This is a genomic window from Microbacterium sp. PI-SA-G (assembly GCF_057215335.1).
Map to the genome: position 1 here is coordinate 54,089 of NZ_CM170103.1, position 227,870 is coordinate 281,958.

Here is a 227,870-nt window from a genome sequence, read left to right on the forward strand (position 1 = left end):
CGAAGGACAGCGGTCAGGCTCTGACCGACTCGTTCCCGACGATCGCGGGCATCACCTGGCTCCCGGATGACGGCGACGACATCGCCGACCCGCTGTTCCTGGACCGGCGTCGCCTCGGTGGCATCGCCCGCGAGCAGATCCCCACGCCCGAGATGCAGCCGGTCGGCGGCGACACGGGCGTCGAGATCGCGGCGATCCGCGAGGGCAAGGCGGAGAAGACCCGCCTGCAGGCCCGCAACGTCCACGTGCCCATCGTGACGGACCCGCTCGCCGGGTTCTACCTGACCGGAACGGAGGCCCCGTGATGAGCACCCTGCACATCGCCACCGCCGCATTCGTGAAGGTCTCGATCGGTTCGCCGTCCGGGAACCGAGTCGCGCAGCTGATCCAGCGCGGCTCGATCGTCCCGGCCGGCGTGGCCGAGGAACAGATCGAGCACCTCGTCGCCCGCGGTCTCATCGAGGCCGTCGAGCCCCAGCCCGAGCTCGAGCCCGAGGTGACGCCCGAGCCGACGCCGGCTCAGCCCGAGCCCAAGACGCCGGAAGCCGCCAAGGTCGCGGCAGCGAAGCCGACTGCCGCGAAGCAGTCCTGAGTGAAAGGGGCGATGGATATGGCTATCACACCGGAAGATCTGGGTGGCGACGAGGACACCGCACGTCGGGTACTCGTCCAGGCGCGATCCATCGCCCCCTGCCTCGCCTCATTCGTCAAGGACAGTGAGGCGTGGAAGGACGCGCGAGCGATCCTGCGGGGCGTCATCGCAGAACTCCCCGCACCGGGCTCGTCTCGCATGAAGTCGCTCAGCCGTAACGGCACGGCGACGACGCTCGACACGGCGATTCGTTCGGCGTTCGAGGGCGACCCGTCCGCGAACCTGCGATCGCTGTGTGACGCTCAGGCGCTCCCGTTCGGGGACGGGACTCTCCCGGTGGGGAGCTTCCCGAAGGCGCACGCATTCGAGGGCGTTTGGCCAGAGGGGGAGTACACGTGACCTGGCCTGCCTCATTCTTCTTCCCACACGAGGTCCTGATCACGAAGGCCCGCCCCGGTGGCGGGATGGGACCACGGCCAGCGGCGACCGGCGTCACCATCAGCGCCGAGGTCATCGACAAGCGGCAGTTGATCCGCGACGCGAACGGCCGCGAGGTCATCTCGTCGACGAGGGTCACGGTCCCCATCGACACCGACGTGCCGCTCGGCTCTCTGGTCACAGTGTGGCCTGGCCGACCCGACAGCCGAGAGGCGACCGTGCTCGAGGTGAGCCGCGACGAGAACGATCCGCCGCTCCCGTCGCACCTGATCCTCTGGCTGACCTAGGAGGCGACATGGGTGAGTACAAGCCGGTCCTGTCAACGGTCGAGAAGGCCGCGCAGGACGGCATGCGCAAGGCCGCTCGGAAACTCCTCAAGCGCTCGAACGAACTCGCGCCCGTCGATGACGGTGACCTGAAGCGGTCGGGGAAGGTCGTCGTCGACGACCTGAGCGTGACCGTGAAGTACACCGCCCCGCACGCAGTCCTGCAGCACGAGCACCTCGACTGGCAGCACACGGACGGCGGCGGCTCGAAGTTCCTCGAGACGGCGTCCGACGAGATCGACATCGGCGCCGAGGTAGCCGACGCGGTGAGGGAGGCCCTGGGTGGATGACGCGAACCTGACCCTGACGCTCTGCGAGATCCTCGGCGAGCTCGACGGTTTCGAGTGGGACGCGGACCCGGATGCCGTCTACGACTCCGAGTCGATCGGCGTCTGGTACGGCGCGATCGCCGAGGAGCCCGACCGAGGGGTCGGCGTCCGCATCTACGGCACTCCCGACCAGACCTTCGTCCGACGACGTCGCGTGCAGGTCTGGGTGCGCGGCGCGAAGTACGACCGGGCGGGAGCGGATCGCATCGCCGATGCGGTGCACGACCGGCTCGACAAGCTCTCCCGCGAGGGAGGGATCAGCGGTGCGAACCGTGAATCCATGTCGGCGCTCGGTGCTGACGACAACGGCCGCGAGGAGCGGTCGGAGAACTACACCATCACTCTCGATAATGAGGAGGCTCTGCTATGAGTCCTGCACCACTTCCCGCCGGTACGACGCTCGGTCAGAGCTTCGAGTACGGCCTCGACATCAACATCGGAACGGCCGCCGCGCCGGTCTGGCAGAACGTTCGACGCATGTCGGCCTGGCAGCCGGCGTTCCCGAAGGTCACCCAGGACGACAGCACCTACGACGACCGCGGCGCTCCCAGTGAGAACGTCTCCGGTCGCGGCTTCTCGGGTGCGTTCACCGTCCAGGCGAACCGCTCGCTCACCACGGGTCTGTACCTGCCCGAGGTCGAGGCACTCGTCAACGCGTCGCGTCGCAAGGGTGATGCCGCCGTGGTCGACATTCGCTTCTACCACAAGCCCGACTCGGGTACCCGCACCCGACCGACGCCGGCCGCGCGCTGGCGACCGTCGAGATCAGCCGTCAGAACACCGGCAACGCCGAGACTGACGTGTTCTCGGTGTCGCTCGCGGGCAAGGGTGAGTACACGCCGATCGCGAACCCGTGGACCGGTTGGAACGACAACCCCGCGCCGACGGTGGCCGCAGCTACGCCGACCGCTCAGACCGTCGGCAAGCTCGTCACCATCACCGGTGCCGGCTTCCTCGGCGCGACCGATGTGAAGTTCGGTGCTGTGTCGGCCTCGGCATTCACGGTTGTCTCGGCGACCACGATCGTCGCGACGGTCCCCACCGGGTCTGCGGGCAGTGCGCCCGTCACGGTGGTCACGCCGGTCGGCACGTCGGCGCCGGCCCTGCCGTACACGCGCGGCGCGTAGCCGATCCCGCCGGGGCGGTCAGGCATCAAGCCCTGATCGCCCCGGCATCCCCGTATCTAGGAGAGAACAGACATGGCTACAGGATCCAGCTTCGCCGAGTGGGCGATCCCCGACCTCACGATGCCCCTACCCTGCGCAGACGGCGAGGTCCGCGAGTTCGTCGTGCACCCGCCGAGCGTCGAAGACAGCCGGAAGCTCATCGCGTGCGCCGTGCTCGGCGAGGTCGAGATCGGCATCCTGCCCCAGGGAACCCAGATCCCGCCCGAGATCCAGGGCGTGCTCGACACGCTGAAGGACGAGCACCCGTCGCTCGGCACCGCCTATCAGGAGATGGTCGACGCCGGCGTGAACCCGATCACCATCGACCGCATGGCCTACTACTGCGTCTTCTACTGGACCCGCAGCAAGGAGTACGCCGACGCGATCGCGGTGCTGCTCTGGGCACGCGAGCAGGACGACGCCGAGGAGGCGGACACTCCCGCCCCAAAAGCGTAGTGACGGCGGAGGACCTGGCGCCCTACGGCGTCGGCGCTCGCGACGCCGACGGCTGGTACGACGACTACCGGAATGTTCCGGCACACCTTCGCCCGAAGCCCCCGGCTCCGCCGTCGTCCAAACCATCTGACATCGACCGGTCGTGGCTCGCAATCGCGCTCAACTGGCGCATCGTCATCGCTGAGCTCATGGAACGCGGCGTCGATCTCTACGCCCGCGACGTGCTCGCCCGCCCTTGGCCGGGTGTCCGCACGCTCATCTTCTCGCTCATCGACTCGGACACCCGATTGAGAGCGGCACTGCGGAAGGACCCCGAGAATGGCAAAGAAGCTCACGGTCGCTGACCTCGAGGTCCTGTTCACCGCGAACACCGATCAGGTGGAGAAGGCCGACAAGCAGATCGTCGCGATCGGCAAGAAGATCGAGTCGAAGCCGCTGAAGATCGAGGCCGACACCAAGGGCGTGCTCGGCAGCATGGACCGCGTCGAGGGGCGCGCGAAGAAGCTCGTCTCCGAGCGCGCCGTCATCAAGCTCGACGCCGACGTCGACCGGGCCGAGAAGAACCTCGGCCGCGCAGTCGACCGGCTCGAGGACCTGCACGTTCGCGCCGAGGGTGGCATCGATGTCACCGCCGACGTGAAGCGCGCCGAGGCTTCGATCCAGCGATTCGAGCGGCAGCTGGAAGCACTCAAGCGCGCACGGAACGTCGTCGACGTCGAGGTCGAGGTGCAGGAGGAGAAGGCCGAGAACAACCTCAAGGGGTTCCTCTCCCTGTTCAAGCGACGCACCGAGGAAGCCGGCGACGCTGGCGGGCGCTCCCTCAGCCAGGGACTCGACGCGGCGACGCGCGGTGCCGGCGAGAAGGTCGGCGCGGTCGTCGGTGGCGACGTCGAGGACACGCTCGTCGACGCGCTCTCCGCGATCCCGATCGCCGGTGGCATCGTGCTCGCCGGCTACGCGATCGGCAAGGCGGTCACCGGCGCGATCCAGGACGGGCTCGCTGTCGAGAAGAATCAGGACCGACTGCAGGGCCTGACCGGCATCAGCGAGGCCGACGCGATCCGCTTGAGCCGCGCGGCCGGCGAGGCGTACGCGAACAACTACGGCGACTCGATCGAGTCGAACATGGACACTGCACGGCTTGCCCTGCAGTTCCGGATCCTCGACCCCTCGGCGACGACGCGAGACGCGCAGATCGTCGTGCAGGGCCTGGCAGGGATCGCTGACGTCCTCGAGGAGGACGTGCGTCCCACGGCTCAGGCGGTCGCGATTCTGCTCAGCACGGGCCTCGCCAAGAACGCGACGGCGGCATACGACCTCATCGCCGCCGGCGCGCGGAACGGGCTGAACCGGAACGAGGATCTCCTCGACACGCTCACCGAGTACCCGGCGCTGTTCCAGCGTCTCGGTCTCTCTGGTGAGGAAGCGCTCGGCCTGATCAATCAGGGTATGCGCGCGGGTGCCCGTAACTCGGACCTCGCGGCGGATGCGCTGAAGGAGTTCCAGATCCGGGCGACGGACGCCTCCGAACTCTCGAAGACTTCGTTCGAGTCTCTCGGCCTCAACGCCGAGGAGATGACGGCGAAGATCTCGCGCGGCGGGCAGGAGGCCCGTGACGGACTCGACGAGGTGCTCGATAAGCTCCGCGAAACCGAGGACCCGATCCTGCGCAACGCGGCGGCCGTCGGGCTGTTCGGCACGCAGGCGGAGGACCTCGGCGCGGCGCTGTTCGCGATGGACGTCAGCACTGCAGTCGATCAGCTCGGCCAGGTGCAGGGCGCAGCGCAGAAGATGTTCGACACGCTCGCATCCAACGACGCGTCGAAGATCGAGCAGGCGCAGCGGAACATCGAGGTCGCGGCGGACGGCATCAAAGCCGCTCTCGCAGCCGCCTTCGGGGAGCCGCTCGCGAACCTCGCCGATTGGGTATCGCAGAACCGTGGACCACTGACCCAGTTCCTGCTGGATCTCGCGAACGGCGCACTCGACTTCGGGGCCGCGATGGTCGAGAGCGCCGCGAGCGCTACCGAGGCAATCGGCTCGTTCATCGCTGGACCAATGGCCGACCTCGTGGGTTGGCTCGGCGGGATATCGCAGAGTCAGGAGCTCAAGGACCTCGCTGACGACATGCGTGACTTCGACGACACCACGGCAAATGCCGCGTCGACGATGCGCACGGACTGGCTCGGCTCCATCGAGCAGGCTCGTTCCGAGCTCAACAAGTTCGGCGAGCCGATCGTGCAGCTCGGCTACCTAAACGATGCTGCCCTGAAGACTGCAGATGCTGTCTCTCACGTCGGGTTCGCGGCCCAGACGGGTGCGTCGCTGCTCAGTAACTTCACGGTCGCGCAGGATGGTTCTGTCCGCGCGGGCGGCGAACTCAAGGCGCAGCTGGACTCCGCCGCCGAGGCGCTCCTCCGGGAGTACGACGCGGCGATCGCGGCTGGTGAGTCTCAGGAAAACCTGCAGGGTCGCTACTACGCGACTCGGGATGCGCTCATGGCGCAGCTGACCGCGATGGGTCTGTCGACCGAGCAAGCGCAGGCACTCATCGACACGGTGCTGAAGACACCGCCGACCGCGTCGACGACATACACCTCGAACGTCGACGCAGAGACCGGGAAGGTCATCAACTTCGGCAATCGAATCGCGACGATCCCGGACGGGAACGCCGACCTTCGTGTGAACACCGCAGATGCTCAGCGGCGGGTTGACGAGTTCATCCGTGCGAACGCCTCGAAGCGCATCAACATCGCGATGGGTGTCGGCGGCACTGGTGGTATCACCCGTGCTCACGGTGGACCGATCGTCGGCGCGGGAGGTCCGCGCGACGATGTGATCCCAGTATGGGCGTCGAACGGTGAGCACATGCTCCCGGCCGACGAGGTGGATGCACTGGGCGGTCACGGTGGGGTCTACCGGGTGAGGCAGGCGATCCGGAACGGCACGCTGAAGCTCGCGAACGGTGGCCCGGTCGCTGACATGGCGAGTACGTGGTCAGTACCGGACGTGCGTATCGGGTCCGTGTCGTCTCCAGGCGGCACTGCCGGTGGCCTGACGGACCCCCGGGCGCTCGCTCTACTTGAGCGAATCGCGGCTGGCCTGGGTCGACCGAACGTGAGCTTCACCGAAATCAACCCCGTGCACACCGACCCGGTGGCCGAACGGTTCGACCTCGCGAAGCTTACGGAGGCCAGCCTGTGACGTACTCGCTGAATGGTGTCGCGCTGCACAACCCCGCCCGAGGGTGGAACCTGCGCTCGACATCGAATCCGCTCGCGGATCTCGTCAACACTCTGACGTCGGTGTCCCGGCAGGGTCGGCATGGTGTGCTCTCACCGGACCCGGGCCTGATCGGGGCACCGGCGATCATGTTCGTGATCGCCGTGCCGCGCGCTCAGCGTCAGACGGTCGAGGCGTTTGTCCGGAAGGGTGGGGTTCTCACGTCGACGTACGAGGCGGGGGAGACGACGGTCGAGCTCGCCTCGATCTCGACGTCCGGGTCTGGCCCCGCCGACGCGACGGTCGAACTCGCGATCACGTTCCGGGTGCCCGAGGCCGCGTCGCGCGGAACGCTCATCACCGTTGGGCCGCTCGCGCTCAGCACAGCATCCATCGGCGTGACGGGCCTGCTCCCGGGCCTCGGCCTCGAGGTGCAGGACGCGATCGTCAGGGTGAAGGGCGCAGTCTCCGGACTGCAGGTGTCCGACTCGGGCGGCTCGTGGTTCACCTACGCCGATGCCTTGCCGGCGACTAGCTGGCTCCGGTTCGAGTCGGCCACGGGTCGCGCGTTCGTCACGACGACGGACGTCTGGACGGGCGGCGCAGAGGTATCGGGGCGCGTCGACTTCGGCGGGCCTCGCGGCCTGTTCGAGATCTCGCCGGCGTGGTCCTCGGATCCGAACGCGCGTGCGGGCGTACTCACCGTCGCCACCGCTTCACGGGTTGGCGCATCCATCCAGGTACGAGGGCGCGCGGCGTACCTCGTCTGATACAGGAAGGGGGTCGCGAATGTTCGACGTACGCATCCGACTCGCCACCGACTCCGGTCAGCCGAGCCGAGTGATCCCCACGATCACGGCATCGGTCACTGGGTACAGCAGCCCTCAGCTGCGGTTCACGGTGTCGGAGAAGGTCGCCGGCACGCTCGACGCACCGTTCCTCGTGCTCGTGGAGTACAGCATCGGCGGCGCGTACGTGCGCCCGCGCAACGATCTGTTCATCGTCGACGAGGACTCGGCGGACAGCGTTGACGTGAGCGGCGCAACGACCTTCACCGCGCGAAACATGTTCTCGTGGCTCACGACCCGGATGCCGCTCTGGTGGCGTCCCGGTGACCCCGAGCTTCAGCGGAGCTTCACCGACGCGACGCCCGGGTTCGTCCTCGCCGATGTGATCCTCAAGTCGCAGAACATCACCGGCTCGGAGGGCTGGGCGCCGTACGTGACGCTCGGCTTCTCGGCGACTACGGACTCGGAGAATGTCGCATGGGCTGACCGTGTCACCCAGTCGTGGCCGCTGTTCACGACGACCATCTCCCGCGTGCTCGACACTCTGATCACTCAGGGGTACGTCGAGGTGTGGACCGAGGGGTTCGTCGTGAAGGCGGTCGCGGCCGGCACGGGCATGGACCGCTCTGACTCGGTGGTCCTCGGCGGACCGGGCGTCACCAGCGCGCCGTCGAAGCGGGTCTTCGATCCAGCTACCGGCCTCGTCGTTCAGCATGACCAGGGCTGGTCCTACCTGAACAACCCCGGGGCAGACTCGCGCTTCGGAACGCTCGTCAAGGTGATGTCGCAGTCGGGAGCCCCCAATCTCGCGGCCGCCTCGAAGAACGCGCAGCCGGCCCTGGCCGAGTCTCGCGCGATCCAGGAGGAACTCTCCTACGAGTGGACAGTCGCGCCTGGCATGCCGCATCCGTGGGCCGACTTCCGCGTCGGTGATCTTGTCACCGCTCGCACACGCCGCGGAGTGAAGTTGCTCCGCGTCATCGGTTTCGACGTGTCGAAGGACGCGAAGGGCGAGATCACTGCGCGCGCTGTCGTCGGGTCGAAGATCCTCGACCTGCAGGCGAAGGTCGCGAAGCGCACGAGCGCGACGTCGACCGGCACCCTGATCGGGGGTAACGGGTCGACCCCGCCGCCCGTCGTCGGAGCCCCGAGCGCCGCGCCTCTGCCTCCGCAGGGCCTGCACGCCGAGTCGAACGTCGGGTCCTGGCGTGCTGACGGCACCGCCGTCGCTGACGTCGAACTCGAGTGGCTCGCGGTGACCCAGGCCGTCGAGGGATCGTCGGTCGACGTCGAGGTGTACGAGGTGTGGGCGCGACGCGCGAGCGAGTCCCCGTCGCTGGCGTTCCGGACCTCAGCACTGTCGGTCAGCACCGACGCGTGGGTGCCGGGGACAGCGATGTACGTCTCGGTTCGGGCGCGCAGTCGCGCCGGCGTCTGGTCGGAGTTCTCGCCTGAGATCGCGGTCACGCCGCAGACCCCGGGCGTGATCATCCCGAAGGTGCCTACGGGTCTCGCGGTCAGCACCAACACCGGCGCTTTCCAGGCCGACGGATCCGTCCTCTCGACGGTGACGATGTCGTGGACCGCAGTGACCCATTCTCTCGACAACCTCCCGGTGACGATCCAGGACTACGAGGTGAAGGTCGGCCTCGACACGCAGCGCGTGACGGGTGCGACGGCGACGTTCACCATCCCCGGCGGACGCCAGGTCGGCGTGACAGTGCGTGCGCTGACAACGCTCGGCCTCTGGGGCGACCCGTCGCCGGCGGTGACCGTCACCGGCGCGCTCCCGGCTGCGCTCCTCGCGGCCCCGACGAAGCCCGTCCTCACGACGGCGCAGGGGATCGTGTTCGCGGCGTGGGACGGGGCGCTCACGACCGGGCAGACCGGGCCTGGGTTCGGTCACGTCGTCGCCGAGCTTGCTCTCGCGGCGGCCGGTCCGTGGACCCGGGTCGGCTCTCCGATCCCTCGGGGCGGCGGCGGCGTGAACATCAAGGGCGTGACCGGGCAGTCGGTGTGGGTGCGCTTCACGGGCGTCGATACGCTCGGTCGCCCCGGCGCGGTGTCGGCATCCGAGACGATCGTCGTGAAGGCGGTCGGCGTCGGCGACATCGACCAAGCGATCACCGACGCGATCGACAAGGCTCAGAGCGACGCGACGTCGGCTGGCACGACGGCGACAGCGGCGGCTCAGGGCGCAGCGGCCGCACAGTCGACGGCGGATACCGCGAAGTCGACGGCTGATGCCGCACAGACGGCGGCGACTGACGCTCAGGCTCAAGCTGACGCCGCGCTTCGGTCGTCGCCGAACCTCATTCGCACGACACCCGTGTCGGTGAGCGGATGGACCGCTGTCAACGGTGGACTCGAGCGGGTCAACGGTAGCGGCGGGGCGCTGTTCTTCACGGAGATCGACGTCACGCCGGGCCAGGTCATCCGCGGGACCGTGAACTGGCAGTCGGACGATCCCGCAAACACCTTCCTCACCGGCATCACGCGCTACCTGAACGGCGAGTGGACCGTCGACGGGAACGGTGTCTGGATCGGGCCCGTCTACGGCACCACCCAGGGCGATCGGACGATCGACTACACCGTGCCGGCGAACGTCACGAAGCTCCGACTGTCGGCGTACTCGAACAGGGTCGCCGCCGGGACGCGGGTTCGGATCAACTCGCTCTCGTTGCAGAACGTGACCGAGGTCCTCGCCGCTCAGGCCACCGCGAACGCCGCGGCGACAGCGGCGGCGCAGGCGAAGGCGGCAGCCGAGGCGGCAGCGACCGCAGCGGCGAACGCGCAGACAGCGGCCGGCAACGCGCAGACGACAGCCAACCAGGCTCAGACGTCCGCGTCTGGGAAGTCGAAGACCTACGCGTCGACCCTGCCGCCTTCGGGCGCGGGGACGGCGGAGGGCGACACCTGGGAGCAGTGGTCGACGCTGGCGCTCGGCGGGAAGCTCCTCGCTTTCTGGCGCTACACCGGCGCTATCTGGGTGAAGGGCGCGCTCGACGAGACGTACCTGCCTCTGGTCAACATCGGCTCCGGCACGTATGGGCTGATGAAGGGCGACCGCCTCGAGGCGGAAACCGTCACCGCCGACAAGATCCTCGTCACCGACTTCACCGACTACTGGTACGACAAGGAGTTCAAGCTCCCGTATCAGGGGTGGGTCAAGGCGACGCACACGAGCCCGTTCTTCAACAGGGGCATCCGCAAGTCCGGAACCGGCACCCAATCCGGAGCCTACTTCGACAGCTCGGCGATCCGAGTGACCCCCGGAGACCGCTACCGAACGCAGATCACGCTGGTCTCGTGGGCCGGCACCAACAGCACCTCGCAGGTCTCGCTCTACGCCCACAAATGGGTCGAAGGATCGGGGTGGAGCATTCTCGGCCGACTGGCATTCGGCACGGCTCCTCTCGCGAGCACCGAGTTCACGTATGCCGCCGAATTCGTGGTCCCCGCGGACGCGACTCGGGTGAAGTTCGGGCTGTTCACCGAGGCCAACGTTCCGACCACGACTGCGATCCTCGTGACGGATGTCCAGGTTCGTCGCATGACGGCCGGCGAACTGATCGTGGACGGCACGTTGAAGGCTCGCCACATTGACGCCGTCGAGTTCTTCGCGAACTCGGCGGTGATCGAGCAGGCGACGGTGAATATCCTCAAGGCCGGAGTGATCCAGGTCGACATGCTCGCCCCGAACGTCGGGCAGAACCTCGACATCATGGCGAACGGTGCGGTGAACATCATCGTCGGTCGCCAGGACGAGCAGGCGTCAGCGCTTGCCGGTCTGGAAGACGGCGTGGAGGTCGCGCAGGGGACGGCAACAGGCGCGGCTACCGCGGCCGGCACCGCGCAGTCCGCCGCAGACAAGGCGAAGGCCGCAGCGGATGCCGCCGCGGCCAGTGCCTCGGACGTGGGGGAGCGTCTGGACCGCCACCAGACGTACTACCGGTTCGGTTCGACGGGCCTCGCGATCGGCGATCCCAGCGTCGCGGCCGAGCTTCGGCTGGAACCTGACGCGATCCGGATGACGCAGAACAACGTCGTCGTGGCCGAGTGGGTCGGTGGCGTGTTCATCGCGCCAGAGGCTCGGCTTCAGTCCGCGCTGATCGGTAACCACCAGTGGTTGCCGTACGGCGCGGGGCGCACCATCGTGCGCCCAATCTGACACCGCGAGGGGGCGCTCCACACGGAGCACCCCCTCGCTCTCGACAGGAGCACCAATGCGATACGCACTCACCGCCATGAGCGAAGACGGACTCAGCGGCGAAGGCCCGTTCTTCTTCACCGCCGAATCCCCCGAGGCCGCGCGGCAGCAGTACATCGACTGGGCGTACACCCAGCACGGCCCGGCCTACGCCGGCCCCGGACTCCCCACGGCTGGACCGTTCCCCATCATCACCGTCGAGCTGGTCACCGCGTGACCGCCGCCTCCTGCATCACCACCCCAGCCCCGCCCCGCGCGGGGCTCCGACGTTAAGGAGGCGCTGTGGCATCCGCCAACTTCCCGAACCGCCCGTTCCGCCTCGAAGAGAGCGTCTGGCTTCTCCGACAGGACGTGCCGGGGAACTACTCGGTGCTCCGATGCCAGCTCTGGATCAAGAAGAACTCGTACTCGCCGACGTTCTCGAGCGGCGCGTCCAACTACACGTTCCACATCAACGGCTCCCAGGTCGCGGCCGGGAACTTCACCTTCGACTTCCGCAACAGTGACCAGCTCCTGCTCACGCAGGTCGACGTCACCGTGCCGCACAACTCCGACGGCACCAAGCCGTCAGTCGCCGTCGCGGGCTACTGCAACGCCGACGTGCTCGGCTACACACAGGTGCAGAACGCGACGGGGCTCCCGACCATCGGCCGGGCTTCGACCGGATCGTTCGCCGGCGGGTCGACCTTCGACTGTGGCGCGCCCGTCACGATCAACATCAGCCGCGCTTCCGCAGCTTTCACCCACGACCTCTACTGGTACTTCGGCACCCAGGGGCCGATCGCTATCGCGGGAAGCGTCGGGACGTCGACCACGTGGACGCCGCCGATGTCGATGCTCGCGCAGATCCCCACGTCGGCGATCGGCAACGGCCTCGTGCGCGTGTTCACGCGCAGCGGCGACACGATCATCGGCGCGACGGACATCCCGTTCAACCTCCGCGCCCCGGCGTCCGTGGTCCCGACCGTCACAACGCTCACCGCGGCCGACACGAACCCGGATGTCGCATCCATCGTTGGACGCTACGTCCAGGGGCTCTCGCGCGTGCGCCTCACCGTCGCCGGCGCAGGTATCTATGGGTCCACGATCGCCTCAGCGTCCGCCACCTTGGGCAGCACCACCGTCGCATCCGGCGGTGACATCGCCGTAACGCAGTCGGGGACGCTCACCGTCACCGGCAAGGTCACCGACTCTCGCGGCCGCGTCGGTTCCACCACGGGCACCATCGTCTCCCTGCCGTACTCTCCGCCGCTCCCCACCGCCTACCAGGCGCGGCGCTGCTCGAGCATCGGCGCCATCCAAGACGACGGCGCATACCTCCGAGTAGACCTGACCGCGGCGATCGCTAGCCTCATCAACGGCACGCAGCGGAACGCCCTCACCATTCGAGCGTTCACCCGCCCGCGCGGGACCGGCGCATGGACGCCGCGCAACGTCATCGCACCTGGCGGACTCACCTACGCATCGTGGTTCCTGGTGTCCGGAGGCGGGATCTTCTCGACCACCGGGTCGTGGGACGTGCGCGTGCAGATCTCCGACAAACTCGCCTCCTACATCGCCGACACGACCGTGTCCACCATCCAGGTCGCGCTCGACCTGAACGGCCAGAACGTGGGCGTCGGCAAGATCCACGAGCAGGGCACGCTCGACGTCGGCGGCGACATCTACCAGTCGGGGCAGCTCGTCATCGACAGGTCCGACGTCGCGACTGTCGGCATCGCAGGCATCGTGGAACTCGCGACAGCCGCCGAGACGATCGCCGGCACGGGCACGGTGCGCGCGCGGTCACTCCGGATGGTCTGAGACAGGCGATCGGCTACGGCGATACGCCCTGGCAACAGCTCGTCCTCACAAGCGGGTGGAGCGGCTACGCGGGCGAGACAGCGTATTGGCGGGTGTTCCGCGGGGTGATCTATCTCACCGGGCGAATCACCGGAACGACGGCGGCTGGCACGGTCATCGCCACCCTCCCGACGAACGCGCGACCGAACCCCTCGCTCCCATCCGCAGTGTTCAACACCCACTCGGACAACGGGACGACCGTCATGCTCCTCGGCTCGAACGGTGAGCTCGTCATCGCGTCCCGCCCCGGGCTGATCCGACAAGGCGTCTCCCTCGCTGGCATCACCTTCCCCATCGTCTAGGAGGACGCGTGATCTTCTCACCCACGAAAGATGCGGCGATCGCCGCCGAGCTACGCGCACTGTGCGAGACCGGCGGCATCCCCGCGCTGTTCATGCTCCACAACGGCGAACCGGTGCACATCGGCCTCGTCGAAGACGCCCTCGCGATCATCTCGCCGAGCCGCGTCACCTTCGATGCCGCCGCCGGCGTACGCATCGAACCCGACCCCGCGCTCGAGCCTCAACCCGAGCCAGACCCCGAAGGGATCTCACCATGACGCTCGACGGCATTCCAAACCCCGATGAACTCCGCTCCGTGCTCGCCGAGCCAGGCGGAAGCGACATCGCGCTCATCGAGATCGACGGACACGAGCCGTTCTACGTCGGACTCGACGATGACGGCGAGCTCGTGAAGGTGGACCGCTGATGGCCTACTCACCGCGCTCCCGCGTCGAACTCGGCGGCGGCCGTGGGTGGCTCACCGCCGAAGCTGCAGCGTCCATCTTCCGCATCGACCGAGCGATCGGGCACCGGCTTCAGATCACAGAAGCCGGCCGATCGTTCTTCCAGCAGGAGGAGCACTGGCTTCGGTACCTCCGCAACGGCTCGCCGATCGCGCTGAACCCGAACACGCCGAGCGTGCACCAGATAGGCGACGCGATCGACTCCGACGAGGCGCAGCGCTTCGTCGACCTCATGGCCGAGCACGGCTGGGTCCGCACCGTCTATCGCTGGGTGAACGGGAAGTGGACGCTCGTCGAGCGCTGGCACTTCGAGTACTTCATCGCGAAGGACAAGCACCGTTACGACCCCGCTCCCGCAGGGGGCACGACCACCGCAACACCGATCCCGATCCTCGAGGAGGACACCGAAATGCAGACTATTCAGTGGGGCGTACACGTCTTCACCATCGGCCCGAGCTATCTCAAGCACGAGACGAACGGCGCCCAGGCGAATGTCATGGGCTGGCTGTTCAACCGCAACGACCGCATGTCGAAAGGCAGCATGCTCATCGGCGTCGACAACGACGCACTCAACGGTCTTCAGAAGTCGCTCTCGATCCCGTGGTACGCGTTCGATCTGGTCATGTCTGGTCGCGGCTTCAACATCGAGGGCACCCGCGGCAACGGTCAGGGCGAGGAAGGCCGCGTCTGGTCCCTTCAGCATGAGATCCTCGCGGCCGTGCGCGGCCTCGATGCCGATCACGACGGCCTCGCGAAGTCCCTCGACGAACTCCTCGCGAAGCTCGACGGCTGATGCGCGCGCTGTGGGGGGCGTCGGTGTGGGGGCGAGGTGTCATCGCTCCTGAGGATTGGGAGAACCGGTGGGACCTCCGCATCTGGCTCCCGCTGTGGGACCTGATCCTCATCGGCGGCGGCATCTGGGCGACGGCGTTCGGGTCGCCGATCCTGCACCGCCTGTTCCCGGACTCAGTGATCGACGCAGCAGGAATCGCCCTCGCTCTCGCGGCGACGGTGTGCTGGATGGGCGTGACGTTCCCGGTCCTCTGGCTTGCCGAGTTCCTCGGGAAGATCACCGTCATGTTCCTGCTCGGCGCATACGCCGCGTGCGTCGTGTTCTTCCGCGCCGATCCCGCCGACATGCAGTCCGGGTTCGTCGTGTTCGTCCTGTGCGCGGCGATCGTCCCCGCGCCGTCACGGCTGTCGAAGATCGGCGAGCAGTGGCGGAAGCGACGCGAACTCAAGCGCGATGCGGAGGCGGCTCTCGCAGCACGGACAGGGGCGATCAATGGACTTCTCTAACCCAGGGATCGTCGTCGCGCTGATCGGTGGGATCGTCGCCGTCATCGGAACTCTCGCCGGCCTCGTCGGCGCGATGACAAAGACGGGCGCCGACCGGCGCACGGCGCAGGAGATCCGCCTCGATGCGCGCATGGACGCGGCCCTCGCCGCACAGGACCGGCGCATCGCCGAGCAGGACGCTCGGATCGCCGAGCAGGACAAGACGATCCTGAGCCTGAAGCAGGTGCTCGATCGCAAGCTCGCGACGTTCGGCCGCATCATCCGGCAGATCCGCGACCAGTGGACCGGCGACCCGCACGGCCCCAACATCGACCCGGCAGACATCGCCGAGCTCGAAGAAGTGTTCCCGCCGGAGTGGATTCGGCGCGGGCAGACAACGCTCTGAGGAGGGCAATCATGAAGTACGCTATCGAGGCTCCGCACCGCGCGGTGACCTTCCTGTTCCGAGCACTCCTGGTGCTCATGCTCGCGGCCGTCCTGACGGTCGCGTTCTCGCCGACTGCGGCACTCGCAGCGGACGGCTCGACGGCGATCGTCGTTGACGTGTCCTGGCCGCTGGTCATCGGCCTCCTGGTGTCCACGATTCTCCCGCTCATCGTCGGCCTGGTGACGAAGTACTCGACTCGAGCCGGCATCCGCGCCGTGCTCCTCGCGGGACTCTCCGCGCTGACGGGTCTGCTCACCGAGCTCGGGAACGCACTGACGTCGGGCACGACCTACAACCTCGGGACCGGCCTGGTCCTGGCGCTGACGGCGTTCCTCGTCGCCGTCGGGTTCCACTTCGGACTCCTGAAGCCGACGGGTGCCGCAGATGCCGCGATCGCCGTGGGCTCCGATCGTGCGGTCGGGCGATAAAGAACCGCGTCGACTGAGCCGAGACACAAGGAGACCCCCACCTAGCCTCCGGGCTGGGTGGGGGTCCTTTGCGTTTCTCAGAGGTACGGCTCGCACTGATTGATGAGCTCGAGCCCCGATGCCTTATAGTCGGCGAAGTCAATCGACGAGTTCGCGTTGTTGGTCATAGCGTCGAGCAGCTGCTGAAGCACATCGGTCTGAGCCTCGATGTACGGCTTCACCGCCTCGTCCGAGTTCTTCGCCGCGGTATCGAGCGAGTTGATCGTACTCGCGATCTCGTCCTCGGAGACGGTGGTGAGATCCGGCGTCTCCACGAACCGAGAGACGATATCCGTCGCGCGGGCAATGGGGCCGTCGACGTTGCTACCAAACAGGAGCCCGCATGTCGTCGCGAGCGACACCGCCGGGAGTGCCTCAGCGCTTTCCGTCGGTGTCGAGGTGGGGACAGACGAAGCGCTGGACTCGGGCGCCGGCTCCTGGGCGGTGCAGCCGACGAGGAAAATGGCGGCAGCCAGGAATGCCCCGGTGCCGGCGATCGCGCGCTTCATTTCAAAAGGTCCTCTTGCATGTGTGAGTGGTCCCCAGAATCTAGCGCAAAGCGGGTGCAACTGGCGTGCTGTGAGGGCTAACAGGCGAACCGAGGTGGCGGTCTGCGTTTCCGCAGAGATTACACCGGCACCTCTCGCCTGTCGCCACCCCTACGGAAGAGAGAGACGCGGCATACGGTTGGCCCTCAAGGTACTTCAGAAGGAGATCACATGCCCGCGTCACCTTACATTTCTAATGATGCACCGATCAGCACGGCGTTGGTGCAGAAGCTTCAGCGAATCCACTCCGAGATCGTGGCTTCGCCCGCCGTAGACGCAGTGGCGGTGCGTGACGCCGCGGTCTGGGACTTCTTCGCCGACATGATCGTGGCGATCCGCCAACTCGAGACAGGCTCCGTCGTCGATGAGGAGCTCACCCCGGACTGAGCTCCTGAGGGTGCAGCTCGCTACATAGTTCTGTGTATGACTCCTGCTGCTCGGTCACTTAAGCAATGGGGTTACCAAGATCGGGCTCCACTGGTTGTGTCAGACAAGAGAGGGCGCATCTGCGCCCGTGCATTTCACCACAGCAAGGAACTACATGACCAACTCCACCCCGAACGCTCGCGTTTCCCGCCTCACGACCGAGACGAAGGCAGCGTTCAAGACCACCGAGTTCATCGCCTACGTCGTCATTCTCATCGGGATGTTCATCGCATCCGCGGTTGTCGACAGCAACGAGGATGGCCAGGGATTCGGCGCCGAGCAGGTCTGGCTCTACGCCACGCTGCTCACCATCGGGTACATGATCAGCCGCGGTCTCGCCAAGTCCGGCAGCCGCGAGCGGTACGACAGCGACCGCCGCAACGACCACAACTGAACCCATCGAAGTCCCGCGCTTGCCGGGCTTCGGGCGGAGAAAGACCCCCATCTGGCCCCGGCCGGTGGGGGTTTTCGCTGCTCTCGGCGGCCGAGGTCGCAGGGGAACGGGATGTATGACTACCAGTAGTCCCAGTCTTCGGGCGAGCCGCTGGGTATGTCTTCCGCGATCGCGACGCCCACGTGGTCGACAGTGAGGACGATCCTTGAGCGTGGGGTGACCAGGATGCTGATCGATTCGTCGTTGTCGCCCAGGTGAATGAAGGCCGCCTGTGATCGCGCGGCCGCTTCTATCTGCTCCATCAACGTAACGAGATCCCGATCAGGGCTTACCCGGAACTCCTGGCCATCGATCGTGATGCGTACTCGTGTTTCGTCTCGCCTCTCGCTCATGCCGCCCGACGCTAGACACGTCGCTCTGCACAGCTGAGGGGGTTGTGCGAGGCCCGGACGTGAGTTACGGCCGTGACCCGTCATGGCGGCTAGGCCAGAGCAGATGATCCTAGTTTCTCTGCGGTGGCGCCTTCGGTGGGCTCGTGGACGAGATAGAGACCCATTGGGGCTCCCGCAGCGTGTGCCAGTGCGTCGACCCACGCGCGGTTGATAGACGGTGCGCGGCTGCCGTGGTACTTGAAGGTGAGTGAGCTGCCGGGGTGCACCCACACTGTCACCCGACCCTGGCCGAGGCTGACGTCCTCACGCCACGAGAAGCCGAAAGGTTCCCCTCGTCGCAGCTTGGCGGTCATCACAAGCTGCAGGTGGGTGAGGGCGCGGTCCTCGATCTCGGTCTTGACGTTGCCTTCGTAGATGAAATACCCCATGCGGGTGTCCTCTGTTCGCCACAGAACCGTTGCTAAGAGGCGTAGCCAGAATGACTGCTTAGTGGTGCTTCTACGCTCCCACAGATTGACCTGGGGTTCTAGGGTGCGTGCGTCACCCGTGTCTTCTGCGTATTGCGCGCCTATCGTCACCAAACTGCGGTTCACGACGTCGAAAGGGAAGCGGCGATCCGGTTAGCGTTGAGACACCGCCGCGCAGGTCCGCCTAGCCCCATGTGTACAGGGCCTGCGTGGCGGCAAACACTGTTCGAGTCAGATGTGATCGAGCCATCCGCCGTATGGCGCGGACTCATCGCCGGTGTCGCGAGCGTCGAAATGCACTGAGGCCACCGAGACGACGACCTGTGTGTGCGGGCTGATCATCACGCTCACGCGGCGGTTGCCCACCACGACGAACTCCACGAACCTGCCGGTCGTGGCCATCGCTGCTTCGATCCGTCGCTTCAGGTCATCGATGTCCTGATCTTGGGCGAGGACCGCAGGAGTGTCGTTGATCTTGATCTCGGTCTGCACCACGGTTCGCATGTCACTCATCCTGGCACGTTAGCCCACACCCGCATCGGGTTTGAAGCCGTTGCGCACTGGCCGCAGAACAGGTAGCGAACTGCGAGCGTTCACAAAGTGGGAAGGGCGGTCCCGCGAGTCTGGGGAACTCAAACGGGACCGCATGCCGGCTTCGCTGGGGACTCCACCGACATAAACCGCTCGGTCTGACTCGGTTTCGAGCAACCTAGCGATATATCGTTCGCGTTGGTTTGGGGCTTGCGCGCGCCACACGGGCCGCGATACGTTCCACCCTCTGCGTTCAGGGTCGTCACGACAGGCGCGTGCGGGCGGCTATGGTCAGCCTTATGGGTTCCATCCAGTACGGTAACGACTTCGTCCACATCAATGACCGCGCACTCGCGCACCTCAAGGTGGCGATCGTGACAAAGCTGCGCCGGAACGAGAGCTTCACCCTCTCCTGGGTGCACCACGACGACGACCCCGAAGGCCGGTCCACGATCTGGCTACACCCAGCGCTGCCTCTCCGTTTCATCTTCGACAACGTCGAAGGCCCGGAGATCAACATGAAATGGATCGAAGGCCTGATGCAATCGGCGAGCTCAACCGGAGGCATCCAACTGGTCGACGAAGTCATCGAGACGCCCACCGATTGACGAAGACCCCCTTGCGGTTTCGCGTGACGAGGGTCACGATACAGATGACGTCACCGTTTCGGTAGGCCCTACACGAGTCGACCCGCGGTGTCTAGTGTTCTTAGCTGCGACGGCGGCCACAGCCCTGGGGATGGTCCTGGCTGACCACCGCAACGCGGCCTACCGAGGTGTGAAGGGATATCCCGGTAGGCCGCACCCACTTCTCGCGGTACTTCTGAGCCGCCCACCGAGAGCGACGCTAGCGTTCAGCGATGATCGAAATCCTCACCACCTCAGAAGCAGCCGCGGTCGCGCGGCGGCACCCAGTCACCGTCCGAAAAGCGCTCGAAGCGGGCGAACTCCACGGATGGCAACGCATACGCGCGGGCCGCTGCTCGATGGATGCCCGGTGCGTAGATGCTTGGGTGACGAACGCCCGATGTCCTCACGCCAGCTGAGGACGCGGGACGGTCGACCTCAACGCGTCGAGCAGGGTTCCGAAGTGCCCGGAGCGCCACTCCCGCGACACTGTTCCTTCTAGTCAGCGCCGGAACAGCAGATCGTCGTAAAGCACCTCGCTCTCCGCAAGGGCAAATGTCGGCGGTGCATCGACAACGCCGTACGTCGACTCTCTCCGCAAGGTGCCCAACCGTGCAGCGGTGAGTCCAGGAGCGATCGATCCGGCTTCAGCGCGGGTGATCCAGGTAGTCGCAAAGGCGAACGCGCGTCTCACATTCGTCTCACATGGCGGAGTACGCGAGTGTCTTTTAGTGACGCTCAGGGTCGACTGCGTTAGCGAATAAATGCCCGGTGAGCGAGTGAAATTGGGGCGAGAGTTCCTAAGAGTCTTTTCATGTCTATTGCGCTCGCCTCATCAAGGGGTCGCAGGTTCAAATCCTGTCAGCCCGACCAGAGGGCTGTTGGCAATACTGATTGCAGAACGGCTAGAGAAAAGGGAAGGGCACCTGCTTTGAGCAGGTGCCCTTCCCGTTTTCGTGTCTGCGGCGCTGCATTCCGGTTCAGATTGTTAAATCCGACCGATTCTGGGGCCGAGAAAACGAACGCGCCCGGTTTTCGGGCGCGTTCGATTGTCCTGGTGTAGCGGGGAGCGTGCCGGGCGTGCCGCCGGCGGGCGTCGTCGGTGAACGGAGCCGTTCAGGTGCGCATTGGTGTCAGCGCGAGCTGGTCCCGTTTGTCAGGCGGTGTGTTCGTCGGCGACGATGCTCGACCGCCTCGGGGGATGCTGAGGTCGCCGTTGCCTGTGGTCTTCGTGTAGCGGTTGGCCCAGACGCGGTCGCGGCGGCGGATGGTGTGGACACGTGGAGTCGTGCGCGCTCGTTCGATCTCTTGGTCGCTGAAGAACGCTGCAATCTTCCGGATGTTGTGGGCCACGATGAGGAGTGTGACTAAGATCTGTGCGGCGGCGATTCCGCGGACGCGGCGGCGACCGGCGGTTTCGATGTCTGCGTCGCCTGATGCCTTGAGCTGATGGTTTCCGGACTCGACGGTGTTGCGAGCGTGGTCGTGAAAGGTCTCCCATTCTTCGGTGCCGTAGTCGAAAGCCTGCTGTGGCGCCTGCATCTCAGTGAGGTCGAACGCGGCCGAGTGCTTCTTGCAGATGGTGTCGAGGAACTCTTCTTCCAGCGTCTCGGGCTCGATCTCGGGGCGGGCCTTCTTGGCCGCGCTGAGCATCATCTCGCGGAGAGGGCAGACGACGGTCGGACTGGGGCCGAGGGCCGGGCAGCGCAGCATCACCTTTCCGTCAGGCGTCTTCGCCTTGTCCTTGACGTGCAGCTGGAAGGCCTTCCGCTCTTCGATACGGGCTCGATGCGTTGCGACGTCGATCACGTCGCCGAGACGATCCGGTGTGGCGTTCAAGAGGGGCTTCGGCGTGCTCGGGCAGTACGCGTCGCCTTCGACGAACAAGGCGCCGTGCTGGCCACCCTTGACTCCGACGCGGTCGGATCGGTAGTCCGTGGACGGAGTGAACCCGGTCTTCAATGCCGGCTTCAGGAGTCGAAAGGGCTTGGCATTGGCCCAGTACTGCTTGTCCGCGTCGGCGACACCGGGGGCGAGGTCGAGCATCGCGGCCGGCTTCAAGGAGGTGCGCGGCTTCTTCGGCGACCTCCATGTTCGGGATGCTGAGCGACGCGGCGACCACGAGGCTCGGGAACCGCTTTGAGCTGGGCTGCTCGGCGTCGACGCGAACGGCCAGGTTCGCCACCCATCCCCAGTCGTAGTCCGCCGACTTTCCGCGTTCAGGTGCAGTCTGGTCGACCTCGCCCTTCTGGTTGTCGACGCGCTCAGCTTTACCGCTCTTGACGTGCCACCCGGCGAAGGCGTCCACGGGGCCAGGGGAGAGCTCGCCGAAGTTGGCGCTCCGCTCGGCCTTGACCTTGCTCGCGAGGTGCTTGCGGCTGTACCCCTTGGTTGTGGGTGTGCCGATGTAGGTCTGGTCGAAGGAGAGATCCAACTGCTTCGAGGCCCGACGCACATCTCGCGACTGGAGCATGAACGTCATGCGAATGAACAGTCGGGTGTACTCGTCCAGACGCGCCTTGTACTTCTCCGCGCGCTCCGCGTCGTGACTGCGAAGGATCTCCTGGATCTGAGTGTGGGTCTTGGCGGTGTATAGCTCCTGCGGGTACGGGTCCATCAACGCTTTCATCCGGTGGAACGCGCGAATCGTGTTCGTATACCAGCGCTTCGTCGAGGCGACATGGGTAGCGAAGCTCGTCGGCGTCTCGGGCAGGTCGAGGAGCACGCTGGACTTCGTCGATAGTCTGTGCTGCAGCACGTACGCGGCCCGCCTGATGTGCAGCGGCGCCCCCTCCTGGGCAAGAAGAAGAAGCGCGGTGAGCAGCGCGCGGTATGAGATCCTCGCGGGTCGGCCGCCCATTCCGTCGCGGTTGGCATCCTCGGCGGCCCAGCGGTCGAGCTGCTCGAGGATGCCGGACTGCCGCACGCGGGTTTCTGCCAAGGTCACAGTGGCGTCGTCGAACTGCTGAAGGTCGCGGCCGCGGCCGAGGACCTCACGCTTAGTGATACCGCACTCATCGTTGTCGTCGAAGGCACGGTAGTAGTCGATGTCGACGGAGGTCATCGGGTGACCGCCGCTCCGACGAGCTGCGCGTTGAAGTCAGCGACATTGAGAACGTTCGCGTGCTCGTAGTACCGAACGAGGGTCGAGTAGTGCTCGAAGCCCGCCACTTCACGGAGAACGGGCAGCGGTACGTGGTTGTTGATGTGGTGCAGCAGCCATGCCGCACGAAGCGCTGCCGGGGTAGGACGGACGGGCGCGGGATGGTCGGTGAGGAAAGACTGGATGATGCGGGGCGGGTACTCGGCGATCCACGGGCCACGGAACACCCGCGCACTGGCATCGTCACGGCCGTCGATGCTACGCAGCAGTACGCGAGCCCAGGCATGCCGCACGGGGACCCGTCGAGCCCTCTTGCCGATAACATCTACGAAGACGACATCACCGTCCCGGTGGATATCGCAGACACGGACCTCTACGATCTCGGCCGCAGTCAGCCCGGCACCGCCGGCCAACCCGAGGAGCGCCTGAGCGTTCTGTCGCTTCTTCACGGTGGTGAGCGAGTTCGCCCAGCTGTGCATCGACGCGATCTGCTTCGTCGTGAACGGCGAGCGGACCATCCCGTGTGGTGCTGCCATGGCAATGAGATCGGCGTCGGCGAGCTCGCGGCCGATCTTCACGAGCTGGCGAGACACGCCCCACCGGTGCCCCGCGGAGCGGTTCTTGTGAACCGTTGCGAGGAACCGGTCGATGTTGCTCTGGGTGTAGATGCGGGGGATGGTCAGCTCGGTACCGGTGCGTGCCCAGACCCACATGTGGAAGGAGGCGGACATCGTCATCAGGCGTCGGGTCACGTCGAACGAGTGCGGCAACATCAAGGCGGCGGTCTCGACGGTGAAAGACCGTGTGGCCGCCCAGGCGCCAGCCATCGTCGCGCTGTTCGGGCGGAACTTGACGATAATGGTCGCCGCCAGCTCGGGCAGCTGCGGGTTAGCGGCGAGCAGCTCTGCAGTCTCGGCGACGATGTCGCTGAGTCGGTGGTTTGGGTTCATGACCACCCTGTACGCGGCCAGTCGACAGAGTGCGCGTACGGCGTGTCGCACTACCCCCCTGGCTGGTGCTCTCCGGGCCGAACAACGACGGATCGCGCCACATCGGCATCCGCGTTCTCCCAGATGCCGCACGCCAACTCGAGAAGCGAGGCTACATCGTCGCGAACAAGATGTACGAGCGGTCCGTTGACCGGGGTCTGATGTCGAACATACGCATCGGCGACGTCTTCGATGTGCGGTTCGATGGCGACAAAGGCTGGTGGGCGTGGCGAGGCGGCGTCCGGCTTGGACGCCTGACTTGGTCGTTGAGCAACTTCGAGGCCAAGGAGTGGCGAGAGGCTATGCCCCGCATCGACGAGGGGACTTTGCAGGTCATTCGCGTCGTCGTCGACGCGGGCGGGATTGTGGTGAATGCTGGTGGGATCGTCCGGCCGCTCGGCGACGCGATCCCGCCGGTCAAGAAGGCGGTGCCCGATGCTCAGGAGTACGTGCCTACCCTGCGCGGTGTCATTGGTACTGGGGGCGATGTACGTGTCGCGAAGGAGAACGTCGACGGTTCTCCGCGAGCGGGGCGGCAACCTGCCCCGCTGCCACGATCACGAAGGAGCATCTGGGAGGGCCTGACCAGGCAGTGACCCAGTGGTCTACCTGTTGGCGCCCAGCGTGCCCACTCACAGAGTGAAAAGCCTGCTCACCCGAACTGTGTCCCATCCAGGCGGACTTGCAAGCATTCGACACGCCGAGAGTAAAAATACAAGCACCATCTACTGGGAGTCGTGTACCTTAATCCCATGACCGCAGAACACGAGGCCCTCTCCGAGCTCCAGATGTCCGGACTGCTCGATGTCTTGAAGTGGGGTGCGCCCGTAGCGTTCGCTGCGACGGACCAGCTCTTCGACGAGGACCAGGGCCACGATCAGGGCGTCGTCGGCTATCTCAACTTCAAGCACCTTCGAGACCTCCTCGACCGGGCCACCTCGAATGGTCGTTTCAGGCTGGCCGAGGGCCTCGAGAGCGTCGGCGAGGATTTCCTCAAGCGTGGCATCACACCCGAGGCCTTCGACTCGATGCCGAGCCTTCATGAGGACTTGGTCGGACGCCGGGACTACAAGCAGTCTCCCGGCTGGGCTATCCAGGGGTACCGCGTGCTGCTGCAGTCCTTCCCCTTCGGAAAGATTGACGAGATCAAGTGGGTGCAGCGTAGCGACGCGAAGAAGCGTGTCGCTGACCAACTATTCGTCCGCGACAACGCACTCTTCGACGATGAAGAGTTCGGCTTGGAGTCCATCCCAGGCATCCCAGACGATGATGACTTCGCTGGTGTGACGCTTATCGCAGCGCATGCCTTCCACCCCGCAACCAAACAGTTCGAGCTGTATATCGGACAGAGCAAGAACCCCGAGTACCCGGGAGACTCGTGCTGGCACTGGAAGGAACTGCTGCTCTCCGGCGGAGCTCCGACGGGCGGTACGGGTCTCCCGGTCACACATCAGATGCCGAGCGGTGGAGCCTCGACTGACGTCGACGACGTGCCGGTACGGATCAAGCGGACTGGTGCGGGCGAAGGGGCGGGCGCGGTGAATGGTTGAGGCGCGTCGACCGTCTCAGACGCTCGCCGCCGCGGCTTCGTTCTTCAACGGTGAGCGCCTCACTATGGCACGCCAGCTGAAGGGCCTGAAGAAGTCTCACCTGGCGAGCCGTATCGAGATGTCGCCGGCCTCGGTGACGGCATGGGAGAGCGGCGCCAAGCAACCTAACCGGGCCACGGTGGCGAAGCTCGCTTTAGCGCTGCAGGTGGAGCCCCAGTTCTTCGGGGGAGGAGCGCCGCCGAAGGCTAACAAGCCGCACTTCCGTTCGCTCCGCTCGACACCACAGATCGCACAGGACGAGGCTGAGGCCTATGGCCGGTTCGTGGCGGAGATCGCCGGGATGCTGGAGAACGCCGTCGAGTTCCCTGAGGCCCTCCTGCCCGACCTGCCCGTGGATCCCGACGAACGTTCGATGACTCCCGAGGGAGCCGCGCGCGAGGCCCGCCAGTTCTTTGGCGTCGGCCCGGGACCGGTGCAGCACGTTGTGCGGCTTGTCGAGCGTAGCGGTGTAGTTGTCGTTTTCAGCGAGCCGGGGGTGGCGGCCATCGATGCGTACTCCTTGCATTCGGCAACCCGGCCGATCATCGTTCTGAACCCGGTGAAGGACGACTACTACCGGCAACGCTTCGACGCCGCTCATGAACTCGGGCATCTGATCATGCACCACGACGCTGAACCGGGTGGCAAGGTCGCCGAGGAGCAGGCTAACCGTTTCGCTTCCGAGTTCCTGATGCCCGCCGAAGAGATCGCCCCTTTCCTGCCCATTTCAACTGCGGGTAAAGCGTGGGCAACGCTGGCCGAGCTAAAGGAGTACTGGGGCGTCAGCCTCGCCGCGCTCCTCTACCGCGCGCGTGCTCTTGGTGTCATGAGCGACGTCTCATACCGCAACGCGGTTATCCGCATGTCACAGAATGGTTGGCGTCGAGCGGAACCGGGACGAATCTCGTCGCTGGAGATGCCGTCGATATTGCCACGCGCCCGGGAAGTGCTGCATGAGGCTGGCGTAGACGAGGCCTCCTTCCTCGCCGGATCAGGCCTTCCAGTGGAGCTATACAAAATCGCGGCGAGCCGAGTGCCTGTTGTGGCGGCAGCATCATGAGGGTCGCGAGGGTCAGGATCGAGCGTTTCCGCGGCTTCGAGAGCGCAAGCGTTGTCCTTCCCGCTGATGCGGTTGTCGCTGGAGAGCCGCAGGCAGGACGAAGCGATTTCGTGGAGGCGCTTCGTCGTGTGCTCGATCCGCGCAGCACCCGAGTCCGCGTCAACCCTCTCGATATCTTCCGACCTGTCCGTGGCGACTCAAGCGAGCTATTGACCGAAGTTGAGGTCACACTTTTCGATCTGGGAGAGCATCTCGAGACCCTGTTCAGCGACAGCCTTGAAGCGTTTGACTCAGAGACCGTCGAGTCGGCCGGAATGGGGGGCGCGAGCCACGCAGTGCTTGGTGTTCGACTTTGCTACCGCATTCGCTACGACATCGATGCGGATAGTGGTGATCACTGGGTGGACTTCCCGGCGCGGAGCGACCCTGCAGCAAACTCTTTCAAACGCGTTAGTCGGGTGGAGCGAGAAGCTCTTCCGATCCAGTTCATCGATAGCGCGCCAGCGCTGCAACTTCGCGCAGAAGGCGCGCTACGAACCCTGCTCGCGGCGTCTGATTCGAGCGCGTTCGACGGTGTTCTCACGCAGCTCGATGAAGACGTACGTTCGGCGACAGGTGATTTCTCGAGCGCGCCGGTCGTAACCGAAGTGCTCGACAAGGTGTTGAACGCGGGCCCGAAGACGCTGTTCGGCGTCGACGACGCAGACAGTATCGACTTCGTCGCCGACGACGGATCGCTAGCGGCACTCCTTCGAGCTCTGCAACCAGCGCTGTCCCTCGGCGCGGCAGGATCCTTGCCCATCCGATCCCAGGGGTCCACTGTTCAGAGTGTTTTCTCGGTGGCCGAGGCGATTGCGGCCGCACGCGAGGCGGAGTCGGGCGTTGTGGTCATCGCCGATGACTTCGGCGACGGTCTGGACGCCTCATCCTCCGAGTACATGGCGGCTCTACTTCACTCCACCGCGGGCCAATCCATCCTTACTACCCGTCGTGCCGAGGTAGTCCGAGCGTTCAAGTCGGATGAGCTGATCCGCTTCGTGCATACCGAGAACGGTCGCGCTCAGTATCGGCTCTCGAGCACCACAGATAAAGCTTCCCGCGTCACGCGACGGCTGGTACTCGACCAGTTGCTCGCTGCGCTCAGCACGCGCACGGTCGCGCTCGTCGAGGGTCCCCTCGACGCCGAAGGGTACGGTGCGCTCTCCGCGCGACTGTTCAAGAAGACAGGCAAAGACAAGTACGGCCTCGCCGCCAACGGAATTCGACTGATTGCTCCACCTGGCTCTGATGGTGGCATTACGCGGTTGCCCGCCATGGCCAAGGTCGCGTTGGAGCTGGGGTTTCGAGTCCGCGCAATCGTCGACAACGACAAGCCCGGACAGGAAGACCCGGCGGTTGCCGAGTTAGCTGATCTCTGCGAGCAACTTGTGGTCCTTCCTACACGCACCGCAGTCGAGGCGGCACTCATCCGGGGTATTCCAGGCGAGAAGTTGCGCAAGATTGTTGTATCGCTCGCAGATCTCGGGATGCCGGCGTTGCCCCAGGAGGTCGAAGATGATGCAATCGCCGAACATCTCCTCAGCAAGAAGATCTTGAAGAAGCATGGACTTGGGCCTGCTTGGGTCGAGGCACTGACAACCCCACCACCGACCGCACGCGCCGTCATCGAGGCGCTTTGCGCTGGTGACCCAGGACGGATCGACGTCCTCCCGCCATCATGACCTGGGAAGCACAGAACTCCGAGCAGGCGAAGATCGTCGCGACGGAGAAGGAGTTGACGGTCGTGCTCGGCGGCGCCGGGGTCGGCAAGACCACGAGCGCACTGGCAGCTGCTGCTGCACATCTTGAGCGCGTTCGGGACTCTAAGCCCCACGAGAAGGTGCTGTTCCTTTCGTTCTCGCGGGCCTCCGTGGCACGGATCTCTTCGCGAGCGAGCGCGGTGGTGGGGAGGCATGCGGGCCGTATCGATGTGATGACGTTCCACTCGCTCGCCTTCTCCGTAGTACGACGATTCGGGAGCCTGGTTGGCCACGGCGACGCTGTGCTGGTGAGCCCGGCGCGAGAGAAGCTCGGACTCGCGCCGAGTGAGATCGGATACGCGCGGTTGATCCCACTAGCGCTGGAGATCGCGCGAGCATCGCCAGCGGTCGCGGGGCATCTTCGGTCGCAGTGGGGTCTTGTAATCGTGGATGAGTTCCAAGACACCGACGATGCGCAACAGGAGTTTCTCGGGCTGATCACCCCGACCAATCGCGTGATCCTACTCGGAGACCCGAATCAATGCATCTACACGTTCCGTGCTGCTGAGGGGGTCCGTGTTGACAGGATCGATGACGCGTGTGTTGCTGCCGGAAAGGAAAACACGGTCATACTTCCCGAAACGTCCTTTCGGGATCCGTCGGGGGTCATCCCGGCCGTGGCGCATGCCGTTCGAAAACGTGCCTTTGGGGCGCCGGCACTCGCTTCCGCCCTCGAAGGCGGTCGCCTAGTTGTGCGGTCCGGCATCAGCCTTAGCGATGAAGCGTCCACTGTGGCGCAACTCGTGTCTGAGCTGAGCGCGGAGGGGCTCGGTGTTGCTGTATTCACCCATCACAACGACATGCTCGCTTCTCTGTCGGACGCTCTCGAGGCGGAGGGGATAGAACACGAGATTGCTGGATTGAGTGATGCACTGGCGGCCGCCCTGGATGCGCAAGCGACAATGATGCGGTTCCGGTTTGGCGATGCGACCTGGGACAGTGTCATCGAGTCTATTGCGGTGTTTCTGACCAGCGCGCAGCGTGGAGCGCAAGTGCCAGAGCTTGCGGTACATGTGTTGAATGGCACCGGTCCGCAGACGCTCCGTCAGCGCCTGGACGCGTTGCGGGACCGGCTCCTCAAAGCTCCCTCCGTTCACGTCGTAGTGCACGAGGCGCGCTTAGCGCATGATGCCCTTGGACTCCCTCAAAAGTCTGGTGCTTGGCAGCAAGCAGGAGTGCTTCTCGCGGTGATGAATGCTCGGGCAGCGCGAACTGGTCGAGATCTGAGCGACACACAAGTTGTTGCCTCGATATGCGTCGAGGCGCGTGAGGCAAGCTACGCGGCACTCACCGACTCAGCGTTGAACCCGCGGGAAGTTCAGCTGATGAATCTGTACCAGACGAAGGGACGAGAGGCGGATGCGACCATCGTGGTGCTTCGTGAGGGCGATTTCATGGGCAAGGAAACAGAGCCATTCCCGAACACTAGCCGACTGCTCTACGTCGTCTTCTCTCGAGCCCGCGAGCGGATCATCGTGTTGCTCGTCGGAAGCAGATGGCATGCCGCCGTCGCACCGCTAGCGCGGCTAGCGGTATAGCGGGGCCGGTCTCAGTTTTCTCAAGCGACGACACTCGTATCACCCACAGCGCGGAAGGCGTCCTGACGATGGTGCAGTCCGGCTCAAGGCCGAGGAGTTCTGTGGCAGTTGTACCTCCGCCGCGGAGCTCGTCTTGTTAGTTCCCCTGTTTACGTACATAGAACTGCCGAAACGCGTGTCTTGGAGCCGACGACGCTTCGTCTACTCGCTCCGCTCTGCTTAGATTGGCCTCGATGTCCGGACCCGACTACGAACTCCACAAGCTGGGCTGGCGAGCCTTCCAAGATCTCTGTGCCGTCGTGCTCCAGGAGACGTTGGGGCAAACCTTTACGGCGTTCGCTGACACCAATGACGTCGGTCAGGACGGTGCTTTCCACGGCGTTTGGACGTCGCCGGGAGACGATCCCGTGCCTGAGCTGAAGCAGTTCGTCTCGCCTGCACTTCGAGTCGTCGTGCAGTGCAAGTTCAGCGTGGATTCATCGGGCACATTGTCGCCGTCGGATCTTCGAGATGAACTCGATAAGGTCGCGGAGCTACATGAGCGGGGGCTCTGCGACGGCTACATTGTGCTCACCAACCTGCGAATCACTGGCCAAACTAAAGCCTGGCTCGACGAGGAGGTACGGCGACGCGGGCCCAAGGTGGTGGCGATACTACCCGGCCCCTGGATCTGCACGCAGATCGAGAAGAACTGGAACCTGCGCCGCTACGTCCCGCGTGTTTATGGGCTTGGCGATCTCACGAGCATCCTCGATGAACGCAGAATGCGTCAGGCTCGCGCGCTCCTGACCAGCCTGACCCGAGAGCTAGAGACGTTTGTCCCCACAGGCGCATACCGAGACGCAAGTGATGCTCTGACCGACCATGGGTTTGTGTTGCTCCTCGGTGAACCCGCCAGCGGGAAGTCAACAATCGCAGCAATGCTCTGCATGACCGCGCTCGATAATTGGCAGTGCGACGTGATGCGAGTCGACGGCCCCGACGACCTCCTCGCGCACTGGAACCCTGACGACCCGCGACAGATGTTCTGGGTCGATGACGCCTTCGGCAGCATTCGACACGAACCGCATTTGACGGACGCCTGGGTGCGCCGTATGCCTGAGGTGATGGCGGCCGTCGGCCACGGTGCGAGGGTGCTGATGACCAGTCGCGACTACATTTACCGCGACGCCCGCCCGCGGATGAAGGAGTACTCCTTCCCTCGCTTGAAGGAACAGCAGGTTGTGATCGACATCACGCAACTGAGCGGCTCCGAGAAAGAGCAGATGCTCTATAACCACTTGAAGGCCGGCGATCAGCCCGCCGCCGTGCTGAATGAGTGGCGTCCGCACCTGCGCGCCGTGGCGGCGGCAAGGCGATTCCAGCCAGAAGTAGCGCGTCGCCTCTCGCTTCAGGGCTTCGCGCCGATGCCGGGTCTGCGGGGCGAGGACGCTCTCGTGTCCTACTTCGAGCATCCGAACGAGTTCCTGGTCGACGTTCTCGACGGCGTCGAGCCTGCACAACGCGCGGCACTCGCCGCGATATACCTCTCAGGTGGAGAACTCCTCGCGCCGTTCGCACCAGACGAGCGGCTAACTGCTGCTGTGACAGCACTTGGAGCCACTGTGGCGGAAACTGCCCGCGCCTTCGCGGCCATCGACGGTACCTTTCTGTCCCAGAGCACACGGATTGACGGAAACACGGTCTGGCGATTCCATCACCCCACAATCAGAGAAGGCTTCGCTGCCTCCGTTGCTCGCGACATCTCCACGCTCTCTGTGCATCTGGAAGGTATGACGGTCGATGAACTCGTGTCTCAGCTCGACTGCGGTGGGCCGGACCAGCGGGGGACACTCGTTCGAGTACCGCCTGCGATGTATTCACTGATCGCCTCGCGCGTAACGCCTCCAGAGCGGCATGAATGGTCGACGGGACGGAGGGCATGGTTCCTCCGCACACGCTGTTCCGATGAGTTCCTGCGAATCTGGGCGGAAGCCCACCATGCCGCTTTACCCCGCATGGCGGACTTCGGGATGATGATCGAGGCGATGTGGCAGCCCGCCGTCCTCGGCCGGCTTAACGAAGCGGCCGCCCTGCCTGAAACTGTGCGGCGGTCGGCGGTCGAGCGCATCGTCCAATACGGCATTGACGAACTCGATCCCGGTTGGGCAGACGCGTCAGTCATGGGCCTCTTCTCGGCAGAGGAACGAGTCGACCTTCTCAAACGTCTGGAGGAGGAGGTGCTGCCTGAACTGGAACAGCGCATTGATGACCAAGTGAGCTCGATCATCAGCGATATGACGAAAGAGGAGCTCTACCAAGCTCCGCGCGATTACGTGGCCGCCATCCGCGGTGCATTCACCCAACGCTCAGAGGTCCTTGAACGGTGCGATCAAGTAGAAGACCATATCAATGACCGGGCCTTCGACGAGGATGAAGATGGCGAGTCGCCAGCCGAGGGCTCAAGGCTTGCGGCCCCGGCCAGTCCAGTTTCGACCGAGAGCATCGGTCCGCGGGATCCATTCGAAGACGTCGCTGCAGGCCATTGAATGTCGCAGACAACGAGCTCCTTCAGTCGCGACTCCACTGGCGGCGATTCCGGCGTAGCTGGGGTCGCGGCCAGCGATTGAGGCGGCATAGAACAGGCGAGGCAAGGACGAGTTAACCCAGGTGCGGGGCATCCGCTCCAGCCTTTGCTTCGTCTCGACGCGCTCGATACCTCCCTTCCGACATTGCGGGCCGCGTCGTCGGATAGTTGGCACGAGATCCTGCGGCCATAGGCCGGGCACTACGTCCCACGCCCCCGATTGGCAAGCAGATCACTGCGTTGTATGGAGGTTACGAGCGCAGAATTCCAGCTCCAGTGCCAGCTGTCCAGCCACCCGGTTGGGACTCAGATGTTGTGGAAGAGGTGATGCCTCATCTCTAAGGCTCTACGCTGTTGGGCCGCTGCGGTGGCCACGCTTGCCCATGGGATCGGTAGTACGGCTGCAGCTCTCTACGCACCAGCCCCGCACCGCCGACTTGGTCGTTGCTGTGATAGATCTCAGCGAGTTCTGACCACTGATCAACGTTCAGCGTGTCAACGGTCGCGATGCGCTTCGCTGTCGCGCCGGCGTCCAGGTAGTTGTCCGCCGCTCGAAGGGCAGAGAGCAACCCAGCGACGATCTGATCCGAGAATTCCGGCATTCGACTGATCCATTCGAGAATCCGAGCGGCGACGTCTACGTGCCGCTCCTCAGCGGCCTGCGGCCATTGAGTTCGTCCAATAAATCCTGCCGGGTCCGCCGGGTATCGGATTACGTAACGAGGGACACCACGACCCAGCGCCCAACCTACCTCTTGCTGGCACCAAGCGCTCGTCAGAAACTCGGGATGGGTGATCGCGACGAAAGCCTGCATGGTGCGAAGCCCATGTTCGATCTGGTCCTGCCAGGGCTCTTCGTATTCCATGGTGTCGTGCGCGACGAAAGCGTGGATGCCCGACACAGCCAGCTCACTCGCCACCCGGCCGATGAACTGCTTATGCATGGCAGAGTGCGACAAGAAGACGCGCACATATCCCGGCTTCCAGAGCGAGGAATCAGCCGTCTCGAGTTCTGCGCGAACGTCGTCGTCATCGGCACCCGTTATTAGGGAGTACATCTCGACGAGGTCTGCATCGGTGATCGTCTGGATGCTGTCCCCGAAGGTGAACTCGCCGTTGCTGTCGAATCGGTCCAGAACCGTGAAGCCAAACTCCGAGAGCAGCAGGTTCGTTCGCTCGAATGTCCAGGAGCGGTCATCTTGCTGAATCCCAATCATCCGACTTTTGAGATTGAATCGTTCGCGTCTACTCAGGGCCATGGCCCGATCCTATTGCAGCTCCTGGCGGGTGCTGGAGGGAGTCTGACGCCTAGTGACGGCTGGTTGGTGACCCCGTGAGGGACGCTGAGAAAACCGCACGGCGAGCGCTGCTGTACCTGAAGGGTGTAGGCAAGGGCTAGCTGATTCGAGCTCGCCCTGCATCCTCATGTCGAACTCGAAGGCTCCGCCACATCGACTTATGCGGCATACTCGTGTCATGAGTTCAGCCTGTGTCCTGGGGACAGCGAACCCGACGCAGGCCACGCGCTATCAACTCTGGGCGGACTCTGCGGGATACTGTTGCAACCCGATATGCCAGAACCCTCTGTTCGTCGACGTGGGAATGGCGCTAACCACTCACTTCGGTGAGATAGCGCATATCATCGCCGCAAGTCCAGGAGGCCCCCGCGGGATGCGACGGTTCCGGTTCCAAACCGCGGAGAGCGGGAGAACCTCGTGCTGCTGTGCGCGAATTGCCACACGGTGGTGGACAAGACCCCCGACAGTCATCCGGTTGAGATGCTCCTGGCGTGGAAACAACAGCGCAGGGCAGCCGTTGAGGCAGCCCTTGGAATCGCCGGTCACACTACCCGCGAGCAGGCCCGCGCTGCCATAGAACCGTTTGCGCACCAAAACCGACACATACACCGGACGATAGGTCCGGACAACGACTACAGGTTTGATCCGAACGCCGAGGAAGCAGCGATGTGGGATCGAGAAGTCGTTGCCACGATCATCCCGAACCTTCACCAAATCCTGCGCATCGTTGACGCGAATCGGGAGCTGCTAACCGATAAGGAAAAGGATGTGGTGGCTGCGCTTCGCAGTCATGTCGATGGCTTGACTCATCGTCATCTCGGCGACGGGGGACTGAGGGTGCCACGGTATCCAGCAGGAATGGAGAATCTCTTTGCCTGAGGCAGATGCGTTCATTGCTTCCATGTTCGAGAGGGTCGACGACATCGTCACGGGCGTCTTAGTCGACGGTGATCATGTGCGTGTCCAGCGCAAACATGCGCGAGCGGTCCGCATCGGCATCGTTCGCCGACGCGACGTTCATGCCGAGGATATCGCGCATCTCTTCGACGGTGACCTTGATTTCGTCGCTAACGTCCCTCGAGACGGCGTATTCCAAGGAGACGCAATTGCTCTTTGTCACGAAGTGGGAGTGGGATGGGGCGCGATTGCGGACGCGATGCGGGCACTCCATCTTGACAATCCCGGCGACTCCACGCCGCGGGAGATGGGTTTCGTGCTCGATGGCCTTCGCCGGCACAGCCACGTTGTCTCGGTGTCATATCTGGACGGCCGCCGATTGCTCATTAATCGAGCGGACGGTCTCAATTCCCTGGTGCTGTACATCGAGGACACATATCAGCCCGAAGTCGCGGCAGTGCACTTCGCGCTAGACCGGTGCTGGCCCTTCGACATCTTCGTCTCGACAAATCCGAATCGCGGGCCCACCGAGCAAGCTGAGATCGCTGCGAAGGAAGCCGACGTAGAGATTCTTCGATGGGGTCCGACCCTGTCCCGCCTCAGACGATGAGCGAGGGAGACCTCGCGGGGCTGCGTAGGGTAGCGTCCCGACACCCCACTGTTCAGATATACGTTTTCGGTTCAACCGTGCACGGGCCTCATCCAGCACACGACATTGACATAGTCCTCATCTATCCGTCTTCCGATTCGCTGGCCGCCGTCCTCAAGGATCTAGACCAGCTCCCCCTGGCGCCAATCCTCGACCTCACGATGATGACTCCGGTCGAATCGGATCAGTCGGGATTCCTCGCTCGCTCTCGGGCGGTGCGTCTTCAGGAGGTTGCACCTGTGAGTAGTTGAGTGGTGACATGCGACGGGAGATTGGTCGCGGCCCCAGCCAACCAGACATCATTGGCGGCATCGTCGTCATTCGGACTCTTTGAGCTTCGCGAAGACGGCGGGGGTTTCGAAGGCCACGCCGAGTGATCTCGCGCGGCTTCCGGAGGGCTGGTTGCGTGCGGTTGCCCGCGGATACAATCTGGCCTCGGTGCACAAGGCCCTGAACAACATCTACATAAGTTCGGAAACGGATCTAGGATCATCGCCAGGGCGCGAGGACGTCTTCGGAGCATCTGATCTGACACCGCTTGCGGACGTGCCAGTCGTCATCGTTCTCAAGATTCCGTACCCCGCCCCGAGCCATGCCCAGAGACTGGCGTTCGTTGCCCGATCCAGGTACGCGGATTCAGCGAACCTTCCCTTGCGGTGCCTACTGGTATTGGCTCGAATGAAACTACCAGGAGGCGAGAGAGCAGGTCGCGCGTCGCGGCAGGCGGCGCACAAGGCCGAGGGCCAACGGCTCATCTAGAGCTGTGTTAAAAGTACTGAATGCAGCAAACGGGATGGGCACCTGGTTCGGGTAGGTGCCCTTCCCGTTTCCGTGTCTGTGAAGCCCTTTATCCTGCATGGCGGCACTCATCATCGTCGGGTGCAGCGGCCGTTCTTGCTTGAGGCTCTGAGGTACCTGCTTGGACGCTGTCGGCGACTGCTGCCCGTTCATGGCGTTCCATCCTTGCTTCAAGAATGCGGCTACGGGAAGCCGATTCAATCGTCGGCCATGGTCGCGCACGAGATAGATCCTCTCGTCAGATGCGAAACTGACTAAACCCAGTTGCGCCGCTTGTGGACTACTTGGCCGCTCAATCGGTAGGTCTGCGGGTCGCTATCAGTGACGCAGCCCGAACTAACGGTTCGATGATGTCCGCAACTTCCTGCAGTGTGAGCTGGCGGTCGAGAAGTTGCCGCACGGTTTTCTCGAAGCGAGTGTCCGAGATGGGATAGCGAATGCCTATCACACGCTCATCAAACCTGTTCAGCCTGCACTTCTCGATGGTCCACCTCCCTTTGGCGGTAAAGGCGGCATAGGTGAGATGGTCCCGCAGGAGGTGATCGGACCATTCGTCGAAATGTGGATGCACGACGAGGTAGGCGTCTGCAGTCATTGGATAGTCAGCTGGCCGGGCGCCAGCAAACACATACTTCGACCCCTTGTGCCCGTTGCACTCCTTGCAGACCACCGCGAGATTCGCTTCTGTGAACATGAACTCGGGATGTTTAGCTTTCGGCGCGATGTGCTCGACATCCCAGTCCAGACCGTGGATTGAGGGTTCCGGAATCCCGCAGTAACAGCAGAGGTGTTTCTGCTCGTGGATGTAGTGATCCCTCATCTCCTTGCGGAGAGCTTTGACGACTTCCTCGCTCCAGAAGTTGTGGTCCTTCGATTGGCGGTTGTTGTACTGATTCACGATCTCGGCAGACGCCGGGCTGTAGATGACTTTTTTCACGATCATGAAGGAGTCCGTTCCGCAAGTTGGGTTCGGAGGCGAACAAGACTGTCAATGATGCGCCCCGTCGGGTCGTTGACCGGTAACTCCCGGCGAGCGACCTCCAGCGTCTGCATATCCCTGTCAAAACTTGAGGTCGCCAGGTCGCCATCCTCGGCGCCTCGCAGAGCGGTGACCAGAAGGTCGCGGAGATGTAGATTGTTGCTCGAGATTACACCGAAAGTCTCGAATAGCACTTCGTCAACCGACCGGCCCCCCGTCGGTTCGTCCGTCAGCGGGGACTGTTCCTCGAGGTCGACGATGCTGATTGCCTCGGAGCTGGCGCCGGCCACGATTGTGGGGGAGTGGGTCGCTATCACGAAATGGCAGCCTCGATAGGCTGCGAAGCCTTGAGTCAGCCGTTCGAGGTATTCGGACTGCCATTGAGGATGCAAGCTGATTTCAGGCTCATCGATCAGTATCAAACTTTGGTCCTGGATGGAGGACGCGATCCCGAGCATGGTGATGGCAAGGGAGAGCTCGCCGGAACTGGCGTCCGTGATCCGAACGCCACGCTTCGAACCCATTCGTCGGAGGTGGACATCCTCCATCTGTACGAATCCCACGCGAGAGAGCAGCCTCGCCATCCGCAGTAGATGCTCTGGCCGGGAGTTCGGATGTTCGAAGTCGGCACTCAGCCGCACCCGATTGCCATCGCTGAATTCTCGAATCGCCTGGAATGAGTCGGAGAGGCTCCCCGCAGCCATCGGATCTTCGTACAGGTAGTTCGGTAGAAATGTGCGAGTCGCATTGTCGTCCCTCTTGGCTGCATCCAGCAGGTAATCCTGGATAGCAACTGTGGGGTCTTCCGAGGCCGCTTCGAGCGTCTGCCGCCCGCTCACGGTCCAGGCGTAGGTAACCTCGACGTTTGGGCTGTACCCCAGGTAAGTGAACACATCAGCTACCCGTTGCCGTCGCTGATGATCCTCGGCGCTCGCGTCGAACAGCTGCTCTAGCGCTCGGAACACGCCCGCGCGAGAGGAGACGCGTCCCCGAGCGTCTTTCAGGCCCAAGTATCGGTACAGAGAGTCGGTCGGTTTCGGGTCCAACGACTTGCTCTCGTGCGGCAGGTGGAACTTGTCGAAAGCGCTGGCGGTTGCGGCTACGACGGAGCGCGGACGGGGCAGCCGCTCCAATTCGACCGGTCGTCCGTCCAAGTAGGCGGATCTACGTTTCCCATCCACCCGAAATGCGCATTCTTGGTCGCCGAGATGGTACTCGATGGCAATCGACTGTGCTTTCCTGAACTCTCGTCCATTCATCGCGTCGAACGCGGTGGCTGCGGCTGCCAGCAGTCGGGACTTACCTGAACCGTTGCGGCCTGTGATCAGGGTGGTCCACGAGGCGTCAGATTGGCGCGCGCCGAACGAGACGTCTAGGAACTCGTCGACCTCGTCGAAATCACCGACCTCGATTCGTGTGAGTCGGAATGCTCGCGCAGCGCCCATCGAATATACGTCCCTTGTTGGAGCGGTTGATCGCGGCCACTCCGGTCGCGTGCGTGTGAACGCCTCCGGGACATACCGTATCGGGGTGATCGCGGTTCGAGGCTATCCCACCCATCGCTTTCGTCACCATAAATGAAGTCTCGAATCACTATTGAAAACACGGTCGCGGGGCGAGGCCCCGGCCAGGAAGTGATTGATCGGTCGCAGGCGTGAGGTAGTCGAACGGCTCGCGGTTCGCGCTGCATCAACCTGCCGAGGCTCTCATACTGGTTCCAGTTGTCGCGGGCCCGGCCTGAGCGAGGTTGAGGTTGAAGGTGAGGATGTCGGTTGGATCAACTACGGCTCGGGTGCCCGGGCTGTGGTCTCGTCGAAGGGGCAAGCGAGAGAGCTGTACGTCGGGTCTGTAGGAAAAGCGGGAGCGGGCTGTAGGAAAAGGGGACGCCGCGCCCATCTCCCATCCGCAACAGGAAGGGTTGTGCCAACAGCCCACCAGATAAGCCCCGGAGAACCGCAGAAACGCGCGGATCTCCGGGGCTTCTTGCATGCCCGGACTGGCGCGCCTCACTCAGCGCTCACCACCCGAGGGGTGGCGGCGTTTCGCGCGGATGGTCAGAGCCTGCGAGATGACGAGCAGCACCATCGCGACGACGGTGAACCACAGCGTCGGTCCGAGGACGCCGGCGAGGATCAGAACGGCGCAGAGAAGTCCGAAGACAGCGCCGAACAGCAGCAGTCCTGTGTTGACGCTTGTGCTCGACCGGTTTCTGCTCATCGCTCCACCCTGCCACTCGCGCTTCCGCAAGTCGACCGCGCGACCGCCTCCGCGCAACCTCAGCGGCTCGCACCTCGCCGGTTAGTCTGACTCCCATGGGCGAGGACCAAGAAGCGCAGGAGCTTCGCGCGCTGCAGGCGAAGGCGTTCGGGCGCGGCGCATCCGCATCCGCCGATGACCTGGTGCGTCTGCATGAGCTGCGACACCACCGCTTGCGAGCGAGCCCGTCACCCATCGATCCTGAGCCCGAGCCCGTCGACTCCACGAAGCCCCATCCGCTTGGTGAGCCAACCACTCACGAACCCACTCCGACAATCGACGAGCCGACGCGCCGGCGGCCGCGATTCCCCGCCGGAGCAGCACCGCTCACGATCGCGGCCGTGCTGATCGGCCTCGTCGTCGGAGCCGTCTCCGCCTCCCTCGTGCTTCCCCAGCTCGCGACGCGCAGCTCGCCGTCTGAGCTGCCGCCGAACGCGGCGTCTTTCGACGATGGCTCCATCGAATTCCTCGGAATCATCCGATCGGGCAAGCTTTGGACCGCATCGCAGAATGACGGCGATGAGCGCTGCCTCATCCTCACGGACGAGAAGGAGCAGGGTGGTTGGATGACGATGAGTTGCCAGCCGAGTTCGAGTCGAGCGCCGCTGACGGCGACAGCGTCGGGCCTCTCCGACGGCACTGCCCGCGAGTACACAGTGAGTGTCGACGATGATGGAGAGGAGAGCGTGGTGTATCGCACCATCGACTCTCCCTTCCCGGAATAGCATCCGCATCCCACCCGCAACCGTCTGCCGAGGAGTCGTTCCCGTGCCTGACACCGCCTCCACGCCCACGATCCGCACCCGCGCCTCGGCCGCCCGCCGCGCCCTCGAACTGGCGACCGAACCCGCCCGTCTGCTGCTGGTCTTCAAGACGGCCCTCGCGGTGGGACTGGCGTGGCTCGCCGCTCCGCACATGCCCGGCGTCGCAGACGAGTACCCGTACTACGCGCCGCTCGGCGCACTGGTGAGCATGTACCCCACGCTGATGGGGTCGCTGCGATCGGGCCTGCAGACGATCCTCGGCCTCGCCGCAGGGATCGGTCTGGCCACGCTGGTGGTGCTGACCGTCGGGCCCAACTGGTGGACGATCCCTGTCGTCGTCGGCGTGGGAGTGCTGCTCTCCGGCACGGGTTGGTTCGGCTCCGGTCGCGAATACGTGCCGATGGCCGCGCTGTTCGTGCTGATCATCGGCGGACAGAACGCCGACGACTACTCGATCGGATACCTGGTGCAGACGGCGGTAGGCGTCGCGATCGGGCTCGCAGTGAACGTGATCATCCCCCCTGCCCCGCTCACGGCCCGCGCAGCGCAGCGCGTCGAGGAGTTCCGGACACAGCTCGCCACACACCTGCACGACATCGCCGATGCCATATCCGCCCACTGGCCGCCCGAGCGCACGCAGTGGGCGAGCGATGCCGACTCCCTCGCCGACACGACGCGAGAACTCCGCGGGGTGCTGGCCGATGCCGACGACAGTCGTCGCGGCAATCCGCGGGCGATGTTCGGGCGGGGTGCGCCGCCGAACGACGTGCACGCGGCGCTCGATGCCATGGATGCCGTCGCCCACCACATCCGCGACATCTCCGACGCGGTGGCCGACACGATCTGGGATCGTCCTGCCGCGCTCGAGCTCGATCCGGCGTTGCCCGAGCCGCTCACGGCCGCGTGTCACGCCGTCGCCGACGCGCTCGCGCTCGGCAACGTCGAGACCCCCGAAGCGCATCGTGCGCGAGGGCTGGCGGCGCGCGCAGTGCGGCAGCTGCTCGAGACCGTCGACGATCGCACGCTCGAAGTGCGCCGCTCGATGGGGCCGGGCGTGCTGACGGCGATGCACCTGCGCCGTATCCTGATCCTCGTCACGCCCCCGCCGAAGTCGGGGACGAAGTCCGAGGCTGAGACTGAGACTGAGGACTGAGCACCGCTCAGCCCAGGTCGCGCTCCAACAGCACGCCGGCGAGGCTCCGCGCGGTCTCGAACGGCTTCGGGAACGTCTCCATGCCGACCGTGACGATCGCCCCTTCGTAGAGCAGCATCATCGCGTGTCCGAGTGACTCCGCGTGTGAAGACCCCGCCTCGCGGCACAGCTCGACGAACAGGTCGAGCAGCCACGCCTTCTGCCGCGCCACCTCGGGGAACACCGGATGCCCGTCGTGGCCGTCGCCGATCTCGGCACGCGCGTTGATCGCACTGCACCCCTTGGGGCTGTTCTCATCGGACCAGCTGATCGCGGCATCGAAGACCGACAGCACGCGCTCGCGCCCCGGCTCCGACACACGCGCCAGCTGCTCGGCGAGATGCACACGCCATCGGGCATCGCGGTGCTGCAGGTAGGAGACGACCAGTGCCTCCTTCGACCCGAAGCGGTCGTACAGAGTCTTCTTCGTAACGCCGGCGGCGTCGGCGATGGTGTCGACGCCCACGGCATGAATGCCGCGCTCGTAGAACAGGCGTGACGCGGCATCAAGGACGCGGGTCGCACCCGGAGTGAGGGGAGGAAGCTCAGGAACGGGGACGGCCATACGCCGAGTATACCAATCTGTATAGTGGGACCCATGAGTAAACAGACCGGTGTACTTCCCGTGTTCGTCACGGTCGCTGCCGCGGTCGCCTTCGTCCTCAGTTGGAGCTCGGGCTTTCTGGTGCCGGCGATCGCGACGGATGTGTCCCCGCTCACGCTTCTGGTCTGGAGGTTCGTTCCTCTCGCGCTGGTGCTGACCGGCATCGTGCTGGCGACGGGGGCGACACGCGGTGTGCCGCGCGCCGACCTCGGACGTCAAGCTCTGATCGGCCTGTTCGCGCAGTTCGGCTACTGCACGGCGGTGTACGCGGCTGTCGCTTCCGGGGTCGCCACCGGCACCACCGCCCTGATCGACGCCGTGCAGCCGCTCGTGGTGGCGCTGCTCGTCGGCCCGCTCCTCGGACTCCGCGTGCGGGGTGCGCAGTGGGTGGGGCTGGTGGTCGGGGCGCTCGGTGTCGTGCTCGTCGTGCGCTCGCAACTCGGCGCCTCCGACGCGTCGGCGATCGCGTACCTGTGGCCCGTCGTCGCGATGATCTGCCTGATCGCCGGAACCTTCCTGCAGCGCCGCTCCGACCTGCGGATGGGAACGCTGGTCACGCTCGCGGTGCACGTCGTCGCGACCGCCGCAGCGCTCCTGGTAGTTGCTGCCGTCGCGGGGGCGCTCGTGCCGCCGGCATCCGGGTCGTTCTGGCTGGCGGTCGTGTTCTCGGCGGCCTTTCCCACGCTCGCCGCGTACGGGCTCTACTGGTGGCTGCTGCGTCGAGTCGGTATCACCGCGTTGAACGCCCTGCTGTTCCTGGTCGCACCGGCGACGGCGGCGGCAGGCGCGCTGCTGCTGGGCGAACCCCTGACGGGAGTGACGCTTCTCGGCTTCGCGTTGTGCGGGGCGGGTGTCGCTGCGGTGCTGGTCAGCGAGGCGCAGTCGCGCGGTGAAAGTGGCGAAAGTGGCGAAGGCGGCGAAGCAACAGTGGCCACGAGTGCGACCCGGAGCGAGGAGCGCGGCGGCTGACGCCTGAGGGCGGGGGTTTGCCCTCTCGAGCGCTCCGCCCCAACGGAACTCGAGAGGGCGACCGTCCAACCCGGACGGCAGGGGAGGCGGCGAAGTAAAAATGTCGCTGCTCTCATTGGCTGTCTACCCCAGTATTCAGCCCGTAGCCCCCGCTACGTTTAGCAGAGTATCGGTATTTCGCCGTGTCCGCCATTTGGGGGACAAAATTCGATGAAACATTTTTCTCGCGGCTGATTCGCTTGCCTCCCGAGCGGGTCTCCGTAGGGTGGGGAACATGGACAGAACGCTCGTCGTGACAGCGCAGATCGCCATCGCTCCCGGCCACCGCGTCGAGGTGACCGAGCAGCTCGATCCCTTCACTCAGGAGACGGTCGTGCTCGCGCTGACCGATCTCGACACCGGCGTGCGCTACCGGCGCTCCGACGATCCGCACGGTGAGTTCTCGCGGTGGATCGGACGCGTGCTCGACTGCACGGTCACGATCGGCGGGCATGTGCCGCGCACGACGATCACGGTGGATCCGATCGGTCCGGGAGCGAACGAGGCCAAGGTCGCGTTGCGCGACGCCGATGCGGCCGCGGATGCCGCGAAGGCCGAGGCCGACCGCTGGGGCGGCAGCGATCGCCCGCCCGTCGAGGAGAGCGAACGCTTCTGGTGAGCGGAGGCCGCCGTCGATGACGGTCACCGGAAGTCCCGCGATCGGTGCGTGAGTCCCGTGCGCAGATCTTCGAAGCCGTCGGCGAGCACGTTCACCACGCCCTCGGCCGACCGCTCCAGGATGCCGCGGATGATGAGTGCGGGGGAGTCGCGGGCCACGCGACGATAGCGACTCCAGACCCCGGCTGAGCACACGATGTTCACCAGGCCGCTCTCATCCTCGAGATTCACGAAGGTGATGCCCGAGGCGGTCGCCGGACGCTGACGGTGGGTGACGAGCCCCGCGACCTCGATCCGTCGCCCCGCCTCGTGCTCCTGCAGGTCGGTCGACATCAGCACTCCGCGCTCGCGCAGCGCACTGCGGAAATGCGTCATCGGGTGGTCGTCGGTCGAGACCCCGGTCGACCAGAGGTCTGCTGACAGCTGTTCGTAGCTGGTCTGGTCGGCGAACAGTGGCGGCTGCACGGCCACGGTCGTGCCGGGGAGGAAGCGGGCACGATCCTCGGCGGCGGCCCCGGCCAGCCACATCGCCTCCCGGCGCTCCAGCCCGAGGCACGCGAAGGCGCCGGCGGTGGCGAGCGACTCCAACTGCGCGGCGGTGGCATCGGTCCGGCGCACCAGGTCGTGCAGGTCTCGGTAGGGCCCATGTGCGTCGCGTTCGCTGACGATCCGCTCCGCCATGGCGTCGCCGATGCCGCGGATGCCGCTCAACCCGAGTCGCACGGCGAAGGCCCCGTCTCGGCGGTGTGCGGCGGTCTCATCCGGTGCGCTCCTGTCGAAGCGGAGCACCGGCGGCTGAGGAGTGGTGAGACAGGTGTCCCGGCCGGTCGCCGCGGTCTGCGGGGAGGACGGATCCTGTGGCTCGAGTGTCTCGGTCGCCTGGGATGCATGCAGGTCGGGACGCCGCACCTCCACCCCGTGCCGCCGCGCGTCGGCGGTCAGCGTCGCACCGGAGTAGAACCCCATCGGCTGGGAGCGCAGCAGGCCGGCGAGGAACGCGGCGGGGTAGTGCAGCTTCACCCAGGAGCTCGCGTAGACGAGCAGCGCGAACGACAGGGAGTGCGACTCCGCGAAACCGAAATTCGCGAAGGCCTGGATCTGTGCGTAGATGCGGTCGGCCACATCGCCGACGAGTCCGCGCTTGGTCATTCCCGCATACAGTTTCGCCTTGACCTTGTCGATCTTCTCGAGTCCGCGCTTCGAGCCCATGGCACGCCGCAGCAGATCTCCCTCGTCGGCGGTGCAGTCGCCCACCGCCATCGCCATCTGGATCAGCTGCTCCTGAAAGATCGGCACCCCCAGCGTGCGCTGCAGGATGTCCTCCAAATCGCTGTGCGGGTAGGGGATGGTGAACGCGACCGGCTCCTCGCCCCGCTTCAGGCGTTCCCGGTTCTCCTCGTCGACACGATCCTTCGCGATCTTGCGTCGGACGAACGGATGCACGGCTCCGCCCTGGATGGGCCCGGGCCTAATCAGCGCGATCTGGATGGTGAGGTCGTAGAAGCTCCGCGGCTGCAACCGGGGAAGCAGTCCGATCTGTGCCCGGGACTCGACCTGGAACACTCCGATCGAGTCCGCGCGGCACAGCATGTCGTAGACGGCCGCCTCCTCCTTCGGGATGCTCTCGAGCGTCCACTCCTCACCCGTCGACTCGCGGATGATGTCGAAGCAGTGCTGCAGCGCAGCGAGCATGCCGAGACCCAGCAGGTCGAACTTCACCAGTCCCATCCAGGCAGCGTCGTCCTTGTCCCACTGGATGACGGTGCGGTTCTCCATACGGGCATGCTCGACCGGTACGACCTCGCCGACGGGGCGCGCCGTGAGCACCATGCCGCCGGAGTGGATGCCGAGATGCCGGGGCGCCTTCAGCAGCTCACCCGCATACTCGAGCACGTTCTCAGGGATGTCGTGCTCCTCAGCGACCTCGAGGCCGGTGCTCCACCCGTCGACCTGCCGCGACCAGGCGTCCTGCTGCCCCGGTGAGTAGCCGAGCGCCCTGGCCATGTCGCGCACGGCGTTCTTCGGGCGGTACTGGATGACGTTCGCGACCTGCGCCGCGCGCTGTCGCCCGTACTGGCCGTAGACCCACTGGATGATCTCCTCGCGGCGCCGGGAGTCGAAGTCCACGTCGATGTCGGGCTCCTCCTGCCGGGTGGTGGCGAGGAAGCGCTCGAAGGGGAGCCGGTACAGGATCGGATCGACAGCGGTGATCCCCAGGAGGTAGCAGACCGCGCTCGCCGCGGCGGATCCACGGCCCTGGCAGAGGATGCCGCGGCGCCGGGCCTCCGACACGATGCCGTGCACGATGAGGAAGTAGCCGGGGAAGTCCTTCTCCTCGATCACGTCGAGCTCCCGCCCGATGCGGCGTCGGCCGTCGTCGTCCAGCCCCGGATACTTCGTGGGCACGGCATCCCACACGAGCGTGCGCAGCCAGCTCATGGGCGTATGCCCCTCGGGGACCTCCTGCCGGGGAAGATCGGGTCGGGCACGCCGTAGCGGGAAGGCAGACGCCGCGGCCAGCTCGAGCCCGTACGAGATCGCCCCCGGATACCGGCGGAACCGCTCCGCCATCTCGGCCCCGCTGCGCAGATGCGCCCCGCCGTGCGCCGGGAGCCACCCGTCGAGTTCGTCCATGCTGCGCACCGCCCGCACCGCCGCCACGGCCTCGGCGAGCGGCGCCCGCGACGGCGTCGCGTAGTGCACGTTGTTCGTCGCCACGACCGGAAGATGCAGGTGGGTCGCGAGCTCGGTCAGCGCATCGTTGCGACGGGAATCCTGAGGGTCCCCGTGATCGAACAGCTCGACCGCGACATGGTCGGAGCCGAACATGTCGACCAGGCGCCGCAGCGGTGTCTCGGCGTCTCCCTGCTCGAGCCCCCGGCGCACACTGCCCTTGCGGCATCCGGTGAGGATCGTCCAGTGCCCTCCGGCGCTCGCCGCCAGCTCGTCGAGGTCGTAGACGGGGCGCCCTTTCTCGGCTCCGCGCAGCTGGGCGTTCGTGATCGCGCCGGAGAGCCGGTGGTACCCCTCCAGGCCGTTGGCGAGCACGAGCAGATGATCGCCCAGCGGGTCGGGGTTGCCCCGCTGCGGCGCGGGGAGGTCCAACGACAGCTCGGCGCCGAACACCGTCTGCAGCTCCACCTTCATCGACTCCGCGAAGTCGGCGAAGCGAGCCGCGCCGTAGAAGCCGTCGTGATCCGTGAGAGCGAGGGCGCTGAGGCCCAGACGCTCCGCCTCGGCCAGCAGATCCTCGGGCGAGGAGGCGCCGTCGAGGAAGGAGTACGAGGAATGCGCATGGAGTTCGGCGTAGGGGACCGCCTCGTCCGGGCGCTCCGCCGCCGGAGGCGTCCGTGGTCGTCGCCGGCTGATCGGCCCCTCATCGGTCCGCGGAACTCGCGGCTCCGCGCCCACGGGCTTCGACGACTCCTCGCCCGTGAGGGTGCGTTCCAGCTCCTTCCAGGTCTGCGGGGGATTGTGCCACCCCATCAGCGGTACCTCCCCTCGGCCCACCAGCGCCCGCCGGCGCAGAAGACCAGCCAGGCGCGATCCTGCTCGTCGACGATCTGCAGGCGGTGTCCGTTCTTGCCGCCGCCCGGCGTCCACCGCTGTTCATGGATCGGCCAGGGGCCGGCCCAACCCCGCACTGCTCTGCCGTCGATGCGTGCGGGGACGGACGAGAGCGCCCCACGCTCGTCGACGCTGATCACGCCCCCGTCCGCGGCGTCGACGGCGATGCGTCGCGGCGGGCGGAACACCTCGGACGGCAGAGGGTCGGGCAGGCTCCCCGGCCACGGGCGGGAAGGATCGCGGGGAGCGACGGCACGCTCTCCCCAGGGGGTGAGCACCTGTCGGTCGGCGAGCCAGCGGCCGCCCGAGATCGCCGCGGTCACCACTCCCTGATGGCCGAGCATGGTCTGCACGCGGGAGACCGCATGATGCAGTCGCTCATCGGTGCCCGAGCCGAACAGCCCGGGCTGATGATGGGCGGCGTCGTCGACGGCGACCGGGACGATGTGCACCGCGTCGATGCCGCCGAAGGCGCGTGCCTCGTCGACCGGCTCCTTCGCGCTCTGCGCTGCCAGTGCCTCGAGCTGCCACCGCACCCGGTCGACGAGATCCGCGGCGTCGAAGCAGGTCGGATGCAGCCAGGTGCGGGAGTACACCTGGCCGTTGTCATCGGTCAGATCGATCCGCACCTCGGTGCAGACGACGGAGGCATGCCCCAGAGCCAGCAGCACATCATCCGCCGTCTGCCGAATGGCGAACGCCACCTGATCCGCTCCGCTCAGCGAGGTCTCGAACTCCACACGCCGCATCAGCTCGGGATCGGGCGGCCGCGGCACCAGCGGACGGGAGTCGGCTCCGGCCGCGAGAGCATGCAGCCGTGCTCCGCGCTCGCCGAAGCGATCGCGTACCTCGGTGTCGGGAAGCGCGGTGAAGTCTCCGAGAGTACGCACGCCGAGCCGGATCAGAAGGTCGGAGAGCTGCTCGTCGCGCAACACCTGCACCGGATACGGCGCCAGGAACTCCTTCGACCCACCCGGCGCGACCACGGTGCGAGGTTGCGGGCCCCGGGCGGCGATCTCGGCGGTGAAGGGGCCGTCGGCGACGCCGATCCGCACCTCGGGGAAGCCCTCCTCCGTCAGGACCATGGCGAGGGCATCGGCTGCCTCCGGCTCCCCGCCGTGATAGCGCGAGATGCCCCGCGAGCGCAGCACGGCGAGCCCCGGACGCAGCAGTGCCACCCCCGGCGCATGCTTCTCGATGAGCTTCAGCACGGGCAGGAAGGAGCGCTCGTCGCGAGAGGGGTCGTGCGGGAGCACCTGCAGAGACGAGAGGTGCCCCTGTGCGACACGGCGTCGCTGCCCGGTGCGCACCCCGTACGCCCTGGCCGACGCGGTGCACGCCACGACCGTGTTCGCCTGCACCAATGCGGTCGGCGGATGCGGAGGGGGACCGCCGAGAGCCGCGCGCAGCGGCCAGTCGGGGAACCACAGCACGAGGACGCGCAGGGGAGCGTTCATCCGGCTTCCGCCCAGAAGGAGAGCTCGGCGGGGGCGGCCTCGTCGCGGCGGCTCGGGGCGGCGGAGAAGGCGGTCAGAGCCGTGATCTCGGCGGAGCGCTCGCGGCCGAAGCGTTCGTCGGCGCGCCGCTCGGAGACCGCCGCCTCGACGAGACCTCGACTGCCCGGCAGGCGCACACGCACACTCGACGGCATCGGCTGACGCCGCGTGCGGGCGGTCACGGTGACCGTGCAGTCCGAGAGCAGTCCCCAGCCGGCTCCGAGGCCGTGCCACTGAGGATCGTGGATGCGGATCGACCCCTCGCTCTGCGGCCAGGCGTCGCCGATCCCCTCGGTGATGAGCAGGGTGGAGCCACGATCCCGCAGTCGTGCGCTGAGACGGGCGACATCGGCGTCGCGGGCTCGCGATCCCGGCTGCACCACGATCAGCGGAACCACTTCGGAGAGTGCGGAGGCGACCGCGAGCCAGCGGTCTGCGGGGTCGGGCACCAGGATCAGTCGGGAGAGGTCGATGCCGAACGCGGCGGCGGCCTCGACGCCCAGTGTCGGCATGCCGACGACAGCACACCAGTGTCCTTTCTGCGATGCGGCGCTGAGCAGGGCGAGCACCAGGCTCGGGGAGGGGGAGACGGTGTACGCGGTTCCGGTCTGAAGCCCTTCTTCCGGGAGGAGAGCGGAGAATGCGGAATTCAGCGGAAGCAACGTATGCTCGCTGCGCCGCCTCTGCATCCTGCTGATCTCACGGCGCAGCCGCAGCACCTCTCCGGCCCGGGAATCACCCGTCGGAGAGAGCGCAGTCACTGCATCGAGCGCGATCCCCATGCGTCCATCCTCGAAGATATGTTCTAGTAAAGCAAGTGGAGATGGCCACGCTAGTTCGTACATCCGACATTGTCTACGGGGCTGCCTCGCCCGGTTATCCACAGCCCGTCTCCGAGCCGGCCGTCCACCTCCTAACCTGCGGTCATGCACCTCAGGGACTGGTTCGTCATCGTCGCGCACGTCGCCCTGTCGGGCGTCGGCGCCTGGCTGCTCGCGATCGACGCCCGCACTCATCGCCTGCCGAACCGGATCGTGCTCCCGACGCTCGCGGCGGCACTCGTACTCGTGCTCATCGACGCCGCGGCGTCCGGAGGCACGTCGAACCTCGTCCGCGCCCTTTTGGGCATGCTGATCCTCGGCGGCTTCTACGCCGCGCTGCACCTGCTCAGTCACGCCGGAATGGGAGGAGGCGACGTGAAGCTCGCGGCCGTGATCGGACTCGTCCTCGGATGGCACGGGTGGCAGGCGCTCGCTGTGGGCGCGGCATCCGCCTTCGTGCTGGGGGCGCTGTATGCGATCACGCTGATCGCCCTGCGACGCGCCGACCGCTCCACCCGCATCGCCTTCGGTCCCTGGATGATCATCGGCGCCGTGCTGGGCATCGCGCTCGCATGAACGCCCGCCCTCGGCCGATGTCGGCGGGGCGGCGATAGGGTGGGTCCATGGCACTTGCACGGCTTCACGGCGGCCCGCTCGACGGGCAGATCATTCCTCTGGGCGACGCAGACGACAAGCTGATCGTCCCCTACAGCGAGACGCAGGTGGTGTATCACCGCCGCGGCGACGAGCAGAACACCGGCTCGTCCGACGGGCCCACCGAGATCGACTACTGGTTCGACGAGTCCCTGCAGGGCATCAGCCCCTCAGATGACTGAACCCTCCCGAACGGTCGAGGTCGAGCGCAAGTACGACGTCGACGACGCGACTCCTCTGCCGCAGTGGCAGGGGATTCCCGGGGTGGACACCGTCTCCGCCGGAGAGGCCCGCGATCTCGACGCCCGGTACTTCGACACCGTCGACGGTGCGCTCGCGCGCTCCGGCGTCGCGTTGCGCCGTCGAACCGGAGGCCCAGACGCGGGCTGGCACGTCAAAGGACCGCGCGAGGGCGACGGACGACTCGAACTCGGATGGCCCCTGAACGAGGGCGATTCCGGCGACGACGCGCTGCCGGCCGCCGTTGCGACCGCCGTCGCCCGATGGACGACCGATCCGGTGACGCCCCTGGCCCGCATCGAGAACGCGCGCACGGCGTACCTGCTCGCAGGTCCTGCCGGCGTGGTGGCCGAGTTCGTCGACGACCGCGTCCGCGCGACCGACCTGCGAGCCGGCGTGCAGCGCGCGTGGCGGGAATGGGAGATGGAGCTCGGCCCGGCCGCTCCCGCCGACCCCGCCGAGCGGGCGGAATTCTTCGCGGCCGTGGAACGCGCGGTCCGTGCCGCCGGTGGCCGCGACTCGGCATCCGGGTCGAAACTGGCGCGCGCGCTCGGATTCTGAGACTTCGCAGACGCGTGCTCACGATGCAAGCCCCTTTCCGCGACGACATGCGAAGTGCTTGAGTGACATCATGAGTCGACCTGCCGTTCTGAGATCACTCCAGACGATCGTGCCCGACACCGTCCTGCATCAGGGCGAGGTGCGCGACGTGTTCGCATCGCAACCGGATCTCGGGCGGCTGGCCACGAGGATCGTCTCGGCCTCGTTCAACGGGTCGGGCATCGACACCCGGCACACCGTGATCGATGAGCTCTCGCTCACCGCAGACACGCCTGACCCGGTCTTCTTCGACCGCGGCTCCGGGCGGTTGCTGTCCCCGAGCACCAAGACCCGCAACGAGGTCTTCATCCGCGAGGCCTCGAAGCTCTTCGTGGCCGCCGCCCGTCGCGTGGTCGACGCAGACGCCGAGATCGACGTCTCCGACATTACCCATGTCATCACGGTGTCCTGCACCGGCTCCTTCGCGCCGGGGCCCGACTACGCCATCGTGCGCGGACTCGGGCTCTCCGACAGCGTGCAGCGCTACCACCTCGGGTTCATGGGCTGCTACGCGTCGATGCCGGCGCTGCGCGCGGCGAGTCAGTTCTGCGCCGCCGACCAGAACGCGGTGGTGCTGGTCGTCAGCGTCGAGCTCTGCACGCTGCACCTGCGCTCCTCCGAGGATCCCGACACGATCGTGTCCTCCTCGCTCTTCGCCGACGGTGCCGCCGCGGCCATCGTGACCGCGCGCGACCTGCCGCTGGCGACTCCTGGCCTGCGTCTGGACGGCTTCCACACCGCGATCGCGCCGGAGGGCGAGAAGGACATGGCGTGGACGATCGGCGACTCGGGGTTCGAGATGATCCTCTCGACGGCCGTTCCGCAGATCATCGGCGAGACCATCATCGGCGCGGTTCGTCCGCTGTATGCGCGTGAGCAGGCCCTGGTCGAGGCGTTCGACGCCGGGGCGGTGGGGGAGCAGGTCGCGCACTGGGCCATCCATCCGGGCGGGCGCAGCATCCTCGACAAGGTCCAGGAGCGGCTGAATCTGAGCGACGCGCAGCTGCATCCCGCGCGGGAGGTCCTGCGCGAGAACGGCAACATGTCGAGCGCGACCGTCTTCTTCGTGCTGCAGCACATCCTCGAGCAGGCGGGTGCGCAGCCGGGTGACCGCGTCGCCGCCATGGCCTTCGGCCCGGGTCTCACGGCCGAGAGTGCGCTTCTCACCGTCGAGGCCTAGGAGACATGCGACTCGACCTCTCGTCGCGAGCCGCTGACGCTCGCGAGCTGATGGACGAAGCCGATGCCGACCCCGACATGCTGGCGCAGACGTACCGGCGGTTCCGCACGGTCAACGCCCTGATCTCGCGCCCCGGTGCCCTGTACCGTCGCGACGTCCGTCCGCGCGCTCGCGCCGGTCGCATCCGCATCCTCGACGTGGGAGCCGGGGGCGGTGACCTGTGTCGCGCCCTGGCAGCGTTCCTCCGTCGCGATGGCTTGGACGCGGAGATCACGGCGTTGGATCCCGATGAGCGCGCGATGCGCTGGGCTGAAGCGCACGATGCGGGGGCAGGCATTCGCTACCGCGTCGCAGCCACGGATGAGCTGGCCGCGTCGGGAGAGACGTTCGACGTCATCGTCTCGAACCACCTGCTGCATCATCTGACAGCGGATCAGCTCTCTGCGGTGCTCTGCGACACGCGTGCACTCGTCTCCGAGAGTGGAGTCGTGGCGCATCACGACATCGCCCGGAGTCGAGCCGCCTATGCGGCGTTCGCCGCGGTGACCTGGCCGTTCGCGCGCAACTTCCTCGCGGGGTCGTTCATCCGCGAGGACGGCCTCATCAGCATCCGCCGCTCCTACACGGCCGCAGAGCTGCGGGCGCGGGTGCCGCAGGGGTGGACGGTCCGTCAGGGCGTGCCCGCTCGTCTGCAGCTGCGGTGGGAGGGCACCGGTGTCTGACAGCGCATCGATCCCGCACCACGACGTCGTCATCGTCGGAGCGGGGCCGGTGGGGCTGCTGCTGGCGTGCCTGCTGGCGCAGGAGGGGGTGGATGCGGTCGTGCTGGAGCGGCGTGACGGTCCGGACACACGCACGCGTGCCATCGGGGTGCACCCGCCCGGCATGAGCGCCCTCGACGCGGTCGAACTCGGTGACGCCGCCCGTCGAGAGGGGCTCGCGCTGGAGGGCGGCGACGTCTTCAGCCGCGGGCGGCGGCTCGCATCCGTGGACTTCTCGGCGGAGCGCCGTGTGCACGTCCTGCCGCAGTCGGTGACGACGCAACTGCTCGGCGGACGCCTGCATGCGCTCGCTCCGAACAGTCTTCGGCGGGGGACGACGGTGACGGGTCTTCGCGAGGAGCGTGATGGGGTGCGCGTGTCGATCGTTCGCGACGGACGGCAGCACGAGCAGACCGCGTCCCTGGTGGTCGCCGCCGACGGGGTGCGCAGCCCGGTTCGCGCGAGCATCGGCGCGACCTGGCAGCGCCGCCGCGGACACGCGACCTACGCGATGGTCGATGTGCACGACCCCACCGCCGAGGCGCGAGCCGGTCTGTACTGCGAGCCCGACGGGCTGGTCGAGTCGTTCCCGCTGCCGAAAGGCCGACGCCGGTGGGTGATCCGTCTCCGCGGCGGCGCGGGTGCCGCGACTCTCACCGAGCTGCCGGCCGACGACCTGCGCCGCGAGATCGAGTCGCGCACCGGCATCCGTCCCGACATCCCGCATGACGCGCCCACGTCGGTGTTCCGGGCGTCGCAGCATCTCGCGCGCCCCGGGTTCCGGAGCCGCATCGCGCTGCTGGGCGACGCGGCGCACGAGATCAGCCCGATCGGCGGCCAGGGGATGAACCTCGGATGGGTTGACGCGCGACGGCTGGCCGACGTGATCGTCCGTGGTCGCGCGAGCGGTGTCGTCGACCTTGCCGCGTACGAGCGGACGGTGCGTCGCTCGGCGCGAGCAGCGCACCGACGCTCGGAGTTCTACATGGCGATGGGCGGTCCCGGAAATCCGATGGCGATGTCCGGGCGCGCGGCGCTGATCCGCGCACTCGGGTCCGCACCCCTGCGTGAGTGGACATCGGGGTTGATCACGATGCAGAACGCCGGACGCACGAAGGCCCGGTCCGCCTGAAGCGGTGACCGGGCCTTCGTGACTGAGCGCTGATCAGAAGTTGATCATGTGTCCTGCGAGGCCGTGGAAGCCCTCCTGCAGCGCCTCCGACAGCGTCGGATGCGTGTGCACGTTGCGTGCGAGCTCCAGCGCGGTGAGGTCCCACTTCTGAGCGAGCGTCAGCTCGGGCAGCAGCTCCGACACGTCGGGGCCGATCATGTGCGCGCCGATGAGCTCGAGGTGCTCGGCGTCGGCGATGAGCTTGACGAAGCCGACCGGCTCGCCCAGCCCGTGCGCCTTGCCGTTCGCCATGAACGGGAAGGAGACGACCTTGATGTCGCGGCCCTCGTCCTTGGCCTGCTGCTCCGTCAGTCCGAAGGAGGCGACCTGCGGCGAGCAGAACGTGGCGCGCGGCATCATGCGGTAGTCGCCGAGGGTCTGCGTCTCGGCCTTGCCGATGGTCTCGGCGGCGACGACGGCCTGCGCCTCGGCCACGTGGGCCAGCTGCAGCTTCGCGGTGACGTCGCCGATGGCGTAGATGCCCTCGACGTTGGTGCGCATGTGGTCGTCGATGGCGATCGCGCCGCGCTCGGTGAGCTCGACGCCCGTGGCCTCGAGACCGAAGCCCTCGATGTTGGGGGCGAATCCGACCGACATGAGCACCTTGTCGGCCTCGATCGAGCTCTGCTGCCCGTCCTTGCCCGTGTAGGTGACGGTGACGGAGGAGCCGTTGTCGACGACTGTCTCGACCTTGGTGGAGGTGAGGATGTCGACGCCGTAGTTCTTGTACTGCTTGGTGATCTCCTTCGACACGTCGGCGTCCTCGTTGGGAAGCGCGCGGTCGAGGAACTCGATGATCGTGACCTTCACGCCGTAGTTCGTCATGACGTAGGCGAACTCCATGCCGATGGCGCCGGCGCCCACGATGACGATCGACTTCGGAAGCTCGCGGCTCATGATCTGCTCTTCGTACGTGACCACGTTGTCGCTGAGCTGCACGCCGGGAAGAAGGCGCACCTTCGAGCCGGTGGAGATGATCGCGTTGTCGAAGGTGACCTCTTCGGTCGACCCGTCCGACTTCGCCACCGAGATCGCCTTGGGACCGGTGAAGGTTCCGCGGCCGTCGTACTCGGTGACCTTGTTCTTCTTCATCAGGAAGTGGATGCCCTTGACGCGGCCTTCGGCCACGACACGGCTGCGATCGAAGGCCTTGCCGTAGTCGATCGTGAACTCACCGGAGATGCCGAAGAACTCGGCCTTGTGGTTCAGCGTGTGCGCGAGCTCCGCGTTCTTCAGGAGAGCCTTGGAGGGGATGCAGCCGACGTTCAGGCACACACCGCCCCAGTACTTCTCTTCGATGATGGCGGTGGACAGACCCAGCTGCGCGCTGCGAACCGCAGCGACGTATCCACCAGGACCTGCACCGAGGATGACGACATCGTAATGTGGCATGCCTTAAGCCTATCGCTCGTTGGAGGGGGAGGAATCGGCTCCGGCGGCCTTCTTCCGTCCGCGCAGGACCAGCCACACGACGAGTGCGATCACGGCCAGCGCGGCGATGATCGACACGATCCAGATGGCCGGAGCCGAACTCGCCGACTCCTCGCCGTCAGGCGCGCTGGTGGCAGTGGCGTCGGGGGTCGCGGTCTGCTGCGGGGTGGCCGTCTCGGTCGGGGGAGCGGTCGTCGGCTCCGCGGTCGCGACAGGGGGAGTGCCGGCCGTCGTCACCGTGAAGAAGAACTCGTCGGAGGTGGGATGCCCGTCGCTCGAGACCACCTTCCAGACCACGTGGTATTCGCCCGCCTCGCCGGCGGCGGTGAGCGGTTGCGTCACGACGGCCCCCTCGACGGTGGCCGCGCCGTCGGTGACGGAGGTCCCTGCGGCATCCGTCACCACCACCTCTGTCGCGCCCTCGCCCGTGATCAGCTCGGCGCTGAAGGTGAGCGTCAGCTCCGCGGGAAGGGTCTCGACCGTGCTGTCCGCCGCGGGAGACGAGGCGATCAGGCCGTCATGGGCCGACGCTGCGAGCGGTGAGAAGAGAGTGAGGAACGCGGCGAGCAGGCTCACGGCGAGAGCGATCGGAAGGAAAGGGCGTCGACGGGCTGCAGTGTTCACAGTCCCAGCCTAGGGAATCAGCCGTATGAGACGGCCGACTGGGAACGCGGCTCCCGGGAGTGCCCCGCGATCCGTTAGTCTGGGGAACGAGGAGGGCAAAGTGACAGACAGCGAAAGCCGATCGGCCGGGGACGCCGCGATCCACCGTTCCGGCGAACAGAAGCACGACGTGACACAGACGTTCGGACACGATTCCGACCTGTCATTCGTGCCGTTCGGCGTGGAACTCACCGAGGTCGAGCAGACCGCCATCGCGGCACTGCCCTCGGGCTCCGCACTGCTGCTGGTCCGCTCCGGCGCACTCGCCGGTGCGCGGTACCTCCTCGACACCGACGTGACCACGGTGGGCCGCCATCCCGAGGCCGACATCTTCTTCGACGATGTGACCGTGTCACGACGTCACGCCGAGATCACCCGTAACGGGACCTCGTTCGAGATCATCGATCAGCGCTCCCTCAACGGCACCTACGCGAACGGAGAGCGAGTCGATCGCAGTGCGCTCGTCGACGGCTCCGAGCTGCGTGTCGGCAAGTTCCGCCTGAACTTCTTCGCCTCTCCGCTCGATCGCCCGGCGACGAACGCCTGATGGCGGCGTCCCCCGCCCGCGAACGCTCAGCGTCCGCGGGGCTACTGAGCATCGGTCAGGTCCTGGCCCGGCTCACCCCCGACTTCCCCGATCTGACGTCGAGCAAGCTGCGCTTCCTCGAAGTACAGGGGATCGTCACGCCGTCGCGGACGGAGTCCGGGTACCGGAAGTTCTCGGCATCCGACATCGAGCGCCTGCGGGTGGGACTCACGCTTCAGCGCGATCACTATCTTCCCCTGAGCGTCATCCGGGAGCAGCTCGACGAAGCGGAGCAGCGCGGCGAGGCCGCCTCACTCCTACCGCCGCCGTCGATCACGCCGGCCCCGCGTCGCTACCGTCGCGAAGAACTCCTGGCGGCCGCCGGAGCCGGACCCCAGCTGCTCAATGACGCGATCAGCACCGGTGTCATCGTCGCTCAGGAGAGCTACCCGGATTCCGTGCTGGCGCTGCTGCGCGGTCTCGTCGCGCTCGACAGACACGGGATCGAGCCGCGTCACCTCCGCTCCCTGCGTCAGGGCGCGGAGCGCGAGGTCGCGCTGATCGAGTCGGCGATGTCGGCTCTGCTGCGTCGGACCGACACCGCATCGCGGGCGAAGGCCAGCGAACTCGCACCCGAACTGGTCGGCAAGATCGACGAGGTGCGGGCGCTCTTCATCAAGGATGCGCTGTCGCGGATCCTTTCGTAACGAACTGGTTGCGACACACCTTCAGGGTCCCGCAGATGTCATTGCTGCTGTCGGGGCACTGCTCTACCGTGGAGATAACCGTTCCAGGGAGGAATTCAATGAATGCGGATGAGCGTGCGGGGACCCCGCAGTTCGCGACCGAACTCCTCTTCACCGACGGTCTGCCGGCCATGGACGACGAGGTCGGCTACCGCGGTGCGGTCGCCGCACGCGCGGCGGGCATCACCTACCGGCAGCTGGATTACTGGGCCCGCACCGAGCTGGTCGAGCCCACGGTGCGCGGCGCGAGCGGCTCCGGTTCGCAGCGCCTGTACGGGTTCCGCGACATCCTCGTGCTCAAGCTCGTGAAGAGCCTGCTCGACACCGGCATCTCCCTGCAGCAGATCCGCACCGCCGTGGATGAGCTGCGCCGCGCCGGCATCCGCGATCTCGCCGGCACCACGCTCATGAGCGACGGTGCGTCGGTCTATCTCTGCACCTCGAACGACGAGGTCATCGACCTGGTCAGCCGCGGTCAGGGCGTCTTCGGCATCGCCGTGGGCAAGGTCCTCCGTGAGGTGGAGTCCACGCTCGTCGCCTTCGATGCCGCCCTGCCGGACCCCATCGACGAGCTTTCCGCCCGTCGTACCAAGCGCTCAGCCTGACCGCGGGCGACGCCCGCGTCGATCAGGCACCACAGCAGAACGGCCACCCTCGGATGAGGGTGGCCGTTTCGCTGTGCACGAGACGCTGATCAGCTCTGGGCGCCGATCTCCGGAACGGCGATGCGCCCGGTGCGGATGATGCGGTCGAGCAGCTGGTCGAAGTCGGAGGCGAGCTCCTGCGCCGAGTCACCGGGCCAGATGTGCAGGGGCTTCGCCGCCCCCTGAGCCTGTTGCAGCGAGGTGCGCTCCGGGAGTTGAGGAGCGAGCACGAGCGGGCCGAACATGTCGCGCAGCTCCTTGATGCGGAACTGGTGCTCGATCGACTGCGGACGGACGCGGTTGACCACGATGCCCAGCGGCTGGAGTCGGGGGAGAGGCCACGGCGGATCTCCTCGATCGCGCGCAGCGCGCGGTCGGCGGCCGCGACGGAGAAGAGACCGGGCTCGGTGACGACTATGACGCGGTCGCTCGCCGCCCAGGCGGTGCGGGTCAGTGCGTTCAGAGACGGCGCGCAGTCCACGAGCACGAGGTCGTAGTCGGCCTCGACAGCCGCGAGAGCCTCCTCGAGCTTCCACACGTCGCGGACGCTCGGGTGCGGTCCGTCGAAGTTGATCGCCGAGGGGCTGCCGATGAGCACGTCGATGGTGCCGGGGTGAACCTTCGCCCATCCGCTGGAGGTGATGGCCTGTCGGACCACCTTCTCCTTCGGGTTCGCCAGGACATCGGCGATGTTGAGGCGGCCGGCCACCTGGATGTCCATGCCGGTCGAGACGTCGGATTGGGGGTCGAGGTCGACGACGAGAGTACGGACGCCCCGGGCGAAGGCCGCAGAGGCCAAGCCGAGGGTCACCGTGGTCTTGCCGACGCCTCCCTTGAGGGAACTGACGCTGAGTACGTGCACGGACTCCACGTTACCTTCCTCTAGGCTGAGGGAACACTCAGCCCCGCCCCATGTGCGTCTATTGCGACGCGCATCGAGCTTTCAGAGGTGTGCATGTTCCAGAAGATCCTTGTGGCCAACCGCGGCGAGATCGCGATCCGGGCGTTTCGCGCGGCGTTCGAGGTCGGAGCCAAGACCGTGGCGGTCTTCCCGCACGAGGACCGGGGCTCCGTGCACCGGCTCAAGGCGGACGAGGCGTACGAGATCGGGGAGCGCGGCCATCCGGTGCGCGCGTACCTGAACGTCGACGAGATCATCCGCGTGGCCCGGGAGTCGGGCGCTGACGCGATCTACCCCGGATACGGGTTCCTCTCCGAGAACCCGGAGCTGGCGGAGAAAGCGGCCGCCAACGGCATCGTGTTCATCGGTCCGCCGGCGACGGTGCTCGAGATGGCGGGCAACAAGGTCGAGGCCAAGCGCCACGCCGTCGAGGCGGGCGTGCCCGTGCTGCGGTCGACCGAGGCGTCGGATGACGTGGAATTCCTCGTCGCGCAGGCAGAGGACATCGGCTTCCCGCTCTTCGCGAAAGCTGTCGCCGGTGGTGGCGGCCGCGGGATGCGGCGTGTGGAGTCCGCCGGCGATCTGGCCCCCGCGTTGGCGGAGGCGATGCGCGAGGCAGCCAGTGCGTTCGGCGACGCGCGCATGTTCCTGGAGCAGGCGGTCGTGCGCCCGCGCCACATCGAAGTGCAGATCCTCGCCGACAAGACCGGCGAGACCGTGCACCTGTTCGAGCGTGACTGCTCGGTGCAGCGCCGCCACCAGAAGGTGGTCGAGATCGCGCCGGCGCCGAACCTCGACGACACCGTGCGCACCGCGCTGCACGGCTACGCCGTCGCCTTCGCGCGGTCGATCGGCTACGAGAACGCCGGCACCGTGGAGTTCCTCCTGGAGACAGCGGGGGAGCGCACGGGCGAGGTGGTGTTCATCGAGATGAACCCCCGTATCCAGGTCGAGCACACCGTGACCGAGGAGGTCACCGACGTCGACCTCGTGCAGAGCCAGATGCGGATCGCCGCGGGGCAGAGCCTGGCCGATCTCGGGCTGCAGCAGCAGAACCTGCACCTGCGCGGTGCGGCACTGCAGTGTCGCATCACCACCGAGGACCCGACGCAGGGGTTCCGCCCCGACACGGGAAAGATCACGACCTACCGTTCGCCCGGTGGCGCCGGCATCCGTCTCGACGGTGGAACCGTGCACCAGGGCGCGCAGATCAGCCCGCACTTCGACTCGATGCTGGCGAAGCTGACCTGTCGCGGTCGCGACTTCCCGGCGGCCGTCGCGCGCGCCCGTCGTGCCCTCGCCGAATTCCGTATCCGCGGGGTCTCCACCAACATCCCGTTCCTGCAGGCGCTGCTCGAGGACGACGCGTTCATCTCCGGCGACGTCAGCACCTCGTTCATCGACGAGCGGCCTGACCTGCTGCGTGGACGCGTGTCGAAGGACCGCGGCACCAAGATGCTGAACTGGCTGGTCGACGTCACCGTCAACAAGCCCCACGGAGTGCACCCCGGCTCGGTCGACCCGCGTACCAAGCTGCCCGCGGTCGACCTGAGCGCCGAGGCGCGGCCGGGGTCGCGGCAGCGGCTGCTCGAACTCGGTCCCGAGGGCTTCGCACGCGACCTGCGTGCGCAGAGCGCCCTCGCCATCACCGACACGACGTTCCGTGACGCGCATCAGTCGCTTCTCGCGACGCGGGTGCGCACCAAGGATCTCGTCGCCGCGGCTCCGTACATCGCGCAGCTGACACCGGGTCTCCTCTCGGTCGAGGCCTGGGGCGGAGCGACCTACGACGTGGCGCTGCGATTCCTGGGCGAGGACCCGTGGGAGCGGCTCGACAAACTTCGCGACGCGCTCCCCAATGTCGCGATCCAGATGCTCCTGCGCGGTCGGAACACGGTGGGATACACGCCGTACCCGACCGCGGTGACCGATGCATTCGTCGCAGAAGCCGCCGCCAGCGGAGTCGACATCTTCCGCATCTTCGATGCGCTGAACGACGTCGAGCAGATGCGGCCGGCGATCGAGGCGGTCCGCCGCACGGGAACTGCGGTCGCCGAGGTGGCCATGTGCTACACCGGCGACCTGCTCAACCCCGCGGAGGATCTCTACACGCTGGACTACTACCTCGGTCTCGCGGATCAGATCGTCGCTGCCGGCGCTCACATCATCGCGATCAAGGACATGGCCGGGCTCCTTCGCCCCGCCGCCGGAGCGAAGCTGGTGTCGGCGCTCCGGGAGCGCTTCGATCTACCGGTCCACCTACACACGCACGACACGGCCGGTGGCCAGCTGGCGACTCTGCTCGCAGCGAGCGCTGTCGGCGTCGATGCGGTCGACGCGGCATCCGCCCCCCTGTCCGGAACCACCAGTCAGCCCTCGTTGTCTGCTCTCGTCGCCGCGCTGGCGAACACCGACCGCGACAGCGGCATCGATCTCGGCAGCGTGTCGGATCTTGAGCCCTACTGGGAGGCAGTGCGCCTCCAGTACGCGCCGTTCGAGTCCGGGCTGCCGGGGCCCACTGGCCGGGTCTACCACCACGAGATCCCGGGCGGGCAGCTCTCCAACCTGCGTCAGCAGGCGAAGGCGCTCGGTCTCGCCGACGACTTCGAGCTGATCGAGGACATGTACGCCGCGGCTGACCGCATCCTGGGTCGCGTTCCCAAGGTGACTCCGTCGTCGAAGGTCGTCGGCGACCTCGCACTGCACCTCGCCGCCGTCAAGGCGGATCCGGCCGACTTCGAGGCCAACCCCGAGAAGTATGACGTGCCCGACTCGGTCGTCGGGTTCATGGCCGGCGAACTCGGAGACCTCCCCGGAGGCTGGCCCGAGCCGTTCCGCACGAAGGTGCTGGCCGGACGTTCGGTCCGCATCGGGCTGACCGAGATCTCGGCGGACGACGAGGCGGCGCTGGCCGCGGGCAGCGCCGAACGGCGAGCCCGGCTCAACGCCCTGCTCTTCCCCGCACCGACGAAGACGTTCACCGAGACGCGCGAGCTCTACGGCGATCTCTCGGTCCTCGACACGAGCGACTACCTGTACGGCCTGGTCCAGGGGCGGGAGCACCTGATCGAGATCGACCGCGGCGTGCAGCTGTACGTCGGTCTCGAGGCCATCGGAGACGCCGATGACAAGGGCATGCGCACGGTCATGACCACGCTCAACGGTCAGCTGCGACCGGTGTTCGTGCGCGACACGTCGATCGTCGTGGACGCGCTCGAGATCGAGAAGGCCGATACGTCGGTCCTCGGCCAGGTGGCGGCTCCGTTCTCGGGAGTGGTGACGCTCAAGGCCGAGGTCGGGGCGACTGTCCGGGCGGGAGAGCCGGTCGCGTCGATCGAGGCGATGAAGATGGAAGCGGCCATCACCGCGCCCACCGACGGCGTCGTCGAGAGGCTCGCCATCTCCGCCACACAGCAGGTGGATGCCGGGGATCTTTTGCTCGTGATCCGTCCGGCGCACTAACCTTGTCCGGCGGGGGCCGCGCACCGAGTGCGCACCCGAGGCTTCCGTACAGGCTTGGAGTGACATCGTGACCCCGAAGAACACCGACGACCCCCGCGACGAGGATCCGCTGGGGGTGCTCGATGACGCCGCGTCCCTCGACACATCCGGCATCGGAATCCTCAACGCGACCGCGCAGATCAGCGTCATCATGCCTCAAGACGAAGACGACGCCCTCGCCGACGACGGTGTGCTCGACGGCGAGGTCATCGTCGACCTGATCGTCGACGAGGAGCCTCTCGAACTGGTCAAGCCGGTCGAGGTGGCCAAGAGCTTCAGCGCTGCCCCCGCCGTGGAAGCGGCGCCCGATATGCCAGAAGACGAGCCTGTCGAGGACGAGCCGGCAGAGATGCCGATCGTGCACGAGCCGTTCGTGGCGGACGCGGATGCTGCTGAGGAAGAGCGCGCTGCCGTCGAGCAGCGTGTGGCTGAGGCTGAGCGCGCTGCTGAGGCCGAGCGCGTGGCTGAGGTTGAGCGTGCGGCCGAGGCTGAGCGCGTGGCTGAGGCAGAGCGCGTGGCTGAGGCTGAGCGTGCGGCCGAGGCAGAGCGCGCCGCCGAGGCCGAGGTTGAGGCCGCCGCCGAGGCTGAGCGTGCGGCCGAGGCTGAGCGTGCGGCCGAGGCTGAGGAGGAACGCGTCGCCGCTACGCAGCGCGCCGCGGATGAGTTCCTCGCACGGTCCCACACCGACGCCGTCGCGCAGTCGGCGGCTCTCGCGGCATCTCCCGTGCCGACGCCGAAGGAGAAGGAGAAGGAGATCACGGTGAGCACACCCCAGGACAAGCCCGTCGTTCCACAGCCGACGCGAGCCTCGGCCCGCACCGACGTGACGCTCACGTCGAAGCGCCTGGGCGAGCTGGGCGAGTCCGGACGCGAGAGCGCCGACCTGCTGACCGCTGACCGGCTGCTCGACCCGCACCGCGTCACGAAGCCGGAGCCCGAGGGCAGCTGGAGCCACTTCCTGTACTCGATCTCGGGACGCCGCATCAACATCGGCGACGGGCGCAAGGTCAAGGAGCGCAAGGCGCTGTCGGCGCGGATCGCGGCGCCGCTCGCCGGTGGAGCGCGGTTCGTCCCGGTCCTCTCGCGCAAGGGCGGGGTCGGAAAGACCACGATCACGGCGCTTCTCGGCATGGCGCTGGCCGACGCCCGCGACGACCGGGTCATCGCCGTCGACGCGAACCCCGATCGGGGCACGCTCGCAGACCGCGTCGTGCGCCCGCATCACTCCAAGTCGGTGCGCGATCTGGTGCGCATCCACGAAGAGGTCCGCGGCTACCACGACATCTCCGCGATCGTCGCGCGCGATGCGACGCGCCTCGACGTGCTCGCGTCGGATGTCGACCCGCACGTCGCCGACGCGTTCAGTGACAGCGATTACCGTGACGTCGCCGGGGTGGCGGCGCACTACTACTCCCTGGTGCTCACCGACACCGGCACGGGCATCGTGCACTCCGTGATGTCGGCGACCCTCGACCTCGCCGATCAGATCGTCATCGTCTCCGGACTGAGCGTCGACGAAGCTCGACTCGCCTCCGAGACTCTCACGTGGCTCGAGAGCAACGGGTACGAGGAGCAGGCGCGTTCGGCGATCGTCGTGCTGAACCAGTCGACGCCGGGTGCGCCGTTGGTGCGTCTGAACGAGCTCGAGGCTCACTTCGCCACGCGCGCAGCGCGCGTGGTGCGCATGCCGTACGACGCCCAGATCGCCGGCGGCGGCACCATCGTCTTCGCTCACCTGCGGGCCGAGACGCGTGCAGCCGCACGCAATCTCGCCGCCCTGCTGGTCGAGGGCCTGCGGGCCAAGAGCGCCGCCTGATGACCGTCCGCGAGATCCGCATCTTCGGCGACCCCGTTCTGCGCACGGCATGCGCGCCCATCGATAACATCCACGACGGCATCCGGGCGCTCGTGGCCGACCTGATCGAGACTGTCGAACTGCCCGGCCGTGCCGGTGTCGCCGCGCCGCAGATCGGCGTCGCGCTACGCGCCTTCAGCTACAACATCGACGGTGACATCGGGTACGTCCTGAACCCGGTCCTCACCGAGGTCCGAGGCGACCCCGTGCCCACGGGGGAGGGCTGCCTCTCAGTGCCCGGGCTCTGGCACGACGCGTTGCGCCACCCCTGGGCACGTGTGGAGGGCATCGATCTCGACGGTCAACCCGTCGTCCTCGAAGGTGACGGACTGCTCGCGCAGGCGCTGCAGCACGAGACCGATCACCTCGACGGCATGCTGTTCCTGTCACGACTGGATGCGGATACCCGGCGCGTCGCGATGCGCGAAGTGCGCGAGAGCTCCTGGTTCTAGCCCTCGCGCACCGGCGTCAGGGTCAGCCGCCGATCGCGACGTTGGTCGTGGAGACGGGCTCGTCGTAGATCGCGGTGATCTCGTCGGCGAAGTCGCTCATGATGACGTTGCGCTTGATCGAGAGCTTCGGGGTGAGGTGCCCGGAGGCCTCGGTCCACTCCGAGTCGAGGATCGTGAACTTGCGGATCGACTCCGCGCGTGACACTCGGCCGTTGGCGGCGTCGACCGCGCGCTGGATCTCGGCGCGGACGGTCGTGTTCTTCGCGGCATCGGCCAGGCTCATGTCGCCCGGGAGCCCGTTGTTCGACAGCCAGTTCGGCAGCATCTCGGGGTCGAGCGTGACGAGAGCCGAGATGAACGGGCGCTGGTCTCCGACCACCACGACCTGACCGACGATCGGGTTGGCGCGGATCGGGTCCTCGAGCGCAGCCGGGGCGACGTTCTTGCCGCCGGCCGTCACGATGATCTCCTTCTTACGGCCGGTGATGGTGAGGAAGCCCTCCGAGTCGAAGCTGCCGATGTCGCCGGTGCGGAACCAGCCACCCTCGCTGAACGCCTCGGCCGTGGCCTCGGGGTTGTTCCAGTACTCGCGGAACACGTTGACGCCGCGGACCTCGATCTCGCCATCGTCGGCGAGCCGCACGCCGATGCCGGGGAGCGCGGGGCCGACGGTGCCGATCTTCGACTTGTCGGCGAGGTTCACCGTCGCAGGTGCCGTGGTCTCGGTGAGTCCGTAGCCCTCGAGGATGACCACGCCGAGGCTGTGGAAGAAGTGCCCGAGGCGAGCGCCCAGCGGGGCCGAACCCGACACCGCGTACTCGACGTTGCCGCCCATCGCCGCGCGCAGCTTGCTGTAGACCAGCTTGTTGAACAGGGCGAACTTCAGCTTCATCCCGAAGGGGATCTTGCCGCCTGCTTCCAGGATCTTCGAGTGCTCGATGGCGACGTCCGCGGCGGCGCGGAAGATCTTGCCCTTGCCTCCGGCCTCGGCCTTCTGCTCGGCGGAGTTGTAGACCTTCTCGAACACGCGGGGGACCGCGAGCAGGAAGGTCGGTTTGAAGGAGCCGAGCGCGGGAAGCAGCTGGCGCGTGTCGGGCTGGTGACCGGTGCGGACTCCCGCGTGGATGTCGAGGATCGAGATGAAGCGCGCGAACACGTGCGCCGTCGTGATGAACAGCAGGGTGGACGCGCCCGGCGTCTGCACGACGGCACTCAGAGCCTTGGCGGAGTTGCGCGAGAGCTCGACGAAGTTGCTGTGCGTCAGCACGCATCCCTTCGGCCGCCCGGTGGACCCTGAGGTGTAGATGAGCGTCGCGATATCGGAGCCCTTGGCGAGGCGACGTCGGCGCGCGATCTCGGCATCTTCGACGTTTGCGCCCTGAGCGGTGAGCGAGGCGATCGCGCCGAGATGCAGCTGCCAGGTCTGACGGATCAGCGGCAGGTCGCTGCGCACCTCATCGACGCGGGCGAAGTGCTCCGGGGATTCGACGATGAGCGCGCTCGCTCCGGAGTCCTCCATGATCCACTGGATCTGCGAGGGAGAGCTCGTCTCATAGATCGGCACCATCACGGCTCCGGCGTAGAAGAGCGCGAAGTCGATCAGCGTCCACTCGTAGGTGGTGCGCGCGAGGAACCCGACCTTCTCTCCCGGCTGGATGCCGGCGGCGACGAATCCCTTGGCCACGGCGATGACCGCGGTCTCGAAATCGGCGGCGGTGATGTCGCGCCATCCCTCGCCCTCGGGCACGGAGAACAGCGCACGATCGGGAGTTGCTTCGACGCGTTTCGCCAAGAGGTCGGCGATGTTCGCATCGGGGTCGGCGGGCACGATCGCGGGGACTTCAAACTGGACCACGGCAGCTCCTTCGGTACCGATCGGGACGGATTGAGTCGAGTCTAGAGCATGGCACCGGGTCGCACACGGGGTGGTACTGAGTCGCGGATCGCGGCTTTCTGATATATCGACGACGGCGGATGCGGAGCGCGACGCTAGACTTCACCTCGATGTTCTACTGGCTCATGAAGTACGTCGTGATCGGCCCCGTGGTCAAGGCGATCTTCCGTCCCTGGATCGTGGGACGCAACAACGTGCCCGCGAACGGCGCTGCCATCCTCGCCAGCAATCATCTGTCGTTCGCCGACTCGATCTTCCTGCCGCTGGTCATCGACCGCCGCATGTCGTTCCTCGCCAAGAGCGACTACTTCACCGGGCGCGGGCCCAAGGGGTGGGCGACCAAGTTCTTCATGAAGGCGACCGGTCAGATCCCGATCGATCGGTCCGGCGGCAAGGCCTCCGAGGCGTCGCTGAACACCGGACTCCAGGTGCTCGGTGGCGGAGACCTGCTCGGCATCTACCCCGAGGGAACGCGCAGCCCCGACGGCAAGCTGTACCGCGGGCGCACCGGCATCGCACGGATGGCCCTCGAGGCGCGGGTGCCGGTGGTTCCCGTCATCATGGTCGACACCGACACGGCGATGCCCATCGGGCAGCGGCTGCCCCGCGTCGTGCGGGTCGGGATCGTCATCGGGGAGCCCCTGGACTTCTCCCGGTACGCCGGCATGGAGAACGACCGATATATCCTTCGATCCGTCACGGACGAGATCATGGTCGCGCTGCAGCGACTGGGTGAGCAGCACTACGAAGACGTCTACGCGTCGACGGTCAAGGACCGGCTCCCCACCCGCGTCACACAGCGGTCCTGACGCGGCTGGCCCACCCCCGCGACCACTAGGCTGGTGGGCATGCTTCCGCACCATATCGACGCCCTTGACGCATGGCGCTCGCTCCCCATCAAGCAGCAGCCGCAGTGGAACGACACCGCGCGTGTCGCGGAGGTCTCGCAGCAGATCGCCGGACTCCCGCCGCTCGTCTTCGCGGGTGAGGTCGACAATCTCCGCGAGCGTCTCGCCCGCGCGGCGTCCGGCCAGGCCTTCCTGCTGCAGGGTGGCGACTGCGCCGAGACCTTCGCCGGCGCGACGGCCGACCAGATCCGCAACCGCATCAAGACGGTCCTGCAGATGGCGGTCGTGCTCACGTACGGCGCCGCGATGCCCGTGGTGAAGATGGGACGCATGGCGGGGCAGTTCGCGAAGCCGCGTTCGAGCGACACCGAGACCCGCGGCGATGTGACGCTGCCGGCATACCGCGGTGACATCGTGAACGGCTACGACTTCACCGAGGGGTCTCGCCAGCCGGACCCGGGTCGTCTGCTGCAGGGGTACCACACCGCTGTCTCGACGCTGAACCTCATCCGCGCCTTCACGCAGGGTGGGTTCGCAGACCTTCGCGAGGTGCACTCGTGGAACAAGGGCTTCGCGCAGAACCCGGCGAACCAGCGGTACGAGCGCATGGCGGCCGACATCGACCGCGCGATCAAGTTCATGGAGGCCGCGGGCGCCGATTTCGACGAGCTCAAGCGCGTCGAGTTCTTCACCGGCCACGAGGGCCTGCTCATGGACTACGAGCGCCCCATGACCCGCATCGACTCCCGCACGGACACGCCGTACAACACCTCGGCCCACTTCCTGTGGATCGGGGAGCGCACGCGCGAGCTCGACGGCGCGCACGTCGACTACTTCTCGAAGATCCGCAACCCCATCGGGGTCAAGCTCGGACCCACGACGACTCCCGAGACGGCCCTGGCGCTGATCGACAAGCTCGACCCCGAGCGCGAGCCCGGCCGTCTGACCTTCATCACGCGCATGGGTGCCGGCAAGATCCGCGACGCGCTGCCGCCGCTGCTCGAGGCCGTCCGAGACTCGGGTGCTCAGCCGCTGTGGGTCACCGACCCGATGCACGGCAACGGCATCACCACGCCCACCGGTTACAAGACGCGTCGCTTCGACGACGTCGTCGACGAGGTGCGCGGCTTCTTCGAGGCGCACCGCGCGGTTGGCACCTTCCCCGGCGGCATCCACGTCGAGCTCACGGGCGACGACGTCACCGAGTGCCTGGGCGGATCCGAGCACATCGACGAAGCGGCCCTGGCCACCCGGTACGAGAGCCTGTGCGACCCGCGGCTCAACCACATGCAGTCGCTCGAACTGGCCTTCCTCGTGGCTGAGGAGCTCGAGAAGCGCTGAGCTGCGGCATCACCAAGAACCGCCCTCCCCGATCGTTCGGGAAGGGCGGTTCTGTGTCCGTCGCGAGCGAATGCGCCGATCAGCCGCTCAGCCGCTCAGCTGGATGGAGAGTTTCACGGTGCCGCCGCGGGGGAGCGAGCTCGGCTCCTGCGCCGTGACCCGAGCCAGCTCCGCGAACCCGGGCAGATCGCCCCAAGCGGCGTACGAGGCGACGAATCCATAACCGGCGTCTCGAAGGATCTGCTTCGCGTCGACCAGCGTCTCGCCGGTCACGTCGGGCACCGGGAACAACTCGGCACCCTTCGACACGATCAGCTGCACGGTGTCACCCGGGCGCCAGTTGCCCTCCTCTGCACGGTCGACCACGCCGATCACCGTGTCCTTGTCGACGTCATCGCTGAACTGGTACACGGACTCGCCTGCGATGGTGAGGCCCTTCTCGGTGAGGGTCGTCGACGCCTGGTCGATGCTCATGCCCGATACATCGGGGAAGGCGCCGGCGGAGACGTAGAGCTCGACCGAGTCGTCCTCGAGCAGTTCGCATCCCTCGGCGCACTGGTACGGCTCCCCACCGGCTCGCGGTGTGACGAAGGCGTTGATCACCACGCCCTCGTCGGCGTCGGAGAACAGGATCAGAGGTGTCTCGGCGACGTTGACCTCGATGTCGGCGAGGTAGTCGCGCGCCTCGTCCTCGCTCTTGCCGTTGAGCGCTTCGACGGTGTGCGACGCGGGGCCGAGCGAGATGACCACGGTCACCTCTGCGCCCTTGTCCAGACGCGCGCCCGGTTCGGGGTCACTGCGGATCGCGGTGTCGCGATCGACGTCGATGGAGTTCTCCTCGGCTCTGACCGGCACGAATCCGTCGTCGATGAGCACGGCGGACGCCTCGTCGTAGGTCCTCCCCGCCACCTCGGGGACCGCGACCAGTGAGCCGGGGCCGGAACCGAACCACCAGCCGACGCCGCCGGCGAGCACGGCGAGGAGCAGCACCAGGGCGAGGAGGAAGGCGCCGCGCGCCCGCCGCTTCGACGCCCGACGACGCAGCACGGTCGCGTTGTCGACGGGCTGCTGCGGAGCGGCGGTCGGTGCTGACATCACCATCGTGCTGTTCGGCATGACTTTGGTGAGGTCGCCGGAGTCGGCGTGAGCGCGCAGGACCTGAGTGGTCGCAGCCGCACGCGCCGGGGCGACTCCGAGGTCGCGCTCGATCTCGCGGAGGCGCTCGAGCATCTGCTGCGCGTCGTCGGGGCGTTCGTCCGGCGATTTCTCGGTCGCCCACAGAACGAGCTCGTCGAGCTGCTCGGGAACGGCGGGGTTGCGCACGCTCGGACGAGGCACGGACTCGGTCGCGTGCTGGAAGGCGATCTGCATGGGCTGTTCGCCCTTGTACGGCTGCTCGCCGACGAGCATCTCGTACAGCATGATGCCGAGGGCGTAGATGTCGCTGCGGGCATCCGCGGTCCCGCGCGTGACAAGCTCGGGGGCGAGGTAGGCGATCGTGCCGAGCAGCTGCTGTCCGGTGGCGGTGTTCGCCGTGGTGGCGCGCGCGAGGCCGAAGTCGCCGATCTTGATGCGTCCGTCTTCGGCGAGGAGGACGTTCTCGGGCTTGACGTCGCGATGCACGATGTCGGCGCGGTGTGCGGCCGACAGCCCCGCGAGCACGGCATCCATGATCGTGATCGTCTGGGGGATCGTGAGCCGCTTCTGCTCGCGGAGGAGCTCGCGCAGGGTGATTCCCGGCAGGTACTCCATCACGAGGTAGGCGAGCTCGCCGTCCTGCCCCTGATCGAAGACGTTCACGACGTGCGGGTCGGCGAGACGAGCCGCGGAGCGTGCCTCTTGGATGAACCGGCTCTGGAACGCCGAGTCGTCGCTGAGGTGCGCATGCATCACCTTGAGCGCGATGCGTCGCTCGAGCCGCAGATCCGTCGCGACGTAGACCGTCGCCATACCGCCACGCGCGATGCGGGCGCGGACCCGGTACCGACCGTCGACAAGCCGCCCGATGAGGGGGTCGGCCTGCTGATTCGACGTCACGTCTGAATTCTATTGAGAACTGCCTGGGAGCCCGGGGAACGGCTCACCCTCAGGCTCGCCGGTTTTCGTGACGACTCTCAGCCATGCTGCGCGAGCCACGCGTACGCCTGGGCCTCCCACTGGCCGTACCGACCGGGGAATGCCGAGATCTGCACGGCCTGCGCGGCGTCGGTGAACGCCATGCTCTCCCAGCCGGGGACGTCGAGGAGTCCGCGCGTGTTCCAGCCGTTCGGATCGCTCCGGCCGCCGTAGAAGACGCGCGTGCTGCGGTCGGCGTCGAGGATCTGCTCGCGTGCGCCCCACCCGGTGCTCGGTCGCTGCTGGAAGATGCCCAGCGAATCCCGGTCGCCCCAGTCGAGGTTGCGCATGCCAGACTCGACCATTGCGGTCGCCAACGCGATCGCGACGCCGCGGTCGGAGACCCCGAGTTCGCGTCCGATGCGGATGATCAGGGAGGCGTTGGCGGCCTGCTCGGCACTCAGGGTCGCCTGCAGCTGTCCACTCGGACCGGGTGCCGGTGCGACAGCGGTCGGCTCCGCGGCGGGAGCCGCCGAGCCGACGACCAGCGACTGCCCGGGGTAGATGATCGACGACGCGTCGAGGCCGTTCAAGGCGAAGACCGCCTGCGTGGTCGTGCCGTATTTCTTCGCGATCGCGAAGACCGTGTCGCCGGCGACGACGGCGTGGCTCGCGGTCGCAGCCTGGGCTGTGGGGGGAGCGGCGGCTGCGGGCGCGGCGGGTGCCGGCTGCGCCGTCCCGCCGATCGCGAGCTGCTGCCCGGGGTAGATGACGGATGCGCGCGACAGACCGTTGGCCGCGAGGACGGCATCGACAGTTGTGCCGTACTTGTTCGCTATCGCGAAGATCGTGTCGCCGGCGACGACCGTGTGCGCCGCGGAAGCGGCGGCGGGCGCGGGGGTCGGGGCGGGCGCCGGAGCCGCGCTCGACTGCAGCGCGATGCTCTGACCGGGGTAGATGACCGAGCGCCAGGTCAGTCCGTTCCAGGTGAGCAGGTCGACGGTGCTGAGACCGAAACGGCCGGCGATGGACGAGACCGTGTCGCCGGGTTGCACGACGTAGCTCGTCGGTGATGTCTGTGCCGGGGCGACCCGGGTGGCGACGCCCTGCAGGCGCTCGACCGGCAGCGCATGCGGTGAGGTGTCTGCGGCGGCGGCGGGAGAGGCCGCCATGGTGCCGGCGAGAGCGCCCAGCACCATCGCGGGGATGCCGAGCGGGAAGTGATGGCGCGTACGACGCGCGGTGCTGTCGAGTCTCAAGGAGTCCCCTTTCCGAGCTCATGACACGCTGACACGGATGTAAACAGAAGTCAACGCGAGTGACGCAAGTGACACGTGTGAAAGTTGTGGCGATATGCACTCCTGCGGCAGAGATGAGATAGTGGCAAGGTGTCTGAGAACGTTGCTGCGACCCCTGCTCCCGAGTGGCTGACCATGCCCGACCTCGTCGAGGTGCTCGACGTCCCGCTGGGTCGCGTGCGACGCCTGATCGACGAGCACTACCTGGTGGGCTCGCGCCGGAACGGCGCGTTCGCTGTGCCCTCGGTGTTCATCGTCGACGGAGAGCCGCTGAGCTCCCTGCGAGGCACCATCATCGTGCTGCAGGACGCCGGATTCTCTGACGACGAGCTCATCGACTGGCTGCTCGCCGACGAGGAGTCGCTGGGGCGTTCGCCGATCGAGTCGCTTCGCGCCGGCCACAAGAGCGCGGTTCGCCGGCTCGCGCAGACACTCGCCTGAGCGGCTCTCGACCGGGAGTCAGGCGGACCGGACGGTCGCGGCCCGTGCGAGATCGCGCAGGTCCCCGACCGCCGCGTTGTCCAGTGATGTGCCGATGAGAGCCCGATCGGCTTCCTTGGCGTAGTCGGCGATCATCGTCTCGACGCGGTCGACCGCACCGGAATCCACGATCGTCGCCTGCAGGAACGAGACCTGCTGTGCGGTGAGCTCGGGATCGCCGAGCATCTCGTCGAGAACTGCGCGGGCGGAGGGACCGAGTCGTTCCCGTGTGAGAGCGATCAGGACCGTCCTCTTGCCTTCGCGCAGATCGTCACCCGCTGGTTTGCCCGTGACGGAGGCATCGCCGAAGACGCCGAGGATGTCGTCACGCAGTTGGAAGGCCATCCCGACGGGCAGGCCGAAGCGGCTCAGTGACGCCATCTGCTCGTCGTCGGCGCCCGCGACAGCCGCGCCGAGTCGCAGCGGCTGCTGGATGCTGTAGCGCGCCGACTTGAGTGACGCGACCCGCAACGCCCGGTCGGCGTGGGTGCTGTCGGGGTTCACGCTCCACGCCGATTCCTCGGCGATGTCGAGGAACTGCCCGGTGGTGACGTCGCGGCGCATACGTGCGTATTCGGAGCGGACGATGTGCGCTCGCGGATGCTGCTTCAGAGTGGACTCGAGCAGGTCGTCGCTCCAGGCGACCAGCAGGTCTCCCAGCAGGATGGCGGCGGCCCGGCCGAACGACTCCGCGTCACCGGTCCAGGAGGCCGCTCTGTGCGCTGTCTCGAGCGCTCGGTGCGCCGCGGGCCGGCCGCGGCGGGTGTCGGAGTTGTCGATCAGGTCGTCGTGCACGAGAGCGGCGGACTGGAAGATCTCGAGCGCGGCGCAGACGTCCCACAGCACGTCGGGCTCTGTTGCCCCCCGGTGTGTGAGGTGCGCGATGCTCCGCCAGCCCGCGTGACAGAACCGGGCGCGAAGCCGCTTACCTCCGACGAGGGTGTCCGCCGCGGCCTCGAGAAACGCGACGGCATCGGGTCCGTACTCGGCCGATTCGGCGCGCATGCGCGAGAGGAAGAGGTCCAGCCGGGCGGCGACGGCGTCGGCGATGGGGGAGGGTGGCACGACTCCCAGCATACGTAAAGCAACCAGAGGCCGAACTGCTAGCCCCGATGCCTCGGCGCGCGTAGGATGGAGGCACCATACCCGAGGGGGACGAAATGCCACTCTCCGAACAGGAGCAGCGTCTGCTCGATGAGATGGAACGCCATCTCCTCCACAATGACGCCGACGTCGTGAGCGCGCCTTCTGGCGATCGTGCGCTGAGCTACCGCAATCTCGTGTACGGAGCGTTGCTGCTCCTCGTCGGCATCGGCGGACTCGTGGCCGGTGTGATCCTCGGAGACGTGCTCGGCATCGTGATCGGCGTCATCGGGTTCGCGGCCATGCTCGCCGGTGTGATGTTCGCCGTCACCCCGGTCCGCCGCACCACCCCGGTCGCTCCGCGCGAGACCTCCTCGGCCAAGCGCCAGGAATCGGGTTCCTTCATGGATCGCATGAACGATCGATGGGACCGCCGCCAGGACGGTCGCTGACCCTCCCCACCACTTCTTCTGAAGGCCCGGATGCATTGCGCATCCGGGCCTTTTTCGTGTTCTCAGCGTCGCGCGGTTGCCGGCCGCCGAGTGCCGATTTTCCTCCACCCGCGCTCCACTCCTCTCCACCGCGGTTTTCCGGGGAAGTGAGGGAGCTGCCGGGCGCTTTCAGATGGCGAGCAGCCGATTGCCCGTAGGAATGTGGAGGAAAGTGGAGTAATGTGGGGCGCACCTCGAGTTGGCCGGACGGAGAGGGGGTGATGGCCGATGTTGCTGGGAACGCACTCACCCAAGCTGGACGACAAAGGACGGGTCATCCTTCCTGCGAAGTTTCGTGAGGACCTCGGTGGCGGCATCGTCGTCACCCGGGGGCAGGAACGCTGCCTCTACGTCTTCAGCACGGCCGAGTTCGAGGCGATGCACGAGCGGATCCGTCAGGCGCCGCTCGCCAACAAGCAGGCGCGTGACTTCATGCGTCTGTTCCTCTCCGGTGCGAGTGCGGAGATGCCCGACAACCAGAACCGCATCACCATCCCCGCCCACCTGCGTCAGTACGCAGGGCTGCAGAAGGAACTCATCGTCACCGGAGTCGGCGCACACGCCGAGATCTGGGATGCCGAGAGCTGGAACGCCTACCTCGCCGCCGGTGAGGAGACCTACTCCGATCTCGAGCAGGAGGTGATTCCGGGACTCTTCTGACCACGGCTGTGATGCCCCGCCGCTCCCGCCCCGACACACTTCCCCGGTGCCGGGTCGCGAAGCGGAGGGGGATCAGAGCCGAAGGTCACCCCGAGAAAGATCATGAACCTCCGAGACATTCACACCCCCGTCCTGCTCGACCGCTGCGTCGAGTTGCTCGCCCCCGCCCTGCAGGCGGACGGCGCGGTGTTCGTCGACGCCACACTCGGCATGGGCGGACACTCGGAGGCTCTGCTCGAGCGCTTCCCGCACATCCGCCTGATCGGACTCGACCGCGACACCGACGCACTCCGCATCGCGGGAGAGCGCCTGGCGCGCTTCCGGGATCGCATCACCCTCGTGCACACCGTGTACGACGAGATCGGCCTGCATGCGCAGGGCGCCTCCGGCATCCTGTTCGATCTCGGCGTCTCCTCGCTTCAGCTCGACGAGGCCGAGCGCGGATTCGCGTACTCCAAGGACGCACCGCTCGACATGCGGATGGACCAGACCAAGGGTGTCACCGCTGCCGAGGTCATCGCGACCTACAACGAAGGCAACCTCCGCCGGATCTTCGAGCGCTACGGCGAAGAGAAGCTCGCCGGTCGATACGCCCGCTTCATCATCGACGCTCGCCAGAAGAAGCCGATCGAGCGTTCGGGCGAACTCGTCGAGATCCTCATCGCGGCGACGCCTGCGGCGGCCCAGCGCACCGGTCACCCCGCGAAGCGCGTGTTCCAGGCGCTGCGCATCGAGGTCAACACCGAACTCAACGTTCTCGCTGATGCCATCCCGGCCGCGATGGACTCGCTCTCCGTCGGCGGGCGAATCGTCGTGATGTCGTACCAGTCGCTGGAAGACCGGCTCGTCAAGCAGGCGTTCGTCGCAGCATCCGCCTCCACGGCTCCGGCCGGGCTTCCGGTGGAACTCCCGGAGCACGCGCCGCGATTCAAGATCCTGACCAAGGGGGCCGAACTCGCGCCCGAAGACGAGCGTGTTCGCAACCCCCGAGCGATCCCCGTGCGGCTCCGCGCCGCCGAGAAACTGCGGGAGCGCACATGAGCCTCAACGCCACCGTCCGTCAGCCGGCCCGTCCACTCGCGCCGTCCGCACCCGAACGGCGCCTGCGGCCCGTCACGCAGCCGGTGCCGCGACGCAAGCCGAAGCTCGCGTATGCACTCGTGGCCCTCGGGGGAGCGCTCGCGATCGGAGCGGCGCAGATCGCCCTGTCGCTCGCCATCACCCAGGACTCGTTCGCGCTGGCGTCCCTCTCGTCGCAGCAGCGCGAGCTCGACCTGCGCACGAACGCTCTGCAGGAGGAGCTGACCGGTCTGAACTCGCCTCAGGTGCTTGCCACCGAAGCCGCAGCTCTGGGCATGGTCGTCGCCGGCTCGCCGTCGTATCTGCGCCTGAGCGACGGAGCGGTCTTCGGCACCGGCATGGGCGCGGACTGGACGTCGACCGTCGACCCGGCAGGCGCCGGCGCGGTGGGCAACTCTCTGATCACCGCGCCTGCTGCGGAGACGCCGGTGATCCAGGAAGGCGCTGTGCCGCCCACCCAGGACCTGCCGCCCGCCATCACCGACGGACTCCCGAGCCCGACCACCCGCTGAGCCCGCACGACCACCCTCGACCTGACGGAGAGATCCCATGACGACACGAGCCACCCGCGGGCCGCGGCGCCGCACCGTCGTCGCACTCGCCGTCATCCTCGCGGTGCTGGCGGCGTTCGTCGTGCGCCTCGTCGACATCCAGGTGGTGAGCGCGAACGAGCATGTCTCCGATTCGCTCGTGCATATCGGCAAGGGGAACACGATCACCGGTCAACGCGGATCGGTCGTCGACGCGAACGGTGTGGTCCTGGCATCCAGTGTGCTCGTGTACGACGCGGAGCTCAGCCCGCTCGTCATCCGCACGCTCGAGGAGAAGGGGCCGAAGGTCCCGTGGGTCGAGGCGGCCGACAAGATCGCCGCCGTCACGGGCCAGACCGGCGACGAGGTGCGCGCGCTGGTCGCCGACGCCCTCGCCCGCGATGAGAACAGCCAATACGCACAGCTGGCGAAGTCCCTCACCACGGAGCAGTTCATCGAACTGCGCGACCTCGGGCTCGCGTACCTGCACATGAAGCCGCGGGAGGTCCGCGTCTATCCGAACGGTGCCGTCGCGGGCAACATCGTCGGGTTCCTCGACGGCAGCGGCGCGGCACAGGCGGGCATCGAGAAGATGGAGCAGTCCTGCCTCGCACCCACAAGCGGTGAGAAGACGTATCGCACCGGCAAGGACGGCGTCGTGATCCCCGGCAGCGAGCGGGTCGTCGACGCGGTCGACGGCGGCAGTGTGCAGCTGACGATCAACAGCGACCTGCAGTGGTACCTGCAGCAGATGATCACCGAAGAGGCGCAGGCGCAGGGGGCCAAGGGCGGCACCGTCACGGTCGTCGAGGTGAAGACGGGGAAGATCAGGGCCGCCGCGGAATGGCCGGCCCTCGACCCCAACGATCTCGGCACGATCACCTCGGACGGCTTCGGCAGCGAGATCTTCCACCGTGACTTCGAGCCCGGCTCGACGTTCAAGGCGATCACCGCCGCCGCCGCGATGGAGGGTGCGGGCCTGACTCCATCGAGCACGGTCACCGCCTCATCGCGCGAGACGTTCCCCAACGGCGCTGTCATCAACGACGCCTTCTCGCACCCCGCGTACAACTACACACTCGCCGGCGGACTGATCGACTCCTCGAATGTCGCCCTGTCGAAGTTCGGCACGATGGTCGCTCCCGAGGTGCGCTACGACTACCTGCAGCGCTTCGGCGTGGGCCAGGACACCATCGGCTTCCCCACCGAAGTGGCCGGCACGCTCCACCCGGTCAGCGAGTGGGACAACCAGTCGCTGTACACCACGACGTTCGGTCAGTACTTCACGGTCACGGCGGCGCAGGTCGCCGGCGCCTACCAGGCGATCGCGAACGGCGGCGAGAAGATCGATCTGTCGCTGATCGAGTCGTGCACGGAGCAGGACGGCACGGTCGTCGCCGCGGACGAGCCCGAGCACACCCAGGTGGTGGCAGAGCAGACCGCCGCGGACATCACGCGCATGCTCGAGAACGTCGCGGTGCAGGGCGGCAACGCCGAGCGCATCCAGGTGCCGGGCTACCGCGTCACCAGCAAGACGGGTACCGCTCAGGTCCCCGACGGCAACGGCGGATACAAGGCGGGCGTGTACTTCACCAGCATGGTGGGCTTCGCGCCGGTCGACGATCCGCAGTACGTCGTCGTGGTCACTCTCGACGAGCCGACTAAGGTTGTATCGTCCGCCGCGACCGCATCCGCCTTCCAGAAGGCCGTGACGCAGGTGATGAAGACCTATCGCGTGATGCCGTCCTCTGTGCCGATGGACGAGTTGCTTCCCAAGTTCGGATAGTCGGCGAAAGCCGCGCCTGGAGATGTCATGATCGCCCTGTCGCTTGCTGAGATCGCCGCAGTCATCGGCGGTGACCTGCGTCTCGCCGGATCGGATTCCGCCGAGACCGTGGTCGACGGCATCGTCGACACCGATTCCCGCGCGATGAGAGCGGGGTCGATCTTCGTGGCCAAGCCCGGGGCCGAGACCGACGGACACCGTTTCGTCGGCGCTGCGGTCGAGGCCGGAGCGGTGCTGGCGATCGTCGAGCGACCGGTCGACGATGAGGTCACGCAGATCGTCGTGCCTGATGTGATCGACGCCCTGGCAGATCTTGCCCGAGAGGTCGTCGCCCGGGTGCGCGCGCGGGGCGATCTGCGCATCGTCGGGATCACCGGCTCCAACGGCAAGACCACCACCAAGAACTTCCTCGCCCGCATCCTCCAGGATGACGGCGAGACGATCGCCCCGATCAACTCCTACAACAACGAGGTCGGCGCTCCGGTCACGATGCTGCGCGTCACCGAGGACACGAGGTTCCTCGTCAGCGAGTTCGGCGCCGCCGCGCCCGGAAGCATCGCACGCCTCGCCGGTCTCGTCGAGCCGGACGTCTCGGTGGTGCTCATGGTCGGCATGGCACACGCCGGCGGCTTCGGTGGCATCGAGGAGACTGCGAAGGCCAAGGCGGAGCTCGTGAGCGCCGCGCGCCCATCGGGGACCGCAGTGCTGAACATGGACGACGGACGCGTCGCCGCGATGCGGGAGCTGGCGGAGTCCCGCGGCATGAGCGTCGTCGGTTTCGGCCAGGGGCCCGCCGCGCAGGTCCGGGCGCTCGACATCGAGGTGACCGCCGCCGGCACCCGCTGCGTCATCGAGGCCGACGGTCAGCGTGTTCCACTGCACCTGCAGGTCCTCGGATCGCACCACATCACCAACGCCCTCGCGGCGATCGCCGCCGCCGGAGTCCTCGGGGTGCCGCTGACCGACGCGGTGTCCCGTCTCGAGACGGTGGAGATCGCCGAGCGCTGGCGCATGCAGCCGATGGGCAACGACCGCGTGCGCATCATCAACGACGCGTACAACGCCAGCCCTGACTCGATGGCGGCCGCGCTGCGCACGCTCGCCCAGATCACCGGTCCCGAAGAGCGCACCGTCGCGGTCCTCGGAGCGATGAGCGAGCTGGGCGAGAGCGCAGGCGAGGAGCACGACCGCATCGGTCTGCTCGCCGTGCGTCTGAACATCCAGCGGATCGTGGTCGTCGGACCCGAAGCCCGGAGGCTGTATCTGTCGGCAGTGGGTGAGGGCTCCTGGAACAGCGAGGCCGTGCACCTGCCGAACCAGGATGCCGCGTTCGAGTACCTCCGCACGGAGCTGCGCGACGGAGATCGCGTGCTCGTGAAGTCATCCAATTCCGTGGGCCTTCGGCATCTCGGCGATCGTCTGGGAGAATTGTTCACGTGAGGTCACTCATCATGGCGGCGGCGATCTCGCTCGCCTTCACCCTGTTCCTTACTCCCGTCTTCCTCCGGCTCTTCCGGAAGTGGGGTTGGGGGCAGGTCATCCGCACCCCCGAGGCGGTCGAGAACCCCAACCACGAGGCCAAGCGGGGCACCCCCACGATGGGTGGCGTGATCTTCATCGCCGGCACCATCGTCGGCTACTTCACCGGTGTCTATGTGGGCGGCGGGGTTCCCGCGCTGTCCGCGATCCTCGTGATCTGGCTGATGGTCGGCTTCGGCGCGGTCGGGTTCATCGACGACTACATGAAGGTGCGCAGTCAGCGCAGCCTCGGCCTCTCGGGCTGGCGCAAGATCATCGGGCAGCTGATCGTGATCATCCCCTTCGGCGTCGTCGCGCTCAACTTCCCCAACAAGTTCGGCCAGACCCCGGCGAGCGAGTCGATCTCGCTCTTCCGCGACATCAGCTGGCTCAACCTCTTCACCTTCGGCGTGATCATCGGCTGGGTGCTGTACCTGGCCTGGATCGCGATCATCGGCGTCGCGACCTCGAACAGCGTGAACCTCACCGACGGACTGGACGGTCTCGCCGCCGGCGCTGGAGTGATGGTGGTGAGCGCCTACAGCGTGATCGCGTTCTGGCAGTTCAAGCAGCCCTGCGTCGGGGAGGGCGTCGACATGGGCGCTCTCGGCGGATGCTACGAGGTGCGCGACCCGTTCAACCTGGCAATCATCGCGGCGTCGTTCGCGGCAGGCCTCATCGGCTTCCTCTGGTGGAACGCCCCCAAGGCGAAGGTGTTCATGGGTGACGTCGGATCCATGGCGATCGGCGGTGTGATCACCGCGATGGCGATCCTCACCCGCACCGAGCTGCTCCTGCTCGTGATCGCCGGCGTGTTCGTGCTGTCGTCCGGTTCGGTGATCCTGCAGCGCGCCTACTTCAAGATCACACGCGGCAAGCGCCTGTTCCTGATGAGCCCGTTCCACCACCATCTCGAGATGCGGGGCTGGGCGGAGGTGACCATCGTCGTGCGGCTGTGGATCATCGCGGGGCTTCTGGCAGTCTCGGCCATCGGTCTGTTCTACGTCGAATGGCTGACCCGTGTCAGCTGAGCGGCTGCGTACCCTGACGAGCTGGCACGCCGACTGGAGCGGCCTGCGCGTCGCGGTGCTCGGGCTGTCGATGACCGGGTTCTCGGTGGCCGACACGCTCACCGAGCTCGGCGCCGAAGTGCTGGTGCTCAGCGAGTCCGCCGACGAGGAGTACTCGCGGCTGGTCCCGGTCATCGGAGCACAACTCGAGCTCGGATCTCTGGACAGCGTTCCGCAGACCCTTGTCGACTTCGGCCCCGAGGTGGTGATCGCGTCACCCGGGTTCTCGCCGTCGCATCCCGTCATCCGCTGGGTCCAGGACGCCGGCGTCGCCCTCTGGGGAGACATCGAGCTGGCGTGGCGAGTGCGCGACAAGGTCACCCGCACCGACGGTTCGCCCGCCGACTGGGTGCTGATCACCGGCACCAACGGCAAGACCACCACCACGCAGCTCACCGCCGCGCTGCTGGTCGAGGGCGGCGTGCGCGCGGCGCCCTGCGGCAACATCGGGATCCCGGTGCTCGACGCCGTCCGCGACCCGGCAGGCTTCGACGTGCTCGTGGTCGAGCTCTCCAGTCATCAGCTCTGGTACCTGGGGCAGTCGAGCGCAGAGGGTGAGATCTTCCCGCACGCCGCGGTGTGCCTGAATCTCGCCGATGACCACCTGGTGTGGCACGGCAGCGCCGAGGCGTATCGCGATGCGAAAGCACTCGTCTACCGCAACACGCGCGTCGCCTGTGTCTACAACAAGGCCGATGAGGCGACCCGTCGCATGGTGGAGGACGCCGAGGTGGTCGAGGGGGCACGCGCCATCGGCTTCGACCTCGGCATCCCCGGACCCAGCGACCTCGGCATCGTCGAGGGGCTGGTGGTCGATCGAGCATTCCTCGATGACCGTTCGACAAGCGCCCTCGAGCTCACCACTGTGGCCGACCTCGACCGGGTCGGGCTCGCGGCTCCTCACATCGTGCAGAACATCCTGGCCGCCAGCGCTCTCGCACGGTCCGTGGGCGTGGCACCCGAGGCGATCCACACGGCCCTGCAGTCCTTCCGGCTCGACGCGCACCGCATCCAGGTGATCGCCCGCCACGCAGGCATCACGTGGATCGACGACTCGAAGGCCACCAACCCGCACGCCGCGGCATCCTCGCTGCGCGCCTACCCGGGAGCGGTGTGGGTCGTGGGCGGCGACCTCAAGGGCGTCGACCTCTCGGATCTCGTCGCCGGCGCCGGAACCACCGCGCGCGCCGCCGTCGTGATCGGCGTCGAGCGCGACGAGGTCCTCGCGGCATTCCGGCGACACGCGCCCGGGGTGCCGGTGTTCGAGGTGGATGCTGGCGACACTGGACATGTCATGAATCGCGTCGTGGAGATCGCGGTCGAGATCGTCGATGGTGAGGGAACAGTTCTGCTGGCTCCCGCCGCGGCATCCTTCGACCAGTTCACCAGCTATGCGGATCGCGGCCGTCGCTTCGCCGAAGCGGTGCAGCAGTGGATCGACCAGGGGAGCGCTCATGACGCAGGTGGCCCGCCCCCCGCGGTCTGAGTCCGGCGGCCTCGCGGCTCGCGTGTCGCTCGGGCGACGGTTCACGCCGGTGTCGTCCGAGTTCCTGATGATCGCGTCCACCGCGCTGCTGCTCACGCTCTTCGGCCTGGTGATGGTGCTGTCGGCCACGAGCGCCACGGCGGTCGCCAACGGTGACAGCCCGATGGGTGGAGCGCTCCGCCAGGGCATCTTCGCCCTCCTCGGGGTGCCGTTGATGTTCCTCATCAGCCGCCTGCCGATCAAGTTCCTCAAGCGCATTGCATGGCCCGCGCTGTTCGGAGCGGTCGCGCTGCAGCTGCTGGTGTTCACGCCGCTCGGTATCGAGGACGGCGGAAACCGCAACTGGATCGAGATCGCGGGCTTCAGTCTGCAGCCGTCCGAGTTCCTCAAGCTGGCGCTGGCGCTGTGGATCGGGTACGTGCTGCTGCGCAAGCAGGCGATGCTGGGCACCTGGCATCACGTTTTCATCCCGGTCATCCCCGTCGGCGCTCTCGCGATCGGCACGGTGCTCGGCGGCAAGGACCTCGGCACGGCGATGGTGCTGGTGCTCATCCTGCTCGGTTGCCTGTTCTTCTCGGGCGTCAAGCTGCGCCTGTTCATCATCCCCGTCGTGCTCGGCATCGCCGCCGTGCTGGCCTATGCGCTGTCCAGCGCCGACCGGATGCGGCGCATCACAGCGACCTGCGATGACATGAGCCTGTACTACACCGACTGCTACCAGTCGATCCACGGAATCTGGGGCATGGCCAGCGGCGGCGTCTTCGGCCTGGGACTCGGCAACTCTCAGGAGAAGTACGGCTGGCTGCCTGCCGCTGGCAACGACTTCATCTTCGCGATCGTCGGCGAGGAGCTCGGCCTCATCGGCTGCATCGTCCTGCTCGCGCTGTTCACGTTCTTCACGGTCGGCGCCTTCCACGTGATCCGCAAGACCGACGACCCCTTCATCCGCGTCGCGGCCGGCGGCATCACCGTCTGGGTCGTCGGCCAGGCCGTGCTGAACGTGGGCGTCGTGATCGGTCTGTTCCCCGTGATGGGCGTCCCGCTGCCGTTCATGTCGCAGGGAGGCACCGCGCTCCTGGCCGTGCTGATGGCGTGCGGCGTGCTTCTCGCGTTCGCACGCACCCTTCCGGTGACGGAGCCCACGGCGCGTCCGCGCGGAGCATCCGCTCGCAGGGCTTCCTCGGCAGGTCGGGGTAGGGTCACTCGGTGACCTCGTACCTTCTTGCCGGCGGAGGAACCGCCGGTCATGTGAATCCCCTGCTCGCCGTGGCCGACGCTCTGCGAGAGCGCGAGCCCCAGGCCACCGTGCTCGTCGTGGGCACCGCGGAGGGGCTCGAGTCCCGTCTCGTCCCGGAGCGTGGCTACGAACTGCTCGTCGTCGACAAGGTCCCGTTCCCTCGCCGACCGAACCGCCAGGCCCTGGCGTTTCCCGGACGATTCCGTCGCGCGATCGCCCAGGCGCGGGCGCACATCCGTCAGCACAGGATCGACGTGGTGGTCGGTTTCGGCGGATACGCCTCGGCCCCGGCCTATGTGGCAGCGCGCCGCGAAAGCGTTCCCTTCGTCGTCCACGAAGCCAATGCGCGGCCGGGACTCGCGAACGTGCTCGGCGCCCGCTGGGCCGCCGCCGTCGGAGTCGCCTTCGCGGGGACGCCGATCCGGGGCGGCGAGGTCGTCGGCATGCCGCTGCGACGCGAGGTGATCGCCCTCGACCGCGCCGCCACTCGCGCGGAGGCCGCGGCCGCTTTCGGGCTCGACGTCGCCCGGCCCGTGCTCCTCGTCTTCGGCGGTTCACTGGGCGCGCAGCGACTCAACGACGCGTTCGCGGACTCGTGGCGCGACGTCCTCGACGCCGGATGGCAGCTGCTGCACGTCACGGGGGAGCGCAGTGAGCTGGTCGACCCTGGTGCACCCGGGTACGTCATGCGCCGATATGTCGATCGGATGGACCTCGCGTTCGCCCTCGCCGACCTGATCGTCTCGCGGTCCGGATCGGCCACGGTGAGCGAGGTCAGCGCGCTCGGCATCCCGGCGCTCTACGTCCCCTATTCGGTGGGCAACGGTGAGCAGCGTCTCAACGCCGCCTCGGCTGTCGCCGCCGGCGCGGCGCAGCTTCTCGACGACGCGACCTTCGGCGGCGACGCGGTTCGTGAGATCGTGATCCCCCTTCTGCACGACCGTGCTCGCATCGAGCGGATGGCCGCGGCCGCCGAGACGGTCGGCACCCGCACCGGCACCGAGAACGTGATCTCTCTGATCGATCGTGCCCTCGGCACCCCGAACTAGACTGGCCAGGACATGATCAGACCCGACCTCTCCCTCCCGATTCCCGAGACGATCACCGCCGCACACTTCATCGGCATCGGCGGATCCGGCATGAGCGGACTCGCCCGGATGTTCCTCGACGCCGGCATCCGCGTGTCGGGATCCGACCGCGCCGACAGCGACAATCTGCGCTCTCTGGCCGCCGCCGGTGCCACCGTTCACGTCGGCCACGACGCCGCGCATCTGGGTGACGCCGACACCGTCGTGCACACCGGCGCGATCTGGCCCGAGAACCCCGAGTTCGTCACGGCCAAGAAGCGGGGACTGCACGTCATCCACCGTTCGCAGGCCCTGCACTGGCTGATCGGCTCGCGTCGACTCGTCTCCGTTGCGGGTGCGCACGGCAAGACCACCTCGACGGGAATGATCGTCACGGCGATGCGCGAGCTCGGCGCTGACCCGCACTTCGTCAACGGCGGCGTGATCGAGCAGCTGGGCACGTCGAGCGCCACCGGCTCGGGAGAGCTCTTCGTCATCGAGGCCGACGAGTCCGACGGCACCTTCCTCCTGTACGACACCGCGGTGGCGCTGATCACCAACGTCGACCCCGACCATCTCGATCACTTCGGTTCCGAGGAGGCGTTCCACGACGCTTTCGTGCGCTTCGCCGACGCTGCGACCGAGGCCGTCGTCATCTCGAGCGACGATCCCGGCGCGCTCCGGGTCCGCACGGGCATCACACACCCGAATGTCATCTCGTTCGGCCAGGCAGCCGACGCCGATGTACGCGTCAGCGACGTGGTGGCAGAGGGCCCGGTCGCCGCGACCATCACTCATGGCGACGACAGTGCGCGTATGCAACTGGCCGTGCCCGGCGTCCACAACGCGATCAACGCGGCGGGCACCGTCACCGTCCTCCTGGCGCTCGGGTTCCCGCTGGCGGATGCCGTCCGCGCGGTCGAGGGCTTCGCGGGCACGGTCCGCCGCCTCGAGCAGCACGGCGTCGAGCGCGGGGTCACCGTCTACGACGACTACTCGCACCACCCGACCGAGGTGCGCGCGGCTCTCGAGGCGATGCGCACGCTCTCGGGCTCGGGCCGCATCATCGCGATCCAGCAGCCGCACACGTACTCACGTACCCAGCACATGTACCAGGAGTTCGCCGACGTGCTCGAGGAGCTCGCCGATCACACCGTGATGCTCGACGTGTACGGGGCTCGCGAAGATCCGGTGCCCGGAGTGACGGGTGAGCTGGTCAGCGGTGCGTTCCACGACCCCGCCCACGTGCACTTCGTGCCGGATTGGCAGCAGGCTGCCGACTACACCGCCTCGGTCGCGCGCGACGGCGATTTCGTCATCACTCTCGGCTGCGGCAACGTGTACCAGATCATCCCGCAGGTGCTGGAGTCGCTGCGCAGACCTGTCGAGGCGTGAGCCGTGCGCCGGCCTCCTCCGCTTCCCACCCGGGAGAGCCCCGGAGAGGATGAATCCGCGTCCCGTCTGCGTGCGACCGCGCGGCGCGGCGACAAGACGGACTCCTCCGAGACCTCGGATGCGAACGCGCCCGGCGTGACACCTGTCCCGATCACCGGGCGGTCCTTCACCGACAGTGCGGTCTCCACTGACGGCCCGGAGGAGGTCGTGCCCACCTCGACGCGAGACGTCTGGCGTGCGGCGAGGGCGCGACGCAGGGCCCTGCGGGGAGAGATCCGTCGTTTCACCCAGCGTTCCCGTCGCCGGCGGATCATCGGGTGGAGCGTCGTCGGAGCCATCGTGCTGCTGATCGGCGGCAGCGCCGCGGCCGCGTACAGCCCGCTGTTCGCCGTCGAGAAGATCACGGTGGTCGGCGCATCGGCACTCGACCCGGCAGCGATCGAGGCGGCGCTCGGCGAGCAGATCGGCACGCCGTTGGCTTTGGTGGACTCGAGCGAGGTCAAGGCCGCGCTGCTGGGCTTCCCGCTGATCGAGACCTATGCGCTGGAGGCCCGACCGCCGCACGACCTGACCGTGCGCATCGTCGAGCGGACTCCGGTGGGGGTCATCCGCTCCGATGCCGGCTACACCCTGGTCGATGCGGCGGGAGTCGCTCTCTCGACGACGACCGATCAGCCGGCCGGTCAGCCGCTTCTCGACATCGCCGGGGGGACGGAATCCTCCGCGTTCGAGAGCGCCGGTCTGGTGGTGCGATCGCTGCCGGCCGACATCCGCGGGCAGCTGACCGGGTTGAGCGCGACGACGGCCGACGATGTCACCCTCACGCTGAGCACCGGGCTGACGGTGGTCTGGGGGAGTGCAGAGGAGTCGCCCACCAAGGCGCTCGTCCTCGCTCGTGCCCTCGGCGCCAATCCCGCCGCGTCGACGGTCGATGTGTCGTCGGCGGAGACCGCTGTCGTCGGCTGAGCGCGCCGGAACTGCTCCGCCGGACCTGTTTCTGCAGGAATGGGGCGACACGCCCGCGACGTTGCGCGTGCGTGACCGCGTGGCGCATACCTTCGATCAAGAGAACGCAATACCGGGAAACACTTTACACCTCTAGTTGAGGTTTAAGGTTCATCCTCACCTTCTCGACATCGAAGACAAGGCTCGACTAATCGGAGGCCGGCCATGAGCCAGAACCAGAACTACCTCGCCGTGATCAAGGTCGTCGGCGTCGGCGGTGGCGGCGTCAACGCCGTGAACCGCATGATCGATCTCGGGCTCCGCGGAGTCGAGTTCATTGCCGTGAACACCGACGCGCAGGCGCTGCTGATGAGCGACGCCGACGTCAAGCTCGACGTGGGTCGCGAACTGACCCGAGGCCTCGGAGCCGGAGCCGACCCCGAGGTGGGTCGCCGCGCCGCCGAGGACCACGCCGAGGAGATCGAGCAGGCCCTGACCGGAGCCGACATGGTCTTCGTCACCGCGGGAGAGGGTGGCGGTACCGGCACCGGTGGCGCTCCCGTCGTCGCCCGCATCGCCAAGTCGATCGGCGCACTCACCATCGGTGTCGTCACGAAGCCTTTCTCCTTCGAAGGGCGTCGCCGCCAGAGCCAGGCCGAGGAGGGCGTCGCCAAGCTCAAGGAAGAGGTCGACACCCTCATCGTCGTTCCCAACGACCGTCTCCTCGAGATCAGCGACCGCGGCATCTCGATGATCGAGGCGTTCGCGACGGCAGACCAGGTGCTCCTCGCCGGTGTGCAGGGCATCACCGACCTGATCACGACCCCGGGTCTGATCAACCTCGACTTCGCCGATGTGAAGTCGGTCATGCAGGGAGCCGGTTCGGCGCTCATGGGCATCGGCTCCGCGCGCGGTGCCGACCGCGCGATCAAGGCCGCCGAACTGGCCGTCGAGTCGCCGCTGCTCGAGGCGAGCATCGAGGGTGCACATGGCGTGCTGCTGTCCATCCAGGGCGGGTCGAACCTCGGCATCTTCGAGATCCACGACGCCGCTGACCTCGTCAAGGAAGCGGCACACCCCGAAGCCAACATCATCTTCGGAACGGTCATCGACGACACGCTCGGCGACGAGGTGCGCGTGACGGTCATCGCCGCCGGCTTCGACGGTGGAGAGCCCTCCCTGCGCCTCGACCCGATGGTCGTGTCGCGTCCGGCTGCGGCAGCCGCGCTGCCCGAGGTGCCGGTCGCGACCGAGCCCGCATCCAAGCCGGCCGCCGCGCCGGAGCCGGTCCAGCAGCGTGTCCCCGCGACGAGCATCGAGCCGGCGTTCGCCGATGACGACATCGACATCCCCGAATTCCTGAAGTGACCTCGGAGGAGCCGCATGGCTCGTCGGGTCTGTCAGCACGGCTGTCGGCGATCGACGAGCGGATCGCCGACGCAGCGCGCGCCGCGGGCCGCGATCCGGGTGAGATCACCCGGATCGTCGTGACCAAGTTTCATCCGGCCTCGCTGGTGCGCGAGCTTCATGCGCTCGGCGTGAGCGAGGTCGGTGAGAACCGTCAGCAGGAGCTCACCGCCAAGCAGACGGAACTCGCCGAGATCGACCTGCGCTGGCACTTCATCGGCCAGGCGCAGACGAACAAGGCCGGGGCGATCCGACGCAGCGCCGACGCCGTTCACTCGGTGGACCGCGGTCGCCTGGCCGACGCGCTCCATCGTGCGGCAGAAGACGACAGTCGTCTCGACGTCTTGGTGCAGGTCAACCTCACGGACGACCCCGGACGAGGGGGAGTGGCGCCCGCTGACGCGACGACCCTGGCCGAGCACGTGCTCACGCTGCCGACGCTGCGGCTCCGCGGCGTGATGGCGGTCGCCCCCCTCGACGAGGAGCCCGCCTCCGCCTTCGCGCGTCTGCGCGACGTGGCGGACGGCATCCGCTCCGTCGCTCCGGAGGCCGACTGGATCTCGGCGGGCATGACCGGCGACTTCGTCGAGGCGATATCCGCCGGCGCGACACACCTGCGGATCGGCTCCGCAATCACCGGACCCCGGCCCGACCGGGGTTAACCTCTAAACAGACCACCCGACACGTTCGAACCGGAGGACACGATGGGTAACCCGCTGAAGAAGACCATGGTGTACCTCGGCCTCGCCGATGAGGAAGAGACCTATGCAGAGGAGCAGCAGGCGCCTGCCCGCGCTCACCGCGAGCGCGAGCGTGAAGAGCCCGCCCCGGCCCCCGTCACCCCGCTTCGTCGGCCCGTCGCCGTGCGCCAGCCTGCGGCCGGCGCTGTGAACGAGATCCTGACGGTCCACCCCAAGCAGTACCGCGACGCCCAGCTGATCGCTGAGAGCTTCCGGGAGGGTGTGCCGGTCATCATCAACCTGTCGCAGATGAGCGACGCGGACGCCCGTCGTCTGATCGACTTCGCCAGCGGACTCTCCCTCGGCCTGTACGGCCGCATCGAGCGCGTGACCTCCAAGGTCTTCCTGCTCTCGCCGGAGAACATCGCGGTCTCGGGTCACGGCGGAATCGCCCACGCTGACGCCGAGTCCGCGGGCTTCGACCAGTCCTAGCTCCGTGGGTTTCGTCTCGATCCTCGCGAGCATCGTCCATCTGGTCCTGCTGCTCTACATCTTCGTGCTCTTCGCGCGGCTGATCCTCGACTACATTCCCCTGTTCAACCGGGAATGGCGGCCGAAGGGCTTTGGGCTGGTGGCGGCGGAGGCCGTATACACGCTGACCGATCCGCCGATCAGGTTCTTCCGACGGATCATCCCTCCGCTGCGAATCGGCACGCTGTCGCTCGACTTCGGCTTCGCGATCACGATGCTGATCGTGCTCATCCTGATGAACATCGTCCGCCTGTTCATCTGAGCCGCACTTCCGCCCTCCCGGGTGTCGCGACATCGCGACGCCAAGCTGTGAGGGCTATGCTGGCACCCAGGCGCGCCCCCCGGGTTCGCGCCACTTCACGACCACGCCATACTCAACTGGCAACCGAACTCATCGAAAGAGGAGCCACTCATGGCACTTACCCCGGATGACGTCGTCACCAAGCAGTTCCAGCACGTCCGCTTCAAGGACGGCTTCGACCCGGACGAGGTGGACGACTTCCTCGACGAGATCGTCATCGAGTGGCGCAAGGCGCTCGAGGAGAACGCCGAGCTGAAGGCCAAGCTGGCCGCGTACGAGTCGGGCGAGACCCCCGCCGCTGCCGCGGAGCCGGTCGCCGAGGCCCCCGTCGCCGAGGCACCTGCGGCTCCCGCTCCGGTCGCCGAGGCGCCCGTCGCCGAGCCTGCCCCGTCGGGCTCCGCCACCGCGACCGCCGGCATCATCGAGCTCGCTCAGCGCCTGCACGACGAGCACGTGGCCGAAGGCGAGGCGAAGCGCAACCAGCTCATCGCCGACGCCGAGAACGAGGTCAACCGCATCCGCTCCGAGGCCGAGGTCAAGCAGCGCGAAGAAGCGGCACGCCTGGAGCGCGAGCGCAACACGCTCGAGGCCCGCATCACCGAACTCCGCAACTTCGAGCGCGACTACCGCTCGCAGCTGCGCGGCTACATCGAGGGCCAGCTCCGTGAGCTCGACGAGAAGTCGGCTTCGACGGATTCGACGCCTGTCTCCGCGATCGGACTGTAGGTCGTAGGTCTTGACACGTCGTCCCCTTCGCCGATCGGCGGCCGGTGCGATCGTTGCGATTCTCGCAGCGCTCGTACTGGCCGCCGATCAGTTTGTGAAGTACCTCACCGTCACGCAGCTTCCGCTTCAGGAGGCCGTGCCCGTTCTCGGTGAGTTCCTGCAGCTGTACTTCGTCCGCAACCCGGGAGCCGCGTTCTCGCTCGGCTCCGAGGTGACCTGGATCTTCACCATCGCCCTCGCGGTGGTGGCCGGAGTGATCATCTGGAAGGCCCTCGGCCTCCGCTCACGGCTCTGGGCGGTCGTGCTGGGATGTCTCCTCGGCGGTGTTCTCGGCAACCTCGGCGACCGACTGTTCCGCGAGCCGGGGTTCCCGGTCGGCCACGTGGTCGACATGATCTCGATGCCGTGGATGATGCCCGCCATCTTCAACATCGCCGATATCTTCATCGTGACCGGCATGATCTCGGTCGCTCTTCTGGTCGTCTTCGGCCTGCGATTCGACGGCACACGCGAGCGTGACCACGAGATCACGGTCGAAACCGAAGAAGAAGCCGAAGCCGTCGCGGTGGCCGCGGCGGAGCGTGACGCGCTCGACGCGCACAACGCCGGACTCCGTGGCGACACGTCGCCCGAGGGCCCTGCTCCCGCCGAAGGACGTTGAGAGTGGAGTCACGCTCCCTCCCGGTGCCCGACGGGCTGGAGGGCACTCGAGTCGATGCGGCTCTGGCACGCATGCTGGGCTTCTCCCGCACCTTCGCCGCGGACGTGGCGGCAGCCGGCGGCGTGCGCCTCGACGGCGTCGTGCTCGACAAATCCGACCGTCTGCGCGGCGGCGGGTGGCTCGAGGTGGAGTGGCAGCCGAAGGAAGCGCCCAGGATCATCCCGATGGCGGTGCCCGAGCTCGGCGTCGTGTACGACGACGACGACATCATCGTCGTGGACAAGCCATCCGGCGTCGCCGCTCACCCCTCCGTGGGGTGGGAGGGTCCGACCGTCGTCGGGGCGTTGGCGGCTGCAGGCTTCACCGTCGCGACCAGTGGTGCACCGGAGCGTCAGGGCGTCGTCCACCGCCTCGATGTCGGCACGAGCGGTCTGATGGTCGTGGCGAAGTCGGAGCGTGCGTACACCGCGCTGAAGCACGCATTCAAGGAGCGCGCGGTCGAGAAGATCTACCACGCCGTCGTGCAGGGCCATCCGGATCCGCTCGCGGGCACGATCGAGGCGCCCATCGGACGGCATCCGAACCACTCGTGGAAGTTCGCGGTGATCCCCGACGGCAAACCCTCCGTCACCCACTACGAGACGCTCGAGGCGTTCCCGGGAGCATCGCTGCTCGAGATCCATCTCGAGACGGGGCGTACGCACCAGATCCGTGTGCACATGGCCGCTCACCGGCATCCCTGCGCGGGCGATCCCCTCTATGGCGCCGACCCGACCCTGTCGGCACGCCTCGGCCTCACGCGTCAGTGGCTGCACGCGCATCGGCTCGCGTTCGCGCATCCGGCCACGGGGGACTGGGTGCAGTTCGAGTCCCCGTACCCGGCGGACTTCCGCCACGCCCTCGACGTTCTGCGCGGCGAGTAGACGCGGCGCGGAGCTGCCGAAGTGTCCGTAGCAGGGGGCACACTGAGGTCATGGTCATCGAGGTGCGTCCCGCAACCGCGTTCGACGATGTGGCGACGCTCGTCGGCCCGAAGAATCCGTCGTCGAACGTCTGCTTCTGCCTGAGTTACCGCGTCGGCAACAAGGAGAACGTGGCTCTCCGCGGCGCGGCTCGGGCGGAGCGTGTTCGTGAGCTCTGCGAACACGATCCGCCCCCGGGCGTGATCGCGTACCTCGACGGCGAGCCGGTGGGCTGGGCCGCGCTTCACCCACGGCGGGAGACGAGCTTCGCGCGAAACCGGCTCATCCCGCACATCGACGACGTGGACGTGTGGTCGCTGTGGTGTTTTCGGGTGCGGCCCGGTCATCGAAAGCAGGGGATCTCACACGCGCTGATTGCCGGCGCGGTCAACTACGCCCGAGAGCGCGGTGCTCCGGCGATCGAGGGGTACCCGCTCGACAACGCCGGTGAGCGCGTGAATCTCACGATGGCGTACGTCGGCACGCGCGCGCTGTTCGAGACTGCAGGCTTCCGCAAGGCTGCCGACACCGGTTCGGTGCTCGACGGTTTTCCGCGGGTGCTGATGCGACTCGAGCTCGGGTGATGATGGACGCCTGAAGCTCGCGATCGGCCGCCGATGTCGGGAGCGGAAAGTAGACTCGAACCCATGGCATCCGACTCCTTCGCCCACCTCCATGTGCACAGCGAATACTCGATGCTCGACGGTGCGGCGAAGATCGCGGCGATGACTCAGGCGGCCGCGGATTACGGCATGCCGGCCATCGCGGTGACCGACCACGGCAACACGTTCGCGGCCTTCGAGTTCTACAAAGCCGCCAAGGCATCAGGTGTCAAACCGATCATCGGACTCGAGGCGTACGTCACCCCCGGCACCCACCGCAGCGACAAATCGCGCGTGCAGTGGGGCTCGCCCGATCAGAAGAGCGATGACGTCTCGGGGTCGGGTGCATACACTCACATGACCCTGTGGAGTGAGACCACCGAGGGCATGCACAATCTGTTCCGCCTCAGCTCGCGGTCGAGCCTGGAGGGCTACTACTTCAAGCCCCGCATGGACCGTGAGCTGCTGCAGACGTACTCCAAGGGCCTGATCGCGACCACGGGCTGCCCGTCGGGCGAGATCCAGACCCGCCTGCGCCTCGGGCAGTACGACGCGGCGCGCGCCGCCGCCGCCGAGTTCCAGGATCTCTTCGGCAAAGAGAACTACTTCGCTGAGATCATGGATCACGGGCTCTCCATCGAGCGGCGGGTCATGACCGACCTGCTGAGGCTGGCGAAGGACCTCAATATCCCGCTGGTGGGCACCAACGACTCCCACTACACACACCAGCACGAGGCCGATGCGCACGAGGCATTGCTCTGCGTACAGTCGGGGTCGACGCTCGACGACCCGAACCGCTTCAAGTTCGACGGCGACGGCTACTACATCAAGACCGCCGCCGAGATGCGACAGCTCTTCCGTGATCACCCCGAGGCGTGCGACAACACGCTGCTCATCGCCGAGCGCTGCGAGGTGGAGTTCAACACCGCCGCGAACTACATGCCGCGCTTCCCCGTTCCCGACGGTGAGACCGAAGACAGCTGGATGATCAAAGAGGTCGAGACCGGCCTGCAGTACCGGTATCCGAACGGCATCCCCGACAAGGTGCGCAAGCAGGCCGAGTACGAGACCGGCATCATCCTGCAGATGGGCTTCCCCGGCTACTTCCTCGTGGTCGCCGACTTCATCAACTGGGCCAAGGACAACGGCATCCGCGTCGGTCCGGGCCGTGGATCCGGTGCCGGATCGATGGTTGCCTACGCCATGCGCATCACCGACCTCGACCCTCTCGAGCACGGCCTCATCTTCGAGCGATTCCTGAACCCGGACCGCGTCTCCATGCCCGACTTCGACGTCGACTTCGACGACCGTCGCCGCGGCGAGGTCATCGACTACGTGACCAAGAAGTACGGCTCCGAGCGCGTCGCGCAGATCGTCACCTACGGCACGATCAAGTCGAAGCAGGCACTGAAGGATGCCGGCCGCGTTCTCGGCTTCCCGTTCAGCATGGGGGAGCGGCTGACCAAGGCGATGCCGCCGCCCGTGATGGGCAAGGATATGCCGCTCGACGGCATGTTCGACTCGTCGCACCAGCGCTTCAAGGAAGCGAGCGAGTTCCGCGTCCTGATCGAGACCGACCCCGAGGCGAAGACGGTCTTCGACCGCGCGCTCGGTCTCGAGGGTCTGAAGCGCCAGTGGGGCGTGCACGCAGCCGGCGTGATCATGTCGTCCGAGCCTCTGCTCGACATCATCCCGATCATGAAGCGCGAGCAGGACGGCCAGATCGTCACGCAGTTCGACTACCCGTCGTGCGAGTCGCTCGGACTGATCAAGATGGACTTCCTGGGGTTGCGCAACCTCACGATCATCTCCGACGCGCTCGACAACATCCGCATGAACCGTGGCGAGGAACTCGATCTCGAGCACCTCGCGCTCGACGACCGCGGTGCCTACGACCTGCTGGGTCGTGGAGAGTCGCTCGGGGTGTTCCAGCTCGACGGCGGGCCGATGCGCTCCCTGATGCGACTCATGAAGCCCGACAACTTCGGCGACATCTCGGCGCTCATCGCCCTCTACCGTCCCGGTCCCATGGGGGCCAACTCGCACACGAACTACGCGCTCCGCAAGAACGGCGCCCAGCCGATCACGCCGATCCACCCGGAGTTCGAGGAGTCGCTCGCCGACATCCTCGAGGAGTCGTACGGTCTGATCATCTACCAAGAGCAGGTCATGGCGATCGCCCAGCGCGTCGCCGGCTTCTCGCTCGGGCAAGCAGACATCCTGCGTCGCGCGATGGGCAAGAAGAAGAAGTCCGAGCTCGACAAGCAGTTCGCGGGCTTCCAGGCGGGCATGCATGCGAACGGATACTCCGACGGCGCCGTGAACGCGCTGTGGGAGATCCTTCTCCCCTTCTCCGATTACGCCTTCAACAAGGCGCACTCCGCGGCGTACGGCGTGGTCTCGTACTGGACGGCGTACCTGAAGGCTCACTATCCGGCCGAGTACATGGCGGCGCTGCTCACCAGCGTCGGCGACTCGAAGGACAAGATGGCGCTATACCTCAACGAGTGCCGTCGCATGGGCATCAAGGTGCTGCCGCCCGATGTCTCGGAATCGATCAACTACTTCGCGGCCGTCGGCGACGACATCCGCTTCGGACTCGGCGCCGTGCGCAACGTGGGCAGCAACGTCGTCGACGGAATCGTCACCGCCCGCAAGGACGAGCGTTTCTCGTCGTTCCATCACTTCCTCGACAAGGTGCCGCTGCATGTGGCCAACAAGCGCACCGTGGAGTCGCTGATCAAGGCCGGGGCATTCGACTCCATGGGTGACTCGCGTCGAGCTCTCATGGAGGTGCATGAGGATGCGGTCGAGGCGGCGGTCGACCGAAAGCGCAACGAGGCACAGGGCGCGATCGGGTTCGACTTCGACAGCCTTTACGACGGACTCGAGGAGGTCGCTCCGGCGAAGGTGCCAGCGCGTCCCGAGTGGATCAAGAAGGACAAGCTCGCCTTCGAGCGCGAGATGCTCGGACTCTACGTGTCCGACCACCCGCTCGCGGGTCTTGAAGTTCCCATTGCGAAGCACGCGTCGATCTCGATCCACGACCTGAACAACTCGGAGGACATCCAGGACGGAGACCAGGTGACGGTGGCGGGTCTGGTGACCAGCGTTCAGCATCGGGTCGCCAAGGCCAGCGGGAACCCGTACGGCATGATCACCGTCGAGGACTTCAACGGCGAGGTCACCGTGATGTTCATGGGCAAGACCTACCTCGAGTTCCAGCACACCCTGCAGCAGGACTCGATCCTGGCCGTGCGCGGTCGGGTGTCGCGGCGAGACGACGGGCTCAACTTGCACGCTCAGTCAGCGTTCGCGCCCGACATCGGCTCATTCGATGCCGCCGGACCGCTTTCGCTGGTCTTCGCGGAACAACGCGCGACGGAGCGAGTGATGACCGAACTGGCCGAGGTGCTGCGGCGTCACCGAGGAGACACCGAGGTCACGCTGCGGGTCCATCGCGGCAGCACGGCGAAGGTGTTCGAGGTGCCGATGCCCGTCAAGGTCTCGGCTGATCTGTTCGGTGACCTCAAGTCTCTGCTCGGACCGACTTGTCTGGGGTGAGCAGGTAGGATCGTGAGCCGTCGGGTAGCACGATCACCCTCCCGTCGTGCAGCATGACGAAAGGATGACTGATGAGCACGGACCTCCCTGAGATCCCGGATGCCGAGACCGAGCAGTTCCTCGATGAAGACGGCGTCCTCTACGACGACCAGGTGACGCCGATGTACGGGATTCTCGGCTTCACGCTCCGCGAGCTGCTCATCGTGGGCGTCTGGGCGATCGCGTTCCTCGTGTCGTTCTTCCCGGTCGCCGACGGCGTGTCGATCTGGGGGAGCGGCATTCAGTGGATCCTCCCCATCGGTGTGCCCACGGTGGCGGTGTTCCTTCTCGTGCTGCGCCGGTTCTCGCCAGACGGCATCCGCCGCGTGGGCTCCCTGGGCATCGACCAGTTCGCCTCGGTGGCGTTCTCGGTCGCGGCCGTCATCTGGCTGGGCACGCTGTGGAGCGCCCTGGCCGCGCTCATCGAGTTCGGCGTGTTCGGCCTGGCCTGGACGGCCGTCGTCCAACTGCTGGCTTCGATCGCCCTCGTCGTACTGACCGTCTTCGCACCGATCATCCCGGGTCTGAAGGATGACTTCCAGGGGCGCCTGGTGACTCTCGCGCACCGCAATGCGAACCCCGCCCGCCCGGTGATCGCACGTCCGCGTCCCGAGGCCGAGCCGTCTTCGGACGCGCCTGCGGGCGCCGACACCCCGTCCGAGACCGACCACGACGCGCAGCCCGGCGCGAACGAGCACTCCGACGTCGTCGTCGCCGAGCCGCGCTGGACCCCGGGCGAGCAGCGCACGAGTGCTGAGCCGCCGCCGGCCTTCGACCCCACCGACACCCCGACAGCACAGCAGCAGGTCACGACCGAGTACGCGCGCAGCGGAGAGCTGGACGTCGAGCTGGCTCGGGAGCAGGCGACCGACGAAATCGCTCGGTTCGACATCGCAGAGCAGGTCCCGCTCGCCGCGCACGCGTCGGGCGGCGGAACCGGCACCGAGGCGACCACGGCCGACGATGACTACGTGCCGACGTACTCCCGCCGTTCGCGAGGCCCAGAGATCGTCTCCGACACCGGCAGCATCGAGGCACTGCTGCAGACGGCGTACACCGTCGAGTCGCCCGCGGCAGCGAACAGCCCGTCGAACGGCGATCAGTCCGAGACGACCGAGTTCGCGGACGACGGATTCACCGACGGCCGTTTCACCGATGACGAGGTCTCCGACATCGAATCGACGCACCCGCGTGACGCCGCACAGCCGTTCTGGATCCTGGCACCGACAGACCGTGACGTCCACGACGAGCGGGGGAGCCGCTGTTCCGCATCGGGCCGGCAGCCTGGGCACTCGTGCTCGAGGATCGCGGCGGCGCGTATGTCGTCCGCCATGACGACGGCCGCATCGGCTACCTGCACGACATCTCAGACATCTCGAAAGGCTGACAGTGCGCACGATCGATCTGCGCGGGCGCGAGCTCTCGCCCGCCGCTATGCTCGCCGCCGTCCCGCGGGCGTCCCAGGCGCGCGCCGAAGCGCTGGACACGGCGGTCCGAATCGTCGACGACGTGCGCGAGCGTGGCGAAGTGGCGCTGCGTGAGCAGGCGGAGCGGTTCGACCGTGTCACCGATCACGCCATCCGCGTGCCGTCGTCGCACATCGATGAGGCCCTCATGGGGCTGTCGTCCGAGGTGAGGGCGGCGCTCGAGGAGTCGATCCGTCGCGTGCGCCTCGCTTCTGCGGCGCAGGTGCCGGCGCCGCAGGTCACACAGATCGGCGACGGCGCCCGCATCACGCAGCGCTGGCAGCCGGTGCACCGTGCCGGTGTGTACATCCCCGGCGGAAAAGCCGTCTATCCCTCGAGCGTCATCATGAACGTGGTACCGGCGCAGGTGGCCGGAGTCTCGCAGATCGCCCTCGCCTCGCCCCCGCAGGCGGATCAGGGCGGGCGCATCCACCCGACCATCCTCGCGGCGGCCGGTCTGCTGGGAGTGACGGAGGTCTACGCGATGGGCGGCGCCGGAGCGATCGGCGCGTTCGCGTGGGGTGTCGCTGCCGTGGACCTCGATCCGGTCGACGTTCTCTCCGGCCCCGGCAACAACTACGTCGCTTCAGCCAAGCGCGCCGTGGCCGGAGTGGTCGGCACGGACTCCGAGGCCGGTGCGACTGAGATCCTCGTCGTCGCCGATGCCGCCGCCGACGCGCGACTCATCGCCGCCGACCTCATCAGCCAGGCAGAGCACGACGAGCAGGCGTCGGCGGTTCTCGTCACCGACTCCGAGGAGCTCGCGGAGCGAGTGGCCGCCGAGGTCGCGGGACAGGCGCTCACGACCCGCCACGCCGAACGCGTCGCGGCGGCGCTTGCCGGGCCCCAGTCGGCCATCGTGCTGGTCGATGATCGTGCGATGGCGACGGCATTCAGCAACGCCTACGCGCCGGAGCACCTCGAACTCCACCTCGCGGACGCGGAGGACGCCGCTGCGGCCTTCACGAGCGCAGGCGCGGTGTTCGTCGGCGACCAGACGCCGGTCAGCCTCGGCGACTACATGGCCGGCAGCAACCATGTCCTTCCCACCGGGGGACAGGCGCGCTATGCGCCCGGCCTCGGGGCCTACACGTTCCTGCGCCCGCAGCAGGTCGTCTCCTATGACCGGGCTGCGTTGGCCGCCGTGCGCGAGGGAGTCGTGGCGCTGGCCGAAACCGAGGTGCTCCCGGCGCACGGCGACGCGATCGAGGCGCGGTTCACGGCGTAGGTTAGAAAGATGCACTGCCCGTTCTGCCGTCACTCCGACTCCCGCGTGATCGACTCGCGCACCAGCGATGACGGTCTGTCGATCCGTCGTCGTCGCCAGTGCCCCGAGTGCGGCGGTCGGTTCACCACGACGGAGACCGCGAGCCTGAACGTGATCAAGCGCTCCGGCGTCATGGAGCCGTTCAGCCGCGAAAAGGTCATCTCCGGGGTGCGCAAAGCATGCCAGGGGCGTCCGGTCACAGAAGCCGACCTCGCGATCCTCGCGCAGCGCGTCGAGGAGGCCGTGCGACAGACCGGTGTCTCGCAGCTCGACACGAACGAGATCGGGTTGGCGATCCTCGGCCCGCTCCGTGATCTCGACGAGGTCGCGTTCCTGCGCTTCGCGAGCGTCTACCAGGCTTTCGATTCCCTCGAGGACTTCGAGTCGGCGATCACTGAGCTGCGCGCCGACCACTCCGAGCGGGAGCCCGCCGACCGGTAATCTGGCAGTGATGTATCCGCTGCTCTTTCGCGCTGTGCTCTCGCGCTTCGATCCCGAGTTCGCCCATCACGCCGGCATGGCGGTGATCCGGGTGCTCGGTGCGCCGCCGTTCGCCCGCGTGACTCGGGCATTCACCGCCCCCGATCCGTCGCTGCGAGTCGAGGCCCTCGGACTGACCTTCCCCTCGCCCTTCGGCGTGGCGGCCGGCTTCGACAAAAACGCCGTCGGCGTGCGCGGACTCGCGGCACTCGGTTTCGGTCACGTCGAGGTGGGCACAGTCACGGCGATCCCGCAGGAAGGCAACCCCAAGCCTCGGCTGTTCCGCCTGGTCGCCGATCGAGCGGTGATCAACCGCATGGGGTTCAACAACCAGGGTGCTGACGCCGCAGCTCGGCGTCTCGCGCGACTGCGTCGTGGTGCGCCTGAGACAGTGGTCGGCGTCAACATCGGCAAGAGCCGCGTCGTCGATGTGGAGGAAGCCACCGCGGACTACGTGGCCTCTGCCGTCCGCCTCGCGCCCCTCGCCGACTATGTCGCGGTGAACGTGTCGTCCCCGAACACACCGGGGCTCCGCGGCCTGCAGGCGGTGGAGACGCTCGCGCCGCTGCTGCGAGCGGTGCGGATCGCTTCTGGCGACACGCCCCTGCTCGTCAAGATCGCGCCCGACCTGCCCGACGAAGAGATCACGGCCATCGCCCAGCTCGCCGTCACCGAGGGCCTGGACGGCATCATCGCGCACAACACAACCGTCAGCCGCGAGGGCCTGCTCACCGATGACGCCACGGTCGAAGCCGCCGGCGCCGGCGGCTTGTCGGGCGCTCCGCTCAAGGAGCGTTCGATGCAGGTGCTGCGCCTGGTCCGTGCTGCCGTCCCCGCGGAGTTCTGCGTCATCGCCGTGGGAGGGGTCGAGACGTCGGCCGACGTGCAGGAGCGGCTCGACGCCGGTGCCACACTCGTGCAGGGTTACACGGCGTTCCTCTATCGCGGACCGTTCTGGGGGCGAGAGATCAACCGCGGACTCGTCGCCCGCTAGCCGTCAGACGACGAAGGCCTCCCGTTCCGCGGAACGAGAGGCCTTCGGCGAGTGCGAGGGTCAGGCAGGATATTGGCCGCGCTTGACCTGCGGCTTGGGCAGACGCATGAACCGCATCTGCAGGGCGCGCATGGCGGCGTACCACCCGAGACCACGCTCGAGGCGGTCCTTGCCGAACTTCGCTGCGGCCTTGCGCTTCACGCGGAAGCTGAGAAGCACCATGCCGCCGATGGCGATGATCAGGTAGCCCATCATCACGAGGTAGGCGTAGAAGGCGATGGCGAGCTCGGCGGGAATGAGCGAGGCGAGGATGACCAGCACCATGACGGCCATCACGAATTCGGCGGGGTGCCAGCCGGCATCGACGTAGTCACGCACCCAGCGGCGCTGCGGGCCCTTGTCGCGGGCGGGCAGGTACTTTTCCTCGCCTGCGGCCATGCCGGCCTGGGCGCGGTTGCGTCGCTCGTTCAGCTCGGCCCGGGCGGCCGCCTTCGCTTCCTTCGTGTTGGCGACGAGGGGGCGGCGGCGCGCCGCTTCCTGCTGCGCGCGCGACGGCGTGGCGCGGCCCTTTCCGCTGCCGGGCGTCGCGGCGGCGTCGTCGTTCGTCGGAGGGGAGACAGGGGTAGTGGCCACGAGAATCCTCGGTTCGCTGAAGGTGGATCACCTTAAGATTACTCGCATGACCTCTCCTGATCTCCCCCGTGAGCCCGATGCCGCCGTTCTCGAGGCCGTCGCGACCGGCATCCCCGCCGCGTTGTCGGATCTCGGGCACCTCGTGCGCATTCCCGGAATGGCGTGGCCGGCCTTCGACCAGACGCAGCTGGAGCGCAGCGCCGATGCGGTCGCGGCCCTCGCCACCGCGACCGACGTGTTCGACGACGTGCGGGTGATCCGCGCCGCGATCCCGGGAACCGACGAGCACGGTCAGCCTGCGGTGCTCGCCACCCGTGCCGCGCGCAACGGCAAGCCCACGATCCTGCTCTACGCCCACCACGACGTGCAGCCTCCCGGGGATGACGCACTCTGGGAGACGCCCCCGTTCGAGCCCACGGTGCGCGATGGACGTCTGTACGGACGCGGTGCGGCAGACGACAAGGCCGGAATCATGGCTCACATCGCCTCGATCCGCGCGGTGGCCGAGGTGCTGGGCGGCGACCTCGAACTCGGCATCGCGATGTTCATCGAAGGGGAGGAGGAGTACGGCTCCCGTTCCTTCGCCCAGTTCCTCTCCGACAACAAGGAGGCGCTGAGGGCCGATGCCATCGTCGTGGCGGACTCCGGCAACTGGGATTCGGTCACGCCCGGGCTCACCGTCTCGCTCCGGGGCAACGCCCGCTTCACGCTCCGTGTGCGCACCCTCGACCACGCGTCTCACTCCGGCATGTTCGGCGGGGCAGTGCCCGACGCGATGATGGCGACCGTGACCCTGCTGTCGACGCTGTGGGACGAGAGCGGCTCGGTCGCCGTCGAGGGAATGACGGCCCACGAGGCCGACACGCCGGACTACGGCGAGGACACCCTCCGCGACGAGGCCGGGCTGCTTCCGGGAACGACGCCCATCGGGGACGGGTCCATCCTGGGCCGCATCTGGAACAAGCCTGCTGTGACGGTGATCGGGATCGACGCGACGAGTGTGGAGTCCGCGTCGAACACGCTGCTCCCCGAGGTGACCGTCGTGATCAGTGCTCGCGTCGCCCCCGGGCAGTCCGGTGCCGATGCGTACGAGGCGCTGGAGCGACACCTGCGGGCGCACGCGCCGTTCGGTGCGGAGCTGACCTTCACCGACGTCGATCTCGGCGACGGCTTCCTGGTCGACACGAGCGGCTGGGCGGTCGGCCTCACTCGCGACGCGATGCGAGACGGCTACGGAGTCGCTCCCGTCGATCTGGGCGTCGGTGGATCGATCCCCTTCATCGCGGATCTCGTGCGCGAGTTCCCGGAGGCGCAGATCCTGGTGACCGGGGTCGAAGACCCGTATTCGCGCGCACACAGCCCGAACGAGTCGCTGCACCTCGACACCTTCCGCCATGCCGTGGCCACTGAAGCGCTGCTCCTCGCGCGCATGAATGGCCGCGAGCTCTCACGCTGACCCACCGCTCGCACGGCTCTTCCCGGATCTCGCCGCCTTTGCGATGAGCGACGGTAGAATCGTGGGAAAGCCGTGCGAGCGCGGCCCGTCACAAGGAGCGTCATGAGCGACACCACACTCACTTCCGAGACCAGCACCACCAACTCCCACGGCATCAGCCTCACCGATGCTGCCGCGGTCAAGGTCAAGAACCTGCTCGAGCAGGAGGGCCGAGACGACCTGCGTCTGCGCGTCGCGGTGCAGCCGGGCGGATGCTCGGGCCTGATCTACCAGCTCTACTTCGACGAGCGCTACCTCGAGGGCGACGAGACCGTCGACTTCGACGGCGTCGAGGTCATCGTCGACAACATGAGCGTGCCGTACCTCGACGGCGCATCCATCGACTTCAAGGACACGATCTCGGAGCAGGGCTTCACGATCGACAACCCCAACGCCGCCGGCAGCTGCGCCTGCGGAGACAGCTTCCACTGAGCCATCGGAGACGGCGTCGCATGCGGCGTCTTTTCCCCAGGACAGCCCCGGGATCGCATGCGCGAACGTGCATGGTTGGCATGAATCAGGTGTGAGGTTGCTCTAGACTTGGATGTGCCCTGTCCGCAATCTGAAAGGTGCATCGTGCCCTCGAAACACCGCCTTCGTTGGGCCGCTCTTCCTCTGGGAATCGCGGCCGCCGTGGCCCTGGCGGGATGTACTGCCACCGAGCTGAGCGGCTACCTCCCGGGTTTCGAGGAGGGTGAGCCTGCGGTCACCAACCAGACCGAGCGGGTCTCGTCGCTCTGGGTGAACTCCTGGATCGTGCTGCTCGCCGTCGGCGTCATCACGTGGGGCCTGATGGCCTGGGCCGCGATCGCGTACCGCCGTCGCAAGGGACAGACCGGTCTGCCCGTGCAGATGCGGTACAACATGCCGATCGAGATCTTCTACACGATCGTGCCGCTGATCCTGGTCCTGGGAATGTTCTTCTTCACGGCTCGCGATCAGGCCGAGATCGAGGCGCAGTGGGATGACCCCGACGTCGAGATCACGGCTATCGGCAAGCAGTGGGCCTGGGACTTCCAATACGACGGCGAATCCGACGAGGACACCGTCTGGACGATGGGCATCCAGGCTCAGCCCGACGCTGCGGGCAACATCGACCAGGAGCAGCTGCCGACGCTGGTGCTGCCGGTCGACCAGAAGGTCACGATCAACCTCCAGTCCCGCGACGTCATCCACTCGTTCTGGATCATCGACTTCCTGTACAAGAAGGACATGTACATCGGGAAGGACAACTCCTGGTCGTTCATTCCGACGCGTGTCGGCGAGTACGCCGGCAAGTGCGCCGAGCTCTGCGGCGAGTACCACTCGATGATGCTCTTCAACGTGAAGGTCGTCGAGCAGGACGAATACGACGCCTACCTGCAGTCCCTCGAGGAGCAGGGCAACACGGGCGACATCAACGACGAGTACGACCGTCTCCAGAACTTCCCGGGCACCACGCCCCAGAACGACTCCGAGGAAGGAGAGGAGTAAGCCATGTCGACCACTGAAGTACCCCGCACCGACGAGGCCCCCCGCTCCCGTCCCACCACCCTGCCGGCTCGCCAGGCTGCTCTCATGAGCTCGTCGCGCGTCGAGCAGAAGGGCAACATCGTCGTCAAGTGGATCACGTCCACCGACCACAAGACGATCGGGTACATGTACCTGATCGCGTCGGTGGTGTTCTTTCTGCTCGGGGGTGTGATGGCGCTGGTGATCCGCGCCGAGCTCTTCGCGCCCGGCATGCAGATCGTGCCGACGAAGGAGCAGTACAACCAGCTGTTCACGATGCACGGCACGATCATGCTGCTGATGTTCGCGACGCCGTTGTTCGCCGGATTCGCGAATGCGATCCTGCCGCTGCAGATCGGCGCGCCGGATGTGGCCTTCCCGCGCTTGAACGCGTTCGCGTTCTGGCTGTTCCTCTTCGGTTCGACGATCGCCGTCGCCGGCTTCCTCACTCCGCAGGGTGCGGCCTCGTTCGGATGGTTCGCTTATCAGCCGCTCGCGAGCGCGTCGTTCTCGCCCGGTGTCGGCGGAAACCTCTGGATGCTGGGGCTCGGCATCTCGGGCTTCGGAACGATCCTCGGCGCGGTGAACTTCATCACCACGATCATCACGATGCGCGCACCGGGCATGACGATGTGGCGCATGCCGATCTTCTCGTGGAACACGCTCATCACGAGCCTCCTCGTCCTGATGGCCTTCCCGGTCCTGGCCGCCGCGATCTTCGCCGCTGCCGCCGACCGCGTGCTCGGCGCCCACATCTACGATCCGGCCAACGGCGGCGTCCTGCTTTGGCAGCACCTGTTCTGGTTCTTCGGCCACCCCGAGGTGTACATCATCGCGCTGCCGTTCTTCGGCATCGTCTCGGAGATCTTCCCGGTCTTCAGCCGCAAGCCGATCTTCGGATACAAGACGCTGGTCTACGCGACCATCGCGATCGCGGCGCTGTCCGTCGCTGTGTGGGCTCACCACATGTACGTGACCGGCTCCGTGCTGCTGCCGTTCTTCGCACTGATGACGATGCTGATCGCGGTGCCGACGGGTGTGAAGATCTTCAACTGGATCGGAACGCTTTGGCGAGGGTCGGTGACCTTCGAGACGCCGATGGTGTTCGCCCTCGGCTTCCTGGTGTCCTTCGTCTTCGGTGGTCTGACCGGCGTCATCCTCGCGGCTCCTCCGCTGGACTTCCACCTGAGCGACTCGTACTTCGTCGTGGCGCACTTCCACTACGTCGTCTTCGGCACCGTCGTGTTCGCGATGTTCGCCGGCTTCTACTTCTGGTGGCCGAAGTGGACCGGCCGCATGCTCAACGAGCGCCTCGGCTACGTGCACTTCTGGATGCTGTTCATCGGCTTCCACATGACGTTCCTCATCCAGCACTGGCTCGGCGTCGACGGCATGGTCCGTCGCTACGCGGACTACTCCGCGGCTGACGGGTGGACGTGGCAGAACCAGGTGTCCACGATCGGTGCGATGATCCTCGGCGCCTCCATGCTCCCGTTCTTCCTGAACGTGTGGATCACGGCGCGCAAGGCTCCGAAGGTCACGGTCAATGACCCGTGGGGCTATGGGGCATCGCTCGAGTGGGCGACGTCGTGCCCGCCCCCGCGGCACAACTTCACGTCGATCCCGCGCATCCGCAGCGAGCGTCCGGCATTCGATCTGAACCACCCTGAGGCGGCGGAGTTCTCCACCACCGCGCCCGGCGAGCGAGAGGGTCACTGAGTCATGCGCGACAACGTCATTCTGTGGTGGGTGCTGACCGCATTCTTCGCCCTCATCGCCGTGATCTACACGGGGTGGAACATTCTGGCCAACCCAGGTCTGCCCCTCGTGAACCAGATCGAGTGGGTCGGCTCGGTCGCCCTGGTCTTCGCCGCCTTCATGGGTGCCCTGATCGCCTTCTACCTGGACCGCACGCACAGCGCGCAGGGGGGGAGCTGCCGGAAGACATCCTGACTGCCGACATCGACGACGGTGACCCTGAACTCGGCGAGTTCAGCCCGTGGTCCTGGTGGCCGCTCGTTCTCGCCGGCTCCGCTGCGGTCTTCGTGGTGGGACTCGCCGTCGGACAGTTCCTGCTTCCGATCGGTCTCGCGATCTTCGTGGTCGCGATCATCGGCTGGGTCTACGAGTACTACCGCGGCAACTTCGCCCGCTGATCTGCTTGACACAGAACGCCCCCGGATCGCTCCGGGGGCGTTCTTTCGTTCTGGCGTTGAACCTCAGGCGCGCGTGCGCACGCGCGCGATGCCTGTCAGCGGGTCGACCGGGCGCCGGTGCACACCGTCGGCGTCTTCGACCGGGTAGCCCTCGCGCACCCAATACTCGAAGCCGCCGATCATCTCGCGCACGTCGTAGCCGAGTTTCGCAAACTCCAGGGCGCCCTTCGCGCCGGCGTTGCAGCCCGGGCTCCAGCAGTACACGACGACGGCCGCGTCGGCTGGGACCTCGACGGGAGCGCGACGGGCGATCTCGCTGTAGTGCATGTGCACGGCGCCAGCGACGCGTCCCTGCGCCCACGCCTCGTCGGAGCGGACGTCGATGACGACGATGTTCTGGCCTGCCGCGAGGGCGGCATGGACATCGCTCGCGTCGGTCTCGTAGGCGAGCTTGGCGGCGTAATAGTCGGCACGTTCGATCATGGTCTCAGCCTAGGAGAGCGGCTGCCTGCACGGCGGCGCCTTCCGGTCATCCGTCGTCGTATTCGAGTCGAGCGCGCGGTTCAGAGCTCTGCAGTCATCTGCACACGCCTGCCGTACCGGTCCAGGCCGAGTTCTGCCTCGATGTCCACGAGGCCGCGAAGGAAGGGCGTCTCGGGGATGCTCTCCAGGAAGCCGCAGGAGGCGTAGAACGGGGCGTTCCAGGGGATCTCGGCGTACGTCCGCAGTGTGAGCCGACTGTGCCCGCGTCGGCGTGTCTCATCCATGGCGGCCTCGACCAGGGCGCGACCATGGCCCTGGCGGCCAGCGCTGGGCATCACCGAGAGCTGCTCGAGGTGGGCGCTGCCGTCGACCTCCATGACGTGCACGAAGCCCACGGCTGTATCCTCCGCGTCTTCCGCGACCAGCACGAACCCGGACGTGCTGATCCGCTCCAGCCCGTTCGTCGTCGAGGGCCACTGCCAGGCGCCGAGGGCGTCCACGAGAAGCGCATCGGCGGAAGTCTCGATCGCCTGGATCATCTCCGCGTCGTCGGACGTGGCCGGGCGAATGCCGGATGTCATCGCGCGTCGTCCAGGACGGCGGCGACCGCTTCGATCTCGACCAGCTGGTCGTCATAGCCGAGCACCGTCACACCGAGGAGGGTGCTCGGGACATCATGAGCACCGAAGGCGGTGTGGATCACATCCCAGGCGGTGATGAGGTCCGCCTGGCGGGTGGAAGCCACCAGGACGCGTGTGCTTATCACGTCTGTCAGGGTGGCTCCGGCGGCGTGCAGGGCGGTCTCGAGCGTCTGGATGCAGCGCGCGGCCTGAGCGGCGTAATCGCCGGGAGCACTCGTGGACCCGTTGTCATCGAGGGGGCAGGATCCAGCGAGAAAGATCAGACGCGAGCCGACGGGCGCGGTCGCGGCGTACGCGTAGGGGGCATCGGCGAGTGTGGAGGAACGGATCAGCTGAACTGCGGACGTCATGAACCAATCCTTCCACGGGGACATGAAAAGGCCCTGTCCGCATGGACAGGGCCTTCTCATGTGGGGGAGTGGCGACTGTTACTCGCCGTCCTCCTCGGACTTCTTCTTACCGGGCTTCTTGACAGGCTCGGTCGCGATCACCGTGCTCGGCGTGTTCCCCGTCTCGACGACGTGGTCCTCCGTGGCCTCGAGGGGAGCATCCGGGAACCCGGCGCGCTCGTGAGCACCCTGGATCTCGGCGGTCTCGGCCTCGTCGGCGCTGGCGATGACGTGATGCTGATGCGCGTCGGCCTCGTCGATCTCGGCCTGCGTGAGCGGAGCCAGGCGATCTTCGAAGAACCAGCGCGAGATCGCAGAGCGGACGTTCTCGGACCACGGGATGCGACCCTGTGCGTTGGGACGCACGACCAGCGGCTCGTAGCCCTCGTTGTCGATGAGCTTCCAGCGGTCGTAGGTGTCGACCGGCTGGTGCACTTCGATGAACTCCCCGCCGGGGAGGCGGACGATACGACCCGACTCGAAGCCGTGCAGCACGATCTCCCGGTCCTTCTTCTGCAGCGCGAGACAGATGCGCTTCGTGATGAAGTACCCGAGCACCGGGGCGACGATGAGCATCGCCTGGAGTGTGTGGATGACGCCTTCCATCGTGACCATGAAGTGCGTCGCGATGAGGTCGGACGATGCTGCCGCCCACAGGACCGCGTAGAACAGGACTCCGGCCACGCCGATGGCGGTGCGAGTCGCCGCGTTGCGCGGACGCTGTGCGATGTGGTGCTCGCGCTTGTCGCCCGTGATCCACGCCTCGATGAACGGGTACACCGCGACGAGCACGATGAACAGAGCGAGCACGATGAGCGGGGCGAGGATGCCGAACGAGAAGGTGTGATCGAGGAGAACGATGTCCCAGTTCGACGGAGCGAGACGCAGAGCGCCGTCCGCGAAACCGATGTACCAGTCCGGCTGCGTACCTGCTGAGACGGGGGAGGGGTCGTACGGCCCGTAGTTCCAGATGGGGTTGATCTGGAAGAACGTCGCGATCAGTACGATCACGCCGAAGACGATGAACAGGTAGCCACCCATCTTCGACATGTACACCGGCATCATCGGGTAGCCCACCACATTGTCGTTCGTGCGACCGGGGCCGGCGAACTGCGTGTGCTTGTTGACGATCATCAGCATGAGGTGCACGGCGATGAGCGCGATGACGAGCATCGGCAGCAGCAGGATGTGCAGAGTGTACAGACGACCGACGATCGCGGTGCCCGGGAACTCGCCGCCGAACAGCAGGAACGAGGTCCAGGTTCCGATGATCGGAATGCCCTTCACCATGCCGTCGATGATGCGGAGGCCGTTACCCGAGAGCAGGTCGTCGGGGAGCGAGTATCCGGTGAAGCCCTCGGCCATCGCGAGGATGAACAGGACGAAGCCGATGACCCAGTTGAGCTCGCGGGGCTTGCGGAACGAACCGGTGAAGAACACGCGGAGCATGTGCACGCCGATGCCCGCGATGAACACGAGAGCGGCCCAGTGGTGGATCTGACGGACCAGGAGGCCACCGCGCAGGTCGAAGGAGATGGCCAGCGACGACTCGAGCGCCGCCGACATCTCGATGCCGCGCATCGGGGCGTACGCGCCCGTGTAGTGGGTCTCGACCATCGACGCCTCGAAGAAGAACGTCAGGAAGGTTCCGGAGAGGAACACCACCACGAAGCTCCAGAGCGCGATCTCACCGAGCATGAAGGACCAGTGGTCCGGGAAGATCTTGCGACCGAGCTCCTTGACCATGCCCGACAGGCTGGTGCGCTCATCGATGTAGTTCGACGCGGCACCGACGAAACGACCGCCGAGCGGTGCCTTGGTGTCTTTGTCCTCGTTGGACAACGTTGAGGTGCTCAATGGCGCTCCCAGAAGCTCGGGCCGACGGGTTCCTTGAAGTCGCTGCGTGCGACGAGGTAGCCCTCGTCGTCGACCGTGATGGGCAGCTGCGGCAGCGGACGTGCGGCCGGGCCGAAGATGACCTTCGCGTGGTCGGTCACGTCGAACTGCGACTGGTGGCAGGGGCAGAGAAGGTGATGCGTCTGCTGCTCGTACAGTGCGACGGGGCAGCCGACGTGCGTGCAGACCTTGGAGTAGGCGACGATGCCGTCGTACGACCAGTCCTTGCGGTCTTCGGCTTCGTTGAGCTGCTCAGGACGCAGGCGCATCATCAGCACGATGGCCTTGGCCTTCTCCTCGAGGTAGCCGTCGTGGTGGCTGAGGTCTGCCAGCTCTTCGGGGATCACGTGGAATGCAGAACCGAGCGTCACGTCAGCGGCGCGGATCGGCGTGCCGTCGGGGTCGCGGACAAGCCGGGCTCCCTCTTCCCACATGGTGTGCTTGAGCAGCACGACAGGCTCACCCGCGGTCGGGTCTTCCGGCGTGGAGTGCGGTGCGAGACCGCGGAACAGCGTCACACCCGGGATGATCGATGCGGCCACTGCAGCGAACAGTGAGTTGCGGATCATGGTGCGGCGCCCGAACCCGGACTCCTCGTTCGCGTCGGAGAACGCCTGGATCGCGGCCTGGCGCGTCGGCTCACTGCCGCGCGTGGAGTGGCGGAACTCGACGTGCTCCTTGTCGGACATCAGCGCCTTGGACCAGTGGATCGCACCGATGCCGATGCACAGCAGAGCCAGGGCGATGCCGAGTCCGATGAACAGGTTGTTCTGGCGGATGTCGATGAGAGCGCCGCTCTCGATCGGGAAGAGCATGTAGGCGGCGACCGCCCAGATGCTTCCGGCCAGCGACAGGTAGAACAGCGTGTAGACAGTGCGGTCCGCGGTCTTCTCGACCCGCGGATCCTTGTCGGTCATGCGCGCGCGGTGCGGCGGCAGGCCCGGGTTCTGCACGGGATCGCTGACTGCGACGCCCAGCCCCGGCGAGGGCTGGTAGGCCCTGTCGAGAGCCTTCGAGTCGTCGTCGTGTGCCATGGTGCTCCTCGTACGTTCCTCTTCGATGAATAAGCGTCAGTTGGACTTCGCCGTGATCCACACGGTGATGGCGACCAGGGCGCCGATACCGAAGATCCACGCGAAGAGGCCCTCGGACACGGGTCCGAGTGAGCCGAGTGAGAAGCCGCCGGGCTGCACGGACTGCTGCTGGTAGAGGAGCGCGGAGATGATGTCTCGCTTGTCCTCGTCAGACAGGTTCATGTCGCCGAAGACCGGCATGTTCTGGGGGCCGGTCACCATCGCCGCGTAGATGTGCAGGGCGCTGGTCTCGGTGATGGCCGGAGCGTACTTGCCCTCGGTGAGGGCTCCACCGGCCGCGGCGACGTTGTGGCACATGGCGCAGTTCACGCGGAACAGCTCAGCACCGTGCGAGACGTCGCCCTTGCCGTCGAGAAGGCGGTCTGACGGGAAGGTCGGGCCGGGAGCCTCGGACTGCACGAAGGCGGAGATCGCGAGGATCTGCTCCTCGGTGAACTGCGGCTCCTTCTGCGGCGCCTGCGGCCCCTGCATCTGCAGCGGCATGCGTCCCGTCGACATCTGGAACTCGGTGGCGAGCTCGCCGACGCCGTACAGGCTGGGACCGTTGGGCGTTCCCTGCAGGTCGAGCCCGTGGCAAGTGGCGCAATTCGCCGAGAACAGCTTCTCGCCGTCCTCGACCGTCAGCTGCGATGAGACCGCGGTCTGGGTGTCGGTCGCAGCGAATGCGGCCGACGTGCCGGCGTACACGGCGCCGGTGATCATGAGTCCTGCTCCGATCAGCGCAGCCGCGGCCAGGGGGCTGCGACGACCGTTGGAACGGCGCTTCTTCTCTCGTGCCATCTCGGGGATCAGCTCCGCTCTTATTTCAGGAAGTAGATGACGGCGAACAGGACGATCCAGACCACGTCGACGAAGTGCCAGTAGTACGACACGACGATCGAGGAGGTGGCTTCCTTGTGCCGGAAGTTCTTGACGGCGTACGCGCGTCCGATCACGAGAAGGAAGGCGATGAGCCCGCCGGTCACGTGCAGGGCGTGGAAGCCCGTGGTGATGTAGAAGGCCGAGGCGTACGAGTCAGCGCTGATCGGGAGTCCCTCCGCGACGAGCTGCGCGTACTCCCAGACCTGGCCCGACACGAAGATCGCGCCGAGGGCGAAGGTGAGGAAGAACCACTCGACCATGCCCCAGCCGAAGAGGCGACGGCGTCCGGCGCCGTTCTTCTGGCCCTTGCCGATCTTGTAGGCCTGCAGGTCCTCCGCCGCGAAGACACCCATCTGGCAGGTGAACGAGGAGAGCACCAGGATCGCGGTGTTCACGAGCGCGAACGGAACGTTCAGCAGCTCGCTTCGGTCGGCCCACAGCTCGGGAGAGGTGCTGCGGAGGGTGAAGTAGATCGCGAAGAGACCAGCGAAGAACATCACCTCGCTGCCGAGCCACACGATGGTGCCGACAGCTACCGGGTTGGGCCGCTTGATGGTTCTCGCCGCCGGGGCATACGTCGCTGAGGTCATCACCCTTCCATTATGGCCGATCCCAGGGCATGATCGTCGCATCGGGGACCCTGTTTTGAGCCCCGCCCACTTAGGTGAACCTAAGAAGTCACTGCGAATCGTCGGTGAATCCGCGGGAAACGGCGGGTGCCCGGCCAGCGGTCACACGTCAGCAACGATCTGCACGTTTTCTCGCGCCGATATGATCGCTCACATGGCTGATTCCCTGACCTGGTCCGACGTGCTCACCTCGCTTCTCGAGCGCCGCGATCTCAGTGTGTGGGAGTCGACGTGGGCCATGCGCCAGATCATGCGCGGCGATGTCACCGAAGCCCAGCTCGGCGGCTTCCTCGTCGCACTGAGGGCGAAGGGCGAGACGATCGACGAGATCGTCGGCTTCCGCGACGCCATCCTCGAAGCAGCTGTCCCTCTCCCTGTTTCTCCTGACGTGCTGGACATCGTCGGCACCGGGGGCGACCGGGTCGGCACCGTGAACGTCTCGACCACTGCTGCCGTCATCATCGGCGCGACCGGAATCCCCGTGGTCAAACACGGCAATCGGGCGGCGAGTTCGGCGTCCGGATCGTCGGACGTGCTCGGCGCGCTCGGGTTGGAACTCTCGCTGAACCCCGAGCACGTGGCATCCATCCTCGATCGCACCGGCATCACCTTCGCCTGGGCGGGGGCGTTCCACCCCGGGTTCAAGCATGCGGGCAAGGTCCGCGCGGAGTTGGGGGTACCGACCGTGTTCAACATGCTGGGCCCGCTCTGTAACCCCGCGCGCGCCGAGGCCAACGCCGTCGGCGTCGCGCAGTTGGAGCGAGTGCCGCTCATCACGGGGGTGTTCCGTACTCGCGGTGCGACGGCACTGGTGTTCCGCGGCGACGACGGCCTGGACGAGCTCACCACCACCGGACACAGCCGGATCTGGGAGGTCACGCGCGGTGACATCCACGAGCATGACCTGGACCCCCGCGACCTCGGCATCCCGCTCGCGGACCTCGCGGACCTCATCGGCGGGCCGCCGGAACACAACGCGGACATTCTCCGTCGGACGCTCCAGGGTGAGCGTGGCGCCGTGCGTGACATCGTGCTGCTGAACGCCGCGGCCGGGATCGTCGCGTACGAGCTCTCGCAGGACGCGACTCAGGTGCAGCGCCCCATCCTCGAGCGGCTGCGGGCGGCACTCGCCACCGCGACGGCCGCGATCGATGACGGCCGTGCCGCCGCGAAGCTCGATCAGTGGATCGGCGTCAGCCGCGAACTGGCCTCTGCGTAGGACACATCATGGATGCCGTCGCAGCCCTGCTCGAGATCGCGTCTCTGCTGGAGCGCGAGCGCGCGTCGCGCTATCGGGCCAAGGCCTTCCGGCAGGCGGCCGCAACGCTCGAGTCCCTGCCCGACGACGTGCAGCGGGACCCCACCCGTCTTCGGGCGAGTCCCGGCATCGGCGACAAGACGTTCGCCGTGATCCGTCAGGCGCAGGACGGACAGGTGCCGGACTACCTCGTCGAACTGCGCGGCGATGTCGAGCCCGAGAAGGTGTCGGAGCTGCGGACCAAGCTGCGAGGCGATCTGCACGCGCACACCGACTGGTCGGATGGGACGACGTCGATCCCGGTGATGGCCGCGGCGGCGCGCGCGCAGGGGCATGAGTATCAGGCGATCACGGATCACTCGCCGCGTCTGCGCGTGGCGCGCGGGCTCTCGGCTGAGAGGTTGCGGGAGCAGATGCCCCTCGTGCGAGCGGAGTCGGGCGACGGATTCACGCTGCTCGCCGGGATCGAGGTCGACATCCTCGAGGACGGCGCTCTGGATCAGGACCCTGACCTCCTCGGTGAACTCGACGTGGTCGTGGCCTCTGTGCATTCCAAACTGCGCATGGATGCGCGAGCGATGACCTCGCGCATGATCGCGGCGGTCTCGCATCCGCGCGTCAACGTGCTCGGACACTGCACCGGTCGCCTCGTGCAAGGGGAACGAGGCACACGTCCGCAGTCTCAGTTCGATGCGGCCGCAGTGTTCGCTGCCTGCGCGGACAACGGCGTCGCCGTCGAGATCAACTCGCGGCCGGAGCGCCAGGATCCGCCCGACGAGCTCATCGAGATCGCGCTCGATGCAGGATGCTTGTTCTCGATCGACTCCGACGCCCATGCGCCGGGCCAACTCTCGCTGCTCGACCATGGGGCGGAACGGGCCGAGAGGCTCGGCGTCCCCGCGGCGCGCATCGTGACCACGTGGGGTCTGGAGCGGCTGCTCGCCTGGACGGAGTGAGCCCAGCTCAGCCCACGATCGCCGACACCGCTGCGATCGCGCGGGTCATGGAACCGCCGAGGTTCCACTTCTCGGCGAGAGCGTCGGCAGCATCCTGCTCGGCAGGGTCGAGTGCCCGAAGCGGCGTGCCGGGGGCGGCGATCGGCAGCGACGTGGCGACGGCGACGACGGTCGGCGCGACATCGAGGTAATCGGCTGCGGCGAGCACCTTCGCCCCGACGCCGGCGCTCATGCCTTCGCCGGCCGCCGCGGCGGCGCGGATGCTCTCGAGATCGCCGTGCGCCTGGAGAAGCGTGGCGGCGGTCTTGTCGCCGACTCCCGACACTCCGGGCAGACCGTCGGACGCATCGCCCCTCATGGTGGCGAAGTCCACGTACTGCGAGGGCAGCACTCCGTACTTCGCGACGATGGTCGTATCGGTCACGATCTCGAGGTTGCTCATGCCGCGGGCGGTATAGATGACGCGGACGTCACGGGCATCATCGATGAGCTGGAACAGATCGCGGTCGCCCGTGACGATGTCGACCGGCATGTCGGCGTGCGTCGCGAGCGTGCCGATCACGTCGTCGGCCTCATGTTCTGCGACCCCGATGATCGGGATGCCGATGGCGGCGAGAGACTCGCGGATGAGCGGGATCTGCGCCTCCAGAGGATCAGGCACCTCCTCGACATCAGGACCGGCGGGCACCACCTCCACCACGCGGTGCGCTTTGTAGCTCGGGATCAGGTCGACGCGCCACTGCGGGCGCCAGTCGTCGTCCCAGCATGCGATGACATGCGTCGGCTTGTAGAGCGTGACGAGCTTGGCGATGATGTCGAGCAGCCCGCGGGCGGCGTTGACGGAGGTTCCGTCTGGCGCCTTCACCTTGTCAGGTACGCCGTAGAAGGCTCGGAAGTACAGGCTGGCGGTGTCGAGCAGCATCAGACGATCGGTCACGACCACAGTCTGGCACGGAGGTACGACGCCGGTCGGTGGATCGCTGCGGCCGGCGCTCAGCATCCCGGTGCGGCGGGGTTTTCGGTGCAGGTGTGGGCGACGAGTGCGGTGCGGGCTTGGAAGATGCGGATCTGTTGGGTGGGGCCGGGGGTGGTGAGTTCTCCCGGGACGGTGAACCAGCCGGTGCCGAGGTCGACTTCCGCTGTGTAGCGGACGGTGACGTCGGCGATGTGGGTGCCACGGGCACGGTAGACGTGGGAAGTGGCTGTCGGGGTGAATTGGGGTTGGCCGAGCGATGCCCAGGTGCGGCCTCCCGTGGTGAGGGTGCTGGTGGTGCCGTCGCCGTAGTGGAAGTCATATCCGGAGGGTGTGAAGCGGACCGTCACTGGTGTCCCGAATAGGGTTCCCGTCTGCGTGTGAGTGGTTGCGTTCGCGACGAAGTTCGCTGGCATGCCCGCGATGCCGACGTTCCCGGGTTCCGCGATCGGCTGCGCAGGCGCGGGAGAGAACGTCGCCAGGTCCGCGATCGTGATCGTGGGAGTGCCCTCGGGCTGCGTGGAGGCGGCGGGTGGTTCAGTCGGCTTCGAACGAAAGCAACTGCGGTTCGCATCTCGGTGTTTGAGGCATTTCTCAAGCTCCACGTTGCGCGGTGCGGGTCCTGGTTCCGAGTCGGAGTTCGGTGAATCTGGTTGCGGATCCGATGAGTCGCTCGTGCCCGGGGTCGTGCGCTCACCGCCGATTTCTAGAGACGCCCCATCATTCGACGAGCATGCACCGGCCTTGATCGCGGCTATCGAGCAGACCTCTGTGGTTATCGGCTGTAGTAGCACAGAAGCGAGCACAAGCGCGATGGCAACGATGCGCGTCAACATGGCTGTACCGACGCTGGGCTGGACCCAGAGATAAGCAATCCGTCATCGGTGGAGGTGAAGACCACCTCTAAGTTCCAACGGCTGGGGCGATCCGGCGGAGTCTTATCGGCTCCGGCAGCATCCAGAACGCGCACTTGAGATACGTCCACGCAGACAGCCGCGACGACGATCCTGGATGACGAATCCAAGTCCGCACTCACGCCGGAGAAGTAATCGACGACGCTGGTGCCGTCAAGTCTCAGGCCGCGCTCTTCCAGATCACGAGTGGTTTCCAGTTCGTCGTCAAGCGCTGGACCTATCAGGAGTGCCAAGGCATCACCGCCGGCGTTGCCTGCGTCGTTGTATGCGCGGTAGGTCTGCTCCGCGGCGGCGAATGCCTCGTCTTCCGTGGCGAAGGCCGGTGTCGGACTGGGCGTCGGTGCAGGAGTGGGGGAGCACCCGGTGAGCGCTGCGGCGGCCGCGAGGGCGAGCACGATCAGGAGTGAGGGGCTGTGGCGTGTCATCCGGTCACGGTAGTCAGGTGTGGGTCTGAGGGTTTGGAGTTATCCACAGCTTGAGCGGTGCTGGTGTCTTGGTGTGTGTGCATCGTCAGCATCCGGGTGCGGTGGGCTTTTCGGTGCAGGTGTGTGCGACGAGTGCGGTGTGGGCTTGGAAGATGCGGATCTGTTGGGTGGGGCCGGGAGTGGTGAGTTCTCCGGGGACGGTGAACCAGCCGGTGCCAAGGTCGACTTCGGCCGTGTAGTGGACGGTGACTTCAGCCGTGTAAGTGCCGCGGGCACGGTAGACGTGGCTGGTCGCCGTCGGGGTGAATTGGGGTTGACCGAGCGCTGCCCAGGTGCGGCCTCCCGTGGTGAGGGTGCTGGTGCTGCCGTCGCCGTAGTGGAAGTCGTATCCGGCGGGAGTGAAGCGGACAGTCACTGGTGTCCCGAATAGGGTTCCGGTCTGCGTGTGGGTGGTTGCGTTCGCGACGAAGTTCGCTGGCATGCCCGCGATGCCGACGTTCCCGGGTTCCGCGACCGGCTGCACAGGCGCGGGAGAGAACGTCGCCAGGTCCGCGATCGTGATCGCGGGCGTTCCCTCGGGCGGTTCGACCGGCGGCACCGCACTTCTCCGCACCCGTTCCTGCGCACACCGCATCACCCCTCGACGGCTGCAATGGGTTTGGCTGAGCCCGTCCTTGATCTCCTCCGCGCTGTACCTCGTTTCGGAACGCGCGTCAGCTTGGGTGCTCTTCTCGGACTGACGCCCCGAAGAGGCCCCGGGGGCCGAAGCCTCCTCGCGTTCTCCTCCGATCGAAAGGGAGGCCCCGTCGCTCGTTACGCAACCTCCCGCGGACGCCAAGCTGGATTCGCAGTGCCCCGCTGAGGCGGAGACGGCAGAAAGCAGACTCGCAGCGACAACCAATGCACGAATCAACATGCGAGCTCATCCTTCGTCGTGGACTCGGAAATCAGAAAACGCTGCTCGGAGGTGACCAATGAAACCGAGAGTGCAATGCGCGGCACTCGCTGGGCGGGTGTGACATCGTCGCCGTCGCCATCGAGAACTCGCGTGTTGCTCACATCTAGGCATACCGAGAGCGCCGCTGAGGCGGTCTTGGACTTCACAGAGACCGAGTCCAGGGTGAGGTTCGCGATCACTCCATCTCCCGCGACGGTCAGTCCTTGCGCTTTGAACGCCTGCCTCGTTTCGGTGTCCCCCTCGAGAGCTGGACCGATGAGGTAGTCGCGCGGCGATGCTGTGCTCTTTCCGACTCGCTCTGCGTTAACTGCGTCGTTGTATGCACGGTAGGTCTTCTCCGCGGCGGCGAACGCCTCATTCTCCGAAGCGAAGGCAGGAATCGGGCTCGGCGTCGGTGCAGGAATGGGGGAGCACCCGGTGAGCGCTGCGACCGCGAGGGCGAGCACGACCAGGGGTGAGAAGCTGCGGCTTGTCATCCGGTCACGGTAGCCAGAGCCGCCCGACTGCCGCCGGACTTATCCACAGGGTGCTCGGCGTCGACACGATGCCCACCGGCATCCGATCTTCTGATAATCTTGAGCGTCACTCGTGGCGTGCACTTGCATGCGCGGGTGAAGTGCAATCCAATCCATTTGCTGAGCAGCATATTTTCGGTCGTGCGCGGCCGTTGCTTCTCGCCTGAGATCCATCCAACAAGGACAACCCACTACATGACTACCGCAACGACCGCCCCGGCCACCAAGCAGGTCGCCATCAACGACATCGGATCTGCTGAGGACTTCCTGGCCGCGGTCGAGAAGACCCTGAAGTTCTTCAACGACGGCGACATCATCGAAGGAACGATCGTCAAGATCGACCGCGATGAGGTCCTGCTTGATGTCGGATACAAGACCGAGGGTGTCATCCCCTCGCGCGAGCTTTCGATCAAGCACGACGTCGACCCGAACGAGGTCGTCGCTGTCGGCGACCTGGTCGAGGCCCTCGTTCTCCAGAAGGAGGACAAGGAAGGCCGTCTGATCCTCTCCAAGAAGCGTGCTCAGTACGAGCGTGCTTGGGGAGACGTCGAGAAGATCAAGGAGAACGACGGCGTCGTCACCGGTACGGTCATCGAGGTCGTCAAGGGTGGACTCATCGTCGACATCGGCCTCCGTGGCTTCCTCCCGGCCTCGCTCATCGAGCTGCGCCGCGTCCGCGACCTCACGCCGTACCTCGGTCAGGAGATCGAGGCCAAGATCCTCGAGCTCGACAAGAACCGCAACAACGTCGTCCTGAGCCGCCGCGCGCTGCTCGAGCAGACGCAGTCGGAGTCGCGCACCACGTTCCTGAACAACCTGCACAAGGGTCAGGTCCGCAAGGGTGTCGTGTCGTCGATCGTCAACTTCGGTGCATTCGTCGACCTGGGCGGCGTGGACGGCCTCGTGCACGTCTCCGAGCTGTCCTGGAAGCACATCGAGCACGCCTCCGAGGTCGTCGAGGTTGGCCAGGAAGTCACCGTCGAGATCCTCGAGGTCGACCTCGACCGCGAGCGCGTCTCCCTGTCGCTGAAGGCGACGCAGGAGGACCCGTGGCAGGTCTTCGCCCGTACCCACGCGATCGGTCAGGTCACGCCGGGTAAGGTCACCAAGCTCGTTCCGTTCGGTGCGTTCGTTCGCGTTGCAGACGGCATCGAGGGCCTCGTCCACATCTCCGAGCTCTCCAGCAAGCACGTCGAGCTGGCCGAGCAGGTCGTCTCCGTCGGTGAAGAGGTGTTCGTCAAGGTCATCGACATCGACCTGGAGCGTCGCCGCATCTCGCTGTCGCTCAAGCAGGCCAACGAGTCGGTCGACCCCAACGGCACCGAGTTCGACCCGGCCCTCTACGGCATGGTCGCCGAGTACGACGACAACGGCGAGTACAAGTACCCGGAGGGCTTCGACGCCGAGACCGGTGCGTGGAAGGAAGGATTCGACACGCAGCGCGAGGCTTGGGAGCAGGAGTACGCAGCAGCTCAGGCTCGCTGGGAGGCTCACAAGGCTCAGGTCACCAAGGCCGCCGAGGCAGAAGCAGCAGCTGGCGAGGACTTCGGCGCCGGCACCGGCCAGGCGTTCTCCAGCGAGTCCACCGGTGCGGGCACGCTGGCTGACGACGAGGCACTCGCGGCTCTCCGCGAGAAGCTGTCGGGCGGCAACGCTTAAGCATCACGCTCAGGAACGGGTCGTCACTTTCGGGTGGCGGCCCGTTTCGCGTTTCAGCCCGTCATTCGGTTCCGTGACCGAACATTACGACCGCATTCGTCACATTTCTCCCGCTCGGTCAGCATGGGGGTATGACCTCCCTGCTCAACCCCCCTCGCTCAGCGAGCGCATCGGGGACCCAGGGAGTTGCGCAGTCCGTGCACCTGGACGGCATTCAGCGCTCGTTCCCTGTCTCGCAGGGCACACGAGAGGTGCTCCGCGGCATCGACGTCGAGATCGCTGCGGGCGAGATCGTCGCGATCGTCGGACCCTCCGGATGCGGGAAGTCCACACTCCTGCGGTTGGTCGGCGGTCTGGATGCCCCGACGGGAGGCAGCATCCGCCTGGATGGCACGGGCGTGGCTGACGTCGACGAGCGCACCGCCATCGCGTTCCAGGAACCGCGGCTCCTACCGTGGCGCACGCTCGCGCAGAACGTCGAACTCGGGCTTCCGCGGCGCACGCCGCGTCGTGAAGGCCGCGCACGTGTGGAGGAACTCCTCCAGCTGGTCGGACTCGAGCACGCTGCCGGTCAGCGCCCTCGCGAAGTCTCCGGCGGCATGGCCCAACGCGCCTCGCTCGCCCGCGCGCTCGCACGCAACCCCGGTGTGCTGCTGCTCGACGAGCCGTTCGGAGCGCTGGACGCGCTCACGCGCCTACGCATGCACGACCTGCTTCTGGAGATCCACGCTGCAGAGCCCACCACGATCCTCCTCGTGACGCACGACGTCGAAGAGGCGCTCTACCTCGCCGATCGCGTGCTGCTGCTGCGGACGCTCGGCACCGACTCCGCCTCGGACGCGCCCTCCATCGCGCGCACGGTCGCCGTTCCCGGCATCCGTCCCCGCGATCGCGCGGACCGCGCCCTCGCCGATCTCCGCGCCGAGCTCCTTGAGGGGCTCGGGGTCGACACCCACCACCGCACATCCACCGAGGAGCCCCGATGAGCACCATCACCCGCCGAATCATCCCCGCGATCGCGATCGCCGGGACGATGATGCTCGTCGCCACCGGCTGCGTCGCCGGAGAGAACGCCGGCTCCGCCGCTCCGGAGAGCACGGGATCACCGGAGTCGGGCGAATGGTCGTCCGACACGCTCTCGATCGACTTCGCGACGTACAACCCGCTGAGCCTCGTGATCCGCGACCAGGGGATCCTCGAGGACATTCTCGGCGACGACGTCACGGTCGAGTGGGTGCAGTCCGCCGGCTCCAACAAGGCCAACGAGCTGCTGCGCTCGGGCTCCGTAGACGTCGGCTCGACGGCCGGTTCGGCGGCGCTGCTGGCCCGCGCGAACGGCTCCCCCATCCAGGTCATCGACATCTACTCGCAGCCGGAGTGGTCGGCGATCGTCGTCGGCCCCGACAGCGACATCACCTCGGTCGAAGACCTCAAGGGCAAGTCGATCGCCGCCACCAAGGGAACCGACCCGTACTTCTTCCTGCTGCAGGCGCTCGAGGAGGGCGGGCTCTCGCTCGCTGACGTCGAGGTGCAGAACCTGCAGCACGCCGACGGGCGTGCCGCGCTCGACGGGGGATCCGTGCAGGCGTGGGCCGGACTCGACCCGATCATGGCGGCGGCCGAGGCGGAGTCAGGCGACAAGCTCATCTACCGCAACGTCGACTTCAACACCTACGGATTCCTCAACGCCACCGAAGACTTCATCACCAACCACCCCGACCTCGCGCAGGCCGTCGTCGACGCGTACGAGCAGGCACGCGAGTGGGCTCTGGAGAACCCGGACGAGACCGCCGCGCTTCTGGCGGAGGTCGCCGGCATCGACATCGCCGTCGCGACGACAGTGATCGAGGAGCGCTCGAACCTCGACGTGAGCGGGGTCCCCGGGGACGCCCAGATCGCCGTGCTCGAGAAGATCGCACCGGTGCTCGCCGAATCCGGCGACGTGCAGGGCGGCAGGGAGAAGGTCGACGAGGCGCTCGACTCGATCGTGAACTCGACGTTCGCCGAGAAGGCGGTCGGCGGCGAGTGACCGAGCTCGACCAGCGAGTGATCGTTCCCGCGGACTCGCGGGACGCTCTCGACTTCGCAAAAGGCATCCGGCGGCGTCCGGACGTCGGCGCTCGTCGTGGCTGGAACCGCTCGAGCGTGCGGATCGGTCTCGGGCTGCTGCTTCCGGTCACGATCCTCGCCGCTTGGCAGTTCGTCACATCCGCGGGGCTCGTGGAGCCGTATCGGCTGCCGGCTCCGGCATCGGTCTTCCTGGCCGGTGTCGAGCTCGCCGAGACCGGTCAGCTCTGGACTCACATCGCGATCTCGGTGCAGCGCGTGCTGCTGGGCTTCGCGATCGGCTCGGTCATCGGCCTTGCGGCTGCCGGCCTCGTCGGACTCTCGCGTCTCGGCGACGTGCTGCTGAGTCCGACGCTTGCTGCCGTACGTGCGGTGCCGTCACTCGCGTGGGTGCCGCTGCTGATCCTGTGGATGCAGATCGGTGAGGAATCCAAGATCACCCTGATCGCGATCGGTGCGTTCTTCCCGGTGTACACGACGGTCGCATCGGCGCTTCGGCATGTGGATCCGCACCTGGTCGAGGCCGGACGATCATTCAGCCTGCACGGCTGGTCGCTGTTCCGCACGGTGCAGCTGCCGGCAGTCGTCCCGTCGGTCGTGTCGGGACTGCGCCTCGCGCTCGCGCAAGCCTGGCTGTTCCTCGTCGCCGCGGAACTGATCGCCTCGTCTATGGGACTCGGTTTCCTGCTGACCGATTCGCAGAGCAACGGTCGCGTCGACCGCATCCTGCTGTCGATCGTGCTGCTCGCCCTTCTGGGCACCATCACCAATGGCATCCTCGCCCTGGTGGAGAAGTACCTGCTGCGGCGCTGGACCTGACATGACCGAAGCACGACTGCACGAACAACGCGTCTTTCCGGCACCGCCCGACTTCGCCGCTCAGGCGAACGTCGACGCCGAGATCTACGCACGAGCCGCCGCTGACCCCATCGCATTCTGGGAAGACGCCGCCCGCCGGCTGGACTGGGTCGAGCCCTGGCACACCGCTCACGAGTGGGACCCGCCCACGGAAAGTGCCGTTCCGGCGGCGCGCTGGTTCGTCGGTGGCACGCTCAACGTGGCCGCGAACTGTGTCGACCGCCACGTCGACGCCGGCCGGGGCGAGAAGGTCGCCCTGCACTTCGAAGGCGAGCCGGGCGATCGGCTGTCGGTCACCTACGCCGATCTGCAGCGACGTGTCGCGCAGGCCGCGAACGGTCTCCTCGCCCTCGGCATCGGCCCCGGTGATCGAGTGGTGATCTACCTTCCGGTGCTGGTGGAGACGATCGTCGTGACTCTCGCCTGTGCCCGTATCGGTGCGGTGCACTCGCTCGTGTTCGGTGGCTTCTCGGCCGAGGCGGTGCGCTTTCGGCTCGAAGACACCGGTGCGAAGCTCCTCGTCACCAGCGACGGGCAGTACCGTCGAGGTACGGCGACCGAGGTGAAGTCGACCGCCGATGTCGCGGCCGCGGGCCTGCCCGATCTGGAGCACGTGCTGGTGCTGCGCCGGACCGGACACGACGTGCCCTGGACCGAAGGGCGGGACGTGTGGTGGCACGACGTCGTCGACACGGCATCACCGGAGCACACCGCTGAGGCCTTCGACGCGGAGCATCCGCTCTTCATCATCTACACCTCCGGCACGACCGGGAAGCCGAAGGGCCTCGTCCACACGTCGGGTGGATATCTCACCCACGCGAGCTGGGCCCACTGGGCACATTTCGATGCGAAGCCGGACGACGTGCACTGGTGCACAGCCGATCTCGCCTGGGTGACCGCGCACACGTATGAGATCTATGGTCCGCTGTCGAATGGTCTGACCCAGGTCATCTACGAGGGCACACCCGACAGTCCTCATCGTGAACGGCACCTCGAGATAATCGAGCGCTACGGCGTGACGGTCTACTACACGGCGCCGACGCTGATCCGCACATTCATGACGTGGTTCGGTGGCGAGCTTCCTGCCGGTCACGATCTGTCGACGCTGCGCCTGCTGGGCACGGTTGGCGAGGCCATCAACCCCGAGGCATGGGTCTGGTTCCGCCGCAACTTCGGTCGAGGTGAGCTGCCGATCGTCGACACGTGGTGGCAGTCGGAGACCGGCGCCGCGATGATCGCCCCGCTCCCGGGAGTCACCACGCTCAAGCCAGGATCGGCGACCGTCCCGCTGCCCGGCATCGACATCGCCGTGGTCGATGAAGAGGGCCGCGAGGTCGCTCCGGGGCGTTCTGGGACCCTGGTCGTCAGGCGCCCGTGGCCGGGAATGGCGCGCACGGTGTGGGGGAATCCCACGCGCTACCGCGACGCCTACTGGTCGACCTACGCAGGTCACGGGGAGTTCGGCGGGTTCTACGTCGCGGGCGACGGCGCGACGCGCGACGCCGACGGATACATCTGGATCCTCGGCCGGCTCGACGACGTCGTGAACGTCTCGGGACACCGCCTGTCGACGATCGAGATCGAGTCGGCGCTGGTCGCTCACGAGACCGTCGGCGAAGCCGGATCCGCCGGAGTCTCGGACCCCCTGACCGGGCAGGCCGTGGTCGCCTTCGTCACGCCGTCGGGGCACTCGGACGTGACGATCTCGGATCTCCGGGCTCAGGTCGCACACGCGATCGGACCGGTCGCGAAGCCGAAGCACATCGTGGTCGTCCCCGACCTGCCGAAGACGCGGTCGGGCAAGATCATGCGCCGACTGCTCGCCCAGCTCTGGGAAGCGGAGCAGGATCGGCGCTCCGGCCGTGAGCCGCAGCCGCTCGGAGACACCACCTCATTGCAGAATCCCTGGGCCGTCGATGACATCGCCGACGTGCTCGCCGCCGCCGAGACGAGGACATCATGACGGAAGAACATCGCTTCGGATTCCGCACCAGAGCGCTGCACGCCGGGGGCACTCCGGATGCCGCGACCGGTGCACGCGCCGTGCCGATCTACCAGACCACCTCGTTCGTCTTCGAAGATGCGGCGGATGCGGGAAACCTCTTCGCACTGCAGAAGTACGGCAACATCTACTCCCGCATCGGCAACCCGACGGTCGCCGCGTTGGAGGAGCGCCTCGCGTCACTCGAGGGTGGGATCGGTGCTGTGGCGACGGCCTCAGGAATGAGCGCCGAGTTCATCACGTTCGCGGCGCTCGTCGGCGCGGGCGACCATGTCGTCGCCGCGGCCCAGCTCTATGGCGGCACGGTGACGCAGCTCGATGTGACGTTGCGGCGCTTCGGCGTCGAGACCACGTTCGTCGCCTCGACCGATCCGGTGGACTACGCGGCGGCGATCCGGCCGGAGACGAAGGTCGTCTACGTCGAGATGATCGGCAACCCCTCCGGTGAGATCGCCGACATCGAGGGCCTGGCCGCAGTCGCGCACGATGCCGGGATTCCCCTGGTGGTGGATGCGACGCTCGCGACGCCGTACCTCGCGCGTCCGCTCGAGCACGGTGCCGACATCGTCATCCATTCGGTGACGAAGTTCCTGGGAGGTCACGGGACGACCCTCGGCGGCATCGTCATCGAGAAGGGCACGTTCGACTGGGGCAACGGCAAGTTCCCCCAGATGACCGAACCGGTCGAGTCGTACGGCGGCATCAAGTGGTGGGACAACTTCGGCGAGTACGGGTTCCTCACCAAGCTGCGCTCCGAGCAGCTGCGCGACATCGGTCCTGCCCTCAGCCCGCAGTCGGCGTTCAACCTGTTGCAGGGCATCGAGACGTTGCCGCAGCGCATCGACGCCCACCTCGCGAACGCCCGTCTGGTCGCCGACTGGCTCGCGTCCGATCCCCGTGTCGCGTACGTGACCTGGGCGGGTCTGGACGGACATCCGCACCGGGAGCGCGCGGCCAAGTACCTGCCGCTCGGTCCTGGATCGGTGTTCGCCTTCGGTGTCGCCGCTTCCGACGGGCGCGCGGCGGGGGAGTCGCTGATCGAGAATCTGCAGCTCGCCTCGCACCTGGCAAACATCGGGGATGCCCGCACGCTCGTGATCCACCCCGCGTCGACGACGCACCGGCAGTTGACCGAGGCGCAGCTCGCGGCCGCAGGCGTGCGCCCGGACCTGATCCGGATCTCCGTCGGCCTCGAGGACGCGGAAGACATCATCTGGGACCTGGACCAGGCTCTCACCATCGCGACAGGAGCCAGCCGATGACGTCGACAAATGAAGCCGCACCCGACGCCTGCGCTCTGCCCGCGGTGTCGGATGCCGCGGCCTGCGCCCTTCCGGGGGCTGCGGCGTCCGCCCACCCCGCCCGGACGTGGATCGGTCCGAACCAGCAGGAGCGGTTCGCGCTGCTGCGGCGATCGACCTCCGTCGCCATCGTCGGTGCCTCGAACAATCCGGCGCGCGCATCGTTCTTCGTGACGACGTATCTGCTGTCGAGCTCAGCGTACGACGTGTATCTCGTGAACCCGCGCGAGACCGAGATCCTCGGACAGCCCGTGTACGCCTCGTTGGCGGATCTGCCGGTGGTCCCGGACATCGTCGACGTGTTCCGCCGCCACGACGATCTTCCGGGAGTCGCACAGGAGGCGATCGACGTCGGCGCCTCGGCCCTCTGGCTGCAGCTGGGATCGTGGAACGAGGACGCGGCGGCGATCGCCGAGGATGCCGGACTGTCGGTCGTCATGGATCGGTGCATCAAGATCGAGCACGCGCGGTTCCACGGCGGACTGCACCTGGCCGGCTTCGACACGGGGGTCATCAGCTCGCGTCGTCAGCTGCTCGGGCGCTGACCCGGTGAGCGTCGAGTTCTAGACTGGCCGCATGCCCCTCATCGCGCTCACCGGCGGTATCGCGTCCGGGAAATCGACCATCGCCCGGCGTCTGGCGGAGCACGGGGCGGTCATCGTCGACGCCGACCAGATCGTGCGCGATGTGCAGGCCCCCGGGTCCCCGGTGCTCAAGCGCATTGCCGAGACCTTCGGAGCTGACGTCCTGACGCCCGAGGGGGCGCTGGACCGACCGGTTCTCGGCGCGCGGGTGTTCGGTGATCCCGAACTGCTCGCTCAGCTCAACGCCATCGTGCACCCCGCGGTGCGCGCCGAATCGCAGCGACGGTTCGACGCGGCGCTCGGGACCGACGCATCTGCGGTGGTCGTCTACGACGTGCCGCTTCTGGTCGAGGCGCGCGTCGACGATCCGTGGGATCTGATCGTGGTCGCTCACGCGCCCGCCGTCGAGCGTCTGCGGCGTCTCGTCGAGATCCGCGGCATGGCGGAGCGGCAGGCGCAGGAGCGCATCGACGCGCAGGTCTCGGATGAGCAGCGTCTCGCGGTCGCGAACGTGGTGATCGACACTTCCACTGACCTCGACGAGACGCACGCGCAGACCGACGCGCTCTGGGAGCGGATCAGCGGACGGTGACGTTCGAGCCGTTCTCCGGTCACGCCCGCGGGTCGCGGGGGTACCGGCGCCTGATCATCGGCCTGTTCTTCGCGGGAATAGCGACCTTCGCACAGCTCTACGCCACGCAGGCGGTCTTGCCGCAGATCTCTGACGATCTGCAGGTGTCGCCGGCGACGGCGGCACTGAGTGTCTCGGCTGCGACTCTCGGACTCGCCGCCGCAGTGATTCCGTGGTCAGTGGTCGCCGATCGCTTCGGCCGCATTCCGGCGATGACGCTCGGAGTGACCGCGGCGACGGTCCTCGGACTGTGCGCCCCGTTCGCCGCCGACATCCCGCTGCTGCTCATCCTGCGCATCGCGGAAGGGGCGGCCCTGGGGGCGGTGCCGGCGGTGGCGCTGGCGTACCTGAGCGAAGAGGTCGATGCGCGATACACCGCGGCAGCGGCCGGCAGCTATATCGCAGGCACCACCGTGGGCGGGCTGGTCGGACGCATCGTGTCGGGCGTCGGCGGCGAAGTGGCGGGGTGGCGCGTGGGGATGCTCGCGGTCGCGATCGCCTGCGCCGTGGCCGCTGCGCTCTTCGTCTGGCTCACGCCGAAGTCGCGGGGATTCATCCCGGGCCGCTTCAGCGTTGCGGGCTCGCCGGGCATCCGGGCGCGTCTGTTCAGCTCACTGAAGTCGCCCGCGCTCCTGGCGCTGTATGCGCAGGGCTTCCTGCTGATGGGCGCGTTCGTGGCGGTCTACAACTACCTGGGTTTCCATCTGACCGCGGCGCCGTTCCTGCTCCCGGTCTGGATCGTGACGCTTCTCTTCCTCGCGTATCTCGCCGGAACGGTGTCGGCACCCTGGGCCGGTGCCCTGGCGTCGCGGCACGGGCGGCTCCGGGTGCTGATGTGCGCGATCGCCGTCATGGCCGCGGGTGCGCTCTCGATGCTGCTCCCGCAGGTGTGGCTGGTGCTCGCAGGGCTCATCGTGTTCACCGCCGGGTTCTTCGCCGCTCACGCGATCGCCTCGGGATGGGCGCCCGTGGTGTCTGCACCCGAGACGCGTGCGCAGGCGTCGTCGCTCTACTACTTCGGTTACTACGCCGGGTCGAGCCTGTTCGGCTGGCTGCTCGGACTGGTGTTCGGGGGCGCGAACTGGCTGTGGTTCGTGATGCTCATCGTCGCGATGTGTGCGCTGGGGGCGGTGGTGGCGGCTGCGGGGCTGCGGCGGGCGCCTTCCGGGCGAGGGTGAGCGCGGTCGCGCGACCCCGATGTCGGAGGGGACGCCTACGCTGGAAGTATGGAACCCACGCGCAGTGTCCGACCCTTCGAGGTCATCAGCGAGTACGCGCCGGCGGGCGACCAGCCGAAGGCGATCGCCGATCTGACCGCGCGCATCAATGCCGGCGAGACCGATGTGGTGCTGCTCGGCGCCACCGGTACCGGCAAGTCCGCGACGACCGCCTGGCTGGTCGAACAGGTTCAGCGTCCGACTCTGGTGCTGGCGCACAACAAGACCCTCGCCGCGCAGCTCGCCAACGAGTTCCGTGAGCTCATGCCGAACAACGCGGTCGAGTACTTCGTCTCGTACTACGACTACTACCAGCCCGAGGCGTACGTCCCCCAGACCGACACCTTCATCGAGAAGGACTCGTCGATCAACTCAGAGGTGGAGCGGCTCCGGCACTCGACCACCAACTCGCTGCTCAGCCGACGAGACGTGATCGTGGTCTCCACCGTGTCGTGCATCTACGGCCTCGGCGCCCCTGAGGAGTATCTGCGCGCGATGGTCGCGCTGCAGGTGGGGGAGCGCTACGACCGCGACGCGTTGATCCGACAGTTCATCGCGATGCAGTACAACCGGAACGACGTGGACTTCTCGCGCGGCAACTTCCGCGTGCGCGGCGACACGATCGAGATCATCCCGGTGTACGAAGAGAACGCGATCCGCATCGAGCTCTTCGGAGACGAGATCGAGGCGCTGTACTACCTGCACCCGCTCACCGGCGAGATCATCGAGAAGCTCGACTCGGTGCCGATCTTCCCCGCCTCTCACTACGTGGCGGGCACCGACGTGATCCAGCGCTCCATCGGCACGATCGAACACGAGCTCGAACAGCGCCTGGGGGAGTTCGAGCGCCAGGGCAAGCTTCTCGAGGCGCAGCGCCTCCGCATGCGCACGTCCTTCGACCTCGAGATGATGCAGCAGCTCGGCTTCTGCTCGGGCATCGAGAACTACTCGCGTCACATGGACGGCCGCATGCCGGGCGAGCCGCCGCACACACTGCTGGACTTCTTCCCCGACGACTTCCTGCTCGTGATCGACGAGTCGCACGTGACGGTGCCTCAGATCGGCGCCATGTACGAGGGCGACGCGTCGCGCAAGCGCACGCTGGTCGACCACGGGTTCCGACTGCCCAGCGCCATGGACAACCGCCCGCTGCGATGGGACGAGTTCAAGAACCGGGTCGGTCAGACCGTCTATCTCTCGGCTACCCCTGGAAAGTACGAGATGGGCATCGCCGACGGCATCGTGGAGCAGATCATCCGCCCCACGGGCCTCGTCGACCCGCAGATCGTGGTCAAGCCGTCGAAGGGTCAGATCGACGACCTGCTCGAGGAGATCCGTCTGCGTGTCCAGCGTGAGGAGCGTGTCCTGGTGACCACCCTCACCAAGAAGATGTCCGAGGAGCTCACCGACTTTCTCGGCGAACACGGCGTGCGAGTCAGGTATCTCCATTCCGACGTCGATACGCTCCGCCGCGTCGAGCTGTTGAGTGAGTTGCGCTCCGGCGTCTACGACGTGCTCGTGGGCATCAACCTGCTGCGAGAGGGACTCGATCTCCCGGAGGTCTCACTCGTCGCGATCCTCGATGCCGACAAGGAGGGCTTCCTGCGGTCGGGTACCTCGCTCATCCAGACGATCGGTCGAGCCGCGCGTAACGTCTCGGGCGAAGTGCACATGTACGCCGACAAGATGACCGACTCGATGGCGAAGGCGATCGACGAGACCGACCGGCGACGTGAGAAGCAGGTCGCGTACAACAAGGAGCACGGCATCGACCCGCAGCCGCTCCGCAAGCGCATCGCTGACATCACCGAGGTCTTGGCGCGTGAGGGTGCGGACACCGCCGACATGCTGTCGGGGCGTGGCCGTGCGACAGGCAAGGGCAAGGGCAAGTCCCCGACGCCGAACCTGCGTCGCACGGGTATCGCGGCCGAGGGGGCGCAACAGCTCGAGGCGACGATTCAGGATCTCTCCGACCAGATGCTGGCTGCGGCGGCCGAGCTCAAGTTCGAGCTCGCCGGTCGTCTGCGCGACGAAGTGCAGGACATGAAGAAGGAGTTGCGCGCCATGGAGCGCGCGGGTCACGCCTGAGCTCGTTCCGGTCGCTGGCTCAGGACCGGAACATCAGCCTCACGGGCAGTGCATCAGTGGCTTCGGGCCGGAGCGGTCGATCTCGTGCTGACTCATGGGTGCGCCGCACAGCGGGCACGCGCGTTCCGCTCGCTCCTCCGCGCTGGGTGGCGGAGTCTTCTCATAGGGGCCGACCGACGCGGGCCCCGCGAGGCGGATGAGGTTGGAGTTCACCCACGCGTAGAGGCCTCCGGCTTCGCGAATCCGCGCGCGGAGGGGCGGGCGGTCAGAGTCCTTGGTCATGATGTTTAGTGTACTAATGATTAGACGCCCTGTATAGTTGGCGCGTGACGACCGCATCCGATGATCTTCTGCGTCTGGAGAACCAGCTGTGCTTCGCGCTCGTGACGGCAGCTCGCAACGTCGTGGCGATCTATCGGCCGATCCTCGAACCGCTCGGCCTGACCCACCCGCAGTACCTGGTCATGCTCGCCCTCTGGGAACGGGATCCCCGGACCCTCAACGACCTCGCCGCCGAACTGGCGCTGGAACCCGCATCGGCCTCGCCTCTGGTGAAGCGGCTCGAGTCCGAAGGGCTCGTCGCGCGACAGCGCAGCAGCGAAGACGAACGTCGGCTCGACATCACTCTGACCCCTGCGGGCCGCGAACTCCGTGCCAGCGCACTCGACGTGCCGCGACAGGTGATGGCGGCGGTGGGCATGGACGTCGACCAGATCTCCGCTCTCCGAGACGGCCTGGGGCCGTTCGTCGGACGCCGCGCTAACGCCGACTGATCCTTCTCACAGCTGCCCGCGGCCCCAATGTCCGTGGCCCCTCGTAGACTTGTCCGGTGCCAATCGTCCCCGTCTCCGCGCCCGGAAAACTCAGTGTCCGCGGTGCCCGCGTTCACAACCTCAAGAACGTCGACATCGACATTCCCCGCGACTCGCTGGTCGTGTTCACCGGTCTCTCCGGTTCGGGCAAGTCGAGCCTCGCGTTCGACACGATCTTCGCCGAGGGGCAGCGCCGCTACGTCGAGTCGCTCAGCGCCTACGCGCGCCAGTTCCTCGGACAGGTCGATCGACCCGACGTCGACTTCATCGAAGGACTGAGCCCGGCGGTCTCGATCGATCAGAAGTCGACGAACCGCAACCCGCGCTCGACCGTCGGCACCATCACCGAGATCTACGACTACATGCGTCTGCTCTGGGCGCGCATCGGCGTCCCGCACTGCCCGCAGTGCGGCGAGCGGATCCAGCGCCAGACGGTCCAGCAGATCGCCGACCAGCTGATGGAACTCCCCGAGCGGACGCGCTATCAGATCGTCGCGCCGATCGTCTCGCAGAAGAAGGGCGAGTTCGTCGACCTCTTCCGCGAGCTCGGCGCCAAGGGCTACTCGCGTGCGATCGTCGACGGCGATCTGGTGCAGCTCGCCGAGCCGCCCACACTCAAGAAGAGCTACAAGCACGACATCGCGGTCGTCGTCGACCGTCTGGTCGCCGCTGACGACATCCTGGGTCGTGTCACCGACTCCGTCGAGACCGCGCTCGGTCTCGCCGGCGGCGTGGTGCAGGTCAATTTCGTCGACGGCGAAGGAGACGACGCCTGGCAGACCTTCTCCGAGAAGCTGGCGTGCCCCAACGGGCACCCGCTGTCGCTGACCGAGATCGAGCCGCGCACGTTCTCGTTCAACGCACCGTTCGGAGCCTGCCCCGCCTGTTCCGGGCTCGGCACGCGCATGTCCGTCGACGTCGATCTGATGCTGGGCGACCAGGATCTCTCGATCCGCGAAGGCGTCATCATCCCGTGGACGACCCAGGGCAAGGGACTGTTCCAGTACTACGAGCGCCTCCTCGAGGGGCTCTCTCGCGACCTCGACTTCTCTCTCGACACCCCGTGGCGCGACCTGCACTCCGATGTGCAGGACGCCGTTCTCCGCGGCGAGAACTACAAGGTGACGGTCAAGTGGAAGAACCGCTACGGCCGCGAGATGCGTTACGCCTCGGGGTTCGAGGGCGTGGTGCCCTATATCGAGCGTCAGTACCTGCAGGCCGAGTCCGACACCCAGCGTGGACGCTGGGGCGAATACCTCCGCGAGGTCCCCTGCCCCGTCTGCAACGGCGATCGGCTCAAGCCCGAGGTTCTGGCCGTGCAGGTCCACGGACACTCGATCGCCGCGGTCTCGCACCTGAGCCTGGTCGATGCGCGTGACTTCATGGAGACGCTGCGTCTGACGGACCGCGAGGCGCAGATCGCGGCACAGGTTCTCCGTGAGATCCGGCTTCGCCTCGACTTCCTGCTGCAGGTCGGCCTGTCGTACCTCAACCTCAGCCGCTCGGCAGGATCCCTCTCGGGCGGTGAGGCACAGCGTATCCGCCTCGCCACGCAGATCGGCTCGGGCCTCACCGGAGTGCTGTACGTGCTCGACGAGCCGTCGATCGGCCTGCACCAGCGCGACAACCGTCGCCTCATCGAGACCCTTCTGACGCTGCGCGATCTGGGCAACACCCTGATCGTCGTCGAGCACGATGAAGAGACCATCGAAGCGGCCGACTGGGTGGTCGACATCGGCCCCGGCGCCGGCGTCAACGGCGGCGAGGTCGTGCACTCGGGTCCGTATGACGCGCTGCTCAAGGACAGCGCGTCGATGACGGGTCAGTATCTCTCCGGGCGTCGCGCGATCCCGATGCCGGCGAAGCGTCGCAAGGTCGACCGCAAGCGGCTTCTCAGCGTGGTCGGTGCGCGCGCCAACAACCTGCAGAACGTCACGGCCGACTTCCCGCTGGGCGTGCTCACGGCAGTCACCGGCGTCAGCGGATCGGGCAAGTCGACGCTCGTGAACGACATCCTCTACCAGGTGCTCGCCTCGCGGCTCAACGGCGCACGCACCGTTCCGGGCAAGCACACCCGCGTGACCGGCCTCGACAACCTCGACAAGGTCGTGCACGTCGATCAGGCGCCGATCGGCCGCACACCGCGCTCGAACCCGGCCACGTACACGGGCGTGTTCGACCGCATCCGCTCGCTGTTCAGCGACACCCCCGAAGCGAAGGTGCGTGGCTACCAGCCCGGTCGCTTCAGCTTCAACGTCAAGGGCGGACGCTGCGAGGCATGCTCCGGCGACGGCACGATCAAGATCGAGATGAACTTCCTCCCCGACGTCTACGTCGACTGCGAGGTCTGCCACGGCAAGCGCTACAACCGCGACACTCTCGCCGTGCACTACAAGGGCAAGAACATCGCCGAAGTACTCGAGATGCCGATCGAAGAGGCCGCCGATTTCTTCGAGCCGATCCAGGCGATCCACCGCTACATGAAGACGCTCGTCGACGTCGGGCTCGGGTACGTGCGTCTCGGCCAGTCCGCGACGACTCTCTCCGGGGGAGAAGCGCAGCGCGTCAAGCTCGCCACCGAGCTCCAGCGTCGCAGCAACGGCCGCAGCATCTACGTGCTCGACGAGCCCACCACGGGTCTGCACTTCGAAGACGTGCGCAAGCTGCTCGAAGTGCTGAACGGACTCGTCGACAAGGGAAACACCGTGATCGTCATCGAGCACAACCTCGACGTGATCAAGTCGGCGGACTGGGTCATCGACCTGGGCCCCGAGGGCGGCTCCGGCGGTGGGCAGATCATCGCGACGGGCACCCCGGAGCAGATCGCGCGCACGGAGGCGAGCCACACGGGTCAGTTCCTCGCGGAGATCCTCGGCGAAGGGCGCTCTGCGCGGAAGGCGAGCTGATGGCCGACGCGCTCGCCTACAAGCCGCGCGCCGGAGAGATCCCGACCAACCCGGGCGTGTATCGGTTCCGGGATGCCTCGGGGCGTGTGCTGTACGTCGGCAAGGCGAAGAACCTCCGCCAGCGTCTGTCGAACTACTTCGCTCCACTGCGCACGCTGCACGAGCGCACGCGTCGCATGGTGACGACGGCCGCATCCGTGGAGTGGACGGTCGTTCCCACCGACGTCGACTCGCTCCAGCTGGAGTACATGTGGATCAAGGAGTTCGATCCGCCCTTCAACGTCCGCTACCGCGACGACAAGTCCTACCCGTTCATGGCCGTCACCCTCGGCGACGAGGCTCCCCGCGTGATCGTGACCCGCAACCACAAGATCCCGGGCGCGCGCTACTTCGGTCCGTACCCCAAGGTCTGGGCGGTGCACGAGACCATCGACCTGATGGTGAAGGCGTTCCCGATCCGGACCTGCAGTGACGCGAGCTACAAGCGGGCGATGCAGACGGGCCGCCCCTGCTTCCCCGGTCAGATCGGCAAGTGCGGCGGTCCGTGCTCGATGACGGTCACGATCGACGAGCATCGGGCCATGGTGAACGATTTCGTCGCATTCATGGCCGGCGGCGACGAGCGGTTCACCCGCGAGCTCACCACGCGGATGAATGCCGCGTCCGCGGCCATGGACTACGAGGCCGCGGCGAAGTACCGCGACAAGCTGAAGGCGATCGAGGCCGTGCTCGGTAAGAGCGCCCTCGTGCTCGCCCCCGACGAAGACGCCGACCTGTTCGGCATCGCCGAAGACGAGCTGTCGGCCGCGGTGCAGCACTTCGTGATCCGCGGCGGCCGCGTCCGCGGGGTCCGCGCCATGACCATCGAGAAGGAACTCGACATCACCAGCGCCGAGCTCGTCGATCAGGTGCTTCAGCGCGCCTACGGCGAGGCTCAGGACGTCCCGCGCCGTGTGTTCGTCCCCACGCTGCCCGACGACGCGGTCGAGCTCGAGGAGTGGCTGCGCGAGCGTCGCGGACGCAAGGTCGAGATTGCGGTGGCTCAGCGGGGACAACGCGCCGACCTGATGCGCACGGCCACCCTGAACGCGCAGCAGGCCCTGATCCGCCACAAGACCCGTCGCACCAGCGACTACGTCGCGCGTACCCAGGCCCTCACGGACCTGCAGGATGCATTGGGCATGAGCGAGGCCCCGCTGCGCATCGAGTGCTTCGACATCTCGCATCTCGGCGGCACGAACGTCGTCGCGTCGATGGTCGTCTTCGAAGACGGCCTGCCGCGCAAGGACCAGTACCGGTCGTTCAACATCCCCGAGACCACCGACGACACCGACTCGATGTACCAGGTGCTGCGCCGACGGCTGGCGTACCTCGATCGGCCCGAGCCCGAGCTGATCACCGAGACGATCGAGACGGTCGACTCCCGCGTCGTCGCCGTCACCACCGACGAGACGGTCGAGCCGGCCGCCAAGCGCAAGCCCCGTTTCGCCTACCCGCCGCAGTTGCTGCTGGTCGACGGCGGCAAGCCCCAGGTCGAGGCCGCGGCGCGAGCGCTGAAAGATGCCGGGCACCCCGAGATCGCCGTCTGCGGCATCGCGAAGCGCCTCGAGGAGGTCTGGCTTCCCGGCGACGACTTCCCGGTGATCCTGCCCCGTACCAGCGAATCGCTCTACCTGCTGCAACGGCTGCGCGATGAGGCGCACCGCTTCGCCATCACGCACCAGCGCAAGAAGCGCCGGAACGACATCAGCACCGTGCTGGAGGAGGTTCCCGGGCTCGGTGCCTCGCGCATCAAGGTGCTGCTGAAGCATTTCGGCTCCGTCACTCGGCTGCGCTCGGCGCTACCGGGTGAGATCGAGGAGGTGCCGGGCATCGGTCCGGTCCTCGCCCAGAACATCCACGCGCATCTCTCCACTCGGTAGGCTGGGGTCAGAGGGGGAGAAGGAGCTCTGAAACGATGACTGACAGCAGTGACAAGGGCCAGTTCCTCATTGTCACCGGCATGTCCGGCGCAGGACGGACGACCGTCGCGAACGCGCTGGAAGACCTCGGCTGGTACGTCGTGGACAATCTCCCTCCGCAGATCCTCCGCCCGCTTCTCGAGCTCACCGACATGGGCGGCAAGGCGCTCCCGAAGGTCGCCGCCGTGGTCGACGTACGCGGACGCAACCTGTTCGACGACTTCCCCGGCGTGGCGCGCGCCCTGCGGTCGCGAGGTTCGGTGCGCGTGCTGTTCCTCGACGCCGCCGACGACGTGCTTGTACGACGCTTCGAGGCCGTGCGCCGACCGCAGCCCCTGCAGGGCGACGGCACGCTGCTCGACGGCATCCGCATCGAACGCTCTCGACTCGCACCCATCCGCGAGGCCGCGGACATGGTGATCGACACGTCGGCGCTCAATATCCATCAGCTCGCGACGCAGGTCGCGGATCTGTTCGCCGAGGAGGGCGATGCGCGTCACCGCGTCACCCTGCTGAGCTTCGGGTTCAAATACGGGCTTCCCACCGATGTCGACCTCGTCGCCGACATGCGCTTCCTGCCGAACCCGTTCTGGAACGAGGACCTCCGCGGTCTGACCGGCCAGGACGAGCCGGTGAAGGAGTACGTGCTCTCACGTGACGGCGCGAGTGAGTTCCTCGACGCGTACGCCGCGGCTCTCGTGCCGGTGCTCGAGGGGTATCAGCGCGAGAACAAGAGCCACTCGACCGTCGCGATCGGTTGCACGGGCGGCAAGCATCGTTCCGTGGCGATGTCGGAGGAGCTCGCTCGGCGTCTCTCCGCCATCCCCGGAGTGGCCGTCAATATCCGTCATCGGGACCTCGGACGGGAGTGAGCAGGTCGTCCGGCCGAGTAGGCTGGAGGTTTGCGTCGCGACCCGACGCGTGAACGTAGAGGAGTGTCGTGGCACTAACGACCGACGTCAAGGCTGAGCTCGTCAGCATCCGCAACGCACCCCCGACGGTGCGCGTCGCAGAGGTGACCGCGATCCTGCGGTTCGCCGGTGGTCTGCACTCCATCGCGGGTCGTGTGGCCGTGGAAGCCGAGGTCGATGCCGAGACTCTGGCCCGCCGTGTCGCGCGCGATCTGGCCGAGATCTACGGCGTTCGCCCCGAGATCGCCCAGGTGCAGTCGAGCACCGCGAACGAGGGCGCCCGCTGGGCGGTCCGCGTGATCGGCGCGGGGGAGACCCTCGCGCGCCAGACCGGCCTGCTCGATCAGCGTCGCCGACCGGTACGGGGTCTTCCGAACCGTCTCACCACCGGCTCCCGCGCCGAGATCGCAGGACTGTGGCGCGGGGCGTTCCTCGCCGCGGGAACGCTCAGCGAGCCCGGCCGCTCCGCCATGCTCGAAGTCGCGTGCCCCTCGTCGGAGGCGGCGATGGCCCTCGTCGGCGCCGCACACCGCCTCGGCGTCGCCGCGAAGGCTCGCGAGGTCCGGGGTATGCCCCGCGTCGTCATCCGCGAGGGTGAGGCCATCCGCACTGTGCTCGCCGAGATGGGCGCGCAGAAGACGGCCGTCGCGTGGGAGGAGTTGCGCCAGCGCCGCGAGGTCCGCGCGGGCGTCAACCGCCTCGTGAACTTCGACGACGCGAACCTGCGCCGATCCGCACAGGCGGCCGTGGCTGCGTGCGCGCGGGTCGAGCGTGCTCTCGAGATCCTTGCCGACGAAGTGCCCGACCACCTCCGCGTGGCGGGCGAACTGCGTCTCGCGCACCGCGACGCGAGCCTCGACGAGCTCGGTCACCACGCCGATCCGCCCCTCACGAAAGACGCCGTCGCCGGCCGCATCCGCCGTCTTCTCGCCATGGCCGACAAGCGCGCGCAGCAGGAGGGTATCTCCGGAACCGAGGCGGCGGTGCCCGCCGGTCTCGACGTCTGAGCGCACCCGACATCCCGGAAGCCGGTCCCCGCCAGGGGGCCGGCTTCCGTTGTCAAGGGCGGGAAGGATCCGGTGCCCGGGACGGTTGTCGTCACTAGGATGAGTTAAGTCCGCTCTGCACCGCACACCGGCGGGGCAGAGGATCGGCAAGCGCCGCGGCGCGGCGCGGATTGGATGAAAGCGACATGGCGACCTACACGCTCCCCGACCTTCCGTATGACTTCGCAGCCCTCGAGCCGCACATCAGCGGCAAGATCATGGAACTCCACCATGACAAGCACCACGCGACCTACGTCGCCGGCGCGAACACCGCTCTCGAGCAGCTCGCCGAGGCGCGCGACAGCGGCAACCTGGCCAACGTCAACAAGCTCGAGAAGGACCTCGCGTTCAACCTTGGCGGTCACGTCAACCACTCCATCTTCTGGACGAACCTGTCCCCGAACGGCGGGGGCCGGCCCGAGGGCGAGCTCCAGGCCACGATCGACGAGTACTTCGGCTCGTTCGAGAAGTTCCAGGCGCACTTCACCGCTGCCGCCACCGGCATCCAGGGCTCCGGCTGGGCCGTGCTCAGCTGGGACTCGATCGGTTCGCGCCTGATCATCCAGCAGCTCTTCGACCAGCAGTCGAACACTGCCCAGGGCACGATCCCGCTGTTCCAGCTCGACATGTGGGAGCACGCCTTCTACCTCGACTACCTGAACGTCAAGGCGGACTACGTCAAGGCCGCCTGGAACATCGCGAACTGGGAGAACGTCGCCCAGCGACTCGAAATCGCCCGCAAGCAGACGAACGGCCTGCTGGTACTGTCGTAATCAACACGGGCGTCCCGACGGACGGCTCGCCCGTCGGGACGCCGATGTCCACGTTGTCTAGATGAAACCGCGCATTCGCGCACGAGAATCAGGAGACCTGAGTGTCTGTCAAGATCGGTATCAACGGCTTCGGCCGTATCGGACGCAACTACTTCCGCGCGGCCCTCGCGCAGGGAGCAGACCTTGAGATCGTCGCGGTCAACGACCTCACCGACAACAAGACCCTTGCCCACCTGCTGAAGTACGACTCCGTCGGCGGTGTGCTCGACGCTGAGATCAGCTTCGACGAGGAGAGCATCACCGTCAACGGCAAGACGATCAAGGCATTCGCGGAGCGCGACCCCGCCAACCTCCCGTGGGGCGAGCTGGGCGTCGACATCGTCATCGAGTCGACCGGCTTCTTCACGAAGGCCGACCTCGCGCGCAAGCACATCGATGCCGGTGCGAAGAAGGTCCTCATCTCGGCACCGGGTACCGGTGTCGACGGCACGTTCGTCATGGGCGTGAACGAGGACACGTACAACCCGGAGACGCAGCACATCATCTCCAACGCGTCGTGCACCACGAACTGCCTCGCGCCGCTGGCGCAGGTCTTCAACGACGCGTTCGGCATCGACCGCGGCTTCATGATGACCGCGCACGCCTACACCGCCGACCAGAACCTCCAGGACGGCCCGCACAGCGACCTGCGTCGTGCACGTGCCGCCGCGATCAACATCACGCCGGCGTCGACAGGTGCTGCCAAGGCCATCGGCGAGGTGCTCCCGGAGCTCCAGGGCAAGCTGAGCGGCTCGTCGTACCGCGTGCCGGTTCCCACCGGCTCGATCGTCGACCTGACGCTCATCACCGAGCGCGAGAACCTGACGGTCGAAGAGGTCAACGAGGCGTACAAGAAGGCTGCCGCTGACGGTCGTCTGGCCGGCTTCCTCCAGTACAACGAGGACCAGATCGTCTCCAGCGACATCGTGCACAACCCGCACTCCTCGATCTTCGACTCGACCCTCACCAACGTGAGCGGCAACCTGGTCAAGGTCTCCAGCTGGTACGACAACGAGTGGGGCTACTCCAACCGTCTCGTCGACCTGACCGAGTACGTGGCCGAGCGTCTCTGAGCTCGACACATGACTCTGCGCACCCTGGATTCGCTGGGTTCGCTCGAGGGCAAGCGCGTCATCGTCCGTTGTGATCTCAATGTCCCCCTCCGGGACGGGATCATCACGGACGATGGCCGTGTCCGCGCCTCGTTGCCGACCCTCAATGCACTCATCAACGCGGGCGCCCGCGTCGTGGTGTGCTCACACCTCGGACGCCCCGACGGGGCGCCCGACCCGCAGTACAGCCTTGAGCCGGTCGCTCAGCGGCTGTCGGAGCTGCTCGGCTCTCCTGTCGCGTTCGCGCGCGACACGGTCGGCGAGTCGGCCACGGATGCCGTGGAGTCGCTGGAAGACGGCGGCGTCGTCGTGATCGAGAACCTGCGCTTCAACGCGGGGGAGACGTCGAAGGATGCCACGGAGCGGTCCGCGTTCGCGGAGCAGCTCGCGCAGCTCGGAGACGTGCTCGTGTCGGACGGCTTCGGCGTCGTGCATCGCAAGCAGGCGAGCGTGTACGAGCTCGCCGAGCTGCTGCCCTCCGCCGCAGGCCTGCTGATCGCGGCGGAGCTCGACGTGCTCGACCGCCTGACCGAGAAGCCCGAGCGTCCGTACGCGGTCGTCCTGGGCGGCTCGAAGGTCAGCGACAAGCTCGGCGTGATTTCGCACCTCCTGCCTCGCGTCGACCGCATCCTCGTCGGAGGCGGCATGCTGTTCACCTTCCTGAAGGCACAGGGCCACGCCGTGGCCTCGAGTCTCCTCGAGGAGGACCAGCTCGAGACCGTCCGCGGCTACATCGCCGAGGCGGCGGAGCGCGGCGTGGAGCTCGTTCTCCCCACCGACGTCGTCGTCGCGGAGTCGTTCAGCGCGGACGCCGCACACGAGATCGCCGCGGCCGACGCGATCGAATCCACGGCGTTCGGCGCCTCGGGCATCGGTCTCGACATCGGTCCGGAGACGGCGGCGAACTTCGCCGAGGTCATCCGCAGTTCGAAGACCGTGTTCTGGAACGGCCCGATGGGCGTGTTCGAGTTCCCTGCATTCGCAGCGGGAACCAAGACGGTCGCGAAGGCTCTCACCGACGTCGACGGACTCAGTGTCGTCGGCGGTGGCGATTCCGCCGCAGCCGTGCGACAGCTCGGGTTCACCGACGATCAGTTCGGTCACATCTCGACCGGTGGCGGCGCAAGCCTCGAGTTCCTCGAGGGCAAGAAACTACCTGGCCTGGAGGTGCTCGGATGGGCATGAAGAACCGTACCCCGCTGATTGCGGGAAACTGGAAGATGAACCTCGACCACCTGCAGGCGGTCGCGTTCGTGCAGAAGCTGCACTGGACGCTCAAGGATGCCAAGCACGAAGACGGATCCGTCGAGGTCGCGGTGTTCCCGCCCTTCACCGACATCCGCAGCGTGCAGACGCTGATCGACGCCGACAAGATCCCGTTCGCCCTCGGTGCGCAGGATCTGTCGGCACACGACTCCGGCGCATACACCGGTGAGGTGTCGGGAGCCTTCCTCGCGAAGCTCGATGCGAAGTACGTGATCATCGGGCACTCCGAGCGTCGCGAGTACCACGCGGAGTCCGACGAGGTGGTGGCTTCGAAGGTGCAGGCCGCTCTGAAGCACAGCCTCGTGCCCGTGATCTGCGTCGGCGAGACGTCGGAGGACCTCGAGAAGTTCGGCGCCAGCGCCGTTCCCGTGGGTCAGCTGGAGGCAGCGCTGCAGGGCCTCTCGGCCTCGGCCGACATCGTCGTGGCGTACGAGCCGGTCTGGGCGATCGGCTCGGGCCAGGCGGCGACGCCGCAGCAGGCGCAGGATGTCTGCGCCACGCTGCGCGGTGTCATCGCGAAGGTTCTCGGTGACGATGCTGCTGCCCGCACGCGCATCCTCTATGGCGGATCGGTGAAGGCCGCGAACATCGCGAGCTACATGCGTGAGCCCGATGTCGACGGCGCACTGGTCGGTGGCGCGAGTCTCGTCGTCGACGAGTTCGCTGCGATCATCCGCTTCGAGAAGCACGTCGGCGTATGAGTGCGGCGGGGCTCCGGTCCCGCTGCACCGTATACTTGACCGTTACGGGGGCGCTCCTGCCCCATCGAAAGGCTCTTTCTCGTGGCAATTCTCGAGTTCGTCCTGCAGGTAGTGCTGGGTATCACCAGCGTCCTGCTGACTCTCCTCATCCTCCTGCACAAGGGACGCGGCGGCGGTCTGTCCGACATGTTCGGCGGAGGCATGACGTCGGCGGTCGGTTCATCCGGTCTCGCTGAGCGGAACCTCAATCGCTTCACTGTCGTCCTGGCATTGACGTGGTTCGTCGCGATCGTCGCACTGGGCCTCATCACGAAGTTTGAGGTGATCTGATGGCAACTGGTGGCAATGCAATCCGTGGCACTCGTGTCGGTTCCGGCCCCATGGGGGAGCAGGACCACGGGTATCACGCCGACCGCATCTCGGTGACGTACTGGGACGGCCTCGGCAACGAGACGACCCGCTACTTCGCCGCCGGTCTCCCCGAAGACGAGATCCCCGAGACGATCGATCACCCGCAGTCCGGCCTCCCGGCCGGGCGCGACAAAGCGAACCCGCCGGCTCTCGCGAAGGCGGAGCCGTACAAGACGCATCTCGCCTACGTGAAGGAGCGTCGCACCGACGAGGAAGCCGTCCAGCTTCTCGACGATGCTCTGACCCAGCTACGCGAGCGCCGGGGGCAGTGACGTCCGACTGACAGCAGAAGAGGCCGCCGCGAGTGATCGCGACGGCCTCTTCTGCGTCTGTCGGCTGCGTGTCCGGTGCCGGTCCGGTCAGCGGCAGCCTGCGGCTGCGTCGATGTAGCTCTGCGGGGGATACCCATACGCCCACACGCCGTTGGCGTCGTCGGTGTATCCCATGCTGATCGCCCAGGCCGTCGCCCACTTCTCGATGCTGTCCTGCGTCGACGCGTCGTACATGTCGGCGCATCTCACGCTGATCGCGTGACCGACCTCGTGGACGACCAGGGCCTTGCTTCGGTCGGCGGGCCACTGCTCCGCCACCGAGTCGGAGAGTTGGATGACGGCGCGGCCCGGCTCGTCCCACCACCAGGTCGTGTATCCGCCCATGCTGCCGTTGCCGCCGTACCCGTTGACGACGGGCGCCCAGTCGAACTCGATGAGCACACCGGGGGCGATGGAACGTGCGAACGCCTCGACCTCGAGGCGCGTGCTGTACAGCGGCCCCGCTTTCTCAGTCAGTTCGGCGCGTTCGGACTCGACGAGCGCGGCGGCCGCCGCCTGCAGCTCGGCGAAGGAGCCCACGGCCGCGTCATCGAGCACCACGCTGGCGGACGTGTCGTCCGCGGCCGCCCGAAGAGCGATCACGGCGTCATTCCGTGCCCACGCGTGCTCCGGTTCCATCGCGCGAGCGTTCGACGCCGCCACGGTGAGCGCGGCGATCCCCGTATCCGAAACCTCTCCAGCGGCGTCCATGATGTCGTCGGCGTCATCACGCAGGCGGTCGGACAGGTCTTCGGCTTTTGCGCGTTCCTCGTGGAGCGCCGCCGACGTACCGAAGAGCTCCCAGAACCAGGACGGCTTCTCGGACGGAGAGGGGAGATGCTCGCTCAGAGTCGCCGCTGCCCGGTCGGCCACCTCGGACGCGGTGGTCCTCGCTGCGTGCAACGCCTCAGCGGAGGCGGCGTCGATCAAGCCCGCGCTGTCACCGCCGAGGATGAGCGTCGCGGCGTCGGCGGTGGCGAGCAGTTCGTCATTCTGCGATTCCACCGTCGATCGCACGTCGGTGGTCGTCGCCGCTGACGCGCGGTACTGCTCCTCCGCGTCGTCGTAGCCGAGATTCGCCGTCAGCTGCAGCGCGCCGACGGCGGTGAGAGCCGCAGCGGCGCCCGCGATGCCGAGGACCAGGCCTGGCCGTCTGCGTCGGGCGGGCCGGGGAAGCGGGTGCTCGGCGAATCGCGCCGGGAGCAGATGCCCCCCGGGTGCGTCTCGCCGGGGATCCTCGCCAGCAGTCACCTCCGTCACGGTGTCCCTCCTCGGCCACGTTCGCACAGCGGCGACCGTGGCACGAGTCTAACGACGACCGAGAACGAGAGACGATACGGAACATGGCCAGAACGCAGAAGAAGCCCCCGCAGACTGCGGGGGCTTCTTCGAGAGTGGAGGGGCTGACGGGAATCGAACCCGCATCATTAGTTTGGAAGACTAAGGCTTTACCACTAAGCTACAGCCCCGGATCTGAGCCTGATCGACAGGCTCGGGAACCGACTCATCAAGCATAGCGGACAGTCGAGGCGCCTCTTGTCCGTTAGACTCGGTGGGGCTGAATCTGCGTGCGGATTCCCCGGGGCGTAGCTCAGCTTGGTAGAGCGCCCGCTTTGGGAGCGGGAGGTCGCAGGTTCAACTCCTGTCGCCCCGACACGGCTCGACAAGCCTTTCAGCCGCGTTTCAGCGCGGAGACCACAAGGAGAACACACCAGCATGGCGAACAGCACCGTCGAGAAGCTGACCCCGACCCGGGTCAAGCTCAGCATCACGGTCACCCCCGACGACCTCAAGCCCAGCATCGCTCACGCGTATGAGCACATCGCGCAGGACGTCCAGATCCCTGGATTCCGCAAGGGCAAGGTCCCGGCTCCGATCATCGACCAGCGCATCGGTCGCGGCGCGGTCATCGAGCACGCCGTCAACGAGGGCCTCGACAAGTTCTTCCGCGAGGCCACGGTCGAGCACAAGCTGCGCGTCGTCGGCCGTCCGGCCGCCGACATCACGCAGTGGCCGAACGAGAAGGACTTCACGGGCGACCTGCTCGTCGACATCGAGGTGGACGTCCGCCCCGAGATCGACCTCCCTGACTACAGCGGCATCACCGTGACGGTCGACGCCGTCGAGGTCGATGAGGCAGCGCTCGATGCCGAGCTCGACAACATGCGCGCCCGTTTCGGCACGCTCATCCCCGTCGACCGTCCGGCCGCGAAGGGTGACTTCGTCGACCTCGACCTGGTCGCCACGATCGACGGCGCCGAGATCGACCGCGCCGAGGGCGTCTCGTACGAGATCGGCTCCGGCGAGCTGCTCGAGGGCATCGATGACGCCATCGAGTCCCTCACCGCCGGCGAGGACACCACGTTCCGCTCGACCCTGGTCGGCGGCGACAACGCCGGTTCCGAGGCCGAGGTCTCCGTGAGCGTCAAGGCTGTCAAGGAGCGCGAGCTTCCTGAGGCCGACGACGAGTTCGCGCAGATCGCGAGCGAGTTCGACACGATCGCCGAGCTGCGCGCGAGCCTCGCCGAGCGGGTCGCACAGCAGGGTGTCTTCACGCAGGGCTCGGCCGCACGCGACAAGCTCGTCGAGGCGCTTCTCGAGCAGATCGAGATCCCCGTGCCGCCGAAGCTCATCGAGGACGAGGTGCACACGCACCTCGAGGGCGAGAACCGCCTCGAGGACGACGTGCACCGCGCCGAGGTCACCGAGGCGAGCGAGAAGCAGTTCCGTACGCAGGTGCTGCTCGACACGATCGCCGAGCAGGCGGACGTGCAGGTGTCGCAGGAGGAGCTCAGCCAGTACCTCATCCAGTCGGCATCGCAGTACGGCATGGCTCCCCAGGAGTTCGTCGAGGCGCTGCAGTCCTCCAACCAGCTTCCGGCTCTCGTCGGCGAGGTCGCGCGCAACAAGGCGCTCGCGATCGCGCTCGGCAAGGTGAAGGTCGTCGACACCAACGGCAAGTCCGTCGACCTGTCGGACTTCGTCGTCACGGACGACGAGCCGGAGACGGACGAGGCTGCAGGTTCTGACGACGCTGCTGCCGACGATGCAGCTGTTGACGAGAAGCCGGCCAAGAAGGCGGCAGCCAAGAAGCCTGCTGCGAAGAAGGCTCCGGCCAAGAAGGCCGACGACGCCGAGGCGGCTGACGAGGCTCCGGCCAAGAAGGCTCCGGCGAAGAAGCCTGCTGCGAAGAAGGCTCCCGCGAAGAAGGACGCCGACGCGGCGGAGTGATCGCGAAGCGATTCTGAAGGGGCGGGTGCTACGGCATCCGCCCCTTCGTCATCCACCAGGAGAGGACAACGCGATGGACGACTGGGAAGACAGGATCGACGCCGTCTGGGCCGACGACGCGATGACCGACGCCGAGCGCATCGTGCAGATCGACGCGGTCGCGGGGGAGCGCCCGACCGGCGACGCGCGTGCGCTCTTCGAGCGGGCAGGCGCGCGGGACTCCGCCGGGCTCGAGTCGGAGGCCGAGCCCCTGTATCGCGCCGCGCTGGCGGCCGGACTCGACGACGACCATCGTCCGCAGGCCGTGATCCAGCTGGCGAGCACACTGCGCAACCTCGGACGGATCGACGAGGCCGTCGACATGCTGCGCGAGGAGCACGCACGAGCGGGAGCGTTCGCGGATGCGGCCGCCGCCTTTCTCGCCCTGGCGCTGGTATCTCGCGGAGACGCCCTCGAAGGCGCCGCGGTGGCTCTCACCGCGCTCGCACCGCACCTGCCCCGCTACACGCGCTCGGTGACCGCCTACGCCGAGGAACTCACCACCCCGCCACGCTGATATGCCGACGGCGAACACGGCCTGGGCGTCGCGTCGTCGCCGGTAGATTCGAAGCACGAACACGGAAACAGGAGCTGAAATGGCTGCAGAACCCCTTGTCGCGACGAGCGTCTTCGACAGGCTGCTGAAGGATCGCATCATCTGGCTTGGTTCAGAGGTGCGTGACCAGAACGCCAACGAGATCTGCGCGAAGATCCTTCTTCTCGCCGCGGAAGACTCAGAGAAAGACATCTACCTCTACATCAACTCGCCCGGTGGTTCCATCACCGCGGGCATGGCGATCTACGACACGATGCAGTTCGTCCCGAACGACATCGTGACCGTGGGAATCGGCATGGCGGCGTCGATGGGCCAGCTGCTGCTGACCAGTGGCACCAAGGGCAAGCGCTACATCACGCCGAACGCGCGTGTTCTGCTGCACCAGCCGCACGGCGGCTTCGGTGGCACGTCGAGCGACATCCAGACGCAGGCGCAGCTCATCCTCTCGATGAAGAAGCGTCTCGCCGAGATCACCGCCGGCCAGACCGGCAAGTCGGTCGAGCAGATCAACGCAGACGGTGACCGCGACCGCTGGTTCACTGCGGATGAGGCGCTCGAGTACGGCTTCGTCGACCACATCCGCGAGCACGCCAGCGACGTGACCGGCGGCGGCGGCACTGCGGACGCCGCAGAGTAATCCGGATTCGAGAGGACACCATGTACACCCCCACTTTCCAATCCGCAGGCACCATGCCCTCCAGCCGCTACGTGCTCCCGCAGTTCGAAGAGCGCACGGCTTACGGCTTCAAGCGTCAGGACCCGTACAACAAGCTCTTCGAAGATCGCGTGATCTTCCTGGGCGTGCAGGTCGATGACGCGTCGGCCGATGACGTGATGGCTCAGCTGCTCGTTCTCGAGAGCCAGGACGCCGAGCGCGACATCACGATGTACATCAACTCGCCCGGTGGGTCGTTCACCGCGATGACGGCGATCTACGACACGATGCAGTACGTCGCGCCGCAGATCCAGACCGTCGTGCTGGGCCAGGCAGCGTCTGCGGCATCCGTGCTGCTCGCCGCTGGTGCCCCCGGCAAGCGTCTCGCCCTGCCGAACGCTCGCGTGCTCATCCACCAGCCCGCCATGGGCGAGGCGGGGCAGGGCCAGGCGTCCGACATCGAGATCCAGGCGGCGGAGATCCTCCGCATGCGCACCTGGCTCGAAGAGACCATGGCCAAGCACACCGGCAAGCCGGTCGAGCAGATCAACCGCGACATCGACCGCGACAACATCCTCTCGGCCGCGCAGGCGCTCGACTACGGGATCGTCGACCAGGTGCTCACGACGCGCAAGCGCGTCTCATAACCCACCTCACGAAGGGGCGGCAGTCATCGTGACTGCCGCCCCTTCGTCGTGCGGCGGCAGATGTGCACACCTTCCCGGGGTTTCGCTCATATGAGCAGTTCCCCGCGCGGAAGGGGAATCAGTCGTACGCTGGGGGAGGAAGGAGGATGCCGTGGAAGACGAACTGCTGATGGTCCGGATCGCCGAGCTGTATTACGACGAGGACAAGACCCAGGACGAGATCGGTGCCCTCCTCAAGGTGTCGCGCTGGAAAGTGGGCCGGCTGCTCACCCAAGCGCGCGAGCGGGGCATCGTCCGTATCGAGATCGTGCATCCGCGCGCGCGTCGCCTCGGACTCGAGCGCCAGCTGGTCGAGCGCCATGGGCTGGCGGAGGCCGTCGTGGTCCCCTCGCCCGACGGCGACGACGGCACCCTCGAACGCGTCGCACAGGCCGCCGCCGACTACCTCACCGCGTTGCGCCCGGTGCCGCGCACCCTGGGCGTGAGCTGGGGCCGCACGCTGCGCGCCGTCGCTGAGGCGCTGCCTGACGGCTGGGCGAGCGGTGTGACCGTCGTGCAGCTGAACGGGGGAGTGAGCCTCAACCGCCGGTCGGGTGGTGCGGCAGGTCTGGCCGTGACGATCGCGCAGCGCGCATCCGGTCATGTCTCCCTGCTCCCCAGCCCCGCGATCCTCGAACGGGTCGAGACGAAGCAGGCGATCGAGGCGGACCGCACCGTCGCCGGCATCCTGGAGGAGGCGGCAGAGGCACAGGCGTTCCTGTTCACCGCTGGCCCCAGTGATGCGAGCTCGGCGCACGTCGAGAACGGCTATCTCTCGGTCGACGACGTCGAGGAGCTCGCGCGCCGAGGAGCGGTCGGAGATGTGCTCGGACGCTACGTCGACGCGGAGGGCAACATCGTCGACGCCCAACTCGACGCACGCACGGTCGGAGTCGGACTGGATCGCCTGCGCGCCGCGCAGCGTGCGATCTTCGTCACCGCGGGCCGCGCAAAACACGACATCGCGCGCACAGTGGTCGCCAGCGGCCTGTGCAGCGTTCTGGTGACCGATGAGACCACAGCACGAGCATTGTTGGAGGAACAGTGACGACCCAAGAACTCAGCCGTAGGACGGCGGTGGATGTCCTCGGCGGTGAGCCGGACGACGCCACGCTGCGTCGATTCCTGCACGGCCTGCCCGGCGTCGACGCCGTCGGACTCGAGCAGCGCGCTGCCGGTCTCGGCACGCGCTCAATCAAGACGACGTCGAAGGCATGGGCGCTCGACACCATCATCCGTCTGATCGACCTCACGACGCTCGAGGGCTCAGACACCCCGGGCAAGGTGCGATCCCTCGTCGCGAAGGCGAAGAACCCGGATGCCGCGGACCCGTCGACCCCCCGGGTCGCAGCGGTCTGCGTGTACGGCGACATGGTGCCCGACGCGGTCGCCGCCCTGGGCGCGCTGCACGGGGATCCCGACGACAGGCTGATCTCGGTCGCCGCGGTCGCCACCGCGTTCCCGAGCGGTCGCTCCTCCCTGGCGATCAAGCTGGCAGACACGGCCGAGGCCGTCGCGGCGGGCGCCGACGAGATCGACATGGTCATCGACCGCGGGGCGTTCCTCTCGGGGCGCTACGGACTGGTCTTCGACCAGATCGCCCAGGTCAAGGAGGCCTGCCGACGCGCGGACGGATCGTCTGCCTCACTCAAGGTGATCCTCGAGACGGGCGAGCTGAACACGTACGACAACATCAAGCGCGCCTCGTGGCTCGGCATCCTGGCCGGAGGGGACTTCATCAAGACCTCCACCGGCAAGGTCCAGCCCGCCGCGACGCTCCCGACCACGTTGCTGATGCTCGAGACGGTGCGCGACTGGCACCGCGGAACCGGCGAGAAGATCGGCGTCAAGCCGGCCGGCGGCATCCGCTCATCGAAGGACGCGATCAAGTACCTGGTGACCGTCGCCGAGACCGTGGGCGAGGAGTGGCTCCAGCCGCACCTCTTCCGCTTCGGCGCCTCGAGCCTGCTCAACGACGTGCTCCTCCAGCGCCAGAAGCTCACCACCGGCCACTACTCCGGCCCCGACTACGTCACGATCGACTAGGAACCCGCATATGTCATTCCTGGAATACGCACCGGCCCCCGAGTCCACGGCGGTCCTGAACCTTAAGGACAGCTACGGCCTGTTCATCGACGGCGAGTTCGTCGACGGCAACGGGCCGAGCTTCACCACCATCTCGCCCGCGAGCGAGAAGCGCATCGCCGAGATCTCGTCTGCGAACGATGAGGACATCGACCGTGCGGTCGCCGCAGCGCGTCGCGCCTACGAGAAGACCTGGTCGCGCATGAGCGGCCGCGACCGGGGCAAGTACCTCTTCCGCATCGCGCGGCTCGTGCAGGAGCGCGCCCGTGAGCTCGCCGTCGCCGAGAGCCTCGACAACGGCAAGCCGATCAAGGAGAGCCGCGACGTCGACGTGCCGCTGGTCGCGTCGTGGTTCTTCTACTACGCCGGGTGGGCCGACAAGCTCGATCACGCCGGGCTCGGGGCGAACCCCCGCGCGCTGGGCGTCGCCGGCCAGATCATCCCCTGGAACTTCCCGCTGCTGATGCTCGCATGGAAGCTTGCGCCCGCTCTCGCCGCCGGCAACACGGTCGTGCTCAAGCCCGCCGAGACGACGCCTCTCACCGCGCTGATCTTCGCCGAGATCCTGCAGCAGGCCGATCTGCCCGCCGGCGTGGTCAACATCGTCACCGGTGCGGGCGCGAGCGGCGCCTCGCTGGTGCGTCACCCGGACGTCGACAAGGTCGCCTTCACGGGTTCCACCGGCGTGGGGCGCGACATCGCCCGCGCGGTGGCCGGCACCAAGAAGAAGCTGACTCTGGAGCTCGGAGGCAAGGCGGCGAACATCGTGTTCGACGACGCCCCCATCGATCAGGCCATCGAAGGCATCGTCAACGGCATCTTCTTCAATCAGGGGCACGTCTGCTGCGCCGGGAGCCGGTTGCTCGTGCAGGAGTCGATCCACGACGAGGTCGTCGACCGGCTGAAGAGCCGCCTGTCGACCCTTCGGATGGGCGACCCTCTCGACAAGAACACCGACATCGGCGCGATCAACTCGGCGGCACAGCTGGCCCGTATCCGCGAACTCAGCGACATCGGCGAGGCCGAGGGCGCGGAGCGTTGGACGGCCGACTGCGTCATCCCCGACCAGGGCTTCTGGTTCGCGCCCACCATCTTCACCGGTGTGGAGGCATCGCACCGGATCGCGCGTGACGAGGTGTTCGGGCCTGTGCTCTCCGTGCTGACCTTCCGCACCCCGGCCGAGGCGATCGCCAAGGCCAACAACACCCCCTACGGGCTGTCGGCCGGCATCTGGTCCGACAAGGGTTCGCGGATCCTCGCCGTGGCCGACCGGCTGCGCGCCGGCGTCGTCTGGGCGAACACGTTCAACCGATTCGACCCGTCGAGCCCGTTCGGCGGATACAAGGAGTCCGGATACGGCCGCGAGGGCGGACGACAGGGGCTCACCGCCTACCTGAAGGGGGCTGCGTCATGACCAAGCGACTGACCGTGCCGAAGACTTACAAGCTCGCGATCGGCGGGGCTTTCCCGCGCAGCGAGTCCGGCCGCACCTATGAGGTCGTCTCGCCCAAGGGTGCATTCCTCGCCAACGCGGCGCAGGCGTCACGCAAGGACGCCCGCGACGCCGTGGTCGCCGCACGGGGTGCCGTGAAGGGCTGGTCGGGGGCCACCGCGTACAACCGCGGGCAGGTGCTGTACCGGGTCGCTGAGGTGCTCGAAGGTCGTCGCGCGCAGTTCATCGACGAGATCGTCGCCCAGGAGGGCGGCTCCACCGGTGCCGCGGCCGCACAGGTCGACGAGGCGATCGATCTGTGGGTCTGGTATGCGGGCTGGTGCGACAAGTACGCGCAGGTCGCGGGCAACGCCAACCCCGTGTCGGGGCCGTACTTCAACATCTCCGTTCCGGAGCCGACGGGTGTCGTGGCCATCATCGCGCCCCAGGACTCGTCGCTGCTCGGTCTGGTCTCGGTCGTCGCGCCGGCGCTTGTGGCCGGCAACACGGTCGTGGTCGTCGCGAGCGAGCGGCACCCCCTGTCGTCGATCAGCCTCGCCGAGGTCCTCGCGACCAGCGATGTCCCCGGGGGCGTCGTCAACGTGCTCACCGGGTCACCGGCCGAGATCGCGCCGTGGCTGGCCTCGCACCAGGACGTCAACGCGCTCGACCTCGCCGGCGCGGGTGGCCTGGACTGGGTCGATCTGCAGATCGCGGCCGCCGACACGCTCACGCGCGTGCTCACGCCGGGTGACGTCGTGGCCTCGCCCGAGCGGATCACCGCCTTCACCGAGATCAAGACGGTGTGGCACACCAAGAGCATGGTCTGACCTGCACCCACGAAGGCCCGGATCGCGTCGCGCGACCCGGGCCTTCGTGGGTGGGGTGCGACTCACTCCGCGCAAGTGAGCACCAATGCGTCCTCGTGTCGGATGCAGAGGTTAGGCTCGGATGACGATCTCTGGATCCCCCCTAGGAGGACGCGCATGGCCCGTATCGGTGAAAGCGCTGACCTGTTCAAGTGCTCATTCTGTGGAAAGAGCCAGAAGCAGGTGCAGCAGCTCATCGCTGGCCCCGGTGTATACATCTGCGACGAATGCGTCGAGCTGTGCAACGAGATCATCGAGGAGCGAATGGCTGAGTCCTCCGCTGACGGTGTGGCCGACTTCGATCTGCCCAAGCCGCGCGAGATCTTCTCGTTCCTCGAGGAGTACGTGGTGGGCCAGGAGCCGGCCAAGCGGGCTCTCTCGGTCGCGGTGTACAACCACTACAAGCGCATCCGTGCGCACGGCACCCTGCAGTCGGCCGAGCAGAAGGCCGAAGAGGTCGAGATCGCCAAGAGCAACATCCTGCTCATCGGTCCCACCGGGTGCGGCAAGACCTACCTGGCACAGACACTCGCGAAGCGCCTCAACGTCCCGTTCGCCGTGGCGGACGCCACTGCTCTGACCGAGGCCGGCTACGTCGGCGAAGACGTCGAGAACATCCTGCTCAAGCTCATCCAGGCCGCGGACTACGACGTCAAGCGCGCGGAGCAGGGCATCATCTACATCGACGAGGTCGACAAGATCGCGCGAAAGTCGGAGAACCCGTCGATCACGCGCGACGTCTCGGGCGAGGGCGTGCAGCAGGCGCTGCTGAAGATCATCGAGGGCACCGTCGCCTCGGTGCCCCCGCAGGGCGGACGCAAGCACCCGCACCAGGAGTTCCTGCAGATCGACACCTCGAACGTGCTGTTCATCGTCGCGGGCGCCTTCGCCGGCATCGAGGACATCGTGTCGTCGCGCATCGGCAAGCACGGCATCGGCTTCGGCGCTCCTCTGCACGACAAGAACAAGGACCTCGACCTCTACAGCGAGGTCCTCCCCGAGGATCTGCACAAGTTCGGACTGATCCCGGAGTTCATCGGGCGTCTGCCCGTCGTCACCTCGGTGTCGCCGCTCGATCAGAACGCTCTCATCGACATCCTCACCGGTCCGCGCAACGCGCTCGTCAAGCAGTACCAGCGCATGTTCGAGATCGACGGTGTGCAGCTCGAGTTCGAGGAAGACGCCCTGCGCTCGATCGCCGATCTCGCCGTCGAACGCAAGACGGGCGCGCGCGGACTCCGCGCGATCCTGGAAGACGTGCTCGGACCGATCATGTTCGAGATCCCCTCGACCGACGACGTCGCCAAGGTGATCATCACGCGCGCCTCCGTCGATGACGGATCCGCTCCCACACTCGTGCTGGAGCGCAAGCGCAAGAGCGCGTGACGGTTTCTTCCGACGAGGTAACCGCCCCGGAGTAGGGGTTGCCGCCGCGCGCCCGCGTCAAGCCTCGAGGCCGCGGCGCTTCAGCAGCGGCCCGATCTCAGCCACCCGGCCGCGGAAGTCGTGGTACGCCTGGAGGGGGTCCTTCGAGCCGCCGACGCCGAGCAGCCGGTCGCGGAACCGATCGCCGTTCTCGCGCGTCAGACCACCGTTCTCCCGGAACCACTCGACGGTGTCGGCGTCGAGGACCTCGCTCCAGATGTACGAGTAGTACCCGGCGCTGTAGCCGCCGGAGAACACGTGCGCGAAGTACGTCGACGCGTATCGCGTGGGCACGACGGGGTTGTCGAGGCCGATCTCGGCGATGGCCGCTGCCTCGAACGCGGCGACGTCAGTGACGTCGGAGCCGGCTCCGACGCGATGCCAGGCCTGATCGAGCCAGGACGCGGCCAGATACTCGCTCGTGGCGTGCCCCTGATCAAAGGTGCCGGTCGCACGCAGCTTCTCGACGATCGACGGATCGAGCGGCTCATTCGTCTCGTGGTGCCGTGCGTAGTTGTCGAGCACCTCGGGCCAGAGAATCCACATCTCATTGACCTGGCTGGGGAACTCCACGAAGTCGCGGAACACATTGGTGCCGGCGAAATGCGGGTAGGTGACGGTCGCGAACAGACCGTGCAGCGCATGCCCGAACTCGTGGAACAGCGTCGTGACCTCGTCGAGGGTCAGCAGCGTGGGCTCGCCATCGCCCGGCCGGGGCACGTTGAGGTTGTTGACGACCACCGGGTCTGTGCCACGCAGTCGCGACTGGCTCACGATCGAGTTCATCCAGGCTCCGCCGCGCTTCGAGTCGCGTGTGTACAGATCGAGGATGTAGAGCCCGAGCGCACTGCCGTCGGCGTTGCTCACCTCGAACACCCGTGCTCCGGGGTGGTACGAGGGGATGTCGGGGCGCTCGGCGAACGTGATTCCGTACAGGCGTGTGGCGGCGTGGAAGACACCGTCCTGCAGGACGCGTTCAGCCTCGAACCAGGGACGCAGCGCACTGGTGTCGATGTCGTACGTCGCCGCGCGCACCTTCTCGGTGTAGAACGACCAGTCATGCGCCTCGATCGTGAACGGCTCAGCCTCGGTGCTGTCGACGATCGCCTGGAGGGCGTGCTGCTCCGTGAGGGCGTTGAGAGCGGAGGGAGCGGCCAGAGCGCGCAGCATGTCCTCGACCGCTTCAGGGCTGCCCGCGGTCTCGTCAGCGGTGACGTAGGCGGCGTGAGAGGGATAGCCGAGGAGTGCCGCGCGTTCGGCGCGCAATCGCACGATCTCGAGCAGCACCGGTCGGTTGTCGTTCGCGTTGTCGCGGGCCCCGCGTGCGCGGGACGCGGCCATGATGCGCCGACGTGACTCCCGGTCGCGCAGCTGCGCCAGGTACGGATGCCCGGTGAAGAGGGTGAGGGACACGAGGTAGCGTCCGTCGAGACCGCGATCGGCGGCCGACCGCGCCGCCGCCGAGAGCTCACCTGCGCTGAGGCCGTCGAGTTCCGCCGCGGTGTCGAACACCACCGCGAGGTCGTTCGTGTCGCTCAGCAGATTGCGCTCGAACGTGTTGCTCAGCGTCGAGAGCTGCTGGTTGAGCAGGGTCAGGCGCGCCTTCGACTCGTCGTCGAGTGCGGCGCCCGCATGCGTCATCTCGCGATGGTGTCGTTCGACGAGGTAGCGCTGCTCGGCATCGAGCTCGAGGGAGTGGAGTTGATCATGCACCTGCTGCACGCGCCAGTAGAGGGCGGTGTCGAGCGTCACCGCATCGGTGTGCGCGGCCATCAGGGGCGCCAGCTGCTCGTCGACGGCTTGGATCTCGGGCGTGGCATCGGCTGAACTCACCGTATAGAACGCGTGCGCCACCCGATCGAGCAGCTCTCCGGATCGCTCCAGCGCCTCGATCGTGTTCTCGAACGTCGGCCGCGAACGCACCATCGTGATGCGGGAGATCTCGCGCAGATGCTCCTCGAACGCCGTCCGGAATGCCGGCAGATAGTGCTCGGCGCGGATCACGCCGTAGTCGGGCACGCCGTAGGGGAGCGCCGAGGGCTGGAGCAGCGGGTTCGAGGCGTCGGTGATCATGGTCCGAGCCTAGTCAGGTCACAGCTGAGGCTCTCGGACTCTGACGTGGTGCGTCAGCCCTCGAGCCGTGCGTCAGTCCTCGAAGGGGCGGGCGACGACCTCGCCGGACGGCATCTGCAGGACTTCCCATCCGGCATCCAGTTCGGCGATCGCGCGGCCTTCGAGCCAGGTGAGGGTCCAGTGCCCCGAGAGACCTCGTCCCTCGACCTCGGCGATCGCCGGACGCAGCGATGCCGGGACCGATGCGGGAGCCTCGGTGCCGGTCGCCCAGCGTGTGCCCAGCTGCATCAGGACTCCTCCACCGGGGCGAGCTCGATCGCGGTGACCGCGAACGCCTCGCCTTCGCTGAACTCGAGGTCGGCGATGCGGCCGACCGCCCGCAGGTCGTCCGCGGCGGCGCGCAGGGCGTCGAGCTTCACGGCCGGCGCGACGATCGCGGCGCGCGACACCGGAGTCTTCTGCGAGGCCTTCGCCTCGGTCTTCGCGCGACGGATCCCGATCAGCGCCTCGCTCGCCGCGGAGAGCACGGCGGGGTCGCCCTCGATGCCGAGCGCCTCGGGCCAGGCGGCGGTGTGGATGGATCCCTCTTCGAACCAGGACCACGCCTCTTCGGTCGCGAACGACAGCACCGGGGCTAGCAGGCGCAGCAGTGCGGAGAGCGCGAGCCGCAGGCCGAGGGCGGCGGAGGCCTGACCCACGTCGTTCTGGTTGTAGGCGCGCTCCTTGACGAGCTCGAGGTAGTCGTCGCAGAACGTCCAGAAGAACGACTCCGTGAGTTCGAGCGCGCGGGCCTGGTCGTAGTTCTCGAACGCCGTGGTCGCATCGGCGATCACGCCGTCGAGAGTCGCGAGCATCGACGCGTCGAGCGCGTGGGTGATCTGCGCGCCCTCGGGAACCGGGAACGACAGCACGAACTTGGCCGCGTTGAGCACCTTGATCGCCAGTCGGCGACCGATCTTCACCTGCGTCGGGTTCTGCGGATCGAAGGCCGCATCGGTGCCGAGACGGCTCGACGCCGACCAGTAGCGGACCGCGTCGGATCCGTGCGTGTCGAGGATGTCGGCGGGGGTGACGACGTTGCCCTTCGACTTCGACATCTTCTTGCGGTCCGGGTCCACGATGAAGCCGGAGATCGCGGCGTTGCGCCAGGGGGCGCGGTCGTCTTCCAGCGTCGAGCGCAGCATGGTCGAGAACAGCCAGGTACGGATGATGTCCTGACCCTGCGGGCGCAGGTCGAAGGGCGCGGTGAGGTTCCACAGTTCCTCATCGCGCTGCCATCCGCCGGCCAGCTGCGGGGTGAGCGACGACGTCGCCCAGGTGTCGAGGATGTCTGCCTCGGCGTCGAAGCCGCCGGCCACGCCGCGCTGATCCTCGGTGTACCCGGCGGGGACGTCGATCGTCGGGTCGATCGGCAGTGACGCGTGATCGGGCGTCAGGACACGGTCGTAGTCGCGCTCGCCGTTCTCGTCGAGGCCGTACCACAGGGGGATCGGCACGCCGAAGAAGCGCTGACGCGAGACGAGCCAGTCGCCGGTGAGGCCCCCGACCCAGTTCTCGTACCGCACCCGCATGAAGTCGGGATGCCAGGCGAGCTCCTTGCCGCGGGCGACCAGCTCGTCGCGCAGCTCGGCGTCGCGTGCGCCGTTACGGATGTACCACTGCCGCGTCGACACGATCTCGAGCGGACGGTCGCCCTTCTCGAAGTACTTCACCGCATGGGTGAACTGCTTGCCGACGGCGGTCATGTCGCCGGTCTCCTGCAGCTTCTCGACGATCGCCTTGCGGGCGCTGAAGACCGTCTTGCCGCCGAGGCTCTCGGCGTACCAGTCGCGGGCTTCGGCGTCGGCCACGGACTCGGGGGCGTCCGGCAGGAAGCGTCCGTCGAGACCGATCGTTGTCATGTTCGGCAGGTGATCGCCGCTCACGGTGCGCAGCTCACGCCACCACACGATGTCGGTCACGTCACCGAAGGTGCAGACCATCGCCGCCCCCGTGCCCTTGTCGGGCTGCGCGAGGTGGTGTCCGTGGATCTCGATCTCGGCACCGAAGAACGGGGTGCGGACCTTCGTTCCGATGAGGTGCTTGTGCGGGCCCTCGGGGTGGGTCACGATCGCGATGCACGACGGCAGGAGTTCAGGACGTGTGGTGTCGATCGCGATCGACCCGGAGCCGTCGGCGAAGGGGAACTCGATGGTGTGATACGCGGCCGGCTGGTCGCGGTCCTCGAGCTCGGCCTGCGCGATGGCGGAGCGGAAGTCGATGTCCCAGAGGGTCGGTGCGAGGTCCTGGTAGGCCTCTCCGCGCTCGATGTTGCGCAGGAAAGCGAGCTGGCTCTGACGGATGGTCTCGTCCGAGATCGTGCGGTACGTCTGCGACCAGTCCACGCTCAGTCCGAGCTGGCGGAAGAGGGCCTCGAACTGCTTCTCGTCCTCGATGGTGAGGCGCTCGCACAGCTCGATGAAGTTGCGGCGGCTGATCGGCACCTGGTCGGCGGCGCGGCTGGACTTGTTGTCGCCGCCCTCGAACGGGGGAGTGAAGTCGTCGGTGTACGGCAGCGTCGGGTCGCAGCGCACGCCGTAGTAGTTCTGCACACGGCGCTCGGTGGGCAGGCCGTTGTCGTCCCAGCCCATGGGGTAGAACACGGTCTTGCCGCGCATGCGCTCGAAGCGGGCCTTGACGTCGGTGTGCGTGTACGAGAAGACGTGGCCGATGTGCAGGCTGCCGGATGCCGTGGGCGGTGGGGTGTCGATCGAGTAGACGCCCTCGCGTCCGGCTTCGGCGGCACGCAGACGATCGAACAGGTAGGTACCCTGCTGGGCCCAGGTGGTGTCCCACTTCGCTTCAAGGCCTTCGAGCACGGGCTTGTCGGGAATCTGGTTCGGCGCCGATTCGGAAGCAGGCATGGAGGTCTCCTCGAGCGATGTATGCGGCACTGTGTGAGCGTGCCTGAGTGTGGGGTGTGCGACCAGTCTAACCACGCGGCAGAAGCAGCCGACCGTGCCTCTCTTCGACCCGGTCCAAGAATCAGTCGTAGAATAGTGATATCCCGGTCCGTTCTTCCAGAGGAATCGTCATGCCCGCAAGCTCTGTGCGCCGTCTCCTGCCCCTGGCCGCTCTCGCGGCCGCCACGGCGCTCGTGCTCAGCTCGTGCACTGCGTCATCCGGTGATGCGGGCGCCGGCGGCGAGGTGGTGTGGTCGATCGAGGGAGCCAACCTGTCGGCGGGGCACATGGATCCGCAGGTGAGCCAGCTCGATGTCTCGAGCACCGTGCAGCGCGCCGTGCTCGACTCGCTCGTGTTCCAGGAGACCGACGGCAGCTTCACCCCGTGGCTCGCGACGGAGTGGGAGGTCTCGCCCGACAGCACCGAGTACACCTTCACGCTGCGCGACGACGTGACCTTCCACGACGGTGAGCCCTTCGATGCCGCGGCGGTCAAGGCGAACTTCGACCGCATCGTCGACCCCGAGACCGCCTCGAAGCAGGCGGCGAGCATGATGGGCGCCGATTTCTATGCCGGTACCGAGGTCATCGACGACCACACCGTGAAGGTCAGCTTCACGCAGCCTTACGCGCCGTTCCTGCAGGCCGCGAGCACCCCGCTGCTCGGCTTCTACTCGCCGGCCGTGCTGGCGGAGTCGGCCGATCAGCTGCCGGCGGGTGGACCCGGACTCACCGTGGGAACCGGGCCGTTCGAGCTGACCGAGTACACGCCTGATCAGGAGATCGTCTACACGCGTAACGATGACTACGCATGGGGCCCGCATGGCGAGGAGGCGCCCGCGTTCGAGACGCTGCGCCTCGAGATCCAGCCGGAGGCGTCCGTGCGCGCGGGCGTGGTGGAGAGCGGCGAGTCCGACCTCGCGAGCAACATCCCGCCGAACCTCGCCCAGGACCTGGGCGACGGCGTCACGGTCGACTCGATCGAGTACCCCGGTCTGCCTTACTCGCTGTACCTGAACGAGAAGTACGGCGTCTTCGCCGACGAGAAGGTGCGCCAGGCGTTCGCCCGCGGCATCGACGTCGATGCCGCGGTCGAGGAGATCTTCTTCGGCGAGTTCCCCCGCGCGTGGAGCGTGCTGGGGTCGACCACCCCGGGCTACGACGCCGCGCTCGAGGGCACGTGGGAGTTCGACCAGGATGCGGCGAACACGCTGCTCGACGAAGCCGGCTGGACCGCCCGCGACGCCGAGGGCTACCGCACCAAGGACGGCCAGCGTCTCTCCGCCCGCTGGATCGCGTACACCCCGGTGCCCGACGACCGTGCGGCCCTGGCGAACGCCATCCAGTCCGACCTCAAGGGCATCGGCTTCGAGGTGGTGCGTGAGGTGCTCGAGCCGGGCGCCTACAACGAGCAGTACGGCCCGAAGACGTTCGACCTGACCGACTGGGGCTTCTCGGGCGTCGACGCCGACCTGCTGCGCAGCCACCTGCACACGGACGGCTTCCAGAACGCGTCGCAGGTGTCGAACCCCGAGATCGACACGCTGCTCGAGTCGGCCGTCGCGACCAGCGACCAGGGGGAGCGCGACGCGCTGTACGCCCAGCTGCAGGAGTGGAACGCGCAGTACACGGCGATCGTCCCGCTCTACAGCCCGTCGGCCATCACGGCGGTCGGCGAGCGCATCTCGGGCCTGGAGTACGACCTGTACGGACGGCCGCTGTTCTACGATGTGACCGTCGGCTGAGCGCAGGGCAGGTCTGCGGCACAGAGGGGGAGCAGTGAACGCGGTGCTCCGGAGGATCCTCGGGCTGGTCGCGACCGTGGTCGTGGTGCTGTGGGGAGCGGCGACCGTCGCCTTCCTGGCGTTCCGGGTGATCCCGGGTGACCCTGTCTCGGTGATGCTCGGGCCGCAGGCGCAGGTCAGCGACGCGGTGAAGGACGGCATCAGGGCGGAACTGGGGCTCGATCGGCCGGCATTCGAGCAGTACCTGACCTACATCGGGCAGCTCGTGCGCGGGGACCTGGGCGAGTCGTACCAGCTGCGACTGCCGGTGACCGAGGTGATCGAGCGGCAGCTCGGCGCGACCCTGCAGCTGTCGGTACTCGCACTGGGCATCGCGGTGGTCGTGGCGCTCGCCGTGGCTCTGCTCGCTCGCGGCGCGGCGGCGCGGGCCGTTGTCGGTGCCGTCGAACTCGTGCTGCTGTCGTCGCCGGTGTTCTGGATCGGCCTCGTGCTGCTCAGCGTCTTCGCCTTCGGGCTCGGCTGGTTCCCGGTGTCGGGTGCGCGCAACCCGGCGACGCTGATCCTGCCCGCGGTGACCCTCGCGCTCCCGGTGGCGGCGCTGCTCGGTCAGGTCCTGCGCGACGGTCTGATGCAGGCGGAGCGGATGCCGTTCGCCGAGACCGTCCGTGCGCGGGGCGCCGGACGCGGCTGGTTCACGCTTCGCCATGGGCTCCGCCACGGAGCGTCCTCGGCGATCACCCTGGCGGCATACCTGACGGGCTCCGTGCTCGGCGGCGCCGTGCTGGTCGAGACCGTGTTCGCCCGCCCCGGGCTGGGACGCGTCACCCTCGCCGCGATCAGCGATCGTGATCTGCCGGTCATCTCGGGCATCATCCTGCTCAGCGCCCTCGTGTTCGTGATCGTGAACGTGATCGTCGAGCTGGTGCATCCGCTCATCGACCCACGGCTGCGGTCGGCACGATCCGTCGGAGCCGCCCGGATCGACAGCGCGCTCGACGCGGAGGTCCGGCGGTGAGGCTTCGGCAACGGGTGCTGCTGGGGGCAGCCGTCACCGTGCTCGCCGTGGTCACGTTCGCCGCTCTCGCTCCCGGGGTGCTGGCGACCCATGACCCGCTGCAGACGGACGTCCGAGGAGCGCTGCTGCCGCCCAGCGCCGCACACCTCTTCGGCACGGACCAGAGCGGACGTGACGTGTACTCCCGGGTCGTGTTCGGCGCCGCCCGCTCGGTCGGAGTGGGGCTGCTGGCCACCCTGATCGCCGTCGTCGTCGGACTCGCGATCGGTGCCCTCGCGGGTACGGCGCCGCGCGGGATCGACGTGACGCTCATGCGCGTGAACGACGTGCTCATGGCGTTCCCCGAGTTCCTCGTGGCGCTGGTCGTGATCGCGATCCTCGGTCCCGGCCCGCTCAATGTCGCCCTCGCCGTGACGCTCGCCGCGGTGCCGGTCTACGTGCGGCTGGCGCGCGTGCAGACGCGCACGCTGCGGGTCGCGGAGCATGTGGAGGCCGCCCGCATCCTCGGGGTGCCCGCCGTTCCGGCCTTCACGCGACACGTGCTCCCCGGGGTGCTGGGGTCGTTGAGCGTGCTCGCCACGATCGGCATCGGCTCGGCGATCCTCGCGGCGTCCGGCCTCAGCTTTCTCGGGCTCGGGGCGACCGAGCCGACACCCGAGTGGGGCCTGATGCTCGCGGGCGGGCGCAACGTGCTCGGGCAGGCGTGGTGGATCTCGGTGTTCCCGGGAGCCGCGATCACGCTCACCGTCGTCGCGGCGACGGTCGTGGGACGACTGCTGCGGGCACGAGCAGACGGGAGCGACCGATGACCGGGCGGCTCGTCCTCGACGTGCAGGGGCTGCGGGTGCAGTTCGACGACACGGTCGTCGTCGACGGCGTCTCGTTCACGGTGGCCCCGGGGGAGTGCATCGCCATCGTGGGAGAGTCCGGAGCCGGCAAGTCGCTCACCGCGCGGGCGCTGCTCGGACTCGCCCCGGAACGCGCGATCGTCACGGCCGATCGGCTGCACGTCGACGGCTCGGACGCTCGGGGGATGACCGAGCCGCAGTGGCGCCGGCTGCGCGGGGCACGCATCGCGCTGGTGTCGCAGGACGCGCTCGTGGCTCTGGATCCGCTGCAGAGGATCCGCAGCGAGGTGGCCGAGCCGCTGCGCCTGCACCCGCAGACTCGGGTGGAGGGCGAGAGTCTCGACGAGGGCGTGCAGGCGCTGCTGAGACGGGTCTGGATGCCGGAGCCCGAGCGTCGCGCCGCCCAGTACCCGCACGAGCTGTCGGGCGGCCTGCGCCAGCGAGCGCTCATCGCCTCCGCGCTCGCCGCGGCTCCCGCCGTGCTCGTGGCGGACGAGCCCACGACCGCCCTCGACGCGACCGTGCAGGCGCGCATCCTCGACCTGCTGCGAGCGATCGCCGACACCGGTACCGCCGTCGTGTTCATCAGCCACGACTTCGCCGCCGTACGACGGCTCGCCGATCGGGTCCTGGTCATGCGCGACGGAGTCGTGGTCGAAGAAGGCGCTGTCTCCCGCGTGCTGCAGTCGCCGCAGCATCCGTACACCCGGGAACTGCTCGCCGCGACGCGGCACGAGCCTCGGGTTCCCGTCGAGGGGGACGCGGACGCAGCGCTTCGGGTGGCCGGGGTGAGCAAGGCGTTCGGGGGTATCGCCGCAGTGAGCGATGCGTCGTTCACGGTGAACCGCGGGCACACGCTCGGGATCGTGGGTGAGTCCGGATCGGGCAAGACGACGCTTGCTCGCATGATCGTGGGGATCGAACGCCCCGACGACGGCGAGATCAGCGGCCGCGGCGACCGGCACGTGCAGCTGGTGCACCAGAACCCGCTCGGTGCCTTCGACCCGCGGTGGACCATCGGACGCTCCCTGCGTGAAGCCCTCGCCGCCGGGGGAGTGCCGCGGGCGGCACGAGCCGGGCGCGTGGCTGAACTGCTGGCCGAGGTGGACCTCGATCCGCAGCTCGCCGCACGGCGCGCGGCCGAACTCTCCGGAGGTCAGCGGCAGCGGGCGGCGATCGCCCGGGCGCTCGCCGCCGACCCCGATGTGCTGGTGCTCGACGAGCCCGTGTCGGCCCTCGACCCGTCGGTGCGCGAGCGCGTGCTGCGGCTGCTGCTTCGCCTGCAGCAGGAGCGTCGATTGACGATGGTGTTCGTCTCCCATGACCTCGACGTCGTGCGGGCGGTCGCCGACGAGGTGCTGGTGATGCAGGACGGACGCATCGTCGAGCAGGGCACGATCGACGAGGTGTTCACCGCTCCGCAGCATCCGTTCACTCGGGAACTGCTCGCGGCGAGCGCGCCGCCCCTCACTCCTTGATCTGGATGCCCAGTCCCGCCGCGATTACGGGGGCGAGCTGCTGCACCTGGAACCCGGTGAGCGTGGTGCCGCGCAGACTGTTCGCATCGAGGAAGGCGAGCGCGTCGAGGCCGCGCAGGTCGACGTCCTTGGCGCGCATGCCGCGCGGGTCGACCTCGTCGCACGACGTCCGGGTGAACCGGATGCGGGTGAGGTCCGCCTGGGGCATGTCGAGGGTGCGGATGCGGCAGTCGGTCACCTCCACGTCGCTGGCTCGCGCCGCGCCCAGGTTCAGGTAGTCGATGTGCACGTCACGCAGCTCGAGCTCCGAGATGCGTGCGGTGCTCAGATCGAGTGTCCCGATGCGCCCGCCGATGATCTGCAGGCGACGGATGCCGGCGTCGCGCAGGCGCAGGGAGGCCGCGCGCACGGCGGTCATCGAGACGTCGAGGAGCGTGGCGCCGGTGAGGTCGACCTCTTCGGCATCGGCGGTGACGGTGCACTGCTCGAGGGCCGCGTAGGCGAGATCGACGGAGCCGCGGAGGTCGAGGTGCGCCGCGATCAGATCGGCGTTGCGCGCAGGGACCGACGGGGTGAGCTTCTCGGGAAGATCGGGCGGAGAGACGCGGGGAGCGGCGGGGGAGTCGGGGGTGCGTGCCATGACTCGAGGGTAGGGGTGCGGCGGCTGCGAGGCGGGCGCAGGGGGAGACTCTGCGGCGCGACGCGCGTACAATGGAGCGCACGAGCATCGATCCGGCATCACCGGGGAGCTCTCGGAAGAACAGCGGGCCTCGCAGGAGATCCGCCCAGTAGAACCGAGCGGGGCAGGCCCGTCACAGCCGCAGTGAGAGTGGTCCCGCCGCGAGGCGCGACACGCGAGGTGGTACCGCGGTCCGCGAGGGTCGTCCTCGCAGGAGCATCCGCCACGACGATCACTGCGAGACACGATGACCTACCCGCGTTCCTCCTTCGGCCCCGCCGCCGACACTTCGACCAGCTCGGTGACCCCGGAGCCAGTCGCCCCGAGCCCCCGCTTCCCGCAGATCGAGGAGGAGGTGCTGGACTTCTGGGCGAAGGACGACACGTTCCGCGCCTCGATCGCGCAGCGCGAGGACGCCCCGGAGTGGGTGTTCTACGACGGCCCGCCCTTCGCGAACGGACTCCCGCACTACGGGCACCTGCTCACGGGGTACGCCAAGGATGTCTTCCCGCGCTTCCAGACGATGACCGGACACAAGGTCGACCGCGTCTTCGGCTGGGACACGCACGGCCTGCCCGCCGAGCTCGAGGCGATGAAGCAGCTCGGGATCACCGAGAAGGCCGAGATCGAGGACATGGGCATCGACGTCTTCAACGCGAAGGCGAAGAGCTCGGTCCTGGCCTACACGCACGAGTGGCAGGACTACGTCACCCGCCAGGCACGATGGGTCGACTTCGACCGCGGGTACAAGACGCTCGACCTCGGCTACATGGAGAGCGTGCTCTGGGCGTTCAAGACCCTGTACGACAAGGGTCTCGCCTACGAGGGCTACCGCGTGCTCCCGTACTGCTGGCGCGACGAGACGCCGCTCAGTGCGCACGAGCTGCGCATGGACGACGACGTGTACCAGACGCGTCAGGACCCGTCCGTGACGGTCACCTTCCCGCTCACGGGCGCGAAGGCCGAGTCGCTGGGCCTCACCGGTGTCCGGGCGCTCGCCTGGACGACCACGCCCTGGACGCTGCCCACGAACCTCGCGCTCGCCGTCGGTCCCGAGATCGACTACGTCGTTCTCCCCGCCGGTCCCGGAGGTGCGGCAGACGTGCACCAGACGCCGGGCACGACGGATGCCGCGGTCGAGGCGTCGGCGCACCGCTACCTGCTCGCGCGTGACCTGCTCGGCGGGTACGCCAAGGACCTCGGCTACGAGAGCGCCGAGGACGCGCTCGCCGCAGTGCACGCGACGCTCCGCGGATCCGAGCTGCAGGATGTGACCTACGACCGCCTGTTCGACTACTACGCCGACGCCGAGACCTACGGCACGGAGAACGCCTGGCGCATCCTGGTAGACGGCTACGTCACCATCACCGACGGCACCGGCATCGTCCACCAGGCACCTGCTTACGGTGAGGATGACCTGCGCGTGGCGGGTGCCGCCGGCATCCCCACGATCCTGTCTCTCGACGACGGCGGACGTTTCCTCCCGAACGTGCCCGACGTCGCGGGGGAGCTGTGGATGGAGGCGAACACGCCGCTCGTCCGTCTGATCCGCGACAACGGCCGCCTGATCCGTCTGCAGAGCTACGAGCACTCCTACCCGCACTGCTGGCGCTGCCGCAACCCGCTGATCTACAAGGCGGTGTCGAGCTGGTTCATCCGCGTGACGGACATCAAGGACGACATGCTCGCCAACAACGAGCAGATCACCTGGGTGCCCGAGAACGTCAAGCACGGGCAGTTCGGCAAGTGGCTCGAGGGTGCGCGTGACTGGTCGATCAGCCGCAACCGCTACTGGGGCTCGCCCATTCCGATCTGGAAGAGCGACGACCCGGAGTACCCACGCGTCGACGCCTACGGGTCGCTGGAGGATCTCGAGCGCGACTTCGGCACGCTGCCGCGCAACCCCGAGGGCGAGATCGACCTGCATCGTCCGTACATCGACGACCTGACGCGCCCGAACCCCGACGACCCCACCGGCAACAGCACCATGCGCCGCATCGAGGACGTCTTCGATGTGTGGTTCGACTCCGGGTCGATGCCGTACGCGCAGGTGCACTACCCGTTCGAGAACCAGGAGTGGTTCGACACGCACTCGCCGGCGGATTTCATCGTCGAGTACATCGGGCAGACACGCGGCTGGTTCTACGTCATGCACGTACTGTCGACGGCGCTGTTCGATCGTCCTGCATTCACCGGGGTGAGCTGCCACGGCATCGTTCTCGGCAGCGACGGCTACAAGATGTCGAAGTCGCTCCGCAACTACCCCGACGTCTCGGAGGTGCTCGACCGCGACGGCTCCGATGCCATGCGGTGGTTCCTGATGTCGAGCTCGGTGCTCCGCGGCGGAAACCTCGCCGTGACGGAAGAGGGCATCCGCTCCGGCGTGCGCGAGTTCCTGCTGCCGCTGTGGAACTCGTGGTACTTCTTCGCGACGTACGCCAACGCCTCGGGCGAAGGGTATGAGGCGCAGTGGCGCACCGACTCGACCGACGTGCTCGACCAGTACATCCTGGCCCGTCTCGGCGTTCTCGTGCGCGAGGTGCGCTCCGATCTCGAAGGCCTCGACTCGACCACGGCGGCGGGGCGTCTGCGCGAGTTCGCGGAGGCTCTGACCAACTGGTACATCCGCCGCTCACGCGACCGCTTCTGGGTCGGTGTGACTGACGACCCGAAGAGCCGTGAGGCGTTCGACACGCTGTACACGGTGCTCGAGACGCTGACCCGCGTCGCGGCGCCTCTCGTGCCGCTGATCAGCGAGCGGGTCTGGCAGGGACTCACCGGCGGGCGCAGCGTGCACCTGCAGGACTGGCCCGACGACACGGCGTTCCCCGCGGCCGATGAGATCCGCGACGCGATGGATGCCGTGCGTGAGCTGTCGAGCGTCGGCAACGCGCTGCGCAAGAAGGAGAAGCTGCGCGTGCGTCTGCCGCTGGCGCGCCTCACGGTGGTGTCTCCGTTGGCCGCATCGCTGGGGCAGTTCGAGGACATCCTGCGTGAGGAGCTCAACGTCAAGTCGGTCGAGCTGGTCGCGCTCGGCGAGACGACCGCCGCGGACTACGGGATCGATCACCGTCTGAGCGTGAACGCCCGTGTCGCGGGTCCTCGACTCGGCAAGGACGTGCAGAAGGCGATCCAGGCTGCGCGTTCCGGTGACTGGTCCGAGACCGACGGTGTCGTGACCGCGGGCGGCATCGCGCTCGAGCCGGCCGAGTACGAGCTCGTCCTCGAGACGACCGGCAGACCGGAGGGGGAGGCGCTGGCGATCGTGCCATCGGGAGGCTTCGTGCTGCTCGACACGCAGACCACGCCCGAGCTGGAGGCCGAGGGACTGGCCCGCGACGTCATTCGCGCCGTCCAGGAGACCCGCAAGAACGCCGGGTTCGACGTGAGCGACCGCATCCGACTCGCGCTGAAGTTCCTCAGCGACGACGATACGGCCGCTGTCGTCTCGGCCTTCGAGGTCGCCGACGTCGCGGGCGAGACGCTCGCCGTCGAGCACGCGGTGCTGCGGGGCGACGCCGCGCTGCGTGATGCCGAGTTCACCGCTGAGATCGCGAAGGGCACGTACGCGAACCGCGACGCCTTCACGATCGCCGTCTCCCGGATCGGAGCTTCCGCATGAGCGCACGTGACAGGGCTGACGCCGTCTACGAGACCCTGCTGAGCCGAGCAGGCGAGCGCTGGGTCCAGCCGCGCAAGGAGCGCACCGCGCGCATCCTGGCGTTCCTCGACGACCCCCAGCGCACCTATCGCGTCGTGCACATCACCGGCACGAACGGCAAGACCTCGACCGCTCGCATCATCGAGAGTCTGCTGCGTGCCCACGGTCTGCGCACCGGGCTGTTCACGAGTCCGCACCTGGAGCGGTTCACCGAGCGCATCATAATCGACGGCGAACCCATCGCCGACGATGCGGTGGCCGATGCGTGGGACGAGGTCGAGCCCTTCGTCGGAATCGTCGATGCCGAGCTCGAAGCCGCCGGCGAAGAGCCCCTGACTTTCTTCGAGCTGCTCACGGTGCTCGCGTTCGTGGCGGTGGCCGATGCCCCGATCGACGTGCTGGTGCTCGAGGTCGGCATGGGCGGCGAGTGGGATTCCACGAACACAGCCGACGGTGACGTCGCGGTCTTCGCGCCCATCGACATCGACCACGCCGATCGTCTCGGCGGCACGATCGCCGAGATCGCGCGGGTCAAGGCGGGGATCATCAAGGAGGGTGCCTCCGTCGTCTCGGCGCAGCAGCAGCCCGAGGCCGTCGAGGTGCTGCGTCGGGTCGCCGCAGAGCGAGGCGCGACCATCGCGTTCGAGGGCGAGGAGTTCGGCCTCACCGACCAGAAACTGGCCGTCGGCGGTCAGCTGCTCACGATCCGCGGCCTCGCGGGGGAGTACTCCGAGGAGTACCTGCCTCTGTACGGCGCCCACCAGGGTCATAACGCGGCTCTCGCCGTCGCCGCGGTCGAGTCGCTGATCGGCGGCGCGTCGCAGCGCATCGCGGGCGACATCATCACCGACGGTCTGCAGGGCACCACGTCGCCGGGCCGCCTTCAGCTGCTGGGCATCGCGCCGACCGTGGTGGTCGACGCCGCGCACAACCCGCACGGCGCGAAGGCCCTCGTGCAGGCTCTGGACGACAGCTTCGACTTCGACGAGTGGGGTCTGGTCCTCGGCGTGCTCGCCGACAAGGACGCCGCGGGCATCGTCGCGCAGCTCGCTCCCGGCGTCGCGCACGTGTTCGCCACCGCGCCGGATTCCGAGCGCGCCAGCGACGCCGACACCATCGCTGATCTCGTGGAGCAGACGGGGCGCCGCGCCACCGTTCATCACACCCTGGCCGAAGCCGCCGACGCCGCACGGGAGTGGGCGTCGTCATCGGATCGCCGGGCGGTGGTCATCGCCGGCTCGGTCGCACTCGCGGGTGAGGCGATCACTCTCGCCGAGGCGGAGGACTGGAAATCGGGGTGGCGCGCATGAGTGCGGATGCCGCGCCGGCACGTCGTCCGCGCCCGCCGCGAACGCTCGTGCAGAAGCTCGCACCGATCGTGCTCGGGTTCGAGGCGATCGTGGTGTTCCTCGCAGGGTTGACGATCTTCGGCCTGAAGACGCTGCCGTCCGGCATCGAGCAGTGGTGGGGGATCGTCGGCGGTGCCGTCGTCGCCCTCGCGTGCATCGCCCTCGCCGGCATGATCACCCAGCCCTGGGCGATCGGCGCGGGGTGGGGCATCCAGGTCATCATCGCGCTGTCGGCGTTCCTCGTTCCGGCGATCCTGCTCGTCGCGCTGATTTTCGGCGGGATGTGGGCGTATGCGACGATCATGGGGGCCCGACTGGACGCACGACGCCCGACCGGACCCTCGACCGAGACTCAGACAGAGAGTGAATGACATGGCCACCGAAGAGACACTCGTCCTCGTCAAGCCCGACGGCGTCGCCCGCGGGCTCACCGGAGCGATCCTCGCGCGCATTGAGGCGAAGGGCTACGCGCTCGTCGACATCCGCCTCGTCGAGCCCGACCGCGACCGCCTCGCCGAGCACTACGCCGAGCACGAGGGAAAGCCGTTCTACGAGCCGCTGCTCGAGTTCATGCTCTCGGGCCCGTCCGTCGCGATCCGCCTGGCCGGCAACCGCGTGATCGAGGGCTTCCGCTCGCTCGCGGGCACGACCGACCCGACGACCGCGGCTCCCGGAACGATCCGTGGCGACTTCGGTCGCGACTGGGGCCTCAAGGTGCAGCAGAACCTCGTGCACGGCTCCGACAGTGTCGAGTCGGCCGCCCGCGAACTGGGCATCTGGTTCGACTGAGAGCGTTCCGCATACAGAGAACCCGCCCGTGATCCTCGGATCACGGGCGGGTTCTGTGTGTCCGGGAACTCAGAAGATCATGCCGATGACCTCACCGAGCACGTCGAGCCCGCGCAGCTGAGCCAGCAGGATGATGAAGGCGTAGGCGAGGATCGTCGCCAGCGGCACCCACACCATCAGGCGGTCAGCCCGCTCCTGGACCTTCTCGTTCCGGATGAACGTGCCGTTGCGCGTGAGGTGCAGCGCCGTGGAGAAGAACGTGGGGATGGTGACCGCCCAGGTGAGCATGCACCAGGGGCACAGGACGCCGAGGTTCGATGCGTAGAGGCTCTGCGAGATGAGCCAGCAGACGAAGACGAGCGCCGCCAGCACACCCGCACCGAACGTCGCCCAGAACCACCGCGGGAAGCGCGAGCCGGCGAGCAGGGCGACGCCGACGAACAGCGGGCCCATCCAGCCGGCGATTCCCAGGAGCGGGTTCGGGAACCCGAAGAGCTCGCCCTGCCAGGACTCGAGGTTCGCTCCGCACTGGATCATCACACTCACGTTGCAGCTGAGCGCGGCGTCGGGGTTCTCGAGCAGCAGGATCTTGTCGAGCGTGAGAGCGAAGGCGGCGAGCAGCCCGAGCACGCTCGCGATGATCAGCCACACGGCATAGAAGACGGGGCGGGTGCGCTGCTCGCTCATATGTGGAGTATCTCAGTGACAGCTATGGATCGGGCGAAAGCGCACCGGAGAAAAGGGCGCGATGCGGTCGGGATGCCGCATTCCGACGATCTTGGTGCGATAATGACCTGTGATGCGATAAACGGCCTGTCCGTGACACGCATGTGACGCAGACTTCGGGGTCCTATGCCCCACGCGATCAGAGCCATGAGCCGGTCGCACACCGTATGAGTTCGCGACACCCCACGGGTGCCGCATGAGATTTCGCGGAGCACCCAGTGCCCGCGCGAGGAGCAAGCCAGAGATGGCCGACGAGACCAATGACAACAACACTCCTGACATCGACGCTCCGGCTGACGCCGCGGAGCAGCTGACGGAGCCGTCCGCTCCCGAGGCCGAGGTCGTGTCCGACGAATCCGCGGATGCACCGGTCGAGACGGATGCGCCTGCCGAGGACGCTGCTCCCGAAGAGGCGGCCCCCTCTGAGGAGGCCGCTCCCGACGAGGAGACCGCTCCTGCCGAGGACGCCGGCCCTGCCGAGGAGGCCGCTCCCGCTGAGGAGCCCACTCCGGCGCCGGTCGAAGAGGTCGTCCCCGCCGAGGACGCCGAGCCGGTCGCCCTGACCGCGGTGTCACTGGGCCTGCTGCCCGAGGTGTTCGTGTCGCAGGTGTCGACGCAGCTGCACTTCTACGCGCCCGAGGTTGTGCCGCTGCCCGCGCGCCCCGACCGCACGGAGCGCATCTTCGACCGCATCGCCGACCGTGAGGCCTCGGACGACTCCCCGGCTGCACGTCGAGGACGCCGCCGCCGCGGTGGCTCCGACGCCGAAGAGCCCCGCGAGGAGCCGCGTCCGCGTCAGCGCGTCGTCGAGTACATCACCGAGCCGAAGGCCATCAAGGGGTCCACGCGGCTCGAGGCCAAGAAGCAGCGTCGTCGAGACGGTCGCGATGCCGGCCGACGCCGTCCGGTGGTGACCGAGGCGGAGTTCCTCGCCCGCCGCGAGTCGGTCGACCGCATGATGGTCGTCCGCTCCAAGAACTCGCGCACGCAGATCGGCGTCCTCGAGGACGGCGTTCTCGTCGAGCACTACGTCGCGCGCAACCAGGACGCCTCCCTGATCGGGAACGTGTACCTCGGCCGCGTCCAGAACGTGCTGCCGAGCATGGAGGCCGCGTTCGTCGACATCGGTCGTGGCCGCAACGCCGTGCTGTACTCCGGCGAGGTGGACTGGGACGGTGTCGAGACCGGCAACCAGCCCCGTCGCATCGAGTTGGCGCTCAAGCCGGGCGACCGCGTGCTCGTGCAGGTCACCAAGGACCCGATCGGCCACAAGGGTGCCCGCCTGACGAGTCAGATCTCGCTTCCGGGCCGCTACCTGGTGTACGTGCCGGGCGGATCGATGAACGGCATCAGCCGCAAGCTGCCCGACAATGAGCGTGCGCGTCTCAAGCGCATCCTCAAAGAGGTTCTGCCCGAGTCTTCCGGCGTGATCGTCCGCACGGCGGCCGAGGGCGCGACCGAGGACCAGCTGACCCGCGACGTGCAGCGCCTCACGAGCCAGTGGGAGCACATCCAGAAGACCATCGAGAGCCAGCAGGCTCCGGCACTGCTGCACGCCGAGCCGGATCTGCTCGTCAAGATCGTCCGTGACGTCTTCAACGAGGACTTCACCAAGATGCTGATCCAGGGCGAGGAAGCCCAGGGCACGATCCGCAGCTACCTCGAGAGCGTCGCTCCCGACCTGCTGGAGCGGGTCGAGGCGTACGAGGACGAGACCGACCCCTTCGACGCGTTCCGCATCACCGAGCAGATCGAGAAGGCGCTGGACCGCAAGGTGTGGCTGCCGTCGGGTGGCTCGCTGGTCATCGACCGCACCGAGGCTATGACCGTCGTCGACGTCAACACCGGGAAGTTCGTCGGCACCGGCGGAAACCTCGAGGAGACCGTCACCAAGAACAACCTCGAGGCCGCCGAGGAGATCGTCCGCCAGCTTCGTCTGCGCGACATCGGCGGAATCATCGTCGTCGACTTCATCGACATGGTGCTCGAGTCGAACCGCGACCTCGTGCTGCGTCGCCTCATCGAATGCCTGAGCCGTGACCGCACGAAGCACCAGGTCGCCGAGGTCACCTCGCTCGGACTCGTGCAGATGACCCGGAAGAAGCTGGGTCTCGGCCTGCTGGAGACCTTCAGCGAGGCGTGTGAGGTCTGCGCCGGTCGCGGCGTCATCGTGCACCACGACCCGGTCGTCAAGCACCGCAGCAACGGCAACGGCAGCAGCAGCAACGGGAACGGCAACGGGAACAGCCAGAGCAGCAACCGTCGCTCGCGCGGCGGCAACGGCAACAGCGGCAACGGCAACCCGGGTCAGAACCAGAGCCAGGGCCAGAATGCTCCGGCTGCGCCGATCGTCACCCACAGCATCCCGGAGGGCGCGAAGTCCGCTCTGGCGCAGATCGCGGCGTCCACCCGCGTGGCGACGTCTGAGGCCACCGAGATCGTGGAGATCCCGGAGGCTGAGGCAGCACCCGTCGAGCGCGCCAAGAAGCCCCGCAAGAAGCGCGGTGCCGACCGTCAGGCCCCCAAGTCTCCCGCCGAGCAGCTGCTCGACTCCGTCCTCGACGCGCTGCCGGAGCCCAAGGCTCCCGGTCAGGGTCGCGGTCGTCGTCGGGTGAGCACGGCAGCGCTCACCGGCACTCCGGTGTCGGTGAACGGCGAGTCGTCAGCGCCGGTCGCGAGCGGGGACCCGCAGGCCTGAGGCGATCAGGCGTCGGACCAGCTCTTTGCCTCCGACCGGCTGAGCGCCACCGGCGACGAGCCGGGGGATGACCTCCTCCGGAACGTCGTAGTGGTCTCGGTCGAAGGCGCGGGCGGGCACCTCGTGAGCGCGCGCGAAGGCGTGCAGCTCCTCGAGGGTGTCGTCGCTGACCAGATGCGCCCACAGACGACCGTGGGCCGGCCACTGCGGATCATCGACGAGTACGGTCATCCCGTCAGCCTAGAACGGGACACACCGGTGGGCTCACTTTGCGAGTCAGACCGGCATCCGGTAAAGTAGTCCCTTGGTGCGTATGCCGCCCCGTCCTCGTCGGTCGGAGTGGAGAGCCTTGCGTTCGCACCCGCCGCCCTGCGGTGCATGCAAGCAACAGTCTTCCCGTGAGATTCTCGGAGCTTCTGCTCCCCAACGAAACAGGTATGAAGTGGTTTACGCAGTAGTGCGCGCCGGTGGGCGGCAGGAGAAGGTCGAGGTCGGCACGATCGTTCAGCTCGATCGTGTGAAGGCTGCTGAGGGCGAGAACATCGAGCTCGCCGCCGTGCTGCTCGTCGACGGCACCTCGGTGACCACTGACGCCGACTCGCTCGCGAAGGTCAAGGTGACCGCTGAGGTCATCGGCAACCTCCGCGGCCCGAAGATCATCATCCAGAAGTACAAGAACAAGACCGGCTACAAGAAGCGTCAGGGCCACCGCCAGGAGCTCACGCGCGTCAAGATCACCGGCATCAAGTAAGGCTGAGGAGACCAGGACATGGCACATAAAAAGGGCGCAAGCTCCACCCGTAACGGTCGTGACTCCAACGCCCAGCGCCTCGGCGTGAAGCGCTTCGGCGGCCAGCAGGTCCTCGCCGGCGAGATCATCGTCCGCCAGCGCGGCACGCACTTCCACCCCGGCGTCAACGTCGGCCGTGGCGGCGACGACACGCTGTTCGCCCTGGCCGCCGGTGCGGTCCAGTTCGGCGCCAAGGGCGGCCGCAAGGTCGTCAACATCGTCGCAGCCGGCGAGTAATCGCCGCACGACACAACATCATCCGGTTCGGGGCGGGCTTCGGCTCGCCCCGTCCGTGTATCTGCTCCCGGGCGGTTACAGATATCAAGGAGATCGAGACACATGGTCAGCTTCGTCGACACCGTGACGCTGCATCTGCGCGCCGGCAAGGGCGGTAACGGCTGCGTCTCGGTGCACCGCGAGAAGTTCAAGCCGCTCGGCGGTCCGGACGGCGGGAACGGCGGCGACGGCGGCGATGTCGTGCTCGTCGCCGACACGCAGACCGGAACGCTGCTGTCGTACCACCACTCACCCCACCGTCACGCCGGCAACGGCGGTCCCGGAATGGGCGACCACCGTGCGGGGTTCATGGGCGAGACGCTCGAACTCCCAGTGCCGCTGGGCACCCTCGTGAAGACGCCCGACGGCCAGGTGCTGATCGACATGATCGTTCCGGGGGAGCGCTTCGTCGTCGCCGCCGGTGGTCAGGGCGGTCTCGGCAACGCGGCGCTGTCGTCTCCGAAGCGCAAGGCGCCCGGATTCGCGCTGCTCGGCACGCCCGGTTACGAGGGCGACATCGTCCTCGAACTGAAGACTGTCGCCGACGTCGCACTGGTGGGCTATCCGTCCGCAGGCAAGTCCAGCCTGATCGGTGCGATCTCCGCCGCTCGGCCCAAGATCGCTGACTACCCGTTCACCACGCTGCACCCGAATCTCGGTGTCGTGCAGGCCGGCGAGTCCCGCTACACCGTCGCCGACGTGCCCGGACTCATTGAGGGCGCGAGCGAGGGCCGCGGACTCGGGCTCGAATTCCTCCGCCATGTCGAGCGTTGTTCCGCACTGCTGCACGTGCTCGACTGCGCCACGCTCGAATCGGGCCGCGACCCGATCTCCGATCTCGACGTCATCCTCGCCGAGCTCGCCGCGTACGAGGTTCCCGAGGGCCAGCCGCCGCTCCTGGAGCGCCCGCAGCTCATCGCGTTGAACAAGGTCGACGTGCCCGAGGCGCGCGACCTGGCCGAGCTCGTGCGTCCCGAGCTCGAAGCTCGCGGGTTCCGCGTGTTCGAGATCTCGACGGTCTCTCACGAGGGTCTGCGTCAGCTTACATTCGCGCTTGGCGAGCTCGTCGACAAGCACCGCGCCGAGACCGTGGTCGAGGTTCCGGAGCGCGTCGTCATCCGCCCCCGCGGCTCGAAGAAGGACTTCACGATCCGCGTCGAGGGTGGCACCTACGGCAACGTCTACCGCATCATGGGCGAGAAGCCCGTGCGCTGGGTGCAGCAGACCGACTTCCAGAACGAAGAGGCCGTGGGCTACCTCGCAGACCGTCTCGAGAAGGTCGGTGTCGAGAACGAGCTGTTCCGTCTCGGGGCCTCGCAGGGATCCACCGTCGTGATCGGCGAAGGCGACAGCATCGTCTTCGACTGGGAGCCGACGATGACCTCCGCCGCCGAGCTCATGACCGCACCGCGTGGTACCGACCCGCGTCTCGCCCCCAACGCCCGCCGCACCACGTCCGAGCGCCGCGAGCAGTACTACGAGCGCATGGATGCCAAGGCTGTCGCCCGCGCGGAGGTCGAGGAGCAGCGTCTCGCCGCCTACCGCGGGGAAGACGAGTGACCGCACGGACCAGGGCCGATCTCGCGACCGCATCACGCATCGTCGTGAAGGTCGGCTCGTCCTCGATCAGTGGTGAGTCGTCGTGGCGCATCCCTGTGATCGTGGAGGCTCTGGCCGCAGCACACGCACGCGGCGCCGAGGTGGTGCTCGTGTCATCCGGCGCGATCGCCAGCGGCATCCCGTTCCTCAAGCTCGACGCGCGTCCGACCGATCTCGCGACGCAGCAGGCCGCGGCCGCGGTGGGGCAGAACATGCTGGTGTACCGCTACCAGGAGGCGATGACGCCGTTCGACATCGTCGCCGGTCAGGTGCTGCTCACCACGGGCGACCTCGAGCACCCGACATCGCGCAGCAACGCTCGCCGTGCGATGGAACGCCTGCTGGGCCTGCGCGTGCTGCCCATCGTGAATGAGAACGACACGGTCGCCACTCAGGAGATCCGCTTCGGCGACAACGACCGCCTCGGTGCTCTCGTCGCGCAACTGATCCAGGCCGACGCGCTGATCCTGCTGAGCGACATCGAGTCCCTCTACACCAAGCCGCCGTCCGACCCGCGTGCCGAGCCCATCGATGTGATCGCAGCCGACGCCGACCTCAGCGGCCTGGAGTTCGGGGCCACGGTCGTCAACAGCGTCGGCACCGGGGGAGCGGCGACCAAAGTGTCGGCGGCTCGCCTTGCCGCGGCATCCGGCATCGGAGTGCTCGTCACCAGTGCGGATCTCGTTGACCAGGCGCTCTCAGGTGCCGCCATCGGCACCTGGTTCGAACCCGCCGCCTGAGTCTGCGAAAGCCGTCCGACGCCCGCCGTCACAGCCGCGTCGACTTTCGCCCTGCGTTCTAGACTGGGCGGATGACCGATCAGACCCCTCAGGTGCGCCTGCAGCGAGCCAAGGACGCGTCCCGCGCGACGGCCGCCCTGACCAGCGATGACAAGGGGCGGGCGCTCGAGGCGATCGCGGTGGCTCTCGAAGCCGAGTCCGGCCGGATCATCGAGGCCAATGCACGCGACATCGCGCGCGGCCGCGAGGACGGCATCGGCGAGTCCCTCGTCGATCGCCTGCGGCTCGACGACAGCCGCGTCGCGGCCCTTGCCGCCGCCGTGCGTCAGGTGGCCGCGCTGCCCGACCCTGTCGGACGCGTTGTCGGCGGGCATCGCATGCCCAACGGCGTCGCGCTCGAGCAGGTGCGCGTGCCGTTCGGCGTGGTGGGAGCCATCTACGAGGCCCGGCCGAACGTCACGGTCGACATCGCCGCGCTTGCGCTGCGCTCCGGCAACGCGGTCGTGCTGCGGGGCGGGAGCGCCGCACGCGAATCCAACACGGTCCTGGTCGAGGTCATGCGGGCGGCACTCGAGGGTGCGGGCGTGACCGCTGAGGCGATCCAGACCGTCGACGACTTCGGTCGCGAGGGCGCCAGGGCGCTCATGCACGGGCGGGGCCTGATCGACGTGCTGGTGCCGCGTGGCAGTGCGGCACTCATCGAGACGGTGGTCACGGAGTCGACCGTGCCCGTCATCGAGACCGGCGCCGGCAACGTGCACATCTTCCTCGACGAGAGCGCGCCGGACGACTGGGCGAGCGACATCGTCGTGAACGCGAAGGTGCAGCGGCCGAGCGTCTGCAACGCGGTCGAGACCGTGCTCGTGCACCGGCAGGCGGCTCCGCGGCTGATCCCGCTGGTCGCCAGCGCTCTGCAGAGCGAGGGCGTGGCGATCCACGGCGACGACATCGTGGCCGGTCTGATGACCAACGTCATCCCCGCCACCGAGGAGGACTGGTCGACCGAGTACCTCAGCCTCGACATCGCGATGAAGGTCGTGGACTCGCTCGACGAGGCACTCGACCACATCCGCCGTTACAGCACGGGGCACACCGAGTCGATCGTGACGACCGACTCCCGCAACGCCGAGCGCTTCCTCGCGGACGTCGACTCGGCGGTCGTGATGGTGAACACGTCGACGCGGTTCACCGACGGCGGGGAGTTCGGTTTCGGCGCCGAGGTGGGCATCTCGACGCAGAAGCTGCACGCGCGCGGTCCGATGGGGCTTGCCGAGCTGACCAGCACCAAGTGGCTGGCGCGTGGGGCCGGTCAGACGCGCGGCTGAGGACTAGACTGGGTAGCGCTGTACCGCGCCCTGTCACGAAACGGAGTCATGATGAACCTCATCGCACAGATCGCGATGGCCGCCGCCGAGACCGAGCACCACGGCAACGTGGCCGCCGAGACCTTCATCTTCGGAGTCATCGCGGCACTCCTCTTCGCGTTCCTCGGGCTCGTGACACTGTCGTACCGCCATGTCGCCAACCGTCACTCGGCCAAGGCCGACGCCTGGGCCGCCGCTCACGGTAAGGACGATCACGGGGCGGGGCACGGCCACTGAGGCCACTATGAACACAGCGACCCCGCGTGCTCCACGCATCGGCGTGATGGGCGGTACGTTCGACCCCATCCACCACGGGCACCTGGTCGCTGCGAGCGAGGTCGCGCACTCCTTCGACCTCGACGAAGTGGTGTTCGTTCCCACCGGTCACCCCTGGCAGAAGTCGGGTGTGACGCCGAGCGAGCACCGTTATCTGATGACGGTCATCGCGACCGCATCGAACCCGCAGTTCACCGTGAGCCGCGTCGACATCGCCCGTGAAGGGCCGACGTACACGATCGACACTCTCCGGGACCTCAAGCGGGATCGCCCGGACGCCGACCTGTTCTTCATCTCGGGTGCCGACGCCGTGGCGCAAATTCTCAGTTGGAGAGACCATGATGAGTTGTGGGAGTTGGCCCACTTCGTCGCGGTCTCTCGCCCAGGACACGTTCTGAGCACCGACGGCCTCCCGAGCGACAACGTCAGCCAGCTTGAGGTGCCGGCGCTTTCGATCTCCTCGACCGCCTGCCGTGAACGTGTTCGTGACGATCAACCGGTCTGGTACCTCGTTCCCGACGGAGTCGTCCAGTACATCGCGAAGCATCATCTGTATCGGAGCAAGGCATGAGTACATCGGATCCGAACGAACACGGTCCGCTGACGCGCAAGCAGCTGCGGGAGATCCGTCTGACGGGGTCCACCCCGGTCATCACCGCCGAAGAGGCGGCCGCCGCGGCTGAGTCGAGTGCGCCGTCGGCACCGCCGGTTCCCCAGGTCGAGGTTGAGAACGCGCAGGAGGCTCCCCGTGAGGAGTCGCCGGCCACCGACGCACCGATCGCCGACGCGTCCGTCGCTCCCTCATCGGGCGCCCTGACCCGCCGCCAGGTGCGCGCGCGGGAGCGTGGCCGTACGGGACCGGTCGATGCCGCCGAGGGTGAGGCTGCTGAGAACGAGTCTGCTGAGGCGGCGGCCGTCGAGCACGAGCAGCCGCCCGTCGAGGACGCTCAGTCGGCGTCACACGACGAAGAGCCGATCGAGCTCGAGGTCATCGCCCGGGAGCCGGAGGCCGGTGCCCCGACGATCGTCGCCGGTGTCCCGGAGTTCGCTCACCCGGCGCCCGGTGCCCAGGACGATGTCGACAGCTCGCAGACCGATGATGACGAAGGCGTCGACGACGTCGCCACCGATGAGCGTCCGGTTGTGAACCCGGCGTTCGGCGTCGGTGTGCTGAGTGAACCCGTCGAACCACCCACGCCCTTCACGCCGTCGTTCGACGAGTTGCTGACCGTCGGTGACTCGACGGGCTCGCAGCACGTCGCGCCCAGCGCGCTGATCTTCACCCCTTCGCCGGGCGAAGGTTCGCTCTCGGGCCCCGTCGCCTCCACGGGCGAGATCCTCGTCACCGGCTCCTACGAGCTGCCGCGCGGCATGGGCTCGCAGGGCCATGCGCACGGCACCACCGACGGCAAAGACGTCGACGCCGTGCTGATCGACGGCGAACTCGCCGCCTCCTCTTCTCCTACCCCCATCGCCGCGAGCTCCGCGGTGAGCACCATCAAGCCCGCCGGCGAGGTCATCCGTCCTCCGGCTCCGGAAAAGGGCAACAAACTCATGCTCATCCTGGCGATCACGGCAGGCGGCCTCGCTTTGGCGCTGGGCGTCGTGCTGGTCTTCGCCATCACCACGAATGTGTTCTGATGCAATCACCTGAAACTGCCGAAGAAATGCTGCGGCTCGCCGCAGAAGCCGCCATCTCGAAGGGCGGTGAGGATCTCATCGCGTTGAACGTGTCGGAGCCTCTTCCGCTCGTCGACATCTTCCTCCTCGTCACCGGTAACAGCGAGCGAAACGTCGCCGCCATCGCCGACGAGATCGAGGACCGACTGATCGAATCCGGTCACCGACGCGTGCGCCGCGAAGGCCGGGCCGAGGCACGCTGGGTGCTCCTCGACTTCGGAGACCTGATCGTGCACGTCTTCCACCAGGAAGAGCGCGTGTACTACGGGCTCGAGCGCCTGTGGAAGGACTGCCCGGTCGTCCCGATCGACGTTGCCGAGCCCGCGGAGACCCCCGCGGGGGACTGATTTCGCCCCGAGTATGAAGAACGCCCCGCCGGATTCGGCGGGGCGTTCTTCGTGTGTCTGCCGCCGCCTGCCGATCGCCTCACGCCTGTCAAGGGCCTGTCGTCATCCAGACCTCCACCGCAGACTGTTATGCGGGGAGAGAAGTCTAGGAGGGCTGAGAGTAATGAGTGAAGGACCGAGACAACGCTGTTCCATGCATCGCGTGTCAGCATCCGAATGGGTCGTCAACGACCTGCGGTATCCGCCTGGCGACGCCCGCCATCTCGTCGCGCGCGTGTACGAGGTCGCGCCGACGGAGTTCGAGGTCGCGTGGCTGCGCGACCTGCCCCTGGCGATCTCCTACGACAGCACCGAGGCGATCCTGCTCGATGTCGAGCGGATGCTCGGTGTGAGCCGGGCGACCAGGCCGGTGCCCATCCGGCATCTGCCACCGATCTACGCGACCTGAATGACGAACGGCCACCTCGAGGATGAGGTGGCCGTTCGTGTGTGCGGATGCGTCAGATGACGGCGTCCGGTGCGAGGTCGATCCGTCGGAGCAGTTGAGCGTTGAGCGCGACGACCACGGTCGAGAGTGACATCAGCACGGCACCCACCGACATCGGCAGCACGAATCCCACCGGAGCGAGGACGCCCGCCGCGAGCGGCACCGAGAGCAGGTTGTACCCCGCCGCCCACCAGAGGTTCTGCGTCATCTTGCGGTAGGTCGCCTGCGACAGTGAGATGACCGAGAGCACGGATCGCGGGTCGGAGCTGGCGAGGATGACGCCGGCCGAGGCGACGGCGACATCCGTCCCTGCGCCGATCGCGATGCCGACATCCGCCTGCGCGAGCGCGGGGGCGTCGTTCACACCGTCGCCGACCATCGCAACCTTCTTGCCTTCGCGCTGGAGTTCGGCGACCTTCGCGGACTTGTCCTCGGGGCGCACCCCGGCGAACACCCGGTCGATGCCGAGTCGCGCGGCGACGGATTCGGCGACGGCCGGGGCGTCGCCCGTGATCATCACGACCTCGACGCCGCGGGCATGGAGCGCATCGACCGCCTGCCGGGACTCCGGGCGCACCTCGTCGGCGAGCTTCAGCGCACCGGCGACCTTCCCGTCGATGATGACGTGGAGGATGATCGCGCCCTCGCTGCGCCAGGCGTCGGTGTGTTCGAGTTCGCTCGCGCCTGCTTCCGCGAGCAGGCGCGGTCCGCCGACTCGGATTTCGTGCCCCTCGACCACCGCGGTCACGCCGACCGCGGGCGACGATGTGAACCCCGACGACGGGGGCAGGGTCCGCTGCTTCTCCTGAGCGGCGCGCACGATCGCTCGAGCGAGCGGGTGCTCGCTGTCGGTCTCGGCCGATGCCGCCAGATCGAGAAGTCGGTTCTCATCGATGCCATCGACGGTCTCGATGCCCGTGACCGTCGGGGCGCCCACCGTGAGGGTCCCGGTCTTGTCGAAGAGCACTGCGTCGACGGTGCGCATGCTCTCGAGCGCCAGACGATCCTTGATCAGCACCCCGGCGCGCGCAGCGCGCTCCGTGGCGATCGAGACCACCAGCGGAATGGCGAGGCCGAGCGCGTGCGGGCAGGCGATCACCAGCACGGTGATGCTCCGAATGACGGCGTCATCCGGACGCCCGATCAGAGTCCAGACGACCGCCGTGAGAGCGGCCGACACCAGGGCGAACCAGAACAGCAGGGCAGCTGCGCGATCGGCGAGGCGCTGGGCGCGCGACGTCGAGTTCTGCGCCTCGGTGACCAGTCGCTGGATGCCCGCCAGGGCGGTGTCGTCGCCCGTCGCGGTGATCTCGACGCGCAGGCCGGAGTCGGTCGCGACGGTTCCGGCGGTCACGGCGTCTCCGGACGTGCGGGTCACGGGACGTGATTCCCCGGTCACCATCGACTCGTCCATCGCCGCAGTTCCGTCGACGACACGACCGTCGGCCGGGATGCTGCCGCCGGGGCGGATGACCACCACGTCGCCCACGACGAGGTCCGCGGGAGAGACCGTGACGACAGCATCGCCCTCGACGCGCTCCGCCTCGTCGGGCAGCAGGGCGGCGAGCGAGTCGAGTGCCGACGTGGTCTGGGCGAGGGACCGCATCTCGATCCAGTGCCCGAGCAGCATGATCACGATCAGGAGTGCGAGCTCCCACCAGAACTCCAGCTCGTGGTGCAGGATGCCGAGCGTGGCGCCCCAGGAGGCGAGGAATGCCACCGTGATGGCCAGACCGATCAGCAGCATCATCCCGGGCGCGCGGGTGCGGATCTCGCTGACGGCTCCGGTGAGGAACGGTCTCCCGCCCCACACGTACATGACTGTGCCCAGCACCGGCGCCACGAATCGCGCCCACCCCGGGACCTCGTAGCCGAGGATCATCGCGAACATCGGCGAGAACGCGACGACCGGCACAGCGATCACGAGGTTGATCCAGAACAGGCGCCGGAACTGACCGACGTGATCGTGGTGGCCGTGGCCGTGCGCGTCCCCGTGGCCGTGCTGCTCGTGGTGCTGGTGCTCGGTCGGCCGGTGCTCCTGGTGCGACATGTCCATGCTTCTTCCTCCTTGCCCGCAGGTCAGCGCGTGACGCTGCGGAAGCCGCGCAGCCGCAGACTGTTGCCGACCACGAAAACACTCGAGAGAGCCATGGCGGCACCGGCGAGCATGGGGTTGAGCAGGCCGAGCGCGGCGACCGGGATCGCGGCGACGTTGTAGGCGAAGGCCCAGAACAGGTTCGTCTTGATGGTGCGCAGCGTCTTGCGCGAGAGGCGGATCGCGTCGACGACGCTGCGCAGATCTCCTCTGACCAGCGTGATGTCGGACGCTTCGATCGCGACGTCGGTGCCGGTGCCCATCGCCAGACCCAGGTCGGCCTGAGCGAGAGCCGGGGCGTCGTTCACTCCGTCTCCGACCATCGCGACGACGCGACCCTCGGACTGCAGCCGCGTGATGACGGCGAGCTTCTCCTGCGGCAGCACCTCGGCGATGACCTCGTCGATGCCGACTTCCTGCGCGATGCGACGCGCCACGGCCTCGTTGTCTCCGGTGAGGAGCACCGGGGTGAGCCCGAGCGCTCTCAGCTGAGTGACGGCTTCTGCGCTCGTGGGCTTGACGGTGTCGGCGACGAGGAGGATGCCGCGGGCGCGGCCGTCCCAGCCGACGGCGACGACGGTCGTGCCCTCGCGCTCGGCCGCTGCCTTCGCTTCCGCAACCGCGGGGCTCAGGGTCTGCGACCACTCGGCGAGGAGCGTCTCGCGGCCGACGATCACGGCGTGGCCGTCGACGATGCCCTGCACGCCCCGGCCCTCGATGTTCATGAACCCGTCCACAGCGGCGAGCGGACCCGTCTCCTGAGTGGCTGCCCTCGCGATCGCCTGAGCGATGGGGTGTTCCGAGGCGTCCTCCAGCGCACCGGCGAGGCGAAGCAGCTCCGCGCGGTCGGTGCCGGGTTCGAGGACGACATCGACGAGAGCCATCCGGCCGCTGGTGACGGTGCCGGTCTTGTCGAGCACGACGGTGTCGACGCGACGGGTGGACTCGAGCACCTCCGGGCCCTTGATCAGCACGCCCATCTGCGCGCCGCGGCCGGTGCCGACCAGCAGCGCTGTGGGCGTTGCGAGGCCCAGTGCGCACGGGCAGGCGATGACCAGCACGGCGACGGCGGCGGTGAAGGCCGCAGCGGCGGGGAAGCCAGCGATCAGCCAGACGGCGAGCGTGACGGCGGCGACCACCAGGACGATGGGGACGAATATGCCCGAGATCCGGTCGGCCAGACGCTGCACCTCGGCCTTGCCCGTCTGCGCCTGCTCCACGAGCTTCGCCATCTGCGCGAGCTGCGTGTCGGAGCCGATGCGGGTGGCGCGGATCACGAGCCGACCGCCGGCGTTGACGGTCGCTCCCGTCACGGCATCGCCCTCGCGCACCTCCACGGGCACGGACTCACCGGTCAGCATCGAGGCGTCGACCGCTGATGTGCCGGAGGTGACGATGCCGTCGGTGGCGATCTTCTCACCGGGGCGCACGATGAACTCGTCGCCGACCTGCAGGTCCTGCACGGGAATCCTCGTCTCGACGCCGGCGCGGAGCACGGCGACCTCCTTCGCCCCCAGCTCGAGCAGTGCGCGCAGCGCGGCACCCGCCTGACGCTTCGAGCGCTTCTCGAAGTACCGTCCCGCGAGGATGAACATCGTCACGCCGGCGCCGACCTCGAGGTAGATGTTGGCGGCGCCGTCGGACGGCGCGAGGGTGAACTCGAAGGGATGCACCATGCCGGGCATGCCGGCGGTGCCGAAGAACAGCGCATACAGCGACCAGAGGAACGCGGCCGACGTGCCCATCGAGATGAGTGTGTCCATGGTGGCTGCGCCGTGCCGCAGGTTCATCCACGCGGCGCGGTGGAAGGGCAGCCCGCCCCAGATGATGACGGGAGCTGCCAGCGCGAGCGACGCCCACTGCCAGTAGGTGAACTGGAAGAGCGGCACCATCGCCATCAGGATCACCGGAACGGTCAGCACCACCGAGACGATCAGACGGGTGCGGAGCGAGGTCAGTTCCGGATCGGCGTCGTCGGTATCGGCATCGTCCTTCTGCGTTCGCGGAGGAGCGGGGAGCGCGGCCGTGTATCCGGTCTTCTCGACCTCGGCGATCAGTGCCGCCGGGTCGTAGCCGTCGGGGATCGTGACCTGCGCCTTCTCGGTGGCATAGTTCACGCTGGCTGAGACGCCGTCGAGCTTGTTCAGCTTCTTCTCGATGCGCATCGCGCAGGAGGCGCAGGTCATGCCGCCGATCTGCAGTTCGATGCCGGTCGCCCCGCTCAGGGGTGCTGAGGTGCTCATGCGTGTGTCCTTCTGAGGTCTGGTGCTGACGGAGTGAGGTGTGTGTCGCCCGCGGGTCAGCGCCGCGCGGCCGAGTAGCCGGCCTCTTCGACCGCGGCGAGCACGGCGGCGTCGTCGACGGCATCGGTGGACGTCACGAGGAGAGTGCCGTTCTTCGCGCTCACCTGGATGTCGTCGACTCCGGCGATCTGACCGACCTCTTCGCGCACCGACATCTCGCAGTGTCCGCAGGTCATGCCCGTCACCTGGTACTCAGTGGTGTTCATAGTTCTATTCTCCTCCTTGGATGGGATACCCCCGGGGGGTACTTCAACTACAACCTAGCCGTCCGGCATCTATTCCCACAACCGGGGTCACAGATCCGATCCGTCCGGCGATGATGAGAGTCCGCTCACAGAAAGGACGGCAGCATGAGCACCGAACGACACGCCTCAGAGGATGACAGCACCTACGACGGGCCCGACTCCGACATCGCGTCCGGCAACATCACCGACGCGGATTTCGCACCCGTCGAGGCTGAGCCCGAAGCGGCGGAGGAGGTCCCGGGTGAGGAAGGTCGCCACACCGACTAGACGTCGCGAGCGCCCGATTCGACGGACGACAGTCGTCGCCGTGCCCCAAGCAGGCGCCGGTCCACGCCGGTCGCCAGCTCTGAGGGGAGTGCGTCGAGGGACCACCAGCGCAGGTCCTCGGACTCATCGCTGACAGTCAGTGCAGCATCCGGGTCCGCGATGAAGGCGAACCCGAAGTCCAAGTGGGAGGAGCAGCGCCCGAAGCTCGCGCTCAGTGCGTGGTGGTCGAGGTCATACGCGAGTGCGGGCCCGAGCTCCAGCCCCGTCTCTTCGCGAACCTCCCGACGGGCCGTGTCGGCGAGCACGGAATCGCCCTCTTCCACATGCCCGCCGGGCTGAACCCAGAAGCGTCCTTTGCGGTGATAGACCAGCAGCGTGCGCGACAGCGAGGCATCGAGCACCAGGCCGGATGCCGTGGCGTGATCCGGGCCGGAACCCCGCCACATCGGAGAAGCAGTGCCGAGGAAATGCACGGCGAACGACTCCGCAGACACCTGCTCGGCGGCTGTGAGCGGTGTCCAGCCGCGGACGAGGGACCGCGCGTTCTCGACCAGGGTGTCCATGAGATCAGCGTAGAGCGCGACATTGACGAGACCGGCAACACCGGCAACCGCGGGAATGAAGAAAGCCCCCGGATATCCGGGGGCTTATTCGGTGGACCTGGGGGGACTCGAACCCCCGACCCCCTGCATGCCATGCAGGTGCGCTACCAGCTGCGCCACAGGCCCGAACTCTGCCTCCTTGACCGCGAGGCAACTTGAAAAGAGTACTACACGAATCTGCGCGAGCACCAATCGGCGCGAGCATCCCGGGCGTGCCGCGACACGGCCGGAACAACCGCCGCCGCGTGGGTGTTCTCCCGGGGGTGAGCATCCTCGACAGCATCGTGATCGGCGCGGGCCAGGCCGGGCTCTCGGCGTCGTATCACCTGTCCCGTCTCGGCATCTCGCACATCGTGCTGGACTCTGACGACGAGCCGGGCGGAGCCTGGCGGCACCGGTGGGATGCACTGACGATGCGCGACGTGCACGGCGTCGCCGAGCTGCCGGGCGACACCCCGCCGCCGCGTGACGGTGCGCGCGCGAATACCGCCGTGCCCAGATACTTCTCCGCCTATGAGCGGGCCAACGAGCTCCCCGTCATCCGTCCGGTCGCCGTGGACCGTGTCGACGATGACGGCGGCGTTCTCGTCGTGCGTGCCGGGAAGCGGGAGTGGCGTTCGCGCACACTGATCAACGCGACCGGCACCTGGACGCACCCGTTCCTGCCGCACTACCCGGGCATGGAGACGTTCCTCGGCGAGCAGCTGCATACGGTGGACTACCCCGGGCCCGCGCACTTCATCGGCAAACGGGTTCTGGTGGTGGGCGGTGGTGCGTCGGCGGTGCAGTTCCTCGGCGCGCTCGCTCCGCTGACCGACACGCTGTGGGTCACCCGCCGCGAGCCGGTCTGGCGGACCGACGATTTCACGCCCGAGGCGGGTGCCGCCGCGGTCGCCCTCGTCGAGCAGCGGGTCGCGCAGGGCCTGCCCCCGCAGAGCGTCGTGAGCGTGACGGGGCTGATGCTGCGTCCGCAGGAGCGCGAGGCCGAGCGCCTCGGCGCGTACGCCGCCCGCCGACCGATGTTCGAGCGGATCGAGCCGGACGGCGTCCGCTGGGCGGACGGATCGTTCGAGCGTGTCGACGTGATCCTGTGGGCCACGGGGTTCCGCCCGGCGATCGGTCACCTGGCGCCGCTGCATCTGCGGAGCGCCGCCGGGGGAATCCAGCTCGACCGCGGCGGGCGCGGCACGACCGCAGTGAAGGATCCGCGTGTGCAACTCGTCGGATACGGGCCGTCGGCGAGCACGATCGGCGCCAACCGTGCCGGGCGATCGGCGGCGAACGGCGTGCGACGCTCCCTCGCGGCGATGGCCGACACCCCGGAAGGGGCCGAGGTCTGACCGGCTCGCCGGCCCGCGTCGGACGCGGTCGCTACGCTGAAGACATGATCCGCGTCGTGTTCACAGTCGCCTGGCTGCTGCTCTCGGCGTGGCTGGCCGTCTGGGTGGGCGAGGGGCTGTTCGCAGCCGATCAGCGTTCCTCGGTCCTGCCCTTCGTCGGCGAGGACACACTCGTGGCGCCGATCATCATCGGCGTCGCGTGGGGTCTGCTCCTGACCTTCGGCGGCGTGCTCGGCGGCCTCTCGCGTCGCCGGCTGCGGGGCGAGACCGAGATCGGCGTGGGGCGTATCGTCGACGTCGCGCGCACCGGGCTCACCGTCAACGACGTGCCGCAGTACGACATCTTCGTGCGGGTCACTCCGCGGGCCGCCGAGGACTTCATCGGGCAGTTGCGGATGCTGGTGGATCCCACTGATGCGGGCGCCCTGCAGGTCAACCTGCCTCTGCCGGTGCGGTACAGCCTGACCGACCCCGACGTGGTCGAGATGGCCGATCCGCGTGATCCCGCCGTGATCGACGCCATGCTCGCCTGGCGGATCGAGCGCGGTCTGATCGATCCGCGGCAGGTGCGGGCACGGACGACAGGAACACCGGTGCGCGCTTCCGTGCTCGCCGTCCGACCCACGGGCCGCCAGCGCGAAGGGCAGAGCGAACTGGCACTCACCGTGCTGTTGGCGCCGGAGGATCAGGCCACGTGGGAGGCGGAGACCACCGCGTTCGTCTTCCCGGACGTGATCTCGCGATTCCAGGTCGGCGCACCGATCTGGGCGTACTACCGACGCGAGGACCCGCGGACTGTCGCCGTGACGCTCGAGAAGGGACCGGAGCGATGAACCCGCTCGACACCCTCATCTGGCTGGTGAACTTCCCGGCATCTCACGGCTACGTCATGGTCTTCATCGCCGGTTTCTCCCTCTTCGGTCTGGTGGCGATGTCGGTGCGAGGGCTCGGTCGGTCGGGTGTTGCCCTCGATCGCATCCGAGAGCGCGAAGGGCTGGTTCGCCCCACACGGCGCATCACGGGACAGGTCGGCCGACGCGTCGTGCGCATCCTGTTCCGCGTGCTCACCGTCCTGATGCTGGGATCCCTCGTGATCGGCATCCTGAGCCTCGCCGGCGTCCCGGTGACCCGGGCATACATCTTCGACAACGGACGACCGACGACGGCGGCGGTCGACGGCCACTGGATCACTTTCACCACGGCAGAGGGTGTCGAGTACACCCTCGAGAGCGACTTCTTCACCCCGGCGGCGTACCCTGACCGCGACGCATCCTTTCCCACCGGCCAACCGGTGGTCGTGCGCTACCTGCCCGGCCATCCGCAGGCCTTCGTGATCGACAGCTCGCAGACGCCCCGCTGAGATACAGCCGGGGCAGACAGAGGAGGAACACATGTCACGCATCATCGTCTTCGGCGGCCACGGCCGCATCGCCCTGCTCCTGGCCCCGTTGCTCGTGGAGCGCGGCGACCAGGTGACCGCCGTCATCCGCAATCCCGACCATGTGGCCGATGTCGAGGCCACGGGGGCGACGGCCCTCGTCGCGGACATCGAGCAGATGGATGTCGATGCTCTCGCCGACGCCATCCGCGGCCATGACGCCGTCGTCTGGTCGGCCGGTGCCGGGGGTGGCTCCGCCGATCGCACCTACGCCGTCGACCGCGACGCGGCGATCCGAACGATGGACGCCGCCGTACTCGCCGATGTGGCCCGGTACCTGATGGTGTCGTGGATCGGTTCCACGGCCGACCACGGTGTCTCGCCCGACAACTCGTTCTTCGCGTACGCCGACGCGAAGTGGGCGGCCGACGACCACCTGCGCAGCACGACGCTCGAGGGCACCATCCTCGGGCCGGGCACGCTCACGTTCGACGAGCCGACCGGCCGCATCCAGCTCGACCCCGATGGCAAGGGCGAGGTGTCGCGCGCAGACGTCGCGGCCGTCATCGCCGCCGCGCTTTCGGAGCCCAGCACGATCGGCCGCACCATCCGCTTCGGCAACGGCACCCCCGAAACCGCAGTCGCGATCGTCGACGCGCTCAACGCCTGAACGGCGCGGGCATGCGGGGGAGGTGGGCGCGGACGGTCGCGGCGATGGCGATCATCGCCGCCGCAGCGATCTCCGCGCCCGCCGCCGCCACGGCTGCACCGGGGTCAGGACCCGGCCTGCCCGCGGCCGCTTCGGAGACAGAGCAGCCTACGGGCCCGGCGGCACAGGCGGCCGCGATCGTCGCCGAGATGACCACCGCCGAGCAGGCCGCCTCCATCGTGATGGGGCACATCGGCGGCACCGACCCCGCGGCGCTCCGCTCCTACATGCAGGCGGGTCTCGGCGGCTTCATCCTGATGGGCGGCAACATCCCCGCCACCGAGGCCGAGCTGACCGCCCTCACGGACGCAGTGACGATCGACCCGACCCTGCCGCCGCTGATCGCGGTGGACCAGGAGGGCGGCATCGTCTCCCGCCTGCCAGGAGACGTCTTCCCGGCGTCCACGACGCTCAAGGACCAGCCGCCCTCCGATGCGGCCGCGGCCTTCGCCGCGCGGGCGTCACTGGTCGCCCGCGCCGGGATCACGGTGAACTTCGGCACGGTGGCCGACATCACCGCAGATCGATCCTCGTTCATCCACGGACGCGCACTGGGCACCGACCCCGCTTCTGCGGCAGAACGCGTCGCGGCAGTCACAGGAGCGCAGGAGCGGGTGCTCGCCTCGACCCTCAAGCACTTCCCGGGGCACGGTGCCGCCCCGGGAGACTCGCACAGCGGCATCCCGAGCACTCCGATGAGTCTCGACGACTGGCGTCGCTCCGACGCGGTGCCGTTCGTGGCGGGCATCGATGCCGGTGCGTCGCTGCTCATGCTCGGACATCTGTCGTACACGGCGGTCGACGCGGCTCCGGCGACGCTGTCTCCGGCGTGGCACCGCATCATCCGCGACGAGCTCGGCTTCGAGGGCGTGACGGTGACAGACGACCTGGGAATGCTGCTGTCCTCTGGGGTGCCCGCGTACGCGGACCCGGTCGCCAATGCGGTGACGGCGGTCGCGGCGGGGAACGACCTGGTGCTCATGATCGCCGGATCGACCGCGGAGACGGCCGGGAGCATCGTCACCGGGATCACCGCTGCGGTCGACGCGGGCACGCTGCCTCCCGAGCGTCTGCAGCAAGCGGCGACGCGGGTGATGGCCCTGCGGCTCGAGCTGGCGAGCTCCACCTCGGCGTGGACGGTCTGCGACGACTGCGAACCGGCCGACTGATCAGGCGGCGTTGGATCAGGCGGCGTTCGACCGCACGGATTCGCCGCGCCAGGCCTGCAGCAGTGCGGCACGCAGGTGGGCACCGCGTTCGGCGAACCCGCGCTGCTGACGCACGTACTCCGCTTTGCCCTCGGCGGTCTCGATCGCCACCGGCACCACGTCCCACGCGCTCAGGTCGTAGGGCGCGGCCTGCATGTCGAGCAGGCGAATGTCACGCGCCAGTTCGAAGGCGTCCAACAGCAGTTCACCCGGGACGAGCGGGCCGAGCTTCGTCGCCCACTTGTACAGGTCCATGCCGGCGTGCAGGCACCCGGGCTGCTCGAAGAGGGGCTGCTCCTCGCGGGTGAGGGCTGACCGGTTGCGTGGCACCGCCTCGGGCGTGAAGAAACGGAACGCGTCGAAGTGCGTGCAGCGCAGGTCATGGTTCTCGACGACCGCGTCGGTGCCCGCCTGGCCGAGACGCAGCGGGACCGAGTGCCGGTGTTCATCGGCGCGGTACACCATGGCCCACTCGTGCAGCCCGAAGCAGCCGAACTGCCCGGGACGCGAGGCGGTGCGGCGCAGCATCCGTTCGATGAGGCCGGCGAGATCGGACTTCTCGGTGCCGAAGGCGACGGCGTCGGGGACGACGGCATCCGGCGAAGAGCCGGGGGAGTACCAGCGCCAGCCCCTGCGTTCCGGCGCCTGCTCCAGCTCGATGCCCGCGCCGGGGTGCCACCGACGCAGCTGTGCGGGCTTGTAGCTGTAGTACGAGAACAGGAAGTCCCAGACCGGATGCTTCTCGTGCCGGCCCGCACGATCGCGATGTGCGGCGGTGAGGGCATCGGCGCGCTCGTGATGCGCCTGCTCGCGAGTGAGCCAGTCGCCCCGTGTCAGTGCGGTCATCTCAGGAGAGGATGCCGACTTCACCGAGTCGATCACGCAGCCCCGCGCCGTCCTCGGCGCTCACCCACGGGGTGGCAGATGAGTGCGGCTCGTGCTCGGCGCGTCCACCGGCCATGACGGCTTCGGCGGGCAGCAGTCGTCGGATGGCGACGCCGGCCACCGCGTCGGGGTGCTCCTCCAAGAACTGCGTGTAGATCGACTCGTCGTGCTGGCCGTCGTCGCCGATCAGCAGCCACTTCACGTCAGGGAACTCGGTGGCCAGTCGGCGCAGGTTGGTGAGCTTGTGGTCCCGTCCGCTGCGGAACCAACGGTCGTGTGTGGGACCCCAGTCGGTGAGAAGCAGGGATCCGGCGGGGAACAGGTGTCGACCGAGGAAGCGTGCGAGCGTCGGCGCCACGTTCCAGGCGCCGGTCGACAGGTAGACCATCGGAGAGCCGGGGTGCTCGCGCAGCAGCTGGTCGAGCAGCACCGCCATGCCGGGCACGGGGATGCGCGCATGCTCGTCGAGCACGAACGAGTTCCACGCCGCGATGAACGGGCGGGGGAGGGCGGTGACCATCACTGTGTCGTCGACGTCGGACAACACGCCGAACCGGGTGGTCTCGGCGACGATGAACACGCGCGCCTCAACCGGCTCCTCGCCGTCGACGGACATGCGGAAGGTCTGCCAGCCGGGTTCGAGGTGAGCGGAGATGCGGGTGTCGATCACGCCGCCGCGGTCGGCGACCACGCGGTGGGTCTCGTCGCCGATGAACACGTCGACCGCGGCAAAGCTGACCGGGATCCCCATGAAGCTGCGCCATCCCCTAACGCTCGCGAGCTCGCCGTCTTTCGTGCGCCGCTGCGGCGGGACGATCAGCACTCGACCGACGACGCGCACCCAGCCGGGTCCGCCGTATCCGGGGAAGGGGACGATGGTGGCGTTGCGGCCGTGGCGGCGCGCTCGACCCTCACGCCACACGTGGAAGCGATGTTCGAGACGCGCGAACCAGTGGATTCGGGGCGCCGGGGGTGCGGAAGCCATTGCTTCAGTCTTTCACGTCGCTCTCGAGCTGTGTGTCCGGAGCGTCGAGATGACGGGATTCGAGGCGGGTGAGCAGCTTCTTGCCGAGGAAGATCAGCACCAGGAACAGCGCGATGACCCCGACGAAGATGTAGCCGGCGAAGTGCACACGGTCGACGAGCTCGCGAAAGCCGCCGGCGGCGAGAGACGTCACCGACACGTAGGCGGTGGCCCAGAGCAGACAGGCCGGGGCCGTCCACGCGAGAAAGCGTCGGTACGAGTAGTTGCTCATGCCGACGGTGAGGGGGACCAGGGAGTGGAGGACAGGCAGGAAGCGGGAGAGGAAGATGGCCACTCCGCCGCGGCGCTGCAGGTAGCGCTCCGCGCGCACCCAGTTGTGCTCGCCGATCCGGCGTCCGAGCCAGGAGTGCCGGATGCGGGGACCCAGCCAGCGTCCGAGCACGAAACCGATGCTCTCGCCGATCAGCGCCCCGACCACCACCGCGGCGACCATGGCCACGCCCTCGAGAGGAGAGGCCACTCCCATGGAGGCGATGATGACGATGGTGTCGCCGGGAACGATCAGACCGATCAGGACGCTGGTCTCGAGCAGGACCGCGAATCCGGCGATCAGAGTGCGGGTGACCGGATCGATGGACTGCACGAAGTCGAACATCCACAGCAGCAGGTCATCCACCCCTTGAGAATACGGGAGCGGAGCGGTCCTAGGCTGAGCAGGTGCCTGATCTGTTGAGCGCCCGAATGCTGCCCGCCGGGGTGGATCCCCTCGCGGTGTTCCGGATGCTCGAGACGCGCAGTTCTGAGGTGTTCTGGCTCGATGCGGGTGCGGATGCCACGGAGGGGTGGAGCGTGATCGGCACGGGGGAGACTTCGACCCTTCCCGTCGCGGTGCGCATCGATGCGCAGGCGGTGGATGACGAGCACCCCCCGTTCCGCGGTGGGTGGGTCGGCTGGCACGACTACGAGAGCGGCGCCCGAGCCGCAGGAGCGCCGGTCGCCGCGGAGCCCGACCTTCGGGCGTCGTGGATGCGGGTGACCAGGATGGTCGCGTTCGACCACGGCCGTGCCCGCGCCTGGGTGCTCGCCGACGCCGCAGAGCTCGACGACTGGGCGGACCTGGTGAGCAACGCGGCCGCTGCGTCGGCGCCCACTCTGCTGCCCGACACGCCAACCCCGCAGGCGGCGAAGGGCCGCCACTCGCCCGACGAGTACGCCGCCCTCATCGCGGACTGCCGCGCGCTGATCCGCGCCGGCATCGCCTACCAGCTGTGCCTCACCACCCGCTTCACCGTGCCCGGACGCCACGACGCCGTCGCCGCCTACCTGCGCCTGCGCGCCGCGACCCCCGCCCACCACGGCGGCTTCGTACGCATCGGCGACCGCGCGCTCCTGAGCGCCAGTCCCGAACAGTTCCTCCACGCCGCAGGCGGAGTCATCCGCACCCGCCCCATCAAGGGCACACGTCCCCGCGGAGAGACCCCCGAGGCCGATGCCGCGCTCGCCGCAGAGCTCGCCGCCGACCCGAAGGAGCGCGCCGAGAACGTCATGATCGTCGACCTGATGCGCAACGACCTCTCGCGGGTGTGCGTGCCGGGGTCCATCCGCGTCGAGGGGCTGTGGATGGTCGAGAGCTACCCCGCGGTGCATCAGCTGGTGAGCACGGTCAGCGGCACGGCCGCCGCCGGCACGACGGTCGGCGCGCTTCTCGAGGCGACCTTCCCCGCCGGCAGCATGACCGGGGCGCCGAAGCTGTCGGCCATGACCCGGCTGCACGCGCTCGAGGGGGCGCCTCGCGGCATCTACGCCGGATGCTTCGGGTACATCGGCGCAGACGGTGTGGTCGACCTCGCGATGGTCATCCGCAGCATCGTCGTCGAATCGGACCACGCGGTGGTGGGCGCGGGCGGCGGCATCACCTGGGGCTCCGATGCGAGGGCCGAAGTGGCCGAGGTCGCGACCAAGGCCCGCGCCCCGCTGGCCGCGCTCGGCGCCGTCCTGCCGGTGCTCTGGCGTTCCGATATCCTGAACTGATCCCCTTTTCCTTCAGATTGGTCGTGTGTTCGTTGTCTGAGAACCTGTCCACAACTCATGCCGAGGACGAGACGTCGTCGGCGCATGCCATCCAGGCCAAATGGCAGAAGTACTGGGCAGAGAACGAGACCTTCCTCACCGGCGGCGACGACGACACCCGCCCGCGGCGCTACGTGCTCGCGATGTTCCCGTACCCCTCCGGCGACCTGCACATGGGGCATGCCGAGAACTACCTCTACTCCGACATCGTCGCGCGCTTCTGGCGCCACCGCGGCCACAACGTCCTCAACCCCATCGGGTGGGACTCGTTCGGCCTGCCCGCCGAGAACGCCGCCATCCGCCGCGGGGCCGACCCGCGGGAGTGGACCTACTCGAACATCGCCCAGCAGAAGGACGCGTTCCGGTCGTACGGCGTCTCGTTCGACTGGAGCCGCGTGCTGCACACGTCCGACCCGGAGTACTACCGCTGGAACCAGTGGCTCTTCCTGAAGCTGCATGAGCGCGGGCTCGCGTATCGCAAGAAGAGCGCTGTCAACTGGTGCCCCAACGACCAGACCGTGCTGGCGAACGAGCAGGTCGTCGACGGCCGCTGCGAGCGGTGCGGTCACGAGGTCGTGAAGAAGAAGCTCACGCAGTGGTACTTCCGCATCACCGACTACGCCGACCGTCTGCTCGACGACCTGAACCAGCTCGAGGGGTTCTGGCCGCACAAGGTGCTCCAGATGCAGCGCAACTGGATCGGTCGCTCCATCGGCGCCGACGTCGACTTCCGCATCGAAGGTCGCGAGGAGCCGGTCACGGTGTTCTCGACGCGCCCCGACACGCTGCACGGCGCGACGTTCTTCGTCGTCGCCCCGGACTCCGACCTGGCATCCGAGCTCGCCGCCGACGCGCCTGCCGAGGTGCGCCAGCGCTTCCAGGACTACCTGACGCAGGTGCAGAAGGAATCCGACATCGACCGGCAGTCCACCGACCGCCCGAAGACCGGCATCTTCCTGGAGCGCTACGCGATCAACCCGGTCAACGGCGAGAAGCTGCCGGTCTGGGCGGCCGACTACGTGCTCGCCGACTACGGTCACGGCGCGGTCATGGCTGTGCCCGCTCACGACCAGCGCGACCTCGACTTCGCGCGCGCCTTCGACCTGCCGGTCAAGGTCGTCGTCGACACCACCGCGCCCATCACCGGCGCGATGCCCGTGATCGAGGTCGATGAGGACGGTGTGCCGATCGATCCCGACGGCGCGCTCGACGAGCAGAACCCGGCATCCACCGGCGTCGCCCTCACGGGCGAGGGTCGCATGATCAACTCGGGTGATCTGAACGGGCTGTCCAAGCGCAATGCCATCGCCCGCGCAATCGCTCAGCTCGAGGCATCCGGTACCGGGCGCGCCGCGAAGAACTACCGTCTGCGTGACTGGCTGATCTCGCGCCAGCGCTTCTGGGGCACGCCGATCCCGATGTTGCACGCCGAGGACGGCCGGATCATCCCGGTCCCCGAGGACCAGCTGCCGGTGAAGCTGCCGAGTGTCGAGGGACTCGACCTGGCTCCCAAGGGCACGTCGCCGCTGGGCGGTGCCGAGAGCTGGGTGCGCACGACCGACCCGGCATCGGGCGACCCGGTGCTGCGCGACCCCGACACGATGGACACGTTCGTCGACAGCTCGTGGTACTTCCTGCGGTTCCTGTCGCCGAACAGCGACACGGTCGCCTTCGAGCCCGCTCAGGCCGATCGCTGGGCTCCGGTGGATTCGTACATCGGCGGCGTCGAGCACGCCATCCTGCACCTGCTGTATGCGCGCTTCATCACCAAGGTGCTCTTCGACATGGGGCTGATCGACTTCACCGAGCCGTTCTCCAACCTCATCAACCAGGGCATGGTCATCCTCAACGGCACGAAGATGTCGAAGAGCAAGGGCAACCTCGTGCTGTTCGAAGAAGAGCTGAGCGCACACGGCGCTGACGCGCTGCGTGTCGGCCTCGCCTTCGCGGGCCCCGTCGAGGACGACAAGGACTGGGCCGATGTGTCGACGACGGGCGCGCAGAAGTTCCTCGCCCGCGCGCTGCGCATCGCGAACGAGGTCTCCAGCACGGTCGATGTGATCTTCGACGGTGGCAATGCCGCGCTCCGGCGCGCCACGCACAAGCTGCTCGCCGAGGCTCCGGCACTGGTCGAGCAGACCAAGTTCAACGTGCTCGTCGCCCGCCTGATGGAACTGGTGAACCTCACTCGCAAGACGATCGACGGCCCCGCCGGTGCCGCTGACCCCGCTGTGCGCGAGGCCGCCGAGACCGTCGCTGTCATGCTCGACCTGATCGCCCCGCACACGGCGGAGGAGATGTGGGAGATCCTCGGTCACGAGCCCTCCGTCGGTCTCGTCACCTGGCGCTCCGCGAACCCAGCACTGCTGGTCGAGGACTCGGTCACCGCGGTCGTGCAGATCGGCGGCAAGGTGCGCGCGCAGCTCGAGGTGCCGGCCCGCATCGGCGAGGCCGAGCTCGAAGCACTCGCGCGGGCTGACGAGCGCGTCATCCGCGCCATCGGCGACAAGGAGATCGTGAAGGTCATCGTTCGAGCGCCGAAGATTGTCAGCTTCGTCGTCAAGGGCTGACGCGACTGAGTGCACGAGGCGGTCGAACCGGTGTGATCCGGGTCGACCGCCTCGTCGGCATCTTCAGGAGGCGCCGGGGGTGAGGAGACCGCTCTCGTAGGCCAGGATCACGAGCTGTGCCCGATCATGGGCGTGCAGCTTTGACATGATGCGGTTGACGTGTGTCTTGGCGGTGAGCGGCGAGATGAAGAGGTCGTCCGCGATGCCCTGGTTCGATCGGCCGCGGGCGACCAGCAGCAGCACCTCGCTCTCGCGGTCGGTCAGCTGGTCGAGTCCGTCCGGGAGAGGCAGCACGGGGCGCGGTGACGCCTGCGGGGTGAGGACGTACTTCGTGATGAGGTTGCGGGTCGCGGTGGGCGACAGAAGTGCGTCACCGGCGTGCACGGCGCGGATCGCGTGCACGATCTCGTCGGGTTCCGCTCCCTTGCCGATGAAGCCGCTCGCGCCCGCGCGCAGCGCCGCCACGAGGTACTCGTCTTCCTCGAAGGTGGTGAGAATTAGCACGCGGGTGTCGCCGAGCGCCGGGTCGGCGCAGATCTCCGCCGTGGCGCCGATCCCGTCGAGATCCGGCATCCGGATGTCCATGATCACGACGTCGGGATGCAGCTCTCGCGCCGCTGTCACTGCCGCACGGCCGTCACGCGCCTCGCCGACCACCTCGATGCCCGGCTGCCCGGTGAGGATGTCGGTGACGGCCTGGCGGATGAGCGATTGGTCGTCGACGATGAGCACGGTGGTCACGGGGCCACCTCCTTCGTGAGCGGGAGAGTGACGTCGAGACGATAGCCGCTCGGGGTGATCCCCGCTGTGACGGTGCCCCGCACCGAGGCGACCCGCTCGCGCAGGCCGATCAGGCCGTGGCCGCCTGTCCCCGGGTTCCCGCTGCGCGGCTCTGCGGGGAGCGGGTTCGTGACGACGATCGACGCGAGATCGTCGGCCACGGTGATCAGCACGTGCGCCTGATGGTCGGCGCCGTGCTTGTGCGCATTCGTGAGGGCTTCGTGCACGACACGATAGGCGACCAGAGCCGGCACACCGGTGATGGCCGCAGCGTCGCCCTCGGAGCGCACGGTCGTGGTGAGCCCGGTGTCGCGGAAGTGCTGGACCAGGTCGTCGAGATGATCGAGGCCGAGTTGCGGCGAAGACGACTGCTCGCCGGGGGCATCGTCGCGACGAAGCACCTCGAGCAGATCGCCGATCTCGCCCAGCACCGTGCGGGAGGCACTGCGGATCGACGCCAACGCCTCACGCGCCTTCTCCGGCCGATCCTCGAACGCCGAGGTCGCGACGCCGGCGTTCAGGCTGATCACGGCGATCTGGTGGGCGACGGTGTCGTGCAGGTCGCGGGCGATGCGCAGGCGCTCCTCGGTCACGCGCCGCCGCGCCTCGGACTCGCGCGTCTGCTCCGCGCGCTCGGCTCGTTCGGTCACCGCCTCGATGTACTCGCGGCGCGACCGAGTGGCATCACCCGCGGCCGCTGCGAAGGCCACCATGACGACGAACTGGAACACGCGGGGGTCGAAGACGCCGCCGAGCGCCGCGAACAGGCTGAGCAGTCCCACCGCCACCACTGCGCAGAGCGTGACGATCACGCCCTCGCGGCGCGGCAGCCGATTGGTCACGCCGAACATCGCGATGGCCGACGCGATGATGATGCCGGGCGACAGGGTGCCGATCAGTGCGGCGATGCCGTAGAGGGCGATCACCACCGCGAGGATCAGGACGGGCCGACGTCGGCGCAACGGCAGCAGCACCGCAGGAGCCAGCATCACGGCGAGCACCAGCGGGTTCTCGGGCAGACGCTCATGACCGGGGAAGGGGATGAACGGGATGATGACGATGATCGCCGCCGCGATCAGATCGCCCACCCAGGCCGGCGGCGGGGGGAGCGCATGCACGCGCGCGCTCGTGCGCTCAGGGGCCGACATTCCCCCATTCTGACGCGTGACCGCGCCGCTCGCGTCCACCCGGCGCAGTCCGCGGGATACCGCGGTCGCAGTACCGCGATCACCGCCGGCGGTGGACGCGCGGATCGCGCCGCTCGGGGATCGTGGAACGTGGCAGCCCGGATGCACCGGACACCACGGAGGAGAGCCATGACCACGCCCATCATCTCGGTTCGGGATGTGCACAAGTCCTACGGCAAGGGCCAGAACCGCTTCGACGCGTTGAAGGGCGTGAGTCTCGACATCCGTGAGGGCGAGAGCCTCGCGATCGTCGGCAAGAGCGGCTCGGGAAAGTCGACCCTCATGCACGTGCTGGCACTGCTTGACGCACCGACCTCCGGCACCGTCGAACTGGAGGGCGTCGACACGCGCACGCTCAAGGGGGCGCGGCTGAATCGCACCCGCAACCGCACGTTCGGGTTCGTCTTCCAGCAGTTCTTCCTCACCGCGGGGACGACGGTGCTCGAGAACGTGATCCTGCCGTTGAAGATCGCCGGGGTCGGCGGTGCCGAGCGGCGTCGCCGCGGGATGGCCGCTCTGCAGCAGCTCGAGCTCGACGACAAAGCCCGGAACAAGGCGGTCGACCTCTCGGGCGGGCAGAAGCAGCGCACCGTGATCGCCCGCGCCCTGGTCAACAATCCGCGGATCATCTTCGCGGACGAGCCGACGGGCAACCTCGACACCCAGACCGGTAGCGTCGTGGAGGACATTCTGTTCGCCCTCAACCGGGAGAACGGCATCACGCTGATCGTGGTGACGCACGACGAGGAGCTCGCGGAGCGCTGCGATCGTCGCATCCTCATCCGAGACGGACAGCTGATCGAGGACTCCGCGGCGGTGGCGGCATGAAGACCACGGACCTGATCGCCTCTGCGATCGCCAACACCTTCCGCTCCAAGACGCGCACTCTGCTGACCATCCTCGCGATCTTCGTCGGAGCGTTCACCCTGACCCTCACCAATGGGCTCGGCACGGGCATCAACGCCTACATCGACGACACGGTCAGCGGCGTCGGCGCTTCGGACGTGATGACCGTCACCGCGACGCCGGAGGAGGCCACCGGGAGCGGTGCGGAAGATTCTGGACCGGCCGCATACGACCCCGACGCGGTCGCGAGCGCAGGACTCGGAGCACCCGGACAGACGGTCGTCGCCCTCACCCCCATCGATCTCGACACGCTCGCCGGGATCGACGGCGTGCGTGAGGTGCAGGCGACGAAGTCGCTCTCGCCGGACTACATCCAGGCGGGGGACGGCGCGAAGTTCGTTGTCAGCGCGGGCAGCCTGGTCGAGGGGCAGACGGTGCAGCTGTCTGCCGGCGCCGCGCCTGACGACGCCTCGAGCGAGCTGCAGCTCGTGCTGCCCGTGTCGTACGTCGAGCCGCTCGGTTTCGCTGACGACGCGTCGGCCGTGGGGGAGCGCGTCATGGTCGGCATCACCGACGCACAGCGCGTGCAGCACGTGGTCGAGGCCACGATCGTCGGTGTGGCCGAGGAAGGACTGGCTGCGCCCACCGGCGCGAGCATCGTGCCAAACGCGGCGTTGACCGACGAGCTGTTCCAGACGCAGAACATCGGTGTGCCGGCAGACCAGGTGGAGCGATACGCGCAGGCGAGCGTGCGCTTCGACCCGGACGCGACGGAAGACGACGTCTCTGCGCTGAAGAATCGCCTCGCCGACGCCGGCTACACCGGCACCACCGTCGCCGATCAGCTCGGCGCGTTCACCGCTGTCGTCGACGGCATCGTGCTGGTGCTCAACGCCTTCGCGATCATCGCCCTGCTGGCGGCGAGCTTCGGCATCGTCAACACCCTGCTCATGAGCGTGCAGGAGCGCACTCGAGAGATCGGTCTGATGAAGGCGATGGGCATGGGCAGCGGGCGGGTGTTCAGCCTGTTCAGTCTCGAAGCAGCGTTCATCGGATTCCTCGGCAGTGCGATCGGCGCGCTGCTGGCGATCGTCGCCGGCACAGTGTTGAGCGGCTCGCTGTCGGGTACGTTGCTCGCCGATCTGCCGGGACTCACCCTGATCGCGTTCGATCCGGCCTCGATCGCCCTCGTGATCGTCGTGGTCATGGTGATCGCGTTCCTGGCGGGCACGCTGCCCGCCGCACGCGCTGCGAAGGCAGACCCGGTGGAGTCGCTCCGGTACGAGTGACCGCGAGGAATCCGGGGACCGTGACCGTGTCTGCACGATCACGGTCCCCGCGGTGTTTCTCCACCGGTGCTGTCTGAGGGGCCGAGCCGGAGGATGCCGCGGGCTTAGCGTGGCGGGATGCCGCCTGACCCGCCTTCGACACCCACCGACGCGGTGGCGCCGGCGCGTCCGCGTCGACTGTCGTTAAGCATCGGGGCCGCGGTCGTCCTCGCGCTCGTCGTCCTCTCGGCAGCCGTCGGGCTCGGGATCATGCGGGGTCAGGCCGCACCTACCGAAACCGTCCCTCTGCCGGACGGCGGATCATCGGCGGCCCCGGCCGGGGAGCTCTACGTGCACGTGCTCGGTGCCGTCGAGCATCCGGGTCTCTACGTGCTCGATCTCGACGCGCGTCTGGTCGATGCTCTGGCGGCTGCGGGCGGAACGACCGACGATGCCGATCTGGCATCGGTGAACCTCGCCAGGCTCCTTGCCGACGGGGAGCAGGTGGTCGTGCCGGTCCTGGGGGCCGTGCAGAACCAACCCGGCGCGGCCGCCCCGGCCGATGATCTGATCGACCTGAACTCGGCCGATCAGGCGGCGCTCGAGTCCCTGCCTCGCGTCGGTCCGGCACTCGCCGAGCGGATCATCGCCTGGCGGGAAGAGAATGGCCGGTTCCAGTCGGTCGACGATCTGCTCGCGGTGCCCGGCATCGGAGAGAAGTTGCTCGAAGCGATCCGAGACGGAGCGCGCGTGTGATGCGTCGGCTCCATCCGGAGGCGCGACCGGCCGTGGGGATCAGGACCGGTCGTGCAGCGTGATCTGGTAGCCGTCAGGGTCAGCGAATGTGAATGTGCGTCCGAACGGGCCGTCGATCGGAGCGGACGTGATACGCACGCCATCGGCGACGAGCGCATCGTGGATGGCCTGCGCATCCGGCGCGTGCAGCCACACCCCGACACCCAGACCGAGTTGGGAGACCGAGTCGAGGTCGACACCGGGTGCCGCGTCGCGCACGGCGAACGCTGCAGGGGTGGTGTCGAACACGACTGCATGGGGAGGGCCGGCCTGGCGAGAGAAGCCGAGGTGCTTCTCGTAGAAGGCGGCGGAGGCGACGAGGTCGCGTACCTGCAGAGAGATGAATCCGGGACCGAACGCTTCGGGCATGACGCTCCATAAGAAGTCGAGTGTGTGTCAGTTTTCTGACACTGCGACTATATGTCAGAATACTGACATGAGTCAACCTGACCCGGTGATCCACCTCGACACCTCCCTCGGTTACCTCCTCAAAGAGGCGGCGAGTGCGCTTCGCGTGTCGATGGAGGCTGTCCTGCGCCCGCTCGGAATGACGATCACCCAGTACTCCTGTATGGAGTTGCTCGCTCAACGACCCGGCCTCTCGAACTCCGAGCTCGCGCGGGGCGCGTTTGTGACGCGTCAGTCGATGAACGTGCTGCTGCAGGCCCTCGAAGAAGAGGGCGTCGTCGTGCGCTCCGCGACCCCGGTCTCCGGCCGCGTGCTTCCGACGGAGCTGACCGCGAAGGGGCGCGAGAGGCTCGCGCTGGCGAGTTCCGCGGTGCGCGGCGTCGAGGATCGTATGGTGTCGACTCTCGCCGACGACGAGCGGGCACGCTTCGGCGAGACGCTCACACGATGCGTGCGATCACTGCAGAGCGAAGGTGCCGTGGACCAAGCTTGAGTCGCGCAGTCGGATGCTGCGAACAGGCGCCCCTCTCGAGTGTCGGTTCCCCAACCGGGCTCTCGAGAGGGCGCTACCACCGGGGGAGTGTGGTGTCCTGCTCACTGCGATGGATCAGCGCCCCAGACGCTTCTCCGATGTGGCCCCAGCCACTTGAGAAAGACTATCCGGAGATGCCCTTGTCCCCCAAATGGGGGACAGGCTATTTCGCTGGGAGTTTACCGGGAAATGTATCCGCGTGCATGTATCAGTCACCCGCGCTGGGTGGCAGTGCGTCGGTGTCAGCGCGAACCGTGACGGTATCCAGCCGTGTATCGAGGTGCAGACGGCGGAAGATCGGAAGCTCGGCAGCGATGATGAGCGAGTCAGGGTAGAGCCGACCGCCCCAGGCGAGCCGTCCTTCGGCATCCCACGCAAAGTCGGGAAGGCGCTGCTCCGTTGCCAAGTCGCTGCCCGTCAGACCGGTCTCGAAGTAGTCCTCGCCGAAGATGCGGGTGCGTGGGGCTGAGAAACTGTCTCCGTAGCCGATCCACCGCAGGCCCCGGAGCGGTAGAGCGCCTATCGCCGTTCGCAGACCCGCGCTGGTGTCGGCATCCACCTCGCCCATGCTGGACACGAGCCGTCGAACCGAGGGGTCTGCGTCCGCCACTGCGGCCGTCGCCTCGAACCAGTCGACGGATGCCGAACCCTGCTGAAGATCGACGAGATCCGACCACCGGACGATATCCGAACCGGCTCCTTGATCCGGGTCTCGGAAGGGGAGGAACGGCCTCAGCATCGGAAGGTGCCGATGTGATGCGCGAATGAAGTCGCGCGCGTGGCGGTACCAGCCCGTCGACGCCCACTGCTCGGTCTCACCGCTCATATGGTCAGCGTATCCATCAGCATGTGCGGGCTCGTGATGACGCCGTCGATCCCGAGCCGACGCCGGATACCTACGCGCTCGGTCTCGCCGACGATACGGTCGAGATATGACTGACGAGGTCTTGACGGGCGGAAATGCGAGCGGCCCGGTGGTTCGGGTAGGCGCGACTGTCCGCAAACCTTGGACGGGGGCCTCGGAGAGTGTGGCCGACTACATGACCGCTCTCCGGCGTCGCGGCATCGACGTTCCGAAGCACCTCGGTTCCGATGAGCACGGTCGGCAGGTCATCGAGTACGTCCCCGGCGTCCTTGCCATCGATGCCGCTCCGCTCACGACAGATCAATTGCGTCGCGTCGGGGCGATGATCCGGGACATTCACGAGGCCAGCGCGCACTACCTCCCGCCGTCACAGGCGAGTTGGCAGACAGCGATCCCCGCGCCGGCCGACGAACTCGTGTGCCACAACGATCTCGCCCCGTGGAATCTCGTCATCGGCGAGCGCTGGTCGTTCATCGACTGGGATGCCAGCGCTCCCAGCACGCGCTTGTGGGATCTCGCGTACGCGGCTCAAGCGTTCACACTTTCTGACGTCTCTCAGCGGCCCGAGTCCGCAGCGGGGAACCTTCGCGCGTTCATCGAGGGCTACGGAGCCGAAGACCCGGTCCGCGCGCTTCTCCCGGAGGCCATGCTCGCGCGCACCACCGCCATGCTGAATCTTCTGACCACGTCCGCCGTGTCGGGTCATGAGCCGTGGGCCACCATGTTCCGCGACGGTCACGGAGAGCACTGGGCGGGCGCTGTGAGGTACGTCGGCGAGCACCAGGAAGTCTGGGTGCGTGCACTGACGGGATGACAGGGGCGTGCCGGGGTGCCTCGTGATCGAGGCGGCCTTCGTCTTATTGGCGATGGACCTGACGAGTTGACCCTCCCTATGTCCGCCAAAAGAGGGATGCGCGGGTCCTTGCGCCTTTTGTAGCGTGGCGCCATGGATATCGCATCGATGATCATGGGCGCTTCGATCGTCTCGATCGGGTGGATTGCCTTCTGGCCGTGGGCGCAGCTGAAGCGGCTGAGGGCCTTGGATGCAGAACTCGCCACTGCTGCTGATCCCGAGGCGACTCCGTAGACCCGGCGTACCGTTCTCCACAGGACGTCTGCCGGTGAGCGATTTCCACCGCCTGTGCTCCCACGGTCGAGGCGCGGCGCGGGGCGCTCCTAACGTTGCGGGATGCCACAGCAAGCCCTGAACCGCCGACCTGCGCCGCACCGGCGCGCCTCACCGTGAAGCGTCAGGATCTGCGGCTGCTGCCGTTGGCGGTCGGAGTCTGGGCGGCTGCTCTGCTGTGCGTGTTCCTGCCGACCGCAGCGGGCTGGGTTCTGGTCGGATGCACAGCCGCCGCGGCCGCGGTGCTCGCGGTCATGGTGGTCCGTCATCGCGCGGCGCGCCACCCGCAGCGCTGGGCCGGGCTCATCGTGCTGCTGCTGGCGTCGATGGCAGCGGCTGCGGTCACGGTGACGCTCGCGCTCCCGGCCCGCGAGGCGGCGGCGGAGTCGTCGGGGCGGATCGTGGAGGTCGCGGCGGCCGTGACCTCGTCGGCGTCCGTCGGCGCTGACGGGCGGCTGTGGTTCGAGGCGCAGACGATCAGCATCGGCATCCGCGGCGATCCGGAACCGGTGTCGGTGCCGGTGCGGCTGGGCGTGGACCCGGGTGAGGGATTCGATCTCGGAGCGACCGTGCGGGTGCTGGGCCAGGCGCAGGCGACCGAAGCGGGGGAGCGTTCCGCCCTGGTGGTGTTCGCGTCGGAGGCGGAGGTGACACACCCGGCCGAGGGTGTGTTCGGGGTCGCGGCTGGCGCACGTCAGGCGTTCATCGACCGGTCGACGACGCTCCCCGAACCCGGAGCGGGCCTGCTCCCCGGGCTCGCCGTCGGCGACACCCGCGCGGTCTCCGACGACCTGAACGCCGACATGCGCTCCACGGGCCTCAGCCACCTCACCGCCGTCTCCGGCGCGAACTGCGCGATCGTCGTGGGGGCTGTGTTCTGGCTCACGTCCTTGTGCGGCGGGGGTCGCGGGATGCGGGTGGCCCTGGCTGCGACGGCACTGGCGGGCTTCGTCGTTCTCGTCACCCCCGAGCCGAGTGTGATCCGGGCTGCCGTCGTGGCGTACGTGGCGATGATCACCGTCCTGCTGGGCAGACCTCGCGCCGGAGCGGCGATGCTCGCACTCTGCGTGGTCGGCATCCTCGTCGCCGATCCGTGGCTCGCGGCGACCCCGGGATTCGCGCTCTCCGTGGCGGCCTCGGCCGCGCTGATCCTGTTGGCGCCACCGCTGACCCGCGGCATGCGGCGATGGATGCCCGGGCCCGTCGCCCTCGCGATCGCGGTCCCTCTCGCCGCTCAACTCGCCTGCGGACCGATCATCGCGCTGTTCGCCGAGCAGCAGTCGCTGATCGGCATCGCAGCGAATCTCCTCGCCGCCCCCGCCGCGCCCATCGCGACGGTGATCGGTCTCCTCGCGTGCCTTGCGGCCCCGGTGCCTGCGCTGGCCGACCTGCTGGCGGCATCCGCCTGGCTGCCCGCGGCCTGGATCGCCACGACGGCCACGACCTCCGCTGACCTCCCTCTCGCCCAGATCCTCCTGCCGGCGGGTATCACCAGCGCTCTGCTCGTGCTCGCCGTGAGTGCGTCGCTCGCGATCATCATCGTTCGCCCGCGCGCGAAGGGTGCCATCATCACCGGCGCCTCGCGAGGCCGCCCGGTGACGCTGCTCCTTCGTCGCCTCAGCGCAGGCGTGCTCATCGTCGTCGTCTGCATCGGGATATCCCGGACTCTGCTCGACGGCCCTCTCGCCACCGCAGGCGTTCCGGACAGCTGGGCGATCGCCGCGTGCGACGTCGGACAGGGCGATGGATTGGTGGTGCGGTCGGAAGGCGCGGTCGCCGTCATCGACACCGGACCCGAGCCCGAACCGATGGCGGCCTGTCTGCGCTCGCTCGGAATCGATCGCATCGACATGCTCGTGCTCACCCACTACGACATGGACCACATCGGCGGACTCGACGCCGTCCGCGGCCATGTCGGCACCGTCCTGCACGGTCCGCCCGGCGACGCCGCCGACCAGCACGTGCTCGACGGACTCGCCGCGGCCGGTGCCACAGTGACCGACGCCTCGGCGGGAATGCACGGAGATCTCGGCGGCAGCTCCTGGCGCGTGCTCTGGCCGCAGCGCGGCTCCTCCGCCTTCGCCTCGGGCAACGACGCGAGCGTCGTCGTCGAGTTCGACGGGGGAGGAGTGCCGCGCTCCCTCTTCCTCGGCGACCTCTCAGCGGCGCCGCAACGCGCGCTGCTGCGCTCCACGCGCTTCACGGGCCGATACGCGGTCGTCAAGGTCGCCCATCATGGGAGCGCGGATCAGGAGCCCGCGCTGTATGAGACGCTGCACCCGACGCTGGCGGTCTTCAGCGCCGGGGCCGGCAACGACTACGGCCACCCTCGTCAGGAGACGCTCGATCTGCTGGCGACGTCGGGCGCGCAGGACTTCCGCACCGACCAGCAGGGACGCATCCTGATCGGCCTCACGAAGGGGGAACTGCAGGTCTGGACAGAGTCGAGCGTCGGTGCCCCCGGGTAGTCTTGACCCATGGCTGCTCCACGTTCCTCGTCCCGTGGCGGAGCCAAGCCCACGAAGGTTCCCCAGGTCTCCTGGCGCGACCCGCGGCCTGCTCCCATCGTGCTCGTCTCCGGCCCCGAAGAGGTCTGCGCCGAACGTGCCATCGCCGGTGTGCGCGACTACCTGCGCGCCGAGGATCCGGCCCTCGAAGTCACCGATGTGCGTGCCGACGACTACGCCCCGGGCACTCTGCTCGCGCTCACGTCGCCGTCGCTCTTCGGCGAGCCGCGTCTCGTGCGCGTCTCGGGGGTCGAGAAGTGCTCCGACGCCTTCATCAGTGAAGCCGTCTCCTACCTCGACCACCCGCAGGACGGCGCGACGGTCATCCTCCGGCACAACGGCGCGAGCGTCCGCGGCAAAAAGCTGCTCGACGCGGTTCGTGCCGGCACGGGCGGCGGCATCGAGATCGCCTGCGTGGCGATCAAACGCGACAGCGACCGTGCCGACTTCGCGGCGGGTGAGTTCCGCACAGCGAAGAAGCGCATCGCTCCCGCTGCCCTGCGCGCCCTCGTCTCAGCATTTGCCGACGATCTGACGGAGCTGGCGGCGGCCTGCCAGCAGCTGATCGGCGACGTCGAGGGCGACATCACTGAAGAGGTCGTCACCAAGTACTACGGCGGCCGCGTCGAGGTCTCAGCCTTCGTGGTCGCCGACACCGCCATCGCCGGCCGCTACGGAGAGGCGCTGATCGCTTTGCGGCACGCGCTGGCCTCGGGCGCAGACCCGGTGCCGATGGTCGCCGCGTTCGCCATGAAGCTTCGCACCATGGCGCGGGTGGCCGGCAACCGCGAACCCAGCCGTCAGCTGGCGCAGCGCCTGGGCATGAAGGACTGGCAGGTCGACCGCGCCCGCCGCGACCTGGCCGGCTGGAACGAGCGCTCGCTCGGGATGGCCGTGCAGGCGACCGCGCGGGCAGACGCCGAGGTGAAGGGCGCCGCGCGCGACCCTATCTTCGCCCTCGAGCGCATGGTCACCGTCATCGCCACTCGGCAACCCTTCGGCGAAGAGCCCCGCTGACGCCTTCCCGGCACTCGCATCCGCAGGCACTCGCCGCGCACACGAAGAAGGCCCGCTCCGAAACGGAGCGGGCCTTTCTCAGAAACTGCGACTCAGAGAGACGCGACGTGCTTGGCGAGAGCCGACTTGCGGTTCGACGCCTGGTTCTTGTGCAGGACACCCTTGCTGACGGCCTTGTCGAGCTTGACGGCTGCCTTCTTGAAGGTCTTCTCCGCAGCGGACTTGTCGCCGGCGGTGACAGCGGCACGCGTCGAGCGGATGAGCGTCTTGAGCTCGCTCTTGACGGCCTTGTTGCGCTCGTTCGCCTTGATGTTGGTCTTGTTGCGCTTGATCTGCGACTTGATGTTTGCCACGTGTGGACGCTTTCTGTACAGGAGTGATGGAAATGCCGGCAGCAGAAGAGGGCTGCTGCTCAGCGATCGTGAGGGAAGAACCCACACGCAAGCCAAGAACCAACTCTACCAGCAGTGCACCGGATCACGCGAAACGGGCGAGGAATCGTCCCTCTTCCGGTCAGTCGCGGATCGCGGCACCGGCCTCCACGGTCGCGATCGCGAGCTGCAGCACGGCGTTGAACGCGTGCGGACGCATCGTCGTCACCAGGTGCGTCGCGCGCGGCACGATGATCAGCTCAGCGTGCGGTGCCAGGCGACAGAACAACTTCTCGTTGGCGCGCAGCTGGTCGTACTGACCGTTCACGAACCACAGCGGCACGTCGATCCGTTCCACGGCGGCGGCGATGTCGAGGCTCGCCAGACTGCGCAGCGCCAGATCCTGCGTGTCGAGTGCGTACCCGCCTGCCGCGAAGTCGCCGCGTGTCTCAAGGGGGATCGTGGCAGCGAGCATCGCGCGTGTGATCCACAGGCCGCGTCCCGGCAGGGCATCGACGGCGCGGAACAGCATGCGGTACGCGGCCAGTCCGGCGCCGCGGGGGAGCGAGGTGCACGCGGTCGCCACCAGCCCCGCGAGGGGCGGCCGATCCGGCGCGCCGGCATACGCGAGTGAGAGCAGCCCGCCCATCGAGTGCCCGACCAGCAGCACCGGCCCCCGCTCGGCTGCTGCCCGAACGGCCTGATCGATCGTGTGCAGCGCGCCCTGGACGGTGAAGTCCTCGTCCATGCGGGTGCCGTGGCCGGGCAGGTCCAGCGCCGTGCACGCGTAGCCGTTTTCGCGCAGGTACTCGACCTGGGAGCGGAACATCGTGGCAGACGTGCGGATGCCGTGCACGAGGACGATCTGCGCGCTCATGGCTTCAGCATAAAAGAGCGGGGCCGGTGGATGAACCACCGACCCCGCTCAGATGTGACGGAAGTGCTTACTTCTCCCAGCCCACGTTCTCCACCGGCGAGACGCCGAAGAGGTCGAGGCCCACGTAGGGCTCGGGGGTGAGGTTGGCGAGACCTTCCTTGACCGTGTAGATCGAGGGGCCGTTGTAGAGCGGGATGACGCCCCACGTCTCGGCGATGATCTCGGGCTCGAGCTTCATCGTCGCTGCGGTCCAGTCCTCAGCCGTCGTCTGCGACTCGACCTGGTCCTTGATCTTCTCGTCGATCTCGGGAGTGCCGGTGCCGGAGAGGTTCAGGCTGCTGTCGCTGCAGTACAGCTGGCAGAAGTACAGCGGGCCGAACGGGTCGGAATCGGTGAAGCGCAGCGAGAACGCATCCCAGTTCTTCGTGCTGAAGTCGGTCGAGAAGTCCGCGGGTGCGCGCTTCTCGATCTGCAGGTCGACGCCGATGGCCTTCTGCTGCTGCTGAAGGGCCTTCGCGAGGGCCTCGATCGTGGGGTCGTCGCTGTGCACGGGGTAGACGATCGAGAGCTTCTCGCCGTCCTTCTCGCGGATGCCGTCTTCGCCTTCGGTCCAGCCGGCATCGTCGAGCAGCTTCTTCGCACCGTCCACGTCGAACTTCAGGCCGGCCTCGGCGAACGAGTCCGCGTAGCCTTCCTGGAAGTCGTACATGTTGAGCGACCCTGCGGCGGCCTCTTCGTAGCCGAGACCGTTCCAGGCGATCTGCTTCTGCTGATCGATGTCGATCGCCATGAAGAACGCCTCACGCACCGCGATGTCCTGCAGCGCCGGCTTCTCGGCGTCGAGGATCACGATGGTCTTGGCGGTCTGCTGCGAGCGGTAGGTGACGACGTCTTCCATGTCGGCGACCTGCGCGAGGCGGTCCTTGGTGTTGGTGCCGACCATGTCGATCTCGCCGTTCTTGAACGCGTTGATCGAGGCGGCGGCATCGAGGCCCGTGAAGGTGACCTTGTCGAGCAGCGGCTTGTCGCCCCACCAGTTCTCGTTCGGCTCGAACGTGACCGACTGGCCGTTCAGGTCGAATTCGGTGAGCTTGTACGGTCCGGCGCCCCATTCAGGGTGCGCGTTCTCGATGTAGGCCGTGTTGAAGACCTCCGGCGAATTGACCGCGGGGTTCAGGATTCCGGTCAGGAACGGCATGCTCGGCCAGGCGAACTCGCCCTTGAAGGTGACGATGACGTCCTTGTCGGTCTCGCCCTTCGTCACCGACTCGATCTCCTTGTAGCCGTCCGTCGCGCTGGCCTCATAGGCCTCGTCCTCGCCGCTGTTGGCCTTCCAGGTGGTCTCGAACGCGGTGTAGTCGATCGGAGTGCCGTCGTTCCAGACCGCCTTCTCGTTGACCTTCATCGTGATGACGGACTTGCCGTCCTCGGTGGTGATGTCCCACTCGTCGAGGTAGGCGGGGTTCGCAGTGACGTTGCCCTCCGGATCCATCAGGAACACCTGCGGGTTGTACCAGTGGGCAAGACGCGTCGTATCGGCGCTGGCGTTCCCGTTGAACGGGTTCATCTGCGGCGTGACCTCGTTGATGCCGAAGTGAACCTCGCCACCCTCCTGCAGGTTCTCGCGGGGCTGCGGGTTGTAATCCGCAGACTTGGTCTCCTGGGGCTCGTTGCCGCCATCGGTTCCGCTGTTTCCATTGCCGCCCGCCGCACAACCGCTGATAACGAGTGCGAGGGCGCCGCTGAGAGCGATGACGCTCGTCAGCTTCGTGGTGCCTTTCATGGTGCTCCTTTCGCCTTTCGGCGTGTTCATATGGGGAGATTAGTTCGCTTGAGCGCGAAAGGCGCGAGGTGCGAGTGAATAGGGGCTAACCGTTATATATCGGTGACCGGGGCGCTCAGGACGCGAGAGGTCGAGTCGTCATCGTGTCGGCGTCGAACACCACGCGCTGACGCGTGCGCTCGATGTCGGGGTCAGGGACGGGGATCGCAGAGAGCAGCGCCTGGGTGTACGGATGCTGCGGGGAGTCGAAGACGTCGTCGACGTCGCCGTGCTCCACGAACTCGCCAAGGTACATCACGGCGACACGGTCGGCGATGTGGCGGACCACAGACAGGTCGTGCGCGACGAAGAGGTACGACAGGCCGAGCTTGACCTTCAGCTCGTCGAGCAGGTTGATGATGCCGGCCTGGATCGAGACGTCGAGGGCCGACACGGGCTCGTCGAGGACGACGATCTTCGGATTCGTCGACAGTGCACGGGCGATGCCGATGCGCTGGCGCTGGCCTCCGGAGAACGCGCTGGGGAAGCGGTCGAGATGGGCGGGGTTGAGCCCGACGAGATCCATCAGCTCCTGCACGCGACGGTGGGAGTCGGCCCGTGACACGCCGATCGCGACCATCGGTTCCGCGATGATGTCGGCGACGGTCATACGCGGGTCGAGTGCCGCCATCGGGTCCTGGAAGACGATCTGGATGTCGCGGCGCAGAGCACGCTCCTGACGGCCGCTGGTGATGTCACCGACGCGGGTGCCGGCGATGACGATGTCGCCGTCCTCCTGCTTCTCGAAGTCCATGATCTGCAGCAGTGTGGTCGTCTTGCCGGAGCCGGACTCGCCCACGATCGCCATCGTCTCGCCCTCGCGCACGTCGAAGCTGATGCCCTTGACGGCGTGCACCTCGCCGACCTTGCGCTTGAAGACCGCGCCCTTCATCAGCGGGAAGGTCTTGTTCATGTTGCGGACCTCGAGCGTGATCGCACGCTGCTCGCGCGGCGTACGGGTGAGGTCGCTCTCGGGCACCGGGGGAACGGGGTAGACCGGCAGCCCGCCGATGAGCCCGCCGTCCTCGATCTCATGCGACCGGATGCAGGCGGCGGTATGCGAGGTCGAGGTGCCTGTCGCCACCGGCAGCAGCTCGGGCTCACGGGTGAGGCACGCGTCCATCACGATCGGGCAGCGGTCGGCGAACGGGCACGCGTCCGGCAGGCCGATGAGAAGCGGCGGGTTTCCCTTGATCGGGATGAGCGGCTGCTTCTCGGCCTTGTCCACGCGCGGGATCGCGCCGAGCAGACCGATCGAGTACGGCATCCGCGTCCGGTGGAAGAGCTCGCGCGACTCGGCGTGCTCGACCGGCTTTCCGGCGTACATCACGATGACGTCGTCGGCCGTGCGGGCGACCACGCCCAAGTCGTGCGTGATCATGATCACGGCCGCGCCGGTCTCGGACTGCGCCTTCTCGATGAGGTCGAGGATCTGCGCCTGGATCGTCACGTCGAGTGCGGTGGTGGGCTCATCGCAGATGATCAGCTTCGGGTTGTTCGCCATCGCGATGGCGATCACCACGCGCTGTCGCATGCCCCCCGAAAACTCGTGCGGGAAGGACTTCATCCGCTTCTCCGGCTCGGGGATCCCGACCAGTCCGAGGAGCTCGACCGACCGCTCCCAGGACTCCCGCTTCGAGAGCTTCCGGTGCACGGTGAGCGCCTCGACGAGCTGGTCGCCGATGGTGAACACGGGCGTCAAGGAGGTCAGCGGATCCTGGAAGACCATCGTCATGCCGTTGCCGCGGATCATCGACATCTGCTTGTCGGTCTTTCCGAGCAGTTCCTGCCCGTCGAAGACGATCGATCCGGTGACCTTCGCATTGTCGTCGAGCAGGCCCATGATGGCCAGCGAGGTCACGGACTTTCCGGAGCCCGACTCACCCACGATGCCGAGCGTCTTTCCCGCCTCGAGATCGAACGAGACGCCGCGCACGGCGTCGACTCGACCCGCCTCAGACGGGAAGCTGACATGGAGGTCACGGACGGAGAGGACTGTGGTGGCTGGATTGCTCATGCGCGGCCTCCTGCCGCCGAGGTGGGATCGAGGGCATCGCGCAGACCGTCGGCCACGAGGGCCATCGAGACGGTGAGCAGCGTGAGGGCGGCCGCAGGGAAGTAGAAGACCCACGGCGCGCTGGTGATGGTGTTGGCGCCGCTGCCGATCAGCGAACCCAGGGAGACGTCCGGGATCTTCACCCCGAAGCCGATGAACGACAGCCCCGTCTCGGTGATGACGGCAGCCACCACACCCAGGGTGAAGTTGATGACAAGCAGGGAGCCGATGTTCGGCAGCAGGTGCCGCATGACGATCTTCATGCCCCGCACGCCCATGTAGCGCGCCGCGTGCACGTACTCCCGCTCTCGCAGCGACAGCGCCATGGTCCAGATCACGCGCGCCTGGAAGAACCAGCCCACGAAGATGAGCGCGAGCGCGATGACCCGCCAGTCGCCACCCGCGCTGTTCGACACGAGAGCGAGGATCAGGAACGTCGGGATCACCATCAGGAAGTGGATGACCAGGAGCGTCCCGCGCTCAAGGCGGCCGCCGAAATAGGCGGCGGCGGTGCCGACGATCGCCGAGATCGCCGTGGTACCGACCGAGACCGTGACCGCGATCATGAGCGAGCGCTGCAGACCGATCGAGACCTGGGCGAACAGGTCGTTGCCCGCAGGTGTGGTCCCGAACCAATGCTCAGCCGAAGGCCCGGTGCCGAGGTTCAGGAAGTCGAGATAGATGTGGTCGTACTTCGCCACCATCGGGCCGATGATCGAGAACAGCACGAGAGCGATGAAGACGAAGACGCCGAAGACCGCGGGGCGGTTGCGCATGAACCGCCGGTAGTAGAGCGAGAACACCGACATGCGCTTGCGCTGAGCGATGAGAGGTGCAGCCGTCGCAGCCTGAGGGTGGATCGTGGGGTCGATCATTTCGGTGCTCATGTCAGCTCACTCTCACTCGAGGATCGAGGACCACGACGGCGATGTCCGCCAGGATCGCGCCGATGGCGGTCAGGACGGCACCGAAAGCCGCGATCGCCACCACGCCGTGCACGTCGTTCTTGCCGATCGTGTCGACGAAGTATTTGCCCATGCCGTTCCAGCCGAAGATCGTCTCGGTGAGGATGGCCCCGGTGAAGACCGTCGGGATCGTGAACGCCAGCTGTGTGGCGACCGGGATGAGCGATGGGCGCAGCGCGTGCTTGCGGATCGCCTGCTGCTTGGTGAGGCCCTTGGCCCGCGCCGTGCGGACGTAGTCGGCCTTGATGTTGTCGAGGAGGAGCGACCGCTGCAGCAGGTGGTAGCTGGCGTAGCCGGTGAGCACGAGTGCGATCGTCGGCAGCGTCAGGTGCTGGAACTTGTCGACGATGTAGGGGAGGAAGCCGTCGACGTCTTTGCCGCCGGCTCCGGTGACGTAGAAGACACGCACGCCGACCAGTTCGTTGAACGAGATCGCGAGCAGGACGATGCCGAGTGCCGCCACCACGATCGGGATGTTCATCGTGATGATCGATGTGGCCTGTCCGATGCGGTCACCGAGCTTGTACTGACGCGATGCCGTGTAGACGCCGAGGCCGATGCCGAGCACGGCGCCGAGGATCGTCGCACCGATCACGAGTTCCCCGGAGATCAGCGCGCGGTAGGCGATCTGGGCGTTCACCGACTGGCCGACGGGGCTCTGTCCCCAATCCCAGTGGAAGAGGATGTTGCTGAACCAGACCCACCAGCGCTCGAGCAGCGGAACCGTGTCACTGAGATTGAGCGGTTCGAGCATCCGTGTGATCTCGTCCGTCGACAGCGGAGGACGACGCCCGACGTAGTTGCTCCGAGGATCGAGGAACGACCAGGCCAGGAAGTACGTCACGTTCGTGGCGACCACGATCATGAGCAGCCAGCCCAGCGTGCGACGCAGCAGATATTTGATCAAGGTGGGTCGTCTCTCTCCTCATCAGAACCGTGTCGGGATCGCCGGTGCGGCTCTGAGTCGTACGTGCTTCACGCGTCGCATGCGCTTCGTCGCGCATTTCGGTATCTCGATATTCTGCTCTGCCAGAAAAATGTTACTCGGTCGGTCCGGGGGTGGGACTGAGTCTCGTACGGGCCTTCTGGACCTCGGCGACATTACCACCAGGTATGGGGGAATCTTCATTAGCCTCGCCTCACCGTAGAATCGACGGGACATGTCACCACGCTCCCTCACTCCGCTTCAGCCTGCCGCCACGCCCGCGAAGCAGATCCGCAACTTCTGCATCATCGCCCACATCGATCACGGCAAGTCGACCCTCGCCGACCGCATGCTGCAGATCACCGGCGTCGTCTCCGACCGCGACATGCGCGCCCAGTACCTCGACCGCATGGACATCGAGCGTGAGCGCGGCATCACGATCAAGAGCCAGGCGGTGCGGATGCCGTGGGAGATCGAGGGCGAGACCTTCGCGCTCAACATGATCGACACCCCCGGTCACGTCGACTTCACCTACGAGGTGTCCCGCTCGCTCGCCGCGTGCGAGGGCGCCATCCTGCTGGTCGACGCCGCGCAGGGCATCGAGGCGCAGACGCTCGCGAACCTCTATCTCGCGCTCGAGAACGATCTGCACATCATCCCCGTGCTGAACAAGATCGACCTCCCCGCTGCCGATCCCGACAAGTACGCCAAGGAGCTGGCATCCCTCATCGGGGGCAAGCCCGAAGACGTGCTGCGCGTCTCCGGCAAGACCGGCGTCGGCGTGGAGGAGCTGCTCGACCGTCTGGTCAAAGAGATCCCGGCACCGGTGGGCGACGCGGATGCTCCGGCGCGCGCGATGATCTTCGACTCGGTCTACGACGCATACCGCGGCGTCATCACCTACGTGCGCATGATCGACGGCAGCTTCTCGCCGCGCGAGCGCATCCAGATGATGTCGACGGGCGCGAACCACGAGGCGCTCGAAGTCGGCGTCTCGAGCCCCGAACCCGTCCCCTCGAAGGGCCTGGGCGTCGGCGAGGTCGGCTACCTCATCACGGGCGTGAAGGACGTGCGTCTCTCGAAGGTCGGCGACACCGTCACCACCGCGCGTCGGCCCTCAGACAAGCCGCTTCCGGGGTACACCGACCCGAAGCCCATGGTCTTCTCGGGCATCTATCCGATCGACGGCAGCGACTACGCGGAGCTCCGTGAAGCACTCGACAAGCTCAAACTCTCGGACGCCTCGCTCGCGTACGAGCCGGAGACGTCCGTGGCGCTCGGCTTCGGCTTCCGCTGCGGCTTCCTCGGTCTGCTGCACCTCGAGATCATCACCGAGCGACTCGAACGCGAGTTCGGTCTCGACCTGATCACCACCGCGCCGAGCGTGATCTACGAGGTCCTCACCAGCGACACCGGCGAGACCGTCACGGTCACCAACCCCAGCGAGTACCCCGACGGCCGCATCGGCTCGGTGTCGGAGCCGATGGTGAAGACGGCGATCCTGCTCCCCAAGGACTACGTGGGCACGGTCATGGAGCTCTGCCAGACCCGACGCGGCACGCTGCTGGGCATGGAGTACTTCTCGGAGGAACGCGTCGAGCTGCGCTACAACATGCCGCTCGGCGAGATCGTCTTCGACTTCTTCGATCAGCTCAAGTCCAAGACGCAGGGCTACGCCTCGCTCGACTACGAGCCCGCCGGCCAGCAGGAGGCGGACCTCGTGAAGGTCGACATCCTTCTGCAGGGCGAGAAGGTCGACGCGTTCAGCTCGATCGTGCACCGGGAGAAGGCGTACGCCTACGGCACGATGATGGCCGAGCGTCTGCGCAAGCTCATTCCGCGCCAGCAGTTCGAGGTGCCGATCCAGGCCGCCATCGGCGCGCGGATCATCGCTCGCGAAACCATCCGCGCCATCCGCAAGGACGTGCTCGCCAAGTGCTACGGCGGTGACATCACCCGTAAGCGCAAGCTGCTCGAGAAGCAGAAAGAGGGCAAGAAGCGCATGAAGATGGTCGGTCGAGTCGAGGTCCCGCAGGAGGCGTTCATCGCTGCACTGTCGGGTGACGTCGACGGCAAGGACAAGAAGTAGCGATGTCCCACCCGGCGTATGAGCGGGGGATGACGCGTCATCCTCTTTCTCATGTGCCGGCGGGGCTGCGCGGTGCCGAGACATCGATCCCGGTGCCACCGGCTGCGCGCGACGCGGTCGCTTCGCTCGTGAGCTCCTGGGAGTTCAAACGCCGCGCGGGATTCGAGACGCCTACCGACGCGCCCACTCCCGACGCGGAAGGAGTGCTGGCGACGCGTCTGCTCGGCATCCGGTTCGCCGAGCCGGTCCGCGTCGTGTGGGCCGACGGGTCGGGCTTCGGGTACGAGACCCGACCGGGGCATCCGCTCTACGGCGAAGAATCCTTCGTGCTCGATGACCGCGGCGTGTTCACCGCCCGGTCCGTCTCCCGCCCGGCCGGCTGGTTCTGGCGCCTGGGTACGCCGGCATTGCGGATGCTGCAGCGATCGGTGTTCCGTCGGTACATCCGCATCGTCCGGGCCGAGATCGCCGCCGTCCGCTGATCTGCGTGCACATCTCCCTGCATGTCGCACGCCGGGCGGTGTTCACTCAGGGAACCCCCGGGTAGGCTGGAACTCATGCGGCGCGGGACTTTCCGAGACGACACGGTGAATTATGCGGCCGTGGGTGCGACCCATGCCCCCGACCTGATGCAGTACCCGCCGGAGCGCAGCATCCCGGCCGAGGACTCCTGGCGGATCGGCAGTGGGCTCGAGCGTTTTCAGACGGCGGGCGAGGCTCTGCTCTCGTGGACGGCGCAGCGCGCCGCCGGGCTCAGCATCGAAGACGTGCGTCCGGCCCCCGGACCGGCCTACGCCGGCGTCAGCTTCGACGCCGAGGGCAACCCGATCGCGCCGAGCAAGCACGACGTCGAGCCGCGCTACGACGCGGAGGGGACCCCGTTCGTCGGACCCGGCATGACGCTGCACCTGCGCGGACGCGTCGGCGGCATGCGCGCCGACGCCGAACTGCGCGTGATCTCGGTCACGGAGGAGACGCGCCGCATCGGCTTCGTGCTGGGCACCGTCAGCGGCTCGGTCGTCACCGGTGAGGAGTCTTTCGACATCGACTGGCGCGAGGACAACGACGAGGTCTGGTTCACCGTCCGCGCCTTCGACGCTCCGAACTCGGTGCTGTACCGTGCGATCCCTCCGCTGGTGAAGCGTCGGCGGCGTGAGCTCTTCGCGCGGTACCTCCGCGCCATCTCTCCGTTGTACGCGACCCCCGTCTGATGGCGGGACCGCTCCCTCTCGGCGATCCGGCCCCCACTGACGGCCGCCTTCCCGGCGATCTGCCGATCGACACGGCCGTGCCCTTCTCGGCATACCTGCACATCCCGTTCTGCCGCGTCCGCTGCGGCTACTGCGACTTCAACACGTACACCTCGAGTGAACTGCGCGGTGCGAAGCAGGAGGACTACGCCTCCACCCTGCTCGACGAGATCTCGCTCGCGAAGCGGGTGCTCGGCGATGCCGGAGCGCTGCGCCCGATGGACACGGTCTTCTTCGGCGGCGGGACGCCGACCCTGTTGCCCGCCGGGGATCTGGCGCGGATGCTCGATGCCGCCGTCTCGGCGTTCGGACTCGCCGACGGGGCCGAGGTCACCGTCGAGGCGAACCCCGACACGGTGACGCCGGAGGTCGCGCGCATTCTGGCGGATGCCGGTGTGACGCGTCTCTCGGTGGGCATGCAGTCGGCGGTGCCTCACGTGCTCGCGGCGTTGGATCGCACGCACCAGCCCGAGAACGTGCTGACGGCCGTCGCGGCGGCGAAGGACGCCGGTCTCGCCGTCAGCGTCGACCTGATCTACGGCGCTCCGGGGGAGTCGCTGTCGGACTGGGAGGCGTCGCTCGACGCCGCATTGGCGCTGGAGTCCGATCACATCTCGGCCTACGCCCTGATCATCGAGGACGGCACGAAACTCGCCCGTCAGATCCGCCGCGGCGAGGTGCCGACGCCCGACGACGACCTGCAGGCCGACATGTACGAGCTCGCCGACGCGCGCCTGGGCGCCGCCGGATTCGAGTGGTACGAGGTCAGCAACTGGGCGCGTCCGTCGACGGCCGCGAGAACGGACGGCACCGGACGTGCGGACAACCGCTCCCGGCACAACCTGGCCTACTGGCGGGGGAGTGACTGGTGGGGCTTCGGTCCCGGGGCACACAGCCACGTCGCCGGTCTCCGCTGGTGGAACGTGAAGCATCCTGCCGCGTACGCCCAGCGTCTCGCGGCATCCGAATCACCGGCGGCGGGAACCGAGCGCCCGGATCCGCGGGCGCGCATGCTCGAGCAGGTGCTCCTGCTCAGCCGTCTCGCGGAGGGTATCGCCGTCGCCGATCTGCCGGCCGGAAACCGCGCGCGAGTGGCCGGTCTGATCGCCGACGGGCTGGTCGACCCGGTCTCCGCGATCCGCGGCCGCGTGACGCTGACGCTGCGCGGCCGTCTGCTCGCCGACGCCGTGGTGCGAGAGCTGACCGACTGACGTCGCCCCGCATCGGCGGTTCGTCGGCGGCGCGGGGTAGAATTGGCACTCTGAGTATCCGAGTGCCAGCGGAAGGGGAAGTCGATGGTCACCGAACGAGGACTCCAGGTTCTCCGCGCGATCGTGCAGGACTACGTCGAGACCCACGAACCCGTCGGCAGCCGTTCCATCGTCGACCGCCACCACTTCGGTGTCTCGGCCGCGACGATCCGCAACGACATGGCGCTCCTCGAAGACGAGGAGCTGATCGCCGCACCCCACACGTCGTCTGGCCGCGTGCCGACTGACAAGGGCTACCGCGTGTTCGTCAATCACCTCGCGCAGCTGCGGCCGCTGTCGACCGCGCAGCGCTCGGCGATCGAGTCCTTCCTCGGCACGCCGGCCGACCTCGACGACCTGATGGTCCGCACCGTGCGCGTGCTGACGCAGCTCACCGGTCAGGTCGCCCTCGCGCAGTACCCGTCGTTCGCCCGCGCGCATGTGACGCACGTCGAGCTCGTCGGGCTCGCCCCCAATCGCCTGTTGATCGTGCTGGTGACCGACGCCGGCGGCGTCTCGCAGCGCATCGCTCCGCTTCCCGTCGATCTCGATGAGAACGACCTGGTCCTGCTGCGCGCGCGGCTGTCGGCGCTGATCACCGGACAGGCGATCAGCGCGGCCTCCGACCGCCTGCAGGAACTGCTGGCAGGAGAGCTGACGCCCGACGACCGGGCGCTGCACTCGCTCGCCGCCGTCGTGATGGACGAACTGGGCGAGTTCCGGCAGGAGCGCCTGGTGATGGCGGGCGCGGCGACACTCGCACGGCGTGAACAGGATTTCCGCGGCAGCATCCACCCACTCCTCGAGGCGATCGAGGAGCAGGTGACGCTGCTGCGGCTGATGAGCGAGATGGTGACCGACGAGCACGGGCTCGCCGCGAGCATCGGCACCGAGAACGCGTCGTTCGGCCTGGGCGAGGCGTCGATCGTCACCAGCAACTACGCCGCTCCCAGCGGGATGGCACGAGTCGGCGTGATGGGCCCCACCCGGATGGACTACCCGAGCAACCTCGCTGCGGCGCGGGCCGTGGCCCGATACCTCACGCGGATGCTCGACGAAGACGAGGCGAGCCGCTGACGCGGCTCGCGATGAGACACACGCAGGAAGGCGATTGTGGCGGACCACTATGAAGTTCTCGGGGTGTCCCGAGACGCGTCGATCGACGAGATCAAGAAGGCGTACCGACGTCTGGCACGGCAGCTGCACCCGGATGTGAACCCGGGTGAGGATGCCGCCGAGAAGTTCAAGCTCGTGACGCACGCGTACGACGTGCTCAGCGACGACGAGTCGCGCCGTCGCTACGACATGGGCGGCGGTGACGGCGCTGCAGGCAACTTCGGCGGCAACTTCGGCGGGTTCGGCGACATCTTCGAGACGTTCTTCGGCGCCGCCCAGGGCGGCGGCCGCGGCGGTCGACCGCGTTCGCGCCGCGAGCGCGGTCAGGACGCGCTGGTTCGGGTGACGCTCGACCTCGGCGACGTCGTGTTCGGGGCGCATCGCGACATCGAAGTCGACACCGCGGTGCTCTGCGAGACGTGTCAGGGCTCGTGCTGCCAGGAGGGCACCTCTCCGGTGACCTGCGACATCTGCGGCGGCTCCGGTCACGTGCAGCGCCAGGTGCGTAGCCTGCTGGGCAACGTCGTCACCTCGCAGCCCTGCGGCACCTGCGAGGGCTACGGCACGACGATCCCGTTCCCGTGCGGCACCTGCGGCGGTCAGGGCCGCGTGCGTTCGCGCCGGACCGTCTCGCTCGACATCCCGGCCGGCGTCGAGACCGGCCTGCGTCTGCAGCTGCCCGGTTCGGGTGAGGTCGGCAAGGCAGGCGGTCCCCACGGAGACCTGTACGTCGAGGTCACCGTCAACCCGCACCCCGCCTTCAGCCGCGACGGCGACGATCTGCTCGCGACGCTCGAGGTGTCGATGACCGACGCGATCCTCGGCACCGAGACCGAGATCGAAGGACTCGACGGTTCTGTCGACCTGGAGATCCGTCCCGGCGTGCAATCGGGTGACGTGCTCACGATCAAGGGGCGCGGCATCACTCCGCTGCGCGGTACTCAGCGAGGCGACCTGCGCGTCGGCGTGCAGGTGGTGACGCCGACCAAGCTCGACTCGGCGCAGCGGGCCCTGATCGAGGACTTCGCCAAGAAGTCCAAGACGCCGGGACCGCAGCTGTCGCAGTTCCAGCAGGGACTGTTCTCGAAGCTCCGCGACCGCTTCCGCTCGCACTGATCCATGGCGCTGCACTTTCTCGTCGAGTCGTCGTCGGATGCGGCGGTCGGCGGCCTCGTGTCGCTGACCGGCGCCGAGGCGAAGCATGCGGCGGTCGTGCGTCGGCTCCGTGTGGGCGAGGCGATCACGATCGGCGACGGCGCGGGCGTCTGGCTCTCCGGCACCGCCGAGACGGTGTCGCCATCGCAGGTCGACGTGCGCATCTCGCAGCGCACCGTGCAGCCGGCGGCGAGCCCGCGCATCACGCTCGTTCAGGCACTCGCCAAGGGAGACCGCGACGAGTTGGCGGTGCAGGCGGCATGCGAGCTGGGGGTCGACGAGATCGTTCCGTGGCAGGCTGCCCGCAGCGTGTCGCGATGGGAGGGCGCGAAAGCGGTCAAGGGGCGCGAGCGTTGGTCGACGATCGTGCGCGAGGCGGCGAAGCAGGCGCACCGGGCGTGGATCCCGGACGTCGCAGCTCCGGTCACCACCGCGCAGCTCGCGGAGCGGGCGGCGAGGGCACGGATGCTGCTGCTCGATCCGACTGCGCCGGTTCGGCTCTCCGAGGTACGTCCCGACGGACGCGACCTGATCCTCGTGGTCGGTCCCGAAGGCGGGATCGCGCCGGAAGAACTCGGGCGACTCAGCGAGGCCGGTGCCGAGAGGGTGCTGCTCGGCGACACGGTGCTGCGGACCTCCACGGCCGGTCCCGCAGCGATCGCGGTGCTCTCCGTGGCGCTCGGGCGCTGGTGAGCAGTCCCGCATCCGAGGGGCCCTGCCGCGTGCCGATCAGTAGACTTGGACCCATGACGGAACCCTCGATCTTCACGCACATCCTGTCCGGGGAGATCCCGGGAGAGATCATCGACGAGACCGAGAGCCTCTTCGCTTTGCGAGACATCGCGCCTCAGGCTCCTGTGCACCTGCTCGTGATTCCCAAGACCGCCGAGTACCGCGACGTCACCGAACTCGCGGCCGGTGACCCTGCCCTTCTGGCCGAGCTGATCGCCTTCGCATCGCGGCTCGCAGCCGCGCACACCGATGACGGCGACTTCCGCCTCGTGTTCAACACGGGTGCGAACGCCGGGCAGACCGTATTCCATGTCCACGCCCACGTGATGGGTGGCGGCCTGAACGAGAAGAGTGTCGGTGTCTGACAACGACGAGTCCCAGAGCGCCGCGGAGGCGCGTGCGCCGCAGGAGCGCTCATTGAACAGACCCGCCCCCGAGGCGGTCGAGAAGATCTACGTCGACGGCGTCGCGATGGTGCAGCTGCTGGGCCCGCAGGATCGACTGCTCCGCATGCTCGAGAAGGAGCACCGCGCGGTGCAGGTCCTCGTCCGCGGCAACGAGATCACGCTGAGCGGATCCCGCTCCGACGTCGCCGAGGCGAAGAAGCTCGTCGACGAGCTTCTCGAGATGACGCGGGCAGGGCACGATCTCGCACCCAGCGACGTGTCCAGCTCCGCACGCATGCTGCGGCAGGAGGGCGGTCCGCGTCCGAGCGAGGTGCTCGGCGAGGCGATCCTCACCACGCGCGGCAAGGTGATCCGCCCGAAGACCCTCGGTCAGAAGGAGTACGTCGACGCGATCGAAGAGAACACGATCGTCTTCGGCATCGGCCCGGCCGGCACCGGCAAGACCTATCTCGCGATGGCGAAGGCGGTGCAGGCCCTGCAGCGCAAGGAGGTCACGCGCATCATCCTGACGCGCCCGGCGGTGGAGGCCGGAGAACGACTCGGCTTCCTGCCCGGAACGCTCACCGACAAGATCGACCCGTACCTGCGCCCCCTGTACGACGCGTTGAACGAGATGATGGACCCCGAGATCGTGCCGCGCCTGATGGCGACGGGCACCATCGAGGTCGCACCTCTGGCGTATATGCGTGGTCGTACGCTGAACGACTCGTTCGTGGTGCTCGACGAGGCGCAGAACACCACGCCCGAGCAGATGAAGATGTTCCTGACGCGTCTGGGCTTCGGCACGCGCATGGTGGTCACCGGTGACATCACCCAGGTCGACCTGCCGCAGGGCTCGTCGGGTCTGCGCATGGTCACGCGGGTGCTGAGCGACATCGACGACATCCACTTCTCGCGCCTGACGAGCGAGGACGTGGTGCGCCATTCGCTGGTCGGCCGCATCGTCGACGCCTACAGCGAGTACGACGAGAAGCGCAGCGCGCAGCGCTTCGAACGCGAGCAGGCGGCCGAGTTCGCCAACAGAGCCGAACGCCGCAGCGGCGGCCCCCGACCCGGACCCCGGGACCGTCAGCCGAAACGAGGACTCTCATGATCGAGATCAACAACGAGTCGGCCATCAGCATCGACGAGACCGTGCTGCAGCGCCTCACGGACTTCAACCTCGCCCAGCTGCATGTCAGCCCCGACGCCGAGGTCGCGATCGTGCTCGTGGACGAGGGCGCGATGGAAGCCCTGCACGTGCAGTGGATGGATGAGCCGGGCCCCACCGACGTGCTCAGCTTTCCGATGGACGAGCTCCGCCCCGGCACCGAGGATCGCCCCACGGCGCCCGGACTGCTCGGCGACATCGTGCTGTGCCCGCAGGTCGCCGAGACGCAGGCGCAGGCCGCCGGACACGGTCTGATGGACGAGCTCATCCTGCTCACGACGCACGGACTGCTGCACCTGCTCGGGTTCGATCACGCCGAGCCCGACGAGGAGCGTGAGATGTTCGGTCTGCAGAAGGAGCTCATCCAGGGCTTCGCCGCGGCTGAACGCCGCCGATGACGGCGGTCTTCCTTCTCGCCGGCGCCGTTCTGCTGGTCGCGTTCGGCGGCCTGATGGCGGCGATCGACGCGGCGTTCGGCGTGACTTCGCGCTCCGACATCGAGGAGATGGGAACCGAGGGGCGCAACGCCGCCCAGCTGACGCGCATCGCCGCAGATCCCGACGCGCATGTCAACGCGGTCGCCTTCATCCGTGTGCTCGCCGAGACCGCGGCCGCCGTGCTCGTGACGGTCGCGTTCATGTTCCTCTTCGACAGCATCTGGTGGGCCATGCTCGCCGCCGCCGTGCTGATGACCGGCATCACGTTCGTGCTCGTGGGCGCGAGTCCTCGTACGTTCGGCCGGCAGCACGCCGACGGCATCCTGCGAGCCAACGCGCCCGTCGTGCGTGGCGTGCGCATGATCCTCGGTCCGCTCGCGCACGGGCTCGTGGTGCTCGGCAACCGGGTCACCCCGGGGGCGGGACGCAGTTCGTTCAGCTCCGAGGAGCAGCTGCTCAGCATGGTGGACGAGGCCGCGTCGAACGATCTGATCGAAGAGGACGACCGCGACCTGATCCATTCCGTCTTCGACTTCACCGACCAGTTCGTGCGTGCCGTGATGGTGCCCCGGACCGAGATGGTCACGGTCGATGCGACGGCGTCGACCAGCGAGGCGATGGAGCTGTTCCTCAACCGAGGCGTGTCGCGCATGCCGGTGGTCGACGACGAGGCTGACGACGTCGTGGGCGTGCTCTACCTCAAGGATCTCGTGCAGTTCGCCTATCGCGATGAGGGCGCCTGGCGCGGAGCATCGATTCGTCCGATCTCGCGTCGGGCGACCTTCGTCCCCGAGTCGATGCGCGCCGAGACGCTGCTGCAGCAGATGAAGCGCGATGCGGTGCACGTGTGCCTCGTGATCGACGAGCACGGGGGCATCTCCGGGCTCGTCACGCTGGAAGATCTGATCGAAGAGCTCGTCGGCGAGATCTCGGACGAGTACGATCAGGTGTCCGCCGAGTTCGTCGATCTCGGCGACGGCCGGTACCGTGTCAGTGCGCGACTCTCGCTGGAAGACGTCGGAGACCTGTTCGGTCTCGAGCTCGAAGACGACGACGTCGACTCCATCGGCGGTCTGCTGGGCAAAGCGCTCGGGCAGGTCCCGCAGCCCGGAGCCACCGCGATCGTCGAAGGCCTCGTGCTGACCGGCGGAGCATCGCGCGGACGCGGAAGAGGAATCGCCACGGTGTTCGTCGAACGCGCGGCCGTCGACACGGAAACCGCAGACCATGAGGGAGATCGACGAGATGACTGAGCAGCACCGAAGCGGATTCGTCACATTCGTCGGCCGCCCGAATGTGGGCAAGTCGACGCTGACGAACGCGCTGGTGGGGGAGAAGATCGCGATCACCAGCGAAAAGCCCCAGACCACGCGTCGCGCCATCCGCGGAATCGTGAACCGCCCCGACGGGCAGCTCGTGATCGTCGACACCCCCGGCATCCACAAGCCCCGCACGCTGCTCGGCGAGCGCCTCAACGACCTCGTCGACCAGGTGCTGGGAGACGTCGACGTGATCGGCTTCTGCGTTCCCGCCACCGAGAAGGTCGGCCCCGGCGACCGTCGTATCGCGGCGTCGCTCGACGGCTATCCGCGGGCGAAGAAGATCGCGATCGTCACCAAGACCGACGCCGCCGATCGTGACGACATCACCGCGCGACTGCTCGAGGTCGACGCTCTGCGTGAGGACTGGGCGGCGGTCGTGCCGCTGTCGGCGCTCACCCGCGACCAGCTCGACGTCGTCTCGGACCAGATCCTGATCCTGATGCC

At 67.4% G+C, this 227,870-nt stretch carries 219 protein-coding genes, 3 tRNA genes and 3 pseudogenes (2 of these 225 running past the window's edge); 163 read left to right on the forward strand and 62 right to left on the reverse strand.

Annotated elements, in window-relative coordinates:
* The 22 genes and pseudogenes from AC2D10_RS00330 to AC2D10_RS00435 all read left to right on the forward strand — a co-directional run.
* Window positions 1–305, forward strand: partial view of a phage major capsid protein gene (locus AC2D10_RS00330; RefSeq protein ID WP_484709779.1) — the 3' end only. 610 nt of this gene lie to the left of the window's left edge; only the last 305 of its 915 coding nucleotides appear in the window; its start codon lies off the left edge, out of view; the stop codon is at window positions 303–305.
* A complete protein-coding gene (locus AC2D10_RS00335) occupies window positions 305–592 on the forward strand; it encodes a hypothetical protein (protein WP_484709781.1) in 288 nt (95 codons plus the stop codon). Before AC2D10_RS00330 ends, AC2D10_RS00335 begins: the two co-directional genes overlap by 1 nt.
* 18 nt (window positions 593–610) lie before the next feature.
* Window positions 611–991, forward strand: a complete 381-nt coding sequence (locus AC2D10_RS00340; RefSeq protein ID WP_484709784.1) for a hypothetical protein — start codon at window positions 611–613, stop codon at window positions 989–991.
* Window positions 988–1,317: a hypothetical protein gene (locus AC2D10_RS00345; protein ID WP_484709785.1), complete on the forward strand. Its 330-nt coding sequence runs from the start codon at window positions 988–990 to the stop codon at window positions 1,315–1,317. The genes AC2D10_RS00340 and AC2D10_RS00345 overlap by 4 nt, the downstream gene beginning before the upstream one ends.
* 8 nt (window positions 1,318–1,325) lie before the next feature.
* Window positions 1,326–1,646 (forward strand): HK97 gp10 family phage protein, encoded by a 321-nt coding sequence (locus AC2D10_RS00350; protein ID WP_484709787.1) that lies wholly within the window; start codon window positions 1,326–1,328, stop codon window positions 1,644–1,646.
* A complete protein-coding gene (locus AC2D10_RS00355; RefSeq protein ID WP_484709788.1) occupies window positions 1,639–2,055 on the forward strand; it encodes a phage tail terminator protein in 417 nt (138 codons plus the stop codon). The genes AC2D10_RS00350 and AC2D10_RS00355 overlap by 8 nt, the downstream gene beginning before the upstream one ends.
* Window positions 2,052–2,390, forward strand: a pseudogene (locus tag AC2D10_RS00360) (phage tail tube protein); the annotation flags it as partial. The gene AC2D10_RS00355 and the pseudogene AC2D10_RS00360, both read left to right, overlap by 4 nt.
* A gap of 95 nt (window positions 2,391–2,485) precedes the next feature.
* On the forward strand, window positions 2,486–2,812 hold the full coding sequence (locus AC2D10_RS00365; protein WP_484709791.1) for an IPT/TIG domain-containing protein: 327 nt from the start codon (window positions 2,486–2,488) through the stop codon (window positions 2,810–2,812).
* A 72-nt stretch (window positions 2,813–2,884) separates the two neighbouring features.
* Complete coding sequence (locus tag AC2D10_RS00370) at window positions 2,885–3,307, forward strand: DUF7426 family protein (RefSeq protein ID WP_484709792.1); 423 nt, start codon at window positions 2,885–2,887, stop codon at window positions 3,305–3,307.
* The gene (locus AC2D10_RS00375; protein WP_484709794.1) at window positions 3,307–3,651 is read left to right on the forward strand and encodes a hypothetical protein; all 345 of its coding nucleotides are present in this window, start codon (window positions 3,307–3,309) and stop codon (window positions 3,649–3,651) included. The genes AC2D10_RS00370 and AC2D10_RS00375 overlap by 1 nt, the downstream gene beginning before the upstream one ends.
* Window positions 3,626–6,511 (forward strand): phage tail tape measure protein, encoded by a 2,886-nt coding sequence (locus AC2D10_RS00380; RefSeq protein ID WP_484709796.1) that lies wholly within the window; start codon window positions 3,626–3,628, stop codon window positions 6,509–6,511. Before AC2D10_RS00375 ends, AC2D10_RS00380 begins: the two co-directional genes overlap by 26 nt.
* Window positions 6,508–7,299, forward strand: coding sequence for a single stranded DNA-binding domain-containing protein (locus tag AC2D10_RS00385; protein ID WP_484709798.1), 792 nt, complete (start codon window positions 6,508–6,510; stop codon window positions 7,297–7,299). Before AC2D10_RS00380 ends, AC2D10_RS00385 begins: the two co-directional genes overlap by 4 nt.
* Window positions 7,300–7,318: 19 nt before the next feature.
* Window positions 7,319–11,488, forward strand: coding sequence for a fibronectin type III domain-containing protein (locus AC2D10_RS00390; RefSeq protein WP_484709801.1), 4,170 nt, complete (start codon window positions 7,319–7,321; stop codon window positions 11,486–11,488).
* A 55-nt stretch (window positions 11,489–11,543) separates the two neighbouring features.
* Window positions 11,544–11,744 carry a hypothetical protein gene (locus AC2D10_RS00395; RefSeq protein ID WP_484709803.1) on the forward strand — a complete coding sequence of 67 codons (201 nt, stop codon included), beginning with the start codon at window positions 11,544–11,546 and terminating at the stop codon, window positions 11,742–11,744.
* A gap of 65 nt (window positions 11,745–11,809) precedes the next feature.
* Entirely contained in the window at window positions 11,810–13,330 is a 1,521-nt protein-coding gene (locus AC2D10_RS00400) for a DUF859 family phage minor structural protein (protein WP_484709805.1), read from the forward strand.
* A 104-nt stretch (window positions 13,331–13,434) separates the two neighbouring features.
* The gene (locus AC2D10_RS00405; protein ID WP_484709807.1) at window positions 13,435–13,671 is read left to right on the forward strand and encodes a hypothetical protein; all 237 of its coding nucleotides are present in this window, start codon (window positions 13,435–13,437) and stop codon (window positions 13,669–13,671) included.
* Window positions 13,672–13,679: 8 nt separating this feature from the next.
* A complete protein-coding gene (locus AC2D10_RS00410; RefSeq protein WP_484709809.1) occupies window positions 13,680–13,928 on the forward strand; it encodes a hypothetical protein in 249 nt (82 codons plus the stop codon).
* Window positions 13,925–14,077 (forward strand): hypothetical protein, encoded by a 153-nt coding sequence (locus tag AC2D10_RS00415; RefSeq protein WP_484709811.1) that lies wholly within the window; start codon window positions 13,925–13,927, stop codon window positions 14,075–14,077. The genes AC2D10_RS00410 and AC2D10_RS00415 overlap by 4 nt, the downstream gene beginning before the upstream one ends.
* Complete coding sequence (locus AC2D10_RS00420; protein WP_484709813.1) at window positions 14,077–14,907, forward strand: M15 family metallopeptidase domain-containing protein; 831 nt, start codon at window positions 14,077–14,079, stop codon at window positions 14,905–14,907. The genes AC2D10_RS00415 and AC2D10_RS00420 overlap by 1 nt, the downstream gene beginning before the upstream one ends.
* Window positions 14,907–15,413, forward strand: a complete 507-nt coding sequence (locus tag AC2D10_RS00425) for a hypothetical protein (RefSeq protein WP_484709814.1) — start codon at window positions 14,907–14,909, stop codon at window positions 15,411–15,413. The genes AC2D10_RS00420 and AC2D10_RS00425 overlap by 1 nt, the downstream gene beginning before the upstream one ends.
* Window positions 15,400–15,798, forward strand: coding sequence for a hypothetical protein (locus AC2D10_RS00430; protein ID WP_484709815.1), 399 nt, complete (start codon window positions 15,400–15,402; stop codon window positions 15,796–15,798). The genes AC2D10_RS00425 and AC2D10_RS00430 overlap by 14 nt, the downstream gene beginning before the upstream one ends.
* A gap of 11 nt (window positions 15,799–15,809) precedes the next feature.
* The gene (locus tag AC2D10_RS00435) at window positions 15,810–16,268 is read left to right on the forward strand and encodes a hypothetical protein (RefSeq protein WP_484709816.1); all 459 of its coding nucleotides are present in this window, start codon (window positions 15,810–15,812) and stop codon (window positions 16,266–16,268) included.
* A gap of 77 nt (window positions 16,269–16,345) precedes the next feature.
* On the opposite strand, the gene AC2D10_RS00440 is transcribed toward AC2D10_RS00435, so the two are convergent.
* Entirely contained in the window at window positions 16,346–16,816 is a 471-nt protein-coding gene (locus tag AC2D10_RS00440) for a hypothetical protein (RefSeq protein ID WP_484709817.1), read from the reverse strand.
* 294 nt (window positions 16,817–17,110) lie between these two features.
* On the opposite strand from AC2D10_RS00440, the gene AC2D10_RS00445 reads away from it, so the two are divergent.
* Window positions 17,111–17,242 (forward strand): hypothetical protein, encoded by a 132-nt coding sequence (locus AC2D10_RS00445; protein ID WP_484709818.1) that lies wholly within the window; start codon window positions 17,111–17,113, stop codon window positions 17,240–17,242.
* A gap of 154 nt (window positions 17,243–17,396) precedes the next feature.
* Window positions 17,397–17,675 (forward strand): hypothetical protein, encoded by a 279-nt coding sequence (locus tag AC2D10_RS00450; RefSeq protein ID WP_484709819.1) that lies wholly within the window; start codon window positions 17,397–17,399, stop codon window positions 17,673–17,675.
* Window positions 17,676–17,794: 119 nt separating this feature from the next.
* On the opposite strand, the gene AC2D10_RS00455 is transcribed toward AC2D10_RS00450, so the two are convergent.
* From AC2D10_RS00455 to AC2D10_RS00465, 3 genes are all read right to left on the reverse strand, one after another.
* Window positions 17,795–18,067, reverse strand: a complete 273-nt coding sequence (locus AC2D10_RS00455; protein WP_484709820.1) for a hypothetical protein — start codon at window positions 18,065–18,067, stop codon at window positions 17,795–17,797.
* An 89-nt stretch (window positions 18,068–18,156) separates the two neighbouring features.
* A complete protein-coding gene (locus AC2D10_RS00460) occupies window positions 18,157–18,495 on the reverse strand; it encodes a DUF7882 family protein (RefSeq protein WP_484709821.1) in 339 nt (112 codons plus the stop codon).
* A gap of 270 nt (window positions 18,496–18,765) precedes the next feature.
* A complete protein-coding gene (locus AC2D10_RS00465; protein ID WP_484709822.1) occupies window positions 18,766–19,047 on the reverse strand; it encodes a hypothetical protein in 282 nt (93 codons plus the stop codon).
* A 317-nt stretch (window positions 19,048–19,364) separates the two neighbouring features.
* On the opposite strand from AC2D10_RS00465, the gene AC2D10_RS00470 reads away from it, so the two are divergent.
* Window positions 19,365–19,673, forward strand: a complete 309-nt coding sequence (locus AC2D10_RS00470; RefSeq protein WP_484709823.1) for a DUF7882 family protein — start codon at window positions 19,365–19,367, stop codon at window positions 19,671–19,673.
* Between the two features lie 1,134 nt (window positions 19,674–20,807).
* Here the strand turns inward: AC2D10_RS00470 and AC2D10_RS00475 are convergent.
* From AC2D10_RS00475 to AC2D10_RS00485, 3 genes are read right to left on the reverse strand one after another with little or no spacing between them, the layout of a single operon-like run.
* Complete coding sequence (locus AC2D10_RS00475; protein WP_484709824.1) at window positions 20,808–21,500, reverse strand: hypothetical protein; 693 nt, start codon at window positions 21,498–21,500, stop codon at window positions 20,808–20,810.
* Window positions 21,415–22,755: a hypothetical protein gene (locus AC2D10_RS00480; protein ID WP_484709825.1), complete on the reverse strand. Its 1,341-nt coding sequence runs from the start codon at window positions 22,753–22,755 to the stop codon at window positions 21,415–21,417. Before AC2D10_RS00480 ends, AC2D10_RS00475 begins: the two co-directional genes overlap by 86 nt.
* Entirely contained in the window at window positions 22,752–23,744 is a 993-nt protein-coding gene (locus AC2D10_RS00485; protein WP_484709826.1) for a tyrosine-type recombinase/integrase, read from the reverse strand. Before AC2D10_RS00485 ends, AC2D10_RS00480 begins: the two co-directional genes overlap by 4 nt.
* Window positions 23,745–23,809: 65 nt before the next feature.
* Between AC2D10_RS00485 and AC2D10_RS00490 the strand changes: the two genes are divergently transcribed.
* The 6 genes from AC2D10_RS00490 (at window position 23,810) to AC2D10_RS00515 (ending at window position 32,297) form a co-directional block, all read left to right on the forward strand.
* Window positions 23,810–24,379: a hypothetical protein gene (locus AC2D10_RS00490; protein WP_484709827.1), complete on the forward strand. Its 570-nt coding sequence runs from the start codon at window positions 23,810–23,812 to the stop codon at window positions 24,377–24,379.
* 156 nt (window positions 24,380–24,535) lie between these two features.
* Entirely contained in the window at window positions 24,536–25,333 is a 798-nt protein-coding gene (locus AC2D10_RS00495) for a hypothetical protein (RefSeq protein WP_484709828.1), read from the forward strand.
* Window positions 25,326–26,432, forward strand: coding sequence for an XRE family transcriptional regulator (locus AC2D10_RS00500; RefSeq protein ID WP_484709829.1), 1,107 nt, complete (start codon window positions 25,326–25,328; stop codon window positions 26,430–26,432). Before AC2D10_RS00495 ends, AC2D10_RS00500 begins: the two co-directional genes overlap by 8 nt.
* Before the next feature lie 110 nt (window positions 26,433–26,542).
* On the forward strand, window positions 26,543–28,153 hold the full coding sequence (locus AC2D10_RS00505; RefSeq protein WP_484709830.1) for a hypothetical protein: 1,611 nt from the start codon (window positions 26,543–26,545) through the stop codon (window positions 28,151–28,153).
* Window positions 28,150–29,769 carry a UvrD-helicase domain-containing protein gene (locus AC2D10_RS00510; protein ID WP_484709831.1) on the forward strand — a complete coding sequence of 540 codons (1,620 nt, stop codon included), beginning with the start codon at window positions 28,150–28,152 and terminating at the stop codon, window positions 29,767–29,769. Before AC2D10_RS00505 ends, AC2D10_RS00510 begins: the two co-directional genes overlap by 4 nt.
* A 233-nt stretch (window positions 29,770–30,002) precedes the next feature.
* Complete coding sequence (locus tag AC2D10_RS00515; protein ID WP_484709832.1) at window positions 30,003–32,297, forward strand: nSTAND3 domain-containing NTPase; 2,295 nt, start codon at window positions 30,003–30,005, stop codon at window positions 32,295–32,297.
* Between the two features lie 376 nt (window positions 32,298–32,673).
* Here the strand turns inward: AC2D10_RS00515 and AC2D10_RS00520 are convergent, their stop codons facing one another.
* Complete coding sequence (locus AC2D10_RS00520) at window positions 32,674–33,594, reverse strand: toll/interleukin-1 receptor domain-containing protein (protein WP_484709833.1); 921 nt, start codon at window positions 33,592–33,594, stop codon at window positions 32,674–32,676.
* Window positions 33,595–34,077: 483 nt separating this feature from the next.
* Between AC2D10_RS00520 and AC2D10_RS00525 the strand changes: the two genes are divergently transcribed.
* Genes AC2D10_RS00525 through AC2D10_RS00535 form a run of 3 tightly spaced genes read left to right on the forward strand, consistent with a single transcriptional unit; the run spans window position 34,078 to window position 35,430 of the window.
* Entirely contained in the window at window positions 34,078–34,512 is a 435-nt protein-coding gene (locus tag AC2D10_RS00525; RefSeq protein ID WP_484709834.1) for a hypothetical protein, read from the forward strand.
* A 22-nt stretch (window positions 34,513–34,534) separates the two neighbouring features.
* Complete coding sequence (locus tag AC2D10_RS00530) at window positions 34,535–35,140, forward strand: hypothetical protein (RefSeq protein ID WP_484709835.1); 606 nt, start codon at window positions 34,535–34,537, stop codon at window positions 35,138–35,140.
* Entirely contained in the window at window positions 35,137–35,430 is a 294-nt protein-coding gene (locus AC2D10_RS00535) for a nucleotidyltransferase domain-containing protein (protein WP_484709836.1), read from the forward strand. The genes AC2D10_RS00530 and AC2D10_RS00535 overlap by 4 nt, the downstream gene beginning before the upstream one ends.
* 839 nt (window positions 35,431–36,269) lie before the next feature.
* On the opposite strand, the gene AC2D10_RS00540 is transcribed toward AC2D10_RS00535, so the two are convergent.
* The 3 genes from AC2D10_RS00540 to AC2D10_RS00550 all read right to left on the reverse strand — a co-directional run bounded on the left by AC2D10_RS00540 (window position 36,270) and on the right by AC2D10_RS00550 (window position 39,173).
* Window positions 36,270–36,920 (reverse strand): HNH endonuclease, encoded by a 651-nt coding sequence (locus tag AC2D10_RS00540; RefSeq protein ID WP_484709837.1) that lies wholly within the window; start codon window positions 36,918–36,920, stop codon window positions 36,270–36,272.
* Complete coding sequence (locus AC2D10_RS00545; RefSeq protein ID WP_484709838.1) at window positions 36,917–38,401, reverse strand: AAA family ATPase; 1,485 nt, start codon at window positions 38,399–38,401, stop codon at window positions 36,917–36,919. The genes AC2D10_RS00540 and AC2D10_RS00545 overlap by 4 nt, the downstream gene beginning before the upstream one ends.
* Window positions 38,402–38,966: 565 nt before the next feature.
* Complete coding sequence (locus AC2D10_RS00550) at window positions 38,967–39,173, reverse strand: hypothetical protein (RefSeq protein WP_484709839.1); 207 nt, start codon at window positions 39,171–39,173, stop codon at window positions 38,967–38,969.
* Window positions 39,174–39,268: 95 nt separating this feature from the next.
* On the opposite strand from AC2D10_RS00550, the gene AC2D10_RS00555 reads away from it, so the two are divergent.
* Entirely contained in the window at window positions 39,269–39,937 is a 669-nt protein-coding gene (locus tag AC2D10_RS00555; RefSeq protein ID WP_484709840.1) for a hypothetical protein, read from the forward strand.
* Between the two features lie 43 nt (window positions 39,938–39,980).
* The gene (locus tag AC2D10_RS00560) at window positions 39,981–41,129 is read left to right on the forward strand and encodes an FUSC family protein (protein WP_484709841.1); all 1,149 of its coding nucleotides are present in this window, start codon (window positions 39,981–39,983) and stop codon (window positions 41,127–41,129) included.
* A 7-nt stretch (window positions 41,130–41,136) separates the two neighbouring features.
* Here the strand turns inward: AC2D10_RS00560 and AC2D10_RS00565 are convergent, their stop codons facing one another.
* Window positions 41,137–41,733 (reverse strand): TetR/AcrR family transcriptional regulator, encoded by a 597-nt coding sequence (locus tag AC2D10_RS00565; RefSeq protein WP_484709842.1) that lies wholly within the window; start codon window positions 41,731–41,733, stop codon window positions 41,137–41,139.
* A 33-nt stretch (window positions 41,734–41,766) separates the two neighbouring features.
* Between AC2D10_RS00565 and AC2D10_RS00570 the strand changes: the two genes are divergently transcribed.
* Both AC2D10_RS00570 and AC2D10_RS00575 read left to right on the forward strand, forming a co-directional pair.
* A complete protein-coding gene (locus AC2D10_RS00570) occupies window positions 41,767–42,741 on the forward strand; it encodes a DMT family transporter (protein WP_484709843.1) in 975 nt (324 codons plus the stop codon).
* 274 nt (window positions 42,742–43,015) lie between these two features.
* A complete protein-coding gene (locus AC2D10_RS00575) occupies window positions 43,016–43,399 on the forward strand; it encodes a hypothetical protein (protein WP_484709844.1) in 384 nt (127 codons plus the stop codon).
* Between the two features lie 23 nt (window positions 43,400–43,422).
* Here the strand turns inward: AC2D10_RS00575 and AC2D10_RS00580 are convergent, their stop codons facing one another.
* The 3 genes from AC2D10_RS00580 to AC2D10_RS00590 are packed head-to-tail and all read right to left on the reverse strand — an operon-like array spanning window position 43,423 to window position 49,243.
* Window positions 43,423–46,884: an error-prone DNA polymerase gene (locus AC2D10_RS00580; RefSeq protein WP_484709845.1), complete on the reverse strand. Its 3,462-nt coding sequence runs from the start codon at window positions 46,882–46,884 to the stop codon at window positions 43,423–43,425.
* The gene (locus AC2D10_RS00585) at window positions 46,884–48,422 is read right to left on the reverse strand and encodes a DNA polymerase Y family protein (protein WP_484709846.1); all 1,539 of its coding nucleotides are present in this window, start codon (window positions 48,420–48,422) and stop codon (window positions 46,884–46,886) included. Before AC2D10_RS00585 ends, AC2D10_RS00580 begins: the two co-directional genes overlap by 1 nt.
* Window positions 48,419–49,243: a hypothetical protein gene (locus AC2D10_RS00590; RefSeq protein ID WP_484709847.1), complete on the reverse strand. Its 825-nt coding sequence runs from the start codon at window positions 49,241–49,243 to the stop codon at window positions 48,419–48,421. The genes AC2D10_RS00585 and AC2D10_RS00590 overlap by 4 nt, the downstream gene beginning before the upstream one ends.
* A gap of 144 nt (window positions 49,244–49,387) precedes the next feature.
* Between AC2D10_RS00590 and AC2D10_RS00595 the strand changes: the two genes are divergently transcribed.
* The 6 genes from AC2D10_RS00595 (at window position 49,388) to AC2D10_RS00620 (ending at window position 53,849) form a co-directional block, all read left to right on the forward strand.
* A complete protein-coding gene (locus tag AC2D10_RS00595) occupies window positions 49,388–49,858 on the forward strand; it encodes a prepilin peptidase (RefSeq protein ID WP_484709848.1) in 471 nt (156 codons plus the stop codon).
* 47 nt (window positions 49,859–49,905) lie between these two features.
* Window positions 49,906–50,118 carry a response regulator gene (locus AC2D10_RS00600; protein ID WP_484709849.1) on the forward strand — a complete coding sequence of 71 codons (213 nt, stop codon included), beginning with the start codon at window positions 49,906–49,908 and terminating at the stop codon, window positions 50,116–50,118.
* A complete protein-coding gene (locus tag AC2D10_RS00605) occupies window positions 50,111–50,737 on the forward strand; it encodes a CYTH domain-containing protein (RefSeq protein WP_484709850.1) in 627 nt (208 codons plus the stop codon). The genes AC2D10_RS00600 and AC2D10_RS00605 overlap by 8 nt, the downstream gene beginning before the upstream one ends.
* 70 nt (window positions 50,738–50,807) lie before the next feature.
* Complete coding sequence (locus AC2D10_RS00610) at window positions 50,808–51,956, forward strand: type III polyketide synthase (protein ID WP_484709851.1); 1,149 nt, start codon at window positions 50,808–50,810, stop codon at window positions 51,954–51,956.
* A gap of 5 nt (window positions 51,957–51,961) precedes the next feature.
* Window positions 51,962–52,678 carry a methyltransferase domain-containing protein gene (locus AC2D10_RS00615; protein ID WP_484709852.1) on the forward strand — a complete coding sequence of 239 codons (717 nt, stop codon included), beginning with the start codon at window positions 51,962–51,964 and terminating at the stop codon, window positions 52,676–52,678.
* Window positions 52,671–53,849 (forward strand): FAD-dependent oxidoreductase, encoded by a 1,179-nt coding sequence (locus AC2D10_RS00620; RefSeq protein WP_484709853.1) that lies wholly within the window; start codon window positions 52,671–52,673, stop codon window positions 53,847–53,849. The genes AC2D10_RS00615 and AC2D10_RS00620 overlap by 8 nt, the downstream gene beginning before the upstream one ends.
* A 33-nt stretch (window positions 53,850–53,882) precedes the next feature.
* On the opposite strand, the gene lpdA is transcribed toward AC2D10_RS00620, so the two are convergent.
* Both lpdA and AC2D10_RS00630 read right to left on the reverse strand, forming a co-directional pair.
* The gene (gene lpdA, locus AC2D10_RS00625; RefSeq protein WP_484709854.1) at window positions 53,883–55,280 is read right to left on the reverse strand and encodes a dihydrolipoyl dehydrogenase; all 1,398 of its coding nucleotides are present in this window, start codon (window positions 55,278–55,280) and stop codon (window positions 53,883–53,885) included.
* A gap of 9 nt (window positions 55,281–55,289) precedes the next feature.
* A complete protein-coding gene (locus AC2D10_RS00630; protein ID WP_484709855.1) occupies window positions 55,290–55,943 on the reverse strand; it encodes a copper resistance CopC family protein in 654 nt (217 codons plus the stop codon).
* A gap of 100 nt (window positions 55,944–56,043) precedes the next feature.
* On the opposite strand from AC2D10_RS00630, the gene AC2D10_RS00635 reads away from it, so the two are divergent.
* The 3 genes from AC2D10_RS00635 (at window position 56,044) to AC2D10_RS00645 (ending at window position 57,859) form a co-directional block, all read left to right on the forward strand.
* Window positions 56,044–56,529 (forward strand): FHA domain-containing protein, encoded by a 486-nt coding sequence (locus tag AC2D10_RS00635; RefSeq protein WP_484709856.1) that lies wholly within the window; start codon window positions 56,044–56,046, stop codon window positions 56,527–56,529.
* Window positions 56,529–57,215: a transcriptional regulator FtsR gene (ftsR, locus tag AC2D10_RS00640; protein WP_484709857.1), complete on the forward strand. Its 687-nt coding sequence runs from the start codon at window positions 56,529–56,531 to the stop codon at window positions 57,213–57,215. Before AC2D10_RS00635 ends, ftsR begins: the two co-directional genes overlap by 1 nt.
* A gap of 98 nt (window positions 57,216–57,313) precedes the next feature.
* Window positions 57,314–57,859, forward strand: a complete 546-nt coding sequence (locus AC2D10_RS00645) for a MerR family transcriptional regulator (protein ID WP_484709858.1) — start codon at window positions 57,314–57,316, stop codon at window positions 57,857–57,859.
* A gap of 89 nt (window positions 57,860–57,948) precedes the next feature.
* Here the strand turns inward: AC2D10_RS00645 and AC2D10_RS00650 are convergent.
* A pseudogene (locus AC2D10_RS00650) lies at window positions 57,949–58,760 on the reverse strand (ParA family protein).
* A 93-nt stretch (window positions 58,761–58,853) separates the two neighbouring features.
* On the opposite strand from AC2D10_RS00650, the gene AC2D10_RS00655 reads away from it, so the two are divergent.
* The 3 genes from AC2D10_RS00655 (at window position 58,854) to AC2D10_RS00665 (ending at window position 64,607) form a co-directional block, all read left to right on the forward strand.
* Window positions 58,854–62,261 carry a pyruvate carboxylase gene (locus tag AC2D10_RS00655; RefSeq protein WP_484709859.1) on the forward strand — a complete coding sequence of 1,136 codons (3,408 nt, stop codon included), beginning with the start codon at window positions 58,854–58,856 and terminating at the stop codon, window positions 62,259–62,261.
* 67 nt (window positions 62,262–62,328) lie between these two features.
* Complete coding sequence (locus AC2D10_RS00660; protein WP_484709860.1) at window positions 62,329–64,116, forward strand: MinD/ParA family ATP-binding protein; 1,788 nt, start codon at window positions 62,329–62,331, stop codon at window positions 64,114–64,116.
* A complete protein-coding gene (locus AC2D10_RS00665; RefSeq protein ID WP_484709861.1) occupies window positions 64,116–64,607 on the forward strand; it encodes a peptide deformylase in 492 nt (163 codons plus the stop codon). Before AC2D10_RS00660 ends, AC2D10_RS00665 begins: the two co-directional genes overlap by 1 nt.
* A 22-nt stretch (window positions 64,608–64,629) precedes the next feature.
* On the opposite strand, the gene AC2D10_RS00670 is transcribed toward AC2D10_RS00665, so the two are convergent.
* Window positions 64,630–66,462 (reverse strand): AMP-dependent synthetase/ligase, encoded by a 1,833-nt coding sequence (locus tag AC2D10_RS00670; protein ID WP_484709862.1) that lies wholly within the window; start codon window positions 66,460–66,462, stop codon window positions 64,630–64,632.
* A 149-nt stretch (window positions 66,463–66,611) separates the two neighbouring features.
* On the opposite strand from AC2D10_RS00670, the gene AC2D10_RS00675 reads away from it, so the two are divergent.
* Both AC2D10_RS00675 and AC2D10_RS00680 read left to right on the forward strand, forming a co-directional pair.
* Window positions 66,612–67,310 carry a lysophospholipid acyltransferase family protein gene (locus AC2D10_RS00675; protein ID WP_484709863.1) on the forward strand — a complete coding sequence of 233 codons (699 nt, stop codon included), beginning with the start codon at window positions 66,612–66,614 and terminating at the stop codon, window positions 67,308–67,310.
* Between the two features lie 39 nt (window positions 67,311–67,349).
* Window positions 67,350–68,690 (forward strand): class II 3-deoxy-7-phosphoheptulonate synthase, encoded by a 1,341-nt coding sequence (locus tag AC2D10_RS00680; protein WP_484709864.1) that lies wholly within the window; start codon window positions 67,350–67,352, stop codon window positions 68,688–68,690.
* Between the two features lie 87 nt (window positions 68,691–68,777).
* Here AC2D10_RS00680 and pknB read toward each other — a convergent pair whose 3' ends face one another.
* The gene (pknB, locus tag AC2D10_RS00685) at window positions 68,778–70,727 is read right to left on the reverse strand and encodes a Stk1 family PASTA domain-containing Ser/Thr kinase (protein ID WP_484709865.1); all 1,950 of its coding nucleotides are present in this window, start codon (window positions 70,725–70,727) and stop codon (window positions 68,778–68,780) included.
* Between the two features lie 77 nt (window positions 70,728–70,804).
* Complete coding sequence (locus AC2D10_RS00690) at window positions 70,805–72,004, reverse strand: LysM peptidoglycan-binding domain-containing protein (protein WP_484709866.1); 1,200 nt, start codon at window positions 72,002–72,004, stop codon at window positions 70,805–70,807.
* 129 nt (window positions 72,005–72,133) lie between these two features.
* On the opposite strand from AC2D10_RS00690, the gene AC2D10_RS00695 reads away from it, so the two are divergent.
* Window positions 72,134–72,484: an Rv2175c family DNA-binding protein gene (locus tag AC2D10_RS00695; RefSeq protein WP_484709867.1), complete on the forward strand. Its 351-nt coding sequence runs from the start codon at window positions 72,134–72,136 to the stop codon at window positions 72,482–72,484.
* An 18-nt stretch (window positions 72,485–72,502) separates the two neighbouring features.
* On the opposite strand, the gene AC2D10_RS00700 is transcribed toward AC2D10_RS00695, so the two are convergent.
* Window positions 72,503–73,600 carry a polyprenyl synthetase family protein gene (locus AC2D10_RS00700; protein ID WP_484709868.1) on the reverse strand — a complete coding sequence of 366 codons (1,098 nt, stop codon included), beginning with the start codon at window positions 73,598–73,600 and terminating at the stop codon, window positions 72,503–72,505.
* An 83-nt stretch (window positions 73,601–73,683) separates the two neighbouring features.
* On the opposite strand from AC2D10_RS00700, the gene AC2D10_RS00705 reads away from it, so the two are divergent.
* From AC2D10_RS00705 to AC2D10_RS00825, 25 genes are all read left to right on the forward strand, one after another.
* A complete protein-coding gene (locus AC2D10_RS00705) occupies window positions 73,684–74,058 on the forward strand; it encodes a DUF3040 domain-containing protein (protein WP_484709869.1) in 375 nt (124 codons plus the stop codon).
* A 267-nt stretch (window positions 74,059–74,325) separates the two neighbouring features.
* On the forward strand, window positions 74,326–74,757 hold the full coding sequence (gene mraZ, locus AC2D10_RS00710; RefSeq protein WP_484709870.1) for a division/cell wall cluster transcriptional repressor MraZ: 432 nt from the start codon (window positions 74,326–74,328) through the stop codon (window positions 74,755–74,757).
* A 102-nt stretch (window positions 74,758–74,859) separates the two neighbouring features.
* Entirely contained in the window at window positions 74,860–75,798 is a 939-nt protein-coding gene (rsmH, locus tag AC2D10_RS00715) for a 16S rRNA (cytosine(1402)-N(4))-methyltransferase RsmH (protein ID WP_484709871.1), read from the forward strand.
* Window positions 75,795–76,349, forward strand: a complete 555-nt coding sequence (ftsL, locus tag AC2D10_RS00720) for a cell division protein FtsL (RefSeq protein WP_484709872.1) — start codon at window positions 75,795–75,797, stop codon at window positions 76,347–76,349. The genes rsmH and ftsL overlap by 4 nt, the downstream gene beginning before the upstream one ends.
* A gap of 37 nt (window positions 76,350–76,386) precedes the next feature.
* Entirely contained in the window at window positions 76,387–78,153 is a 1,767-nt protein-coding gene (locus AC2D10_RS00725) for a peptidoglycan D,D-transpeptidase FtsI family protein (protein ID WP_484709873.1), read from the forward strand.
* A 27-nt stretch (window positions 78,154–78,180) separates the two neighbouring features.
* Window positions 78,181–79,593, forward strand: a complete 1,413-nt coding sequence (locus AC2D10_RS00730) for a UDP-N-acetylmuramoyl-tripeptide--D-alanyl-D-alanine ligase (protein WP_484709874.1) — start codon at window positions 78,181–78,183, stop codon at window positions 79,591–79,593.
* On the forward strand, window positions 79,590–80,702 hold the full coding sequence (mraY, locus tag AC2D10_RS00735) for a phospho-N-acetylmuramoyl-pentapeptide-transferase (RefSeq protein WP_484709875.1): 1,113 nt from the start codon (window positions 79,590–79,592) through the stop codon (window positions 80,700–80,702). Before AC2D10_RS00730 ends, mraY begins: the two co-directional genes overlap by 4 nt.
* A complete protein-coding gene (gene murD / locus AC2D10_RS00740) occupies window positions 80,692–82,227 on the forward strand; it encodes a UDP-N-acetylmuramoyl-L-alanine--D-glutamate ligase (protein ID WP_484709876.1) in 1,536 nt (511 codons plus the stop codon). The genes mraY and murD overlap by 11 nt, the downstream gene beginning before the upstream one ends.
* Window positions 82,196–83,437 (forward strand): putative lipid II flippase FtsW, encoded by a 1,242-nt coding sequence (gene ftsW / locus AC2D10_RS00745; RefSeq protein WP_484709877.1) that lies wholly within the window; start codon window positions 82,196–82,198, stop codon window positions 83,435–83,437. Before murD ends, ftsW begins: the two co-directional genes overlap by 32 nt.
* On the forward strand, window positions 83,434–84,513 hold the full coding sequence (locus tag AC2D10_RS00750) for a UDP-N-acetylglucosamine--N-acetylmuramyl-(pentapeptide) pyrophosphoryl-undecaprenol N-acetylglucosamine transferase (RefSeq protein WP_484709878.1): 1,080 nt from the start codon (window positions 83,434–83,436) through the stop codon (window positions 84,511–84,513). The genes ftsW and AC2D10_RS00750 overlap by 4 nt, the downstream gene beginning before the upstream one ends.
* 12 nt (window positions 84,514–84,525) lie before the next feature.
* Complete coding sequence (murC, locus tag AC2D10_RS00755) at window positions 84,526–85,926, forward strand: UDP-N-acetylmuramate--L-alanine ligase (protein ID WP_484709879.1); 1,401 nt, start codon at window positions 84,526–84,528, stop codon at window positions 85,924–85,926.
* A 3-nt stretch (window positions 85,927–85,929) separates the two neighbouring features.
* Window positions 85,930–86,892, forward strand: coding sequence for a cell division protein FtsQ/DivIB (locus AC2D10_RS00760; RefSeq protein WP_484709880.1), 963 nt, complete (start codon window positions 85,930–85,932; stop codon window positions 86,890–86,892).
* A 204-nt stretch (window positions 86,893–87,096) separates the two neighbouring features.
* Window positions 87,097–88,239, forward strand: a complete 1,143-nt coding sequence (ftsZ, locus tag AC2D10_RS00765; protein ID WP_484709881.1) for a cell division protein FtsZ — start codon at window positions 87,097–87,099, stop codon at window positions 88,237–88,239.
* On the forward strand, window positions 88,236–88,940 hold the full coding sequence (locus tag AC2D10_RS00770) for a YggS family pyridoxal phosphate-dependent enzyme (RefSeq protein ID WP_484709882.1): 705 nt from the start codon (window positions 88,236–88,238) through the stop codon (window positions 88,938–88,940). The genes ftsZ and AC2D10_RS00770 overlap by 4 nt, the downstream gene beginning before the upstream one ends.
* Before the next feature lie 42 nt (window positions 88,941–88,982).
* Window positions 88,983–89,450, forward strand: coding sequence for a cell division protein SepF (locus AC2D10_RS00775; RefSeq protein WP_484709883.1), 468 nt, complete (start codon window positions 88,983–88,985; stop codon window positions 89,448–89,450).
* A gap of 4 nt (window positions 89,451–89,454) precedes the next feature.
* A complete protein-coding gene (locus AC2D10_RS00780) occupies window positions 89,455–89,751 on the forward strand; it encodes a YggT family protein (protein ID WP_484709884.1) in 297 nt (98 codons plus the stop codon).
* Between the two features lie 150 nt (window positions 89,752–89,901).
* Window positions 89,902–90,516: a DivIVA domain-containing protein gene (locus tag AC2D10_RS00785; protein WP_484709885.1), complete on the forward strand. Its 615-nt coding sequence runs from the start codon at window positions 89,902–89,904 to the stop codon at window positions 90,514–90,516.
* A 49-nt stretch (window positions 90,517–90,565) separates the two neighbouring features.
* Window positions 90,566–91,177, forward strand: a complete 612-nt coding sequence (gene lspA / locus AC2D10_RS00790; RefSeq protein ID WP_484711779.1) for a signal peptidase II — start codon at window positions 90,566–90,568, stop codon at window positions 91,175–91,177.
* A gap of 2 nt (window positions 91,178–91,179) precedes the next feature.
* Window positions 91,180–92,100: an RluA family pseudouridine synthase gene (locus AC2D10_RS00795; protein WP_484709886.1), complete on the forward strand. Its 921-nt coding sequence runs from the start codon at window positions 91,180–91,182 to the stop codon at window positions 92,098–92,100.
* Window positions 92,101–92,150: 50 nt separating this feature from the next.
* Window positions 92,151–92,723, forward strand: coding sequence for a GNAT family N-acetyltransferase (locus AC2D10_RS00800; protein WP_484709887.1), 573 nt, complete (start codon window positions 92,151–92,153; stop codon window positions 92,721–92,723).
* Between the two features lie 63 nt (window positions 92,724–92,786).
* A complete protein-coding gene (gene dnaE, locus AC2D10_RS00805) occupies window positions 92,787–96,305 on the forward strand; it encodes a DNA polymerase III subunit alpha (protein ID WP_484709888.1) in 3,519 nt (1,172 codons plus the stop codon).
* A 71-nt stretch (window positions 96,306–96,376) separates the two neighbouring features.
* Window positions 96,377–97,885 (forward strand): hypothetical protein, encoded by a 1,509-nt coding sequence (locus tag AC2D10_RS00810; protein ID WP_484709889.1) that lies wholly within the window; start codon window positions 96,377–96,379, stop codon window positions 97,883–97,885.
* Window positions 97,779–99,038, forward strand: coding sequence for a histidinol dehydrogenase (gene hisD, locus AC2D10_RS00815; RefSeq protein ID WP_484709890.1), 1,260 nt, complete (start codon window positions 97,779–97,781; stop codon window positions 99,036–99,038). The genes AC2D10_RS00810 and hisD overlap by 107 nt, the downstream gene beginning before the upstream one ends.
* Window positions 99,039–99,047: 9 nt before the next feature.
* Window positions 99,048–99,518, forward strand: coding sequence for a transcriptional regulator NrdR (nrdR, locus tag AC2D10_RS00820; protein WP_484709891.1), 471 nt, complete (start codon window positions 99,048–99,050; stop codon window positions 99,516–99,518).
* 10 nt (window positions 99,519–99,528) lie between these two features.
* Entirely contained in the window at window positions 99,529–100,551 is a 1,023-nt protein-coding gene (locus AC2D10_RS00825; protein WP_484709892.1) for a quinone-dependent dihydroorotate dehydrogenase, read from the forward strand.
* A gap of 60 nt (window positions 100,552–100,611) precedes the next feature.
* Here AC2D10_RS00825 and AC2D10_RS00830 read toward each other — a convergent pair whose 3' ends face one another.
* Window positions 100,612–101,184, reverse strand: a complete 573-nt coding sequence (locus AC2D10_RS00830) for a DUF3043 domain-containing protein (RefSeq protein WP_484709893.1) — start codon at window positions 101,182–101,184, stop codon at window positions 100,612–100,614.
* Between the two features lie 46 nt (window positions 101,185–101,230).
* On the opposite strand from AC2D10_RS00830, the gene AC2D10_RS00835 reads away from it, so the two are divergent.
* From AC2D10_RS00835 to AC2D10_RS00855, 5 genes and pseudogenes are all read left to right on the forward strand, one after another.
* On the forward strand, window positions 101,231–102,640 hold the full coding sequence (locus tag AC2D10_RS00835; protein ID WP_484709894.1) for a M20/M25/M40 family metallo-hydrolase: 1,410 nt from the start codon (window positions 101,231–101,233) through the stop codon (window positions 102,638–102,640).
* 102 nt (window positions 102,641–102,742) lie between these two features.
* Window positions 102,743–103,111, forward strand: a complete 369-nt coding sequence (gene erpA / locus AC2D10_RS00840) for an iron-sulfur cluster insertion protein ErpA (RefSeq protein WP_484709895.1) — start codon at window positions 102,743–102,745, stop codon at window positions 103,109–103,111.
* 144 nt (window positions 103,112–103,255) lie between these two features.
* Complete coding sequence (gene ctaC, locus AC2D10_RS00845; protein ID WP_484709896.1) at window positions 103,256–104,152, forward strand: aa3-type cytochrome oxidase subunit II; 897 nt, start codon at window positions 103,256–103,258, stop codon at window positions 104,150–104,152.
* Window positions 104,153–104,155: 3 nt separating this feature from the next.
* Window positions 104,156–105,889: an aa3-type cytochrome oxidase subunit I gene (gene ctaD, locus AC2D10_RS00850; protein WP_484709897.1), complete on the forward strand. Its 1,734-nt coding sequence runs from the start codon at window positions 104,156–104,158 to the stop codon at window positions 105,887–105,889.
* 3 nt (window positions 105,890–105,892) lie between these two features.
* Window positions 105,893–106,326 (forward strand): annotated as a pseudogene (locus tag AC2D10_RS00855) (cytochrome c oxidase subunit 4).
* Window positions 106,327–106,389: 63 nt separating this feature from the next.
* On the opposite strand, the gene AC2D10_RS00860 reads toward AC2D10_RS00855, so the two are convergent.
* The 7 genes from AC2D10_RS00860 to ctaE all read right to left on the reverse strand — a co-directional run bounded on the left by AC2D10_RS00860 (window position 106,390) and on the right by ctaE (window position 112,280).
* Window positions 106,390–106,809 (reverse strand): rhodanese-like domain-containing protein, encoded by a 420-nt coding sequence (locus tag AC2D10_RS00860; RefSeq protein ID WP_484709898.1) that lies wholly within the window; start codon window positions 106,807–106,809, stop codon window positions 106,390–106,392.
* Window positions 106,810–106,889: 80 nt separating this feature from the next.
* Window positions 106,890–107,390 (reverse strand): GNAT family N-acetyltransferase, encoded by a 501-nt coding sequence (locus tag AC2D10_RS00865; RefSeq protein WP_484709899.1) that lies wholly within the window; start codon window positions 107,388–107,390, stop codon window positions 106,890–106,892.
* Window positions 107,387–107,800 (reverse strand): RidA family protein, encoded by a 414-nt coding sequence (locus AC2D10_RS00870; RefSeq protein ID WP_484709900.1) that lies wholly within the window; start codon window positions 107,798–107,800, stop codon window positions 107,387–107,389. Before AC2D10_RS00870 ends, AC2D10_RS00865 begins: the two co-directional genes overlap by 4 nt.
* 78 nt (window positions 107,801–107,878) lie before the next feature.
* Window positions 107,879–109,696: a cytochrome bc1 complex cytochrome b subunit gene (gene qcrB / locus AC2D10_RS00875; protein ID WP_484709901.1), complete on the reverse strand. Its 1,818-nt coding sequence runs from the start codon at window positions 109,694–109,696 to the stop codon at window positions 107,879–107,881.
* On the reverse strand, window positions 109,693–110,769 hold the full coding sequence (qcrA, locus tag AC2D10_RS00880) for a cytochrome bc1 complex Rieske iron-sulfur subunit (protein WP_484709902.1): 1,077 nt from the start codon (window positions 110,767–110,769) through the stop codon (window positions 109,693–109,695). Before qcrA ends, qcrB begins: the two co-directional genes overlap by 4 nt.
* A 36-nt stretch (window positions 110,770–110,805) precedes the next feature.
* Entirely contained in the window at window positions 110,806–111,609 is an 804-nt protein-coding gene (gene qcrC, locus AC2D10_RS00885) for a cytochrome bc1 complex diheme cytochrome c subunit (RefSeq protein WP_484709903.1), read from the reverse strand.
* A 20-nt stretch (window positions 111,610–111,629) separates the two neighbouring features.
* Window positions 111,630–112,280 carry an aa3-type cytochrome oxidase subunit III gene (ctaE, locus tag AC2D10_RS00890; RefSeq protein ID WP_484711780.1) on the reverse strand — a complete coding sequence of 217 codons (651 nt, stop codon included), beginning with the start codon at window positions 112,278–112,280 and terminating at the stop codon, window positions 111,630–111,632.
* 193 nt (window positions 112,281–112,473) lie between these two features.
* On the opposite strand from ctaE, the gene trpD reads away from it, so the two are divergent.
* Together trpD and AC2D10_RS00900 are read left to right on the forward strand one after the other, a co-directional pair.
* A complete protein-coding gene (trpD, locus tag AC2D10_RS00895) occupies window positions 112,474–113,538 on the forward strand; it encodes an anthranilate phosphoribosyltransferase (RefSeq protein WP_484709904.1) in 1,065 nt (354 codons plus the stop codon).
* A gap of 8 nt (window positions 113,539–113,546) precedes the next feature.
* Window positions 113,547–114,533, forward strand: a complete 987-nt coding sequence (locus tag AC2D10_RS00900) for a PHP domain-containing protein (RefSeq protein WP_484709905.1) — start codon at window positions 113,547–113,549, stop codon at window positions 114,531–114,533.
* Window positions 114,534–114,540: 7 nt separating this feature from the next.
* On the opposite strand, the gene AC2D10_RS00905 is transcribed toward AC2D10_RS00900, so the two are convergent.
* From AC2D10_RS00905 to AC2D10_RS00925, 5 genes are all read right to left on the reverse strand, one after another.
* Window positions 114,541–115,470: a 5'-3' exonuclease gene (locus tag AC2D10_RS00905; RefSeq protein WP_484709906.1), complete on the reverse strand. Its 930-nt coding sequence runs from the start codon at window positions 115,468–115,470 to the stop codon at window positions 114,541–114,543.
* A gap of 56 nt (window positions 115,471–115,526) precedes the next feature.
* Window positions 115,527–116,342, reverse strand: coding sequence for a hypothetical protein (locus tag AC2D10_RS00910; protein ID WP_484709907.1), 816 nt, complete (start codon window positions 116,340–116,342; stop codon window positions 115,527–115,529).
* A complete protein-coding gene (locus AC2D10_RS00915; protein ID WP_484709908.1) occupies window positions 116,336–116,845 on the reverse strand; it encodes a hypothetical protein in 510 nt (169 codons plus the stop codon). Before AC2D10_RS00915 ends, AC2D10_RS00910 begins: the two co-directional genes overlap by 7 nt.
* 85 nt (window positions 116,846–116,930) lie before the next feature.
* Window positions 116,931–117,443 carry a hypothetical protein gene (locus AC2D10_RS00920; RefSeq protein ID WP_484709909.1) on the reverse strand — a complete coding sequence of 171 codons (513 nt, stop codon included), beginning with the start codon at window positions 117,441–117,443 and terminating at the stop codon, window positions 116,931–116,933.
* 311 nt (window positions 117,444–117,754) lie between these two features.
* Entirely contained in the window at window positions 117,755–118,279 is a 525-nt protein-coding gene (locus AC2D10_RS00925) for a hypothetical protein (protein ID WP_484709910.1), read from the reverse strand.
* Window positions 118,280–118,513: 234 nt separating this feature from the next.
* Here AC2D10_RS00925 and rpsA point away from each other — a divergent pair, with 234 nt between their 5' ends.
* The 10 genes from rpsA to uvrB all read left to right on the forward strand — a co-directional run bounded on the left by rpsA (window position 118,514) and on the right by uvrB (window position 130,725).
* Window positions 118,514–119,977 (forward strand): 30S ribosomal protein S1, encoded by a 1,464-nt coding sequence (rpsA, locus tag AC2D10_RS00930; protein ID WP_484709911.1) that lies wholly within the window; start codon window positions 118,514–118,516, stop codon window positions 119,975–119,977.
* Between the two features lie 131 nt (window positions 119,978–120,108).
* Window positions 120,109–120,963: an ABC transporter ATP-binding protein gene (locus AC2D10_RS00935; RefSeq protein ID WP_484709912.1), complete on the forward strand. Its 855-nt coding sequence runs from the start codon at window positions 120,109–120,111 to the stop codon at window positions 120,961–120,963.
* A complete protein-coding gene (locus AC2D10_RS00940; protein WP_484709913.1) occupies window positions 120,960–122,006 on the forward strand; it encodes an aliphatic sulfonate ABC transporter substrate-binding protein in 1,047 nt (348 codons plus the stop codon). Before AC2D10_RS00935 ends, AC2D10_RS00940 begins: the two co-directional genes overlap by 4 nt.
* Complete coding sequence (locus tag AC2D10_RS00945) at window positions 122,003–122,863, forward strand: ABC transporter permease (RefSeq protein ID WP_484709914.1); 861 nt, start codon at window positions 122,003–122,005, stop codon at window positions 122,861–122,863. Before AC2D10_RS00940 ends, AC2D10_RS00945 begins: the two co-directional genes overlap by 4 nt.
* 1 nt (window position 122,864) lies before the next feature.
* Window positions 122,865–124,865, forward strand: coding sequence for an acetate--CoA ligase (gene acs, locus AC2D10_RS00950; protein WP_484709915.1), 2,001 nt, complete (start codon window positions 122,865–122,867; stop codon window positions 124,863–124,865).
* Window positions 124,862–126,166 (forward strand): O-acetylhomoserine aminocarboxypropyltransferase/cysteine synthase family protein, encoded by a 1,305-nt coding sequence (locus tag AC2D10_RS00955; protein ID WP_484709916.1) that lies wholly within the window; start codon window positions 124,862–124,864, stop codon window positions 126,164–126,166. Before acs ends, AC2D10_RS00955 begins: the two co-directional genes overlap by 4 nt.
* Window positions 126,163–126,750 (forward strand): CoA-binding protein, encoded by a 588-nt coding sequence (locus AC2D10_RS00960; protein WP_484709917.1) that lies wholly within the window; start codon window positions 126,163–126,165, stop codon window positions 126,748–126,750. The genes AC2D10_RS00955 and AC2D10_RS00960 overlap by 4 nt, the downstream gene beginning before the upstream one ends.
* Window positions 126,751–126,781: 31 nt before the next feature.
* Window positions 126,782–127,381: a dephospho-CoA kinase gene (coaE, locus tag AC2D10_RS00965; RefSeq protein ID WP_484709918.1), complete on the forward strand. Its 600-nt coding sequence runs from the start codon at window positions 126,782–126,784 to the stop codon at window positions 127,379–127,381.
* On the forward strand, window positions 127,378–128,598 hold the full coding sequence (locus AC2D10_RS00970) for an MFS transporter (protein WP_484709919.1): 1,221 nt from the start codon (window positions 127,378–127,380) through the stop codon (window positions 128,596–128,598). Before coaE ends, AC2D10_RS00970 begins: the two co-directional genes overlap by 4 nt.
* A gap of 48 nt (window positions 128,599–128,646) precedes the next feature.
* Window positions 128,647–130,725: an excinuclease ABC subunit UvrB gene (gene uvrB / locus AC2D10_RS00975; protein WP_484709920.1), complete on the forward strand. Its 2,079-nt coding sequence runs from the start codon at window positions 128,647–128,649 to the stop codon at window positions 130,723–130,725.
* 39 nt (window positions 130,726–130,764) lie between these two features.
* Here the strand turns inward: uvrB and AC2D10_RS00980 are convergent, their stop codons facing one another.
* The gene (locus AC2D10_RS00980) at window positions 130,765–131,007 is read right to left on the reverse strand and encodes a hypothetical protein (RefSeq protein WP_484709921.1); all 243 of its coding nucleotides are present in this window, start codon (window positions 131,005–131,007) and stop codon (window positions 130,765–130,767) included.
* 44 nt (window positions 131,008–131,051) lie between these two features.
* Between AC2D10_RS00980 and AC2D10_RS00985 the strand changes: the two genes are divergently transcribed.
* From AC2D10_RS00985 to AC2D10_RS01035, 11 genes are all read left to right on the forward strand, one after another.
* Window positions 131,052–131,498: a MarR family winged helix-turn-helix transcriptional regulator gene (locus AC2D10_RS00985; RefSeq protein WP_484709922.1), complete on the forward strand. Its 447-nt coding sequence runs from the start codon at window positions 131,052–131,054 to the stop codon at window positions 131,496–131,498.
* Between the two features lie 56 nt (window positions 131,499–131,554).
* Window positions 131,555–134,443: an excinuclease ABC subunit UvrA gene (gene uvrA, locus AC2D10_RS00990; protein ID WP_484709923.1), complete on the forward strand. Its 2,889-nt coding sequence runs from the start codon at window positions 131,555–131,557 to the stop codon at window positions 134,441–134,443.
* Window positions 134,443–136,365 (forward strand): excinuclease ABC subunit UvrC, encoded by a 1,923-nt coding sequence (uvrC, locus tag AC2D10_RS00995; RefSeq protein ID WP_484709924.1) that lies wholly within the window; start codon window positions 134,443–134,445, stop codon window positions 136,363–136,365. Before uvrA ends, uvrC begins: the two co-directional genes overlap by 1 nt.
* A 35-nt stretch (window positions 136,366–136,400) precedes the next feature.
* A complete protein-coding gene (gene rapZ / locus AC2D10_RS01000) occupies window positions 136,401–137,276 on the forward strand; it encodes an RNase adapter RapZ (protein ID WP_484709925.1) in 876 nt (291 codons plus the stop codon).
* Window positions 137,277–137,344: 68 nt separating this feature from the next.
* Window positions 137,345–138,322, forward strand: a complete 978-nt coding sequence (whiA, locus tag AC2D10_RS01005) for a DNA-binding protein WhiA (protein ID WP_484709926.1) — start codon at window positions 137,345–137,347, stop codon at window positions 138,320–138,322.
* 185 nt (window positions 138,323–138,507) lie between these two features.
* A complete protein-coding gene (locus tag AC2D10_RS01010) occupies window positions 138,508–139,134 on the forward strand; it encodes a superoxide dismutase (RefSeq protein WP_484709927.1) in 627 nt (208 codons plus the stop codon).
* Between the two features lie 101 nt (window positions 139,135–139,235).
* Entirely contained in the window at window positions 139,236–140,246 is a 1,011-nt protein-coding gene (gap, locus tag AC2D10_RS01015; protein ID WP_484709928.1) for a type I glyceraldehyde-3-phosphate dehydrogenase, read from the forward strand.
* Between the two features lie 9 nt (window positions 140,247–140,255).
* Window positions 140,256–141,470 (forward strand): phosphoglycerate kinase, encoded by a 1,215-nt coding sequence (locus tag AC2D10_RS01020; RefSeq protein WP_484709929.1) that lies wholly within the window; start codon window positions 140,256–140,258, stop codon window positions 141,468–141,470.
* Window positions 141,461–142,252 (forward strand): triose-phosphate isomerase, encoded by a 792-nt coding sequence (gene tpiA, locus AC2D10_RS01025; protein WP_484709930.1) that lies wholly within the window; start codon window positions 141,461–141,463, stop codon window positions 142,250–142,252. Before AC2D10_RS01020 ends, tpiA begins: the two co-directional genes overlap by 10 nt.
* Window positions 142,253–142,333: 81 nt before the next feature.
* Window positions 142,334–142,582: a preprotein translocase subunit SecG gene (secG, locus tag AC2D10_RS01030; protein WP_029261623.1), complete on the forward strand. Its 249-nt coding sequence runs from the start codon at window positions 142,334–142,336 to the stop codon at window positions 142,580–142,582.
* Window positions 142,582–142,935 carry an RNA polymerase-binding protein RbpA gene (locus AC2D10_RS01035; protein ID WP_484709931.1) on the forward strand — a complete coding sequence of 118 codons (354 nt, stop codon included), beginning with the start codon at window positions 142,582–142,584 and terminating at the stop codon, window positions 142,933–142,935. The genes secG and AC2D10_RS01035 overlap by 1 nt, the downstream gene beginning before the upstream one ends.
* Before the next feature lie 87 nt (window positions 142,936–143,022).
* On the opposite strand, the gene AC2D10_RS01040 is transcribed toward AC2D10_RS01035, so the two are convergent.
* Both AC2D10_RS01040 and AC2D10_RS01045 read right to left on the reverse strand, forming a co-directional pair.
* Window positions 143,023–144,234 carry a hypothetical protein gene (locus AC2D10_RS01040; RefSeq protein WP_484709932.1) on the reverse strand — a complete coding sequence of 404 codons (1,212 nt, stop codon included), beginning with the start codon at window positions 144,232–144,234 and terminating at the stop codon, window positions 143,023–143,025.
* A 135-nt stretch (window positions 144,235–144,369) separates the two neighbouring features.
* Window positions 144,370–144,443: transfer RNA gene (locus AC2D10_RS01045), tRNA-Gly, on the reverse strand.
* 111 nt (window positions 144,444–144,554) lie between these two features.
* Here AC2D10_RS01045 and AC2D10_RS01050 point away from each other — a divergent pair.
* The 10 genes from AC2D10_RS01050 to clpX all read left to right on the forward strand — a co-directional run bounded on the left by AC2D10_RS01050 (window position 144,555) and on the right by clpX (window position 153,913).
* Window positions 144,555–144,628: transfer RNA gene (locus AC2D10_RS01050), tRNA-Pro, on the forward strand.
* 62 nt (window positions 144,629–144,690) lie between these two features.
* A complete protein-coding gene (gene tig, locus AC2D10_RS01055) occupies window positions 144,691–146,205 on the forward strand; it encodes a trigger factor (protein ID WP_484709933.1) in 1,515 nt (504 codons plus the stop codon).
* A 73-nt stretch (window positions 146,206–146,278) separates the two neighbouring features.
* Window positions 146,279–146,761, forward strand: a complete 483-nt coding sequence (locus AC2D10_RS01060) for a tetratricopeptide repeat protein (RefSeq protein ID WP_484709934.1) — start codon at window positions 146,279–146,281, stop codon at window positions 146,759–146,761.
* Window positions 146,762–146,840: 79 nt separating this feature from the next.
* Window positions 146,841–147,437: an ATP-dependent Clp protease proteolytic subunit gene (locus AC2D10_RS01065; protein ID WP_120776353.1), complete on the forward strand. Its 597-nt coding sequence runs from the start codon at window positions 146,841–146,843 to the stop codon at window positions 147,435–147,437.
* 20 nt (window positions 147,438–147,457) lie between these two features.
* Window positions 147,458–148,102 (forward strand): ATP-dependent Clp protease proteolytic subunit, encoded by a 645-nt coding sequence (locus AC2D10_RS01070; protein WP_484709935.1) that lies wholly within the window; start codon window positions 147,458–147,460, stop codon window positions 148,100–148,102.
* A 151-nt stretch (window positions 148,103–148,253) separates the two neighbouring features.
* Window positions 148,254–149,189: a sugar-binding transcriptional regulator gene (locus AC2D10_RS01075; protein ID WP_484709936.1), complete on the forward strand. Its 936-nt coding sequence runs from the start codon at window positions 148,254–148,256 to the stop codon at window positions 149,187–149,189.
* Window positions 149,190–149,218: 29 nt separating this feature from the next.
* Window positions 149,219–150,187 carry a deoxyribose-phosphate aldolase gene (gene deoC, locus AC2D10_RS01080; RefSeq protein WP_484709937.1) on the forward strand — a complete coding sequence of 323 codons (969 nt, stop codon included), beginning with the start codon at window positions 149,219–149,221 and terminating at the stop codon, window positions 150,185–150,187.
* Between the two features lie 10 nt (window positions 150,188–150,197).
* Entirely contained in the window at window positions 150,198–151,640 is a 1,443-nt protein-coding gene (locus AC2D10_RS01085) for an aldehyde dehydrogenase family protein (protein ID WP_484709938.1), read from the forward strand.
* Window positions 151,637–152,488, forward strand: coding sequence for an aldehyde dehydrogenase family protein (locus AC2D10_RS01090; RefSeq protein ID WP_484709939.1), 852 nt, complete (start codon window positions 151,637–151,639; stop codon window positions 152,486–152,488). Before AC2D10_RS01085 ends, AC2D10_RS01090 begins: the two co-directional genes overlap by 4 nt.
* 156 nt (window positions 152,489–152,644) lie before the next feature.
* Entirely contained in the window at window positions 152,645–153,913 is a 1,269-nt protein-coding gene (gene clpX, locus AC2D10_RS01095; RefSeq protein ID WP_484709940.1) for an ATP-dependent Clp protease ATP-binding subunit ClpX, read from the forward strand.
* Window positions 153,914–153,970: 57 nt separating this feature from the next.
* Here clpX and AC2D10_RS01100 read toward each other — a convergent pair whose 3' ends face one another.
* The 3 genes from AC2D10_RS01100 to valS form a co-directional block, all read right to left on the reverse strand.
* Window positions 153,971–156,025, reverse strand: a complete 2,055-nt coding sequence (locus AC2D10_RS01100) for a M3 family metallopeptidase (protein WP_484709941.1) — start codon at window positions 156,023–156,025, stop codon at window positions 153,971–153,973.
* 72 nt (window positions 156,026–156,097) lie between these two features.
* A complete protein-coding gene (locus tag AC2D10_RS01105) occupies window positions 156,098–156,313 on the reverse strand; it encodes a hypothetical protein (RefSeq protein ID WP_484709942.1) in 216 nt (71 codons plus the stop codon).
* Window positions 156,313–158,928 carry a valine--tRNA ligase gene (gene valS, locus AC2D10_RS01110; RefSeq protein WP_484709943.1) on the reverse strand — a complete coding sequence of 872 codons (2,616 nt, stop codon included), beginning with the start codon at window positions 158,926–158,928 and terminating at the stop codon, window positions 156,313–156,315. Before valS ends, AC2D10_RS01105 begins: the two co-directional genes overlap by 1 nt.
* Before the next feature lie 170 nt (window positions 158,929–159,098).
* Here valS and AC2D10_RS01115 point away from each other — a divergent pair, with 170 nt between their 5' ends.
* The 4 genes from AC2D10_RS01115 to AC2D10_RS01130 are packed head-to-tail and all read left to right on the forward strand — an operon-like array spanning window position 159,099 to window position 164,053.
* Window positions 159,099–160,712: an ABC transporter substrate-binding protein gene (locus tag AC2D10_RS01115; RefSeq protein ID WP_484709944.1), complete on the forward strand. Its 1,614-nt coding sequence runs from the start codon at window positions 159,099–159,101 to the stop codon at window positions 160,710–160,712.
* A gap of 34 nt (window positions 160,713–160,746) precedes the next feature.
* Window positions 160,747–161,727 (forward strand): ABC transporter permease, encoded by a 981-nt coding sequence (locus tag AC2D10_RS01120; RefSeq protein ID WP_484709945.1) that lies wholly within the window; start codon window positions 160,747–160,749, stop codon window positions 161,725–161,727.
* On the forward strand, window positions 161,724–162,536 hold the full coding sequence (locus tag AC2D10_RS01125) for an ABC transporter permease (protein WP_484709946.1): 813 nt from the start codon (window positions 161,724–161,726) through the stop codon (window positions 162,534–162,536). The genes AC2D10_RS01120 and AC2D10_RS01125 overlap by 4 nt, the downstream gene beginning before the upstream one ends.
* Window positions 162,533–164,053, forward strand: coding sequence for an ATP-binding cassette domain-containing protein (locus AC2D10_RS01130; RefSeq protein ID WP_484709947.1), 1,521 nt, complete (start codon window positions 162,533–162,535; stop codon window positions 164,051–164,053). The genes AC2D10_RS01125 and AC2D10_RS01130 overlap by 4 nt, the downstream gene beginning before the upstream one ends.
* On the opposite strand, the gene AC2D10_RS01135 is transcribed toward AC2D10_RS01130, so the two are convergent.
* Window positions 164,043–164,693, reverse strand: coding sequence for a pentapeptide repeat-containing protein (locus AC2D10_RS01135; RefSeq protein WP_484709948.1), 651 nt, complete (start codon window positions 164,691–164,693; stop codon window positions 164,043–164,045). The genes AC2D10_RS01130 and AC2D10_RS01135 overlap by 11 nt on opposite strands.
* Window positions 164,694–164,979: 286 nt before the next feature.
* On the opposite strand from AC2D10_RS01135, the gene ileS reads away from it, so the two are divergent.
* From ileS to ndk, 4 genes are read left to right on the forward strand one after another with little or no spacing between them, the layout of a single operon-like run.
* Window positions 164,980–168,354, forward strand: coding sequence for an isoleucine--tRNA ligase (ileS, locus tag AC2D10_RS01140; RefSeq protein WP_484709949.1), 3,375 nt, complete (start codon window positions 164,980–164,982; stop codon window positions 168,352–168,354).
* The gene (locus AC2D10_RS01145; protein ID WP_484709950.1) at window positions 168,351–169,703 is read left to right on the forward strand and encodes a bifunctional folylpolyglutamate synthase/dihydrofolate synthase; all 1,353 of its coding nucleotides are present in this window, start codon (window positions 168,351–168,353) and stop codon (window positions 169,701–169,703) included. Before ileS ends, AC2D10_RS01145 begins: the two co-directional genes overlap by 4 nt.
* On the forward strand, window positions 169,700–170,113 hold the full coding sequence (locus AC2D10_RS01150) for a DUF4233 domain-containing protein (RefSeq protein ID WP_484709951.1): 414 nt from the start codon (window positions 169,700–169,702) through the stop codon (window positions 170,111–170,113). Before AC2D10_RS01145 ends, AC2D10_RS01150 begins: the two co-directional genes overlap by 4 nt.
* 1 nt (window position 170,114) lies before the next feature.
* Window positions 170,115–170,531, forward strand: coding sequence for a nucleoside-diphosphate kinase (ndk, locus tag AC2D10_RS01155; RefSeq protein ID WP_484709952.1), 417 nt, complete (start codon window positions 170,115–170,117; stop codon window positions 170,529–170,531).
* Window positions 170,532–170,600: 69 nt separating this feature from the next.
* Here ndk and AC2D10_RS01160 read toward each other — a convergent pair whose 3' ends face one another.
* The gene (locus AC2D10_RS01160) at window positions 170,601–171,218 is read right to left on the reverse strand and encodes a vitamin K epoxide reductase family protein (RefSeq protein ID WP_484709953.1); all 618 of its coding nucleotides are present in this window, start codon (window positions 171,216–171,218) and stop codon (window positions 170,601–170,603) included.
* Between the two features lie 283 nt (window positions 171,219–171,501).
* Between AC2D10_RS01160 and AC2D10_RS01165 the strand changes: the two genes are divergently transcribed.
* Entirely contained in the window at window positions 171,502–173,955 is a 2,454-nt protein-coding gene (locus tag AC2D10_RS01165; RefSeq protein ID WP_484709954.1) for an Rne/Rng family ribonuclease, read from the forward strand.
* Here the strand turns inward: AC2D10_RS01165 and AC2D10_RS01170 are convergent.
* Window positions 173,920–174,186: a DUF4031 domain-containing protein gene (locus AC2D10_RS01170; RefSeq protein ID WP_484709955.1), complete on the reverse strand. Its 267-nt coding sequence runs from the start codon at window positions 174,184–174,186 to the stop codon at window positions 173,920–173,922. The two genes, AC2D10_RS01165 and AC2D10_RS01170, sit on opposite strands and share 36 nt — an antisense overlap.
* A 211-nt stretch (window positions 174,187–174,397) precedes the next feature.
* On the opposite strand from AC2D10_RS01170, the gene rplU reads away from it, so the two are divergent.
* The 10 genes from rplU to AC2D10_RS01220 all read left to right on the forward strand — a co-directional run bounded on the left by rplU (window position 174,398) and on the right by AC2D10_RS01220 (window position 181,475).
* Window positions 174,398–174,706, forward strand: coding sequence for a 50S ribosomal protein L21 (rplU, locus tag AC2D10_RS01175; RefSeq protein ID WP_484709956.1), 309 nt, complete (start codon window positions 174,398–174,400; stop codon window positions 174,704–174,706).
* A gap of 18 nt (window positions 174,707–174,724) precedes the next feature.
* Entirely contained in the window at window positions 174,725–174,982 is a 258-nt protein-coding gene (gene rpmA, locus AC2D10_RS01180; RefSeq protein ID WP_045280029.1) for a 50S ribosomal protein L27, read from the forward strand.
* 102 nt (window positions 174,983–175,084) lie between these two features.
* Window positions 175,085–176,581 carry a GTPase ObgE gene (obgE, locus tag AC2D10_RS01185; RefSeq protein ID WP_484709957.1) on the forward strand — a complete coding sequence of 499 codons (1,497 nt, stop codon included), beginning with the start codon at window positions 175,085–175,087 and terminating at the stop codon, window positions 176,579–176,581.
* The gene (gene proB / locus AC2D10_RS01190) at window positions 176,578–177,360 is read left to right on the forward strand and encodes a glutamate 5-kinase (RefSeq protein ID WP_484709958.1); all 783 of its coding nucleotides are present in this window, start codon (window positions 176,578–176,580) and stop codon (window positions 177,358–177,360) included. The genes obgE and proB overlap by 4 nt, the downstream gene beginning before the upstream one ends.
* 71 nt (window positions 177,361–177,431) lie before the next feature.
* Window positions 177,432–178,685, forward strand: coding sequence for a glutamate-5-semialdehyde dehydrogenase (locus AC2D10_RS01195; RefSeq protein WP_484709959.1), 1,254 nt, complete (start codon window positions 177,432–177,434; stop codon window positions 178,683–178,685).
* A gap of 51 nt (window positions 178,686–178,736) precedes the next feature.
* Window positions 178,737–178,961: a hypothetical protein gene (locus AC2D10_RS01200; RefSeq protein ID WP_484709960.1), complete on the forward strand. Its 225-nt coding sequence runs from the start codon at window positions 178,737–178,739 to the stop codon at window positions 178,959–178,961.
* 7 nt (window positions 178,962–178,968) lie between these two features.
* On the forward strand, window positions 178,969–179,571 hold the full coding sequence (nadD, locus tag AC2D10_RS01205; RefSeq protein ID WP_484709961.1) for a nicotinate-nucleotide adenylyltransferase: 603 nt from the start codon (window positions 178,969–178,971) through the stop codon (window positions 179,569–179,571).
* The gene (locus tag AC2D10_RS01210) at window positions 179,568–180,641 is read left to right on the forward strand and encodes a hypothetical protein (protein WP_484709962.1); all 1,074 of its coding nucleotides are present in this window, start codon (window positions 179,568–179,570) and stop codon (window positions 180,639–180,641) included. The genes nadD and AC2D10_RS01210 overlap by 4 nt, the downstream gene beginning before the upstream one ends.
* Entirely contained in the window at window positions 180,641–181,027 is a 387-nt protein-coding gene (gene rsfS / locus AC2D10_RS01215) for a ribosome silencing factor (RefSeq protein WP_484709963.1), read from the forward strand. The genes AC2D10_RS01210 and rsfS overlap by 1 nt, the downstream gene beginning before the upstream one ends.
* 193 nt (window positions 181,028–181,220) lie before the next feature.
* Window positions 181,221–181,475 (forward strand): hypothetical protein, encoded by a 255-nt coding sequence (locus AC2D10_RS01220; RefSeq protein WP_484709964.1) that lies wholly within the window; start codon window positions 181,221–181,223, stop codon window positions 181,473–181,475.
* 52 nt (window positions 181,476–181,527) lie between these two features.
* Here AC2D10_RS01220 and AC2D10_RS01225 read toward each other — a convergent pair whose 3' ends face one another.
* Genes AC2D10_RS01225 through AC2D10_RS01235 form a run of 3 tightly spaced genes read right to left on the reverse strand, consistent with a single transcriptional unit; the run spans window position 181,528 to window position 186,118 of the window.
* Window positions 181,528–183,570 carry a heavy metal translocating P-type ATPase gene (locus AC2D10_RS01225; protein WP_484709965.1) on the reverse strand — a complete coding sequence of 681 codons (2,043 nt, stop codon included), beginning with the start codon at window positions 183,568–183,570 and terminating at the stop codon, window positions 181,528–181,530.
* A gap of 23 nt (window positions 183,571–183,593) precedes the next feature.
* Window positions 183,594–185,852, reverse strand: a complete 2,259-nt coding sequence (locus AC2D10_RS01230) for a heavy metal translocating P-type ATPase (RefSeq protein WP_484709966.1) — start codon at window positions 185,850–185,852, stop codon at window positions 183,594–183,596.
* Between the two features lie 56 nt (window positions 185,853–185,908).
* Window positions 185,909–186,118, reverse strand: a complete 210-nt coding sequence (locus AC2D10_RS01235) for a heavy-metal-associated domain-containing protein (RefSeq protein WP_484709967.1) — start codon at window positions 186,116–186,118, stop codon at window positions 185,909–185,911.
* 144 nt (window positions 186,119–186,262) lie between these two features.
* Here AC2D10_RS01235 and AC2D10_RS01240 point away from each other — a divergent pair, with 144 nt between their 5' ends.
* Entirely contained in the window at window positions 186,263–186,424 is a 162-nt protein-coding gene (locus AC2D10_RS01240) for a hypothetical protein (RefSeq protein ID WP_484709968.1), read from the forward strand.
* Here the strand turns inward: AC2D10_RS01240 and AC2D10_RS01245 are convergent.
* A complete protein-coding gene (locus tag AC2D10_RS01245; protein WP_484709969.1) occupies window positions 186,421–186,987 on the reverse strand; it encodes an NUDIX hydrolase in 567 nt (188 codons plus the stop codon). The genes AC2D10_RS01240 and AC2D10_RS01245 overlap by 4 nt on opposite strands.
* Before the next feature lie 92 nt (window positions 186,988–187,079).
* Window positions 187,080–187,152: transfer RNA gene (locus AC2D10_RS01250), tRNA-Ala, on the reverse strand.
* A gap of 137 nt (window positions 187,153–187,289) precedes the next feature.
* On the opposite strand from AC2D10_RS01250, the gene AC2D10_RS01255 reads away from it, so the two are divergent.
* From AC2D10_RS01255 to AC2D10_RS01275, 5 genes are read left to right on the forward strand one after another with little or no spacing between them, the layout of a single operon-like run.
* On the forward strand, window positions 187,290–188,366 hold the full coding sequence (locus tag AC2D10_RS01255; RefSeq protein WP_484709970.1) for an NAD(P)-binding domain-containing protein: 1,077 nt from the start codon (window positions 187,290–187,292) through the stop codon (window positions 188,364–188,366).
* 44 nt (window positions 188,367–188,410) lie between these two features.
* Window positions 188,411–189,199, forward strand: coding sequence for a hypothetical protein (locus AC2D10_RS01260; protein WP_484709971.1), 789 nt, complete (start codon window positions 188,411–188,413; stop codon window positions 189,197–189,199).
* Window positions 189,196–189,726 (forward strand): hypothetical protein, encoded by a 531-nt coding sequence (locus AC2D10_RS01265; RefSeq protein WP_484709972.1) that lies wholly within the window; start codon window positions 189,196–189,198, stop codon window positions 189,724–189,726. The genes AC2D10_RS01260 and AC2D10_RS01265 overlap by 4 nt, the downstream gene beginning before the upstream one ends.
* Before the next feature lie 31 nt (window positions 189,727–189,757).
* Complete coding sequence (locus AC2D10_RS01270; RefSeq protein ID WP_484709973.1) at window positions 189,758–190,414, forward strand: SDR family oxidoreductase; 657 nt, start codon at window positions 189,758–189,760, stop codon at window positions 190,412–190,414.
* Between the two features lie 44 nt (window positions 190,415–190,458).
* Window positions 190,459–191,622, forward strand: coding sequence for a glycoside hydrolase family 3 N-terminal domain-containing protein (locus AC2D10_RS01275; RefSeq protein ID WP_484709974.1), 1,164 nt, complete (start codon window positions 190,459–190,461; stop codon window positions 191,620–191,622).
* Window positions 191,623–191,637: 15 nt separating this feature from the next.
* Here the strand turns inward: AC2D10_RS01275 and AC2D10_RS01280 are convergent, their stop codons facing one another.
* Genes AC2D10_RS01280 through AC2D10_RS01290 form a run of 3 tightly spaced genes read right to left on the reverse strand, consistent with a single transcriptional unit; the run spans window position 191,638 to window position 194,207 of the window.
* Complete coding sequence (locus AC2D10_RS01280) at window positions 191,638–192,507, reverse strand: 3-methyladenine DNA glycosylase (RefSeq protein ID WP_484709975.1); 870 nt, start codon at window positions 192,505–192,507, stop codon at window positions 191,638–191,640.
* Window position 192,508: 1 nt separating this feature from the next.
* Window positions 192,509–193,531 (reverse strand): App1 family protein phosphatidate phosphatase, encoded by a 1,023-nt coding sequence (locus AC2D10_RS01285; protein ID WP_484709976.1) that lies wholly within the window; start codon window positions 193,529–193,531, stop codon window positions 192,509–192,511.
* 4 nt (window positions 193,532–193,535) lie between these two features.
* Entirely contained in the window at window positions 193,536–194,207 is a 672-nt protein-coding gene (locus AC2D10_RS01290; RefSeq protein WP_484709977.1) for a DedA family protein, read from the reverse strand.
* Between the two features lie 41 nt (window positions 194,208–194,248).
* Here AC2D10_RS01290 and AC2D10_RS01295 point away from each other — a divergent pair, with 41 nt between their 5' ends.
* On the forward strand, window positions 194,249–195,562 hold the full coding sequence (locus AC2D10_RS01295) for an anthranilate synthase component I family protein (RefSeq protein WP_484709978.1): 1,314 nt from the start codon (window positions 194,249–194,251) through the stop codon (window positions 195,560–195,562).
* Between the two features lie 23 nt (window positions 195,563–195,585).
* Window positions 195,586–198,171 carry a leucine--tRNA ligase gene (leuS, locus tag AC2D10_RS01300; RefSeq protein WP_484709979.1) on the forward strand — a complete coding sequence of 862 codons (2,586 nt, stop codon included), beginning with the start codon at window positions 195,586–195,588 and terminating at the stop codon, window positions 198,169–198,171.
* A 63-nt stretch (window positions 198,172–198,234) separates the two neighbouring features.
* On the opposite strand, the gene AC2D10_RS01305 is transcribed toward leuS, so the two are convergent.
* Together AC2D10_RS01305 and AC2D10_RS01310 are read right to left on the reverse strand one after the other, a co-directional pair.
* Window positions 198,235–198,912, reverse strand: coding sequence for a response regulator transcription factor (locus AC2D10_RS01305; RefSeq protein WP_484709980.1), 678 nt, complete (start codon window positions 198,910–198,912; stop codon window positions 198,235–198,237).
* Window positions 198,909–200,099, reverse strand: a complete 1,191-nt coding sequence (locus AC2D10_RS01310) for a sensor histidine kinase (RefSeq protein WP_484709981.1) — start codon at window positions 200,097–200,099, stop codon at window positions 198,909–198,911. Before AC2D10_RS01310 ends, AC2D10_RS01305 begins: the two co-directional genes overlap by 4 nt.
* A 168-nt stretch (window positions 200,100–200,267) precedes the next feature.
* Between AC2D10_RS01310 and AC2D10_RS01315 the strand changes: the two genes are divergently transcribed.
* The 3 genes from AC2D10_RS01315 (at window position 200,268) to AC2D10_RS01325 (ending at window position 203,008) form a co-directional block, all read left to right on the forward strand.
* Window positions 200,268–200,966: an ABC transporter ATP-binding protein gene (locus tag AC2D10_RS01315; protein ID WP_484709982.1), complete on the forward strand. Its 699-nt coding sequence runs from the start codon at window positions 200,268–200,270 to the stop codon at window positions 200,964–200,966.
* A complete protein-coding gene (locus AC2D10_RS01320) occupies window positions 200,963–202,273 on the forward strand; it encodes an ABC transporter permease (RefSeq protein WP_484709983.1) in 1,311 nt (436 codons plus the stop codon). The genes AC2D10_RS01315 and AC2D10_RS01320 overlap by 4 nt, the downstream gene beginning before the upstream one ends.
* Window positions 202,274–202,390: 117 nt before the next feature.
* On the forward strand, window positions 202,391–203,008 hold the full coding sequence (locus tag AC2D10_RS01325; RefSeq protein ID WP_484709984.1) for a helix-hairpin-helix domain-containing protein: 618 nt from the start codon (window positions 202,391–202,393) through the stop codon (window positions 203,006–203,008).
* A gap of 39 nt (window positions 203,009–203,047) precedes the next feature.
* On the opposite strand, the gene AC2D10_RS01330 is transcribed toward AC2D10_RS01325, so the two are convergent.
* The gene (locus AC2D10_RS01330; protein ID WP_484709985.1) at window positions 203,048–203,416 is read right to left on the reverse strand and encodes a VOC family protein; all 369 of its coding nucleotides are present in this window, start codon (window positions 203,414–203,416) and stop codon (window positions 203,048–203,050) included.
* Window positions 203,417–203,483: 67 nt separating this feature from the next.
* On the opposite strand from AC2D10_RS01330, the gene AC2D10_RS01335 reads away from it, so the two are divergent.
* Window positions 203,484–203,948 (forward strand): MarR family winged helix-turn-helix transcriptional regulator, encoded by a 465-nt coding sequence (locus tag AC2D10_RS01335; protein ID WP_484709986.1) that lies wholly within the window; start codon window positions 203,484–203,486, stop codon window positions 203,946–203,948.
* A 247-nt stretch (window positions 203,949–204,195) separates the two neighbouring features.
* Here the strand turns inward: AC2D10_RS01335 and AC2D10_RS01340 are convergent, their stop codons facing one another.
* Window positions 204,196–204,813 (reverse strand): hypothetical protein, encoded by a 618-nt coding sequence (locus AC2D10_RS01340; protein ID WP_484709987.1) that lies wholly within the window; start codon window positions 204,811–204,813, stop codon window positions 204,196–204,198.
* A 214-nt stretch (window positions 204,814–205,027) separates the two neighbouring features.
* Here AC2D10_RS01340 and AC2D10_RS01345 point away from each other — a divergent pair, with 214 nt between their 5' ends.
* From AC2D10_RS01345 to holA, 4 genes are all read left to right on the forward strand, one after another.
* Entirely contained in the window at window positions 205,028–205,666 is a 639-nt protein-coding gene (locus tag AC2D10_RS01345) for a phosphotransferase (protein WP_484709988.1), read from the forward strand.
* 132 nt (window positions 205,667–205,798) lie between these two features.
* Window positions 205,799–205,939 carry a hypothetical protein gene (locus tag AC2D10_RS01350; RefSeq protein ID WP_484709989.1) on the forward strand — a complete coding sequence of 47 codons (141 nt, stop codon included), beginning with the start codon at window positions 205,799–205,801 and terminating at the stop codon, window positions 205,937–205,939.
* Window positions 205,940–206,094: 155 nt separating this feature from the next.
* Window positions 206,095–208,446, forward strand: coding sequence for a ComEC/Rec2 family competence protein (locus AC2D10_RS01355; RefSeq protein WP_484709990.1), 2,352 nt, complete (start codon window positions 206,095–206,097; stop codon window positions 208,444–208,446).
* Window positions 208,447–208,455: 9 nt separating this feature from the next.
* Window positions 208,456–209,502, forward strand: coding sequence for a DNA polymerase III subunit delta (holA, locus tag AC2D10_RS01360; RefSeq protein WP_484709991.1), 1,047 nt, complete (start codon window positions 208,456–208,458; stop codon window positions 209,500–209,502).
* A 92-nt stretch (window positions 209,503–209,594) separates the two neighbouring features.
* On the opposite strand, the gene rpsT is transcribed toward holA, so the two are convergent.
* The 6 genes from rpsT to AC2D10_RS01390 form a co-directional block, all read right to left on the reverse strand.
* Window positions 209,595–209,855 carry a 30S ribosomal protein S20 gene (gene rpsT / locus AC2D10_RS01365; protein ID WP_484709992.1) on the reverse strand — a complete coding sequence of 87 codons (261 nt, stop codon included), beginning with the start codon at window positions 209,853–209,855 and terminating at the stop codon, window positions 209,595–209,597.
* A gap of 160 nt (window positions 209,856–210,015) precedes the next feature.
* On the reverse strand, window positions 210,016–210,750 hold the full coding sequence (locus AC2D10_RS01370) for an alpha/beta fold hydrolase (RefSeq protein ID WP_484709993.1): 735 nt from the start codon (window positions 210,748–210,750) through the stop codon (window positions 210,016–210,018).
* A gap of 67 nt (window positions 210,751–210,817) precedes the next feature.
* Window positions 210,818–212,533 (reverse strand): ABC transporter family substrate-binding protein, encoded by a 1,716-nt coding sequence (locus AC2D10_RS01375; protein ID WP_484709994.1) that lies wholly within the window; start codon window positions 212,531–212,533, stop codon window positions 210,818–210,820.
* Between the two features lie 115 nt (window positions 212,534–212,648).
* The gene (locus tag AC2D10_RS01380) at window positions 212,649–214,589 is read right to left on the reverse strand and encodes an ABC transporter ATP-binding protein (RefSeq protein ID WP_484709995.1); all 1,941 of its coding nucleotides are present in this window, start codon (window positions 214,587–214,589) and stop codon (window positions 212,649–212,651) included.
* Complete coding sequence (locus tag AC2D10_RS01385) at window positions 214,586–215,515, reverse strand: ABC transporter permease (RefSeq protein ID WP_484709996.1); 930 nt, start codon at window positions 215,513–215,515, stop codon at window positions 214,586–214,588. Before AC2D10_RS01385 ends, AC2D10_RS01380 begins: the two co-directional genes overlap by 4 nt.
* Before the next feature lies 1 nt (window position 215,516).
* Entirely contained in the window at window positions 215,517–216,500 is a 984-nt protein-coding gene (locus tag AC2D10_RS01390) for an ABC transporter permease (RefSeq protein WP_484709997.1), read from the reverse strand.
* Window positions 216,501–216,753: 253 nt separating this feature from the next.
* Here AC2D10_RS01390 and lepA point away from each other — a divergent pair, with 253 nt between their 5' ends.
* From lepA to era, 12 genes are all read left to right on the forward strand, one after another.
* Window positions 216,754–218,607 carry a translation elongation factor 4 gene (gene lepA, locus AC2D10_RS01395; RefSeq protein ID WP_484709998.1) on the forward strand — a complete coding sequence of 618 codons (1,854 nt, stop codon included), beginning with the start codon at window positions 216,754–216,756 and terminating at the stop codon, window positions 218,605–218,607.
* Between the two features lie 29 nt (window positions 218,608–218,636).
* Window positions 218,637–219,089 (forward strand): DUF1990 family protein, encoded by a 453-nt coding sequence (locus AC2D10_RS01400; RefSeq protein ID WP_484709999.1) that lies wholly within the window; start codon window positions 218,637–218,639, stop codon window positions 219,087–219,089.
* A gap of 75 nt (window positions 219,090–219,164) precedes the next feature.
* The gene (locus AC2D10_RS01405; RefSeq protein WP_484710000.1) at window positions 219,165–219,818 is read left to right on the forward strand and encodes a DUF1990 domain-containing protein; all 654 of its coding nucleotides are present in this window, start codon (window positions 219,165–219,167) and stop codon (window positions 219,816–219,818) included.
* A complete protein-coding gene (hemW, locus tag AC2D10_RS01410) occupies window positions 219,818–221,068 on the forward strand; it encodes a radical SAM family heme chaperone HemW (protein WP_484710001.1) in 1,251 nt (416 codons plus the stop codon). The genes AC2D10_RS01405 and hemW overlap by 1 nt, the downstream gene beginning before the upstream one ends.
* Window positions 221,069–221,152: 84 nt before the next feature.
* Window positions 221,153–222,184: a heat-inducible transcriptional repressor HrcA gene (gene hrcA / locus AC2D10_RS01415; protein ID WP_484710002.1), complete on the forward strand. Its 1,032-nt coding sequence runs from the start codon at window positions 221,153–221,155 to the stop codon at window positions 222,182–222,184.
* A 36-nt stretch (window positions 222,185–222,220) separates the two neighbouring features.
* Window positions 222,221–223,339 (forward strand): molecular chaperone DnaJ, encoded by a 1,119-nt coding sequence (gene dnaJ / locus AC2D10_RS01420; RefSeq protein ID WP_484710003.1) that lies wholly within the window; start codon window positions 222,221–222,223, stop codon window positions 223,337–223,339.
* Window positions 223,340–223,342: 3 nt separating this feature from the next.
* Window positions 223,343–224,071 (forward strand): 16S rRNA (uracil(1498)-N(3))-methyltransferase, encoded by a 729-nt coding sequence (locus tag AC2D10_RS01425; protein ID WP_484710004.1) that lies wholly within the window; start codon window positions 223,343–223,345, stop codon window positions 224,069–224,071.
* A 53-nt stretch (window positions 224,072–224,124) separates the two neighbouring features.
* On the forward strand, window positions 224,125–224,475 hold the full coding sequence (locus tag AC2D10_RS01430; RefSeq protein WP_484710005.1) for an HIT domain-containing protein: 351 nt from the start codon (window positions 224,125–224,127) through the stop codon (window positions 224,473–224,475).
* A gap of 106 nt (window positions 224,476–224,581) precedes the next feature.
* On the forward strand, window positions 224,582–225,610 hold the full coding sequence (locus tag AC2D10_RS01435) for a PhoH family protein (RefSeq protein WP_484711781.1): 1,029 nt from the start codon (window positions 224,582–224,584) through the stop codon (window positions 225,608–225,610).
* Entirely contained in the window at window positions 225,607–226,065 is a 459-nt protein-coding gene (ybeY, locus tag AC2D10_RS01440; RefSeq protein WP_484710006.1) for an rRNA maturation RNase YbeY, read from the forward strand. The genes AC2D10_RS01435 and ybeY overlap by 4 nt, the downstream gene beginning before the upstream one ends.
* Window positions 226,062–227,357, forward strand: coding sequence for a hemolysin family protein (locus tag AC2D10_RS01445; protein WP_484710007.1), 1,296 nt, complete (start codon window positions 226,062–226,064; stop codon window positions 227,355–227,357). The genes ybeY and AC2D10_RS01445 overlap by 4 nt, the downstream gene beginning before the upstream one ends.
* Window positions 227,350–227,870, forward strand: partial view of a GTPase Era gene (era, locus tag AC2D10_RS01450; RefSeq protein WP_484710008.1) — the 5' portion only. It continues 376 nt past the right edge of the window; only the first 521 of its 897 coding nucleotides appear in the window; the start codon lies at window positions 227,350–227,352; the stop codon falls past the right edge of the window. The genes AC2D10_RS01445 and era overlap by 8 nt, the downstream gene beginning before the upstream one ends.

Bases quoted from the DNA above. Each gene is read 5' to 3' on its own strand.
- AC2D10_RS00335 (WP_484709781.1), top strand. From the start codon at position 305: ATGAGCACCCTGCACATCGCCACCGCCGCATTCGTGAAGGTCTCGATC.
- AC2D10_RS00340 (WP_484709784.1), top strand. From the start codon at position 611: ATGGCTATCACACCGGAAGATCTGGGTGGCGACGAGGACACCGCACGT.
- AC2D10_RS00350 (WP_484709787.1), top strand. From the start codon at position 1,326: ATGGGTGAGTACAAGCCGGTCCTGTCAACGGTCGAGAAGGCCGCGCAG.
- AC2D10_RS00370 (WP_484709792.1), top strand. From the start codon at position 2,885: ATGGCTACAGGATCCAGCTTCGCCGAGTGGGCGATCCCCGACCTCACG.
- AC2D10_RS00380 (WP_484709796.1), top strand. From the start codon at position 3,626: ATGGCAAAGAAGCTCACGGTCGCTGACCTCGAGGTCCTGTTCACCGCG.
- AC2D10_RS00390 (WP_484709801.1), top strand. From the start codon at position 7,319: ATGTTCGACGTACGCATCCGACTCGCCACCGACTCCGGTCAGCCGAGC.
- AC2D10_RS00395 (WP_484709803.1), top strand. From the start codon at position 11,544: ATGCGATACGCACTCACCGCCATGAGCGAAGACGGACTCAGCGGCGAA.
- AC2D10_RS00415 (WP_484709811.1), top strand. From the start codon at position 13,925: ATGACGCTCGACGGCATTCCAAACCCCGATGAACTCCGCTCCGTGCTC.
- AC2D10_RS00420 (WP_484709813.1), top strand. From the start codon at position 14,077: ATGGCCTACTCACCGCGCTCCCGCGTCGAACTCGGCGGCGGCCGTGGG.
- AC2D10_RS00425 (WP_484709814.1), top strand. From the start codon at position 14,907: ATGCGCGCGCTGTGGGGGGCGTCGGTGTGGGGGCGAGGTGTCATCGCT.
- AC2D10_RS00430 (WP_484709815.1), top strand. From the start codon at position 15,400: ATGGACTTCTCTAACCCAGGGATCGTCGTCGCGCTGATCGGTGGGATC.
- AC2D10_RS00435 (WP_484709816.1), top strand. From the start codon at position 15,810: ATGAAGTACGCTATCGAGGCTCCGCACCGCGCGGTGACCTTCCTGTTC.
- AC2D10_RS00440 (WP_484709817.1), bottom strand. From the start codon at position 16,816: ATGAAGCGCGCGATCGCCGGCACCGGGGCATTCCTGGCTGCCGCCATT.
- AC2D10_RS00450 (WP_484709819.1), top strand. From the start codon at position 17,397: ATGACCAACTCCACCCCGAACGCTCGCGTTTCCCGCCTCACGACCGAG.
- AC2D10_RS00455 (WP_484709820.1), bottom strand. From the start codon at position 18,067: ATGAGCGAGAGGCGAGACGAAACACGAGTACGCATCACGATCGATGGC.
- AC2D10_RS00460 (WP_484709821.1), bottom strand. From the start codon at position 18,495: ATGGGGTATTTCATCTACGAAGGCAACGTCAAGACCGAGATCGAGGAC.
- AC2D10_RS00465 (WP_484709822.1), bottom strand. From the start codon at position 19,047: ATGAGTGACATGCGAACCGTGGTGCAGACCGAGATCAAGATCAACGAC.
- AC2D10_RS00470 (WP_484709823.1), top strand. From the start codon at position 19,365: ATGGGTTCCATCCAGTACGGTAACGACTTCGTCCACATCAATGACCGC.
- AC2D10_RS00480 (WP_484709825.1), bottom strand. From the start codon at position 22,755: ATGACCTCCGTCGACATCGACTACTACCGTGCCTTCGACGACAACGAT.
- AC2D10_RS00485 (WP_484709826.1), bottom strand. From the start codon at position 23,744: ATGAACCCAAACCACCGACTCAGCGACATCGTCGCCGAGACTGCAGAG.
- AC2D10_RS00495 (WP_484709828.1), top strand. From the start codon at position 24,536: ATGACCGCAGAACACGAGGCCCTCTCCGAGCTCCAGATGTCCGGACTG.
- AC2D10_RS00500 (WP_484709829.1), top strand. From the start codon at position 25,326: ATGGTTGAGGCGCGTCGACCGTCTCAGACGCTCGCCGCCGCGGCTTCG.
- AC2D10_RS00510 (WP_484709831.1), top strand. From the start codon at position 28,150: ATGACCTGGGAAGCACAGAACTCCGAGCAGGCGAAGATCGTCGCGACG.
- AC2D10_RS00515 (WP_484709832.1), top strand. From the start codon at position 30,003: ATGTCCGGACCCGACTACGAACTCCACAAGCTGGGCTGGCGAGCCTTC.
- AC2D10_RS00520 (WP_484709833.1), bottom strand. From the start codon at position 33,594: ATGGCCCTGAGTAGACGCGAACGATTCAATCTCAAAAGTCGGATGATT.
- AC2D10_RS00530 (WP_484709835.1), top strand. From the start codon at position 34,535: ATGTTCGAGAGGGTCGACGACATCGTCACGGGCGTCTTAGTCGACGGT.
- AC2D10_RS00535 (WP_484709836.1), top strand. From the start codon at position 35,137: ATGAGCGAGGGAGACCTCGCGGGGCTGCGTAGGGTAGCGTCCCGACAC.
- AC2D10_RS00540 (WP_484709837.1), bottom strand. From the start codon at position 36,920: ATGATCGTGAAAAAAGTCATCTACAGCCCGGCGTCTGCCGAGATCGTG.
- AC2D10_RS00545 (WP_484709838.1), bottom strand. From the start codon at position 38,401: ATGGGCGCTGCGCGAGCATTCCGACTCACACGAATCGAGGTCGGTGAT.
- AC2D10_RS00550 (WP_484709839.1), bottom strand. From the start codon at position 39,173: ATGAGCAGAAACCGGTCGAGCACAAGCGTCAACACAGGACTGCTGCTG.
- AC2D10_RS00555 (WP_484709840.1), top strand. From the start codon at position 39,269: ATGGGCGAGGACCAAGAAGCGCAGGAGCTTCGCGCGCTGCAGGCGAAG.
- AC2D10_RS00565 (WP_484709842.1), bottom strand. From the start codon at position 41,733: ATGGCCGTCCCCGTTCCTGAGCTTCCTCCCCTCACTCCGGGTGCGACC.
- AC2D10_RS00570 (WP_484709843.1), top strand. From the start codon at position 41,767: ATGAGTAAACAGACCGGTGTACTTCCCGTGTTCGTCACGGTCGCTGCC.
- AC2D10_RS00575 (WP_484709844.1), top strand. From the start codon at position 43,016: ATGGACAGAACGCTCGTCGTGACAGCGCAGATCGCCATCGCTCCCGGC.
- AC2D10_RS00580 (WP_484709845.1), bottom strand. From the start codon at position 46,884: ATGGGGTGGCACAATCCCCCGCAGACCTGGAAGGAGCTGGAACGCACC.
- AC2D10_RS00585 (WP_484709846.1), bottom strand. From the start codon at position 48,422: ATGAACGCTCCCCTGCGCGTCCTCGTGCTGTGGTTCCCCGACTGGCCG.
- AC2D10_RS00590 (WP_484709847.1), bottom strand. From the start codon at position 49,243: ATGGGGATCGCGCTCGATGCAGTGACTGCGCTCTCTCCGACGGGTGAT.
- AC2D10_RS00595 (WP_484709848.1), top strand. From the start codon at position 49,388: ATGCACCTCAGGGACTGGTTCGTCATCGTCGCGCACGTCGCCCTGTCG.
- AC2D10_RS00600 (WP_484709849.1), top strand. From the start codon at position 49,906: ATGGCACTTGCACGGCTTCACGGCGGCCCGCTCGACGGGCAGATCATT.
- AC2D10_RS00605 (WP_484709850.1), top strand. From the start codon at position 50,111: ATGACTGAACCCTCCCGAACGGTCGAGGTCGAGCGCAAGTACGACGTC.
- AC2D10_RS00610 (WP_484709851.1), top strand. From the start codon at position 50,808: ATGAGTCGACCTGCCGTTCTGAGATCACTCCAGACGATCGTGCCCGAC.
- AC2D10_RS00615 (WP_484709852.1), top strand. From the start codon at position 51,962: ATGCGACTCGACCTCTCGTCGCGAGCCGCTGACGCTCGCGAGCTGATG.
- lpdA (WP_484709854.1), bottom strand. From the start codon at position 55,280: ATGCCACATTACGATGTCGTCATCCTCGGTGCAGGTCCTGGTGGATAC.
- ftsR (WP_484709857.1), top strand. From the start codon at position 56,529: ATGGCGGCGTCCCCCGCCCGCGAACGCTCAGCGTCCGCGGGGCTACTG.
- AC2D10_RS00645 (WP_484709858.1), top strand. From the start codon at position 57,314: ATGAATGCGGATGAGCGTGCGGGGACCCCGCAGTTCGCGACCGAACTC.
- AC2D10_RS00655 (WP_484709859.1), top strand. From the start codon at position 58,854: ATGTTCCAGAAGATCCTTGTGGCCAACCGCGGCGAGATCGCGATCCGG.
- AC2D10_RS00665 (WP_484709861.1), top strand. From the start codon at position 64,116: ATGACCGTCCGCGAGATCCGCATCTTCGGCGACCCCGTTCTGCGCACG.
- AC2D10_RS00675 (WP_484709863.1), top strand. From the start codon at position 66,612: ATGTTCTACTGGCTCATGAAGTACGTCGTGATCGGCCCCGTGGTCAAG.
- AC2D10_RS00680 (WP_484709864.1), top strand. From the start codon at position 67,350: ATGCTTCCGCACCATATCGACGCCCTTGACGCATGGCGCTCGCTCCCC.
- AC2D10_RS00700 (WP_484709868.1), bottom strand. From the start codon at position 73,600: ATGCTGGGAGTCGTGCCACCCTCCCCCATCGCCGACGCCGTCGCCGCC.
- AC2D10_RS00705 (WP_484709869.1), top strand. From the start codon at position 73,684: ATGCCACTCTCCGAACAGGAGCAGCGTCTGCTCGATGAGATGGAACGC.
- mraZ (WP_484709870.1), top strand. From the start codon at position 74,326: ATGTTGCTGGGAACGCACTCACCCAAGCTGGACGACAAAGGACGGGTC.
- rsmH (WP_484709871.1), top strand. From the start codon at position 74,860: ATGAACCTCCGAGACATTCACACCCCCGTCCTGCTCGACCGCTGCGTC.
- ftsL (WP_484709872.1), top strand. From the start codon at position 75,795: ATGAGCCTCAACGCCACCGTCCGTCAGCCGGCCCGTCCACTCGCGCCG.
- AC2D10_RS00725 (WP_484709873.1), top strand. From the start codon at position 76,387: ATGACGACACGAGCCACCCGCGGGCCGCGGCGCCGCACCGTCGTCGCA.
- AC2D10_RS00730 (WP_484709874.1), top strand. From the start codon at position 78,181: ATGATCGCCCTGTCGCTTGCTGAGATCGCCGCAGTCATCGGCGGTGAC.
- ftsW (WP_484709877.1), top strand. From the start codon at position 82,196: ATGACGCAGGTGGCCCGCCCCCCGCGGTCTGAGTCCGGCGGCCTCGCG.
- murC (WP_484709879.1), top strand. From the start codon at position 84,526: ATGATCAGACCCGACCTCTCCCTCCCGATTCCCGAGACGATCACCGCC.
- ftsZ (WP_484709881.1), top strand. From the start codon at position 87,097: ATGAGCCAGAACCAGAACTACCTCGCCGTGATCAAGGTCGTCGGCGTC.
- AC2D10_RS00775 (WP_484709883.1), top strand. From the start codon at position 88,983: ATGGGTAACCCGCTGAAGAAGACCATGGTGTACCTCGGCCTCGCCGAT.
- AC2D10_RS00785 (WP_484709885.1), top strand. From the start codon at position 89,902: ATGGCACTTACCCCGGATGACGTCGTCACCAAGCAGTTCCAGCACGTC.
- AC2D10_RS00800 (WP_484709887.1), top strand. From the start codon at position 92,151: ATGGTCATCGAGGTGCGTCCCGCAACCGCGTTCGACGATGTGGCGACG.
- dnaE (WP_484709888.1), top strand. From the start codon at position 92,787: ATGGCATCCGACTCCTTCGCCCACCTCCATGTGCACAGCGAATACTCG.
- AC2D10_RS00810 (WP_484709889.1), top strand. From the start codon at position 96,377: ATGAGCACGGACCTCCCTGAGATCCCGGATGCCGAGACCGAGCAGTTC.
- hisD (WP_484709890.1), top strand. From the start codon at position 97,779: ATGCTCGCCGCCGTCCCGCGGGCGTCCCAGGCGCGCGCCGAAGCGCTG.
- nrdR (WP_484709891.1), top strand. From the start codon at position 99,048: ATGCACTGCCCGTTCTGCCGTCACTCCGACTCCCGCGTGATCGACTCG.
- AC2D10_RS00825 (WP_484709892.1), top strand. From the start codon at position 99,529: ATGTATCCGCTGCTCTTTCGCGCTGTGCTCTCGCGCTTCGATCCCGAG.
- AC2D10_RS00835 (WP_484709894.1), top strand. From the start codon at position 101,231: ATGACCTCTCCTGATCTCCCCCGTGAGCCCGATGCCGCCGTTCTCGAG.
- erpA (WP_484709895.1), top strand. From the start codon at position 102,743: ATGAGCGACACCACACTCACTTCCGAGACCAGCACCACCAACTCCCAC.
- ctaD (WP_484709897.1), top strand. From the start codon at position 104,156: ATGTCGACCACTGAAGTACCCCGCACCGACGAGGCCCCCCGCTCCCGT.
- AC2D10_RS00860 (WP_484709898.1), bottom strand. From the start codon at position 106,809: ATGATCGAACGTGCCGACTATTACGCCGCCAAGCTCGCCTACGAGACC.
- AC2D10_RS00865 (WP_484709899.1), bottom strand. From the start codon at position 107,390: ATGACATCCGGCATTCGCCCGGCCACGTCCGACGACGCGGAGATGATC.
- AC2D10_RS00870 (WP_484709900.1), bottom strand. From the start codon at position 107,800: ATGACGTCCGCAGTTCAGCTGATCCGTTCCTCCACACTCGCCGATGCC.
- qcrA (WP_484709902.1), bottom strand. From the start codon at position 110,769: ATGGCACACGACGACGACTCGAAGGCTCTCGACAGGGCCTACCAGCCC.
- qcrC (WP_484709903.1), bottom strand. From the start codon at position 111,609: ATGGCACGAGAGAAGAAGCGCCGTTCCAACGGTCGTCGCAGCCCCCTG.
- ctaE (WP_484711780.1), bottom strand. From the start codon at position 112,280: ATGACCTCAGCGACGTATGCCCCGGCGGCGAGAACCATCAAGCGGCCC.
- trpD (WP_484709904.1), top strand. From the start codon at position 112,474: ATGGCTGATTCCCTGACCTGGTCCGACGTGCTCACCTCGCTTCTCGAG.
- AC2D10_RS00900 (WP_484709905.1), top strand. From the start codon at position 113,547: ATGGATGCCGTCGCAGCCCTGCTCGAGATCGCGTCTCTGCTGGAGCGC.
- AC2D10_RS00910 (WP_484709907.1), bottom strand. From the start codon at position 116,342: ATGTTGACGCGCATCGTTGCCATCGCGCTTGTGCTCGCTTCTGTGCTA.
- AC2D10_RS00915 (WP_484709908.1), bottom strand. From the start codon at position 116,845: ATGACACGCCACAGCCCCTCACTCCTGATCGTGCTCGCCCTCGCGGCC.
- AC2D10_RS00925 (WP_484709910.1), bottom strand. From the start codon at position 118,279: ATGACAAGCCGCAGCTTCTCACCCCTGGTCGTGCTCGCCCTCGCGGTC.
- rpsA (WP_484709911.1), top strand. From the start codon at position 118,514: ATGACTACCGCAACGACCGCCCCGGCCACCAAGCAGGTCGCCATCAAC.
- AC2D10_RS00935 (WP_484709912.1), top strand. From the start codon at position 120,109: ATGACCTCCCTGCTCAACCCCCCTCGCTCAGCGAGCGCATCGGGGACC.
- AC2D10_RS00940 (WP_484709913.1), top strand. From the start codon at position 120,960: ATGAGCACCATCACCCGCCGAATCATCCCCGCGATCGCGATCGCCGGG.
- acs (WP_484709915.1), top strand. From the start codon at position 122,865: ATGACCGAAGCACGACTGCACGAACAACGCGTCTTTCCGGCACCGCCC.
- AC2D10_RS00955 (WP_484709916.1), top strand. From the start codon at position 124,862: ATGACGGAAGAACATCGCTTCGGATTCCGCACCAGAGCGCTGCACGCC.
- AC2D10_RS00960 (WP_484709917.1), top strand. From the start codon at position 126,163: ATGACGTCGACAAATGAAGCCGCACCCGACGCCTGCGCTCTGCCCGCG.
- coaE (WP_484709918.1), top strand. From the start codon at position 126,782: ATGCCCCTCATCGCGCTCACCGGCGGTATCGCGTCCGGGAAATCGACC.
- uvrB (WP_484709920.1), top strand. From the start codon at position 128,647: ATGGAACCCACGCGCAGTGTCCGACCCTTCGAGGTCATCAGCGAGTAC.
- AC2D10_RS00980 (WP_484709921.1), bottom strand. From the start codon at position 131,007: ATGACCAAGGACTCTGACCGCCCGCCCCTCCGCGCGCGGATTCGCGAA.
- uvrC (WP_484709924.1), top strand. From the start codon at position 134,443: ATGGCCGACGCGCTCGCCTACAAGCCGCGCGCCGGAGAGATCCCGACC.
- rapZ (WP_484709925.1), top strand. From the start codon at position 136,401: ATGACTGACAGCAGTGACAAGGGCCAGTTCCTCATTGTCACCGGCATG.
- AC2D10_RS01010 (WP_484709927.1), top strand. From the start codon at position 138,508: ATGGCGACCTACACGCTCCCCGACCTTCCGTATGACTTCGCAGCCCTC.
- AC2D10_RS01020 (WP_484709929.1), top strand. From the start codon at position 140,256: ATGACTCTGCGCACCCTGGATTCGCTGGGTTCGCTCGAGGGCAAGCGC.
- tpiA (WP_484709930.1), top strand. From the start codon at position 141,461: ATGGGCATGAAGAACCGTACCCCGCTGATTGCGGGAAACTGGAAGATG.
- AC2D10_RS01035 (WP_484709931.1), top strand. From the start codon at position 142,582: ATGGCAACTGGTGGCAATGCAATCCGTGGCACTCGTGTCGGTTCCGGC.
- tig (WP_484709933.1), top strand. From the start codon at position 144,691: ATGGCGAACAGCACCGTCGAGAAGCTGACCCCGACCCGGGTCAAGCTC.
- AC2D10_RS01060 (WP_484709934.1), top strand. From the start codon at position 146,279: ATGGACGACTGGGAAGACAGGATCGACGCCGTCTGGGCCGACGACGCG.
- AC2D10_RS01065 (WP_120776353.1), top strand. From the start codon at position 146,841: ATGGCTGCAGAACCCCTTGTCGCGACGAGCGTCTTCGACAGGCTGCTG.
- AC2D10_RS01070 (WP_484709935.1), top strand. From the start codon at position 147,458: ATGTACACCCCCACTTTCCAATCCGCAGGCACCATGCCCTCCAGCCGC.
- AC2D10_RS01085 (WP_484709938.1), top strand. From the start codon at position 150,198: ATGTCATTCCTGGAATACGCACCGGCCCCCGAGTCCACGGCGGTCCTG.
- AC2D10_RS01090 (WP_484709939.1), top strand. From the start codon at position 151,637: ATGACCAAGCGACTGACCGTGCCGAAGACTTACAAGCTCGCGATCGGC.
- clpX (WP_484709940.1), top strand. From the start codon at position 152,645: ATGGCCCGTATCGGTGAAAGCGCTGACCTGTTCAAGTGCTCATTCTGT.
- AC2D10_RS01100 (WP_484709941.1), bottom strand. From the start codon at position 156,025: ATGATCACCGACGCCTCGAACCCGCTGCTCCAGCCCTCGGCGCTCCCC.
- AC2D10_RS01105 (WP_484709942.1), bottom strand. From the start codon at position 156,313: ATGCAGCTGGGCACACGCTGGGCGACCGGCACCGAGGCTCCCGCATCG.
- valS (WP_484709943.1), bottom strand. From the start codon at position 158,928: ATGCCTGCTTCCGAATCGGCGCCGAACCAGATTCCCGACAAGCCCGTG.
- AC2D10_RS01115 (WP_484709944.1), top strand. From the start codon at position 159,099: ATGCCCGCAAGCTCTGTGCGCCGTCTCCTGCCCCTGGCCGCTCTCGCG.
- AC2D10_RS01130 (WP_484709947.1), top strand. From the start codon at position 162,533: ATGACCGGGCGGCTCGTCCTCGACGTGCAGGGGCTGCGGGTGCAGTTC.
- AC2D10_RS01135 (WP_484709948.1), bottom strand. From the start codon at position 164,693: ATGGCACGCACCCCCGACTCCCCCGCCGCTCCCCGCGTCTCTCCGCCC.
- ileS (WP_484709949.1), top strand. From the start codon at position 164,980: ATGACCTACCCGCGTTCCTCCTTCGGCCCCGCCGCCGACACTTCGACC.
- AC2D10_RS01145 (WP_484709950.1), top strand. From the start codon at position 168,351: ATGAGCGCACGTGACAGGGCTGACGCCGTCTACGAGACCCTGCTGAGC.
- AC2D10_RS01150 (WP_484709951.1), top strand. From the start codon at position 169,700: ATGAGTGCGGATGCCGCGCCGGCACGTCGTCCGCGCCCGCCGCGAACG.
- ndk (WP_484709952.1), top strand. From the start codon at position 170,115: ATGGCCACCGAAGAGACACTCGTCCTCGTCAAGCCCGACGGCGTCGCC.
- AC2D10_RS01160 (WP_484709953.1), bottom strand. From the start codon at position 171,218: ATGAGCGAGCAGCGCACCCGCCCCGTCTTCTATGCCGTGTGGCTGATC.
- AC2D10_RS01165 (WP_484709954.1), top strand. From the start codon at position 171,502: ATGGCCGACGAGACCAATGACAACAACACTCCTGACATCGACGCTCCG.
- AC2D10_RS01170 (WP_484709955.1), bottom strand. From the start codon at position 174,186: ATGACCGTACTCGTCGATGATCCGCAGTGGCCGGCCCACGGTCGTCTG.
- rpmA (WP_045280029.1), top strand. From the start codon at position 174,725: ATGGCACATAAAAAGGGCGCAAGCTCCACCCGTAACGGTCGTGACTCC.
- obgE (WP_484709957.1), top strand. From the start codon at position 175,085: ATGGTCAGCTTCGTCGACACCGTGACGCTGCATCTGCGCGCCGGCAAG.
- AC2D10_RS01195 (WP_484709959.1), top strand. From the start codon at position 177,432: ATGACCGATCAGACCCCTCAGGTGCGCCTGCAGCGAGCCAAGGACGCG.
- AC2D10_RS01200 (WP_484709960.1), top strand. From the start codon at position 178,737: ATGAACCTCATCGCACAGATCGCGATGGCCGCCGCCGAGACCGAGCAC.
- nadD (WP_484709961.1), top strand. From the start codon at position 178,969: ATGAACACAGCGACCCCGCGTGCTCCACGCATCGGCGTGATGGGCGGT.
- AC2D10_RS01210 (WP_484709962.1), top strand. From the start codon at position 179,568: ATGAGTACATCGGATCCGAACGAACACGGTCCGCTGACGCGCAAGCAG.
- rsfS (WP_484709963.1), top strand. From the start codon at position 180,641: ATGCAATCACCTGAAACTGCCGAAGAAATGCTGCGGCTCGCCGCAGAA.
- AC2D10_RS01220 (WP_484709964.1), top strand. From the start codon at position 181,221: ATGCATCGCGTGTCAGCATCCGAATGGGTCGTCAACGACCTGCGGTAT.
- AC2D10_RS01225 (WP_484709965.1), bottom strand. From the start codon at position 183,570: ATGGACATGTCGCACCAGGAGCACCGGCCGACCGAGCACCAGCACCAC.
- AC2D10_RS01230 (WP_484709966.1), bottom strand. From the start codon at position 185,852: ATGAGCACCTCAGCACCCCTGAGCGGGGCGACCGGCATCGAACTGCAG.
- AC2D10_RS01235 (WP_484709967.1), bottom strand. From the start codon at position 186,118: ATGAACACCACTGAGTACCAGGTGACGGGCATGACCTGCGGACACTGC.
- AC2D10_RS01240 (WP_484709968.1), top strand. From the start codon at position 186,263: ATGAGCACCGAACGACACGCCTCAGAGGATGACAGCACCTACGACGGG.
- AC2D10_RS01245 (WP_484709969.1), bottom strand. From the start codon at position 186,987: ATGGACACCCTGGTCGAGAACGCGCGGTCCCTCGTCCGCGGCTGGACA.
- AC2D10_RS01260 (WP_484709971.1), top strand. From the start codon at position 188,411: ATGATCCGCGTCGTGTTCACAGTCGCCTGGCTGCTGCTCTCGGCGTGG.
- AC2D10_RS01265 (WP_484709972.1), top strand. From the start codon at position 189,196: ATGAACCCGCTCGACACCCTCATCTGGCTGGTGAACTTCCCGGCATCT.
- AC2D10_RS01270 (WP_484709973.1), top strand. From the start codon at position 189,758: ATGTCACGCATCATCGTCTTCGGCGGCCACGGCCGCATCGCCCTGCTC.
- AC2D10_RS01275 (WP_484709974.1), top strand. From the start codon at position 190,459: ATGGCGATCATCGCCGCCGCAGCGATCTCCGCGCCCGCCGCCGCCACG.
- AC2D10_RS01280 (WP_484709975.1), bottom strand. From the start codon at position 192,507: ATGACCGCACTGACACGGGGCGACTGGCTCACTCGCGAGCAGGCGCAT.
- AC2D10_RS01285 (WP_484709976.1), bottom strand. From the start codon at position 193,531: ATGGCTTCCGCACCCCCGGCGCCCCGAATCCACTGGTTCGCGCGTCTC.
- AC2D10_RS01310 (WP_484709981.1), bottom strand. From the start codon at position 200,099: ATGTCGGCCCCTGAGCGCACGAGCGCGCGCGTGCATGCGCTCCCCCCG.
- AC2D10_RS01315 (WP_484709982.1), top strand. From the start codon at position 200,268: ATGACCACGCCCATCATCTCGGTTCGGGATGTGCACAAGTCCTACGGC.
- AC2D10_RS01320 (WP_484709983.1), top strand. From the start codon at position 200,963: ATGAAGACCACGGACCTGATCGCCTCTGCGATCGCCAACACCTTCCGC.
- AC2D10_RS01325 (WP_484709984.1), top strand. From the start codon at position 202,391: ATGCCGCCTGACCCGCCTTCGACACCCACCGACGCGGTGGCGCCGGCG.
- AC2D10_RS01330 (WP_484709985.1), bottom strand. From the start codon at position 203,416: ATGCCCGAAGCGTTCGGTCCCGGATTCATCTCTCTGCAGGTACGCGAC.
- AC2D10_RS01335 (WP_484709986.1), top strand. From the start codon at position 203,484: ATGAGTCAACCTGACCCGGTGATCCACCTCGACACCTCCCTCGGTTAC.
- AC2D10_RS01340 (WP_484709987.1), bottom strand. From the start codon at position 204,813: ATGAGCGGTGAGACCGAGCAGTGGGCGTCGACGGGCTGGTACCGCCAC.
- AC2D10_RS01345 (WP_484709988.1), top strand. From the start codon at position 205,028: ATGACCGCTCTCCGGCGTCGCGGCATCGACGTTCCGAAGCACCTCGGT.
- AC2D10_RS01350 (WP_484709989.1), top strand. From the start codon at position 205,799: ATGGATATCGCATCGATGATCATGGGCGCTTCGATCGTCTCGATCGGG.
- holA (WP_484709991.1), top strand. From the start codon at position 208,456: ATGGCTGCTCCACGTTCCTCGTCCCGTGGCGGAGCCAAGCCCACGAAG.
- AC2D10_RS01370 (WP_484709993.1), bottom strand. From the start codon at position 210,750: ATGAGCGCGCAGATCGTCCTCGTGCACGGCATCCGCACGTCTGCCACG.
- AC2D10_RS01375 (WP_484709994.1), bottom strand. From the start codon at position 212,533: ATGAAAGGCACCACGAAGCTGACGAGCGTCATCGCTCTCAGCGGCGCC.
- AC2D10_RS01380 (WP_484709995.1), bottom strand. From the start codon at position 214,589: ATGAGCAATCCAGCCACCACAGTCCTCTCCGTCCGTGACCTCCATGTC.
- AC2D10_RS01385 (WP_484709996.1), bottom strand. From the start codon at position 215,515: ATGAGCACCGAAATGATCGACCCCACGATCCACCCTCAGGCTGCGACG.
- lepA (WP_484709998.1), top strand. From the start codon at position 216,754: ATGTCACCACGCTCCCTCACTCCGCTTCAGCCTGCCGCCACGCCCGCG.
- AC2D10_RS01400 (WP_484709999.1), top strand. From the start codon at position 218,637: ATGACGCGTCATCCTCTTTCTCATGTGCCGGCGGGGCTGCGCGGTGCC.
- AC2D10_RS01405 (WP_484710000.1), top strand. From the start codon at position 219,165: ATGCGGCGCGGGACTTTCCGAGACGACACGGTGAATTATGCGGCCGTG.
- hemW (WP_484710001.1), top strand. From the start codon at position 219,818: ATGGCGGGACCGCTCCCTCTCGGCGATCCGGCCCCCACTGACGGCCGC.
- hrcA (WP_484710002.1), top strand. From the start codon at position 221,153: ATGGTCACCGAACGAGGACTCCAGGTTCTCCGCGCGATCGTGCAGGAC.
- AC2D10_RS01425 (WP_484710004.1), top strand. From the start codon at position 223,343: ATGGCGCTGCACTTTCTCGTCGAGTCGTCGTCGGATGCGGCGGTCGGC.
- AC2D10_RS01430 (WP_484710005.1), top strand. From the start codon at position 224,125: ATGACGGAACCCTCGATCTTCACGCACATCCTGTCCGGGGAGATCCCG.
- AC2D10_RS01435 (WP_484711781.1), top strand. From the start codon at position 224,582: ATGGTGCAGCTGCTGGGCCCGCAGGATCGACTGCTCCGCATGCTCGAG.
- ybeY (WP_484710006.1), top strand. From the start codon at position 225,607: ATGATCGAGATCAACAACGAGTCGGCCATCAGCATCGACGAGACCGTG.
- AC2D10_RS01445 (WP_484710007.1), top strand. From the start codon at position 226,062: ATGACGGCGGTCTTCCTTCTCGCCGGCGCCGTTCTGCTGGTCGCGTTC.